Raw genomic sequence first — 230,686 nt, forward strand, 5'->3', positions numbered from 1 at the left:
GCATCCCGATACTCATTAATGGATTAGCTGGTATAGGACAAGAAGAGTTATTATTATTTAAAATTTTTGGCAGTAAAAAAGTACTTACCATAAAAAATTGGTCGGAACTTTGGATGAGTGAAATTGATCAACCTGAACAAAAAATACAATTGCCTAACACAACGAGCACCTTATGGGATGCTTGTCATCAAGCGAAAAACGGCAATGAATCAACACTTGTGACATTTGAAGAAGGGTTAATTGTTCAACAATGGATTGATGACTTGTTATCGTAATTGCCTAACACATCTCTCATTGCCCAGCATAAGTTATTCATGAGGAGTGTGAGAATGAATACATCTTGGTATCGAGGTGTGTATGTCCCTTATGGTGGACATCCCAAATTTTTTGTATTGCCACCACCAATCTGGTGGCTGTTTCAACCTGTAAATTGTGCTGAGTATTCACCTTCTGATGCATTTTTCCACGGATCTGTGTGGCCGATGTTAGTTGATGGATTTTCCAAAGAAGAAGGTATTTCATGAGCGAAGAACAGCGAAAATTGATGCATGAACTGCAAATTGCTGATTTTAATGTAATCGAGTGGGATTTATACATGCATACCCATCCAGATGACCTTGAAGGATGTCAAAAGCTATACGAAAAAACGACATATGCCAAAAAAATTCGAAAACATTATGAAGCCTTATATGGACCACTAACCAATCTAACACCCCGCCCTTGTGATCAGGCATCTTGCACACCTTGGCCATGGCAAGTATAGAGGGAGGTAACGAGTTTATTGTGGATCTATGATAAGAAACTTCAGTATCCAGTAGTGGTAAGGGACACCAATCCCAGATTGGCGAAATATTTGATGGAGCAATATGGGGGTGCAGACGGCGAATTAGCAGCTGCCCTACGATATCAAAACCAACGCTATACGATTCCAGATAAAATCATTGGTTTACTAACAGATATTTCTACTGAGGAATTCGCTCATTTAGAAATGATTGCTACCATGATTTACAAACTGACGAAAGATGCCACTCCAGAACAGATGAAAGAAGCGGGACTCGGCGAGCATTTTGTATCTCATGGTCATGCATTATTTTATAATAATGCAGCAGGTGTTCCATTTACCGCAGCCTATATTCAAGCAAAAGGCGATCCAATCGCAGATTTATATGAAGATATTGCAGCGGAAGAAAAAGCTAGAGCAACGTATCAATGGTTAATCGATATTTCAGATGATCCTTATATAAATGATTCTTTACGATTCTTGCGTGAACGTGAAAATGTGCATTCTATGCGTTTTAGAGAAGCAGTTGAAATGTTAAAAGAAGATCAAGTGAAAAAAACAATTTTCTAGACACCTGTTTTACAGGTGTCTTTTTTGCGTGCTTTGGGATAACCCGCTAAAATAAGTAAAATAGAGTGATAGATGATGGGAGTGAAAACATGAATTTCTCAGCACAAGACGTCGAACATATGATCACGCAACAACATGACTTTTTTTACACAGGTGCAACCCGGTCTGCAGAATTTCGAAAACAACAATTGCGTAATTTAAAACAAGCCATTCAACATCATGAACGAGAAATCCTTCAGGCTCTTTATGATGACTTGCATAAAAGTGAATTTGAAGCCTATGCAACAGAGATAGGGTTTGTATTAGACAGTATTGGCTTCATGATTAAAAACTTAGATGAATGGATGAAGCCAGAACCGGTTAAAACATCTCTTCATTTAATGCCTGCCAAGAGTTTTATTGTACGGGAACCCTATGGATCGGCACTGATTGTTGGGCCTTTTAACTATCCATTTCAACTCGTCATGGAACCATTAATCGGAGCAATTATTGGTGGCAATTGTGCCATCGTGAAGCCTTCGGAATCAGCTGTCCATACTGCAGCCATTATTCGCAAAATAATTGAATCAACATTTACCCCGAATTATGTGCGTGTAGTGGAAGGGGAACGTGAAGAAACTTCCATACTCATTCATGCACCATTTGATACCATTTTCTTTACGGGAAGTGTTGCCGTCGGGAAAGTGGTCATGAAGGCAGCCGCTGAACGATTAACACCCGTTACATTAGAGCTTGGGGGCAAAAGTCCTGCGATTATTGATCACACAGCTAACTTAGCTGTTGCTGCGAAACGCATTGCTTGGGGGAAATTTGTCAATGCAGGTCAGACTTGTGTTGCACCGGATTATTTACTTGTCCAGCAAACCGTGAAAGACGAGTTCATCCATTTACTCATGCAAGCCATCCAAGATTTTTACGGAGAAGATGTTCAGGCAAGTCCGGATTATGGACGCATCATCAATGCAAAACAATTTGATCGCCTACGACAGTTAATCAAGCAAGAAGGTCAACATATAATAGCGGGGGGTAATCTGGACGCAGATGATCTTTATATTGAGCCGACAATAATAGACGGAGTTTCTTGGAATAGCCCTTCCATGGAAGATGAAATCTTTGGTCCATTATTACCTGTCATATCGTATGATCGTCTAGAGACCGCGATTAGCCAAGTGCGAAAATTGCCAAAACCATTATCCGCATACTTATTTAGTGAAAACGATAAAGCGATTGAATACTTTTTAGAACAATTGCCTTTTGGCGGAGGTTGCATAAACGATACCATTTCACATGTAGGTAGTTCACATATGCCATTTGGGGGAGTGGGATCTTCCGGAATGAATGCATATCATGGAAAATATAGTTTTGAAGCCTTCACCCACGCTAAATCAATTTTAAAGAAAAGTACCAAGTTTTCCGTGAATGTCGCATTTCCACCATATAAAAATAAAGTGAAGCTTGTGAAGTCGTTTCTCCGATAAGTAGAGCAATTTTAAGAATTGGATAATTAAAATAAAGAAAGCAATAGGAGAACACACGATGAACGAACGAATTTTAATCATAGAAGACGAAGTAAATATCGCCCGTGTTCTTCAATTGGAGCTAGAGTTTGAAGGATATGTCACTGGCGTTGCTAATACTGGAACAGATGGCTTAATATCTTACCGTGAACAATCATGGGATTTGGTGTTACTCGATTTAATGTTACCAGGATTGTCAGGACTCGATGTTTTACGTCGCATTAGATCTGATGAAAATCATACACCTGTTATTTTATTGACCGCCAAAAATAGTGTGGAAGATAAAGTATCTGGTCTTGACTTAGGAGCAAATGATTACGTTACGAAACCTTTTCAAATGGAAGAATTACTTGCTCGTATTCGAGCAAACTTGAGAATCAAAAAAAGTGATCACATTGTGAATGAAAAACAACATTCCTTAAGCCATGTTTTCAAGGAATTAACCCTTAACGAACAATCACGAGACGTAAATCGGAAAAAACGAAACATTGAATTGACACCTAGAGAATTTGATTTGTTACTTCATTTGATGAAACATCCAAACCAAGTTTTGTCACGTGAACAACTGATTGAATCGGTTTGGGGCTACGACTATTATGGGGATACCAATGTAGTAGACGTCTATATTCGTTATTTACGCAAGAAAATTGATTATGGAGAAGCATCAAAGTATATCCAAACTGTCCGTGGAGTGGGCTATGTATTAAGGGAGCAAGCAGATGAAGTTAAAAAGTAAAATCCACCTCTACTCCACCATTTTAATGTTATTGATATTATCCATTACGAATGTTGGCATTTATTTAATTTATAGCCAACTTGCCTATGAAACCGAGCTGCAACAATTACGAACAGAATCTGAAGGTTTGGTTTCAGCATTAAGTCAAATGAATGTGTCCACGAATCCTGCTACTGTCTTGCGGGCCTATTCACCTGCAAATGGTGGTGTTCGAATCGTTAATGATTCAGGTGAAATTGAAGTAGCAGTCAATACAACGGGGACAATCGCATCAGTTAAACTAGATGCGGTGACAAAAGAAACACATGAAGTTAAAACGATAAATGGCAGAAAAATGCTGATTATATCATTGCCAATCATTTCTCCATCCGGCACGATTTCACAATTACAAATTATCCAAGTACTAACTGATATTGAAAATAATTTAAACGTATTAACGTTTATTTTAATTGGTGTTACGTTATTAGGGAGCATCCCAATTTTGATATCGAGTATCTTTCTTGGGAAAATCGTTACCCAACCGATACAGAAATTAATTGGGACAATGAAACATATTCAAGATAGTGGCAACTATGTACAAATTAAAACGATAAACAATGGAAAAGATGAACTTGCTCAACTAGAAAAAACGTTTAATGACACAATGATTCTTCTTGAAAGCAATTATAAAAAACAAGAACAATTTGTATCGGATGCATCTCATGAATTAAAAACGCCATTAACCGTGATTGAAAGCTATGCAAGCCTTGTAAATCGACGAGAGATAAGTGATGTGAAAATAATTAATGAAGCTACTCAAGCGATTTTACAAGAATCCGTGAGAATGCGTGAAATGATTGAACAAATGCTTCAACTGGCCCGTTATGATAAAGAATTATCGTTCCAGCGGGAAGATACAGATTTACTAGTGTTAATTGATCAAACAATTCGCTCGATGAGACAAGCGTATCAAAGAGAGTTCCTACTAACCGTTGATACTAGTGGTAAAACATTGATATACAAAACGGATGAACAAAAACTAAAACAACTTTTATTTATCTTCTTAGATAATGCACGCAAGTATAGTAATGAGGAAATTGAACTGGATGTAAAAGAAACGCAAAAATCGATAATAATTACGATTAAAGACTGCGGAATCGGTATTCCAAAGGAGTCAATACCAAAAATTTTCGACCGATTTTATAGGGTTGATGAAGCGAGGAATCGTAAGACGGGCGGTACGGGGTTAGGATTATCCCTTGCAAAAGAAATAGCAAAAGGTCTTGGCGTCCAAATGGAAATTGAAAGCATAGTGGAAGTAGGGACAATTGTTATCCTCGATTTACCTAAAAATTAGAGTTGAATAAAGGAAGGTTGCGAACGTATGACGATTTTTGGTAAGTCGTGGTTTCTTCCTCTCCTACTAACTTTCATCTTACTAGTAGGAGGTGGAATTTTTATAATTAATTTGACAAAAACAGAAGGCGAGATTTCCCATGAAATCATGCGATCCCGTATTGAACAAATGTATGGGGGAAATGTTACGAACATCATTCAAAAAAATGGACAATATAAAGCCCTGCTAGAGCGTAATGATGGCAATTACGAGGTTTTGGCAGATAAATTAAATGGAGACATTATATCAATTGCGTTAGTGAAACAAGCTCAAAATCCAGATGTTCCCTTAAAGTCGCAAGATGAAATTATTGCGTACGTTACGAAAGAATACGATGGTATACTCGAACGAATCGTCTTAAACAGCCAGTCAGAGCCACCGATGTATTCAGTAGAGATGTCTATAGATGAAACATTGATCACTCTCTCTATTGACGCAAATACAGGGATTGTACTGGATACAATTGAAAAACAAACGACCGCAGAACAAGCATTGCTTACGAAGGAACAAGCCATTATGAAAGCTAAAACACAATTAAATGGAAAAGTGGAATACATTGTTTATGAAGAGACGTCAGATGGTGGATATTATCTAATTGAAATCGAATCGGATGATGATCAAGAAGCCGTCATTCAAGTGCACGGTGTGTCAGGTGAAATTCTCAGCGTAACATGGGATGATCAAGATGATTCAGACGATGATCGTAATAATGATTCGGAAAATGATTGAAATTCTCATCAAATTCTCATAATACTCTCCGAGTTCTCTCATGTTGTTCAGTTAATATGAAATTAACAACAAACAAGGAGGAAGTAAAATGATGAATTTGAAAAACAAGTGGATGATTATCCCAATCATTACAGGTGTATTAGTTCTTGGTAGTATTGCACTCGTCGCAGGAGCCAATGAAAACATGTCAAAGGATAATGTCGCAAATCAACAAAAAGACAAGTTGACGAATGAAGAAATATCTGAAAAAGCATTAGCAGTTGTCGATGGAACCGTGACAAAAGTAGAAATGGAGCAAAAATCACGTGGGTTCATTTATGAAGTGGAGATTCACAAAGATGGGATTGAATATGAACTGGATATGGATGCCTTCACTGGTGAAGTATTGAAAAGTGAACAGTCCAGTGATGATGACAATGATGATTCTGTCAGTGAATCTGATTGGAGTAACGCTATAACTGATCCGAAAAACTTCAAAGTGTCGATGGATGAAGCAATCGAAATAGCCTTAAAACAAGCAAACGGTACGGTTGAAGAAGTAGAAATTGAAAAGGAACATTCTAAACTATACTACAAAATTGAAATTGTAGATGGTGGTAAAGAAGTAGATGTCTTAGTGGATACTGATTCAGGTAATGTATCTATAGAACAAGATGACGACGACAACAATGAGGATGATTAAATAAAAATCAGCGTCTCCATTCAGTTGGAGGACGCTGATTTTTTGTGCTCTTTGGTGGGTAAATAAATCGAGACTTTCGTTCCGACATCTACCTTACTGGCAATCTTGATTGTCCCACCATGTTCATGTATGATTTTTTCGGAGATCATCATTCCCAGTCCAGTACCCGAAGATTTTGTTGTGAAGAATGGCTCGAAAATTTGTTCGACCACTTCTTGCGTCATGCCAGTCCCATTATCCAGTATATGGATTCCTAATAAACCATCTTCTTCAATATTCGTGGTGATGTCAAGTGAGCCTCTTTCATCCAAAGCCTCAATGGAATTCTTCAGGATGTTGATAAACACTTGCTTGATTTGGTTGGGTTCGCCAACGACGAAGGAATCTGGTGCACTAAAAGATTCCGTCAAGAGGATTCCCCGTAAATTCAGTTCCGGGCTAAACAGGAGGACTACATCTTGCAACGTACTTTCCAAGTCAAACGCTTTTGCCGTGGATACATGAGGCTTCGAAAGAACCAAAAATTCACTGATGATTAAATTAATCCGTTCAAGTTCCGACTCGATTAGTTTTGTATAAGTTTGGTAGGGATGTTGATCATCTTCATTCATCATTTGAATAAAACCAGAAATAACGGTCATTGGATTTCGGATTTCATGTGCCACACCAGCTGCAATTTCACCTGCGAGTTTTAATTTATCTGATTGGATAATAAGTTTTTCTGCCTCTTTACGATATGAAATATCGCGTGTAATCAAAGACATGGCCACCATTTCACCGCTTTTATTAATAATGGGACTGAGCGTAAGTTGTGCGTCAAAAAATCTGCCATCTTTTCTCATTTCTTTCGTTTCGATTGAATGAAAACTTTCACCTAGTAATATTTGTTCAAGGCGCTGATTAGCTTCTTCCGTATTATTCGGTGGCACAAGTGGGATTCTTTTCCCAATACATTCCTTACGATTCCATCCATAGATATCTTCAAAAGCGGGATTTATTTCAATGATACGTGAATTCAAGTCAAATACTGCAATTCCGTCCTTGGCGTTTTCGAAGAATAAGTGTAAGTAGCCTTCTTTTGAATCAAGAGCTCGCTCTAGATTAAATTGCTGTTCGACCATTCGATTCCATGCTTTCTGAATGAAAAGAGAATGCATAATGGCTGTTAAACACATCAAAAATAGTAAAAACAATATAACGTATAAGTCTGCAAATTCAATGGTTGATTGATATCCATTAAAAAATCGAGTAAATAAGTAACTAATTTCAATCAGGGAAATAGGTAAAAGAATTAAACTTGGTATAATTGAATGGTATAATGAAGCCACAAAGACTGGGTAAATAAACAGCAAGATATGTATGTAGTAAGGTGATTCGAAATTGAAATAAAAGATAAAACCATTCAATCCGCCTAGAATTAATATCTGTAGACATCGATCGGGTATGGAAACTTTTTGGAGAATATATAAAACTAAGCAATAGACAATAGCTAAGTAAGGAATTGTTGATGTGAATTCAAATGGAATAAATAAGGTAGACAAAGTATGAAAAAGTAAACCAATCGCAAATAAATGGAGAAATAATCGGTTTCGCTTTTGATTAATTAATGATTTTTCCATTCTTCACCTCATGTAGAAATACTTGTCTCTATATCATACATGATTTCCCGATGTGAGGACATGAAGAATTTGGTATGATGAATATATTGGGGGGATTTTGATGACAAACACATTCAAAGAAAAAGAAACAGTGCAGTTACTTCAACGACTAGTAGAAATTCCAAGTCCTTCTGGATATACCAACGAAATCATGCAATTTATGGCAACCATTTTAGACGACATACAAGTACCGTATATAAAAACAAACAAAGGTGCGTTAATTGCCACGATTGAAGGAAAAGATAAGTCTAATCATAGACTCCTGACTGCTCATACGGACACTTTAGGGGCAATGGTAAAAGAAATAAAAGCAAGCGGTCGTTTGAAACTATCGATGATTGGTGGTTTCAACTGGAATTCGGTCGAGGGAGAATATTGTCACATACATACCGCTTCTGGTAAAAAAGTTCGTGGGACCATTCTGATGCATCAAACCACTGTCCATGTTTACAAAAATGCAGGATCGGCAGAACGCAACATTGAAAATATTGAAGTTCGATTAGATGAAAAAGTAATGAATGCGGATGACACGCTTAAACTTGGCATCGAGGTTGGTGATTTTGTATCATTCGATCCAAGATTCGAACAAACGGAATCTGGCTTTATTAAATCACGTCATTTAGACGATAAGGCAAGTACAGCGTTATTATTGCGATTGCTTGCTTCAATAAATGAAAATAATTTGATACTCCCGAACACTACTCATTTTTATATATCAAACAATGAAGAGATTGGCTACGGAGGGAATTCCAATATACCAGCGGAAGTCGTCGAGTATATTGCCGTAGATATGGGGGCAATCGGTGACGGACAAACTTCTGATGAATATACAGTGTCGATCTGCGCCAAAGATTCATCTGGACCATATCACTATGAGTTGACGCGTAAACTAGTTGCGCTAGCAAAAGAACAGAACATAGACTATAAACTCGATATTTATCCATTTTATGGTTCAGATGCTTCCGCTGCAATTCGTGCAGGGTTTGATGTGAAGCATGCATTGTTTGGGCCAGGTATCGAGGCTTCTCACGCATTCGAGCGCACTCATATAGATTCACTAAAAAATACGGCAGCACTACTAGAAGCGTACGTGCTCTCTCCAATGGAGACAAAATAGGAGGAACAAAAATGCAGTCAACTGACTTAATCAGTTGTTTGCCGGTAAAAGAAATTCACGGCAACCTTCCAAAAGAAGTATTTGATTTGGCAATTGATTCACGAAGTGTACAACCAGAAAGTGTTTTTATCTGCATTAAAGGTTATACCGTGGATGGACATGATTACGTTTTACAAGCAATTGAAAGTGGTGCAAAAATAATTGTTTCCGAAAAGTATCTTGAGTTGGACTATTCACGTGTTGCTTGCGTGATTGTTGATAATACAACGCGTGCAATCGGTTTACTTGCGTCCAAATTCTATGGGTACCCATCAAAAGACATGACCATGATTGGGATTACTGGAACAAATGGGAAAACCAGTGTTAGCGGAATCTTACAAAACATGTTGCAAGGGTTAAATGTGAGGTCGGCATTGACAGGGACCATTGGATTTAACTTAAATGGAGTGCTTTATGACTCCGCGAATACAACAAGCGATGCACTTAATACACAACAGATGATTCATCGTGCCAAAAGCGAAGACTGTAAAACGATGATTATGGAAGTCTCATCCCATGGATTGGTACTTGGCCGTTTAACGGGAGTGGAATTTGACATTGCGATTTTCACAAACTTGACGCATGATCATTTGGATTTCCACGGTACAATGGAACAATATGGTCAAGCGAAGGGCTTATTGTTTTCCCAATTGGGGCAAGACATGGAGCGGGCAAAACATGCCATCGTCAACGCAGATGATGCATGGTCTGAACGCTTGAAGGAAATGACGGGTTATCCTGTATGGACATACGCGATTCACAAAGATGCCCACTTCCAGGGTCTGAACATCCGACTTCAATCGGATTGCACACAATTTGAGATGAAAACGCCTGAAGGCAATTTTCCTGTACGCATGAACTTGCTGGGAGAATTTAATGTATACAACGCACTTGCTGCAACTGTGGCACTGTATACGCAGGGGTATTCTTTAAAAGAAATAATTGAACAACTTGAAAAAATCCCGCCAGTAAAAGGCCGCATGGAGAAGCTGGAAAGCGATTTACCAATTTCCATTTTTATTGATTATGCACATACACCTGACGCGATTGAAAAAGCGATTTCATCTGTGCTGCCTTACAAAACGAATCGACTGATTTTTTTAGTAGGAACAGGTGGTAACCGTGATCGATCAAAACGTCCGGCAATGGCAGAAAAAGCATCGGTTGCTGATTATGTGATCTTGACGACAGATGATCCACGGGAAGAACCTTATGAGTCGATAGTAAGTGATCTAGAAAAAGGAATGCTTCATGGAAATTATGCATGTATTGGCGACCGTGAAGCGGCCGTCCGTCACGCAATTATGATTGCTGAACCTGGTGATATCATTATCTTTGCAGGCAAAGGACATGAAGATTATCAAATTATTGGACGCACAAAATATCCTCATAGTGACGGGGAAATTGCATTGTCAGCTGGTAAGTTGAAATTCCAAGATTCCACATCCCGCAAGTAACGAAGAACCGATCACGAAAGTTGATCGGTTCTTTCGACATCTAATGTACTTGTATTTTAGTGGAAAAGTCCATATGATTGAAAAGGAAAAAAAGAAGGAGAATACCCATTCATGACAAACCAAGTTCAAGACCAAATACAGGCAAGAAGAACATTTGCTATCATTTCGCATCCCGATGCCGGTAAAACAACGATGACAGAAAAACTACTGTTTTTCGGTGGTGCCATTCGTGATGCGGGAACAGTAAAGGCTAAGAAAACCGGTAAATTTGCGACATCCGACTGGATGGAAATAGAAAAGCAACGTGGGATTTCTGTTACATCATCGGTTATGCAATTTGATTACAATGATTGCCGAATCAATATATTAGATACACCTGGTCACCAAGATTTCAGTGAAGATACGTACCGTACACTCATGGCAGTTGATAGTGCGGTGATGATTGTGGATGCAGCAAAAGGGATTGAAGCTCAAACAATAAAATTATTTAAGGTATGTCGATTACGTGGGATTCCAATCTTTACGTTTATCAATAAATTGGACCGTCAAGGGAAAGAACCTCTCGCATTGATGGAAGAATTAGAGGAAGTACTAGAAATTGAATCGTATGCAATGAACTGGCCAATTGGTATGGGGAAAGAGTTTTTAGGGATTTACGACCGCTTTAATCATCGTATTGAACAATTCCGTACCGAAGAACATGAACGTTTTTTACCTTTAGATGAAGATGGAGGGTTAGCTGTTGATCATTCAATGAAACAAACTTCATATTATACACAAGCCTTAGATGATATTATGTTGTTGAATGAAGCAGGTAATGACTTTGATCATGAAAAATTGAAAAATGGTAAAATGACGCCTGTATTCTTCGGAAGTGCTCTAACGAATTTTGGGGTTCAGACATTCCTGGATACTTATTTGCAATTTGCTCCAACACCACAACCACGTAAAACGGATGCAGATGTAGTAATTAATCCGGTATCAGAGGATTTTTCAGGCTTTATCTTCAAAATCCAGGCCAATATGAATCCAGCTCATCGTGATCGTATTGCTTTCGTTCGTATTGTATCAGGCAAATTTGAACGTGGAATGACTGTGACCCATTCTCGTACAGGTAAAACGTTTAAATTAACACAATCGACTCAATTTTTAGCCGATGACCGGGAAACAGTGGATGAAGCAGTAGCTGGGGATATTATTGGGTTACATGATACTGGAACCTACCAAATCGGTGATACGATTACCGGCGGGAAAAAAATCTTCAATTACGAAAAACTACCGCAATTCACACCTGAATTATTTGTCCGTGTAACAGCTAAGAATGTAATGAAATCTAAGCATTTCCACAAAGGGATCATGCAATTAGTTCAAGAAGGTGCAATTCAATATTATAAAACCCTTCATACCGAGGATGTAATTTTAGGAGCGGTTGGTCAACTTCAATTTGAAGTATTCGAACATCGTATGAGAGCTGAATATAATGTCGAAGTAAGAATGGAACCTATCGGAAATAAAATTGCACGTTGGATTGTCAACCAAAGTGAAGTACAAGAATCGATGTCGAGCCCTCGTAGTATGTTAGTACGCGATCGCTATGATCGATACGTATTTTTATTTGAAAATGATTTTGCGATGCGTTGGTTCCAAGATAAAAATGACAGCATTGAATTATATAGCTTGTTGTAAGGAAAAAAGCCTGTCATGTGACAGGCTTTTTCTTATAGAAGATTGGCTATAATTGATTCAACAAGGAAAATTGGTTATGAGATATGTTTGAGCGTTAAGATACTCAATGTGAGCGATAAACATCCGATTTTGAGCGTTGAATTTTTCACAAGCCAACATGTAGCAAGTGTGATTAGTCAACTTCTTAAAAATATTGTGACTGGACTACTTTTCAAAAGACTCACATTTGAAGTAACTTGTTGTAAAGAATATGATAGGTAGAGAAGTTTTCTTAAGAAAGGAATTCCATGAATGAGAATTAGCGATTTTTCCATAAAACGCCCCGTATTTACAATTGTTGTCATGTTTTTAGTTATTATTTTAGGTGCTGTATCTTTCTTTAAAATACCTGTCACCCTCATTCCTGAAATAAACCCACCTATTGGAGTTGTCGTTACAAGTTATCCTGGTGCAAGCCCGACTGAAGTAAGTGAAAAAGTGACAAAACCTCTGGAAAAAAGTTTGTCTACGTTACCAGGAATAAAAACACTCCACTCGACTTCACAAGAAGGGGCAAACTTCATTTTATTAGAATTTGAGTGGACAACCAATATTGAAGATGTACAAGCAGACATCATGCAACGTATCGATCAAACACCTGTACCAGATGAATCACAAAAACCGAGATTTATGAAATTCGACCCTTCTCAATTTCCTGTGATTCAGCTTTCACTGCGTGCAGCTGAAGATGCAGGGGATGTACGGTTAATTGCCGAACAATTAGAAAAAGAATTACGTCGAACAGAGGGCGTAGCCAGTGTTAATATTTCTGGCGCATTAGTTGAAGAAGTACAAATATTGCTTGATCAAAACAAACTTGAAGAAAAAGGGTTGGCACAATCGGATATTGTTCAACTAATTCAAGCAAACAATATTTCATTTCCTGGGAACCCGATTGAAACAGAAGCGGGAAAACAATTAACAACCCGTATTGTAAGCACGTTGACAACTGTTGAGGATATCCAAGACTTAGTGGTTACTGTCAATCCGTTAGATGGGAAAAATGTAACAATAGCTGATATAGCCAAAGTTTCCCTTACCGAACAGGAAACCACAATAGAAACTCGGACCAATGAAAACCCCGCCGTGTTAATGTCTGTATTGCAGGAATCTGGAGCTAATACCGCGGATGTTTCCACATCATTTAAGAAATCGCTTGATCAACTTTTACAAAAGGACGAGTTTAAAGGTGTTGAAGCTGACATTTTGTTTGACCAAGGGGACTATGTCAAACTGGCTATTGGGAATATTGGATCTTCACTAATATTTGGTGGGCTTTTTGCCATGCTGGTATTATTTGTTTTTTTACGCGGTATTAAGAGTCCTATTATTATTGGGATTTCGATTCCTTATTCTGTCATTGTCACATTTGTGCTTATGTATTTTGCGGACTTTGCCTTAAACATCATGACGCTGGGTGCATTGGCCCTTGGTATTGGGATGTTAGTCGATAACGCAATTGTGGTTATTGAAAATATTGAACGACATTTAACTATGAATAAAGATCCGAGAACCGCAGCTTTAGAAGGAACAAGAGAAGTGGCAGGGGCAATAACGGCATCTACTTTGACGACAGTGGCAGTTTTTGTGCCTGTTATCTTTATCACTGGTTTAATTGGACAAATCTTCACGGAATTTGCATTAACCATTTCATTTAGTTTAGTAGCGTCTCTAGTTGTTGCATTGACTGTCATTCCCATGCTTGCCAGTCGTTTGATGAAAAAACCAAAAGGGAACATCGAAGCAAAACGCAGACGTTCAAAATCATACAATAACTTTGAACGCTCCGTAAAATGGGCACTTAGCCATCGACTTTTAATCCTTGTCATGACGGCGGTCATGCTCGGAGTTGGCGTATTGGGTTTATTCAAAGTAGGAACAGAATTTTTACCTGCAACAGATGAAGGATTCGTAAGTGTCAATGTTGTACTTGAAAACGGTTCTTCTGTTGCGGCAACTAAAGAAGTTGTTACAAAAATAGAGAAGCTCATCAAGAAAGAAAAAGATGTAGATGTTTTTGTGAGTTTAGTTGGTGGAACACAACAGGGACAGTCACAAGGGTCTTCTGAATCTAACCGAGCAGAAATGTTTATCAAATTGGTAGCATTGGATGAACGAGATCGATCGATTTTTGAGTTTGTGGAAGACGTGCAACCAACCGTACTAAAAGAAATCGGAAAAGTTGCTAATGTAAGTTTTAATTTACAGACTGCCGCAGGTTCCACACCTAATTCTTTATCATTTACAGTAACCGATACGGATAAACAACGCTTAAATCATACAGTAACTGAACTTCAGGATTCATTAAGTGAATTACCGGCTGTAACAGAAATGACGAATGATCTAGTGAATACGATTGATGAAATTCAAATGACGGTAAACAAAGATTCAGCAACTGGCTTTGGATTAGCTCCCGCACAAATTGCTCAGACGGTGAATAGTGTCACACGTGGAGCTTTTGCAACCCAAATCATAACTGATACTGATGATGTGTACGGCGTCTATGTTAAATATGACGAAAAATATCGAAGTAGTATCGAACAACTTAAGAAATTAAAGCTTCGCACTCCTTCGGGACTATTTGTTGAATTACAAGAAGTTGCGAACATAGATGTTGCGGCAGGTCCAGTTTCCATAAACAGAGTTGACCAAGAGAGTTCTGTGAATTTCACCGTGAAATATGATTCCACATTGTCTTTAGGTGAAATGTCAGATCAAGTTGACGAAGTAATTGAAAAACAGAAGCTACCCGAGGACGTAGAAATTACCTTTGGTGGGGATCGAGAATTATTTGATAATGCGATAGATGATATGATTCTTGCTGTTATTTTGGCCGTTGTGCTCGTGTATATCGTAATGGCGGCACAGTTTGAATCTTTTAAATACCCATTTGTCATTATGTTCTCAGTACCGCTCATGGTTATTGGTGTGGCATTAGGGCTTTTTATTACTCAAACACCAATTAGTATTACAGCTGTAATTGGTATATTGATTCTGGTCGGAATTGTTGTAAATAACGGAATCATGTTAGTAGATTTTATTAATCAACGAAAGGCAGAAGGGGTGTCTTCTATTGATGCAATAGTATCTTCTACAAGAGTCCGCGTAAGACCGATTCTAATGACTGCATTAACGACGATTCTGGGTTTATTGCCTCTAGCTATTGGCATTGGGGAGGGCACTGAAATTAATCAACCAATGGGGATTGTCGTAATTGGTGGGTTGATTAGTTCTACTTTATTAACGCTTTATGTCATACCAGTTATTTATAGTTTGTTTGACCGAGAAACGCGTGGAAGTGCAAAAAAAACTTCATCTTAATTATAACAACGTCTATTCATATTATTGAATAGACGTTGTTTTATTTCATCAATTTTCGTATTATTCAAATAAAAACTAATGGAGGTGACGCAGTGCATATCCCACTTATTACAGGATTTCCTGGATTTATTTCAAGTCAATTCATTGCAGAGTTAGTTGAACCAAAAGAAAGTAAACACAATCTATGCGATCGTTCTTCCATCCCAACTAGAGCTCGCTACTGGTGTTGCCAAGAATTTGACGAGAAATAGGGCTACAATCAAAATGGGTAAGAAAAAGTTTAGGAGTTGAAAAAAGAAACGTTGGATTATTTATCCTGGGCGGCAAATTTTGATACTACGTTGGCAGATGCTGTATTGGAAAACAGTGGAATTAAATGTGCCGACTTTAATGATACTTTGCTAACTATGATTTCATTTTACCCACTTCATAAAAAAGAAGATTCATATCAAATTCAAATTAACTAAAGAACTGACAATCCAATACGATTTGATTTTTAACTTTTTTTCTACCCCCACAATTAACACCTAGTGCATCGAATAATTTAATGAACATGAAAAAAATTGACATTTTTGGGGTGGAACACATTGAAAAAATGCATAAAAATTAGTTCTGCAATTTTAGCATTTGGTTTAATATCTTCAACATCAATCCAAGTCATGGCAAATGATTCTGAAAAAGTAGATTCATCAAGTTTTGAAACTGTAAAACTGCAAGATGCGTTACTCAATGTAAAAGAGGAAACAACTTCAGTAGAGGACCTTCAAACGATTGCTATCAACATCCCGAGTGGTTATTTAAGTAATAACTTATTTGCATTAGCACAGAATATTGAAAAAATCAGCAATCCAAAAGCAAAAGCGGCTCTTCAAAAGAATATTGATAAAGCAATTAAAAAATGGGAAGAAAAAAACAAAACTGAACTTCCACCTGCAGAAGAAGTAATCGTTGAAGATGGGAATTCTATAGAAACTAATGACCAGACAGCTAAATCTGATGCATTAGAACCAGTGAAAGTTGAAGTACCTAAAGAAGAAAAGCAAGTTGCCAAAGAAGCAAGAAAAAAAGCAAAAGAAGCCAAAAAAGCAGAAAAGAAAGCCATAAAAGAAAATGAGAAACAAGAGCGTAAAGAGGCACATGCACTGAAAAAAGAGAAACAAAAACAATCTAAAGCTACTAAACAAGAACATAAAGCGGAAGAATCAAAAAAACAACAATAACAGATTGACTAATTGTTACCAAAATGAAATACAATACGACTTTTCATTTGTCCAAGAACCCCTTACAATCAATAGGACTTAACTATTGTGTGAAATTGGGGTGAGCTTGTGTTACTAGCTACAATTCAAGGATTATTTACCAAAAAAAGAATAACGACAGAATTGGAGATTCTAGTTCTTCAAGCGAAAGAAGGGGAGAAAGAAGTACTACATGATCTTCTTTCTTCTTATGCTCCTTTTATGAAAAAGACAGCCTCTTTTGTTTGTAAACGATATATTACGGAACAAGATGATGAATTCAGTATTGCAATGTTTGCATTTAACGAAGCCATTGAACATTTTGAAAAAGATAAAAATGCTTCATTTTTAACTTTCGCTCATCTGCTGATTCGGCGTAAACTGATTGACTATATGCGTAAAGAATCTAAAAGAAAAGAAATAAGTCTTGGTCAAATGATGCCGGAAAATGGGGATCAACAAGATGCTTTTTCCATCTTAGAATCTTCTCATTCATTTGAACAGTTTACAGCGAAGCAGCAAGCTGAAGAAAGAAAACACCAAATAACCGCATATGAAGCATTATTAAAACCATATGGCTTAAATTTCGAAGAACTTGTTAAAGTATCTCCTTCTCATGAAGACTCCCGTCAAACAGCCATACAAATTGCTCAAATCATAGCAGAAACCGAGGAGTTCTATGACATTTTACAAACGAAAAAAAATTACCGATGAAAGAGTTAGTAGAGTTGGTAGAAGTATCACGAAAGACAATTGAACGTCAACGGAAATATATTGTAGCCATTGTCATTTTACTGAAAAGCGACTTGCATTATATAAAAGATTATTTAAAAGGGCGAATGTCATGATGAACGCGCATAAAGGAATCGTGGTTGAGAAAAAAACTTCACATAGCATATTCTTGACGCCAGACGGTCTTTTTCAAAGAGGGATACCTCTGACAACTACTATTGAAGTAGGGGAAGAAGCCTTTTACCGCCCTTTTTTTGTTATGAAAAAACGACGGCTTCCATATAATGCTGCCTGGTCTGCACCAATCATTGCCATGGCGGCAATCATGGTTTTATTTTTCTCGGTTTTATTGCCCTCCCAATCAACTGTTTCTGCATTTGTACAAATCGATATCAATCCGAGTATTGAACTTGGTATTGATAATGAAGGCGACGTGCAACTATTTAGAGGGCTGAATGAAGATGGCAAAGCCCTGAAACGAGATATTTCCTTTTGGAAAGGTAAATCATTATCATGGGTATTACAAAAAATTGTAAATCGAACGGAATCAATCACTACTGAAACAGAAACAATTGAAATTATTACGATTTATCAAAAAGACGAAGATCATGTCTCATTAGAAAAAGTAATTGATTCTGCAATTGCTACTGCTACTCCAAAAATCACTGCGGAAAAACAAGCAGTGCAAGTAATTGAAGCATCTATAGAAGATCGTGAAGCAGCAAACACAGAAGGGATCTCTGTCCAAAAATACCATGCTGAAATCGAAATGCAAAAAGCAGAGAAGAAACTGGAAAAAGAGCAAAAACAGAAGAAATCAAACCAACAAGATGCATCACCCAAGAATTCTAAGCCTGATAAAAATAAAGATTTAAATAAACAACATGATGTTAACTTAAAGAATGCTATACCACCTGTTAAAAACAAAGACTTAAATGAACAAATATATCAAGGGAATTCTCAAAAAGACGAGAAATCACAAGGAAACAATAGAGAAAAACAGGTGAAAGATAAAGACCATCACCCTATAGACGAATGGAATTCTGACGACAACTATAAATCAAACGAAAACAATGGCAAAGACAAGGACAAGGACAAGGACAAGGACAAGGACAAGGACAAGTACAAAGATAAAGATAAAGATAAAGATAAAGATAAAGATAAAGATAAAGACAGAGACGAAAACAGAGACAAGGACAAAGACAGAGTCAAAGACAAAGACAAAGACAAAGACAAAGACAAAGACAAAGACAAAGACAAAGACAAAGACAAAGATAAAGATAAAGATAAAGATAAAGAAGATAAAGATAAAGATAAAGAAGATAAAGATAAAGATAAAGATAAACAAAAAGGCAATAATAAAGGCAGAGAGAACAATAACAAAAATAAAGGTGATTAACGTGCTTCTCAAACGAGTAGCACTTTTTTACTGTTTGCAAGAATTATATATTCTTCTCGTGAAAAGTTTTTTCTAATGCAAAAGAGACTCCCTCTTTCTTTTTTTCAGAAAGTTTCTTAAAATAGGAAGATGACTTACAGTGTCATTTGAAAGGACTTGACCTTTTATGAACCCATTGATCCGAAATGTACGAAACTTAACGCCTGCACAGGCTATTGTATCTTACTATTTCTTAGCAATTGCTTTTTCAGTAGTGTTATTAAATTTACCAGGAGTATATCAAAAGGGAGTCCATGTTGCATTTATTGATAGTGTGTTTACCACAGTCAGTGCTGTGAGTGTTACGGGTTTATCCGTTATTGACATTTCAGAAACGTACACCACATTCGGGATTGTCATGTTAATGGTAATCCTGCAACTCGGTGGTATTGGCATCATGTCGTTAGGTACTTTTATTTGGTTAATAGTTGGTAAAAAGATCGGCTTACGTGAGCGTCAATTGATCATGATTGACCATAACCAACATTCATTGTCTGGGGTCGTTAACCTAATTATAGAAATAATTAAGATTTTATTATTAATAGAACTAATCGGCGCAATCATTTTAACTTTGTACTTCACTCAGTTTTATGATACATTCTCAGAAGCATTTATACATGGCTTGTTTGCCTCGGTTTCAGCAACAACAAATGGTGGATTCTCAATAACTGAAAACTCTATGACTCAGTTTCACAATGATTATTTTGTGCAAATAATAACCATGATTCTAATTATCTTAGGGGCAATTGGATTTCCTGTTTTAATTGAGATTAAAGCGTTTCTTTCAAACAAGAAAAAAGACTTCCGATTTTCACTGTTTACAAAAATTACGACAGTCACTTTTGGGATATTACTAATCGTTGGTACAGTGGTCATTCTTGCGTTGGAAATGTTTAATTCATTAAAAGATATGTCATGGCATGAAGCCCTTTTTACAGCCATGTTCCATTCGGTATCTTCTCGTTCAGGAGGATTAGTAACGGTAGATATTACGGAGTTCAGCCAAGGAACGAACATTTTTATGAGTGCACTGATGTTCATTGGAGCCTCTCCAAGTTCTGTGGGTGGGGGAATTCGAACGACGACGTTTGCCATCGCAATTCTGTTCTTAATTAACTTTGCTCGTGGTAAAGATGAAATTCAAATTTTCAATCGAGAGATTCAATTGATCGACGTGTTTCGGTCATATGCAGTAATTATTTTAGCGATTTTTATGGTGTTATTCGCAACCATTGCATTATCAATTTCTGAACCGACTCTGTCCATTACGGCCATCGTTTTTGAAATAACTTCTGCATTCGGTACATGCGGCATGTCGTTAGGTATAACGGAGGATTTATCTAATTTCGGTAAAATTCTCATTATGGTTTTAATGTTTATCGGTAGGGTAGGGTTAATTTCATTCCTATTTACGATCGGGGGACGTAGAATCAAGACGAAATACCACTTCCCGAAAGAGCGAGTAATTATTGGGTAAAAAAAAGAGCCGGTATCCTGATTTTCACACTCAGGAACCTGCTCTTTTTGCTTCTTCAAATAATGAATTGAGGAATTTTTATTTTCTATAATGACTTAGACCAATTCTTTTGGAATAAATGAAAATTGTGGTGACTGACCATTTTTGAAGAAAGTCAGTAAATAGCCGTCGCTTGAAACTATTTCATTTTGGGATAGTTTCTGTAGGTCCAATGTAAATGGAACGAGTAATGTTTGTTTATATACTTCACGTTCATGTAAATCGAGCTCGGCAAATGAATTTCCGGCAATTGCAGGATTCTCAATGATTTTTCGGTAAATGATGGACTGCGACTCCTTATCCATTTCTTTTTCCCACCAAGGTTTTCGCGGTTGGTATTGATGATGTGCTAAATAATCTAGTTTCATCAAGCTTTGAACTACCGCCATGTTTGCACGACCATCTTGTAATAAAAACTCTTCCAGACGTTTAAACAAGTCCTCAAGTTGGTGACCGATTCGAGACCACCCTTGTTCTTCCCAATACGTACCGAAATCTTGGAAGAAATCAAAAGGAGTTTCAAACGTTTCACTAACTAGATATCCAACTGTTCGATCAAGTCTATGATCATTCCAGTACTTCTCAAGAACATCTTCGGCTTGTTTGATACGTAACATATCATCAAAAGTCAACACGTTGTTTGCGAAGATTTCGTACGGTGCCTGGTCAACATATACATAGCCATATTCCTCTGCTTGTACACGAAGCCCAGTGCCACGTAATAGTTTAAGGAAACCTAATTGCAACTCTTCAGGACCCATTGCAAAGACATCATTAAACGTTTGTTTAAAAGATGCATAATCTTCTTCTGGCAATCCCGCAATTAAGTCCAAATGCTGGGCAATTTTCCCACCCTCTTTTACCATCGTCACAGTTCGAGTTAACTTAGCAAAGTTTTGTTTTCTTTTCACAAGTTCATTTGTTAACTCATTAGTAGATTGGACGCCGATTTCAAAACGGAATAGTCCGGCAGGGGCATTTTCATTTAAAAACTGAATGACTTCTGGACGCATAATATCTGCCGTAATTTCAAATTGAAAAACGACACCCGGACGATGCTCATCAATTAAAAATTGGAACATCTCCATTGCATAGCTGCGGCTGATATTGAAAGTTCGATCCACGAATTTAATAATCTTTGCACCGTTATCCATTAAGTATCGAATGTCATCTTTTACTTTTTCACGATTGAAATATCGCACACCCACTTCAATTGATGATAAACAAAACTGGCAGGAGAAAGGACACCCACGGCTCGTTTCGATATAGGTAATACGTTTTGATAGATGAGGGATATCTTCCTGAAAGCGGTAGGGAGATGGTATCTCGCGCAAATCAATTTTCGGTCCTTGGGGATTCATCTTAAACTTACCATCTACTAAATAGCAGATTCCTGGCACTTCTTGTAGAGGGAGATGCCCATCCACATGATGAAGTAACTGTTTAAATGAAATTTCACCTTCACCCATTACAATAAAATCAATTTCTTCTATACGTCTTAACCAATAGTTGGAGTCATATGATACTTCAGGTCCGCCAAGTACAATAATCGTCTCAGGACTTACTTTTTTAAGTAAGCGTATTACTTTAATCGTTTCTTCGATGTTCCATATGTAGCAACTAAAACCGACAACTTTCGGTTTTTTTAAATAAATATCAGAAACAATATTGAAAGCGGGATCTTTTATTGTATATTCCGAAATGATGGCATTGAAATCAGGTTGTGCGCTGGCCTTTAAACATCTAAGCGCAAGATTGGTGTGAATATATTTAGCATTTAACGTTGCTAATACGATGTTCATAATTCATTCTCCTTTTTTGCATCAATCTATTTTAACAGGGAATGGACTTTCAAACAACAAAGTCTATTGTAGAGAATACACTGAAGTACATGGGGTGGACTTTCGACAATTTCAGCATACGAGTTGTAGTACCAACATATAGTGAAATATATAATGAGAAAGGTTGGGTGATAGACTTGTTGGGAGATGGAGTACAAGATTATGAGCTGATGACAAGTAGTAATTTCGACAGTCGATATGAATCTATTTTTGAATTTGCACCTTTTGGCATCATTCTTTCGACCGTTGATGGAACAATTGTAGATGCGAATCAACAGATCAAGAATCTCTTAGGTGTCTCTCCTCAAGAGTTGATTGGGGAAAACGTAACCATGATTTATGATGTGTATGATGATTTAGCAAAACTGCCCACAGAAGTGATCACACAGATTCAAACAAAAGGTGAAATTAAACAAATTAAATTCGAATCTACCTTTAATAAAAATGTCGATTTGCATATGATTGTCATAAGAGATGTTTCGGAACAAATTCAATTAGAAAAACAAATGAAACATACCCAGTCACTATCTATGATGGGGCAATTAGCGGCAAGTATCGCACATGAAATTCGAAATCCTCTTACATCTCTCAAAGGTTTTACCCAACTTCTCGCTAATCAAGTATCTACAGAAGGAAATCGCTATCTAGGTATTATTAATGGTGAACTTAGTCGAATGGAATCAATCCTCAATGAATTTTTAGAATTAGCCAAACCAATGAAACGTTCTTTGCAAATTCTCTCGATTTCCTCCATTATTAATCAAGTGGTTGAAATTATGTATCCTCAGGCTATTATCCAAAATATTGAACTTGATTTTGTGTCATTTGACATGGAATCAGATCTAATCTTGGGTGATGCATACGAATTGAAAAAAGTGATGATGAACATCCTGAAAAATGCAATAGAAGTGATGCCTAACGGTGGGGTAATCACTATTTTACAAAAGCTAGATAAAGACAATCAATTACGTGTATCAGTGAAAGATCAGGGGAGTGGCTTGACTCAGGATCAAATGGATAAAATCTTTTTACCTTTTTACACATCCAAAAACCATGGTACCGGCTTAGGTCTTGCACATGCGGTTCAAACTGTAGAAGATCACAGTGGACGTATTGAGGTTGAAAGTGTGATGTGTGAAGGAGCTATTTTCCATCTTATTTTTCCATTCTATCAAGAAAATGCATTGAAGGAGTCTACCGAATATGATCAAAGCAATGGAAAGTCCAATTGGAAAGTTATTTCTTCAAATTGAAAGTGGGAAATTGACTTCTATTCAATTTGAAGAACCTAAAGGTTTTTCTGAACTAATCGAATATGAAGAAGCCGAAAATCTACAACTATTTGAAAATACGGTAAATCAATTAAATGAATATTTTGAAGGGCAGCGGATTTCATTTGAGTTGCCACTAAATGCAGAAGGCACGGCATTTCAGCAAAGTGTTTGGGGTCAGTTACCTGACATTTCATACGGAAAAACCATTAGTTATCAGGAGCTAGCCAATCGAATAAATAACCCAAAAGCGTGCCGTGCCGTAGGACAAGCAAATCGGAGGAACCCATTACCGATTGTGATTCCTTGTCATCGCGTAATTGGTAAAGATAAATCATTGACCGGTTACGCAGGTTCACTCTTACCAATTAAGGAATATTTACTTCAGTTAGAGTTGAAATACGCACAAAATATTTTGTAACTTTCGATGAGTTTTGACAAAGTTCTTCGATTCGCATTATACTTACGTAAATGAAGATATATGAAATAAAGGTGATATAAATGAAATCTGAAGAACTAACACAATCTTTGAAGTTATTTATTGTGCTGTCTCGAGCGAATAAAGCGATTCATGAATGTACTACCCAATTTTTTCAAGCAAAGGGGTTAAATCCAACTGAATTTGCTGTATTAGAGTTATTGTTTCACAAAGGTAGCCAACCATTGCAAAAAATCGGGAATAAAATTTTGCTAGCAAGTGGTTCGATTACTTATGTTATTGATAAGCTGGAAAAAAGAGGCTTTATACATCGTGTCAATTGCCCAACTGATCGTCGAGTGACATTTGCTGAGATTACAGCTGAGGGTGAGGAGTTCATGTCTGAGCTGTTTCCAGAACACGAGAATCAGCTGGTAGACATCATGAAAGCTCTTGATTCAGATGAAAAAGACCAAGCGATTCACTTATTGAAAAAGCTAGGTTTATCAATTAAAGATTTATCGTATTAAAAAAATCCGGCTCACATATGTGAGTCGGATTTTTTGTCATCTATAAGTCTTGCTAATCATGTTCTACTTAGCACCGATTGTTTCGCCCATTTTTAAGAAAGCATCTGTTAAGTTAACACTATTTTGATCGAAAATTGTTAGACGGACAATTAGATTCCCTTGTTCAAATACAATTCCTGATACAGTACCCAATTCAAATTTAGCTTCATACCCAATTTGTTTAGAGATGCCTTCACCTTGAGGTAACTGTTCTTTGTTAACAATCTTTACTGGTTCTTGACCAATCGTAACTGCAGCAATACTTTCTATCATATTATTAGCGATGATTTCATAATCTGCATCATCTTTAGAAATGGTTTCAACACGCATAAAAACAGCAGAATTCTCATCATAAGTTAAGGCGTCTTTATTCGGTTCCTCACCTGTCAAACTATAGCCATCTAGTTTATAAATAGAGTAATTCTGTTCATCACTATTTATTAATGTAGAAGACTCTTCTTTTGTTTCATCGTTTACTGAATAGTTTAGTGTTTTTTGAGGTCCTCTTTCTGAAGAAACAGCTTGTTCTTCTGTTTCATCTTCGACTTCCTCAGCTACTTCTTCTTGTGCTTCCTCTGTTTCTGGTGTATCCGTTGTTTCATCTGTTTTAATATTTGTGTTTGTTTCGCTTTCTGCCCCGTTTGATTCGTCTTTTGTATTACATGCAGCGAGTAAGGAAATTGCGAGTAGTATTGTTCCAAATAATTGCCAAGTTTTTTTCATGTAAGTATTCCTCCTTAGTGTAGTAGACGTGATGTTAGTATGAATAGTTTCAAGAATTAAGTGGCAAGACTAAAAACAGCAGGATTATCATGGTGATATGAGCAATAATAATGAGTGGCATGCTTTTTTTCCATTCATACAAAACGCCCCAAAACATACCTGAAATAAATGCTGCAAGGACCCCCAACCAAAAGCCACTAAAGGCCATGGAGAAACCAAAAAGGATGGAAGAGATGAGAACAGCAAAAAATGGACTCATATATGTTTTTAATTTTTGTTGGACAAAACCACGCCAAAATAACTCTTCCCCAGGTGCAATAATCAAAATAAGTAGAATATAGTGCCATACTGAAGTTGGTCCAAAGTCACTCAAAAATCGATCAACTGAAACCGCTACATCAGTGAATATAGAAAAGAAATGATATCCAGCTGCAATCAGTCCATATGTGAGTGTACCATACCCAATACCAAAAATTAAATACTCCCACGTTTGAATATCGTCTTCCATTTTTACGATAATAAAAGAAAGTGCCATGAATAATAGCATGGTAAACGTATACATATACCAAAAGATTTTTTCATTTGAAAACGTAAAATAGAGTAAAGCATAAACTGCCACAATTAAAATGATCCATCTAAAATGAGGAGCTAAAATTTTCATCGTTGATTCCTCCCATAAATCTTACCTTAACAGGATATTCAAACAGAACTTGCCAACCCCAACCCAAAGTAGGTTACGATGGAGTTGACACAAAGGTAATAGTATAACCTGATTTCCTAAAACGATGCAATTTAACTGCTTTTTAACTCCTTTTTTAAAAAATGTTCATAAAATCATCCTATTTCTGTATCTGGCAACGGTGAAGACTCATCTTCTTTCAGGTATACTATTTGGTACCGTTTATGATTGACGACTGTTTTTTCTTCAAGACCGAGTTCTTCGAAATTTTCCATAATAGAAATATTTACAATTACCGAGTTTTCATTCACTTTTTCTACAATACCTTGTAAACCATTATTAAATTCAATAAGTGAACCAACCGTTGCAATTTTCACTGACATTCAGCTCCTTCATGCCGTCATATTCAATAGTTTGCATGAAATTTTTTCTGACGTAAAGTATTTTCTGAATACATTGTGAAATCATTTTGTGAATACAATAGTAAAGGGGACATATACATGAGTAATTATGATCAACAATTAAATGAATTGAGAGTAGGGACACGAACTTCCTTGACGATCGAGAAAGAGGATTTTCTGTCCTTCCGAGAAGTATTAGTTCAAATGGAAGACTTTAAACATTTTAGAGGTGTAGCTAAGCAAGGCGGCATTTTGATTTATACATATGAAAAAGAAGCACGAAGCTAATAGAAAAACGTATTTTTACCGAAATTAGCGGGTGTAAGAAAGTAGGGGAATGTGTATAATAATGGTAATATGGTTTGGTAAAGGAGGCTTAGCGTGCCAGAATCAATTCTAAAGCAACTCGAAAACACTAGAGAAAAAATGATTCAGTCCGCGCTTGAAAATGGTTTTCGTGACGTCAATACAATCCGTCTAAGTAAAGAATTAGACCGACTGTTAAATTTATATCAATTTAAGGACTTTCCTGAAAAAAAATTAAAATGAAACTTATTCGAAACTAAGCGAAGTCGGCTTAGTTTTTTAAATTCTTTGGAATGTTATTCTATCCTATTGTTCAACTTAATTTGGCGACTTAAAGAAGGGCCAAGTGAGTGACTGAAGACTAAGGGCTGTAGGTTCATCAGAAACATGGAGAGTGTGTGAAGTGACGAATTCACTGCGCGCACCCTCTTTTATTAAAATATATAAAAGTTTAATATTTGAGACTGCCAGAACCCAGTGTTCAAATCTCTTCATTCCCTAAATAGGGCACTGAAAAAGTTTATCTATATAGACTGGACTAAGTATTCCCTAGAATAACGCTTTGGCGCTTTGTGGATGCCTCCCGCAAGAAGCCAGGCAGAAGATAACTGCCAGTCTTCTCGCTTTGGCTACCACTTGAAAGGCGCCTACGCTAGTTCTGCGTCCAAAGCGACCTAAGAACCTCGATGTGATAGTGATTATGATTTTTTTAATCATAAAACATGAATTAATGTCATTTGTAAGTTTTGCTAATTTAATTAAATTGTGCAATTCATCATTATATTCAAAAAATATAAGTTTTTTTGTTATAATACTATCAGATATATAAAGGGGGAAGTACTTTGTCTAAATTAAATCTGTTAAAGGCTACATTAAACGAGGCGATTGTAGGAAGAGAAAAAGAGATTGATTTTATGTTAATCGCCCTCATTCAAGGTGGACATGTCTTATTAGAAAGTGTGCCAGGTTCCGGTAAAACAATGATGGCTAAATCGTTTGCGCATGCTATAAAAGGGAAATTCAAGCGTTTGCAATTTACGCCTGATGTTTTACCTTCGGATGTTACAGGTATTAGTTATTTTGATCCGAAAACTCAGGAATTTATCATGCGTCCGGGTCCTGTATTCACGAATATTTTACTTGCAGATGAAATCAATCGTGCGACACCACGGACACAATCAAGTCTTCTCGAATCGATGGAAGAGAAGCAAGTAACAATTGACGGAGAAACAATTGCACTTCCAGAACCATTTATGGTAATTGCGACTCAAAATCCTGTTGAATCTCAACAAGGAACTTTTTCACTGCCAGCAGCACAATTGGATCGTTTTCTGTTTCGTCTAGAAATTACATATCCCTCGTTTGAAGAAGAACGCAGAATACTACAAGAATTTAGTCAAGCTCCAGGTGAGGTGAAGACTTCATCCATCATTGATATAGAAGATGTATTACAATGGCGCCGAGAAGTGAGAAAAGTATCCGTCCATGAAGATATAAAAACCTATATATTGCAAATTATCCATGCAACAAGACAACATGCCCATGTGGAGTTAGGATTAAGCTCGCGTGCATCTCTAGCGCTTCTACACGCTGCACAAGGGCATGCCTACATTAGAGGGCGTTCATATGTAACACCAGATGATGTTAAATTGATGATAACACCACTTGCTTCACATCGTCTCATGTTGACGGCTGAAGGGATGTTAATCCATGAACCGAAAGACATTCTTCGAGAAATCGTGGAATCAGTTCAAGCACCTGTAGAGGCAATGGCAAGATGATTTGGCAACGTGAGTATTTCGGAGCAGTTAATACGAATTGGGTGCTGACAGTTATTGCACTTTGTTTTTTGATGTCAATGATATTAATTCAATATGTTGCTGCAGGGGTATTTGGTTTACTCGGGATCGTGGCATTATTACAACTTGTATATTTTAAGCGTGTAGGTAAAAAGTTGACTTTGCTAAATGACAAAAATAGAAGCCGTATGCTAAAAGGTGGTAAATCTGAATGGGCATTAACCTTTGAAAACAACGGACTTCCGATCTGGAATGGTCAACTGAGATTACAATTTCTAGATGCAGTATACCCTCTTAGCGACCAAAATGTCAGTCACTCGAAGTTAATTGAGATCGTCGTACCGTTAACAATAGGAACAAATGAAATCGTGACCGTGAGAGTGCCAATATTAGGGCAAAAAAGAGGGCTATCCCGATTAAAAGGACTTGAACTAACCATTCCACACCTATTTGGTGAAGGCTCAATATTATTGGTACATAAACCAATGTTGCGTATGGAACAAATGGTATATCCATCTATATACCCGTTAAAGGATTTGAGACATCCATCGGCACTAAAACCTGGTGATTATGAATACAAGCATTCCTTGTTCCAAGATCTTTTTTCACCCATCGGTACAAGAGATTATGAACCAACGGATCAATTCCATCACATTCACTGGAAAGCTAGTGCAAGAATGCAGAAGTTGCAAACAAAAGTCTTTACACAAAAAGCGAATGAATCTGTTCTACTCATCCTTAATGTTGCAAATCATTATTCAATTATTTCTGATTTAGAAGAACGAATCGAAATGATTGCTTCATACGTAGACTTTTATTACCGAGAGGGCATACCATATGCATTGACAGTCAATGTTAGGTCATTTGGTCGTTCACCTTATTTATTCCTTCCTACGGGAGATGGACAAAAACAACGCCAAAAAGCAATGGAATTATTAACGGTCTTATCACAGAACGATTTAACGATGCCGTTTCCGCGAATGCTGACACATCTTGATATGCATGAAAATTTACCGATGTCTGTAATCATTTTCACCCATGACACAAAAGAGATTTCTTCCTATGTTGCTAAATGGACGAAATCGGCACATGTAGATGTGATTGGTAGTACGAGTATTGGAGGTGACGTGCTATGGAAAAAACACTCCCTTCAAAGCAGTTAGTCCAATTTGAATCATTTGGTAAGTTTCTGCAAGATGTGTGGTTGGTGGCTTTTCTACTTATTTTCGCACATAATGAAGCGGTTATCCCCATCCCTTTTCTTTGGGTACTCATGTTATTTTTAATCGGTGTTGGAGTCACCATTCTATTTCGTAGAACAGGATATCAAATTGCAGTGGCCGTTGTTGTAGCCGGTGTCATTGGTGGTACTGTCTTTTTGTTTAATGCTCCTTTTTGGTTGTTTTTCGTGATAACTGCTTTTGCCATTTGGCGTATTCAAGAACGATTTGCAAAAGTCCAAGAAGATGTAACACATGACGGTGTTTTTTTTATCTTACTTGTCGTTTTCTTTGCTTTTGCATACTTTCTTGCAACTGTGTTAAATAACAAAGAAGCAATTCAAGATAGTTTGATTTTAGTGGTGCTTGGACTTTTACTATTTGTATTGGATCGAATGATTGTACAATGGCTTCGCTCAAAAGGTGATAATCAAGTGCCCTTTTCAAAATTACTTGTTTCATACATTACCATTATGGGGATTGCATCCATCACATTTGGGCTACTTGCTGGTTTAGGAAGTAAAGCGAGAGAAGTTTTTGTGTCACTGTTTGGAAATTTCCTTCAAGTATTATTTTATCCGTTTGGGTTATTGATCGAGTGGCTAAGAAATATCTTCGTCGCTAAAATTAGACCTTTAGAACCACGCGAATCACAATCAAAAGGTGAAATGGAATATAAGGAAAGCGAAAAAGTGGTGAATGAGGTATATACTGCCACAATGGATATTCCTTGGATTGCCGTAATTAGTATTCTGTCCATAATTGTCATAGCTATAGTTGTTTGGCGACTGTCAAAACATAAAATTGAACCTGTGGAAATCGTACAAGACATCGCACATTATGAACGAAGTCAAATGGAGTCTGCCCCAATAAAAACAGGGCAAGCTCTGGCGTGGAGTTATTCGATGGATACAAATATTGTACGTGATGCCTATCGTGATTTTGAAAACGAAGCTGGGCAAATAGGTTTTAGTAGGAAACCAAATGAAACGATTCGTGAATGGTTTAAACGTCAGGAATGGATTGTCACTGAGCATTTTTATGAGGTCTATGATATCGTTCGATACAGCGGAGAGTTAATGGATGATCAGGATGGACAATGGTTTATTCAAGAATTAAATAATCTTTCTGAAAAATATTTTAAAGAAGAGGTTTAAAGCTGAAGAATTTGGGGGAAATTAAAATAGAACACAGCAACATTCTCATTTCCCCCTTTTTATAGGACACATTCCCTTGTGGAAAGTGTCCTACTTTTTTGTGCATTTTTCTAAAGACCATCCCGTCAGCAAGTTGCCCACTACGTCTCTCATTGTTGGAAATATATTTCTATTTTCGGAATCTTTCGATGCTTATATCTTGAAAGTTTGATAAACTTATAATCACTAGATTATGAATGATTAAGATGGAGGTTATATGATGAATAAGGAAACATATGTAGGATTTGTCGGTACTGGGGTCATGGGGAAGAGTTTGGTTAAGCATTTACTAAAAGCTGGTCATGAAGTAGTCATTTATTCACGTACGAAAGAAAAAGCAGACGATTTAATTGAAATGGGTGCAACGTGGGCCCCGACTCCTGGTCAGGTTGCTTCTCAAGTGGACGTATTATTTACCATGGTTGGTTATCCATCTGACGTAGAAGAAGTATATAACGGTGAACAAGGCATATTTGCACAAGGTAGACCAGGACTCATTGTCATTGATATGACTACTTCTACACCGAGCCTTGCCGTTGACTTACATAAAAAAGCTAAAAAACTCGGAATGAATTCTTTAGATGGACCCGTTTCAGGAGGGGATGTTGGAGCAAAAGCAGGTAAACTATCGATTATGGTGGGTGGAGACAGAGATGTATTTGAACAGATACGTCCGATCTTCGAATTATTTGGAGAAAACATTGTGTATCAAGGAAATGCAGGTGCTGGTCAGCATACTAAAATGGCAAATCAAATTGCAATTGCCTCATCGATGATTGCGGCTTGTGAAGCCATTACATATGCCAAATCAGCAAAACTTGATCCGGAAACGGTACTGAAATCTATCACTGCTGGTTCTGCGGGATCATGGTCATTGACTAACCTGGCTCCACGTATGTTAAAAGAAGATTACGCACCAGGATTTTATATGAAACATTTCATTAAGGATATGGGCATTGCTTTAGACGAAGCGGAAAAAATGAACATACATTTACCAGGTCTAGAAAAAGCGTATTCGCTCTATCAAGAATTAGCAAACGAAGGTTTCGAAAATGAAGGAACGCAAAGTTTGATTAAAGCATACAGCAGATAAATCATAAGATGGCGGGGTGTTCAGAGTGGACAAGCAACAAACGACTCCTCGGAGTCCAATAGCTCTTTATTTATCATTGCCGATTTTATCATGGGCTTTTTATGACTTTGCCAATACCATATTTTCATCAAATATCAATACGGTGTTTTTCCCTTTCTACACAGATGATGTGATTGGAACCAGTGTAGCCAGGCAGCAAGTGGCTAGTACGTTTGTGTCATATGCAAATGCCGTTGCCAGCTTTTTCTTAGTCATGTTTTCCCCACTTTTTGGTGTGTGGATCGACAGAACGGGTTATAAAAAAAGATTCATCGTTTGGTTTGCTTCCATTTCAATTGTTGCTACATTTATGATGGGTGTTTTTGGAGGTATTCAATCAGAATCATTGGTTTGGGGAGTACCATTGTCTTATGCCTTGGTCGTTATTAGCTTTGTCATTGCTAAATTCTTCTTTAATTCGAGTCTGGTCTTTTATGACTCAATGATGAGTGATTTAGGTACAAAACAAGAAATGCCCCTTATTTCGGGTTTTGGTGTGGCAGTTGGCTATATTGGAACGATTGTGGGATTGCTCGTCTATCTAATGGTTAGTGACGGAGAGTATCATAAAGCATTTATACCGACCGCGATTCTTTATTTACTATTCTCGCTGCCTTTATTTTTTATTAATAAAGATACACCGATTCCTAAGAGTCAACGTGTAAAAGGATCATTCTTTGATGGGTATAAAGAAATTATGCAAACCTTTAAGGATATGAAAACTCATAAGCCAGTTTTCACATTTTTGATTGCCTATTTCTTTATTAATGATGCAATTGCAACCACTATTGCAATGATGGCGATTTACGCAACGGTGATCGTAGGTTTCTCTTCAGGTCAATTCATTATTCTCTATCTTGTTTCTACGATTTCAACTGTTATTGGATCATTCATCTTTGGGTATATTACAAAGAGAATTGGGTCTAAAAATGCTGTATCCATTGTAGCAATTTTAATGATTACGGCATTAATTATTGCAGTTTTTGCAATTGATCAATGGATGTTCTGGATAGCGGGAAGTATGTTCGGTGTCTCTCTAGGTTCGATGTGGGTGACTTCGCGAACACTGATTGTGGAATTAACACCAGACGATAAACGCGGGCAATTCTTTGGTTTATTTGCCTTTTCAGGTAAAGTTTCCTCAATCATTGGCCCAGTATTATATGGAACCATAACGTATGCGCTACAAGACTATGGTCCGTTAGCAAGTCGGATTGCCTTATCAACACTTATAGTCATGACTGTGGTTGGGTTAATCATTCATTTACGCTTAAAACATGATTCGTCATATGTAAAAATAACTTAATCGTATACAAGTAAAAATGGGTAAAATGATGCCCTCTCCTATACTGATTGAAAACTGATAATGATCACTGTCACATCCAGGTACTCCGGTTGCGGCTCCATGATTTAAGAATAATGAAGTGGTCCATCCTTGTTTCTAAATGTGAACAGTGACGTACAGCTGCGACAATATGGTTGATCGATTAAAAAGAGATGTGCCTTGTGAATCCGTCACAACGCACATCTCTTTTTTCAAATCATCCTGCTGCTGGTGTACGTCCGTCAAAGACTAGCAGTAATTTACTGATTGGCTTCTCTCAGGAGGCCATCAATAAGCGCCAGAGCATAATTAGTCTAGTCTTATTTACAAAGAAAAGCCGGAACCAACGATGTGGTTCCGGCTTTTCGTAATTGATAGATATTTGAATTTTTCCTTGCATCATTCGAAGATCAAACTGTGTTCCTATAATGTTTAATCGAGGTAAGAGCTTACAAAAGTATAGGGACGTTTTTTTATTTGTTGTTTTTTGGACGAAGAGATGGAAGCTATTGGTGGGGATTTCTTCTTAATGATTGTTTGATGTAACCCGGTAAAATCAGCAAGCAATTGTTTCGCCAAATTCAAACTCATTCGTCTTTGTGGATTACGATAATCATCATCTAAATGTCCTAAATGTGGAAGGTTTTGAAAATCTTCTTTTTTGGGTAATAGATGGAAGTAGTAATCCGCACACTGAACTAATACGGAGGATTGCTGTTGACTAAAACGAGGGTTTTTCACAAAGTGTAGTCCCAATTTCTCGGCACGTCCGGTTTCAATCATTTTTTCAATGGTTAATCTTTTTAATTCATAAAGATATTTGTTATCAGTAGCTGTTTTAGCATGACGATTAACTGAATAAATAGCTGAAGCAAGTTGCTCATCTGTACTATTTTTTATCATGAAAGTCCACCTTTCGCATATGTAGAGAATTAAGGGAATAAAGCTTGAAGTTAGAAAAATTCAGACCATTCAATCAACTACTATCATACCAATTTGTTTCCAAAATGTATAGCTAATTGCAAAAAAAAAATGGAAAAAGGTTTGAAAAAATGGAAATATAAAAAAAGGATCTAAATGTAGGATGCAAAATTTCATCTATATACTTTTGTAAGATGTGAATGGCATAATGTATATATGAATGAACATTCAGAAATATCATGGGGGTGTCAAAATGTTATTGAAAGAAAAAACGATTATTGTCACTGGTGGTTCGAGTGGAATGGGGTTTTATATGGCAAAACGTTTTGTTGAAGAGGGTGCTAATGTAGTAATTACCGGACGCAATATGGAGCGACTACAAGCTGCACAAAAAGCGATTTCTCATGATTTCAGTCATATAGGAATATTTCAAATGGACGTAAGGGAACCTGATCATGTCAAAGCGATGGTTACGTATACCGACGAAATGTTTGGCCGGATTGATGGTCTAGTCAACAATGCAGCTGGTAACTTCATCGTTCATGCGGAAAAATTATCTCCAAATGGATGGAAATCAGTGATTGATATTGTATTAAACGGCACATTCTATTGTTCTCAAGCAGTAGGTAATTATTGGATTGAAAAAGAACAGAAAGGCTCTATTCTTAACATGTTGGCTACATACGCCTGGAATGCGGGAGCAGGAGTGGCACATTCTGCTGCAGCCAAAGCTGGCGTTATGTCGTTAACTCGAACTTTGGCAGTTGAGTGGGGAACGCAATATGGAATTCGTGTCAATGGGATTGCACCGGGACCGATCGAGAGAACTGGTGGAGCTGAAAAATTGTGGGAATCTGAAGAAGCATCAGCTCGAACGCTTAAATCTGTACCGCTTGGTCGACTTGGCCGTCCTGAAGAAATTGCGGACTTGGCGTCCTTTATGCTATCCGAAAAAGCAACATATATGAATGGTGAGATTGTAACACTTGATGGCGGTCAATGGTTAAATAAATTCCCTTTTTAAGCTTAGAATTTTATGATTAACTCATACTAAGACTACTTAGAAGGAAGGGTAGGATGTGTATGGATATTTGGACTTGGCCATTGCTGATCGTGGTTACAATCATTGCTGCGATCGGACTGTATGCCACACGGAGTATTATGAAATTTGAAAATAGACGACAACAAACAACAGATTCGCCAGTTGCAAATGTTGTAAAAGAACACCCTTATTCGATGAATCCAATTGTTTGGGTTTTAGTGGCAGCACTCGTTTTTATATCAATTGTTATTGCTTATTATGTGGCTTCTTCATCTTATTAGATGAAGAAGTTTTCTTTTTGTGCAAACGTTTACATCTGCCATTTTTTTTCGAATATGATATGATATAAGAGTAGTATGCTGTTCGCAAAAAGGACAGATAAAGGAGTAGAAGTGTATGATTTCGGTTACAAGCAGCGATTTTTTGGAAATGCAAATCGAAAATTTCATCATCTCATCAGAAAAAGTAGCACATGTGCAAATTGGGAATAATGCAGAGCATACATTATTAGTATTAACTAAAACAGGCTATTCAGCCGTCCCAGTTTTAGACTCAAAATATCGATTAAAAGGCTTAGTAAGCACTCAGATGATAACAGATGCAATTTTAGGGCTCAACCACATTGAATATGAGCGTTTGCCAGATTTAAAGGTAGATCTTGTGATGCAAGAAACTGTTCCAACTATTCATATTCAGGAAAAATTTAAAAAAGGACTCGACCTACTGATCAATCATCCGTTTCTTTGTGTAGTAGACGATGAAGATACATTTTTAGGTATTTTAACGAGAAGAGTCGTATTAAAACAACTGAAAAAACATATCTATCAAAATAAAGAATAGTTATCAAAAATTAAAGAAGGTCTCCTTGTGAGACTTTCTTTTTTTCTTATTGGCTATGTTAAGAAATACTGTTGATAATAAAAAAGTAAACGAAATGTACGACATAGCCTTGAATATAGGAGAGATCGGAATGACTACAAATGAATCGCAAATCATCAAAATTCTAGCAGAAGAACGAAATATGAGAAAAGCAGCGGAACGGCTTTTTTTATCTCAACCAGCATTATCCCAGCGACTCCAATCCATTGAAAAAGAATGGGGAGCACAGTTATTTATTCGCTCACAAAAGGGACTTACAGCAACACCCGCAGGCGAGCTAGTCATTCAATTTGCCATCGATACTATTGCAAAAAAAGAAGAAATTTTTGAAATGATACAATCACTTACATTAAAAGTACATGGAACATTAAAAATTGCATGTGCTTCAATTGTAGGACAAAATTGGTTGCCCATGGTGTTGAAAGATTTTGTTACGCAATATCCTGAAGCGAAAATCTCACTCATAACAGGTTGGAGTTCAGAAATTGTTAAAGCACTGTATGAAGGAGAGGCTCATATCGGGATTGTTCGTGGGCATACAGAATGGAAAGGGACAAAAATTCATTTGTTCCGAGATACCCTTTATTTAGTGGATCAAGAATTAACAGACGTTCAAGATGTTTTGTCGACAGATCGACCTTTCATACAATTCAAAAGTGATTCGAACTACTATCAGGAAATACAAGCCTGGTGGCAACGACACTTTTCATCCAGTCCAAGGCGTCAAATAACGGTTGATCAAATCGAAACATGTAAGCAGATGGCGTTAAATGGAATCGGCTATGCTATTTTACCTTCCATTACGTTAAGTGGTCTTGAAAAAATAAATAAAATTGCCTTAACGAATCAAGCAGAAGAGTCGGAATTGACGCGTGATACTTGGTTAATCGGATATGAGCCGGCTTTTGAACTTAAACAAGTAGAGGCATTTGTCGAAGTTGTGAGGAAACATGCAAATAAGTTGCATGATTATTCAATTTAAACCGTGTGTTTTTATCGGTTTTCATGTACAATTAGTCCATATTTTGCTTAATTGAAGGAGGAAGTTATTAATGAAACAAATGGATGCTTATGAAATTATTTCCTATATACAACATGCAAAGAAATCAACACCGGTAAAAGTTTATGTGAACGGTGAAAACTTGCAACAATTATCTTTTGGAGAAAATACGAAAGTATTCGGAGAAGGAAATTCGCTAGTTTTATTCGGTGAATGGTCTGAAATCGAAGTAGCTTTATCTACATATAAAGATCAAATTTCTGACGTGGTTATTGAAAATGATCGTCGTAATTCTGCGATTCCATTAGTGGACTTAAAGGGCATTAACTCAAGAATTGAACCAGGTGCGTTTATTCGTGATCAAGTAGAGATTGGGAATAACGTCATTATTATGATGGGTGCAGTTATCAATATCGGTGCGGCAATTGGAGATGGCACCATGATCGATATGGGTGCGATTTTGGGTGGTCGAGCAACAGTAGGGACAAATTGCCATATTGGAGCAGGTGCTGTATTAGCTGGAGTTATTGAGCCACCATCTGCCACACCTGTGATTGTGGAAGATGATGTACTGATCGGTGCAAACGCAGTTGTATTAGAAGGAGTTAGAATTGGTAAAGGTTCCGTGGTAGCAGCTGGAGCCGTTGTGACAAAAGATGTTGCTCCATATACAGTGGTTGCTGGAACGCCGGCTAAGTTTATTAAAGAGATTGATGACAAGACAAAATCAAAAACAGAAATCATGCAAGAACTTCGTCAACTGTAAGGCCAATGATGAAAACTCTTCAACAAATCCGACGTGAATTACATCAAATTCCTGAAATTGGTTTTCAAGAAAATAAGACACAAGCCTATTTATTAGAAGAGATTTACTTACTGAATCAAGAACGCTTGACCATTGTGAAATGGAAAACAGGATTCGTTGTTCATGTTCAAGGGTTAAATGCATCTAAAACGATTGGTTGGCGTACAGATATTGATGGACTTCCCATAAAAGAGCAAACATCATTATCATTCGAGTCAAATCATGAAGGATTCATGCATGCATGTGGTCATGATATTCACATGACAGTAGCGCTAGGGTTATTGCGGAAAATTATTGAATCACCCATTAAAGATTCAATGCTTTTTCTGTTCCAACCTGCAGAAGAAGGTCCAGGTGGTGCTCTACCTATGAGAGAATGGTTAAAATCGGAACATGCTGATCTGTTTCCTGATGTAATCTTGGCTTTTCATATTGCACCAGAGTATCCGGTGGGTACGGTGGCAACGCGTCCTGGTCTATTATTTGCCAACACCTCCGAGTTATTTATTGATCTCCATGGGGTCGAAGGACATGCGGCATATCCGCATCGCACAAAAGATATGTCTGTCGCTGCTGCTAGTTTATTATTGCAATTACAAACGATTGTCAGTCGAGCGATTAATCCACTTGACTCGGCAGTCGTAACAATAGGCAAAATGACGTCAGGAACCGTTCAAAATATTATTTCAGGACATGCACGCTTAGAAGGTACAATTCGTACGATGGATGCTGAAACGATGGCGACTGTAAAGTCACGAATAGAAGCATTGTGCAAAGCGTCTGAAATTGCATTTGAATGTAAAGTCGACATTGATTATGGGTCTGGATATTATCAAGTATTCAATACAGAAGAAATGACCAATGATTTTTTATCATTTGCTGATCAAGATCCATCAACTGTTGCGATACAATGCGATGCTGCCATGACGGGTGAGGACTTTGGCTATTTTCTTCAAGAAATCCCTGGCCTGCTGTTTTGGGCAGGAGTGGACTCTCCATATGGATTGCATCATGCAAAGCTCAACCCTGATGAAACAGTGATTGATTATCTAGTACCGTTTGCAGAATCCTATATACGAAAACTCTCAAATCATGGTAACGTTTAGTTATCATGATTTTTTTGATTTTTCGGAACTAAATTTTAGCCATTTCGTACTAATATATATAGAAGCATGGGGGGAAAGAAAATGAAAAAGAATATTCGCTGGTGTTTCGCATTAATACTATTGATTTTATTTAGTTTTACACCATTTACGGAGGCAATGGCAGCTCCGGAATTAGAAGTTAAAGCGACAGCTGGTTTCCAAAATAAAGTGAAGTATGGCTTAGGTTTGCCACTTTCTATGACTGTCGTAAACAATGGAGATGAATTTTCAGGTGACTTAGTCATTGATTATTCGGAATCATATGCGGTGGGTTCAGCTAAAGCCATTCCATTTACGATCGGCAAAGGAGAAACAAAAACCATCAATCTTTCGTTATCTGGCCTATCTGATGAGTACATGTACTCAGGGGGAACAAACTCTAATCAAATGTTTTACTTTTATGAAGGTGGCTGGGAAAAAGACAAAGAAGTGAAATACAAAGGAAATAAAAGTTTACGACCAACGTTTTATGGTCAAGAAACTAATTTTATATTAACGCTTACGGAAAGTGCGGATCGTCTTCGTCCATTTTCTGCAGTTAAATTAAATAATATGTCCGATACACAAGTGATTCACCTAGCTCAATTAAAAGATTTTGAATTTCCGGTGGACGCATCTTCCTACGGCGTGGCAAATTTTTTAGTAGTGGATGAATTTGTATTAGCCGATTTACCGGCAGATGCCCAAAAGGCCATACTGGAATGGGTGCAAACAGGTGGTGTCGTGATTGTAGGGGCTTCCGAAAATACATCAGCTGAACTGGGGCTCTTGTCTTCAGAGTTACCTCTGACTTTATCAGACGAGCGGATACAAATACCAAAAGAAGTGTTTGCAACATTAACAAAGAACAAAGGATTTACTCAGGATATTTCAGCTTTCAATGCCACGGTAAATGAATCATCGCGTGTATTGTGGGCATCGGAAAACCAACCACTTTCAGCAGTGAATTCAATTGGTAAAGGCGCGATTATTCAAACTGCTTTTTCTATCGGAGATGAGCCATTCTCTAAAGAAAGTAGCGCCACAGCGTTTTTGACTGAATTAATTAAGAAAGCCAATGTAGGCATGATATCGACAACCAATATGAACAATGGATACCAAGGGATGAAAGAACAAATGGTGTACGATGTTGGGCAAACTAATGAGTTGTTTCCGTCATTTCAAGTGTCCACATCCATAATGGTGGCAATCGTTATTCTATATATCATTCTCATTGGACCGTTAATGTATTTCCTATTAAAAAGAAAAGATAAAAGGGAACATGCATGGTGGATTATTCCCGCCATATCGATTTTAACTTCTGCAGCCATTTTTGCTTATGGAGCGAAAGATCGTCTAGTGCGTCCACAAATCCAGCAATCGAGTTTTTATGAAGTACAAGATGATGCAAGTCTTACTGGATATTATGTAGAGTCTTTACTTTCAAATCGAAGTGGTGATTTTACTTTTGAATCTGACACTGGCACGTCGATGGTAGCTTCAAAACAAATGAATGCCTTCTCGGGAAGTACAGGTAGTGCCCAAGCAACATCCATATTGCAAGAGCACGCTAATAAAGACCAACTAACTATGCGCGATGTAGGGTATTGGTCCGTATCGACCATACTTGGAGATTCACACATACCAGATGTGGGGAAATTCACAATTGATTTAACTGTTGAAAATGGCAATGTGCGAGGAACTGTGAAAAATGATTTCCCATTTTCAGTAAAAGAGGTTTCCATTTGGTCTGGAACAAAAATGATAAACCTTGGTGATTTAAATCCAAGCGAATCAGTAAATGTTGCGGAACCAATTGGCTCTGCATTATTGTTACCGATTGCATCAACAACAGGCACTCAATACATGGGGTACGGATCACCAATGACGGCAAGTGATTTACCAAAAGAAAGAAAAAACAGCTTGATTCGAATGACTCAAACAATGGGTAACCGTTCGACGCAGCCCGCTATTATTGCTCATACGGAAGATGCGATTGTGCCTCTCTCGTTAGTGGATGCCCGGGCAGAAATATCTGCAGTTAATGTGATCTTCCAAAAATTCGAACCAAAAACGATATTCTCGGGAGAATTCACATTACCTGCTACATCGTTTGAGATTTCCGTAAATAACGAGGATCCATCAGCTCATTTCGAACAGATGAGCGAAAGTAAATTTGAATGGTATATGCCCAATGGTGCTTATCTATATGATTGGAAAGTACCACCCAATGTCCCTCTTGATCAAGTGAACTGGACAGAATTGCAGCTAGCAAATACAAATACCACGTCAATAACTGTATCGATTTATAACGTCTCAACAAAAACCTTTGAAGAAGTAACGGGTGGCCGATTCTCTATTAATGAGAATGTTCAAGATTACATCTCAACAGAGGGTATTGTTCAATTTAACGTCAATAAACAAGCGTCAAATGGAGATGACTATACGCGTTTACCAGAATTACGCTTAAAAGGGGAGGTCAAAAAATGATTGAAATTAAAGGCCTAACTAAAAAATATGGCTCATTTTATGCATTGAATGATTTAAATTTGAGTTTGAGTGAAGGCACTGTATTTGGATTTGTTGGTGCAAATGGTGCGGGCAAATCCACGACCTTTTCAATACTTGCCACTCTTTTACAGCCGACAGCGGGTGATGCGTTTATCAATGGAAAAAGTGTCAAAAATGATCCACATGAAGTTCGTAAACAAATTGGCTATATGCCCGATTTCTTCGGCGTGTATGATCAATTAAAAGCAGATGAGTATTTGGATTTTTACGGTGCAAGCTACGGGATTCCAGCTGCAAAAAGGGCAGAATTAATTCCTCAACTGTTGGAACTAGTGAACTTAACCCACAAGCGTTATGAATACGTGGATGTTCTTTCACGTGGGATGAAGCAACGCTTATGTTTAGCACGCTCTCTGATCCATGATCCAAAGGTATTAATTTTAGATGAACCTGCTTCTGGCCTAGATCCTCGAGCACGGGTAGAGATGCGTGATATCTTAAAACAATTAAAAAGTATGGGGAAAACAATTCTTATCTCGTCTCATATTTTGCCTGAACTCGCCGAAATGTGTGATGAAATTGGTGTGATTGATGGTGGAAGACTAATTGCTCATGGCTCGGTTTCTGATATTCAAGCTCAACTTAAAGGAGAACGTCTAATTTCCGTGAAACTGAAAGGGTTAACAGACCGTGCCATGAGGTTTTTTGAAGAAGATCCATTTGTATCAGGTCTTGAACAACACAAGGAGAAACATATGATCACGTTTAAATATCGTGGTTCCGAGGATGATCAAATGCGTTTGTTAAAACATGCATTAGAAGAACAATTATCAATTTTGTCTTTTGCCGAACAAGAAACTGATTTAGAGGATGTCTTTATGGAAATTACGAAAGGAGTGGAGACTGTATGAGAATCAATGTAAATAACCCTGTTCTCGTCAAAGAAGTAAAACTTCGTTTCCGCTCATTGAAAAGTTTTACGGGCATTTTGTTCTATTTGATTGCCATGAGTATTTTCGTTTTCGGATACATTTTTGTTACAACAGCGTTTACGGGAACTGGGTTTTTTAGACCAGACCAAAGTTTCTTATTATTTGGCTTATTAACATTCATTCAGTTAGGGCTCATCTTGTTTATTACGCCGGGATTAACAGCTGGAAGTATCAGTACTGAACGTGAAAAGCAAACGCTCAATATGTTGTTGACCACTTCACAAAGTTCACTGCAAATTATTATTGGGAAATTATCTTCTTCGATTGCTTTTTTGGTGCTCATGTTAATAGCGGGATTACCTATTTATAGTTTAGTTTTCTTATTTGGTGGAATTTCACCAGGTCAGTTAGGATTAATCTTCTTATTTTTCTTCCTAACAATGGTCACGGTAGGAAGTATTGGTGTGATGTTCTCGACCATTATTCGAAAAACCATTGTTGCGATGATCGCAACATACGGCACGATGATATTCTTAGCGGGTGTTACGGCATTTTTCTTCATCATTACGATTCAAGTAAACATGATTGGTTCAGGTGCTGCTGTAACTCCTGCCCCATTAGCTCACTTTTGGGCGAGTATCAATCCAGGAATTCTAGTATTTACTTTATTAAATCCAACAACTGAAGGATTTGTTAATGAGCTGACTCAGATTGAATTCCCGATATGGGCGGGATATACCATTTTTTATGTATTGATTTCTGCAAGTGCCATCTTGATTTCAATCAAAAAACTACGTGTGAATATGAAACGATCAAAATAAGGAGTTGGGTGACATGAGTAGTCAAGAACGTATTACCGCTTTTGTAGGCAAAGTACATCGAAGGCTGGTAAGCGAATACCTTTTTCGAGTGTCACAAACGGCTGTTTGTGTAGGACTCGTAATAACGGCGATTACGTATTTGCTTTCTAGGCTATTCGTGTTCCCATATTTTACGATGTGGTCAGTTGGAGCAGGAGTGTTTTGCTTTGTTGTCATCTTCATATGGGGAATAGTTAAAAAGCCGACATATGGATCTTCCTTACGGCATTTTGATGCTTATTTCCCTGAAAACCTTTTGATTACGGCTTTACATTCTCGTGATGAGGGGTCGACATTATTACAATCACTTCGAGATAAAACGGTTCAAACCGTCAATCTTTCTTTTGATTTATTTAAACTTCGTAAAAAAAACTTATGGCGTAAAAAATCACTGATGGGTATAGCAGTTGCCTTGACTGTTTTATTTACTTTAATGGCATTTCCATCTGTAACTCAATTACAAGCAAAAGACATTGAACTGGAAAAACAAATCGTGAAGGAAATTAAGAAAGAAGTAGCGAAGTCCATAAAAAAAACCACCCCAGAAGCCCTTAAAAAAGAACTTCAACAATTAGAAAAGGACTTAAAAAACACAGAAACAACGGAAGAAGCACTTCGCGAATTAATAAAAAAACAAAAAGAACTACAATTACGTGAACAAAAACTTTTAGAAAAAGAGCAGCAGGCCAAACAAAATGGAAATTCAACTGGTGGTTTATCTGATGAGGAGAAAAAAGAACTCACCGCTCTTAAAGAAGCAACAAAAGCCCTTGCTGAGCAGGCAGGGAAAACACAAACCGCTTTAAGTAAATTAGGAAATCCATCAGGCAACCCAGTACAAACAGCCACAAATCAATCCAATTCAGCTAACCCTAGTCAAAGTAACGGACAAACCGGGGCACAAGGAACTAACTCCGGGCAAACATCAGGCACTGAAACACCAGCCAATCAATCACAAGGTCAGGGCCAAGGTCAACAAGGTCAAGGTCAAGGTCAAAGTCAAGGTCAAGGACAAGGACAAGGACAAAGTCAAGGTCAAGGACAAGGACAAGGACAAGGACAAGGTCAAGGACAAGGTCAAGGGCAAGGTCAAGGACAAGGACAAGGACAAGGACAAGGACAGGGCCAAGGCCAAGGCCAAGGACAGGGACAAGGGCAAGGTGGGTTGCAAGGAGGCAAGGGATCGGGTAATCGAGATTTATTATCGGTTCCTTCACGAATAGGTGGAACAAGTCAATCAACGGTTGATACGGGAAAAATGGGTGACGGCTCATCAGCTGAGGAACAAGAAGCCCAAGGCCCAGTGAAAAAAGGAACGGTCAAACCTTATGACCAAGTCGTGGGGACGTATAAAGACTCTTACTTGAAGAGCTCAGATCGACTTCAATTACCGCCAGACTTGCAACGAATTGTACAGGATTATTTTTCTTCACTAGAAACAAGCCAATAATGGAGGTTAGGTTTATCATGTCATTCACACCACAACATTATGAAGAGATGAGTCAACGTTTAAACGAATTAAAACAAGAAATAGGGCAATTTATCGTAGGTCAAAAAGAAGCGGTGGACTTTACATTGTATTCGGTTTTGGCGGATGGTCACGCTCTGCTAGAAGGATTACCGGGGTTAGGGAAAACGATGCTAATCCGTACCATTTCAGATGTATTGGATCTATCGTTCTCACGAATTCAATTCACACCAGACTTAATGCCATCAGATATTACTGGAACGAGTATGATTGAACGTTCAGATGACGGCAAGCAACAGTTTTCATTTAAGCATGGCCCGATTTTTAGTCAAATGGTTTTGGCGGATGAAATTAACCGTGCAACCCCAAAAACGCAAAGTGCGTTGCTCGAAGCGATGGGGGAAAAAACGGTTACGGTGCTCGGTGACACAAAACAAATGGCACGTCCATTCTTCGTTTTGGCAACTCAAAATCCAATTGAAATGGAAGGGACGTACCCTCTACCGGAAGCTCAAATGGACCGTTTTTTATGTAAAATACTAGTCCCTTATCCGTCAAAAGAAGAATTAAAAGAAATCGTATTGCGAACGACAGGAGCAAAAACGATTACACTGCAAAAAGTAATGAATGACCAAGAACTGATTGTGGCTCAGCAAATGGTAAAAGAAGTGTTAATCGCAGATGATATGTTGGCATACGCAGTAGATTTAACGTCAGCAACTCACCCAAACGACGATGCTAGCGAAGATGTAAAACGATATGTTCAATATGGAAGTGGACCTCGTGGACTGCAAAGCTTAATTCGTCTAGCCAAGGCACGAGCACTTGTAGCGGGACGTTATCATGTGTCAATTGCAGATATTAAGTCGGTCGCAAAACCTGTACTTCGCCATCGGATGTTATTGAATTATGAAGGAGAAGCGGAAGGGAAAACAGCCGATTCTATTATTGATCAACTGCTGCAAACCATTAAACAAGGGCAACCATCATGAGTAAAACTTCCATTTTGCCGGAAGACTGGTCTACAAAGATTGGACGTTTACAGATTGCCACGAAATCAAAATTGCGTGGACATCATAAAGGATCCCATCGATCAATGCGTTTTGGTTCATCTCTCGACTTTTCGGATTTTAGAGAATACCATCCTGGTGACGATGTTCGTCAAATCGACTGGAATGTTTTTGCCCGTACTGATAAATACTTCATCAAACGATTCTTAGATGAACAAGAAATGCGTGTCCATATCTTACTTGATAGTACAAAGTCCATGCAGGATGAGAAGAAGTGGCTATTGGCAAAACAACTGACCATTTCACTTGGACAGCTCGTATTAGGAAGAGATGATCGGTTATCGTTTGCAACTCCTACTGATGAAAAACTTATGCCTTTTAGACGAAAAGGTGCTTTGTATCGAAAGGCTTTTGCATCTTACATAACGAATCTGAGTGAACCGACAAGTAAGTCCTCTTTTACAAGTCAGGCCCCACAACATAGCGCGAAAGATTGCACCGTGTTATTTATAATCACGGATGGATTGGAACCAATCGTGGAGTGGGAAAGAACGTTGCGTACATTGCCGAGATTCTCCCAGGATATTCGAATGATCCTGGTACAATCGAGTGAAGAAATTGCACCACTTTATTCAGGGGACTTACAACTAATCGACAAGGAAACTGAAAATCGATTGAATGTTTCCGTGTCGCAGCGAGTCGTTAAAGAGTATGAACATAAAAGACAAAAACATTTTATGGAACTCGATGCACTGTGCCGACGTTATGGCATTCATACTTTGAAAGTCGAAACGAAGGATGATATCAGTCACATTCTGTTCCACCAAATGATTCGGTCAAATTGGATAAATTGAGGTGAACCGTCTATGGGATTTGGACAACTAGCATTTTTATGGACGGTGATCATCCCAGTCATTGTCCTTCTATATTATTTCTTCCGTAAAAAATATAAGGAAAAAACAATTTCTTCGACAATGTTTTGGGAAACGGTCATGAAAGAAACAAAGGTTTCACCCTATTTACAGTATTTACAACGAAATGCTTTGTTTTATTTACAGATGCTCGCTTTGATATTACTGGTTTTTGCACTCCTGCAACCATTCTTTAAAACAAAAGCAATTGCGGGGGAACATATTATTTGGGTGGTTGATACATCGGCAACCATGTTAGCCACTGTAAATGGCGAAACGGTCTTTGATCGTCACAAGAGTGAAATGATGAGTCTGTCAGAACAGTTAGTTGGAAAACCATTAACCATGATGACAACGGGTGAGGAACCAACTATCTTGTTGCGTGATGAAACCAATTTGTCGTTTATTCAATCAACGATCGAGAATTTAACTGTCAAATACGAACATGAACAGTTACCCAAAATGTTAGACTTTACAGAATCGCTTTTAAAAGGCAAGGAAACAGCGATTTATTTGTTTACCGATCACGTTGAAAGAAGTGAACTCCCATTAGAAAACGAAGCCATTACTTGGAGCGTTAAGGGAACACCCGATGACATTGAAAACGTGTCAATTCTACGTTTTGGGGCGACACAATCTGATAAAGGTGTCGCTGTACTAGCTCAATTATCGAACGATACAACGACTGAAAAAAGAGGGGATTTTGAAATCCGTTCGATGACAGATGACAAAGTCTTGATCAAAGAATCTGTGGTCATCACAGCTCAAGATACATTGGAGTTGTCCTTTAAGGATTTACCATCAACTTCAGGATTACAGGCTTCTCTTCAAATCGAGGACGATTATGCAGTGGATAATGAGTCGACAATCCTATTACAACAGCAATCATCTCAAACATTTGTTGATGGAAGTCTACATCAATTAGTTACTGCAGCATTTCAAGCGATGGATATACCTGTCAGCTCCGTTCCTACTGAACAATTAGTTGACGTAACTGATGATGCCATCATTGTCACGAATCAAACCTCACAGCTAACAACATCGGATTCACCCGTTCTACTAATTGGACGAAATGATGAATCTGCTAAAGAAATAATTGGAGAAATTACGACCGAACGAGATGATGTCTTTGCTTATGCAGATATGAAGGATATTTTTGTCAGTAGTATTTATCCACCTTTTGCTGACTATGAAACCATAGCACGGGTAAATGATGAGCCGTTCATACAACGTTCAGAGCGAGGCGATTTGATTATTTTAGCAGATATTCAGATGACCGATTGGCCGCTACACCCATCATTCCCATTGTTTTTATGGAGTGCACGTGAACAAATGTCAACGAACAGTGACTATATTGGCACGTTTTCTCCAAACGAACGAAAGTCATTGTCATTAGTGGCGGAAGAAGAAACCGGCGATTGGGAAATTTTCTCGAACTCCGCTGAATTTATCACGACATTCCAAAATGGGGGGCAATTTACTGCTCCAAGTCAACCAGGATTATACGTGTTGAAATCAGGTCAGACAGAAAAACAATTTTCCGTCGCTTTAGAGCAGCAAGAAAAACAAATTGAAAAAGGGACATCATTTACTATTGGCACTTCTTCAAAAGGAAGTGTGCAAGAAACAGTAGAAACATCATTAGTTCCTTGGTTCTTACTTCTCATCGTTTTATTGTTATTGATTGAATGGGAGGTGCAAAGACGTCGTGGAATTGCGAATTGAATCGCCTATTTGGTTACTCTTTTTGATTCTACCAGTCATATATTTTACTTTTGCTTGGTGGAAAAATAAAAAACAGCAGTCGAGGGAATACACGGTAATTTTCATCATACGTGTAGTTGCCGTACTTTTATTAATATTTGCATTGGCAGGCCCTACTCTGTTACTGCCAATTAAAGAAGAACAAATTCTGTTTGTCGTTGACCGTTCTGCTTCAACTGCCGGCACAGAGTCACAATCAAGCGAATTTTTATCTGAAGCGTTTGCAAGCAAAAAAGATCATCAAGCTGTTGGAATCTATTCATTCGATAAAAGTTTTCAAACACAAATGCCTTTGTCCTTATCAACAGAATATGTACCTGAATTTACTGGGACAGGTGATAGCAGTCAAACGAATATCTCTGAAAGCATACAGCTTGCCAGCAATTTAGCGGACCAACAGAAAGCAACACGCATTGTGTTGTTGTCAGACGGATTGGAGAATAGCGGATCTGTCTCCGATCAAATTTCAAGGATGGCCGGTAGTCATGTTGAAATTGACACGTACGTCTTAAATCGTCCGCAATCGGACGATGTAGCCATTACGGGCTTTGAAACCCCACCCGTTGCCTTTGAAGGCGAGCAACAACAATTAATTGTGCAAGTGGAGTCAACGAAGGCCGTTTCAGGCGAGCTCATCCTTTCTCAAAATGATGAGTTCGTGTCTAAACAAGCTGTTCAAATTGAGCCTGGAAGCAATACCTTCACATTGCGACACGCTTCTACTGGCGAAGGACTACTGAAATACCAAGTTCAACTAAACGTAATAGACGATGCATTACTTGAAAATAACCAATTAACCAGTGTAACCATGGTTGAGAGTGCACCGAGACTTTTAGTGGTAAGTGGAGATACTCTAACTTCTCCTGTTCCCACTTATATTGATCAAAATGTAATTCAAACGGATACCATTAGTGCTAGTGATTTGCCATTTGATTTATCCAATTACTTGGCCTATGATGCCATTATTTTTGACAATGTTCCCGGGTATCAAGTCGGAGAAGCAAAAATGACCGTGATTGAACAAGCGGTTAAAAACTTCGGCGTTGGCTTTATGATGGTTGGTGGAGACAATAGCTATGGACTGGGTGGGTATTTTAAAACACCAGTCGAAAAACTTTTACCTGTTGAGATGGAGGTTAAAGGGAAGCAACAGTTGCCTTCACTTGGACTGATCATTGTTATGGACCGTTCGGGCAGTATGGCTGGCAATAAATTCGAACTAGCAAAAGAAGCAGCTGCTCGCTCGATTGATTTATTACGGGAAGACGATACGCTTGGATTCATTGCTTTTGATGATCGACCTTGGGAAATCATCGAAGCCAAAACGTTAACGAATAAAGAAGAAGCTCTAGAGAAAATCTTGTCTGTATCTGTTGGCGGAGGAACGGAAATTTATCCAGGGCTTGAATTGGCATATGAAAGATTGACAGAGTTAAAGCTGCAACGAAAACATATTATTTTGTTAACAGACGGTCAATCAGCATCTCAAAATGACTACGAAACACTTATTACAGATGGATTAGGTTCTAATATTACACTTTCTACTGTTGCCATTGGACAGGATTCAGACCGGGCATTGTTAGAAGAACTGGCGCAAATAGGTACAGGAAGGTTTTATGATGTTATGGATGAAAGTACGATTCCTGCGATTCTTTCAAGGGAAACCGTCATGATTTCGAGAACGTATATTGAGGACAATCCTTTTTACCCAACCATAAGTGGGGATGCAGCTTGGACGAGTTTGTTTACTGAAGGGGTGCCCCAGTTCAATGCTTATATTGCAACGACAGCCAAACAAACAGCTACCGTTATTGCACAAAGCACAAAAGAAGATCCTGTCATAGCGGAATGGATGTACGGACTCGGACGTACCATTGCTTACACATCTGATTCAACAGGTGCGTGGAGCGGGGATTTTGCACGTTTTAGCCAGTGGGGGAATTTTTGGAACACAGCTGTTTCCAGGTTATTGCCATCTTATAGCGAAGTGCCATTTGATATTCGTAAATCGGAAGACGGTTCTTTTGTCGTCTCCGATCCTTCAGGGCAATCTTCATTTTTAGATATTGTGGCGGTGAATGAAGCAGGTGAAGACATCGCCAGTCTATCTGAACCAATCGCACCAGGTAAAAGTAGGGTTTCATTTGATGCCGACCCTGGGTTGATTTTTTTACGTATTTCAAATGAACAAAACAGCATGTATCAAGCAGGAGTCTCCATTCCATATAGTGACGAATACAAAATCCAGCCACCAAATAATGGGCTCATGCAAGATATTGCTGATCGAACAGATGGTCAAGTACTTGATTCGCCTGAACAAGCAATGCGGGATATAGTTTATCAAAGTGCAGAAAGTAAAAGTATACAAAAATGGCTTGTACTGCTTGCGATGTTGCTGTTCTTTATAGACATTACACTACGACGTTTTGGCTGGCGTTTATTATCGCGTTTGCCACAAACATTGAAACCTTCAACACCAGAGCTGGTGTCTACCGAAAGTGATACAAACGTTGCACGGCTTTTGAAAGGGAAAAAGAAACGCTAAAAAAGGTTGTTCCAAGAAGCGTAAACTTCTGGAACAACCTTTTTTAAATGTAGTCTCTGTTACCTAATATTGTTGATATTATTTTGGATATCATTGCCTAAGATGGCAAATGTTCATTCTGTTAGTATTTAGTTTAGTACTATCTTCAAGCTTACAATGGGGATTGCCATAATGAATAATAAGTTGGTAGTAGCCATCGGAAATTAGAGAATAGTTTCCTCTAAACAAAAACATGATGGAGTGATAAAAATGGAAAACTTTGAAGATCAACTACCCAGAGATAAATTTGATGAAGATAGAGTTGAATTGATTAAAAAAATGGATAGAGCTCAAATATTACCTTTGTTGCCAGGCCTCCTGGTATGGACACAAGATATGAATTGGCCGGTAGCACCAGGCATAGTGGAATTACTTCTAACTTTTCCAGAAGAAATTGTCCCTCATGTAAAAGATGTATTAAAGTCCGATGATCACAACTGGAAGTGGTATATCCTGCATTTTCTGGTGACTGAATTGCCATTGGAATCTAGAATGCAGTTTAAGGAATATTTGAACAGAGTTGCCGAAGCACCCTCCAAAAGTGAAACTGACGAAGAGCTTGATGAAATTGCAGTGAAAATTTTAAATTCAATCTGAATTTGCTTTTTTATAGAATTTATATGGAAACTGTTTGAAAAAGAGGCGAATTAATAGTTATGGAAAACAACTTAGTTCTACTTTTATATGGGGATAGATTACCTCCGGAAGCTCATATCAATAAGATTGCAAAATACTATGGCAAGCACTATCAGAAAGACAGAGTAAAAGAATGTTTTAACGAAAATGATTATTTTGAAGTTAGGATTGAAGAAAGATATACAGGACTTGATGGGCGACAAGAATATATCCCGATAGGGGTTTCAGTAAGAAAAGAATATTTTTCTAAATTCTTGAAGATCTTTAAATCACTAAAAGGCAATCACTGTCTATGCAAGTTAAACCACGAACATCCAAATGCTATAATTTCCGGGAAACATTTTGAAGGATCTTGCTATTACTTAAAAGATGTAGAAAAAAAGATCATGTTCGTTGAGGAATTTACGTATGAAAAAAATGAGGATAGTAATGGAGCGAATTTTATAGATTTCTTCGAACAAGAATGCGATGATGTCGGATATGATGCGGATGATATCGATATAGATTTTTATAAAACAGTACTAAACAAATTTCAGGAAACGGCCGGACCGAAGAACGAGTGGTTTAGTGTGGTTGAATTAGACTGGTATAAAAAAATGCCTAATGCGAAACGATGGAAAATCGCAGATGCAAATGAAAATACCGGTAAAGTATTTGAGCAATGGTTAAATAGTCTTATCGATCAGAAATAAACCATTTATTGGATTGCAATAAAAATTATTACGACGAAAAAAGGATTTCAGAAAAGTACAAAAAGTAATTTACATCACAAAAATGTAAAAATAGAGAACCAAGAAACGAATAAATTTATTGCTATGTTGATTTACAATCTTAAGTTGCCCAAAGCAAAGTCATCATTCACATTGAGGAAACAAGGAAGCGACGGATACCCAAAAATCCGTAGGATGATTTGAAAAAGAATGGGGTGCAAAGTGACGAAGTCACATTGCACCCCATTCTTTATTCTTAAAATCATCTTGTAGCAATCAGGAATCCATAGCGACCTGAGAACCTAAATGTGAAAGTAATTATCAAAAGAACTTGCGCCATTTTTTTAGGTTTTTCTTATACCAACAATGCAGCTGAAGCTTTTTTTTGCGATGCATATGCAATGAAGAAACTAATCATTAATATAACGGTTCCTGCAATATAAGGGAAACTCATATTGACATCGAATAAGAAACCAGCAAGTGCTGGACCAATCATATTTCCTAAACTCATATAGGCATTATTCATACCAGCAGCATAGCCTTGTTCATTGCCGGCCATTTTAGAAATCAATGTATTAATCGCAGGGCGTAGTAATGACGCCGCTGTAAAGAAGACGCTTGCGACAATTAATATTGGCCAAAAGCCATCGACAAACAGGACAGCACTCATCGCTAGAGCCGAAACAATTAAATTCACCAGAATGACTTTCATTTCCCCAAAGCGTTTAAACAATTTATTGATAACGAATGTTTGAACGATGACACCCACAAAACCGCCAGCTGTAATGATGACCGCAATTTCGCCAGGAGTAAACCCATATTTCTTATCTACATATAACGCAATGGTTGATTGGAAATTCGCTAGTCCAAAAGAGAAAACAAGCATGACGATTAACATAATAAAGTAAGGCATCTTGGTAGAACGAATCATTTGTCTATAAATATTTTCGCGTTTTCGTTCCATACCAGGTTCAACTATTGGAGGTTTCGTATTAGGTAACACAAAAACTGAAATTGTAGCTGAAACAAGAGCAGCTGTTGTTGCTATATAGAATGGGAACTGCAAGCTAACTTCTGCTAAAAAACCACCAATAGCGGGTCCAATCATAAAACCAAGAGACATAGAGGCACCAAGTAGGCCCATTCCTTTTCCGCGATCTTCAACTGTTGTAATGTCAGCTACAAATGCCATCATAGGAGGAACTAGGAAGGCAGAGCCTAAACCACTGAAGAATCTAGCTAAAAACAGCACCCATAACTCCGAAGCTAGGCCAAACATCAATTGGGACAAGCCGAAAATTACAAGACCGATAATAATTAAATACTTGCGTCCAAATTTATCCGATAAATCACCGGCAATCGGTGAAAATAAAAACTGTGCGAAAGCAAACATAGCAATTAGTAACCCCAGTACTTGACCAGCAGCACCAAATGTATCTAAATATGCCGGCATAATCGGTATGATTAACCCGATACCTGACATCGCAATAAACATATTGAACATTAACACATATAACGCAAAGCGATTAGAATTAGTCGCCATTATAAACCTACTTTCTATTACTATTTCGAGTCTCTAAAATTTTAACACAAAACAAAAAAATACCATCAAAAAAATCGCTTATTTCAAGCGATTTTTTCGACAATCTATTGAGCATCCATTTTAAATTCCAGGAATAGCTCGTTGTATAATCCTAGGGTTTCCACTCCAAGATTCTGATAAACTTCCAAGCGTTCACGCATTTCCTCAGTCGGATAAAACCGTTCATCACCTGTAACTTCAGGGTCCATTAATTCAATTGCTTTTTCGTTAGGTGTCGAGTATCCAACATAATCTGCATTTCTTGCGGCGATTTCGGGATCAAGCATAAAGTTGATAAATTTGTGTGCACCTTCAACATTCGCTGCTGTTTTCGGGATAATCATGTTATCAAACCATAAGTTTGAACCTTCTATTGGAACTGCAAAATCAATATCTTCATTTACATACATAATATCTGCGGCTTGGCCGGACCAGACAAGTGCTACTGCAGCTTCACCACGGCGCATGGTTTCGACGATTTCATCGCCAATAATCGCCTTTATATTAGGTGACAAAGTCTTTAATTTTTCTGTAGCTTCGTATAGTTGTGCTTCATCATTCGTATTTAGTGAATAGCCGAGGGTATTTAATCCCACTCCCATCACTTCTCGTGCACCATCAACTAAAATAACTTCCTGATTTAGTGAAGCGTCCCACAAATCTTCCCAGCTTTCAAAGGTTAGGTTATCTTCAAGCAATGCCGGATTAAAAGCAATTCCAACTGTTCCCCAAAAATAGGGGATTGAGTATTCATTACCAGGATCAAAAGGTAGGTCTAAAAAGTAAGGATCAATATTTTGCAAGTTTGGTATTTTGCTATGATCAATTGGAATCAACAATTTATTCTCTTTCATCTTTTCAATCGCATACTCTGATGGTATCGCTACATCATATGATGTACCACCTTGTTCAATTTTTGTCATCATCGCTTCGTTCGAATCAAATGTTTCATAAACAACTGTAATCCCTGTTTCTTCCTCAAACTCAGCAATTAGTTCAGGATCTATATATTCTCCCCAGTTGTATACGCTAATAGTATCGTTGCCTGCACGCCCTGTTGTTTCGTTTAATTGGAAATTGGCATAAAACAAAAGTGCACAGATAACCACAATTGCAATCGTTGCACGAACTATATCTTTCATTTAGGACCCCCCGATCTAAGCGGGTTTTTCGGACGGTTGGTCACGAAATAATACCCTAGGACTAATAGTAAGGTGACGATGAATATTAAACCAGACAATGCATTAATCGTTAAAGTAATACCTGCACGTGCCATGGAATAAATTTCTACCGATAAAGTTGTGAATCCGTTTCCTGTAACGAAAAACGTCACGGCAAAGTCATCTAAAGAATACGTTAATGCTAAGAAAAATCCTGCAAAAATACCAGGCTTAATATAAGGGATAATGACCCTTGTTAAGATATCGCGTTTGGAAGCACCTAAATCAAGGGCTGCATCTATTAATGTACTACTCATTTCTTGCAACTTTGGCAATACCATAATAACGACGATTGGTACACTAAATGCAATATGTGAAATTAATACAGATGCGAAACCTAATTTTACACCAACCATCGTGAATAAAATTAAAAATGAAGCACCGATGATGACATCTGGGCTGACCACTAATACATTGTTCAATGACAACAGCGTACTGCGGGATTTACGCGTACTTAAATACATAATCCCGATAGCACCAATGACCCCAATAACAGTAGATAGGAGGGCAGATAATAACGCAATGATAATCGTATTGATTAAGATCATGATTAATCTTGTATCAGAGAAGACTGCTGCATAATGCTCCCAAGTAAATGATTCAAAACTCGACATTGTGCCACCACTATTAAATGAGTAAAAGATTAAGTAAAATATGGGTGCATATAAAATGATAAAGACAAGGGCTAAATAAACTTTTGAAAACTTACTTGTTCTGTCCATTTAAAAGAACCCCCTTATCTTTTTGACCAGTCAACATCATAATAATGACCATGAATAATATTAAGAAAACGGCTATGGTGGAACCCATGCCCCAATTTTGAGTAACTAAGAACTGTTGCTCAATGGCTGTACCAAGTGTAATGACTTTATTCCCAGCAATTAAACGCGTAATCATGAACAGTGAAAGGGAAGGAATAAAGACTGCTTGAATTCCGGATTTCACGCCATTGATTGTTAATGGGAAAATGACTTTCGTAAATGTAGTCCAAGTGGATGCACCTAAATCACGAGACGCATCTATTAATGTAGGATTCATTTTATCTAGTGAATTAAAAATAGGGAGAATCATGAACGGTATAAAAATATATACTGAAACGAAAATGAAACTGAAATCTGTATAGAGGATTTGTTGTTGGTCAATGCCAAACATTCCCAAGAATGCATTGATTGGTCCGAAGACGCCAAAAATCCCAATAAACGCGTATGTTTTTAATAACAAATTAATCCATGAAGGAATAATGATCAGAAGTAGCCATAAATGTTTATGTTTTGTTTTCGTTAACCAATAGGCAGTAGGGTAGGCAATTAATAGTGTGAAACCAGTGATTAATAATGCATACCAGAATGAGCTCAATGTTAATTTTAAATACACGGATGTAAAGAAATTCTGATAATTAACAAACGAAAAATTGCCATGTAAGTCGAATAATGAAAAATAGACCACTAGAATAATAGGGGCAATGACAAACAGCAGCATCCATGCAAGGTAAGGAATTAAATAATATGTACGTTTAGAACTACTTTGCATGCTGCTCTTCTCCGTACGACTCCAGGCGCTTATCAAATTCTTCCTCAGTTTCATTTAAGCGCATAACATGAATCGCTTCTGGATCGAAATCTAAACCGATTTCATCACCAACTGCAGCTTTTTTCGTAGAGTGGACGAGCCATTCATTGCCATCTGCATCAAGTGTGGACAGTTCATAATGAACACCACGGAATAATTGAGTATCAACCGTTACTGTCATTTTGCCACGTTCTACTGTTGTAATTTCTAAGTCTTCTGGACGAATAACAATATCCACTTTTTCGTTCGAATTTAAGCCTCTATCGGCACATTCAAATTCTTTCCCTCCAAATTCAACACGATAATCGGCAATCATCATACCAGGAACAATATTGGACTCTCCAATAAAGTCCGCTACAAATCGGTTGATGGGTTCATCATATATATCCATCGGCGTACCGCTTTGTTGAATCACCCCTGCATTCATAACAAAAATTTCGTCCGACATCGCTAATGCTTCTTCTTGGTCATGTGTGACAAATATAAAGGTCTTGCCAAGACGTTGTTGTAATTCACGAAGTTCATACTGCATTTCGGTTCGTAATTTCAAATCAAGAGCAGATAGAGGTTCATCAAGTAAGATAACTTCTGGATCATTTACGATCGCACGTGCAATCGCCACACGTTGCTTTTGACCACCAGACATTTCAACGATTTCACGATTTTCATAGCCTTCTAAGTTTACAAACTTAAGGGCTTCTAATACACGTCGATTGATTTCATCTTTTTTCAACTTTTTTATGCGTAATCCAAACGCTACATTTTCAAATACATTTAAATGAGGGAAGAGGGCATAGTCTTGGAATACTGTGTTGACTTGTCTTTCATTTGCAGGTACTTGATTAATTTTCTTTCCATTGAAGAAAATTTCCCCACTTGTAGGTACCATAAAGCCAGCTATCAAACGTAAAATCGTAGTTTTTCCGCAACCAGATGGACCGAGTAAGGTATAGAACTTTCCACGTTCTATTTCAAAGCTAACATTGTCAAGAACCGGAGTGGCCCCATCGTATGATTTTGTAATATTCTCAAATCGGATAATGGATGTGTCTGTCATGATTAACCTCCTGAATTATAGATAAGAATGCGTAGCAACAATGATGACTTCTGATTGTTGATTGTGATTATTTGTTAATTGATGTTGATCGGAAGCTTCAAAATATAAAGATTGACCTTCCTTTGCAGTAAATTCTTGCGATCCTAGAACAAGACGAACTTTCCCTTTAATAACATACATAAATGTTTCTGATAATGAAGGCTCAAATTGCTTAAATTCCCCTTTATCATGAAAAGTCACTAAAACCGGTTCCATTTCTTTGTCATTTGATTCGGGAACTAGCCAGCGAATTTGATAATTCTTTTCTTCATCGACATAAACGGTTTGTTCATCTTCTAGATAAACAACACGTTGATTTTTATCATCATCAAAGAAATCTTTTGGTTTAGAGCCTAGTACTTCAAGTAGGGAGAAAAGAGTTTCAATGGAAGGGGAATTTAAGTCACGTTCAAGTTGTGAGATAAAGCCTTTACTCAAATCTGTACGTTCGCCAAGTTCTTCTTGCGTCAAGCCTTTTTTGATGCGTAATCTTTTAATCTTCTTTCCAATTTGCATAGGATTAGCTCCTTTAGAGGTCTTATAATAGGACTCTAAGTAAGTAAAGTTTATGAATACGTTACTTTAAGTTTACTTTAAACGTCTTTTATTATACAAAACTCTACAGGATTATCAAGTTATTTATTTATGCTTTTGCAAAAAGATCTATTTTCGTGCAAAACTAACAAAAAAACTTCTCATCCGCGGATGAGAAGTTACTTGTATTGATCTCGTTTCCATTTCCTGATTTTTTTCCAAATCCCTTTTCCGCCTGTTGAAGCCATTAAGATAATCGATAATGAAATTCCAACTACTGCAGTAATGAGTGAAATCCACTCAAAAAAAGAATAACCAGGAACTTTAGACCAATCCGTCTTGCCTTTCCAATCTTCAATAACTAGGTTCATCCCATAAATCCCTGAAATAACGGTAAATACCGTCAACATAAACAACAGCATATTATGTCGTTTATTTGCTTGATTTTCTTGGGCACGATAAAGTTCATTTAATGTTTGTTTTACTTCTTCATACAGATTATCGAGTTGGAAAATCTCACGATAATTGTGGGATAGTTCTTTTCCTTCCGTTCGAGCCGAAACTTCTCCAAAATAATAACGAGACGAAAACTTTGAAATGAGTTCAATTAATTCTTCCACATAATCTTCATCTTGTTCCCATTGAATTTCACTATATTCGAAAGATAAGCGAAATAACATAATTTTATAGAAGTAGTGTAGCATTAAATTATAATGATGTGTTCCCATAAACTGAGATATAGGTGTGATTAATTGTTCAGGAGAATTCAGCGAAACGGTAATTTGTGTATGTTCTGATGTTACGGTGTAAGAATCCGGAGCCCACCGATCATGTACATGTTTTTGGACATAGCGCTCCATGTACTCAAGATTTGTACTTGACATAAACGATTGACCATCAGGATTTTTCCCATTCAGTTGACCCATTCGATAGAGATGGTCAACACTTATCGGATGTTCACCATTGGCAATTAGAAATCCTGAAGAAAGCATACGTTCATCTTCAAAGAATGGTAAGCTTCCGAAATAACCAGATCTTTTTTCATCATGAATGATAAACGATTTTATTTCTGGACAGAGATAGTCAAAAACAAATTCATTGGTTGTTTGAAAAACTTGTTCTTTTTGTTGGATGGTTGCTCCTTTTTCTTCATCGAGCTTTGGTTCTAATACTCTGAAATGATTCATAAAATCGAGCAACCCCGATAATTGCTCATTACTTTTATCCATTTCGGTTCGAATTGTGATAAATCCAATCCCAAAAGGGCATAAAATCACATCAATACTATTTACTATAAACGGAAATTTGCTATCATGAACAAGAAGAGTAAACTTTTCATTCACTCGTTTGGAAAAACGCAAAAATCCATTCTGAGTGGTACGGTGTGGAAAAAGTTTCCGTTCGATGTATGGTAGAAAATATTGATCTAATTCTTCGTGTTTTACTTGTATGTTATTTCCATAAAAAGCATCTTGTAAATCCTTTTGATCCAAAGTAAAAAAAGTGAAATCATTTTTTAGTAGATGTTCAGTAATATGCTTGCGTTTTTTTTCGAGAAATGACCATGGGAACAGAAAGGTCATATACGCTTGATCGATTATAAGAGGATGTATTTTTGCGGTTTCATCCATATTGAAGACCTCCACTATTTTTACTTTCTTATATATATGTTACCATGAAATTCAGAAGGAGTGACGGTCGTGGGTAGAACGATGTTATTATTTTTAGATCCAAAAATGCGTCAAAAACAAGTGGAAGGTACTTTTCTACTAGTTAATAATCTTGTAATCGCAGCAGATGAAATCAACGAGTATTGTAATGACTGCTTTGAACTATTATCCTATGATGAAGAGTATGATGCCTGTTACTGCAAGCCCTGCAATTCTTGGAGAGAAGCGGCATGTCAAGATCCATCATGTGAATATTGTGATTTAAGACCTAAGCGACCTTTAAGATAAAGGTGCTTAGGTTTTTTATTTAAGTAAAAGAAGGCTACTGATATTGAACAACAATGAAAGGGTGCATACGGAACCAACGACCTGCGCCAAGGTACGTTAAAGAAAACTGAATCGCTTTTTACATATCTTTGATTTAAATAACTATATTTAAATCATTAATTCCTAATAATGACTCATACTAAACATTCGACACGAAATTGACGAAAATTATGTTTAGCGGTCTTTGAAGAAGCTGGATAAATTGATTTGTAAGTGGTACTTTGTTATTCTGAAATTGTGCAAATAACGCATACAATTCGTACGAGAATTTATTTTTGGAGGTTTTTTAATATGGCAGAACGCATGGTAGGGAAACAAGCACCCCGCTTTACAATGGAAGCAGTGCTTGCTGATAAGTCTTTTGGGAAAGTAAGTCTTGAAGAAAACATGAAACATGATAAATGGACAGTATTGTTCTTCTATCCAATGGATTTCACATTTGTATGTCCAACTGAAATCACAGCAATGTCGGATCGCTTTGATGAGTTTGAAGATTTAGACGCTGAAATTATCGGTGTTTCTACAGATACAATTCACACACACTTAGCTTGGATCAATACAGCTCGTGAAGACAATGGATTAGGTGAATTAAAATACCCATTAGCAGCTGACACGAATCATACAGTTGCGCGTGAATACGGTGTGTTAATCGAAGAAGAAGGAGTCGCTCTTCGTGGATTATTCATCATCAATCCTGAAGGTGAAACACAATACCAAACAGTTTTCCATAACAACATCGGTCGCGATGTAGATGAAACACTTCGTGTATTGCAAGCACTTCAAACTGGTGGACTTTGCCCAGCCAACTGGCGCCCAGGTCAAAAAACACTTTAATTAAACAACGATGGTTCCCCACGCATACTATAAGCAGTGGGGAATTTTTAACATGTATACGAGGAGGAACCTTATATGAAATTACGCTCACCAATGCCTGAATTAAATGATGCAACTGCTTGGCTAAATGGAGAAGTAACAAAGAAACAATTGATTGGTACGAAACCGACACTAATTCATTTTTGGTCAGTAAGTTGTGGTTTATGTAAAGAAGCCATGCCAGATGTAAACAACTTCCGTGATCAATTCAAAGACGAACTAAATGTAGTTGCTGTTCATATGCCACGTTCTGAAAAAGACATGGACCTAGCTGATATTGAAAAAATTGCAGCTGAACATGATATCACACAACCTATTTACGTTGACAGTGAAATGAAGTTAACAGACACATTCGACAATCAATACGTACCTGCTTATTACGTATTTGATAAAGATGGTCAACTTCGTCATTTCCAAGCAGGCGGAAGTGGAATGAAAATGCTCGAAAAACGCGTTAATCGTGTCTTAGACGAAATGCGCAACGCTTAAGTTAATGATGTTACAAATTTATAGTGCCAGGCACCTAGGAGTTTGTGGATGTTTTATGTCCCAACCTAACCTATTGTGCCTGGCATTTTTTATTTACTCATTGTATACGAAGACTGCTGATGTTGAATAAAGGCTAAATTAAATCCGTTTGATGATATCCTGTTTTGCCCCATATCTATAAATAAGTAAAAATCAACAATGAAATAAAACAATGCTTAATAAAAAAGAAAGAATGCATTTGCGCAAATGTAAGATAAAAGAAAGGTATCGCTTTGAATTGTCTAGTTTAAAAAAGGCTGTTGAAAAGTACGATGAATTCAATGATCATTTAGCATAGCTTTGACCATTTTACCTGATAATTTTGATTTAATTTAAATATCAGTCAAAAAGGGGTGTTCATTTATTTCGGAATCCGTTATATTAAATACTATGTCTTTTGAATTAGGGGGAATTAGCTTGGAAATTTTCAGAAAATTGAAAGGATATTATTGGCCAAATAAGCATTTGTTTTTTTGGTCATTGATCATGCTACTTGTTACATTGCTGATTACGGTTGCATATCCAATCATTTTACAACAAACAATTGACCGGGTTATTACGGGTGAGCAATATGACTTAGCTTGGACACTTGCAGGAATTTTTATGGCTCTGATGATTGTGAAAGGAATTGCGACATACATCGGACAATACACCGGCGATATGTTTGGGATTCGCTCAGTTTACGAATTACGGAATGCTTTATACGCGAAACTTCAGCGATTACCATTTTCATATTACGATAATGCGAAAACTGGAGACTTAATGTCACGTTTAACTGCGGATGTTGAGGGATTTCGGTTTTTCTTATCGTTCGGATTTGTGGAGTTGTTCCGATTAATCTTCCTTGTATCCGTGTCACTATGTGTCATGTTTTATTACTCTGTTTCTTTAACATTTGTTTCGATGGTCTCGATGCCTTTGCTAGTGGTCGCAGTGCTACGTTTTGATAAACTTGTGCACCCTGCATTTCGAGACATTCGAAAATCTTTTGGGAAATTAAATACCAATGTTCAAGAAAACATTAGTGGCATTCATACTGTAAAGTCACTTTCACGTGAATCTTTTCAAATTAACAAATTCAATGAATCAAACAGTGATTACAAAGAGCGCTATTTATTCACTTCCGAAATTTGGGCAAAGTATTTCCCAGTGATGGAGTTCCTCGGTAATATTAGTATCGTTTTTCTATTTGGTTATGGCGGTTACCTGGTTATGAATGGACAATTACTTGTCGGCGAACTGGTTGCTTTTTATAGTTTGCTAGGTTATATCATTTTCCCAATCATGAACTTAGGCTTTACTGTTAATCTGTTTTCACAATCAAAGGCATCTGGAGAGCGTTTATTAGAAGTTTTAGAAGCCCCTGAACCGATTCACTCAAAAAAGAATGCCTTGGATGGTTCACATATGAAGGGCCATGTAGCTTTCGAAAATGTCACACTACAATATCGTAAAGAGGATCAAGTGGCATTAAATGATGTGAATCTAACAGTAGAGGCTGGAAAACGCATTGGCTTAATTGGTGCAACAGGCTCAGGTAAAACGAGTTTAACGCAATTATTAACGCGTTTTTATGAACCTAATGAAGGGCAAGTGAAAATTGATGGAATTTCGGTTGGAGATTATTCTTTAACTTCACTACGATCAAATATCGGATTTGTCTTGCAAGAGTCATTTTTATTCTCTTCTTCAATAAAAGCGAATATTTCTTACGGACGTCCAGATGCAACAATGGAAGAAATTATTGATGCTGCAAAACGTGCCAATGCACATGATTTTATCATGGAGCTTACAGGGAATTATGACACTATGCTGGGTGAGCGAGGGCTAGGGTTATCAGGTGGTCAGAAACAACGGATTGCGATTGCTCGTGCATTGTGTCAAAATCCAGCTATTTTAGTGTTGGATGATGCGACTAGTGCTGTTGATATGAAAACTGAACTCCACATACAACAAGCACTGGAAGAAGTCATGAAAGGGCGCACAACATTTATCATTGCACATCGAATCTCTTCAGTAAAACATGCAGATGAGTTAATCGTTTTTGAGCATGGCACAATCGTTCAACGCGGTACTCACGAGCAACTTATTAAACAAAATGGATTATATAAACGAATTTATGAAATTCAATATAAAGATCAACTTGAAAATGTCTATGCATAGGAAGGCGGAATCTATATGACCAAACAAATCAATCCTAGTGTATTAAAACGATTCCGCTATTCTTCGGATGATGTAATTGATGCACCATTTAACTGGTCTCAACTCTCTCGTTTGTTTACGTATTTGAAACCTTACTCCCGCACTTTGCTACCAAAAGCGTTTATCGCCGTTACAATTACAACACTGATTCGACTGCTTATTCCAATATTAATTGGGGTATTTGTTATTAATAAAGCATTAGAAAATAAAGATGTTACGTTACTGTGGACACTTGTTGGTTCCATTGCAGTGCTCTACATTGTCAATACCATTGCCAATCGATTCCGAATACGATGGATGAATGAACTAGGTCAAAATGTAATTTACGATTTGCGTAAACATTTATTTACACATGTACAGTGGCTATCGCATCGATTTTTTGACCAACGTTCAGCCGGATCCATTTTAGTCAGAATCATGAATGATATTAATTCACTCCAAGAATTATTTACAAATGGCGTCATCAATTTATTGATGGATATCCTTCTTCTCGCTGGTGTTCTAATTATATTATTTACATTAAGTCCACCACTTGCATTGGCAGTTCTTGTTATTTTGCCTTTGATGTTTTTCATTTCGACGACGTTACGTAAAAACATCCGTCGATCTTGGCAAGACGTACGTATGAAACAAGCGAAAATCAACTCACATTTAAATGAAAGTATACAAGGAATGCGTATTACACAATCGTTTACACAAGAAGACGAAAACATGGCTTTCTTCAACGGCATTAATGAGGAAAGTTATGAATCATGGCGTGTGGCAACGAAGAAAAACTCCATGTTCCGTCCATTTGTTGAAATGACAAATGCGGTGGGATCAGTTGTATTAATCCTTTATGGTGCTTATTTAATCCAAAGTGGGCACCTCGATCTAGGTGAATTCGTATCCTTCGCCTTCTATCTAGGAATGTTCTGGGAGCCTATTTCTCGTCTTGGGCAGGTATACAATCAATTATTAATGGGAATGGCATCATCTGAACGCATTTTCGAGTTCTTGGATGAACAACCGTTAGTTCATGAAAAAGAAAATCCGAAAAAAATAGATGAGTTGAAAGGTCATATTGAATTTGACAAGGTTCAATTCGGATATGAAGAAGATCGCTTGGCATTAAAAGGAATATCGTTAGAAATGAAAGCGGGAGAGACGGTAGCTCTAGTCGGTCATACTGGTTCAGGTAAGACTACGATTGCTAACTTAGTATCACGTTTTTATGATCCTACCAAAGGAATGGTTAAAATGGATGGGGGCGATATTCGAGATTTGTCGTTGAGCTCATTACGAGAGCAAATTAGTATTGTTCTGCAAGAAACATTTATTTTTTCGGGCACAATTATGGAAAACATCCGCTTTGGTAATCCCCACGCAACGGATGCTGAAGTGAAAAGTGCAGCACAAGCTGTTGGTGCAAACCGTTTTATTGAACGTTTATCGAATGGCTACGAGACAGAAGTTGAAGAACGCGGAAATATATTATCAGTGGGTGAACGTCAATTGTTGTCTTTTGCACGTGCACTCCTGGCAAATCCGCGAATTATCATATTGGATGAAGCAACAGCTTCGATAGATACAGAAACGGAGCTTCAAATTCAAGTTGCATTACGTACACTTCTAAAAAACAGAACAGCTATTATGATTGCACATAGGTTATCGACGATTCGTGAAGCAGATCAGATTATTGTATTGGAACAAGGAGGAGTCCTTGAATCTGGTAATCATGACTCATTAATGAAACAACGTGGGCATTATCAACAGCTAGTAATGTCCCAATTTGAAAGTATCTCAGATTGAATTTGAGCAGCTTTCAAAGTTGTGATACACTATGTCCATTCGTTAAATAACGGAGGCTGAAGATGAAAAAAGAATTCGTAGTTATTGGATTAGGTCGATTTGGAGGAAGTATTGTACGCGAGCTTATTGATCAAGGAGCAGATGTTATGGCGATCGATAAATTTGCTGAACGCGTTGATGAATTTGCTGCGATTGCTACTCAAGCAATCGTTGCCGATACGACTGATGAATCTGTGTTGAAATCACTTGGTATTCGTAATTTTGAGCATGTAATTGTCGCGATTGGCGAAGACATCCAATCTAGTATATTAACAACGTTAATGTTAAAAGAAATAGGTGTAAACAAAATTACAGTAAAGGCACAAAATGATTATCATGAAAAAGTATTACGTAAAATTGGGGCAGATCAAGTCGTTCACCCAGAACGTGATATGGGAATCCGAATTGCCAATAACATCATGTCAAATAATGTACTGGATTACTTGGAATTGTCAGATGAACATTCAATTATGGAAATAAAAGCGAATGAAATATTAGCGGGTTCAACCATTATTGACCTCGATATTCGAGCAAGATATGGAATTAATATTGTCGCGATAAAACGGGGTGCAGATATCCTCGTGTCACCTCAAGCAGACGAAAAAATTATTATCAATGACATATTAATCGTCATCGGTGCAGATGCAGATATTAACCGATTCGAGAAAAAAGCGATGCATTAACAAATATTGGAGCAGGTCATAATAGACCGACTTCGAATGGAATTAGTCTTAAAAGTAAAAGCTGTGCAGTTATCACGACAAGTGATAGCTGCACAGCTTTTTTGATTTAAATAGAAACAATCAGCTTCTAATATTTACAGAAATAAAAAAGCATGTCCCTTAATAGGACATGCTTTTTATACTAGTTTGTTAGACTTCCATAATAATCGGTAGAATCATAGGACGACGTTTCGTCTTTTCATATAAGTAAGGTGCTAAAACATCAGTAATTTCATTTTTCAATTCAGACCATGGAGTAGCTTTTGATTGAATTGTTTTTTGTAGATGACGATTTAACATATGTTGAGCTTCGTTAATCATAGCGCCTGATTCACGCATATAAACGAATCCACGAGAGATAATATCGGGACCAGAAACGATTTTTTGACGTTCTTGATCTGTAGTCACGACTACAATTACTAGACCTTCTTCTGAAAGTATACGACGATCACGTAGGACGATATTGCCGATATCACCAATCCCACTACCGTCAATATAGACATCACCGGATGGGATGCGGCCAGCAATAGCAGCTTCATTTTGGCTAAGTGCTAATACATCACCATTCTCCATGATGAAAGTATTATTTGGATCAACATCACAGTCAATAGCAAGTTGGGTATGTATTTTCTGCATACGGTACTCACCATGAATTGGCATGAAGAATTTAGGTTTCATTAATCGTAACATCAATTTTTGTTCTTCTTGAGCACCGTGACCCGATGTATGAATGTTATTCAATGAACCATGAATGACATCAGCTCCTGCACGGAACAATAAGTTAATTGTTCGATTGACACTTGCACGGTTACCAGGAATAGGTGATGCAGAGAAGATTACCGTATCAGCCGGCTGAATTTGAATTTGTCGATGCGTACCGTTAGCAATACGAGACAATGCCGCCATTGGTTCGCCTTGGCTACCCGTACATAATATCATCACTTCATTTGCAGGCAAACGATTTAAAGATTGTGTATCAACGAACGTATCTTTTGGTGCAGTAATGTATCCAAGTTCACGACCAATAGTAATCGCGTTGTCCATACTACGTCCGAAAACAGCAATTTTACGACCAAGGAGAACTGCCGCTTCAGTCACCTGTTGCAAACGGTGAATATTGGACGCGAAAGTAGCAAAAATGATACGGCCATCAACTTTGCGGAAAATTTCCAACAAACTTTCGCCGACCTTGCTTTCAGACATCGTGAAATCCGGTACTTCTGCGTTCGTACTATCTGAAAGCAAACATAAAACGCCATCGCGACCGATTTCAGCCATTCTAGTTAAGTTTGCAGGTTCGCCGACGGGAGTGAAGTCGAATTTGAAATCCCCGGTATGAACGATATTCCCTGATGGAGTCTTAACAACAACTCCGAATGCATCAGGAATACTGTGAGTAGTACGGTAGAAACTTACAGAAGTTTTTCTGAATTTAATTACATCATCTTCACCAATGACGTGCATTTTTGTTGTGCGTAATAGACCATGTTCTTCAAGTTTATTACGTAACAAACCAAGAGCAAGTTTTCCTCCATATACAGGAATATTCAATTGTTTCAGCAAGTAGGGAATACCACCGATATGATCTTCGTGACCGTGTGTAATAAATAGACCTTTAATCTTGTCTACATTTTTCAAAAGGTACGTGTAATCAGGGATGACATAGTCGATTCCGAGTAAATCATCTTCAGGGAATTTAATACCGGCATCAATTAAAATTATTTCATCTTGGAATTGTACACCATAAGTGTTTTTACCGATTTCGCCCAGTCCGCCGAGTGCGAAAACCGCTGTTTGATCATTCTTAACGAATTTCATGTTGTTTATATTTTCTCCACTTCAAAATTTACGCCGGCTTGTTCGTAAGATAAATGATTACCTTCAAGAAGCTGAACAAATTCGATGTTATATTTGCGATCCTTTAAGGCGTAACGAACTTCGCGTTCAGAGGATGCTTCGATATATAGGCTTTTTGTGTTTTCGCGAACTGGCACTTCAAGCATATTTTCGTGGTAAAGTACTTTGTAGATCATAATTTAGTCTCCTTTTTCACGTGCAAAATAATTTCATTCTCTTTATATTATCACGTGCTACTTTTAAAATAAAGAAAAGCCCTACTACAATATAGTAGAGCAAAAAATTATGCGATTGATTTTTTCCCGAGAATGCCGCCTAGCCGTCTCAATAATTTCTTTTTTAGACGTTTTAACATGGCATATCACTCCTTATGTATGATTGTACAGAAAATTTAGTCTTTTGTAAAGAGTGCCTTTCTTTAGTAACATTTATTTAATAAAAAGCTATGTTAAACTAACCTGGCGCAAATGTACTCTCTAGTATTTTATAGAACATCATCAGCCATCTTAACATAGCCTAATAGAGAGGATGAATAATATGAAAAAACTACTTTTTTTTGATATAGATGGGACTCTTTACGACTCCAATAAAGTTTTGCCGATAGAAGCTAAAGAAGCAATAATCCAAGCTAAGAAAAATGGTCACGAAGTAATGATAGCTACTGGACGAGCTCCTTTTATGATTCAAGATGTGTTGAAAGAACTGGAGATTGATTCATATATTTGTTTTAATGGTCAATTCATCGTGTATCAAAATAAAGTCTTGTCTCATACAGAAATTAATGCTGAGCAGCTCAAGCTGGTTTCTGAATTTGCCAAAAAACAAAATCATCCCATGGTATATATGAATGCAGAGAAAATGATTTCAACCATTGCATATCACCCACATGTTGAAGAAAGTATCAACAGCTTGAAATTCCCTTACCCTGACTTCGAAGAAGATTTTTATGTGAATGAGAAGATTTACCAAGCACTTGTTTTTTGTACAATTGAGGAAGAACAGGAATATAAAGAATCGTTCCCGTTATTAAAGTTTGTCAGATGGCATCGTGTATCTGCTGATATTTTACCTAGTGGCGCTTCTAAAGCAAAAGCCATTAAATATATATGTGAAAAGTTAAACGTTGCAATTGAAGATACGATTGCATTTGGAGATGGTCTAAACGATATTGAGATGCTAGAGACTGTTGGATTTGGTGTCTCTATGGGGAATGGTCATAAAGAAACACTTAAACGAGCTGATTATGTAACGACACATGTGGATGAAAATGGGTTAGCTGAAGCAATGAAATATTTAAAACTGATATAAGAAAACCCCAAAAGCGAAAATAGAAAAAGGTTCCCGATATAGGGGAACCTTTTTCTACTTTCGCTCAAAGGGGACTGCATCCGGAATCTCTGCAAATGGATCTTTTGGATTAATGTGATCATAGAACATAATGCCGTTCAAATGATCAAGTTCATGTTGAAAAGCGATTGCAGCCAATCCCTTTAGGCGGAGTTTGAATTCACTACCGTCTGGGTAAAACCCTTTGGCAGTGATTCGTGCATATCTTGGGACGTGCCCTTCAATTACACGATCTACAGATAAACAGCCTTCACCAGCTGCAATATATGTTTTTTCCACTGAGTGACTGATGATTTTTGGGTTTATTGCTACCATACTCAACTTGGATTCATCATCGGGTAAGTGAAGAGCGAACATCCGCTTAGGGACATTGACTTGAATCGCAGCAATACCTATACCAGGTCTTAAATCATAACGCCCAACCATTTCATCATCTTGGCTATTCTTAACATACTCAAGTAAGTCATGAGCTAATTTTGTTTCTTCATCCGATAAAGGGAAAGTTACTTCTAGTGCTTTTTTTCGTAAAGTAGGGTGACCTTCACGAATAATATCTTTCATTTCAAACATATAGGTCTTCCTTTCTAACTAACATTCATGACTAAGTATAGCGAATGATAGCGGTCCTGCAAACGAAAAGACCAACTTTTGATTGGTTGAAATTTCTTTCTAGAGGGTCTATAGTAGAAAAAGGTTTAGGGGGGATAGTATGAAAAAATACATAATTGGCGCGGTACTTTCTACTTCACTATTGCTTTCTGCATGTTCAATTGGAACATCAACACAGGAGCAATTAACGGATGATTTGGCAAAAGTGTATGAAAAGGAAAAGGGATACCGTGATGCCCAAGAACAAATAGCTGAATTGGAAAAGAAAGAACAAAGTACGTTTAACTCAGTAATGGAATTGACTCAAGAAGATAAAGAAGAAGTTGCTTCGAAAGTGACTGAATTAAAAACTTCACTTACTGAACGTCTAGCATTGCTTGAGAAAGAAAATGAGTCAATTCAAGGCGCACTTTCATCGTTATCTTCAATTGATAAACTCATAGAGGATGCGAAAGAAGAGGGTGAGAAGAAAACTTTAGTAAGTTTGAAGGAAGCGATGGAAGCACGCTATGAAGCGTATGAAGTGGTCTATGATGAGTATCAGAAGTTGTCAACACTTCAAACTGAGCTTTATGACATGTTGCCAAATGAAAAAACTGAACAAGTACAACTTCAAGAACAAGTTGTGAATGTCAATAAACAAAATGATGTTGTTCAATCTTCAATCAATGCATTTAATGAAACAACCAAAAAGGTCAATGAAACTAAAACTGCTGTGTTTGATACCTTAAATGAAGAATAATGAAACGGTCTCTCTATGAGGCCGTTTTTTCTTTGTAATAGAAGTGTTTAAACCAAATGTAGTTTTATAGTACAGAAAACATTTTGTACTAGTACAGCATGTTGTTGTTCGAATTATTAATGAATAATAAATTCTTATTTTACTAGAGTTTCCAATGATTGACCACGAAATTAAAGTTGAGTATACTAGGGAAGTATGAGTATTGTATCACTCTGTTTTTCTTGATTTTTTAATACAGTTACTTAAGGAGAGGTGTTAATATGGCAGCAAAAAATGCCAAGCAATTAGGTCCAGTCGAAACACTTCAAGCGATCGAAGAAAAATTTGAAATGTTTCAAATATTAAACGAAGAAGGCGAAATCGTTAACAAAGATGCAGATCCGAATTTAACAGATGAAGAATTAGTCGAGTTAATGCGCCGCATGGTGTATACACGTATCTTAGACCAACGTTCGATTTCATTAAACCGTCAGGGACGTTTAGGTTTCTATGCACCTACAGCAGGTCAAGAAGCATCTCAATTAGCATCTCACTTTGCACTAGAAAAAGAAGATTTTATTCTTCCAGGATACCGTGATGTTCCACAAATCATTTGGCATGGTTTGCCATTAGCGCAAGCCTTTTTATTCTCTCGTGGTCATTTCGCGGGAAATCAAATACCTGAAAACGTGAAAGTGTTCCCGCCACAAATCATTATTGGAGCTCAGTTTATCCAAGCTGCCGGGGTTGCTCTTGGTATGCAAAAACGCGGGAAGAAAACAGTTGCCGTTACATATACAGGTGATGGTGGTTCTTCACAAGGTGATTTCTATGAAGGAATTAACTTTGCCGGTGCTTTCCGTTCACCAGCAATTTTTATCGTGCAAAACAACCAGTACGCAATCTCTACACCACGCGAATTGCAAACAGCTGCGAAAACAATCGCACAAAAAGGAATTGCAGCAGGTCTTCCAAGTATCTTAGTTGATGGGATGGATCCACTTGCAGTTTATGTTGCAACGCGTGATGCACGTGAGCGTGCGGTAAATGGAGAAGGCCCAACATTAATCGAAACATTATGTTACCGTTACGGACCTCATACAATGGCTGGTGATGATCCAACTCGTTACCGTACTTCAGAGACTGATTCTGAGTGGGAAAAGAAAGATCCATTAGTACGTTTCCGTACTTATTTAGAAGCAAAAGGTCTTTGGAACGAAGAGAAGGAAAATGAAGTAATCGAACAAGCAAAAGAAGAAATCAAAGAAGCCATCAAAATTGCAGATGCTACTCCGAAACAAAAAGTGACGGATTTGATGGAAATTATGTACGATCCAAACACAGAAATGCCATATAACTTAAAAGAACAATATGAACTTTACAAAGAGAAGGAGTCGAAGTAACCGATGGCACAATTGACGATGATTCAAGCAATTACGGACGCACTCCGTACAGAGCTTAAGAATGATGAAAACGTCCTCGTCTTCGGTGAAGACGTTGGAAATAACGGTGGGGTTTTCCGTGCGACTGAGGGATTACAAAAAGAATTCGGTGAAGACCGTGTATTCGATACTCCATTAGCTGAGTCCGGTATTGGTGGTTTAGCTGTGGGTCTTTCATTAGAAGGATTCCGTCCAGTTCCTGAAATTCAATTCTTTGGTTTCGTTTATGAAGTAATGGATTCAATCAGTGGTCAACTTGCACGTATGCGTTTCCGCAGCGGCGGTGTTTACAACGCACCGGTTACCATTCGTTCACCATTCGGTGGAGGCGTTCATACACCTGAAATGCACGCGGATAGTTTAGAAGGATTGGTTGCGTCTCAACCAGGTTTGAAAGTTGTCATCCCTTCTTCACCTTACGATGCAAAAGGTTTATTGATTTCTGCGATTCGCGATAACGATCCGGTTATCTTTTTGGAGCACATGAAGTTATACCGTTCATTCCGTGAAGAGGTTCCTGAAGAAGAATATACAATTCCTTTAGGAAAAGCAGCAGTGAAACGTGAAGGAACTGACTTAACGATCATTGCTTATGGTGCAATGGTTCAGGAGAGCATGAAAGCTGCAGAAGAACTTGAAAAAGAAAACTATTCAGTAGAAGTCATTGACTTACGTACTGTTCAACCTTTAGATATCCCAACAATCATCGCTTCTGTTGAAAAAACAGGACGTGCTGTTGTTGTACAAGAAGCACAAAAACAAGCGGGTGTAGCAGCAAACGTAGTTGCTGAAATTAACGAACGTGCAATATTGAGTTTAGAAGCTCCTGTTCTTCGTGTATTTGCACCAGATACGGTCTTCCCATTCTCACAAGCGGAAACAGTTTGGTTACCGAACTCTAAAGATATAGTAGCGACAGCTAAAAAAGTATTAACGTTCTAATAGGTAGTTCTAATAGACACTCACATCAGAAAGGGTGAATTTTGTGGCATTTGAATTTCGATTACCAGATATCGGTGAAGGTATCCATGAAGGCGAAATCGTTAAATGGTTTGTAAAAGCCGGCGACACGATTGGCGAAGATGATATATTATGTGAAGTTCAAAACGACAAAGCAGTCGTTGAGATTCCTTCACCAGTAGCAGGAAAGATTGAAGAAGTAGTAATAGGTGAAGGTACAGTGGCAACAGTAGGACAAGTACTGATTCGCATTGATGCACCTGGCTATGAAGATCTTAAATTTAAAGGCGATCACGAAGATGAGCCGAAAGCACAGGTAACAACAGAATCACAAGTGCAAGCTACTTTGGAAGATGGTAAAGAAGTGAACAAGGAAGCGACGCCTGTAGCAAAAGAACTTGCGCCTGAGAAGCAAGTCTCTGAAGCGACAAATGCAGCTCCTAAAGCACAAAAAGACCTTAATGGTCGTGTCATCGCGATGCCTTCTGTACGTAAGTTTGCACGTGATAACGATGTAGAAATTACTCAAGTAAGTGGGTCTGGTAAAAATGGACGTGTGATGAAACAGGATATTGAGGCGTTCATGAATGGTGGACAATCAACTGAAGCAGAAGCGGCTATTTCTACTCAAGAAACGGTTACTGAAGAGAAAGTTGAAAAAGTTGCACAAGTTGCAGCTCCGTCACTTGAAGGCGAATTCCCTGAAACACGTGAAAAAATGTCGGGTATCCGTAAAGCGATTGCAAAAGCAATGGTTCATTCGAAACATACAGCACCTCACGTTACGTTAATGGACGAAGTAGATGTTACTGAGCTTGTTGCTCATCGTAAAAAATTCAAAGATTTAGCAGCTGAAAAGAATGTGAAATTAACGTATTTACCATATGTAGTAAAAGCATTGGTAAGCACTTTACGTGAATTCCCAGACTTCAATCGTTCATTAGATGACGAAGCAAGCGAAATCATCCAAAAACATTACTTCAATATCGGGATTGCTGCCGATACAGAAAAAGGTTTGTTAGTGCCAGTCATTAAACACGCAGACCGTAAATCTGTATTTGCTATTTCAGACGAAATTAATACGCTTGCAGGGAAAGCTCGTGATGGTAAATTATCACCTTCAGAAATGAAAGGTGCATCATGTTCAATCACGAACATCGGTTCAGCTGGTGGACAATGGTTCACACCTGTCATCAACCATCCAGAGGTTGCAATTCTCGGAATTGGTCGAATTGCAGAGAAACCTGTAGTAAAAAATGGTGAAATTGTAGCTGCTCCTGTGTTAGCATTATCTTTGAGCTTTGATCATCGTATGATCGACGGTGCGACTGCTCAGCACGCATTAAATAACATTAAGCGTTTGCTAAGCAATCCAGAACTTTTATTAATGGAGGCGTAAAAAATGGTAGTAGGAGATTTCCCAATTGAAACTGACACGCTCGTCATTGGCTCAGGCCCTGGCGGATATGTGGCTGCAATTCGTGCAGCGCAAACTGGACAAAAAGTTACAATCGTTGAAAAAGGTGCAGTTGGTGGCGTTTGTCTAAACGTTGGTTGTATCCCATCAAAAGCATTGATTTCAGTAGGTCACCGTTTTGAACACGCTAAACACTCTGATGATATGGGGATTACAGCATCTAACGTGACAATTGACTTTTCTAAAGCACAAGCTTTCAAGGATAGCGTAGTTAAGAAATTAACTGGTGGAGTTGAAGGTTTATTAAAAGGGAATAAAGTCGATATCGTAAGTGGGGAAGCGTACTTTGTTGATACAAACACAATTCGTGTGTTGACTGAAAACGCAGCGCAAACATACACATTTAAACACGCAATTATTGCTACTGGATCTCGTCCGGTTGAAATTCCAACGTTCAAATTCTCAAAACGTGTCCTTAGTTCAACAGGTGCATTAGCACTTGACGAAATCCCAGGGAAATTAGTCGTGATCGGTGGGGGATATATCGGTACTGAATTAGGTTCTGCATTTGCAAACTTAGGTTCAGAAGTAACGATTATTGAAGGCGGCAATGACATTTTAGCTGGTTTTGAAAAACAAATGACACAAATCGTTAAAAAAGGCTTGAAGAAAAAAGGTGTCGAAGTTGTTCTTAAAGCATCTGCAAAAGGTGTTGAAGAAACAGAAACTGGCGTAACAGTAACGTATGAAGCAGGCGGCGAAGAGAAGAAAGTCGAAGCGGATTATGTATTAGTAACAGTGGGTCGTCGTCCAAACACAGACGAAATGGGACTTGAAGAAATTGGAATTAAATTTGGCGAACGTGGATTAATTGAAGTCGACAAACAAGTACGTACAAACATTCCAAACATTTTTGCAATCGGTGACGTAGTATCTGGACCTCAACTTGCACACAAAGCTTCTTATGAAGGTAAAGTGGCAGCTGAAGTGATCGCTGGCCAAACATCTGTAGTGGATTACTTAGCAATTCCAGCAGTATGTTTCACAGATCCAGAACTTGCAACAGTTGGGTTAAATGAAGAACAAGCGAAAAAAGAAGGATTTGAAGTAGCGGCAGGTAAATTCCCATTCGGAGCGAATGGTCGAGCACTTGCGTTAAATGCCACTGATGGTTTTGTGAAACTAGTTTCACGTAAATCTGATGGTCTACTTCTTGGAGCTCAAATCGTTGGTCAAGGAGCTTCGGATATGATTGCTGAACTTGGTTTGGCAATAGAAGCTGGTATGACAGTAGAAGACATTGCGATGACTATTCATGCACATCCTACATTAGGTGAAATTGCAATGGAAGCTGCAGAAGTAGTTATGGGTCATCCAATTCATATTCTTTCAAAATAATGAAATGAATTAGCCGTACAGCCACATGGTTGTGCGGTTTTTTTGTCGTTTTATGAATTGTAATAGAAAGATTTGTCGAAAATATGATAAAATGGCAATCGAAAGGGTTACGGTGATTTCGCATGAAATATAAAAAATTATTGATTATGAATTTATTAATATTATTGCTAGCGGCATGCGGTGACAAAGAAGAAACAAAGACGCCCGTATCCGCGCCTAAAGAACCGGTAGTAGAAGTAGAGAAGGAAGAAGAACAAATTGAAGAAGTGGTAGAGGCGCCTATAAATGAAGTGGTAGAACCCTTGTATGTCCTAAATGAAGCAAACTGGACATTTAAACCGATAGCAGATGCCCCGAAAAAAGTAGTATTACTTACAATCGATGATGCACCGGACAAACACGCATTGGAAATGGCTAAAACATTAAAAGCCTTAAATACACCAGCAATATTTTTTGTCAATGGTCACTTTTTGGACACCGATGAAGAAAAGGCCGTGTTAAAGGAAATCCACGATTTGGGGTTTGCTATAGGAAATCATACGCAAACGCATGCCAATTTAAAAGATTTGTCTGAAGAACAACAACGTGCAGAAATTATGCAAACCAATGAAACGGTAGAATCCATTATTGGGGAAAAACCAAAATTCTTCCGTGCTCCATTTGGTTCGAATACAGATTTCAGCCGTGCATTAGTGAAGAACGAGGGCATGCTTTTAATGAATTGGACATATGGCTACGATTGGGAAAAGCAGTATCAAAATGCTGAAGCTTTAACAAATATCATGGTGAACAGCGAATACTTAACTAACGGAGCCAATTTGCTAATGCATGACCGAGAGTGGACAGCAGCAGCCCTTAAAGGGATTGTAGATGGATTACGCGGAAAAGGCTATGAAATGATTGATCCTGCTACGATACAAGGTGTGAAGGCAGAATAAGGCTGCCACATCGTTCTTGTAAGATAAGTGTGGGGTCATGAGTTGTATTTTAATTGAAAAGGCTGAGCATGACCGATCATAATCGGTTGCTCAGCCTTTTCTTATTCATCAATTTGACTCTTTATAGTCTTTAATAACACGAATTAATTTCAGTTCATCATCTTCTGGACCTTGAACAGGTAAACCGGCTTCTATATTCATATGAATATAGGCAATGTTTTCATCTGTAATTATTTCCCCAGGAATAAAAATTGGAATTCCTGGCGGATAGATCATAATAGACTCAGCAGAAATACGGCCTGCAGATTCACTAAATGGCACTATTTCCGTAGAGGCATAAAATGCATCGCGAGGTGTCATTGCGAGTCGTGGAATACCTGGAACTGTCACATGTGATTCCACAATAGCTGCTTCAGCATCAAAGGCAACAGACATGCGGTTAAGAGCATTTACCAAGATGTTTACCTCTTTATTCGTATCGGCGATCGTGATAATACATAAAATATTGTAAAGATCCGAAAGTTCGATTTCAATATTTGCTTTTTCACGTAACCATTCTTCAGCTTGATGACCGGAGATTCCTAGATTCTTTACACTAATTAATAATTTGGTAGGATCCATATCGTACGTTGCAGATGTGCGTAATACTTCTTTTCCGACACAACGTAAGTGTGGAATTTGATTGATTCGTTCTCTAGCATCAGATGCTAATGAAATGGTTTTTTCGATTAACTCATGCCCGTGAATCGCTAGTTGGCGTCTTGCTGTATCTAGTGACGCTAATATAGGGTAAGAAGTTGATGTCGTCGTAAGCATTGATAAAATCGACTGAACGCGTTTTGATGAGACAAGTCCTTCTTTTACATTTAACACTGAACTTTGTGTCATGGAACCACCGAGCTTATGCACGGATGTGGCAGCCATGTCCGCTCCTGCTGACATAGCTGATACAGGTAGGGACTCATGGAAGTGAATATGAACGCCATGTGCTTCATCCACGACTACTGGAATCGAACGGGAATGTGCAAGTTCAACAATACGAGATAAGTCTGCGGAAAATCCGAAATAGGTTGGATTAATCACTAATACGGCTTTTGCTTCTGGGTGTGCTTCTAATGCTTGTTCAACTGATTCGGCTGAAATCCCATGTGAAATCCCAAGCTCTGAATCGACCTCAGGATGAACAAAAACGGGCACTGCACCCGCAAAAATAATGGCAGACATAATAGACTTATGCACATTACGAGGGACGAGGATTTTATCGCCAGGACCTACAACGGATAAAATCATGGTCATGATCGCACCGCTCGTTCCTTGGACGGAAAAGAATGTATAGTCAGCACCAAAAGCTTCTGCAGCTAGTTCTTGTGCTTTTTTGATTACCCCTTTTGGAGAATGTAAATCATCAAGTGGAGCAATGTTAATTAAATCAATGGAAAGAATGTTGTCGCCAACGAACTCGCGAAACGCTGGATCGACACCATATCCTTTTTTATGTCCGGGAATATGAAATTGAATAGGATGTCGATTGCGATGTTTAAGCAAGGCATCAAATAATGGGGTTTCTAACTGAGACAATGGACGTGCCACCTCGACTTTCTTAAAGAGTGTTCAAAAAGCACACTATAAATACATTATTAATATGAAAAACAAATGAATTATAGCATTTTGGCTTGCTTTTGACTATATAAATATAAAGGATTTTCAATAATTATGCCGAATTATGTAACATGTAGACGTTAGGAGGATGAGTAGAATTGAACTGGAATACACGAATAACTGAATTATTACAAATAAAATACCCAATTATTCAAGGTGGTCTGGCATACCTCGCCTATGCCGATTTAGCTGCAGCTGTATCAAATGCAGGAGGACTTGGTCAAATTACCGCAATGAGTTTGGGGTCACCGGAAGAATTAAGAGCAGAAATAAATAAAGTTCGTTCCCTGACAGAACAACCATTTGGTGTTAACTTTTCAATCGGTGAGCATGGGCGTTCATTTGAAGAGATGTTGAATGTAGCAATAGAAGAGGGCGTTTCTGTGGTATCCATGACAGGTGGGAATCCAACACCTATATTTGAGCAACTTAAAGGAACGAGCATAAAGAAATTGGTCTTAGTTGCGGCAACAAGACAAGCACAAAAAGCACAGGAACTCGGTGCAGATGCCGTCATGGTCGTTGGGCAAGAAGGTGGTGGTCACTTAGGCAGGGATGATGTAAGTACCATGGTACTGGTACCTCGTGTTGTGGATGCCGTTTCGATCCCTGTTATTGCTTCGGGTGGAATCGGTGATGGTCGTGGAATGATGGCTGCTCTAGCTTTAGGTGCAGAAGGAATTGAGATGGGGACGCGTTTTATTGCAACAAAAGAATGCATACATGCATCACAAGTGTATAAGCAAGCATTAATTGATAGTAGCGAAACTGGGACGACAGTTATTAAACGTTCAATAGGATCACCAGCTCGTGCGCTGAAAAACCAGTGGACCGAAAAAATACATGAAATTGAAGCAGTAACACCTACCTATGACGCGTTAAAAGAGTATATTAGCGGTCAGGCTAACAAACAATACATATATGAAGGACTAGAATCGCAAGGTTTTGGATGGGCAGGACAAGTGGCTGGTCTAATTGATGATGTTCCGTCAGTTGAGGCATTAATTACAAGAATGATTGCACAAGCAGAGGGCTTCCGCGTAAAATGGATGGAATGAAAGGAAGTGTTTCAAATGAGTTATTCTTACCCTTTTTCACCTGAATGGTCTACAGATGAAATCGTCGATGTTGTGAATTTTTTTGCGGCGATTGAACGAGCCTATGAAACAGGAATTAAACGAGAAGAATTAATGGCAAAATACCGACGATTTAAAGAAGTGGTTCCTTCAATGGCAGAAGAGAAAACCTATTTTCGTGAATTTGAAAAAGAAAGCGGTTATGTCTCTTTTACTGTCATCAAAAAACTGAAAGATGCTCCTGCAGGAAGCATAATAAAAGGAGCGGGGAAATAATCCCTCGCTCCTTTTATTATTTAGCTATGTTAACGCTCCTGTTACTAATCGAACGGGTACGCTAGCCACATATTCCGCATGAGCCAACTTACTGGTGAGCCTCATGCTTCACGCTTTTGCAATTAATTCAACTTCAATAGCCAACTTTAATAAGTCCTATTTTTTATTCACCATAATATTGTAAACAGGTAACAGTGCCTCGAATGTTTCTTCCGTGAAGGCTTCAAACTCTTCAGCAGTCATTGCAACAGCTTGATCGCGTGTAAGATGACGTCCTACTAAGAATTCGGCTTTTTTTACATCACGTAAACGCTTCAATAATGATTCTAAATCCCCTTTATGAGCTTTTTTTAGTGGCGAAGCTTCCGGGGACATGTGATCTCCAGATAGGATGAAGTCTTGAGGCAACTTCTTGAATAAACTTTTTTTCTTTAATAGTCTTTCTGCAATCTGAACTTTATCTGGCACTTCATATATGACAGCCAGTATCACAAAGACATGCGTCCCCCATAAACCGATTTGAAAATGGGGCATTGCTTTATATCCGCGTTTATAAGGGGCGAAAGCTACCCATGAATCTTTAGGTGGATTAACCGACCGTCTTGCATGTTTTGCTACATGCGGATAAAATTCGTCCCCTGTTTTAGCAGAAAAGAAAGTAGCATATGTTTGCCCAAATGCTTCAAACTTTGGACGGACTTTTTCAATCAACGACTGCATACGATGTTCTAATCCTTCTATTTGAAATACCTCGAAATCGGTATCATTCCATTTGTTTTTCATTTTTTTCCCGCCTTTCACAATTCCTACGTTTAGTTTAATCAAAAGATGGGAAAAAATCATGTAAGAGAACTTTATGGAGTTGACAAAATCGAAATCTCACCATAAAGTATAAAAACTTTCTGAATTTTAAGAAATAAAAGAAAAGGGGTGTAAGACCATGAAACAAGTAGTCCATATCATTCGTAAAGAAGACGTTGAGAAAAAATTAATTCAAGGTTTAAGATTAGAGCTTGACTATGAACTTGCCTCTTTGTTCGATGCCATCCAAATTCAAGATCAAGCTGAAATCGACAAGAGCAACGCAAGATTGATTGAAATTCATCAAGAGCTGGGGGCAATGAATGCTTTACATTAAAAAGAAAAATATTCATTATACTTAATCACCCGGCCGTCTATTTCTGACAGCGGGTGTTTTTTTGTTTATAATTGAGGAAGAATATTTAGAAAGGCGGCTAGTCTATTGGAACTTCATAAGCTCGATCGCTATGCAAAGGCCTTAATAAAAGAAGCAGGTAGTAAGATTCGCCATTCTTTCTCCAGCGAGCTGGACATTGAAACGAAAGCAGATGCCAACGATTTGGTGACAAATATTGATAAAGAAATTGAACAATTTTTTATTGAGCGAATAAGAAAAGATTATATAGGACATAGGATTTTAGGAGAAGAAGGCTTCGGAGACGATGTGAAGTCTTTAGATGGATTCATATGGATGTTGGATCCTATTGACGGCACGATGAACTTTATTCATCAGCAAAGAAATTTCGCCATTTCTTTAGGGATTTATCAGGATGGAATTGGGGTTTTAGGGTACATATATGATGTGATACATGACGAGTTGTATAGTGCACAAAAAGGACAGGGAGCTTATCTAAACGATGAGCGAATCCCGATGTTGGAACCAACAACGATCCCAAATGCTATAATAGGAATGAACGCTAGTTGGGTAGTGCCTAATCATCATATTGAAAATGAAGGGCTTATTAGGCTTGTTCAAGATGTTAGGGGAATTAGGTCCTATGGGTCGGCTGCTCTTGAGCTCGCGTATGTGTCAACTGGTCGTATAGATGCTTATATGTCAATGCGTCTCTCACCGTGGGATGTAGCGGGTGGGATTGTAATTGCTACAGAAGTAGGGGCAATAGCGACTAATTTAAGCGGACAACCACTGAAGTTTTTGGGTCAAGATACATTTTTAGTGGCTCGCAAGGGTCTTCATGATTCCTTACTGGCAAATTATATTGCGTTAAAATAAAGTCACGGGTAAACTACACTGTTGATTTTTGTTGCAATGGACTTTGGTCCTACTCTTGCGACGAAGCTAGCGCAGCAATGCAGGAGCAGATGTTTTTCGCCGCGTTCCACCACAATCAATAAAATAATTAAAATCAACAGTATAATATAGCCAAAATAAAGAGCAGGAAATGGAATCATTCCACTTCCTGCCCGTGCTCAAAACCTTATAATAATCCTTGATCGCGCATTTTCTTTTTTGTTTTGAAGCCAAATCCCATCACAAAAATAAGAATCAAAATGCTGATTATTATGCCTGGGAAACTTCGTAATCCGACAGAAATGCCTATTGCGAACATTGATAACAAAGCTAGTAAGGCGTAAAGTACAAATACCCATTTTATATTTTTCACGGAAAGTCCCTCCAAAGAATGATAAAAATTTTCTAAATAAAATCTGACAAATAGTTTCAACATGTGCTATAATAACACAGTTAAGGACTCGAAAAAAGAATATGGAGTGAAATAATGACTAATTTAAGAAATGATTTAAGAAATATTGCAATTATTGCCCACGTTGACCATGGTAAAACAACTTTAGTTGACCAAATGCTAAAACAATCAGGAACTTTCCGTTCTAATGAACATGTGGACGAGCGTGCGATGGACTCAGGTGATATCGAACGTGAACGCGGGATTACAATCTTAGCTAAAAACACAGCTATTCAATATAAAGATGTAAAAATTAATATTCTTGATACACCTGGTCACGCTGACTTTGGTGGAGAAGTAGAACGTATCATGAAAATGGTAGACGGTGTTTTACTTGTAGTTGATGCGTACGAGGGCTGTATGCCACAAACGCGTTTCGTATTGAAAAAAGCATTAGAACAGAATCTGCAACCAATCGTTGTCGTTAATAAAATCGACCGCGACTTTGCACGTCCTGAAGAAGTTGTTGATGAAGTTCTGGAACTTTTCATCGAGCTTGAAGCAAATGATGAACAATTAGAATTCCCTGTTATTTTCGCATCAGGTATGAACGGTACTGCAAGTCTTTCTTCAGATGTTAATGACCAAGAAGAAAACATGAAAGTAATTTATGATGCGATTATTGAACATATTCCAGCTCCTGTGGATAACAAAGAAGAGCCACTTCAATTCCAAGTTTCTCTTTTAGATTACAACGATTACGTTGGACGTATCGGAATTGGTCGTGTTTTCCGTGGAACAATGGAAGTTGGACAACAAGTATCACTTATGAAATTAGACGGCAAAGTGAAAAACTTCCGTGTTTCTAAAATGTTTGGTTTCATGGGACTAAAACGAGTAGAAATTCAACAAGCTCATGCTGGTGATTTGATTGCCGTTTCAGGAATGGAAGATATTAACGTAGGTGAAACAGTTTGTCCTACTGAACATCCTGAAGCACTACCAATCTTACGTATCGATGAACCAACTCTTCAAATGACGTTCTTAGTGAACAACAGTCCATTTGCTGGACGTGAAGGGAAATGGGTAACATCTCGTAAAATCGATGAGCGTTTACAATCTCAACTTGAAACAGACGTTTCTCTTCGTGTAGATCCAACTGATTCTCCTGACGCATGGGTCGTATCTGGTCGTGGAGAACTACATTTATCAATTCTAATTGAAAATATGCGTCGTGAAGGTTTTGAACTTCAAGTTTCTAAACCAGAAGTTATCGTTCGTGTTATTGACGGAGTTCGTTGTGAACCTGTTGAACGTGTACAAATTGATGTCCCTGAAGAGCATGTTGGTTCAATTATTGAATCAATGGGTGAACGTAAAGGTGAAATGCTTGATATGGTGAACAATGGTTCAGGTCAAGTACGTTTAGTATTTATGGTACCTGCTCGTGGATTAATTGGTTACACTACTGATTTCATGACACTTACACGTGGATACGGAATCATTAACCACACATTTGATAGCTACCAACCAATGCAAAAAGGTCGCGTAGGTGGACGAAGTAAAGGTGTTCTTGTTGCCATGTCTACAGGACAAGCATCTGAGTATGGGATTTTAGGAATTGAAGATCGTGGTACAATTTTCGCTGAGCCAGGTATGGAAATTTATGAAGGAATGATCGTTGGAGAGCATACTCGTGATAATGACTTAACAGTTAATATTACGAAAATGAAAGCTGCCAACAACATTCGTTCTGCGAATAAAGAAGCGACAACAACTCGTAAAAAACCACGTATCATGACGTTGGAAGAATCACTTGAATACCTAAACGAAGATGAGTACTGTGAAATCACACCTCAATCAATTCGTTTACGTAAAAAAGTATTAGACAAAGCTGAACGTGAACGCGTAACAAAAAAATCAAAAACAGCTGAAAATAACTAAGTCGTTACCTAAGGGGTGAAAAATCTTGGGCGAAGAGCAATTTGTCTATGATAGTATGTACCCGATGGCGCGTTATCTTTACGAAACGCTTCCAAATTTCACGTTGGCAGGATACGTTTTGTATCTTGTCATCTTCCTATTATCTGCAGTGGTATATAAACTCGGATTTGCCAAGAAATTAAAAATGTCACAGAGTGTTATCATTTATATTTTCTTGCTAATAGGTTGTATTATGCTGACATTCTTAGCGTTCTTCCTACCAGTCGTAGAAGGGTTAATTATCGCAGCCGTGATCTTAATCTTATATAAAATCCGGTTATATAATGAAAAAAAGAGAAGTGCTAGCGTAAACTAGCACTTCTCTTTTTTTTATATAATAATGGTAACAGCCACATATAAAACACATGTGCGACGCACCAATAAGTAAATGCTAGCCAATCATCCCACTGAGGAACTTCTTTATTTGAGAGGTCGCTCAGGATGAAATAAGAGCCAATTGCAGGTAAACAAATGATAAAACTTAAAAACCATAGCGACGGAAATTGACCTCGAAATTGCAGGAATTCAACTGAAATGATAAAGATAAATGCAATAACGATAGATATCAACAAATGAAAGAGGAATTCAATTGGTTCGACCCAATCTATATGCCCAATTAGCGGAATAAAATCAACATTAAGCAATAATGTATAGACATTGATTTCCGTTATGGATTCACATAGCTTTAACAATAAACCCATCATAAATCCACTCAATACTCCTATTAAAAGAGAGTCCAAAAATATCCGTCGAAAGTACATTAGAAATCTTCTTCAATTCTCCGGGAACTTTTGTAGAACACAAAATCTCCTGTAGCTAATCGAGCATTCGTTTTTTCACTTATGCGATCGTGGCAAGGATCACACATATAAGTATGAATCGGACGATTACGTAACTTTTTGGCTTGAGGAGAGTCATCTTGTAATTGATTTACAACCTCGCAAATGACGCATTTTACACGCATCGGACTAACCTCCTAATCAACTCGGATGGCTTCTACATGTTTTATCGGGTTCTCTAAGTTTGAACCGTCAGCAAGAAGCACATGAACAAGACCTTCTTCACGTAATGGTTTTCCATCCTGGCTGTATTTCAAAATCAATGAGTCTGCTTGTTCCAAAGAAAATCGATATTCTTCACCAGTAGACGTTTCAAATACGACAGAAGTTGCTCCATCATTCACTTCTGCATTCTTAAGAAAATGTTTCAAATAGATACCAAATGTACCAGTTAGCATTTTTGTTTTTTCATATTTCTTTTCTGATTTCAATGTTGGAGGGTAGGTAGCGCCTTCCATAATTTCACGAGACCAATGCGCAGACACCTTTTTTGTATACTCTGCAAGCTCGTCCTTTTCAGTGTATTGTTCAGTGAAAAATGTATTTAAATCGATACGTCTATCATCAAAAATCCATACACTCGGATCAAGTGTTATGTTGAATTTAACCTCACCTTTAATGTGAATAATAGTTTCCATGATTTTGGTGCCTCCTAAAATGTTTTGTCGCACTTACTAGTATAACGCTAAGCTTATTGGTAAAAAAGAATTATGTTTTCTAATTGATGTATCGATGAGACACTTGCATTTTTGACGCTAGAAAGATACACTTTATTAAGAATATAATAGGTAATGGGGGCGTCCTCATGGATACTAAATCAAAACAATCATATCAGCAAAAAGCTGTGGAACAATTAAAAGCGGATGCTGAGAAAATAGCAAAATTAATAAAAGTACAAATGGATCATTTAACCATCCCACAATGCCCGCTTTACGAAGAAGTATTAGATACCCAAATGTTTGGTCTTTCTAAAGAGATCGACTTTGCAGTAAAACTTGGGCTTATTGAACGAGTTGAAGGTAAATTACTTCTTTCGACACTTGAAAAAGAGTTATCTTTATTGCACGATGCGTATACAGAGAAATAAGTAAAAAACTCAAACTCTCCAAGTGTTTGAGTTTTTTTGCTAGAAAAAAGAAAAAGAGGGTTCCCGATGATTCCATATGTAAAACGTTATATAAAAAACTTTGATTTCCCTTTATTTATTACATATATGTTCTTATGTTTATTTGGTTTAGTGATGATTTATAGTGCTAGCATGGTATGGGCTGTTAATGTTTATGGTTATGAATCGGATCATTTTTATAAACGTCAAGTTATTAATCTACTGGTCGCTGTACCCGTTTTTCTGATCGCAGCATTCATTCCATATAAACATTACCGACGTAAACCGATTATGGCACTGATGCTCATTATTATGTTTACACTACTATTAGCCGTTCATTTAATTGGTGATGATGTAAACGGAGCGAAAAGTTGGATTACTCTAGGGCCTATACGGTTACAACCATCAGAGTTAGCGAAAATCATATTAATTTTATATTTTGCTGGTGTATTTGCTAATAAGAGTGCGAAAGGGTATTTGGACTCCCTCGAAAATTCAATTGTACAACCTATAATAGTGCTGGTTTTGGCATTTTTCATGGTAATGTTTGAAGTTGATATGGGATCTGCGGCGATAATATTGTTCGTTACTGTCTCTACTTTACTTGCAAGTGGCATTCGATTTAAAACATTTGCTAAATTATTTGGTATTATTTCCGGTGCAATCATAATCCTTTCGCCGTTTTTATATATGTTTCGCGATCGATTAATTACTCCTAAACGTCTAGAGAGATTAGAAGCATTCATGCATCCATTTCAATACGAACAAGATGCTGGTTTTCAAATAGTTAATGGCTATTTGGCAATTGGAGCAGGGGGATTAAAAGGGTTGGGATTGGGTCAATCGGTACAAAAGTTAGGGTATTTACCGGAACCCCAAACCGATTTTATCATGGCAATTATTGCGGAGGAATTGGGTGTGTTTGGCACGGTTTTGGTTATTGGTGGACTAGCGTTTATTGTGTTACGAGCTTTCTATATTGCATTAACTACTAAAGACACGCAAGCACGAATGATTGCCACTGGGGTAGGAAGTTTGATTGGATTCCAGACATTTATTAATTTAGGTGGACTTTTAGGTATTATCCCACTAACTGGAGTTCCACTGCCGTTTATTAGTTATGGCGGAACATCGGTGGTTTTGTTATCTTTAGCTATGGGCATATTGTTAAATGTCTCCATGTTTGTCAAATACGAAAAAACGCGAAGCTGAGGGGTGTCATATCATTATGAAAACGATTCGAAAAATTTTAGTAGCTAACCGCGGAGAAATTGCAATTCGCATTTTCCGTGCTTGTACAGAATTAAATTTGCGTACAGTCTCCATTTATTCGAGAGAAGATAGTGGTTCATTCCACCGATACAAAGCAGACGAATCGTATTTAGTTGGAGATGGTAAGAAGCCCATTGATGCCTATTTAGATATTGAAGGAATTTTACAGATTGCCAAGGATAGTCGAGCAGACGCGATCCATCCTGGATATGGATTCTTGTCCGAAAACGCCGACTTCGCTAGAAGATGTGAAGAAGAAAGCATTATTTTTATTGGGCCTACTTCTAGACATTTGGATATGTTTGGTGACAAAGTGAAAGCACGTACTCAAGCGGTACTAGCTGGGATTCCCGTTATTCCAGGGAGCGACGGTCCAGTACATTCCATTCAAGAAGTTAAAGATTTTGGTGGAGAAAACGGTTATCCGTTAATGATTAAAGCGTCTTTAGGTGGTGGGGGGCGCGGTATGCGAGTCGTTCCGACAGAAGCCGATTTAGAATCAGCGTATGAGCGAGCTAAATCAGAGGCAAAAGCTGCGTTTGGATCAGATGAAGTATACGTTGAAAAGTTTGTGGATAAGCCTAAACATATTGAAGTACAGATCTTGGGGGATCGGTATGGTAACCTCGTGCACCTTTATGAAAGAGATTGTTCAATTCAACGCAGACATCAAAAAGTCGTTGAAATTGCTCCATCTAACTCAATAACAAAAGAATTGCGGGAGCGTATTTGTGATGCAGCAATTAAATTAATGAATAATGTACAATACATAAATGCCGGAACAGTGGAATTTTTAGTGTCGGGAGATGCATTTTATTTCATCGAAGTGAATCCTCGCATCCAAGTGGAACATACCATTACAGAAATGGTAACAGGAATTGATATTGTTCACTCTCAAATTCACATTGCGGATGGATCAAAATTACATGAAGAAGAAATAGGAATGCCAATCCAAGAGGATATTCCTTTATTTGGATTTGCGATTCAATCTCGTGTGACTACTGAAGATCCATTAAATAACTTTATGCCGGACACTGGAAAACTAATGGTATACCGCTCAGGTGGAGGGTTTGGTGTTCGTTTAGATGCTGGAAATGGATTCCAAGGTGCTGTAATTTCACCTTTCTATGATTCATTACTTGTAAAAGTTTCGACTTGGGGAAAAACCTTTAAAGAGGCAGCAGCAAAAATGGATCGAAACTTACAAGAGTTCCGTATACGCGGCATAAAAACGAATATCCCTTTTTTAGAAAATGTCGTCAAACATCAAAACTTTATTACAGGAAACTTTAATACGAGTTTTATCGATTCTACTCCTGAACTGTTTTTATTCCCTACTCGTAAAGATAGAGGTACTAAACTATTAAACTATATTAGTAATGTGACAGTAAACGGTTTCCCTGGTATTGAAAAAGCATCAAAACCAGTGTTTGTGGTTCCAAGAAAACCAAAAATCGATTTATCAATATCGCCTATTCCAGGAACAAAACAACTATTAGATGAACGAGGAGCAGATGGGCTCGTGGAGTGGATCCATGAACAAAAGGAAGTATTGATTACCGACACGACGTTCCGAGATGCTCATCAATCGTTACTTGCAACTCGTGTACGCTCCATTGATATGTATGAAATTGCTGAACAGTCTGCAAGAGCTATGCATGATGCTTTTTCGTTCGAAATGTGGGGTGGGGCAACGTTTGACGTTGCGTATCGATTCTTAAAAGAAAATCCATGGGACCGTTTACTGAGAATGCGCGAAATGATTCCAAATGTCTTGCTTCAGATGCTAGTACGGGGTGCAAATGCCGTTGGATATAAAAACTATCCTGACAATGTTATCCGTGAATTTGTGCAAGAATCAGCAGAAGCGGGAATTGATGTATTCCGGATCTTTGACAGTTTGAACTGGATTAAAGGAATGGAAGTCGCGATTGATGCTGCTCGTCAATCAGGCAAAATAGCGGAAGCTGCGATTTGTTACACAGGCGATATTTTAGATGACAAACGTGCCAAATATACAGTAGCTTATTATAAGCAAATGGCCAAAGAATTAGAAGCGTCAGGTGCACATATTTTAGCGATTAAGGATATGGCCGGTTTGTTGAAACCAGAAGCAGCATACCGATTAATTTCCGAACTAAAAGAAACTGTAAATTTACCAATTCATTTGCATACACATGATACAAGTGGAAATGGGATTTACTTATATGGTAAAGCGATTGACGCGGGAGTGGACATCGTGGATACCGCTCTTGGAACAATGGCGGGGCTGACATCACAACCGAGTGCGAATTCATTAACCTATGCATTAAAGGGAAGTAAACGTGAGGTTCGTACTGACATAAAAGCTCTCGAGCAGTTATCTCATTACTGGGAAGATGTACGCAAATACTATCAAGAATTTGAATCAGGCATGATGAGTCCACATTCTGAGATTTATGTGCATGAAATGCCAGGTGGTCAATACTCAAACCTACAACAACAAGCAAAAGCGGTTGGCTTAGGCGGACGCTTTGAAGAAGTGAAAGAAATGTATTCCCAAGTAAACCTAATGTTCGGTGATGTCGTAAAAGTAACACCTTCATCGAAGGTAGTAGGAGACATGGCACTCTTTATGGTGCAAAATGATTTGACTGAAGAAACGGTCATATCACGGGGTCAAACCATCGACTTTCCCGATTCAGTAATTGAGTTTTTCCAAGGATATATTGGACAACCTTATGGTGGATTCCCAAAAGAGTTACAACAAGTGATATTGAAAGATCGTAAGGCCATCACAGTCCGTCCTGGGGAATTATTAGAACCTGTCGATTTTGAACAAATAAAAGAGGAGCTCTTCCAAAAGTTAGGGCGGCCAGTAAATAGCCATGAAGCACTTGCTTATGCCTTGTACCCGAAAGTTTTTGATGAGTATTCGGTCATGGTGAACAAATTTGGAGATGTATCCGTTCTGGATACGCCAACATTCTTATACGGGATGCGTTTAGGTGAAGAAATCGAGGTTGAGATTGAAAAAGGGAAGACATTGATCATTAAAATGGTTTCGATCAGTCAACCACAAGCAGATGGCAATCGGGTGATTTACTTCGAATTAAATGGGCAACCTCGCGAAGTAATCATCCAAGATCTGACCATTGAAACAGATGGATTGCAAAAACCGAAAGCAGACTTAACAAACCCGAATCATATCGGGGCTACAATGCCAGGAACCGTATTAAAAGTGGCGATAGCGAATGGAAACCAAGTGAAACGTGGGGATCATTTGCTTATTACAGAGGCGATGAAAATGGAAACAACCGTCCAGGCTCCTCACAATGGAGTGATTAAAGAAATTCATGTGTCGGCTGGTTCATCCATCGCAACAGGCGATTTATTAATTGAAATGGAAAAAGAATAAACAAAAAAGAAAGTATCAAATTTGGAATTACTACGAACCCAGTGCTCAAAGCAACTCCTGCCTTATATGTGATTGATGCTTTCAGGTCTGAATTTCATCTTCGACCGATTGTTCGATAAAGGAAGACATTTATTCTCAAGTTGCAAAAACTAAAAACACGGTTCAAATTGAGGAAACAAGAGTGCTACGGATGCCCAAGCACCATAGGATGATTTGAAATAGAGAGGTGGGTACCTAGTGACGAAATCACATAGCACCCACCTTTTTGTTTAGATTATGGTGCAGCTATCATGTACCATTAGCGACCTGAGAAACTTGATGCGACAGAGATTATTACCGGGTTTCGAACACAATAAGGGACAGGGCAAACTTAGCCCTGTTTTTCTTAGCCAATTGAAAAAGCAGCCCACAAGTTTGTGGAACTGCTTTTTCTTTAATTATTTCTTTGATTGGCTGCGTGATATCAGTAAGATCATATAACATAATAAGCCAAATAATAACGAGATTAATAGTGAATGTACTAACGCGAAGTATAAATTAAGTTTGGTTAAGACTACCAGCATTCCAGCGATTACTTGAAGTGAGACGATGACGAATGCAGTAATCCATCCGTAATACAAAACACGTTGATCTTTATACTGTTTATATGCATGCCAAGCAATATAGGCAATCCATAAAAATATCAATGCTGCAGCCGTACGATGACCCATTTGAACCCATTCGAAAAGGGTTGAAGGTAATGAGAAGTCATTATTTTGACATAATGGCCACTCTAGACAAGCTAAACTAGATTCAGTATGACGTACAAGAGCACCCGTGTAAACAACTACATAGGAGTAAAGAGTTACGCCAATTGTATGCCGTTTCAACTTAGCGCCAATTCGCATTTTCTCTGAGTCGAACTTACGATCCACTTCAAAAATAAGAAGTGTTAATAATAGTACGGAAGCAAAAGAGAGTAAAGAAATTCCAAAGTGAAGTGCTAGTATAAAGTCACCTTGTCCCCATAATACCTGTGCTGCGCCAATGAGTGCTTGTAAAATCAAGAAGAACATCGCCATGACTGCCAAGAATTTAGTCTCTCGAATATGTCCCATTGCTCTCCATGACCAAACCGATAAGATTAATATCAGGATGCCGACCGAGCCAGTAACAATACGGTGGGAAAACTCAATTAATACTTCTGGGGTGATTTTATTGGGAATTAATTCCCCATTACATCCCGGCCAGTGTCTGCCGCAACCCATTCCACTGTCTGTTTTTGTCACAAGTGCTCCACCAAGAAGAATGAGTAACATCCCGATTGTTGCAGCAACAGCAAACCACTTTAAGTATTTACTTTGTTGCATGAATAACACCTACTTTATATTAACTGATTACGAAATTACGATACCTACTTGTTTGATAATAGCTAAGAATATTCGAAATTACAATGACAAGACCATAAACTCGTTGTATGGGATGTACCTTTTCACAAATTGTTCATAAAATCTTGCTTTTAAATACACAATTCTATTCGTAAAATGATTTACTATAGATATGTTGTGTCTAATTGACAGGTAAACGCTGACCTTTTTATCGAAATTAAACTTAAATATAGAAATACCAACAGTTTTTCGATATAGTAAGAGTAGCGGAATATGCTCACAACTTTGAAAGGGGGAGTTTTATGTCGAACGGTCGCATGATTACTGCAAGCACTGATGCGGATCCTGAAACAACACCATTTGTTAAGGACTTTCTTGCACTAATTAAAATTGGGATCGTCAACTCAAATTTGGTCACAACATTTACTGGTTTGTGGTTGGCATTTCAAATTTCGAATCGTCACTTTTTAGATGAATTAGACTTAATGGTCTACACACTTTTTGGTGCAGCATTGATTATTGCTGGCTCAGCCGCAATGAACAACTTCATCGATCGTGATATCGATCCCATTATGTCGAGAACAAAATCTAGACCAACTGTGACGGGTAGGTTTAAACCAACTGCCGTATTGTCCCTTGCTCTATCCTTTTTAGTTGTCGGCGAAATTTTGTTGTTTATGGCATCGGTTTCAGCTGGGGTATGGGGATTAGCTGGTATTATCAGTTATGTTGTTTTATACTCCATGTGGTCAAAAAGAAAGCATGTAAGTAATACAATTGTTGGGAGTATCTCAGGTGCCATTCCACCCGTTATCGGATGGGCAGCAGTTGAACCCACACTTGGATGGGGCGCACTGGCCTTATTTCTTATCATGTTTGCATGGCAACCACCACATTTTTACGCTCTTGCAATGAAACGAACGGAAGAATATCGAGCAGCGGGCATTCCGATGCTACCGGTAGTCAAAGGATTTGCACATACAAAGCGATCAATGTTGCTTTGGATTTTAGTGCTTTTCCCACTTCCATTCTTGCTCATGCAACTTGGGACATGGTTCCTTGTCCTGGCAACTGCGTTAAATATCGGTTGGCTTGTACTTGCATTAAAAGGCTTTAAAGCTAAAGACGATTTAAAATGGGCAAAAGGCATGTTTATTTATTCTCTTAATTACATGACAATTATTTTTGTTTCCATGATTATTTTCTCGATTTTTAGCTAACTATTGGGATTCATTCTTTGAATATAGAATTCATATAGAAGTGAACCGCAGTCCGATTACACATAAATACAACTACGAAAGAGGGGTTTGATTAAGCTATGATGAAAGGGATCAAAAAGTGGCGTCTCTTTTCACTGCTGACAGCTCTAATGGTCATTTTATCTGGATGTGGTGAGAAGCATTTATCTACACTTAATCCAGCAGGACAAGTCGGTAGAGATCAATTGGATTTAATGTTGCTTTCAACAGGAATTATGGTTCTCGTTATTATTGTGGTATTGATTGTCTATGTATTGGCAATCGTAAAGTTCCGCCGTTCTAAAGTGGGCGAAGATGTAATTCCAAAACAAGTAGAAGGAAGTCATAAACTAGAACTTATTTGGACGGTCGTTCCGATTATTTTACTATTAATTTTGGCAGTTCCTACTGTTGTCAAAACATTCGACTTTGCAGATGTAAGTGGAATGGAAACTGTTAATGAAGAAGGTAATAAAACAGCTGTAACGGTAAACGTTGAAGCGAATCTGTACTGGTGGGAATTTGAATATCCAGATTTAGGAATCGTGACTTCTCAAGAATTGGTCGTACCTACACAAGAGAAAGTTTATTTCAATCTAATTGCAGCTGATGTTAAACACTCATTCTGGATTCCTGCTGCAGGTGGTAAAATGGATACGAACGTTGATAACCTCAACCAATTCTACCTAACATTCGATGACGCTTCTGATGGTCTTGAAGAAGGAGTATTCTATGGTAAGTGTGCGGAACTTTGTGGACCTTCACATGCACTAATGGACTTCAAAGTGAAATCTTTAGATCGTGATGATTTTGATGCCTGGGTTGTTAAAATGCAAGATTCAGGTGCAGAACAAGCAGTTGAAGGTGACGTTGCACAGCAAGGTCAAGATATTTTCAACAAAAGCTGTATTACTTGTCACGCTGTATCAGGTGCAGGAACAGCTGGTAGTGTAGGTCCAAACTTAGCAACATTTGGTGATCGTAACCGTGTAGCAGGTTTCATGGATCACACAGAAGAAGATATTAAAAAGTGGATCAGTAACCCAAAAGAATACAAACCAGGTAACTTGATGCCACAACCAGAAGCAATCAATAATGGCAAGAAATTTACAGATCAAGAGCTCACAGCTCTGACAGAATACTTAATGGGACTATCTGTAGAAGATTAATCTTTTATAGAACGACAAAAAGGAGGTTAAAGTTGTGAGTTCAATCGCACAGAAAAAAGGCTTTGGTGCCACTCTTTGGGACTATTTAACAACAGTCGATCATAAAAAGATTGCCATCCTTTACCTCATAACCGGTGGATTATTCTTCGTCATCGGTGGTATTGAGGCTATGGTTATTCGTATCCAACTTGCACAACCTGATAGTGACTTTGTGAGTGCAGGATTGTTTAATCAAATGATTACGATGCATGGTACAACCATGATATTCTTGGCAGCGATGCCATTGCTTTTAGGTTTCATGAATGCGGTAATGCCATTACAAATTGGAGCACGTGATGTGGCGTTTCCATTTTTAAACTCGTTAGGTTTCTGGTTATTCTTCTTTGGTGGAATATTCTTGAACTTATCATGGTTCATGGGAGGAGCGCCAGATGCGGGGTGGACTTCTTATGCCTCTCTAGCATTGGCTTCACCAGGACACGGAATTGACTTTTATACGCTAGGACTATTGATTTCCGGTTTCGGTACATTAATCGGAGGGATTAACTTCCTTGTAACAATTATTAACATGCGTGCACCAGGGATGACCTACATGCGTATGCCACTTTTCACGTGGACAACATTCGTTGCGTCAGCCTTGATTCTATTCGCTTTCCCTCCATTGACTGTTGGGATGGTATTTATGATGGTTGACCGTATGTTTGATGGTAATTTCTTTGATCATACAATGGGTGGTAATACGATTATCTGGGAACATTTATTCTGGATTTTCGGACATCCTGAAGTATACATTTTAATTTTACCTGCATTTGGTATTTTCTCGGAAATTTTCGCTACTTTCTCTCGTAAACGTTTATTTGGTTACTCAGCAATGGTCTTTGCAACTGTATTAATCGGTTTCTTAGGATTCATGGTTTGGGCTCACCATATGTTTACAGTAGGATTGGGACCAACTGCTAACGCAATATTCTCTGTTGCTACTATGGCAATTGCTGTTCCAACCGGTGTTAAAATCTTTAACTGGTTGCTCACTATATGGGGCGGTAGCATTAAATTCACAGTCGCTATGATTTACGCTGTTGCATTCATTCCAACATTCACTGCAGGTGGTGTAACAGGTATCATGTTAGCGTCAGCTCCACTTGATTACCAATTACATGATTCTTACTTTGTAGTTGCTCACTTCCACTATGTTATCGTAGGTGGGGTTGTACTTGGTTTACTAGCTGGTTTACATTACTACTGGCCATTAATGTTTAATACAATGTTGAGTGAGGCTCTAGGTAAATGGACGTTCTGGTTATTCTTCATTGGATTCCATTTAACATTCTTTATCCAACATTTCTTAGGTTTACTAGGTATGCCACGCCGTGTATTCACGTTCGGTGCGAACCAAGGTTGGGATTTGTATAATCTCATCAGTTCCATCGGTGCTATTGGTATGGCATTAGGTGTAGCTGTACTTGTAGTAAATATCATTCGGACAATTGTGAAGAACGAAAAAGTTGGTCGCGATCCTTGGGGCGATGGTCGTACTTTAGAGTGGGCTGTTCCTCAACCAGTTCCATTCTACAACTTTAAACAAACACCACTTGTACGTGGTCTAGACACATTCTGGATTGAAAAACAAGAAGGTAATAAAGAAGGTATGACATACGCAGAGCCAGTAGGCGATATTCATATGCCAAACAACTCATTTATTCCAGTTGTTATATCATTCGGTTTATTCGTTGCAGCATTCGGTGCTCTGTACAATGGCGAACAACCTTGGGCAGTACCTGTGCTAATTTTAGGATTAGTTATTACATTTGGTGCTATGATCGTTCGTTCACTAAAAGATGATCATGGGTATCATGTTCATAAAGAAGATTTAATGGATGAAAAAGGGGGTAAACACTGATGGACTTAAATACTAAGTACACCCCACAATCTTGGCCAGACCATCCGGAGAATACGACATTAGAAGGTAAAAATAAATTTACCGGCTTTTGGCTTTTCCTCGGTGGTGAAACTGTAACTTTTGCAAGTTTATTTGCGACTTATTTAGCCCTTAAAAACAAGGGTCCAAGCGGTATGGAATTCACAACACAGGATTTATTCGAATTACCATTAGTTTTCATTATGACAATGTTATTATTGACTTCGTCATTGACGAGTGTTTACGCGATGTATCATATGAAAAACTATAATTTCAAAGCAATGCAAGCATGGTTAATGGTAACGGTAATACTTGGCTTAGCATTCTTAGGTTTTGAAATTTATGAGTTTAATCATTATGTTCATTTAGGATTCACATTTGGTCAAAGTGCTTTTAGTTCAGCGTTCTTTATTTTAGTTGGAACGCACGGAGCTCACGTAGTTGTAGGACTTGGATGGATTATTCTCCTTATGGTTCGTAATGCGAAGCGTGGATTGAATCTTTACAATGCTCCAAAGTTTTATCTAGCTTCTCTTTACTGGCACTTTATTGACGTAGTTTGGGTATTTATCTTTACGGTAGTATACTTGATGGGAGTGGTGGGTTAAGATGGCACACGATGTACACGCTCATGTAAGAAGTCAAACAGAGTATGAGTATAAACGCCGCAGATCTGCAAATGAAATGCGTGGTCATGTGACAACGTTCGCGATTATGATTTTCTTAACGCTAATCGCATTTACAATGGTATATGCTGGATTCTCTGCATATTTTGTGGTTCCAATCATTTTGTTACTTGCAGCAGTGCAGGTCATTCTACAATTGTATTATTTCATGCATATGAGCCATAAAGGTCATGAAACTGCACAACTATTCTTATACAGTGGTGTAATTGTTGCATTCATTACAATTTTGACGATGATAACAATTGTTTGGTGGTAATTTAAAAATATAAAATGAGCGAGGAAATTTATCATTTCCTTGCTCGTTTTTTTATTGTCAACTAATGTTCATAGTTCGTTCATTGATGTTAGAGCAAATGAGACTTATAATAGGGATACCAAGGGAAATAGAAAAAGGAGCGAGATTCGATGCCTTTAAATATATTTGGGTTTCAAGCTTTATGGAGTCCACTTTTCATTATTTTCACTCTAGTCATAATTGCTTTATACTTTTTTATAACAGTCAAAAATCGACACCGATTTGAAGGAAATGAACCTCTGACTAAAAAACAAGCAAGTGCGTTTGTTATTGCGATTTTGTTGCTTTATGCAGTAAAAGGTTCCCCTGCAGATTTATTGGGTCATATTTTATTCTCTGTACATATGGTCCAAATGGCTATCCTGTTAATGTTGATTCCTCCACTTTTAATAGCTGGTATTCCGATATGGGTTTGGCGTAAATTCCTTTCGTATTCCGTTATCAAATTTAGTTTCCGATATTTTACGAAACCAATTTTAGCACTAGTTGTATTTAGTGGATTGTTCTCAATCTACCACATTCCACTTATTTTAGATTTCATTAAACAAAATGAATGGTATCACAGTCTATTTACACTCATTTTGTTTATTTCTTCGATTTTCTTATGGTGGCCGATTATGAATAAATTATCAGGTGAACATAAAGTTCAAGGATTAAGTAAGGTTGGCTATATCATAGGAAGTGCGGTATTAATCACACCTGCATGTGCCTTGATTATCTTTGCAGATCAACCAATGTATGAAACTTATACTAGCGGGGCTGCTTGGGTCAAATCGATGGAATTATGTGTGCCATCTTCCAAATTAGCTACCTTAAGCTTATCTGGTCCTGAGATGTTTACCAGTATGCCTACAATTGAAGATCAACAATTAGGCGGAGTTATAATGAAGATTATTCAAGAAGTGATTTATGGTGTTATTTTAGCGATGGTTTTCTTCGAATGGTATAAATCGGAGCAAGAAAATGCGGATGAAATTACGAATCAAGCTTTACGCGATCGACAAGCATATGTTGTAGCAAATAAATAATTTACCTGAATTATTTGGTGAGTGTTAGGAGAAAAATTATGAGTTTACCGTTATTACCAACAATCAGTACCTTTTTTATTGTGTTAAGTGCAGTATTAGTTGCGATTGGTTGGGTATTAATTAAGCAACGAAAAATTGATGCACATAAGAAAACCATGTTTGCGGCTGCCATAGCCGCACTAATATTCTTTATTATTTACATGTCTCGTACAATATTTATTGGAAATACAGCATTTGGTGGTCCTGATGAATATAAGCTTTATTACACGATATTTTTAGTTTTTCATATAACTTTGGCTACAACAGGAGCAGTATTTGGTCTTGTGACATTGTGGGCAGGTTATAAAAATAACTTGAAAAGACATCGTAAAATCGGTCCGATTACAAGTGTCATATGGTTCTTTACAGCCATCACTGGCGTAGCGGTTTATTTGTTATTATATGTTTTTTTCGAAGGTGGAGAAACTACATCTGTCTTTAAGGCGATTTTAGGGTTTTAACTAAACAAAGAGAGGTACTTGAAAGTTTAACTTTTAAGTACCTCTCTTTGTTTTATTGAAATATAAGATCGTATAAAAATTGAGAATACAAGTGGTCAAAGCCTTTCCTATCCTAAAAAGAGGTTACTGAAAAATTTCACCATTACAGACTGGGATAAGTATTCTCTATTTAACGCTTCGGCGCTTTGTGGATGCATCCTGCGAGAAGCTAGGCTGAATACTTCACTTGCCAGCCTTCTCGCTCTGGCCACCAATAGAAAGGCGCCTCCGCTGGTTCTGCCGAGTCATATTGATTACAGCTAATTCAGTACAATGTTTACAAATAACAAACGATTATTTCCTTGATTTTTCTCGTGGAAAGGATCGCTTGTTTAGACTGAAAGGACAATTTCAGTTGCATCCCCCAAAAACGATAGAGGATTTCGAATTACAAGCAGTAAAAACCATATTGCCCTAGGTCTTTAACTAGGAGCTTTGTATATCACGGCACCTTTACATCTATGAACGGCAAAGCGGGTGCTCTGGCAGTGGGAGGTCGAAATTTCATCTTCGATCGATTGCTCAACAAAGAATGCCATCAATTCTCTAGGCGCCAAAATCAAAATCAGTATTCCCATGGAAGAAACAAGGGAGCGACTGATGCCCAACTGCCGGAGGATGTTCTGAAAAAGAGGTGGTGCGAAGTGACGAAGTCACAACGCACCACCTCTTTTGGTGTTTTAGATCATGTGCAACAATCAGACGTCATAGTGACCTAACCGACAATTCAAAATAATCGAAAAGGACTGTTCACAATTTTTCAGGTATTTCTTATAGTTTGAAGTTTGTTTTAATCATACCCGCTTCTTTTGCAGTAGTGAAGATAATCACGATAAATGGTCCAATCATTAACCCTAAAAATCCAAAGAGTTGTAACCCAATAAACATGGCAATTAATGTAGCGAGAGGAGACAATCCTATTTGTGAACCCATAAGTTTTGGTTCAATTGCTCGTCGAACGACCAGTAGAATCAGAGCTAATATCGCTAGTTTAGTTCCTAATGCAATGTCACCTACTGCAAATTGATACAATGACCAAGGTGCAACAATGATAATAGATCCCAAGATTGGGATAAGATCGATAATCCAAATAACAATAGACATGATGATTGCATATTTAGGAGCAATGATTAATAAACCAATAAAACTAGCTACTAAAATGACAAGGCTGGCAAGGAATTGTGCTTTCATAAAACCGAATATTACTGAGTTTATTCGTGATGTCATAAAGCGAACTTTTTCGGCAGTAGCAGGTGATAAGTGTCTAAATAACATTTTTTTCAAATCTGTTAAATCTAACATAAATAAAAATAATGCTACTATATACACGATAAAGTTTACTAAAAAACTCGGGATTTCGGATAGTAAGGTTGTAATACTTTCATAACTAACAATATTTAAAATGGATTCCCGCATCAGAACTAGGAAATGAGATAATTCTTTTTGAATGGAAGTGACTACTTCAAGTGGCATATCTTGTGTGAAACTAAATAATTTATTTTGAACATTCATCCAAACAAGGGACAAAGAATTAAAGTATTCAGGGACAAGTTTAGTTAATAGAATGATTTTCCCAATTAGCTGGGTTATGGTGAAATATAATGTAGCTGAAATGAGAAGTAAAAATAAAACAAAAACTAAAATGATTGCTGGCTTTCGATTCCATTTAAACTTATCTTTGCAAAATTTCACCAAAGGTTCTAGTAGGAATGCGGTTAATAACGCTAATAGTATGGGGACGGCTAAAGGAAGAATAAAGGCAATAAAGAGGATAAACAATACTATTAATAAAATAATGACTAGAAATTTTTTATTGATCCATTTGGGCACTCTCTTCACCTCATTTTCCATATTATATAAGTATAGACAACATCGACACATTTGAAAAGGAATTGAAAAAACACCGAAGAAAATTTTTTCTTCGGTGTTTGGATTATGAGCGAATTTCAAATTCTTTTAAATCGGCTTTTACAGCGGCCAATGTTTGTTGGCATGATTTTACTAAATGTGCAGGGAAGACTTCTTGGTCTCCATACTCCACACCAGTTGGGTAGTAGTGTTTACCAACGACAGGTTTCATTAATGTAATGATGGCATCGTGTTTCCCAACATCACCATCTTTCGTAAATCCAAAAATACGTAAGTAGAACGTACCTTCTTTAATTACAAACTTTTTATCATACGATACACGTTCATAATCCCATTGTCCTGCACGTACTAGACTATGGTTCAACATAACTTCATCTAATAGTTCTAAATCTGCTGCTGTATTTTCAATACCTGTATTTTCGAAATACATACAATCGTCCTCCTTTTACATGCTTTACCCCATTCATGCATTCCTTTTTATAATAGTGTAAATTTGTGTCTGTTGCAATGACAACATTGTGTCAAAGCACATTACACTGATATAATGGGTACATCATTTTCTCGGGAAGGAGTTGTATTATTGAAGGTCTTGGTTCGAATTTTACTTATATTAGCTATTATCCTAACCGTTATTTTTTATTCTGACCAAACCGTTCAAGAAACTGATTTACTAAAAGCACCTGGTTCAACAGGTCAAGCATTGCCGCAAGAAAATATGTTACCTCCTAAAGGGGAAGATTCAGTACCACGTCCTAAAACGGGTTTATCAACGTTGGTAGGTCAAAATACAACTAGTCTGGTTAAGTCATTTGGTGAACCTAATCGAATCGATCCATCTGCTTTTGGCTATGATTGGTGGGTCTACAATCAAAACTTTGATAGTTACATGTTGGTAGGGGTCCAAGGGAACCATATTAATCAAATCTATATAGCTGGAGCAATTCTTGATGCGACACCTTTCCAAGTGGGGCAATCAATCGATGATTTATACCGATTCACGATTATTGAATCTGAAATAACTGTCCAAATTGAATCGAGCGTCTATACATTTACGATTAATGATGTCGATATGAAAAATCGACTATTAGTGAAGTTTGATGGTTTATTTGCACAAATTTATGTGGATGAGGAAGATCAGGAAGTAGAAGCCATCCGTTTTACCAATCCCAGAACACTTGTGCTTCACCAACCATATGAAATGACTTACAAAGGGGATTATTTGGCACCGGTTGTACCTTCTACTAAGCAACAAAAATCAATTAATGAATCGAATAACAGGCAAATATTTGAGTTGACAAATGTCTATCGTGCGAGACATTTCGTTGACCCTGTGGAGCTAGAGGAAAGTCTTGAAATCGTGGCTAGTAAACATAGTGAAGATATGGCGATGCAAAACTATTTTTCACATGAATCACCTGATTTTGGGGATTTAGAAGATCGATTAACAGAAACTCAACTTGACTATGACAGTGCAGGTGAAAATATAGCAGCAAATTACTATGATTCAGCAGAGGTCGTACAGGGATGGCTTAACTCGGCTGACCATCGAAAAGTGTTACTTGAAGATGATTTCTCGCATCTGGGTGTGGGAACGTTTGGTAAGTATTATACCCAGAACTTTGTAAAGCTTAAGAAAAGGAGTCACATAGATCAATGATTTGCAGCGGTGATCCATGTCCCTTCTTCTGTGGATCCAAATGGACGAATATGCAGCGGGATTTGGTGCTTAGCGGCCAAATCCACTGCTTTTTTTTGTATTAGAGGATGAGAGGCGACCTCACATAAATGCTGAAGGTGACTATACGAAACATTGGAAAGTTTTCTAGCATCTGATGAACTCTTTGGATCACTAGACATTACTCCCGGCACGTCTTTATAAAATTCCACAGCACTAGCATGAAACATCTCAGCTAAAAGAATTGCCGTAAAATCACTGCCTCCACGTCCAAGGGTAGTAAAACGATGGTCGGTCGTAATTCCTTGAAATCCTGGTACGATGACACATGGGACTTGTTGTAGTAATTCCTCAATGGTATCTCTTGATGTTTTGATTATCGATGCATTCCCAAAATTGTCGTCTGTATAAATGCCAGCTTGAACTCCATACGCCAATTGACAAGGAATTTGCTGTTTTAAACATTCTGCGGTTAACACGGATGATGCTAGTAGTTCTCCACATATGGCTGCCACATCTTTTGATTCAGGAGATAATTGAAAAGCGTCTGTTAAATGAATCAACGTATCTGTTGAGTACGGATCTCCGATACGACCCATCGCTGACACCACGACCAAAACCGAGTTATATTTTGCAATTCCTTCTTTTATATGTTGGATACATACTTCACGCGATGCAGCATTCCTCATCGCAATACCTCCGAACTTCTGAACAATCATTAAATCCGCTCCTTATAATCATGAGTGACACATTCCCGAAGGATTACATACGATGAACTACCTTGACTGTAATGTATTCGGTCGATTTAATTTTGTGTAGGAGGGTGACAATGGCTTTCGTCATTGCAGATTTAATTAAAGACTGGCCATGTACATGGTTACATGGATCATTTAGTGAACGAATATACGGAGTAAAAGATGATTCGAGGCATGTCCAAGCGGGTGATATTTTTGTTGTAATCAAAGGTAAACAAGAAAATGGAGCCAGTTTTATTAACGAGGCCATACAAAATGGAGCGGTTTGCATTATTACTGAGGATCGTGAAGATTATTATCTAACAGATCATGATGTCTCTTTTGGGATTGTGCCAAATACACGTACTTTCCTATCTCATGCGAGTTCTCGTATCAACGGTGAACCATCCCAAAAATTGCACGTTGTAGCTGTGACTGGGACGAACGGAAAGACAACGGTTAGTCACTTTATTGGTCAAATTCTCACTTTACTGGGGTATCAAACCGCTGTCATTGGAACTTTGGGGCTTTTTATTAATGGGAAGAAAGTGGAGGGGGATTTCCCATCACTTACCACTTGGTCTGCAACTTACTTGCATGAAACATTAGCCCTTCTTTTGAGAAGGGGAATAACGCATGTTATTATTGAAGCGTCTTCAATGGGTTTAGCTCAGCATCGATTGGATAATTGCCACATCCAGCAAGGAGTGTTTTTAAATATTGGTCATGATCATTTAGAAGACCATGAAGGAATAGACGCATATAAACGAGCTAAATGTAAACTTATTACATTGGCGAAAAGAATAGTCGTAAATGAGGATGATCCATTTTGGGTGGAACAAGGCTTACAAAGTAATAAAGAATTGAGATGGTTTGGTAAACAACTTGTGGAGTTAGATGAGATAAAATCTAATTCGATGAAAATAAGAGTTGTGGATGGGGCTAGAAATTATGTTACGGAGGTGCAATTTACAGGAGTTTATAATACATCAAACATAGCAGCTGCTATTGCAACTGTGGTTCAGTTAGGTGTACCGATGTCATCGGTTATACCAATACTTCAACATTTAACATTGCCACTTGGGAGGTTTCAATTTGTATGCAAACAGCCGTTTCAAGTAGTAATTGATTATGCACATACACCGGAAGCCTTGCAGCATCTTTTATCATCGGCAGCACAAATAACAAAAGGAAGGTTACTCGTTGTATTTGGCTGTGGGGGCGATCGAGATCATGCAAAGCGAAGTGAAATGGGAGAAATCGCTGCACTTTATGCACAATATATGTGGGTGACCTCTGATAATCCGCGATCAGAAGATCCGTTAACCATTTGTCAGCAAATTATTAAGGGGTTACCTGAGTCAAAAACAATCCATATTGAAACGGATAGAGCATCTGCGATTGAAAAAGCATTGAACTTTTGCCGACCTGGTGATTTACTTTGCATTGCAGGTAAAGGACATGAATCGACCCAACATATCGGGTCAGACATTTTGCCCTTTTCTGATGAACGAACCGTACTTAACCTATTATCTTCAATGTCGTTTTCTTGGAATAACGAAGAATGACCCAGTTCCAATAGCGATTCTCTTCCCTTGATCGTCCACTACTTCTCCTTCAACCACCATGGTTTGACGTCCTTTATGAGAAAATTTAGCCTGTGCATGTAAATTTCCTACTTTAGCTACTGCTATATAATTGATCGATAGGTTCGTTGTTACAACCGCAAATTCTTCCGATAGTGAATGAGTTGCGAGAGTACCCATTGCTGTGTCGAGTATAACGGCTATAATTCCTCCATGAGGCATGTTTAGTGAATTATGAATTAAAGGTGTGATGGGTATCGAAATCGTATACGTATCTTCAGTTATCATTGCGTCCATGTGTAAACCGGCACTTAAATAAGTAGTATACTCTCCTGAATGCTTCTTTTCGAGACCATCCATCCAGTCCCTAATAATAGATAAATCTTCATCTGAAGAATGTTCAATTAAGTTTTGAAATTGCATATGTAGTTGTTCTTTCATTTTAATTCTCCTAGCTTTTAGCAAATGCATGTATTTTTATTTCTTCAAACAATCTGTTATGATAAGTACAGATTGGGGGAATGTCCGATGATGATGACGTCAGAATGGGCAAACATCATGGATGAAGGCGATAGTTTAACGCAGATGATCTTATCATCCGAACAAGTTGAACGCTTCAAAGAAGCTTATTTTTCTGTCTACACAGACGATTTATTGAGAAGACAAATCGCTTCTTTCTCACAGTTGAAAGAACAGTATGAAGATGTTCAACGCTTTGGTAAGTATCATCCAGACTATCAACATGTGATGAAGTCAATACGTGTACAAAAACGTGCACTTGATTTGAATGACCGTGTAGCAACATTAAAATTAGCTGAAAACGATCTGCAAGATTTATTGGATGAAGTCAGCTTATTATTAGGTAAAACCGTATCTGAATCTGTCAAGGTACCAGTAAGTAATCCATTCTTCGCCGCTGCATCATCTTGTAGCACTGGTAGTTGTGGAACTGGTGGTTCTTGTGGTTGTTCAGCTTAAAATAAATGCGTAAAGTGCCACTCTAGCTTGGCACCACGAAAAGTAGAATTGAACGCAATAGTTCAAGGTCTAATTAATAAAAGGATGTGCGATGAATGTGCACATCCTTTTTCTTTATGGCTTTAATAAAGAATGCTGTTGATATTGAATAATGAAGAAAGAGTGCAATTGCGCCAAGCGCAAATGAACGATAAAGAATTGTGGACTTTCTTAGCTAAGGGCGTAAATACATTTAGCAAAATATTTTTATTCAAGACCCGATAATAAAGAAATTGCTAAATCAGGCCGATCCGTAACAATACCCTTGGCACCTGATCGGAGTAAACGTTCCATCGTCTCAATATCATTGATTGTCCAGTAATGTACTGGCACATTTAAATTAGTGAGGAAGTTAATAAATCCTTCTCCGTCGAGTGGGAAAATACCAGATTTCACTGGAATTTGGAAAACGTCTGCACGTGGGTGATATAAATGCCCAAACTGGCTTGTATATGCAGAATATGCTTTACGTACTTCGTTTTCTCCAGCCCCTAATGCGACCGAATTTTGCGCATATAAATTGAAGCGATCAATTTGCTCATCATAGAAACTGGTGACTACTACACGATTTTGAGCCCCAACTTCTTCTATTAACCGCCATAGCTTAGAAGGGATTAAACTACCTTCATATGTGTCGGGAGAATCTTTCATATCAATATTGATTAGCATTTGGGGGAATTCTGCAAATAACTCCCGAAGGGTAAGTATGACCGCACCCTTACCGCGATATTCATATTCTTGTTGACCATTTATATACTGATATCCAAGATCATAAGTTTTCAATTGGGCTAGCGTCATTTCTGAAACACGTCCAGCAGCATCAGTTGTACGATCCAAGTATTCGTCATGAAAAACGATGATTTCTTCATCCTTTGTTAAGCGAACGTCAATTTCAAATCCATGAACTCCAAGTTCAGCAGATTTTTTGAATGCTGTCATAGAATTTTCTGGGGCAATCAGAGAACCACCACGATGAGCTAAAATAATGGGATGCTCATACTCTAATGCTTCTTTATCTGGTCTTTTTTGAGGTTTTGAGATGACTTTAGAGCCTGCCCAAGCAGCTGCACCAGCAGCGGCAATTGCAATTGCTACCTTTGTTTTTTTCCCCATGTTTAATTCCTCCTCGTGCAACTACTTTCATAATTATAAAGATTAGTATACCAATTATTTAGTGAAGTGCGCTACCTATACTCGGAGTGAGATTTACAGCGTACAATACTTGAATCAAATGAAGCTGTTCGTTTCAAGCGGTTGCGAACGTTTTCTTTCATATGGTATTCTTTTAAGTAAGAAAAGAGGGAACTCGCATGAATGACCGGCAAGGATTAATTATATATGTACATCATTTAAAACAAGCAAAATCGCTGAGAAAGTATGGCCATGTGCAATATATTTCTCGGAAATTAAAGTACGTAGTAATGTATTGCGACCTCGATCAAATTGAAGCGACTTCCTCGAAGTTACAAAAGCTTCCTTTTGTGAAAGACGTAACTCCATCATATCGTCCATTTGTCAAAACTGAATATGAAAATTCTAAACCTGATAAAGCGAAAGAATATGATTATAAAAGTGGCTTATAGGTTAGCTTAAGGGTGGCAAAATATGATGCAATCTAAGTAAACCGATTAAATATTGGTGGTACAAAGCTTGCTCTGCAAAAAATGATGAATGCTTAACTTCAAGACGGTGTGGGGAATAGTTTCTTTCCTGCAGCGTCTTTTCAACTAATTCGATTCTTTTGCTCGTTTTTTCAACCGAGAAGTTTATGCCTTCACGACAAAAGTAAATCGGTGTAAATTTACTTTCGCCTACTGGTTTTAAGATAAGCGCAAGACTCAATTTTTTGACGTCACCAGTTACAGATGTGAAAATACATACATGGTGAAAACGAGATTCATTTGTTTTTAGCAATTCCATCCATTCATAAATATCGCTATAGCCTTCTCCAAGTTCAATAAATCGTTGAATCATATGAGACAAACACATCCTTTCCATAGATATCTTATCATGGGTGAGCCTATGTGGGTATGAAAAGTCAGATTAGGTAATACCAGAACCGTAAAATCGGTCAAGGAGGATCTTCATGAGAGTTATTTCCGGTGCACAAAAAGGTCTCCCTTTAAAAGCAGTTCCAGGAGCGGGAACCAGACCAACAACAGATAAAGTGAAAGAATCAATTTTTAATATGATTGGACCCTATTTTGATGGGGGACTTGCTGTGGATTTATTTGCGGGGAGTGGGGGGCTTGGCATTGAATCGCTCAGTCGTGGCATTGAGACGTGCATTTTTATTGAAAAAGATCCACGTGCCATACAAATTATTCATGAGAATCTAGAAAAATGTAAACTCAAGGAAAAAGCTGAAGTATATAAAGCGGATGCTACTCGAGCAATCAAAGCATTAGAAAAAAGACAAGCCCGTGTAGATTTGTTATTTGTAGACCCTCCTTATCAAAAAGTGGGCTATTATGAATTAATTGAGCATTTTTTTCAAAAAAATTTGCTGACTGATAATGCTATTATCTTATGTGAACATGAAAAAGGCGTCGACCTTCCAAGCAATTACGGACCTTTCAGACTGACTAGAAAAGAAATTTATGGCAGTACAATTATCTCGATTTATCAACAGGAAGAAGGAGAACTCCATGACTAAGATTGCAGTAGTGCCGGGAAGTTTTGATCCCGTCACATTCGGCCATTTGGACATCATAAAACGAGGTGCCTCTGTTTTTGATGAGATTCATGTGGTCGTGTTAAACAATTCATCCAAAAAACCGTTATTTACGGTGGAGGAACGAATGGACTTAATTCGAGAAGTGACTGCCTCATTGCCAAATGTTCGGGTTGATTCGTTTTCAGGATTGCTCGTCGATTATGCGAAAAGTGTGAATGCTCATGCCATCGTGCGAGGGCTACGTGCCGTCTCGGATTTTGAATATGAAATGCAAATTACTTCGATGAACCGTGTGCTTGATGATAAAATTGAAACATTTTTCATCATGACAAACAACCAATACTCCTTCTTGAGTTCAAGCATTGTCAAGGAAGTAGCTAAATATGGTGGAAATATATCCGAACTTGTGCCAAAACAGGTAGAAGCGGCCTTACAATTTAAATTTGCTAAAGAATAATCGCGCGATCCGCGTGATTTTTTAAAAAGATTAGACATCATAAATCCAGGATTACCACGAACCCAGTGTTCAAGGCTTATCCTACCCTAAATAGTGGTCCCTGAAAAAGTTCATCATTATAGGTTAGACCAAGTATTCCCTTTAATACCACTTCTGCGCTTTGTGGGTGCCTCCCGCGTGAAGTCAGGCAACTCCGGCTACCACTTGAAAGGTGCGTACGCTACGGCTACGCTGGTTCTGCCTAAGCATATTGATGACACATCTACTTCAGTACAAAGTATACAAATAAGAAGCGAGCCTTCCTTCGATTTTTTCGAGGAAGGCTCGCTGTTTAGATTGAATAAACTTGTTCAGTGGACTGCTTCGTTTTTAGTGGTGTTTTTATGGGAGAAATTGGGCGGACGGGTAGAATGTGAAAATGAACTGATAGCAGTATCTCGTGAAAAGGGTGAGAATCAAAATGAACGGAAATAAAACAAATAGCTACGCTTATTTAACACTAGCGTAGCGGAAAATAACTCTAATTGACCTCCACACACTTTATTGAGGCCACTTAAACAGTTAACCATAATGGACTGTAATCAGTATTCGCCACAATAAACGCGTCTCGCTTCGGCTATCACTTGAAAGTCGTCTACGCTGGTTAGGCATATTGATTATATTCATTTCAGTACAGTGTCTACAAAAAACAACGCACATGCCTCTTTTATCTATAAACCATGGTGTCGCAGTAGTGCGTCTTAAGCACCATGGAATCCTTTGAATTACAATGTTTAATAATAAAAGACGATTTAAATGTCTTAACAATTTGAACAACCATCTGTTTGGTACCTCGGGCGTTGCCACGAAAAATGGCATATTAAACCTGAGGACCAAATCCTATTCTTTTGTTACCATGGTAATGAAAACTTATAAAAAAAAGTAGCAACTGCCAACGAATAAAAGAAAATGGACTAATCGGTAAATGACATATGGTTTTAAAGAGAGTTTGGCCGATTTTGCTAACACCATGATTTGCATATGTATACTTAATCCGTTAAACGAAAGAATAGCTACAGCAAGAATCGGAAAAAAGGGTTCCATTTGATATAGTTGGTTGGCAATTTCAAGTCCTGCAGTCATCTCAAAAAGAGAAAAAATAAAAATAGTGATGTGATGAGGGATTTCACCAAAAATAAACCCGAGACTTTCTCTGATGACTGTGCTGATAGTCGTAAAAAACACAACAGTTGTTGCAACCAAAAGTAGGATTGAAGCAGTTTGATGAATGCCTTCACTCAATGGCGAATTGACTGTTTTCACTACATTTTCATTCTTTTTAATGGTCGGAAGTGGAACGAATGCATGAAGAAAAAATAAAAAAATGAGATTGATGCTGTGCAAAATCACCATAAGGGTGATTCCTGTTTGGGGAGATAAAAGAAATTGACTACCCACTACGCCTACTACAAACATGGGGCTTGGTGCATGACAAATGCCAAGTAAATGACTTGCGTGTCTCTTTCCAATCATGCCAGACTGCGCAAGAGTCGAAATCGTTGCAGCACCTGTAGGAAATCCGCCGAACGCACCGATCGCATAAATTTTTATACTATTTCCTACATGTGATTGCCATTTATTTCTTTTGTACAGCTCATATAATAACCATTGAGAGACCACTAAATATGGCAATAGATAAGGCAGTAATCTCTTGAAAAAGACTTCGAGTCCAAGTTGGGCCCCTTGGTGAGCAATGCCAGGCAACAAAATAAATAAAGTCATGAGAAACCAACAGATGAATAGATTGGTCTTATGTAGCATGTAGAATTTCCCCGTTTCAACCGTTTTGTCAGATGTAAAGTGAAAGTGCTACACTATGTATATGCAAAAAGACTGCTTGTCATTATGGAGGTAAGAAAACATGCGAAAGAAAAGTACAGTGGGTGTCTTATTAATCGCTATTTTAGTAGTAAGTGCAAGCTTTTATCCTGTAGATGCGTATATCACGAAGCCAGGGGGTGCTTATCCACTTGATCCGCTTGTAAAGGTAGAAGGTGGAGATAAAGACGATGTTGGTTCGATGAGTTTGATGACTATTTCTTTAGTCAAAGCAACCCCATTTACATATGCATGGGCTAAAGTATCAGATGAGCAGGAAATTCTCCAAACAAATCAAGTAAGGAATCCTGATGAGAATGATGAAGAGTACAATGTTCGTCAACTGCATTTAATGTCGCAATCCCAATTTAGTGCCATTCATGTAGCGTATGAAAAAGCAGGTAAGCCCTATGAGATAATATCTAGAGGTGTATTTATATTAAACGTTTTACCAAATGGAGCAGCTGATGGCTTGCTTAAAGCAGGGGATCGGATTTTACAGATTGATCAATTGGAGAATAGTGACCAACAAAGTTTAATCGATTATTTGTCAGAAAAGAAACTTGGTGAAGTTATTACTTTACAAGTTGAGCGGGATGAAAAAATTGAGACAATTGAAGTGGAATTGAAACCAATTCCAACTGATGAGGGTCGCGTAGGTCTAGGAATCACTTTTACAGAAGATAAAGAGATAACAACAACACCTAAAGTGCATATTGGAGCAGAGGACATTGGAGGACCTTCGGCTGGGCTAATGTTTACTTTGGAAATCTTAAATCAACTAATGGATGAAGATTTAACAAAAGGCTATAATGTGGCTGGAACAGGTACTATGCAGAGCAGTGGTGAAGTAGGTCGAATTGGTGGAATTGATTTAAAAGTGATTGCGGCAGATGATGAGGGCATTGAAATATTCTTTGCACCGGACGATGTCTTGCCTGAAAGCGTTATGAAAGCTAATCCTACTCTACGCTCTAATTATGAAGATGCGAAAAAACAGGCAGAAAAAATAGGCACGAAAATGAAAATCGTGCCCGTCAAAACAATTGATGACGCTCTTGCGTACTTAGATAAGCTTGAGCCGAAAAAGCATTAAATGATAATTGGAGGTTTCTGATAATCTAGTCCAATTTGTTGTTCATTTTCAAGATGTTTCAGACCTAAATGATATAAATCCGTTGCACGGATATCCAATTCCAATAATGAGTCTTTTGTTGCTGCAACTCGACTGACGAGCGGCAACGAAAGACTTTTTTTCTTTTCGTTAAGATATTTTTGACCATTGTGTGTCATGCCCAGTATTCTCAAATAAGTTGGGGTTGGATGTGCATGTAACTCCTCCCAGGTGAATCCAGTATAGATATGTGTGAGCATTCGCTGAATACGTGTCCATGTGTAGCGCTTTGATTTCACTAGTGACATAAACTTCTCGAATGTCTCACTTTTTTTTGCTGCATCGAGAATTAGATGCTCGATTCCTTCAGTTACCTCTGTATATGACGCTAGTTCTTTTAAAGACGAGCGAATGATGGTAAATCGCACGAGAGGCCAAAAGTGTTGCCAACTGCCAAATACACCTACCGACTCTCTCCATTGGAATAAATGTTCCAAAGAAGTTTTAGGCATAAAGTTTGTCATTGCTTCAATTGAGCCATGATCAAATATAGCTTTGCGTATTCCTGTTGCACTAGCAATCGATTGGTTTTGATCTACATCATCATGAAAATCTGCGATTATACGTTGGATTGTAATAGGCGAAATACGGGCATTCATTCGATAAGCGGCTTCCACATAGTGATAGCCAAGAATATTATTTGGTTTAGATAAGTCGACTACATCGACATTAGCGTTTTTCGTTATCGAATCATACGCTTCATTCATTGCTTTTGGATAACTATATCCAAGTTTCATGTATTGTTTAATACGATTTTGGTAAGTCTCTTGATGTGTGCTGATTAGTTTATAGGTATTTGTAAAAGGTTCTATTGATCCTTCTTCACTACCGAAACATAAATTATCACATCCCATGGCTTCTAAAATCGTTACAGAGCCTCGTGCAAAGTCGCTCGCTTGTGCCGTTGCAAACACATAAGGGAGTTCAATGACAAGGTCTACGCCAGCTTTTAATGCCATTTCAGCTCGCGTCCATTTGTCGACAAGTGCAGGCTCGCCTCTTTGCAAAAAGTTTCCGCTCATTACAGCGATTATGACATCTGCGTCTGTTATCTTTCGAGATTCTCTGATATGATAGAAGTGTCCGTTATGAAACGGATTATGTTCAACGATTACGCCAGTTGCTTTCAAGATTGTGACCCCCTTATCTATATAGTAGATTATACGGGTCAAAAAAAGGAGTGACAAGAAATTATCTTGACATCTAATTTCCTGCATTATATAATCAACTTTGTTGTCTTGAGGTGATAAACGAATGAAATGGGCAATTCATCAACTATCTAAATATCGCCATGACGGGATGCCAATTGATGAAACGATTCAACTGGATGAAGTGATGAAACGTAACCCGGACATCCGGAAAATTTCACCCGTTCATGTAAAAGGGCACTGCACTTTTGGTGCAGCGCAAATGACTTGTCATTTTCAACTTACAGGCACCCTGACTTTACCATGTGCACGCACTTGGGAAGATGTTGAGTATCCGTTTGATATTCAAACAGATGAGATTTTTAGTTGGTCAGAAGCACAAAAGGATTTCGACGATGAAGTTCATCAAGTAGAAGGCGATGTTATAAATGTCGACCCTGTATTTGAAGAATTGATCTTAGTTGAAATTCCGTTACAAGTGTATGCGGAAGATGCTGAGCATCAACCAATTGCTGGCGGTAAAAACTGGTCTTACTTAACAGATGAGGAATTGCTTGCTAAAGTAGAAAATGAACCTAAAAAATTGGATCCTAGACTTGCTGATTTAGCTAAGTATTTTGATCAAACAGACGAATAAACGATCTGTAAGGAGGTGCCACCAATGGCTGTACCGTTTAGAAAGACTTCTAAAACAGTAAAAAGAAAACGTCGTACGCATTTCAAATTATCTCTACCAGGAATGGTAGCTTGCCCAAATTGTGGAGAATCGAAATTGGCTCACCACATTTGTAAATCATGCGGACAATACAAAGGGAAAGAAGTATTGAGCAAATAATTCAGTATTTGTTCATATAAGACTACCAGAGAGACCATGGCTCTCGGGTGGTCTTTTTCTCTATTTACTCTCAAATCTCGTTACTGACACCCTTTGTTCGAAAAACATAGTCGATCCCATTAGGAGATGGCAAGTAGTTTCTACTCTTTTCTATTCAAGGAGGAAAAGTCACATGACATATAGCATTAAGCGTGAGGAAAATATAATCCGCTTCACAATAAAACGTCCTGAAATTCGCAACGCAATTAATCACGAAGTCATTGAGGGACTGGAACAACTTGTTTTAGATGTACATAAAGATTCAACCATACAATTTGTAGTCATCACGGGTGAGGGAAATGATGCGTTTTGTTCGGGGGGAGATTTATCGGTTTTTCATGGACTCCAAACAGCACAAGAATCTTTTCTTATGCTTAATCGAATGGCAGAAGTCTTATATAACATAGCAACTCTGCCAGTGCCTGTAATTGCTCTTGTCAATGGACATGCTGTTGGAGGAGGCTGCGAGATTGCGACAGCCTGTGACTTCCGCATTGTAGCCACACACGCAAAGTGTGGCTTTATTCAAGGGTCATTAGCTATAACAAGTGGTTGGGGTGGCGGAACCTATTTGTTTGAAAAACTTGCAAGACAAGACCTAGCCTTGCAAATGTTATGTGAAGCAAAACCTTTCAACGCTACTACCTTACAAGAAAATGGGTGGGCGACCCAAATATATGAAGGTAACACAGAGCAAGCCTTACAATCGTTCTTAGCAAATATGAAACAAGTAGAATCTACCGTTCATCGAGCATATAAACAAATGCTCATACGCAAATGGACTGCGCAAAAACTACTAGACCAAATAAAAGAAGAAGTTAAAACATGTTCGGTTTTGTGGGAAGCTGACGTACATCATGCAGCAGTTCAAAAATTCTTATCAAAAGGAAAATAGCTTCTATTCATTTATCTCGTGCATATAATAGAAAAAAACGCGAGGTGAAAACGATATGGCTGAAGTGAAAAGAAAAGATCAATGGACGGCTGAAGATGACCATAAATTAGCATCAACCGTGTTGGAAATTGTGAAAAACGGCGGTACTCAAATTTATGCCTTTGAAGTAGCTGCAGAAAAACTGTCTCGTACCAAACAGGCTTGTGGATTTAGATGGAACAAGACATTGAGACATACCTATGGACAAGACTTGAATCAAGCGAAACAAAAATATCAGCACCCTATGCATACACATTTAAAACAAGCAATGTCAAGTTATGATGAATTATTGGAAGCGCATGATAAATTACAGAGAGAGCATGCTGAATTAAAAACATTTGTTCAACAAATCCAGCGTGTCTGTTTATCTAGTCCATTTACTCAACAAATACAAAAATAACATTCGATTCCAAAGGCTGCTTCTTAAGAGATTCTATCTCAAAAGAGACAGTCTATTTTTGTGTAGAGCAAAAATTGACCATGGATATCTGTTTATGAAAAGACTTGATTCTTCAATTGTTAAAGCAATTCATTTCTAAGTTTTGAGTAAAGTTTGAATATTTCTTAATCTATGCTTGAAATCGTTTTCAATCTTCGTATAGACTAAGGTAGATGGGGTTACATGTTCTAACAACTTAGGGGGACTTCATATGAAAAAAGTGTTAATCGCAAACAGAGGAGAAATCGCACGTCGGATTATCGAAACATGCAAAAAGTTACATATTGAAACAGTAGCGATTTATGCAGAAGCAGATGCAGATTTACCTTATGTGAAAGAAGCTGATACAGCTTTTTTAATTGGTCCTAGCCAAGTGCAACAATCGTACTTGAAAGCGGATGATATTTTGGCATTAGCTAAGCGTGAAGGGGTTGACGCGATTCATCCGGGCTACGGTTTACTTTCAGAGAATGCAAGTTTTGCACGCAAAGTAGAAGAATCGGGAATGATCTTTATCGGTCCGAATCCTGAAACGATAGACAAAATGGGCGATAAAATAGGTTCACGTCAAACCATGATAGCGGCAGGGGTACCTGTAGTACCGGGTACTGAAGAAGGCGTACATACATTAGAGGCAGCTGTTGAAGAAGCTATGCGAATTGGCTATCCCATTATGTTAAAAGCAAGCAGCGGTGGTGGCGGGATTGGAATGGTGCGCTGTGAAGATGAGCAAACGCTCAGTCAGAATTTCATGTCGGTCAAACAAAGGGCAAAAGCCTATTTTGGGGATGATGTCGTATTTTTAGAAAAGTATATTGCTGATGGTCGACATATTGAAGTCCAAATCTTTGGTGATACGCATGGAAATATCGTGCATCTGTTTGAACGGAATTGTTCCGTACAACGTCGCAACCAAAAAGTGATTGAGGAATCACCTTCACCAGACTTCCCTCAAGAAGCACGTGAACGTTTGCTGAAAGCTGCAGTTGATGCAGCCAAAGCAGTCAATTATCGTAATGCTGGAACGGTGGAGTTTATTGTGGATGAGAACAACCAGTTCTATTTCCTAGAGATGAATACCCGGCTTCAAGTCGAGCATCCAGTGACGGAAGAAGTTACTGGATTTGATTTAGTAGAATGGCAACTTGAAGTGGCAAAAGGGAATTCACTCCCAATCACAAATCAACATGAAATACAGTCAACTGGACATGCGATGGAATTCCGCATTTATGCAGAGGATCCAAAAACCTTTTTCCCTTCACCAGGGACCATTAAAACGTTGCAATGGGGTTCTATGGATCATGTTCGAATTGATTCGGGTTATGAAGAAGGAAACGCGGTTACTCCTTTCTATGATCCCATGATTGCAAAAGTGATCATTAAATCGGACTCCAGACAACAGGTAATTGCACATGCACAAAATTTCTTTGCATCTGTTACGATTGAAGGGGTTAAAACGAATGTCCCGCTATTCCGGGAATTTTTAGGAGCACAAGCATTCCAAGATGGATCGTATACAACAGCGGTATTACCGCAATGGCTTGAACAACAAAAGGAGGAAAAATGAGATGAAACAACTATTATCAACTATGGCAGGAACGGTATTTACGATTGGAGTAAGCGAAGGCGATGAAGTAACAGCAGGACAAACAGTATTGGTCTTGGAATCTATGAAAATGGAAATTCCGATTGAAGCTGAAACTGCTGGAAAAGTAGCAACGATCAATGCTCGAATTGGAGATTTTGTAAACGAAGGCGATGTACTGCTTACATTTGAATAAGTAACAATTAAGCATTGGGGATTGTGATACAAGGGGGATTTAACATGACGGAGAAAACAGCTTATAATGAACGTTTAGAACAGAAATTGACGACGATTTTTGCAGGTGGCCATTCAAAATATCACGAAAAAATGAAAGAGCAAAATAAACTTTTTGTACGTGATCGTTTAGCATTGCTTTTTGATGATGGTGTGTATTTAGAGGATGGACGTTTTGCAAATTCTGAAGCGGGCGATTTACCAGCGGATGGTGTTGTTACAGCCACTGGTAAAGTGGGTGGTCAACAAGTTTGTGTTATGGCAAATGATTCAACTGTCAAAGCAGGATCATGGGGCTCACGAACAGTTGAAAAAATTATTCGTATTCAAGAAATTGCAGAAAAAACGCGTGTCCCTATGCTTTATTTAGTCGATTCTGCAGGTGCTCGAATTACCGATCAATTAGATATGTTCCCTAATCGTCGTGGGGCAGGAAGAATATTCCACAATCAAGTTAGAATGTCTGGATTCGTTCCTCAAGTATGCCTGTTATTCGGTCCGTCAGCTGCAGGGGGGGCGTATATTCCAGCATTTTGCGATATCGTAATCATGGTTGAAGGAAACGCATCTATGTACTTAGGTTCACCACGTATGGCTGAAAAAGTTATTGGTGAGAAAGTAACGCTGGAAGAAATGGGCGGTGCACGTATGCACTGTACAGTAAGTGGATGTGGAGATGTTCTGGTAACTAGTGAACAAGAAGCAATTGCTGAAGTACAACGCTATTTGGCTTACTTCCCAGCTAACTTTACCGAAATGCCGAAAGTAGTAGAGCTGAAAGCCGTAAAAGAAGGGCGCTCTTTAGAAGCCATTATTCCGGAAAATCAAAATGCTCCGTTTGATATGTATGAAGCAATTGATCAGTTAATAGACGAAGGTTCATTATTTGATATCAAAAAATTGTTTGCAACTGAAATCATAACAGGTCTTGCGCGTATTGAAGGACAAGCGGTAGGAATTATCGCAAACCAACCAAAATCTAAAGGTGGCGTATTGTTCGGGGATTCCGCGGATAAAGCTGCGAAATTTATTAATTTATGTGATGCCTTTGGTATTCCATTATTATTCCTAGCCGACGTTCCAGGATTTATGATTGGTACGAAAGTCGAACGTGCGGGCATAATCCGTCATGGAGCGAAATTAATCATGGCGATGAGCTCAGCTACAGTACCAAAAATTTCGGTTATCGTACGTAAAGCGTATGGTGCAGGCTTATATGCAATGGCAGGTCCAGCGTTCGAGCCGGATGTCTGTATCGCTTTACCAACTGCCCAGATTGCTGTAATGGGACCGGAAGCTGCCGTCAATGCGGTATTAGCAAATAAAATAGAATCGATTGAAGATCCAAAAGAACGATTGAAATTTGTTCAAGAAAAACATCAGGAATATAAAGAACAAATTGACCTTTATAAACTCGCTTCGGAAATGATTATAGATGAGATTGTCGCACCAAGTGATCTACGAGAAGTGCTTGCGATGAGATTCAGTGCCTATAGCACGAAACATATTCCACAGCCACCTCGTAAACACCCAGTTTATCCAGTATAATCATAAAAAGATTAAAGGTCTGCCGATCCTTGGTAGGCCTTTTAGAATATTAGGAGTTGAATGTGCAATGAAAGTGGTTATTGTTGGGGCTGGGGCGATTGGCTTACTGATTGGTTCTTATTTGGGTCAGCAAAAGCATGAAATTACATATGTAACACGAACAATAGAACAAGCACAAAAACTAAAGAAATGTGGGATAACGCGCATTCATCCAAATGAAGAAATGATGAATGTTCACGTCGAAGCAACTGCAGTGTTTAGTGAAGCTCCAACGGATGCACTATGGATTTTGGCAGTAAAAGTTCACCATTTAGAGGAACTTGAAATAGATTTACGATCTCTCCCAATATCTACACCGCTACTATTTATTCAAAATGGCCTTTCACATCTTCAATTGTTGGAACGGTTGAAACAAAAAAAGATATACATAGCTACAATTGAACATGGTGCCATGAGAAAAGATGACTCCACTGTTCTTCACACCGGCCTAGGACTGACGAAGGTTGCGCCATATAAAAAAGGGAAGCTTACTAAACTACAAGTGTCTACCTTTCAATCACCTTCTTTCAAGATAGAGGTTATGGAAGATGCATATGCCATTACTTTGCGTAAAGCGGTGCTCAACGCGTGCATCAATCCAATCACTGCTATTTTGCATATAAAAAATGGGGAACTGATAACGAACATACAAGCTAATCATCTGATGAAATCTACATTTGAAGAACTTGAGCGTGCATTTCCAGAAATAAATCAAAGCCTGTCATTCGAAGATGTGCTCGCATTGTGTGAAAAAACAGCTTCAAATGATTCTTCCATGTTGCAAGATATACAAAATCACCGCAAAACAGAAATTGAACCAATTGTTGGTGCACTAATAAGTCTTGCTGAAGCTAGAAACAAAGAGCTTCCGCTTTTAACTTTGTTGTTTCATTTTGTTTTAGCATTAGAAATAAAAGGTGATTCTAGTGAATAATATCTTGCAAACAATTATCAGTTTCCTACTTGTATTTCCAATAGTCATTTTCATCATTGTTTTTCTAGTTTCGGTAAAGATCAGCCATAAAAAGGTCCGTTCCTTTGGAATTGCTGCAGATATCACAACTATCCTTCTATTTTTCGCGGTTCCAATAGCCATTCAGTCATTATTTCATATACAGACAACAGGAATTATTGTAGGCATTGCATTAGTTACGAGTGTAATATTAACGATTATTGAGTGGAAAACCAAAACGGAAATTGAATTGGTTCCACTACTTCGGAAAATCTGGAGATTCCTGTTCCTCGTTCTCAGTGTTACTTACTTTATCGTATGGTGTATAGGTCTTGTCTTTAAAGTACTGGAATACATAAATTAATCAATATGAAGTCGTTTGTTTTACCTATAGTACGTTCAAATGCTATACTCGATTTGTATTTACACGCTAAAGGGGTTACCACGATGAAATTCGAACAAATTGATCAACCAAATAGCAGCTCATTTTTAACAGATTTTCATGCACAAAAGGAAGAGCTTTCAACTTATTTTCATTACTTGCCAGGGGAAGAGTCTTTTCAAAATCGTGCTGCTAGCTTGAAGTCTCATCCTGTAAGAAGACAGCAACTGACGAAGGTGATTCGGGATTACATGTCAACTCTCCCGCATAGTGATCAAGTTGAGTTGCATTTGAGTGAGTTAGAGGAAGATGCGCTTGTTGTCATCGGTGGGCAGCAGGCGGGATTATTAACAGGTCCTCTTTATTCCATACATAAAGCGATATCGATTATTCTACTAGCTAAGCAACAACGACAAGTTCTAGGAATTCCGGTTGTGCCAGTTTTTTGGATTGCCGGAGAGGATCATGACTTGGATGAAATAAATTCAACTTATACAACAAAACAAGGACGACTGCAAAAACATACGTTCAATGATCGACCAAATCGCAAACAAATGGCATCACAAACAACTGTAGAAACCGAAAAACTGCAGTCATTTATTCGAGATGTTTTCAGACAGTTTACCGAAACCACGTATACGAAGGAACTTCTATACAAATGTTTAAGCCAAGCTGAACAAGTCTCAACATATAGTGAGTTTTTTGCAGAATTGATGCATGACTTTTTTGCGAAAGAAGGTTTATTGTTAATCGATGCGGCATATCAGCCTCTTCGTCAATACGAATCACCGTATTTTGTGCAAATGATTGAGCATGCACAAAAAATAGCTTCACTTGTGGTAGAGCAAGAGAATCGTTTTCAAAAAGCGGGATATGGTCAACCGATTCAAGCTTCAATAGACAATGCTAACTTATTTTTTGTAGTAAATGGAGAACGGCATTTATTGAGGTTCAAAGCTGGATTGTTTTCGAATGAAACGGCAGGTATTCAATTTTCACTTCAGGAATTACTTGATATAGCCAAAAATCATCCAGAACGATTGAGTAATAATGTGGTTACACGTCCACTCATGCAGGAAATGGTGTTTCCGGTATTGGCATTTATTGGAGGGCCTGGGGAATTGGCATACTGGGCAGCATTCAAGACAATGTTTGAACATTTTGATATGGAACTACCTGTCATGGTACCAAGATTATCCATGACACTAGTTGATCGAAAGTCGAAACAATATCTGGATGATTTAGAAGTATCCATTGCCAGTGTCTTTAGTGGAGATTTACAAGCACATAAACAAGCATTTATAGATAGCATTAAGGACGAAGTGGCCGATGAAATGATTGTGGAAATCCAACAAACTCTTATAAATCAATATGCTAACTTAGCCGAACACTTATCTGCCTTAGGACCTGTGCTAAGTCAATTAACAGAAAAAAATGTGCAATTTCATGAAAAGCAGTTTACTTATTTGCGACGTAAAATAGAAGATACCAATTTATTGAGACACGATGTAAAAATGAGGAAGTATAATCACATTGAAGGAATGTTATTTCCAGAGTATACGTTACAAGAAAGATGGTTTAGTCCGTATGTGTTTTTAAATGAAGTTGGGCCATCATTTATTGATGAACTATTATCTCATCCATTCGAATTTAATGGGAAACACCAAATTATTACCTACTAACCATAAACAAACTCTTGTCATAATCTTACTAAGCCTGTCTCATGTACTTGTGAGACGGCTTTTTTCTATGGGGGAAAAGGCTCTAATTGTGTTTCAACAAGTACTTTTTGCACATTTTTTGACGTATGGTAAGAATTTTTCAATTATTGGTGGAGGAAAGTGGGGGGATGTGGTACATTAATGACAATAAGTGGGGTGAGCAGCATGTTCATGGGAGAATATCAACATAGTGTTGATGCGAAAGGTCGACTCATCATTCCGGCAAAATTTCGCGAGCATCTTGAAGAGACATTTGTTCTTACACGTGGTCTTGATAACTGCTTATTCGGCTATCCTATGGATGAATGGCGCAAACTCGAAGAAAAGTTAAAAGCTTTACCAGTGACAAAAAAAGATGCTCGTGCATTTACGCGATTCTTCTTTTCTGGTGCGACTGAAGTTGAAATTGACAAACAAGGTCGAATTAACATCCCAAGTACATTGCTTACTCATGCGAACGTGGAGAAAGAATGTATTGTACTCGGTGTTTCAAACCGCTTCGAAATATGGGCGAAAGATTCTTGGACATCTTACTTTGAAGAATCAGAAGACTCATTCAATGACTTAGCAGAAAATATGATTGGCTTTGACATCTAGATCTTGGGTAAGACAGACAAACCACAAAAATCGGAATTTAAACTAGGAGGACGCTTCGTTGTTCAACCATACTACAGTATTGCTCCAAGAAACCGTTGACGGATTGAACATTCGTCCAGATGGAATATATGTTGACTGCACACTAGGTGGAGCAGGTCACAGTGAATATTTAGTTCAACAATTAAACGATCAAGGGAGATTGATTTGCTTTGATCAAGATACAACCGCGTTGGATAATGCCAAAATCCGCTTAGCAGACCATCTTCATAAAGTGATATTTGTCCACGCGAATTTCCGTTATATCAAAGAAAAATTACTGGAACTCGGGATTGAAAAAGTAGACGGCATCCTTTACGACCTAGGGGTTTCTTCACCTCAACTTGATACGCCAGAGCGTGGCTTTAGTTACAACCACGATGCGCCACTGGATATGCGAATGGACATGACCGCACCACTTTCAGCTTACCATGTTGTTAATGAGTGGGAATTCAATGATTTGGTCCGTATTTTCTATCGATATGGCGAAGAAAAGTTCTCGAAACAAATCGCACGAAAAATTGAAGAAGCGAGAAAGCATGCACCTATCGAAACAACGGGGCAACTCGTCGAATTGATAAAAGATGGAATTCCTGCACCTGCAAGAAGAAAAGGTGGACATCCCGCCAAACGTGTATTTCAAGCAATTCGAATCGCAGTGAATGATGAGCTAGGTGCGGCCGAACAATCACTTCAAGATGCAATTGATTTACTTGCTGTTAATGGTCGAATCAGTGTGATTACGTTCCATTCACTTGAAGATCGGATTACGAAGACGATCTTTAAAGAGGCAGCTTCTTACCCTGAATTACCACCGAACTTACCAGTCATTCCTGAAGGCATGGAGCCGCATTTGAAGTTGGTAACACGAAAGCCGATATTACCAAGTGAAGAGGAATTGGAGCATAATAATCGCTCTCGTTCAGCGAAACTCAGAATCGCAGAAAAAATAAAGGATAAGGGAAGTGTTTAAATGGCAATGCACGCTAGAACTCAAACAACGTACATAAAGCAGCCTGTCGTTAACCCACAGCCAGCTGTCCAACCGGCTATTCGGCCGAACCGAAAAATTTTCACAAAAGGGGAAAAAGTATTGCTCGTACTATTTGTGTCTGTTTTCACCCTTTTTAGTGTAATTATTTTACAAACACAATCAAGCATTCATGCCTCTACTCAAGACATACAAGCAATTGAAAATAAAATTGAAGAAACAAAGAAACAAAATACAGATTTGTCCATTCAAGTAAGCGAACTCTCAGAGTATGAACGAGTTTGGGAAAAAGCTAAATCGCTAGGCTTGAAACTGAACGAGAAAAATGTGAAGGTCGTACCGGGACAATGAAGAAAAAATTTCGATTTCAATGGGGAGCCTTTCTGATGTTTTTTTTCTACGGAGGGCTCTTTTTTCTATTGTTGATACGGATGATTACAATCCAAGCCACTGGTGAAGCTGAAGGACAAGCACTGGCCGCAAAAGCAGCTGCAAAATACGAAAGAGAAAAAATAATAAATGCTAGTCGAGGGAAGATCTTAGATCAGCATGGTGACGTAATTGCTGAAGATACATTAAGTTATCGGTTAGTAGCTGTATTAAGCCCGAAGGCAACAGCAGATGCAAAAAATCCTAAACATGTAAATGATGTAGAAAAAACAGCAAGCGTTCTTGCGGAATATTTGCCATTATCCAAAGAAGAAATAGTAAAACGCTTGTCTAAAGAAGGCGTTTATCAAGTAGAATTTGGTTCTGCGGGTCGGGACATAAGTCATGAAATGATGACGAAAATTTCTGAGGAAAAATTGCCGGGAATAGATTTTCTCAAAGATTTGAAAAGATTTTATCCCGGTGGTACATTTGCCTCGCATTTAATCGGTTACGCTGAACGGAAAGAATTGGAAGATGGAAAAACCACCACAGTTGGTATGATGGGACTTGAATCGATTTATAATGAACAACTGACGGGTAAAAATGGCAAAGTTCAATATGAAAGCGATTTATGGGGGTATTTATTACCAAATTCAAAAGAAATGGTGACACCGGCACAAGATGGATACAACATCCATACGACACTAGATCGGTCGGTTCAAAACTTCCTTGAAGATGCAATGAGTCGTGTAGAAAAGGAATATGAACCCGAAAAGATGGTAGCAATCGTTGCCGATCCTAAAACTGGCAAAATCCTTGCCATGTCACAACGGCCTACTTTCGATCCGGAAACCCGAGAAGGACTTAATACGAATTGGTTGAATGATACGATTGAAAATACGATCGAACCTGGATCCACGATGAAGATGTTTACAGTTGCGGCGGCGGTTGAAGAAGGAAAATGGAGTCCGAATGATTATTATCAATCTGGACGATATACACTTTTTGGAGATAGCATTAGTGATCACAACACAGTCGGTTGGGGTTCTATTACGTACTTGGAAGGTTTTCAACGATCTTCCAACGTGGCAATGGCTTATTTACTGGAACGTTTAGGTGATAAAACATTTATAGAGTATGTTAAAAAATTTGGTTTTGGAGAGCAAACGGGGATTGATTTACCACATGAAGCATCTGGGAAAATCATCGATAAATACCCAGCAAACCGTTTGACCACAACGTATGGTCAAGGATCAACAGTTACCCCTATGCAACTAATTCAAGGAGTAACAGCAATTGCAAACGATGGCGTCATGATGAGACCATTTGTAATTGATCAGGTGGTGAATCCTTTAACGAATGAAGTAGTCAGTAATCATAAACCTGCTGAAGCAGGAAAACCAATCTCAGCTGATACAGCTAAGCAAGTTCGTGAGTTGTTAGCGTCAACTGTCACTTCCGAAAAAGGAACTGCAAAGCGTTTTAAATTAACTGATTATACCGTAGCGGGAAAAACAGGGACTGCTGAAATTTCAAAACCTGAAGGTGGATACTACAAAGGATACAATAATTTCCTTTATTCTTTCCTTGGAATGGCACCTGCTGAAGATCCAAAACTTGTGGTGTATATTGCCGTAAGTAAACCGAAACTTGAAGCGGGTGAAGTAGGTTCAATGCCTGTATCTGAAATTTTTAAATCTGTAACAGAAAACAGTCTAAAATACATGAATATTAAGTCTGAAGACATGAAATCGATACCGGCATTCTCTATTCCTGATTATGAGGGTCAAGATGTGGCTGTTGCTCAAAGCCAAATAATTAAACAAAAAATGAAGCCCATTATTATTGGGGAAAGTGGGAAAGTACAAGAACACTTCCCAACAGGTGAAACTGACATCCTTCAAGGAAGTTTAGTGTTCTTAAAAACGGATGGACCTATTACCGTCCCGGATTTTTCTAATTGGTCCAAACGAAATGTGTTAGTGTACCAGATGTTATCTGGTCTAAATATCCAAGTAGTTGGTGAAGGCTATGTAATTAGTCAAAGTGTGACTAAAGGAACCGTCACAAATGACCAAACACCAATTGTCATTAAATTAGAAACACCCGAAGAAACCAACACTAAAGTTGTGCCACCACCGAATGTAGAAGGAGAAGAAACACTTCCGCAAGATTAATCATTGAATAGTGGCCACTTTCTAATCATACGCTGTTAAAAAACAAGGTGTGATTTAAATGAAAGCAGGAGTCCCTTTTAAGTTGAAAATCAGGGTAAGGACAATGATTCTTCTCTTTTTATGCTTAGGTGTAGCGTCATTAGGAAAACTTGTGTTCATGCAGTTTTTTCAATACGAATGGCTAACCCTGAAAGCAGAAGAGAATTGGGATCGAGAAATTCCTTTTTCACAAACGAGAGGCAATATCCGAGACCGCGACGGTGAGTTAATCGTAGGCAACAAATTGGCACCAACACTTTATTTTATGCCAGCTCAAAACAATGATGTTGAAAGCGCAGCTGCAACATTAAGCAAAGCTCTTAACATGGATGAAAAAAAACTGATAGAGCAAATGAGCAAAAAAACATTTCTTGTTAAATTGGCACCAGAAGGTAAAAATATTGAATTAGCTAAAGCAATTGAAATCCAGTCATTACAAATACCTGGCCTATATACAGGTGTCGATTATGTTCGTGACTATCCAAATGATGATCTTTTATCCCGATTCATTGGGTTTACAGGTTATGATCATGAAGGTTTGGCAGGAATCGAATATCAATACAATAAGTATTTAACATCAACAGAATCGACATTGCGTTTGTTTACTGATGCGAAAGGTAGCTCGCTTCCACATGTTAATGATGGATGGGAAGAAGGTTCAGATGGTGCTTCTGTAGAGTTGACCATTGATTTAAATGTTCAACAAATAGTTGAACGAGCATTGTCACAAGCCATGGAGAAATATGAAGCGGAACAAGCTATGGCCATTGCCATGAATCCCAAAACAGGTGCCATATTATCAATCGCCTCATTTCCGACTTTCCATCCATTGGAATATGACAAAGTGAGCCCGAGCGTTTATAATCAGAACTTGCCAGTCTCTATGACATTTGAGCCTGGGTCTACGTTTAAAATCATCACGCTTGCCGCTGCATTGGAAGAGGGGAAAGTAGATTTACAAAAAGACTCATTTTTTGACCCAGGCTATTCAATAGTGGAAGGTACTCGTCTTCGGTGTTGGCAAAGAAGGGGTCATGGTCAGCAAACGTTCTTGGAAGTAGTAGAAAACTCATGCAATCCTGGTTTTATTGAACTTGGTCAACGTGTAGGTCGTGATAAACTTGCATCGTACATACGAGATTTCGGATTTGGCAAAAAAACTGGCTCTTCAATTGCAGGCGAATCAACTGGTATTCTATTCTCAGAGGAATCATATGGACCTGTAGAGCATGCTACGACATCTTTTGGTCAAGGGATATCTGTTACACCAATTCAACAAGTCCAAGCGGTTTCAGCTGCTGTCAATGGAGGTAAATTGTTTCAACCCTATGTGGTAAATCGAATTTATAATGAGCAAACAAATGAAGTGATTATCGAAAATAAGCCAACTGAAGTGCGTCAAGTAATTTCCGAAGAGACATCAAAAACCGTTCGAGAAACACTCGAATCTGTAGTGGCAAATGGGTCAGGACGTAATGCTTTTCGTGATACAATGCGGATAGGTGGGAAAACAGGCACGGCTCAGAAGGCTGTGAACGGACGGTATGTGGATGGACAATATATATTATCATTTATTGGCTTTGCACCTGCTAACGACCCTGAAATCGTTGTTTATGTAGCGATTGATAGCCCGAAACATGTTGTGCAATTCGGTGGGGTTATCGCTGCTCCGATTGTTGGAGAAATTATTGAAGATAGCGCACCTTTTTTAGGATTGAAAACGGACACAGACCAAATTGAAAAAGAATATCGCTGGGGAGATCGCATTGAACGACGTGTACCTTCACTGGTAGGACTAGAGAAGAATGAAATTGTCATGATTGATGAGCCATTTAAAATCGAATGGCATGGGACAGGTACAAAAATTGTTTCACAAATTCCAAAAACAGACAGTTTATTGTCTGTAGATGGTACGATTCATCTATACTTAGGTGAATAATAGTAACAACGAATACAATCGTTTATTTGAAGGAGAATACATATGACACTCGCAACAACAATTATGATTGTAGGAATGGGCTTTATACTTACGGTCCTACTAACACCACTTTTCATCCCGGCTTTAAAGCGGTTGAAGTTTGGTCAGAGTATCCGAGAAGAGGGTCCACAATCTCATATGAAAAAAGCAGGGACACCAACAATGGGAGGACTCGTCTTTATTGTTGCCATCGTACTAACGACACTAGTGCTAGCCTTTTATTTAAAAGTCATGACAACTCACACGATTGTTTTGGTTTTAGTTCTTGTTGGATTTGGACTAATCGGCTTTCTTGACGACTTTATTAAAGTTGTTCTTAAACGGAATTTAGGTTTAACATCTCTACAAAAATTAATCGGCCAAATTATCATAGCCATTGCTGCCTTTTTCTTGATCAAACCGGGAAATTTCAGCACGGTAATTGAGATTCCTTTTACGGATTGGTCTCTAAATCTAGGAATCTGGTATGTTGCATTTTTGATTTTCTGGCTAGTCGGATTTTCCAATGCAGTAAATTTAACGGATGGTTTAGACGGACTTGTGTCAGGGACAGCTTCAATCGCATTTACAGCATTTGGAGTGATTGCACTCGTTTATGATCAAAAGGATATAGCCGTATTTGCATTTGCAGTAACGGGTGCACTTCTTGGGTTCTTAATCTTCAACGCAAATCCAGCGAAAGTATTTATGGGGGATACTGGTGCATTGGCACTTGGTGGTGTACTGGCCATGGTGTCAGTATTAGTGAAACATGAATTGTTGCTGGTCTTGATTGGAATTGTATTTGTAGCTGAGACTTTATCGGTCATTCTACAAGTCATTAGTTTCAAAACAAGAGGCAAGCGTATCTTTAAAATGAGTCCGATTCATCACCACTTTGAAGAGTCGGGTTGGTCGGAATGGAAAGTGGTTATTGTTTTTTGGTCAACCGCGTTTTTAGCAGCATTTATCGTAGTTTTGATGGAGGTGATGTAAATGAAGCACATAACAACATTTGAATCAAAAAAAGTACTAGTTTTAGGTCTTGCAAAGAGTGGGGTGGCAGCAGCTGAACTTCTGCATAGATTAGGTGCATTTGTCACGGTCAATGATGCAAAACCTTTTGAGGAAAGTCCGGATGCGCAAGGTTTGTTAAGTAAAGGAATTACAGTTATTTGTGGAAGACATCCCGACGACTTGCTAGATGAAGGATTTGAATATGTCATCAAGAACCCGGGGATTCCTTATCATAATCCCATTATTAAAGATGCGGGCACAAGAGGGATTCCGGTTTGGACTGAAATTGAGTTAGCTTATCTAATTAGTGAAGCCCCTTTTATAGGAATAACTGGTTCGAACGGGAAAACAACGACAACTACTCTGCTTTTCCATATGTTAAATCAAGGTGGTCAAAAACCATTGATTGCGGGGAATATTGGAACAGTTGCGTGCACAGTTGCTGAATCAGCGAAACCGGAACAAGTGATTGTAACTGAACTTTCTTCATTCCAATTAATGGGGATCAATTCATTCCGACCAACTATCTCAATTCTTACCAATTTGTATGAAGCCCATTTAGATTATCATGGATCGTTTGACGAATATGGAGAAGCGAAATTTGCTGTAACTAAAAATCAAACACCAGAAGATATCTTTATTTACAATATGGATCAACCTGCTATCGTAAAATATGCTAAAAGATCAAATGCCCAACTATTGCCATTTTCAACGAAAGGCCGTCAAGAAAATGGGATAAGTGCAGATGCTACGCATATCTACTGGTTTGGCGAACCCTATCTTGAAAGAAAAATGATTGCGTTACCTGGTGAGCATAATTTAGAAAACATCTTATGTGCACTAGCAGCTTCGATTCTATTGGAATGTCCAAAAGAAACCATTCAACATGTGTTAACGTCCTTTACTGGAGTAAAACACCGAACTCAATTTGTACGAGAGTGGAACCAACGTAAATTCTTCAATGATTCAAAAGCAACGAACACCCTTGCAACAAAGAGTGCTCTAGCTGCGTTTAAACAACCTATTATATTAATCGCTGGTGGATTAGACCGAGGGCATTCATTTGAAGAATTGAGAGAACATATGGGTCATGTGAAAGCGATTGTCTCTTTTGGAGAAACAAGTAATCGTCTATCTGACTTCGGTGCATCTTGCGGAGTAAATAAACTCGAAAAAGTGGAGAATATTCAGCAAGCTGTTAAAGTAGCAACCTCTTTATCGGAACCACATGATGTAATTCTCCTTTCACCAGCTTGTGCGAGCTGGGATCAATACGCAAACTTCGAATTGCGAGGAGACGACTTTATTGAAGCGGTTTTTCAAATTAAATAACCTAATCATCATATGAAGGGATGCCAAAACTGTCGAAAAAACCTACTCACGTTTTTTTGTTAACTAGTTTACTAATAACCGTTATTGGATACTTTTTTGTTTATTCTGCTGGATCGTACTGGGGTAAAGTTCATTATGAAGAAAGTCTTCCTTTCTTCTGGAAACAAGCATTGTATGGAACTATAGGAATGTTCTGCGCCTGGATTATTATGAAATTTCCTTTTATCCATTTTCGGAAGTTTTGGTTTGGGGCTTACATCTTTTCCATTTTATTATTATTTGCTGTTTACATACCTGGTCTTGGTGTTGTTCGAAATGGTTCCCAAAGCTGGATTCAACTTGCAGGATTTAGTTTACAACCTGCCGAATTCGTGAAAATATCTGTAATGGGATATTTAGCATGCATATTAGCAAATTTGCAAAATCATAAGTTGAAGTCTTTCCTAGGTCCGATAATGGTTTGTTTAGTTCCAGCGGGGATTATTATGGTCCAACCGGATTTCGGCTCGGCATTCCTATTAATCATTGGTGCATTTTCACTGTTGTTCATTGCAGGATTACCCATTCGATTTTTCATTAGCATTGGGGTACTCGGAATGGCAGGTCTCATTGGGTTAATCATTTCCGCTCCATATCGGTTAAAACGGATTTCCGCTTTTTTAGATCCTTGGTCCGATCCATTGAACAGCGGGTTTCAAGGAATTCAATCATTATTGGCTATTGGACCGGCTGGATTGTTTGGGCATGGTTTCGGTCAAAGTAGACAAAAGTTTTTGTACTTACCAGAGCCCCAAAACGATTTCATTTTTTCCATAATCGTAGAAGAAATGGGCTTTATAGGTGCATTCGTTTTAATTAGTTTGTTTATCCTGTTTTTATATACAGGCTACCGATTGGCAGTTTCGGCTCCAACAAAAGTTGGGTTTTTCGCAATCGCAGGTCTCCAGTCAATGATAGGGTTCCAAATCTTTTTAAATATCGGGGTAGTGATCGGTCTGTTTCCTGTGACAGGTGTTACTTTGCCATTTATCAGTTACGGTGGCTCTTCACTCCTGTCGACATGGCTGATTGTAGGGCTCATTCTTCGTTTTTCGAAAGACTAATAGAGTTAGAAAGGAGTGAATAACGTGGATAAAATCATTGACATTGAAGATCGAATACCAACATTAAGGGAACGCCGTAAAAAAAGAACCAATCGCAAATTCACGTTATTGCTCGTTATTTTCCTGCTAACACTAATCGGTCTCCTCTATTTTCAATCTCCATATAGTCACGTGCAAAAAATTGTCGTTAAGGGAGCTGACTTATCATCAAATCAAGAGTATATCGATTTAAGTGGGTTGATGAAAGGTCAATCCATGTGGGAAGTCAGGACAAGCAATGCCGAAAAACTTTTGCAGAAAAAAACATGGATTCAAGATGTCTCAGTAAAGCGAAGTGGTTTAACAACTATCACAATTAATGTGAAAGAATGGAAAAGAGCTGCTTACGTAGAGTCTGAAACAGGCTACGATGTATTGCTTGCAAATGGGGAAGTCTATCAATCTAAAAAAGAGGTTTTCCCGATAGATGCCCCTTTATTAAGTAATTTTGATAATGAAAAAACAATAAATCGCATGCTCAAACAATTGACAAAATTAAATGAGGAAGTTTTGTCATTGATTTCTCAAATTGAGTCTGATCCATCTGAAGCAGATCCATATCGAATTCGCTTGTTTTTGAATGATGGCAATGAAGTTAGAGCTGTTATTCCATCTCTTGCAGAAAAAATGAACTATTATCCCTCGATCATCGCTCAAATTGGGGAGTCACAAAAAGGCGTGATCGATATCGAAGTCGGTTCATTCTTTCAAACTTATTTAGATTTGTACAACCCTCAACCTAAGGAGGCGGAGGAAGTTGAAGAAATTCCAGAATAAACCGAGCCGTTCGATTTTGAATAAGCGCATCATTTTCTCAATCGTGTGTTTAGTCCTAGGGTTTATGTTAGCGTATTCCTATAGTTTATCGAGTAGTAAGAAGTTAAATGGAGAACCTGTTAGTAGTACGTACTTTGAACAAGAAGAACGCTATCGAGAAGACTTGGTTCAACAAAAAGAACGCAATAAAGAATTGGCTGAGGAATTAGAAGCGAGACAACTACAAGTTAGAGAAATTGAAAAGTCTCTTTCAGGCAGCGAAGAAAAATATGAAGGACTGATTAATGAAGCAGAAGATTTACGCTTACTAATTGGTCTACTACCTGCTACAGGTGAAGGCGTATCAGTGGAACTTGAAGATGCCGAATACAATCCTGAATCAGTCAATCCAAATGATTATATTGTCCATGAAAGTCATGTCTTTCAAGTATTAAATGAATTGAAAATATCTGGAGCGGAAGCACTTTCGATAAATGGGCAAAGACTTCATGCGAATTCTTATATTAAATGTAATGGTCCAGTTATTACGATTGATGGACAACCCTTCCCAGCACCTTTTATTATTGAAGCTGTAGGAGATCCTTCAGTTTTAGTGCCATCACTACAACTATCCGGTGGTGTACTGGATCAACTTCTCAACGATAATATAGTCGTGACGATTGAAGAAAAATCAAAAATAAAAATGCCAGCACTGTAAGTTCGAAGGCTAAGAACGCGAAATCGTTTCGCAACGCCTTCATGACCCACATCCTGTGGTCCCAAGCGGAAAGTGCCACTCAAGCTTTATGATCACCCTTGTTTAATTTCGCAATAGAAAGGAGCGGTTCGATGAAACAAGGTGTTTATGTCCGCTTCACAGCTATTTTATTGATTGTAGGCTTTATGATTGCTGTTCAGTACAATACAGTCCAAAAACCCGAATCACGTGATACACGAGATATTTGGGCAATTAGACAAGACCTATCAACAGAAAAACAATTGCACTCCGAGCTGCTCTCAGACATTCGAGACATTAATGAAACCATAACGAAATATGAGAACTTGCAGTCCGATAGTCCAGTACAAGCGTTAAACGATACGTTGTCATCCTTAAGAAAAAAAGCGGGATTAACAGAAGTAACTGGTCCCGGATTAGAACTAATCGTTGAACCATCATTAGAGGCAATAGCACTTGGCCAAAATGTCACTTCGATTTCACCAGATCTACTTGTACGTTTATTAAATGAAATAAATCGGTTTAATGGGCAACATGTTTCTATTGACGGTAAACGGATTATCAATTCATCGCCCATACGCGATATAAATGGTCAAACCACCGTTAACAGTTTAATTATCCAAACGCCACCATTTGATATTCGAATCGGAACGGATACACAGGAAGCTGCTGAAAAGCTATACAACCACTTAAAATCTTCAAATATTACAGATGATTTTTATATTGACAATTTAACATTGAAAATTGGCGAACCGAAAAATGAAGTGACCGTCCCGGGATTTGATCAGCCTATTAATACTAAATATCTAAAAAATACATCGAAAGGGGACTAATTTATGTGGCTACCATTGCTTGGATTGATTTTGGGGATTTCGCTTGGGCTGCTGACCGATATTCAGATCCCTTCGGTGTATGAAAACTATTTATCCATCGCGGTATTAGCGGCTCTTGATACATTGTTCGGTGGCATTCGTGCACAGTTACAACATGTATATGACGACAAAGTATTTGTAAGTGGATTTTTCTTTAACATTGCTTTGGCCGCAGGACTTGCTTTTTTAGGGGTACACTTAGGTGTGGACTTGTATCTAGCTGCAATTTTTGCCTTTGGAGTGCGTCTATTCCAAAATATTGCAGTGATTCGACGCATCATCCTGACAAAGTGGTCGGAAAGAAAAGGGACTATTGACTAAAAAACAGTCGAATAGAAGGAAAATTTACAACTTTTAATGATAATGCTTAGACAAGCTTGATAGAATGCAATAGAATGATGAGTAAAGAGTTGTTGAAGGAGGTGCCACGGATTGAATCAAACTGAATTATATGTTTCTCTTGATATCGGGTCTTCATCAATAAAGGTCCTGATTGGAGAAATGACAGAGGGTTCCTTAAATGTAATTGGTGTTGGGAATGTAAAGTCAAATGGTATTCGAAAAGGTGCCATTGTCGATATTGATGCAACTGTACAGTCCATTAAAAAGGCCATTGACCAAGCTGAACGAATGATTGGGATGTCCATAAACGAAGTAGTATTAGGAATTCCTGCTAACCAGAGCATGTTGCAACAGGTAAAAGGCGTGGTAGCAGTTAACAGTGAAAATCGTGAAATTACTGATGATGATTTAGATCGAGTAATGGAATCGGCACAGGTGATGTCCATTCCACCAGAAAGAGAATTAGTCAATTTGGTGCCAAAGCAATTTATTGTGGATCATTTAGATGAAATTAAAGATCCTCGTGGAATGATTGGTATTCGATTGGAAATGGATGGTACGATGTTGACGACATCCAAAACGATCTTACACAATGTGTTACGGTGTGTAGAACGTGCGGGTCTTCAAATTCGTGAAATTTATTTACAACCATTGGCCGCAGGACACTTTGCCTTATCGGAAGATGAAAAAAATCATGGCACCGCTTTTATTGATATAGGCGGGGGATCAACAACAATTGCTGTGTTCCAAGACGGACATTTAACACATACATCCGTTTTACCTGTTGGTGGAGATCATTTGACAAAAGATTTATCGATTGTCTTAAAAACTCCAACTGAGCAAGCGGAAAAAATCAAACAACAATATGGACATGCCTTTTACGATGATGCATCTGACGATGAATTGTTTGAAGTACCTGTAATTGGTGCGGAAATGAAAGAACAGTATAGTCAGAGATACATATCAGAAATTATTGGCGTTCGTTTAGAAGAGTTATTTGAATTAGTGTTAGAAGAGTTTTACCGCATGGGCATACAAGATTTACCAGGTGGTGTCGTAATTACTGGCGGTGTAGCAAAACTAGAAGGACTTACGCAATTAGCACGTCATATTTTGCAAACTAGAGTTAGACTTTATACACCTGAGTACATTGGCGTAAGAGAACCTGGATACGCGACAGCGGTAGGATTAATACGTTACGCTCATATGGAAGATCAATTCTTTAACCGATTTGGTGTAAGCAATGCTCTAGGGCAGTCGAAAAGACCAGAACATAGTGCACCAGCTCCCAAAAAGCAAAAACAAGTGAAAGAAAGTTATGAAGACAAAGAAAGTGTTATGGGGAAAGCGCGCAAGTTCCTCGATAAATTTTTCGAATAAAAACCATAGACTATTTGTAATAGAAGGAGGAAATGCGATGTTGGAGTTTGATACAAATGTAGACCAACTTGCCGTCATTAAAGTAATTGGTGTCGGTGGCGGTGGTAACAACGCTGTAAACCGTATGATTGAACACGGCGTACAAGGTGTGGAATTTATTGCAGTGAATACAGATGCACAAGCATTGAATCTATCAAGAGCAGAAGTGAGATTACAAATTGGTGCAAAATTAACTCGTGGACTTGGAGCTGGCGCAAATCCTGAAGTTGGTAAAAAAGCAGCTGAAGAGAGCAAAGAACAAATCGAGGAAGCATTGCGCGGAGCTGATATGGTATTTGTAACTGCAGGTATGGGTGGAGGTACTGGAACTGGTGCTGCCCCTGTAGTCGCTCAAATTGCTCGTGAAATTGGAGCATTGACAGTAGGTGTTGTCACTCGTCCATTCACTTTTGAAGGTAGAAAACGCTCGACTCAAGCCATCGGTGGAATTGGTGCGATGAAAGAAGCAGTTGATACACTAATTGTTATTCCGAACGATAAATTACTTGAAATCGTGGACAAAAATACCCCGATGCTAGAAGCGTTCCGTGAAGCGGATAATGTACTTCGTCAAGGTGTTCAAGGTATTTCTGATTTAATTGCCGTTCCGGGATTAATTAACTTGGACTTTGCTGACGTTAAAACAATCATTTCAAACAAAGGTTCTGCTCTTATGGGCATCGGGATTTCGACTGGTGAAAACCGTGCTGCAGAAGCCGCGAAAAAAGCCATCTCTAGTCCACTCTTAGAAACGTCAATTGACGGAGCAAAAGGTGTCTTGATGAATATCACCGGCGGATCAAACTTAAGCTTATTTGAAGTTCAGGAAGCTGCTGATATTGTTGCCTCTGCTTCAGATGAAGATGTAAACATGATTTTCGGTTCTGTCATTAACGATAATTTAAAAGATGAAATTATCGTGACAGTCATTGCAACTGGTTTCAATGAAGAGCCGATTACATTACGACCTAATCGCAATGCTGGTTTTGGGGCTGCACGTTCTCAACAATCAGCGGTTCAGACTCAAGCACCAACAGCGGCACCAACGCGTGAAACTAGACGTGAAGAAGCACCTTCATATCAACAACAAGAGCCTTCTAGAAGAGAGACGCAAACTTCACATCAAGAAGATACGTTAGACATTCCGACATTCTTACGTAATCGTCAGAAGAGATAATTACGTCAGAATAAGTTAGTCATGTCAGCCCCGACTAACTACAGCGGTATGCAGAGTAAGTGCATGCGGAAGATAATAAGTAGAAAGCCCATTACATGGAGCCAACGTGGCCCATGTAATGGGCTTTTTTTGTCGTAGATTTTTTTACGAGAGGAACAAGAATTGACAGGTTTTGCAAATGACAAGTGATAACTTATTAATAAGAGGTGAGAAAATGTATGCTGAAGTTTTGATTGCGATAAATACACTCGTCAATTTTTCCTTGCTTTCTTTTTCAAATAAAATGGGATCATTTCATCAAAAAGCTTGGCGTTTGTGGGGGAGTGCCTTTATTGGTGGGGTGAGCATCGTACTATTCGGTGGTAGTTTCATTTCCCTAGTATTTACTTTCATCTGTATGACGACATTAGCCTTTGGGTTCAATCGATCCAATTGGATACTTGCAGCAACGAATACGCTGATTGGTGCTTTATTTGCCGGTGGTTTATTAACGGTTATTCAACCACTATTAGCAAAAGCTAGTTGGTATGTTGTCTTGATCATTGCTGGTACTGTATTAGCAATTAGTTTAGGCGGAATTCAGAAAAATTGGTTTCGTGTTAATTTAACGGCACTAAAAGACTCCTATATGGGACAAGTTACCATCCGTTTGTTTCAACAAGAATTTCAACTCACCTCGTATTCTGACACAGGTAATCTTTGCATTGAACCATTATCAGGCAATCCAGTTCACTTTATTTCCGCAGAAAAAATGAAATCATATATTCCTTTAGAATTGTGGCAGTACCTATATTCTTTTGAAGGTACTTCGACTGAATCACTGAAAGATATTCCATTACCTTTCCAATCACAAGTACGTCTAATCAGACTACAAACAGTGCAGAATCAGTCCACATGGGCAATCGGAATAAAAGTGGATCATATTCGATTGAAGACAACCTCAGAACACTCGTTAGGACCATGCTATATCGTACTTACAAAAAACAGTAAACATTTTCCACGTCAAACAGATGTAATTTTGCACGCTTCAACATTATTTAACTAAACCAGGGAGGATGAATGCTATGTTAATCAGAATTTGGAATCGACTTGTTAGACTTTGGAGTCAATGGCGCAGTAAAGGAACATACTATATTGGCGGAAGTGAATCCTTGCCACACCCAATGAATCGTGAAGAAGAAGCAAAAACGATTGAAGCGTTTATGAATGGAAATTTGACGGCTCGCGATACATTAATTGAGCGTAACTTGAGGTTAGTTGTCTACATTGCTAGACGATTTGAAAATACCGGTACACATATAGAAGATTTAATTAGCATTGGGTCTATTGGATTGATTAAAGCGATCGAAACGTTCAACACTGAGAAAAAAATCAAACTGGCTACGTATGCTTCACGCTGTATTGAAAATGAAATATTAATGCATCTTCGTAAGACTAGTCGCCTAAAATCTGAAGTTTCTTTTGACGAACCATTAAATTCTGATGCGGATGGCAATGAACTTTTACTTTCTGATATTTTAGGAACAGATGAACATATTATTGCAGAAGATGTAGAGAAAAAAATAGAACGTCAATTTATGTTTTCGGCAATCGACTTATTAGAGAAACGAGAAAAATACATTATGGAGTGTCGATTCGGTTTAAATGGTCAAGAAGAGATGACACAAAAAGAAGTCGCCGATATGCTTGGTATATCACAATCCTATATTTCTCGTTTAGAAAAGAAAATTATTCATGACTTACGGGAAGAGTTAAATCAACCAACAGCTTGATGGAATGGATGAATTTGGAGAAGTAGAAGCACGCATATAATCCCTCGTGGCGGACACACTGATATGTATCACAGTGTTGAACAGTTCGGAGGGAAAAGCGATGGTACGTACAAAAGTCGAATTATGCGGTGTAGATACGTCAAAGCTACCAGTATTATCAAACGAAGTGATGACACAAACCTTTATACGTCTACAAAGTGGAGATGAATTTGCTAAAGATGAGTTAGTAATGGGAAATTTACGATTGGTACTTAGTTTAGTCCAACGTTTTGCATACCGTGGGGAACAAGCAGATGATCTATTTCAAGTAGGTTGTATAGGATTAATTAAATCAATTGAAAACTTTGATTTAAAACACAATGTACGTTTTTCAACGTATGCAGTGCCGATGATCATTGGGGAAATCAGAAGGCATTTGCGTGATCATCATCCAGTTCGTGTATCAAGATCATTACGCGATATTGCTTATAAATCGATGAAAGCTAAAGAACAATATATTACAGATCATTTACATGAACCTACTTTACAACAGTTATCGGAAATAACGGAGATTCCCCATGAAGATATCCTATTTGCTTTGGATGCGATACAAGAACCTATATCGTTGCATGAGCCCATTTATCATGATGGCGGGGATCCGGTATTCATGCTTGACCAATTGCGGGATGAGCAAGTCTCGGAAGAGTCATGGTCGACGTATGTGTTTATGAAGGAAAGTATAAGCAAACTAGATTTACGAGAACAAAAAATCTTAGCGAAACGTTATTACTATGGAGAGACGCAAACTGAGATTGCAAAAGAATTAGGTATATCACAAGCACAAATATCAAGACTTGAGAAACATGCGATTCGTGTAATTAAAGAACAGTATAATCTAGACGGTAAGTAATAACAAAAGAGCATTTATTCCATTTCGGAATAAATGCTCTTTTTGAATATAAAAAGTATAGAATTTGGGACTACCACAAAACGAGCGTTGACTGGAACAAGTATTCCCTATAATACCGCTTCAGCACTTTGAGGATCTCCCGCGATAAGCCAGGCAGAAGATCACTGCCAGTCTTCTCGCTCCGGCTAGCACTTGAAAGGCGCCTATGCTGGTACTGCATAGTCAAATTGATTCCATCTCATTTCTTACAGCATATACAGATAACTAAAGAGCCTTTCCGGATTTTTATCGAGGAAAGGCTCGCTTGTTTAGATTGAAAGTACTTTTTCAGTGGCCTACTTCGTTTTGATGGGGATTTATATGGAGTAAATTGGGTGAATGGGTAGAAATCAAAATGAAGAAAATAAAATAAATAGCCACGCTTCTTAAACAGTAGCGTAGCGGAAAACAAAACGAAGGCGCGTACGCTGATTCTGCATGGGTAATTGATTTCATCTAATTCAGTTGTTTTGTACCTTCAAACACCAAAATAGAAACACAGTACGGTCACCAAAATAAAGAAAGTAGTGGAAGGTCAAAATTTCATCTTTGACCGATTGATCGATAAAGGAAGGGAACTATTCTCAAGTTGACCAATTCAAATTCACTGTTCGCATTGAGGCAACAAGGCATCCATAGCGACCTGTGAACTTGAATGTGTCAGTAATCATTCTCAGTTTTCAATCACATTAAAAGACCTTGCGTCATTTTGTCAGGTTTTTCTTACATACCTAAACATAAACTGTATGAAAAGGGGGAATGACAGTTGAAATTTACGGAAATCCAACAAAAAGAATTTATTGAAGCAAGCGATGGAAGGATGTTAGGATATGTCAACGATGCAGAAATATCGAAAGAACATGGAAAGATTGAATCTTTTTTTTTAGCTGAACCGAAAAAAATGCTAGAATTATTTTCAGGAAACCGACCTACAATTGTAATCCGATTAGCAGATATCAAAGTTATCGGTAAGGACGTAGTTATTGTACAGTCCAGTGTTACAGAACAGGGATAAACATTGAATTATCAACGTTTTGTTGATACAATATAATGACAACATCAATACTTTTAAGTAAGGAACTCATGATTATGCAAATTGAACTTAAACTTCAACAAATACAACAAAAAATTACCCAAGCATGTGAGCTAGTAAATCGGTCAATGTCTGATGTCCATATCGTGGCAGTAACAAAATCTGTATCAATCGAGCGAACACTAGAAACCTTACAAGTAGGGTTAACTCATCTTGGTGAAAACCGTCCGGAAGGTTTGCTCAGTAAACAGGAAATGATAAAAACACCGGCAGTATGGCATTACATTGGTTCCTTACAAACTAGAAAAGTGAAACAAGTTATTAACCATATACATGTATTACATTCACTTGATCGTCTTAGCCTGGCTGATGAAATACAAAAAAGAGCAGATAAGCAGATTGATTGTTTTGTACAAGCAAATGTTTCCGGTGAAGAATCAAAACAAGGAATTGGACTTGAAGATGTCGAATCATTCATTGAATCCATTAAAGATCATAATCGGATTCGTATTATCGGGCTCATGACAATGGCTCCAAATACTACTGATGAACATGTCATCCGCAATGTCTTTAAGTCTCTGAAAGCCATGCAACTGAAAATAGCTGAAAAACAATACGCACACGCTCCTTGCACAGAACTGTCTATGGGGATGTCAAATGACTACGAAATTGCGATTGAAGAAGGCGCTACATATGTTCGAATTGGCACAGCACTAGTCGGAGAAGAAAGTGAGGATCTCACATGAGCATGAAAAATAAATTCAAAAACTTTTTTTACTTAGAAGAGGAAGAAGAGACACCCAAAACAAATGAACGCAGAAATGAATCGCAACCTACGCCTCAGCCGACTGTTCGAAAAACTGCAAAAGAAAGAAGAGTCGTACAGAACGATACAAGTGCAACTTCCAATATTATCAGCCTACAAAATTTGCAAAAATCTTCAAAAGTAATATTAGTTGAACCTCGTGTATATGCAGAAGCACAGGATATTTCGGAGCATTTAAAAAACAAGCGTTCAGTCGTAGTAAATTTACAACGGATTGATAAAGATCAAGGAATTCGCATAGTAGATTTTTTGAGTGGAACCGTGTATGCTCTAGGTGGGGATATACAACGTATCGGCACCGATATTTTCCTTTGTGCACCGGATACGGTAGAAGTGGCAGGAGCCATTTCTGATTATTTTTACGATGACTTACAATAATTGAGGTGTAATTAGTTCATATGGATTTAATATTTAAATTAATTTCAGAGGCATTAGGATTATATACAATCCTATTAATCATTAATATTTTTATGTCTTGGATACCGTCAATTCAAAATTCGAGTTTTGGTCAAATGTTAGGAAAAATTTGTGAACCTTATTTAGAGCAATTCAGACGTTTCATCCCACCTTTTGGCATGATAGACGTTTCACCAATTGTCGCTATTTTAGTGTTGAACCTAGCACGTAATGGGCTTCAACAATTAACTTTGATTGTTTGAAATCTTACCTCACATTGTGAGGTTTTTTTTGACCATTGAAAGGAAGAATACTTATGGAACATGTATTGCAGCATTTTCGCAAAGATGAGCAGCCTTTTATTGAACAAGTCGGCGGATGGCTACGAGAAACACAAGATCGTTATGCGCCTAAACTGACAGATTTTCTAGATCCAAGACAACAATATATTGTACAGTCCATGGTTGGGCAAAATGATGATATAGTAGCAACAGATTTTGGTGAATTTCCGGATGCAGAGAGAAAACGAATGTTTATCGCACCCTCTTATTTTGTTGCATCTAATGAAGACTACAACATTTCCATGTTATCAATTAAATACCCTTCGAAATTTATCAAATTAGAACATCCCGATGTATTGGGAACGTTAATGTCACTTGGACTTGATCGTTCGAAATATGGAGATATTCGTGTGGCTGACAGCCAAATAGAATTTGCTGTCGCAGCAGAAGTCTCTGATTTTGTACGAATGAATATTTCAACCATTGGTAAATCAAAAGTCCAAGTGGAAGAATTGCCCCTTGATCATCCATATTTAGAAAACAATGATGTGTGGGTCGAAGAAACGCATTCTGTGAGTTCTATGAGAATAGACACCATTATTGCCTCGCTTTTTAATGTTTCAAGACAAAAATCTTCGCTGCTTATCAATAGTGGTAAAGTAAAAGTGAACTGGACTATTCGAGAACAACCTTCTTTCGAATTGCATGAGTCTGATTTATTATCTATTAGAGGGTATGGCCGAATCCAAATCGGTTTGATAGAAGGACGTACAAAAAAGGATAAGATTCGACTTCAAATTGCTCGTATCGAGCCGAAATAGTGAAAAACATTCATGAAATTCAAATTATTGCTGTCATCAAAGTCAATGAACGGTATAATAGTTTGAAATGGAGTAAGTAAGTAAAGGGGAGATTCTGAAATGCCACTATCACCATTAGATATTCATAACAAAGAGTTTAGTCGTGGATTTCGAGGCTATAACGAAGATGAAGTTAACGAATTCTTGGAACAAGTGATTAAAGATTTCGAACTTCTTATTAAAGATAAAAAAGAACTGGAAGAGAAATTGAAATCTTCAAGTGAGCGGGTAGGACATTTCACTACAATTGAAATGACACTTCAAAAGTCAATCATGGTTGCCCAAGAGGCTGCAGAAGAATTGCGTCGAAACTCTCAAAAAGAAGCCAAATTAATTGTCAAGGAAGCAGAGAAAAATGCGGACCGAGTAGTTAATGAAGCCTTAACGAAAGCGCGTCGTATCTCAGTTGAAATTGATGATTTGAAAAAACAATCAAAAGTCTTCAGAAACCGTTTTAAAATGCTGGTGGAAGCACAACTTGATTTAATTAATACAGACGACTGGGATCATCTAATGCAATATGAAGTAGATGTAACTGAATTATCTCGTATTGGAACAAGCGAAGAAGATTAATCGATGCTTGACGTTCTTAGAAACATTCCCTATACTATCTACATATTGTAAGATAAGCGGAAAGCGCCATTCTAGCGCGACTCCGACGGTGGAGCTCCTGAAACGAAAACTTGTTTTCGAATGAAGGTGTAAAGCGGAGGTGTGAACTGGCTCTTAGAGCTAGTCATATTAAAATAAAAAAACGTTGACAGAGACAGTAGTTTGTAAGCACAGTCTAGCGATTCGAGGGTGGTGGAAGCTCGAACAAGTTGCATACAAATGAAAATCCCTCTAGAGTTAAATCACTGAACTTGATTTTGTAAGTGATTTCGGTTTCACGCCGTTAATGTGATCTAAGCTGGCAACATAAACGTGTTGCAATTAGGGTGGTACCGCGAGTTATAACTTCTCGTCCCTTCATTGGGATGAGGGGTTTTTTTATTGTTTAGTTATGTTATATTTTATTGTAAATTTTTACTTGTTTAAAGATATGGAGTAAAACAGCGGAGCAGTTTTGCGCGGAATATCAACAGTAGAATCTAACATAACTTATTGTTTTTAGAACATATAAAAAAAGTTAAGTGGAGGTTTTTTAGATGGAATACAAAAATACTTTATTAATGCCTAAAACAGAGTTTCCGATGCGTGGAGGTTTACCGACTCGTGAACCATTAATGCAAACGAAATGGAATGATATGGACCTTTATAAAAAAGTGATGGACCGTACTAAAGGTCGACCTACTTTTATTCTTCATGATGGTCCTCCATATGCGAATGGAGATTTGCATATGGGTCACGCTCTCAATAAAGTTTTAAAAGATATGATTGTCCGTCATAAATCAATGACTGGTTTCCATGCACCATACGTTCCTGGTTGGGATACTCACGGTCTCCCAATTGAGCAAGCATTAACAAACAAAGGTGTAAACCGTAAAGAAATGACAGTCGCGGAATTCCGAAATTTATGTGAAACCTATGCATACGAACAAATCGATCGTCAACGCAACCAATTTAAACGTTTGGGTGTACGTGGAGATTGGGAAAATCCATATGTAACATTGAAACCAGCTTATGAGTCCCGTCAAATTGAAGTATTCGGTGAAATGGCTCGTAAAGGCTATATCTACAAAGGTCTAAAACCAGTTTATTGGTCACCATCAAGTGAATCAGCTTTAGCTGAAGCCGAAATCGAATACCAAGACAAAAAGTCACCTTCGATTTATGTAAGCTTTGATGTAACAGATGGAAAAGGAATCATTGCTGAAGGCACAAAAATCATCATTTGGACGACAACTCCTTGGACAATTCCAGCTAACCTTGGAATTTCTGTTCATCCCGAATTTGATTATGTAGTTGTAGAAGTTACTGGAAAACGCTATATTGTTGCAAAAGATTTACTTGAAACTGTTGCATCGACTTTAGAATGGGAAACGTATGAGGTCGTACAAAATGTTAAAGGGGAACAAATGGATCGAATGGTTGCAAAACATCCATTATATGACCGTGACTCCCTTGTAATGTTAGGGGAACACGTAACCAATGAAGGTGGTACGGGATGTGTTCATACAGCTCCAGGGCACGGGGAAGAAGATTTCCAAGTCGGTAAAGCTTATGGTCTAGAAGTACTTTCACCAGTAGATGACCGTGGTTGTTTAACGGCAGAAGCACCAGGATTTGAAGGGTTATTTTATGAGAAAGCCAATAAAGTCATTACTGAAGCATTGGAAACTGCTGGCGCGTTAGAAAAATTATCATTCTTCACTCACTCAGCACCACATGATTGGCGTACGAAAAAGCCGGTAATTTTCCGTGCAACTGCTCAATGGTTTGCATCAATTGAAGCTTTCCGTGAAGAATTGCTGCAAGCAATTAAAGATACTTCCTTCACACCATCATGGGGTGAAACGCGTCTATTCAATATGGTTCGTGACCGTGGAGATTGGTGTATTTCTCGTCAACGTGTATGGGGCGTTCCGATTCCTGTGTTCTATGCAGAAGATGGAGAACCAATTTTAACGGAAGAAACAATTGCACACGTATCTAAACTATTCCGTGAACATGGTTCAACAGTATGGTTTGAACGTGAAGCAAAAGACTTGTTACCAGAAGGATTTACACATCCAAATAGCCCGAATGGTCTTTTCTCAAAAGAAACGGATATTATGGATGTTTGGTTCGATTCAGGGTCTTCACATCAGGCTGTACTTGATGAACGTGATGATTTAGTCTATCCAGCTGATTTATACCTAGAAGGATCAGATCAATATCGTGGATGGTTTAACTCATCGTTAACCACGAGTGTAGCTATCAATGGTCATGCTCCATACAAAGGTTTATTAAGCCACGGCTTTACTCTAGACGGTGAAGGCCGCAAGATGAGTAAATCAATCGGTAACGTAATTGACCCTGCAAAAGTCATGAATCAATTAGGTGCTGACATTCTTCGCCTTTGGGTTGCATCAGTCGATTATACGGCCGATGTACGCGTGTCAGATTCAAACTTTAAGCAAGTTGCTGAAGTATATCGTAAAATCCGCAATACATTCCGTTTCTTACACGGAAATGTATCCGATTTTAACCCACAATCAGATCGTGTAGCATTTGAAGACCTTCGTGAAGTTGATCAATATATGGTCATGAAACTTCAAGAACTAATTGAAACGGTTCGTAATGCCTATGACAAGTATGACTTTGCCAGCGTTTATCATGCAGTTAACAATTTTGTCTCATCTGATTTGAGTTCATTCTATCTAGATATCGCTAAAGATGTGGTGTACATCGAAGGTGTAGATAACGTTCATCGTCGTGCGATGCAAACCGTTATGTATGATACATTGTTAGCATTATTAAAAGTAACAACGCCAATCCTGCCACATACAACGGATGAACTTTGGGAGTTCTTGACGTTCGAAACGGAAGAAAGCATTCAATTAACAGATTTCCCTGAAGCAACAACTCATGAATCTTTTGAAGCATTACGTACGAAATATGCACAATTAATGCTTGTACGTGACGATGTATTGAAAGCATTAGAAGTAGCTCGAAATGCGAAAGAAATTGGAAAATCACTTGAAGCGAAAGTAACAGTCTATGTAAAAAAAGATTTATTAGATGCTTTTGATACCAATAAAATTGATTTTGCTCAATTCTTTATCGTTTCCGACTTTACACTTGCTGGTGTTAAAGAAGAAGCACCTTCAGATGCATTAAAACTTGATGTTGCATCGGTAATTGTTACAAAAGCACAAGGCGAGAAATGTGAACGATGCTGGACGATTTCAGAAAAGATTGGGGAAAATGAGAAACATTCAACTTTATGCCCACGCTGTGCGGATGTTGTTGAAAAATATTACGTATAAATAGCTGATTCATTCATACGTTGTTCATCTCATATCCACCTACATTCGTGTTCATAAAGCAGTTAACATAATGCTTCATTACGAATATAAATGTATAAATTGAGCTGTCCTTCTCGGACAGCTCTTTCTGTCTGTTTGTGTTATGTGTTAAACTAGGTATGAGTCTTGGATAACGGGGGAACATTGTGTGTACATTTATTATTTAATTGCAATTGTCATCGTGGCAATTGATCACTTGACAAAATGGCTTGTTGTAAAAAATATGGCGCTCGGTGAACGAATTGTATTAATCGATCCGACATTTGCACTACTGTCTCATCGCAATCGTGGAGCTGCATGGGGAATGTTACAAGGACAAATGTGGTTATTTGCGATCGTCACAGTCATTGTGGTAATTGGTATTGTGTACTATTTTCATAAAGAATCAAAAGGTAAACCATTGTTTCAAATTAGTTTAATGGTTTTACTTGGTGGAACTTTAGGGAATTTTATTGATCGTGTGTTCCGCGGAGAAGTTGTGGATTTTGCGGATGTACTAATTCCAGTGATTAATTACGAATTCCCCATTTTTAATGTAGCAGATGCAGCATTAACAATAGGGGTTGTTATGCTCGTTATCGGATTATTTTTAGAAGAAAAAGCAGAAAAAGCTGCAAAGAAAACAGGTGAATAGATGGAAGATTATACGTATAAGATTTTAGAAGAACAAAAGGGTGAACGAATCGATAAAGCCCTTACGACATTAGAAGCGGATTGGACTCGTAGTCAAATTCAAATTTGGTTAAAAGATGGAGCCGTTTTAGTCAATGGAGAGCCTGTAAAAACAAACTATAAAGTAAGAGTAAATGATGTGATTACTGTCACTGTTCCAGAAGCTGAGGAACTGGATATTGTTGCAGAAGATCTAGATTTAGAGATTGTGTATGAAGACGAGGATGTCCTTGTTGTAAATAAACCACGCGGAATGGTTGTTCATCCAGCACCTGGTCATGCATCAGGTACACTTGTGAATGGTTTAATGCACCATTGTAATGATTTGTCTGGAATCAACGGTGTCATGAGACCAGGGATTGTGCACCGTATTGATAAAGATACGACTGGTCTATTGATGGTAGCGAAAAATGACAAAGCACATGTGTCTTTAGTGAACCAATTGGTTAAAAAGACGGTAACCCGTAAGTACACGGCATTAGTTCATGGACATATTCCGCATGACAAAGGTACAGTCGATGCACCGATCGGACGCGATGCTCGTGATCGTCAAAGTATGACCGTTCTCGATAAAGGAAAACACGCCGTAACACATTTCCGAGTTCTCGAGCGCTATGGTAACTTCACTTTAGTCGAATGTAGTTTAGAAACAGGTCGTACGCATCAAATTCGTGTTCACATGAAATACATTGGTTTCCCATTAGCTGGAGATCCTAAATACGGACCGAAGAAAACAATTGAATTTGACGGACAAGCTCTTCATGCTGGCGTTCTAGGATTCATCCATCCACGCACTGAAGAATACTTGGAATTCGAAGCTCCACTACCGGCAGACTTCAAGGAGTTACTAGAAGAAATGAAATCGAACGTTGACAATAAAGAAAAGTAAAATTATAATCAAAATAACGAAATTTAATAGAACACCTTTAAATACGGTCCAGAGAGGCTGAGAAGGTAAAAGTGAAACGTATGGATACACATGCTGTGTGTAGAGATACGACTAATTTTCTACATTCACACCCTCTCATCCTTCCTGGACGAGAGGGTTTTTATTTTGAGGAAAAAAGGAGAATCCAATATGGTGGAAAAAGCGAATATATTAGATGAGCAAGCAATTAACCGAGCACTTACACGGATTGCACATGAAATCATTGAACGTAATAAAGGAATTGAAGAGTGTATTTTAGTTGGAATCAAAACGCGGGGTGCATATTTGGCAAATCGCTTGGCAGATAAAATCAACAGTATTGAAAGCAAAGCAATTAAGTCTGGCGAACTAGATATCACACTTTACAGAGATGATTTATCCATGAAAACTGAAAACAAAGAGCCGCTCGTACAACAAGTGGATATCCAGCACTCCGTATTCAATCAAAAGGTAATCTTAGTAGATGATGTGCTTTACACGGGACGAACAGTACGAGCTGCAATGGATGCAGTGATGGATATAGGAAGACCTGCACAAATTCAATTAGCAGTGTTAATCGACCGAGGACATAGAGAATTGCCAGTTCGCGCAGATTACGTTGGCAAAAATATTCCGACTGCAAGCCAGGAAAGAATTGTTGTCCGATTAACTGAAATCGATCATGAAGATAGCGTAACAATACACGAGTAAATGTAGGGGGGAGAACATGATGAAGAATACACAAACGATTTTAGACATACACGACAAACCAACAGCCGGAAAATTAACCACACTAAGTATTCAACACATGTTCGCCATGTTTGGTGCGACGATCTTAGTTCCGCAACTGGTAGGCTTAAGTCCCGCTATAGCACTATTGACCAGCGGTATTGCCACTCTAATCTTTTTATTTGTAACAAAATTTCAAGTACCTGCTTACTTAGGTTCGTCGTTTGCATTTATCGTACCGATTATAGCCGCTACGGAAAATGGCGGGATTGGCAGTGCGATGATTGGCAGTTTGTTTGTTGCTCTCGTCTATTTCATAGTTTCTATTGTCATTTGGAAAACTGGCTACAAATGGATTATGAATTTACTCCCACCGATTGTAGTGGCACCAGTCATCATCGTAATCGGATTGGCGTTATCTCCAGTGGCCATCGATATGGCAATGAATATAACGGTAGATGGAGTATCTCAATACAGCATGAAGCATTTTTCAGCTGCTCTAGTAACGCTGGCAGCCGCTGTTGTTGCAACTTTGTTCTTTAAAGGAATCATCAGTTTAATGCCCGTCCTAATCGGAATCATAGTTGGATATTTGTACTCATTAATGATTGGCATCGTAGATTTTTCTACTGTACTATCGGCAAAATTATTTTCTACACCAGACTTCCTGATTCCTGGAATACACTACGAGTTTGCTATAACCCCCACATTGCTGGGGCTGATGGTCCCTATAGCGATTGTGACAATATCTGAGCACATTGGTCATCAATTGGTCTTAGGGAAAATTGTTAATAGAAATTATATAAAAGACCCTGGTTTACATAGATCACTACTAGGTGATGGACTTGGTACTTTAATCAGTGGATTAGTTGGCGGACCTCCAAAAACGACTTACGGTGAAAACATCGGAGTACTTGCCATTACTAGGGTATACAGTGTGTATGTCATCGGAGGAGCAGCAATACTAGCCATTTTATTCTCGTTCCTTGGTAAAATGATGGCACTAATTTCCACAATCCCCACTGCAGTTCTTGGGGGAATTTCAATCTTGCTATTCGGTATTATTGCATCTTCAGGACTACGCATGTTAGTTGATAACAACATAGACTTCGGAAATAAGCGAAACCTTGTCATTTCTTCCATTATATTAGTAATAGGAATTGGCGGAGCGAAACTTCACTTCTCAGATACATTCGAACTAGAAGGAATGGCTTTGGCTGCCATCATTGGTGTGGTATTAAATCTAGTATTGCCTGGCAGACAAAAAGAGCTATCCGATCCATTTGAGATAACAACAACCAAATCATAACCTTTTAAACGTGTCCAGAGAGGCAGGCAAAGGGAAACCAGTATAGAAAGCTCCTTTATTTGAGGAACTTTGCTTGGTTATACCCAAAAGCCTCTCAACTTTAGTGTTGAGAGGCTTTCTTTTTGCAGAAAGAACATGGGAGGCAATAAAGTGAAGCATCTATTAAGTATGAAAAACTTACAAATAAATGAAATAGAAACATTACTAGAAAGAGCGCTTGAATTTCAACAAGGTGCAGTGTCTACATTAAAGAATAACTTTTCTATAGCTAACTTATTCTTTGAACCAAGCACACGTACCAAAATGAGTTTTGAAATGGCAGAGCGAAAACTCGGGTTGCATGTATTGCCTTTTGATGCGAGCACATCCAGTACGATAAAAGGTGAAACTCTCTCTGACACCGTCAAAACATTAGAAGCAATCGGTGTTGATGCAGTGGTGATCCGCCATAAACAAGACGGCTATTACAATGAATTGTTGTCAGGAATAAACCTTGCCATCATCAATGGGGGGGATGGCTCAGGTCAACATCCAACGCAATCTCTACTAGACTTGTACACAATCAAAGAAGAGTTTGGCAAATTTAAAAACTTACATATAACCATGGTCGGCGATATTTCGCATAGCCGAGTGGCAAAATCGAATGCAGAAGCATTAACGAAGCTAGGTGCACATGTCACATTTCTTTGCCCACCACAATGGCAAGGAGACTTTGCTAGCACATCATCATGGGATGAAATATTACCGACTACTGATGTAGTCATGTTGCTCCGCGTTCAACACGAACGGCATGACAGCGAAATGTCGTTTTCAAAAGAGCAATATCATGAAGAATTCGGCTTAACTAGAGAGCGTTATGAGCAACTTAAACAATCAGCAATCATTATGCATCCTGCACCGTTTAATCGCGATGTTGAAATCGCGAGCGAATTGGTCGAAAGTGAAAAATCACGTATTTTCAGACAAATGCACAACGGAGTGTATATACGCATGGCAGTACTAGAAACGGTCTTAAAGGAGAGAAAATGATGAAAAAAATCATCCGTAATATTCAATTACTAAATGAAAACAACGAGTTGACAGAAGGTACTATATTAATTGAAAACGGTCGAATCATCGAAGTCAATCCAACAATTACACCAGAGGTAGATGAAGTGATAGACGGACAGGGATACTTCGTTTCAGCAGGATTTATTGATGTACATGTTCACCTACGTGAGCCAGGTGGTGAACAAAAAGAAACAATTGAGTCTGGGACATCTGCAGCAGCTAAAGGTGGATACACGACCATTTGTGCGATGCCAAATACGCGACCTGTACCGGATACAGTCGGAAATTTGACTCACGTAAATCAACTAATCGAACAAAACGCTAAAATTCGTGTGCTTCCATACGCGTCCATTACAATACGCGAAGCGGGTAAAGAACGAACTGACTTGGCGGCTTTAAAAGAGCACGGGGCGTTTGCTTTTACGGACGATGGAGTAGGAATACAGCAAGCAGGAATGATGTATGAAGCAATGCAAGAGGCTGAGAAGTTAAACATGCCAATCGTTGCACATTGCGAAGACAACACACTAATCTACGCTGGCGTGATGCATGAAGGGAAGAAAAATAGAGAACTTGGACTAAAAGGGATTCCATCGATTGCAGAATCCGTGCACATTGCCCGGGATATCTTACTTGCGGAAGCTGCTGGTGCACATTATCATGTGTGCCATGTAAGTACGAAAGAATCGGTACGAGTCATAAGGGATGCGAAAAAAGCAGGAATTCATGTGACGGCTGAGGTCAGTCCACATCATTTACTTCTTTGTGAAGACGATATCCCTTCAAACGATGGAAACTGGAAAATGAATCCGCCGCTTCGAGCGAAAGAAGATCTAAAAGCGTTAATCGAAGGGTTGGAAGATGGAACACTTGATTTCATTGCAACAGATAATGCTCCTCATATGATTGAAGAAAAATCAAACGGGATGGAGCAAGCACCATTTGGAATTGTTGGGTTAGAAACAGCATTTCCACTTCTGTACACACATTTTGTTGAAACGGGAAAATGGTCGTTAAGTCAACTTATCGCATGGATGACACAAAAGCCAGCAGATGTCTTTGGTCTTCCATACGGTCGCCTTCATATGGGGGAGTCTGCTGACCTAGTATTCATCGATTTAAATAAAACACTAAACATTGATCGTGAACAATTTGTTTCAAAAGGGAAAAATACGCCATTCCAGGACTGGACATGCAAAGGTTGGCCAGTAATGACAATGTTTGAAGGTAATGTAGTTTGGAAGGAGGAGAAATAATGTTGAAAAGAAGCCTTATTTTAGAAACTGGTGATGTGTTTAATGGAACAGCGTTCGGAAGTAAGAAAGCTAGTGAAGGTGAAGTCGTATTTACAACTGGGATGACAGGTTATCAGGAAACATTATCCGATCCCTCTTATTGCGGTCAAATTGTCACAATGACGTATCCTCTCATTGGAAATTACGGCATCAACCGTGACGATTTTGAATCAATTGAACCAGCCATTAAAGGGATGATTGTACGAGAACTAGCTGAAACACCATCCAACTTCAGAAGTGACATTACATTAAATGACTTATTCCAATTAAAAAACATTCCAGGGATTGAAGGAATTGATACAAGAAAACTAACACGAATCATCCGCGAATTTGGGTCGGTAAAAGGTGTATTAACAGCAGCAGGTGAAGAAATAAAGGTAGAAGATACGATCAGAAAACTGAAAGAAACCACATTCCCTACGAATCAAGTTGAACAAGTATCAACAAAACGCCCGTATCCAAGTCCTGGACGTGGGAAACGAGTAGTACTCGTTGATTTTGGAATGAAACACGGGATTCTGCGAGAATTAAATAATCGTGACTGTGATGTTGTGGTCATGCCGTATAACACGACCGCAGAAGAAATCATGGCCATTTATCCAGATGGCATCATGTTATCGAACGGACCAGGAGATCCAAAGGATGTACCTGAAGCCATCAAGATGATTGAAAACCTGATTGGAAAGATTCCGATTTTCGGCATTTGCTTAGGTCATCAACTATTTGCCCTTGCAAGTGGAGGGGATACGTTTAAATTGAAGTTTGGTCATCGCGGTGCTAACCATCCTGTAAAAGATCTTGAAACAGGTCGTGTTGAAATCACCTCACAAAATCATGGGTACGCTGTAGACCCTGAGTCATTAATCGGAACACGTTTACAAGTAACTCATACTGCTCTAAATGACGGGACAGTCGAAGGATTGAAACATTTGGACGTTCCGGCTTTTACTGTGCAATATCATCCTGAAGCATCTCCAGGACCAGAAGATTCAAATCACTTATTTGACCGCTTTATAGAGTTAATGCATGACAATGCCAACGTCAAAGGAGAAAAACAACATGCCTAAACGTCACGATATACAAACAATACTAGTCATTGGTTCCGGTCCAATTGTTATCGGACAAGCTGCTGAATTCGATTATGCAGGCACACAAGCCTGTTTAGCTCTTAAAGAAGAAGGCTACCGCGTTATTTTGATTAACTCAAACCCTGCCACCATCATGACCGATACAGAAATTGCCGACAAAGTGTATATTGAGCCAATTACACTAGAATTCGTCAGCAGAATCTTACGTAAAGAGCGTCCAGATGCTCTCCTTCCAACATTAGGAGGACAAACTGGTTTAAACATGGCAATTGAATTAGATGAATCAGGAATTCTCAAAGAATTAAACGTCGAAATTCTAGGAACTAAACTAGAAGCCATTCACAAAGCAGAAGATCGTGACTTGTTCCGAACATTGATGAATGAACTGAATGAACCAGTTCCTGAGAGTGACATCATCCACAATTTACAAGAAGCACAGGCTTTCGTCGAACGCATTGGATATCCAGTCATTGTACGTCCAGCATTTACACTTGGCGGAACGGGCGGTGGAATATGCCATAACGACGAAGAACTCTTGGAAACTGTAACAAGCGGCTTGAAATACAGTCCAGTTACACAGTGTTTACTTGAAAAATCAATCGCAGGTTTGAAAGAAATCGAATATGAAGTAATGCGAGACTCTAATGATAATGCCATCGTGGTTTGTAATATGGAAAATATTGACCCTGTCGGCATTCATACAGGAGATTCCATCGTCGTGGCACCAAGCCAAACCTTATCAGATCGTGAATATCAAATGCTTAGAAATGTGTCGTTGAAAATCATTCGTGCATTAAAAATTGAAGGCGGATGTAACGTTCAATTAGCACTTGATCCATATAGTTTTAACTACTACATCATAGAAGTGAATCCCCGTGTGAGCCGTTCATCGGCACTGGCATCTAAAGCAACCGGGTATCCGATTGCGAAACTTGCTGCCAAAATTGCGGTTGGTTTAACTTTGGACGAAATGATGAACCCAGTCACTGGAAAAACGTATGCTTGTTTCGAACCGGCACTCGACTATGTTGTGACAAAGATTCCACGTTGGCCTTTTGATAAATTCGAATCTGCCAAACGCAACCTCGGAACACAGATGAAAGCTACAGGAGAAGTTATGGCGATTGGTCGCACATTTGAGGAGTCTATCTTAAAAGCGGTTCGCTCTCTTGAGACTGGTCATATCCATTTGGAATTAAAAAATGCAGACGATATGTCAAATGAATGGATTGAAAAACGCATTCGCCGTGCAGGTGATGAACGTCTCTTCTTCATTGGAGAAGGACTAAGACGCGGTGTATCCATCGACACCATACACGAGTGGAGTCAAATCGATTTATTCTTCCTAAACAAATTACAAAACATTGTTAAATATGAAGAAGTGCTTGCTGCTAATCCTTTTGAATATGAAGTGGCGAGAAAAGCGAAACGCATGGGATTTGCAGACGGCACTCTTGCTGAACTTTGGAACTCTGAAGAATTAGTAGTCTATAACTGGCGTAAAGAAAATCATTTAATTCCAGTCTATAAAATGGTAGATACATGTGCAGCTGAGTTCGAATCAGAAACTCCTTATTTTTACGGCACATATGAAGATGAAAACGAATCAATCCGAACAGATAAAGAGAGTGTAATCGTACTAGGTTCTGGTCCAATTCGAATCGGTCAAGGCGTTGAGTTCGACTATGCAACCGTCCATTCAGTTTGGGCAATTAAAGAAGCTGGCTATGAAGCCATTATCATCAACAGCAACCCAGAAACGGTATCTACCGACTTCTCCATATCGGACAAGCTATATTTCGAACCGTTAACCATCGAAGACGTTATGCATATTGTGGATTTAGAACAACCTAAAGGGGTTGTGGTGCAGTTCGGAGGGCAAACCGCGATCAATTTAGCTGCCAAATTACAAGAACGTGGCGTCCAAATTCTTGGAACATCACTGGAAGATTTAGATCGAGCAGAAAACCGCGATAAATTTGAACAAGCTTTACACGAAATCGGCATTCCCCAACCAATGGGCAAAACAGCAGTTTCTTCCGAAGAAGCTGTAGTAATTGGCAATGAAATCGGCTATCCGGTACTAGTTCGACCTTCTTATGTTCTTGGCGGACGTGCAATGGAAATTGTTTATAACCAAGAAGAGCTTGCACATTATATGGAATTCGCAGTTCAAGCAAGTCCGGAACATCCCGTACTGGTAGACCGCTATCTAACGGGAACAGAAATTGAAGTAGATGCCATATCAGATGGGTTAAATGTTTGTATACCAGGAATTATGGAGCATATCGAGCGTGCAGGCGTTCATTCAGGGGATTCAATTGCGGTGTACCCACCCCAAAACTTATCAACCGAGCATATTGACCAACTGATTGACTATACAACTCGACTTGCTAAAGGATTAAACATTATAGGATTGTTGAATATTCAATATGTTATTTCAAAAGGGAAAGTGTACGTCATTGAAGTAAACCCTCGTTCAAGTCGGACAGTACCGTTCCTAAGCAAAATTACGAATATTCCAATGGCGAAAATCGCTACAAAAGCTATTTTAGGACAATCACTGCCATCTCAAGGAATTCCATTAGGATTAGCACCAAGTCCGCGAGGCGTATACGTCAAAGTACCAGTATTCAGTTTTGCTAAACTTCGTCGAGTAGATATTACGCTCGGACCTGAAATGAAGTCGACCGGAGAAGTAATGGGAAAAGATATGACACTTGAAAAAGCACTATACAAAGGGCTAGTGGCTGCTGGGATGCAAATCCAAGACCACGGCTCAGTTCTCATGACGGTATCAAATAAAGATAAGCAAGAGGCAATCTCAATTGCAAGAAGGTTCACTTCGATCGGTTATCACATACTCGCAACGGAAGGGACTGCTGCTACATTGAAAGAAGCGGGCATTCCTGTAAGTACGGTCGGCAAAATTGGTGAAGAAGGCAAGACATTGCTTGATGTCATTCAAAAAGGTGAAGCACAGCTTGTGATTAACACGTTGACGAAAGGGAAACAACCCGCGAGTGATGGATTCCGTATCAGACGGGAATCAGTTGAGAACGGAGTACCATGTTTAACATCATTAGATACAGCGGAAGCGATGTTACGAGTCATTGAATCAATGACGTTCCAAGCAGAAGAAATGCCACAACAGGGGGTACTTACATGATTCGAAAAGAGCGAATGAAAGTCATCGAACAAAATGAAATCGCTCGAAACATATATGAACTGACCTTAAGTGGGCAACTTGTTGAAGAAATGAAGGGAGCAGGACAGTTCGTTCACATTCGAGTCTCAGACAGCTATGAACCCTTGCTCAGAAGACCGATTAGTATCGCTTCGATCAATCATGAACTAGAACAGTTCACGATGATATACCGAGCAGAAGGGAGAGGTACCTCACTTCTTTCGATAAAAAAACCAGGTGAAGAAGTGGACGTCCTTGGACCGCTCGGCAATGGTTTTCCTGTACATGAAGCCAAAAAAGGCGACACCGTCATTTTAGTAGGAGGGGGGATTGGAGTCCCACCTTTATATGAACTGTCCAAACGACTTGTAGAAAATGGGGTCAAACCTATTCATGTCCTAGGCTTTCAATCGCATGACGTTGTTTTTTACGAAGAAAAATTCAGTGAGCTTGGTGACACACATATTGTAACTGTAGACGGATCACAGGGGCATCTAGGATTTGTAACATCTGTATTGGCTGAATTACAACAAGACTTTTCAATGTACTTTACATGTGGACCCCTGCCGATGTTAGAAGCATTACAAAACATGTATCCTAAGAAAAAAGGGTTCCTATCGTTTGAAGAACGCATGGGATGTGGGATTGGAGCTTGCTTTGCGTGTGTATGTAAAACCACAGAACAATGCTCAGTCGATTATGTGAAAGTTTGTTCAGATGGACCCGTATTTCCAGCAGGGGTGGTGCACATATGAACCGATTAAAAGTAGAACTTCCGGGGTTGTCACTAAAAAATCCGATCATGCCTGCATCTGGTTGCTTTGGATTTGGAAAAGAATATGCGAAACTATATGATTTGTCTGTACTCGGTGCCATTATGATCAAAGCAACAACTGTGGAAACACGTTTAGGAAATCCTACGCCACGTGTGGCCGAAACCGCGTCAGGCATGCTCAATGCAATCGGACTTCAAAATCCCGGTTTAGAAAAAGTGATAGCGGAAGAACTGGTGTGGCTTGAACAATACGATACACCAATCATAGCAAATGTTGCAGGAACATTGATGGAAGATTATGTAGAGGTTGCAAAACAAATCTCGAAATCGAAAAATGTCCATGCTCTCGAAATAAATATTTCTTGTCCAAACGTTAAATGCGGGGGAATCACTTTCGGTACGGATCCAGCAGTAGCTGCAGAACTGACTGCAGCTGTCAAAGCGGTATCAGAAGTGCCCGTCTATGTGAAACTGTCACCAAATGTAACGGATATTGGAGAAATCGCTCGAGCAGTGGAAGCTGGTGGGGCGGATGGCATTACGATGATTAATACACTGATCGGCATGCGTTTAGACACGAGAACTGGCAAACCTGTCATAGCAAATGGAACAGGGGGGTTATCTGGACCTGCTGTTAAACCGGTTGCTTTGCGAATGGTGTATGAGGTGGCAAAACATGTTTCGATTCCCATCATTGGAATGGGTGGAATTACAACGGTTGATGATGTCATTGACTTCATGTCAGCAGGTGCGAGTGCAGTTGCCGTAGGAACAGCCAACTTTGTGGATCCATTTGTTTGCCCAACTATTATTGAACACTTACCTGAGAAGTTAGATTGGTTAGGAATAAATCACGTGTCTGAACTGATTGGAAGGAGTCATCGATGAACAAATATAACCCTATTATCGCCTTGGATTTCCCGACAAAAATAGATGCCTATCATTTTCTTCAGCCTTTTGAAGAAAAGCTTTTCGTAAAAGTAGGGATGGAACTTTATTTGCAAGAAGGTCCTTCGATTGTATCCGAATTAAAGGAACTTGGACATGATGTTTTTTTAGATTTGAAACTTCACGATATTCCAAATACCGTAAAATCAGCCATGCGCGGCCTAGCAAAAAATGGGGCAGACTTGGTCAATGTTCATGCAGCGGGCGGGATTCATATGATGGAAAGTGCGGTTGAGGGATTAGAGATGGGTACTCCAACAGGTCAAAAGAGACCTTTAATAATAGGGGTTACTCAACTTACGTCAACAAGCGAACAACAAATGCGAAATGAGCAGAAAATTCATTTATCCCTGGAAGATTCCGTACTTCACTATGCCAGTATATCCAAACAAGCGGGACTTGACGGAGTTGTTTGTTCCGTTTTAGAAGCAAGTGCCATTAAGCAAAACTGTGGGGCTCACTTCTTGCGTGTGACACCGGGTATTCGTTTATTGCAAGGACAAGAGCATGATCAAATCCGTATCGCTACGCCAGAAGTAGCAAAAGCTGAAGGCTCCTCTTTAATTGTTGTCGGAAGAGCGATTACACAATCAGCCAATCCAGTAGAAACATACAAACTAGTAAAACAACAATGGGAGGCAAAAAAATGACAACTCAACGACATGAAATTGCACATGCTTTATTTTCCGTTGGGGCGGTTGAACTACGCCCACAAGACATGTTTACATGGACATCGGGCATCAAGTCTCCAATCTATTGTGACAATCGATTAACGATGTCAAGCCCGGTGGTAAGAAAACAAATTGCAGCAGCACTAGCTAACAATATTAAAAATTTTTTCCCACAAACCGAAGTAATTGCAGGAACCGCAACAGCTGGAATCCCACATGCAGCTTGGGTAAGTGAAGTACTCAGTTTACCAATGGTTTATGTTCGCTCGAAAGCGAAAGAACATGGACGTGGCAATCAAATTGAAGGCACAATCAAGCCAGGACAAAAAGTCGTGGTAGTAGAAGATTTAATTTCCACTGGTGGGAGTAGTATCGACGCAGTCCGTGCACTTGAAGGCCAAGGCTGTGACGTACTGGGAGTCGTGTGCATATTTACATATAACTTAAATCGAGCAGATGAATTATTTAAAGAAGCAGGAATTCCATTTGTCAGCTTAACAAATTTTGATGCCTTGGTCGAAGTAGCCTCAGAGGACAAGAGAATTAGTGATGGAGACAAGCCACAACTACTGGAATGGCATGAACAATTAAAACAAGGGAAACTCTAAACAAATAGAGTCGATTAGTGAAATGGAAACGTGTTTTAAACGTAAAGTAGGGCCCAAATTTCTTTGTGAATTGGGCTCTTTCAAATTAGGTAACTTCATCTTATTAAGCAGTTGAATCCTCAATAATCCACTCTGCAGCACTTATTAGGTCAGGGAAAACTGCATCTGCAAGTGGGTCGCTTTTTCCTAAAAACACTCCTTTAGTACCAGCCTTCTTCCCTGCGATAATATCTGTATCGGTATCTCCGACCATATAGGAATTGGATAAATCGATTTCATATTTTTTAGCGAGATTTAAAATCAATCTGCTGTTCGGTTTGCGGCAGGCACAACCGGCTTTTGGCTTATGGGGACAATATGACACGTCATGAATAATGGCCCCTTCTTTCTTTAATTCGGCGATCATATGGTCATGAATGGCATGAAGCTGAGATTCCTTCATGAATCCCAACCCAACACCTCCTTGATTGGTTACGACAAAAATAAAGTCAAAGTATGCGTTCAATTTTTTAATGCCTTCTGGAGCACCTGGCAGGAAATAGAGTTCATGTGGTTGGTTCACAAATTTAACGCGATCCGTTAGAACTTCATTTATTACTCCGTCACGATCCAAAAATACAGCTTTTTTCAATGAGCTCACACCTTTATTTATAATGGTAGAAAAAATTGATAAAAAATAGGAATTTTAAGAAACGATTATTTAGTAAATCTACAGATACAGCCGATTCCTGTATAAGTAGAATAAGCCACTTGAACAGCACATAGGATGATTTAATGGGAGGTTGTTCGTTTGAAGAAGGAGCTAATTAGAATAGTAGTTGTAGGCTGTTTGTTTCTAGGTGCCATTTTCACGATATCGATTAATACACCCGAAATTAAAGGTAATGAGCAATTAGGTACTGAGGAAATAGAACCCGAAAATCAACTATTGTCTTTTTTACAAGAACGGATAAAGGAAAAGCTGAAAAATGTGGATGAAGTTGTGGAAGTCACGACTTATAATAATGACTCGATTATTATTAATACCACTATTGCTAGTTCAGACACAAAAAAACAGCTAGATATATCAGATCGCCTATTTGTGGAACTTCAAAAAATGAATTCACAAAATGGAATTAATAGAAACATTAATTATACGGTGGTATTAAAAACAGTAGACGAAGTTGTTGTTGGTGAGTTGATGTTTGGCGATCATCCGCTGGAAAATTGATTATAAAAGTGTTTGTCGAAAAAAAAACTACTCAATTAGAGCAACTGAAATCATATTGTCTTTATAAATTGTTTCTTTTGTCAGTTCAGAAACGATTTCCTTGATTTCTTTTTCAATTTTATTAAGATAGTGTTGGTTCCCATTTAATTGAATGTATATATCTCCTTGACTTTGGTATCTAATACCGATTGCCACTGTTTCTACATTTATCTCCTCTTTTAACGTATTCTTGATTTCCTTAACTAACTTATGAGTACTTTTGATCAGAACTTCCTCTGAGATTTCTTATTGAACTCCAGATGTTGAGGTTAGTTGGTTGTTTGAATCAGTTGGTGATGTTGATTCAAGGAAAAAGCTAGAAATGGTAGCAAAAAGTATGAACAACAGTTGCACTATTGACCCTCCATAAAAAATGATTCCTTTATATTCCCCTAAAACTTGTGGTATATCCTTCTGAAATAACTGCTAAAAGTTAGGCTAGTTAAACAATACTGTGTTCATCATACATTTGATCTAGCATCTCAAAACGCATGAGTAACCAAGTATGACAAAAAGCCAGTCCACTTCACTTTAAAGTGAAGGACTGGCTTTTTGTTCGAAATATTACCTCCATAATAAATTACTTCACGACCGGGCGTACTTAATCCGGTTTTTCTTGTCTTCATCTAAGTTACCTACAACAAATTACTTCCGTAACTTCCTCACAATATCTTCACTAGGCGTTACAAAAACTGTTTTCTGTTCAAAATAAATGACAAATCCGGGCTTTGAACCATTTGGTTTTTTCACGTGTCGTATTTCAGTATAGTCGACAGGGACAGAAGAAGAATCTCGAGCTTTACTGAAGTATGCGGCCAACTTTGCAGCTTCTAAAATTGACTCTTCGTCGGGTTCGTTATCGTGAATAACCACATGTGATCCAGGAATATCTTTCGTGTGGAACCATGTTTGTGATTTGCTTGCCAATTTAAATGTTAAATAATCATTTTGTTTGTTATTTTTCCCTACAGAAATTGGCAACCCTGTTGAAGACACAAAGTTTTCTGGAGAAGGTTTAACCACTTTTTTCTTCTTTTTCAAGATGCGTGCTTTCATCCAGCCTTGCTCAGCTAATTCTTCTCGAATTTCTTCGATATCTTGAGGAGAAGCTTGCATCACTTGTTGTTGCAACATTTCTAGATAATCAATATCTTCTTTTGTTTTATCAAGTTGTTGTTGAGTTTTGAGTAAAGCCGTTTTGGCTTTGTTATATTTTGTGTAAAAACTCTGTGCGTTCTCAACTGGTGTTTTCCTTGGGCTCAAGGCGATTTTAACAACCGCATTGTTTTCATCGTAGTAATTCACGACTTCAGCCTCAGTCATTCCTTTTTCAAGTAGGTACAAATTGGCCATTAGTAGCTCACCATGAAGTTGGAATGTCTCCAGTTTTTCAGCGTTCGCTTTTTCTTTCGCTAGTTTTTTCATTTTTAGTTTTAATTTATCAATTTCATTCTGAAGCCAGCGTTCTAAATCCCCAGCTTGTTGTTTTACTCTGTCACGTTCTGCTCGCGCGAAGTACACTTTATCAAGTAGTGCGCCAAGTGAAGGGTAAGAAGTTTTATTTCCTTCTAGATGCGTTAAATCGACACTCGAAAAAATGGCTTTATTGCCAGTTTCAATATATTGCCCATTTGGAATTTGTTGATCAAATTCATCAATGAACTGTTTAAATTCCACATATGCTGATTGAGTGCTGTTATTTATACGATTTGCTAGTTCTTTCGCATGCAATGGCGAGAAGCCACTTAGATTTAAAAGAAATTCACTAGCTAAATCTTCCACATTCAAGAAAGTCGAAAACGATGATTCATCTAATTCATAAGGATTCCTTTTATCTTGTTTCGGAGGTGCTATATGCGGTTGACCTGGCATGATTGTTCTGTAACTGTTAACAGATGGAGACAAATGTTTCAAGCTATCTAATATTAGATTGCGAACAGGGTCAACTAAAATGACATTACTATGTCTTCCCATGATTTCAATATGCAGTTCACGCACCATGTCGTCACCGATTTCATTTTTCCCTTCAACACGCAGAATGAATACGCGATCCATATCCAATTGCGAAATGGAGGATATAAATCCACCTTCTAAATGTTTTCGAAGTAGCATACAAAACATAGGTGGTTCGAAAGGATTATCTATTGCCTCGTTTGTCATATGTATTCTTGAGTAAGAAGGGTGAATCGATATAAGCAAGCGGTTATTTCTACCGCCAGCACGAATATGCAACACAATTTCTTGTGAGTTCGGTTGATGTATTTTAGAGATACGTCCAGTTACTAATTGTTGGAGCTCGTGTGTCATTGCCTTTGTAAATAAACCATCAAATGCCATAAGTATTCCTCTTTCAAAACGTTTTGCTCTATCTTATCATTTTATTGGACGTATGTGATATAATTGGCTAAGTCTGTTACAAAGAAAGTGGAAACTCTAATAGGAGGAAAAACTGTGCCAAATAGAAAGTTTATCAATATCGGAAACGGTAGTGTGGTAGCAGTTGAACGAATCATCTCCATTTTGCCTCCTGAATCAGCGCCAATTAAGCGTCTCGTTCAAGATGCAAGAGATAAAGGGTTTCTTATTGACGCAACTTACGGTAAAAAAACCCGTGCAATATTTGTGATGGATAGTGCACATGTGGTTTTATCAGCCGTTAATGCCGATACCATGGTGACACGTATGATAGAACAAGCCGAATAGATAAAAAGAGGGATTGAATGCGAAAAGAACGTGGATTATTAATCGTCCTTTCTGGACCATCTGGTGTAGGGAAAGGTACCGTGCGAAAAGAATTGTTTTCGCAACCTGACACAAATTATGAATATTCAATATCGATGACGACAAGAAAGCCACGTGAAGGTGAAGTGGATGGTGTTGATTACTTTTTCAAATCCCATGAGGAATTTGAGCAATTAATCGGTGAGAGTCGTTTATTAGAATACGCTTCTTATGTTGGGAACTACTATGGAACTCCATTGGATTACGTAAATGCAACGCTAGATGCTGGTCGGGATGTATTTTTAGAAATTGAAGTACAAGGTGCATCGCAAGTTCGAGACAAAGTACCCGATGGTTTATTTATTTTCTTAGCACCACCGAGTCTATCGGAGTTAGAACAGCGTTTAGTTGGTCGTGGAACAGAAACCGATGATGTGATTGCTTCTCGTATTTTAGCTGCAAGACAAGAACTTGAAATGATGAATCTATATGATTATGTTGTTGAAAATGACGAGGTCCAGTTGGCTTGCGATCGTGTAAATGCGATTGTTACTGCTGAACATTGTCGAAGAGAACGTGTTGAAAAAAGATATCTATCTATGTTGGAAGGGGAATTTTAATGTTATATCCATCAGTTGATTCACTTAAAAGCAAAATCGATTCAAAATACACACTTGTGAGTTTAGCTTCAAAACGTGCACGCCAATTACAAGAAGAGGGCGGCGAAAGACTAGATTCTTACGTCTCTTTAAAATATGTCGGCAGAGCTCTTGAGGAAGTTGCCTGTGGTGCTTTGACGAAAGAAGATCAAGACGAAGCAACAATTTACGAAGACGAAATTTGACCCCCTATTATTGACCAATGAAAACTCCCTTAGTCGTTAATTGCTTTGGGAGTTTGTTGTTTGAGGAAGGAAGAATGTTCATGCTAGCAAACAAAAAAATCTTACTATGCGTATCAGGTGGAATTGCTGTTTATAAAGCAGTAGCCCTCGTTAGTAAATTGTCTCAAGCGGGAGCTGAAGTCAAAGTCATCATGACAGAATCTGCTACAAAGTTTGTACAGCCGCTGAGCTTTCAAGTGATGTCGCGAAACGATGTATATACCGATACTTTTGATGAAAAAAACTCAAAAGTCATTGCACATATCAATTTAGCTGATTGGGCCGATTTAGTTATTGTGGCACCTGCTACTGCCAATGTTATTGGGAAACTTGCCAATGGGATTGCAGATAATATGGTCACCACCACGCTTCTAGCAACCACTGCAAAAGTGTGGATTGCTCCAGCTATGAATGTACATATGTATGATCACCCTGCAGTTAAAAGGAATATTGAGACACTCGCAGGAGATGGTTATGAATTTATCGAACCGTCAGAAGGCTATTTAGCATGTGGATATGTTGGAAAAGGAAGACTTGAAGAACCCGAAAAGATAGTTGAATTAGTTACTTCATTTTTCGTTCCGAAACAATTGCCGCTAAAAGGAAAAAAAGTAGTAATTACAGCGGGACCCACTCGTGAACGAATCGATCCAGTACGATTTCTAACCAATTTTTCTTCCGGGAAAATGGGCTATGCACTTGCCGAAGCAGCACAAAAACTAGGTGCAGAAACCATTCTAGTGTCAGGTCCAGTTTCTCTTCCTGCACCTCAGGGAGTAAATGTGATTGAAGTTGAAAGTGCAGAAGAAATGTTGCAAACAGTACTACAACATTATGATCGCGCAGATATAGTGGTAAAAACGGCAGCTGTTGCTGACTATCGACCAAAAATAATGCATGATCAGAAAATAAAAAAACAAATTGGCGATTCTATACTCGAACTTGAGCGAACTACCGATATACTTTTAACGCTTGGTCAAAAGAAAACACATCAGCTATTAATTGGTTTCGCAGCAGAAACCAACGATGTCGAGACGTATGCAAAAGGAAAACTATCGAAGAAAAATGCAGATTACATTGTGGCAAATGATGTAACAAAAACCGATAGCGGTTTTGGAACGGATACTAATACGGTTACTTTATTTGGCAAAGAGAACTATTTACAGCACTTTGATAACATGTCAAAAAAAGAATTAGCGATTCAACTCTTCGAAACCATTCTGTCACATGAAAAGAGCTTGCAACATGTACGCTGAGGTCATTGTCGATGTTGCAGCATATCCAATTGATCGACCATTTGATTATTCGGTTCCAGCACCATTTCAGCCGTTAATTGAAAGTGGATGTCGAGTAAAAGTTCCTTTTGGTAATCGACAAGTCCTCGGATTTGTAACTGCTTTAAAAAATGAGACGGAAGTTCCTCTAGAGAAACAAAAACCAATTGGTGAACTTTTAGACATCCAACCGGCATTAACACAAGAATTGTTGGCTTTGACGAAGTGGATGAAACGGCATACGTTATGTTACGAGATTGATGCTCTACAAGTGATGTTGCCGTCTGCTTTGCGAGCGAAATATGAAAAAATCCTCCGAATTGTAGATAAAAGTGTTGTTCTTCCTCCTGCTGTACAAGCCTTATTTCAACAAAAGGAAAGTGTTGAGTTGCAAGCGGGCGAATCCAAAGAACTGCTTTCGACCATAAAAAGATTAATAAAAGAAGACGTATTGACTTTGGAAACGGCAGTAAAACAGAAGACGGCGATGAAAAAAGTAAGAATCGTTCAAATTGAATCTGATGTAAATCAATTACAAACAATCTATGAACAGGTTTCAAATCAAGCGAAGAAACAAAAAAATGTGGTCAACTGGATGATCGCTCACGCTGGGAAACGAATCGTTTCGACTGACTTGTTGAAGCAACTTAATATCTCAAATGCAATCTTGCAAGAGGTGATAAAAAAAGGTGCAGCAACAATAGAAATGGAAGAAGTTTACCGCGATCCATATGCCGATAGAACTATTAATACAACAAATAAACTAGCATTAACGAATGAACAAGATATCGCATTGAATGAAATCCTTCGTTCATACAATGCAAAAGAAGCAAAAACTTTTCTACTTCATGGCATCACAGGAAGTGGAAAAACTGAAATATATTTGCAAGCTATTGAACGTGTCATTCTTGATCAAAAAGAAGCAATTGTCCTAGTTCCGGAAATATCACTTACCCCTCAAATGACCAACCGCTTTAAAGAACGATTTGGCTCTCTTGTCGCTGTGTTACATAGTGGCTTATCAACTGGAGAAAAATACGATGAATGGCGTAAAATTAAGCGTGGTGAAGTTAATGTTGTGGTAGGTGCTCGATCAGCAGTTTTTGCGCCTTTTCAAAATATCGGTTTAATTATTTTGGACGAAGAACATGAGGGAACGTATAAACAAGATGATTCCCCTCGCTACCATGCTAGGGATATCGCGATTTGGAGAAGTGAGTACCATAAATGTCCCGTTATTTTAGGAAGTGCCACCCCATCACTTGAATCTTATGCACGTGCGAAAAAAGGGAACTATACATTACTAACACTTGAAAATCGGCCAAAACACCAAGCTCTTCCTGAAGTGTCAGTCGTTGACATGCGTGAGGAGTTGAAAAATGGCAACAGATCTATGTTTTCTATCGATTTAGCTGAAGCCATTAAACTTCGTCTGGACAGGCAGGAACAAATGGTATTGTTTTTAAATCGACGTGGGCACTCTTCTTTCGTCTTATGTAGAGACTGCGGCACCGTTGTGGAATGTCCTAACTGCGATATATCCATGACTTATCATCGACATAATGAACGGATTAAGTGTCATTACTGTGGGGAAGAATCTCAAGTGCCAACTATTTGCCCAGAATGTAAAAGTGAGCATATTCGGTTTTTTGGTACAGGGACTCAAAAAGTAGAGGAAGAGATTGCTCGGTTGTTTCCGACTGCACGCGTCCTCCGTATGGATGTCGACACCACACGCAAAAAAGGTGCACATGAACAAATATTGCAACAGTTTGGTGAAGGAAAAGCTGACATTTTGCTCGGGACTCAAATGATTGCCAAAGGGTTGGATTTCCCGAATATCACATTAGTTGGTGTCCTATCTGCGGATACAACCTTGCATTTAGCGGACTTTCGTGCGGCAGAGAAAACGTTTCAGTTACTGACTCAAGTAAGTGGACGTGCTGGTCGCCACGATAAAGAAGGTAAAGTAATTGTACAAACTTATACGCCAGAACATTATGCCATTCAATTTGCACAACATCATGATTTTGTGCCTTTTTACAATCAAGAAATGATGAATCGAAAACAGTTCGCCTACCCACCTTTTACGTATGTAGTGTTAATTCAATTTACACATGAAGATGTATTAATGACAGCAGAATATGCACATAAAGCTGCGAACTGGCTGCGTGGAAATTTATCGAGCGGGGCTGAAATAATTGGTCCGTCTGCTTCGTCGATCAGTCGCTTGCAAAATAGATATCGATATCAATGTTTGATAAAATATAAAAAAGAACCAGAGCTCCCGGAAATCTTACAACAATTAACTCGGATGTACCGAACAGATTGGATGAAAAAAGGGATTTTGATGTCGATTGATTTAAATCCATCGTCCATTATGTGAGCTGAAATGAAATGAGGTAATCCATATGACAATTAGAACCATCGTAAAAAACCCGAACGAAGTATTAAATAGGAAAACGAAGAAAGTAAATAAGTTTGATCAAAAGCTGACAACTTTATTAGAAGATATGTACGATACCATGATTGATGCGGATGGGATTGGAATCGCTGCACCACAAGTGGGTGTATCCCTTCGAGTGGCGATAGTGGACCTAGGTGAAGGTGAAGAAATTATTGAAATGGTCAACCCTGAAGTGCTCGAAACGGAAGGGTTGGAAGTTGAAGTTGAAGGGTGTCTTAGTTTCCCTGACCTGTATGGGGAAGTTGAACGTCCTTTTTATGTAAGAATAAAAGCACAGGAACGTGATGGAACATGGTACGAACTTGAGGCAGAGGATTATGAGGCAAGAGCCATTTTACATGAAATTGATCATTTGGATGGAATTCTATTTGATTCAAAAATAATTCGTGTAGTTGATCCATCTGAACTTGAACCTCAAGAGGAGGACGAATTAGTATGACCTCTTTAGTTTTTATGGGAACACCTGAATTTTCCGTGCCGATTCTTACCATGCTTCACGAAGAAGGATATGACATTTTAGCTGTTGTTACGCAACCAGACCGCCCCGTAGGACGCAAGAAAGTGTTAACGCCAACTCCAGTAAAAAAAGAAGCGTTGCGACTTGGATACCCGGTTTTACAACCAGAAAAATTACGTGGTTCACAACAACTAGATGAAATTTTATCTTTAAATCCTGACATCGTAATTACGGCTGCATTTGGACAGATACTTCCAAATGCAATATTGGAAGCACCTAAATTTGGCTGTTTAAATGTCCATGCGTCATTGCTTCCTGCATATCGAGGTGGAGCACCCATTCATCAGGCAGTGATTGACGGTCAAAATGAGACGGGTGTTACGATCATGTATATGGCTGAAAAATTAGATGCAGGTGATATCATTTCACAAAAAGCCATCTCAATTGAAGCGAACGACACAACGGGTAAACTTTTTGAGTCATTAAGCATCGTAGGACGTGACTTATTAAAAGAAACATTACCTTCGATCCTCAACCAAAGTAACGCACGAATTGTGCAAGATGAAAAACTTGTAACATTCGCACGCAATATTTCAAGAGAACAGGAGCGAATTGATTGGAATCAGTCTGCACAAGACATTTTCAATCAAGTTCGCGGTCTTAATCCATGGCCGGTTGCGTATACCACTCTCCAACAGCAAGCTGTTAAAGTTTGGTGGGGTCAACCAAGTGAACAACGTACAAATCAACCAATCGGGACTGTGGTTGAACTTAAGTCTGATCGAATTGTCGTGCAAACTGGCAATGAGCAAGCTTTTGAAATAACAGAATTACAGCCATCTGGAAAGAAAAAAATGTCTGCCGAGGAATTTCTGCGTGGTACTGGTTCGAAATTACAGATTGGGGATCAGTTTCAATGAATAGTAAATCATATAGAATGTGGAATGGGAATGTGCGGGATGCCGCATTATCCATTTTGATGGCAATTGAAAAGAGCCAAGCATATAGTAACTTGTTACTGCATCAAACAATTGAAAAGTATGATATTGAACCAAAAGATCGTGGGCTATTAACGGAAATCACGTATGGGACATTGCAACACAAAATGACCCTCGATTATTACTTACAACCTTTTATTAAAGGGAAACTGGATGATTGGGTTCGCCAATTACTACGACTTTCTCTTTACCAAATTCATTATCTAGATCGTATTCCTAATCATGCTGCAGTAAATGAAGCGGTGGAAATAACGAAAAAACGAAGCCATAAAGGGACAGCCGGCTTAGTGAATGGCATATTACGATCCATTTTACGAGAAGGTGTTCGCTCTACTGAAGACATTACTGATCCAATCGAGAGACTTTCGATTGAAGCCAGTCATCCACAATGGTTAATTGAGCGTTGGGTGAAACAATTCGGCTTTGAAAAAACAGCAACGATGGCTTTTGAAAATAATATCCCACCAGCACATACTTTGCGAGTGAACACAACGCGTATTGAAGTCCAAGAAGCCATTGATATGTTGTTGGATGAAGGAATTGTAGCCCATCAGAGCGAAATCATTCCTGAGTGTCTGCGCATTGAAAAGGGCCAAGTAGCCAAAACGAAAGCCTATCAATATGGTGCAGTGTCCATTCAAGATGAGAGTTCCATGATTCCAACGTATGCACTTCAAGTTGAACCTGGTCAACGAGTTTTAGACATGTGTGCAGCACCTGGCGGGAAGTCCATGCATATCGCGGAGAAATTGAATGGAGAAGGTTCTCTAGTATCAGTAGATCTTCACCCGCATAAAGTGAAGCTTATAGCAGATCAAGCCACGAGATTAGGGTTTAGTAATATCGAGACTCGTACATTTGATAGTAGAGAACTGACGAATGAATATGATGAGGAATCATTTGATCGAATTTTAGTAGATGCACCATGTAGTGGTTTGGGAGTTATTCGAAGAAAACCAGACATTAAGTATACAAAGAAACAAGAAGATTTTGCTTCCTTGCATAAAATTCAAAACCGTCTACTTGACGAAGCATACAAGCTGCTGAAACCAAATGGTTTGATTGTATACAGTACATGTACAATCGACGAAGTTGAAAATATCGGCACGGTTAACGCTTTTCTTGCCAATCATCCTGAAATGCAGCTAGAAAATTTAGATGTGTTGCCTGAAGCATTCCATCACTTAACAACAAATGGGATGGTCAATATATTCCCACAAGATTTCAACAGCGATGGATTTTTTGTTGCTGCGTTTCGAAAGAAAAGTCTTTAATATAGACTCCTGATTAATCTTTAGGTAGTAACAAACCGTCGTGAACACGGCTCTGATATTGATGTTGATGTGGTTTTCTGAGAATTTGAAACGAAGAAATGTCAACAAGAAACGGAGTGACAATTGATGAAGTACACCGTACTAAGTGATATTGGTCTAAAACGTTCGGTAAATGAAGATTGCGCGGCAATGTTCGTGCGATCTGATTTTGTCCGTTTAGGCGTAATTGCAGATGGAATGGGCGGACACAATGCAGGCGATATTGCGAGTGACATGGCCATTACTCAAATCGGGAAATATTTTGAAAGTGCAACCCCGGATCAATTCTATTCAGTAGAATCGATCAAACAATGGTTTTTAGAAGCGGTTAAAAAAATCAATAAATTAATTTTTACTTATTCATTAACACATGAAGATTGTCAAGGAATGGGTACGACGTTCTTAGCGGTGGTATTAACTGGCCAACAAAAAGTACTTTGTCACATTGGAGATAGTCGTGCTTACGAGTGGCACGAAGGAAAAATGAAACAACTAACAAAAGATCACTCATATGTAAACGTATTGGTAGATCACGGAGAAATAAGTGCAGAAGAAGCAGAACGTCATCCAAGAAAGAATTTAATCACAAAGGCATTAGGGACTGAGAAAAACATTGAACCGGACTTTATTTCATTAATTATACCTACATATTCTTATTTACTCTTATGTTCTGATGGTCTAAGTAATAAATTATCAATCGATGACATGACAAATATCTTGTCCTCCAATGACTCCGTTGATGAAAAAGGCACGCAGTTAGTTGGCCTTGCGAATGCAAAAGGTGGAGAAGATAACATCTCTCTTGTCTTAATTGCCAACATGAAAGAGGGGGTGTAGACATGCTCTTAGGTAAAAGAATTAGTGGACGATACAAAGTTCTTGAAATGATTGGCGGCGGGGGCATGTCAAATGTATACCTCGCACATGACATGATTCTCGATCGAGACGTAGCAATAAAAGTATTACGTTACGATTTCTCTAACGAAGACGATCTACATCGCAGATTCCAACGTGAAGCACTTTCGGCAACTAGTTTGACTCACCCAAACATCGTAAATATATTCGATGTAGGGGAAGACGGGGATTTGCACTATTTAGTGATGGAATATGTTGAAGGAAAAACACTGAAACATACGATTAATGATCATGCACCGTTGTCTCCCGAAGAGACAGTTGAAATCATGAAGCAGTTAACTTCTGCAATCGCACATGCACACCAAAATCAAATTATTCACCGTGATATTAAACCGCAAAACATACTGATGGAAGGTAAACATCATGTTAAAATTACGGATTTTGGAATCGCTATGGCGCTATCCGCAACGTCTTTTACACAAACAAACTCAGTTTTGGGAACTGTCCATTATTTATCCCCTGAACAAGCCCGAGGTGGTACTGCCACTAAAATGTCGGACATATATGCACTAGGTATTGTGTTGTTCGAATTGCTTACTGGAAAACTTCCTTTCTCTGGAGAATCGGCTGTCTCGATTGCACTGAAACATTTACAAACGGAAACACCTTCCGTTCGATCGATTATTCCTAGTATTCCACAGAGCCTGGAGAATGTTGTGATGAAAGCGACTGCGAAGGACCCAAGAAATCGCTATCAGTCAGTGGAGGAAATGCAACAGGATCTGCAAAATGTTCTGTCGGCAGGACGTGCAAATGAACAAGCGTTTATGATTTTTGATGATGATGCAACTAAAGCAATGCCAGTCATTAAAGAGGGAATTAGCTACGAGCAATTGGCTGAAACCAAAAAACTCCCAAAAGAATCCATTGCCCAGGTTCATTTACAAGAGGAAAAAAAGAAGAAGAAGAAATGGCCTTGGGTAGTTGGGATACTAACGGTGCTATTGCTGATTAGTTTATTTGTAATTATCGCCTTTCCGGGCATTTTTGGACCAAAACAAATAGAGATTCCAGACGTAGTCGATTTGCCGATTGATGAGGCAAAAGACAAAATAGAGGAATCAGGCTTTATGATAGGTGAAGAATCGGAAGAATCTTCTGAAGAAATTTTAGAGGGTCGAGTAATTCGCACTATTCCGAAATCCGGAAAAGTCCGTGATGAAGGAACTGAAATTAAGCTCTTTGTCTCGAGTGGGAAAGAGAGTATGGTGTTAGACAATTACGAAGGCAGAAACATTGATCAAGTGATGGATTTCTTGGCAACGCAAAACTTTAAATCGGTTAAGCCAACTGAGAAGTTTTCAGATGAACCTGTTGGAACAATTCTTTCACAAACACCAAGTGGTGGGACTGACATCATTCCTGATGAAACAGATCTACAATTTGTCGTAAGTAAAGGTCAAAAACTGAATACTGTCATTGATTTGACCGAGTACAATGAAAAAACACTAAACGATTATGCGAAAACATCTGGATTTAATATTCGGATCATCGGAGAAGAATTCGACAATACAGTGCAAGAAGGATTCGTCATTTCGCAATCTCCAGGTGCTGGAACGAAACTTTCACCAGGCAGCACAATTGATGTTGTATTATCTAAAGGGCAAGTTGATAAGCCGATTAAAACCTATTTCAAGACAGTCGAGATTCCTTATGAATTAGAAGACGCCAATATCGAACAGTTTGTTCAGATTTATATTGAGGACCGATCACATAAAGTCACTGAGCCTTTTGAAGAGTTTGTCATGACAGAATCAACATCTCGACAAATTAAGCTGGAAATTGAAGAAGGTCAAATAGGTGCGTTTCAAATTAGAGTAGACTCCAAGGTAATTGTGGACGAGACAGTTAAGTACGAGAATTTGAATTAGGGAGGTATTCGATGCCAAAAGGGCAAATACGTAAAGCACTTAGCGGCTTTTATTATGTTCAAGACGGTGAGAAATTTATTCAATGTAGAGGACGCGGTGTTTTTAGAAACCGAGGAATCAGCCCGCTTGTAGGAGACTTTGTCGACTACGAAGTGGAAGGTGGATCAGATGGGACGATTACGGTGGTACATGAAAGAAAAAATGCATTAATACGCCCACCAATTGCGAACATTGATCAAGCTTTGCTGGTGTTCTCATTAACTGAACCAGATTTCAATCCATTGCTGTTAGATCGTTTTCTTGTGGTATTGGAGTCTTTCCAAGTAGAGCCAATCATTTGTTTAACCAAAACAGATTTATTGTCTGAAGCACAGTTAGCAAAGATCCAACCCTTTTTAGATGATTACCAAGAAATTGGTTATCAAATGATTGAAACTTACAAAGATGACGGTGATTTAGTCGGTAAGCTTTCCCCACTATTGGAAGATAAGATTAGCGTTCTTGCCGGTCAATCTGGCGTAGGAAAATCGACGATGCTCAATACCGTATTGCCTGCATTAAACTTGAAAACCGGGGTAATATCAGAAGCACTAGGTCGTGGAAAACATACCACTCGACATGTTGAACTTGTTGAAGTATGCGGCGGTTTATTAGCCGATACACCGGGTTTCAGTTCTTTTGATTTTGATGAAATCGAAAAAGAAGAACTATCAGAGTGTTTTCCTGAATTTCGTGAAGCCTCAAAGCGTTGTAAGTTTAGAGAATGTTTACACATTAGCGAACCGAAATGTGCGGTCCTCGCTGATGTCGAATCAGGTAAAATCAAGGGGTATCGCTACAAGCATTATGTGAAGTTTTTAGAAGAAATTAATGACCGAAAGCCGAGGTACTGACATGATTAAAATTGCTCCATCTATTTTAGCTGCCAATTTTTCTAAACTGGCTGAAGAAGTACGAGAGGTCGAACAAGCTGGTGCTGAATTAATTCATATTGATGTGATGGACGGACATTTTGTACCAAATATCACAATGGGACCGATTGTAGTCGAAGCGTTACGTCCTGTAACGAATCTCCCTCTAGATGTCCATTTAATGATTGAACAGCCAGATCAGTATATAGAGTCGTTTGCAAATGCTGGAGCTGACTACATTACGGTTCACGTGGAAGCATGTCCACATCTTCATCGCACCATTCAATTGATCCGTTCATTTGGGGTGAAACCAGGAGTTGTATTAAATCCCCATACACCGATAGAATCCATCCAACATGTTCTAGAAGACATTGACATGGTGTTGTTTATGACGGTTAATCCAGGGTTCGGTGGACAAAAATTCATTCATTCTGTTGTTCCGAAAGTGAAACAGCTTTCAACGATTATTAAAGCAAAAGGCTTGAATATTGAAATTGAAATCGATGGTGGCATTAATGCAGAAACCATTATACCTTGTGCAGAAGCGGGAGCAACCATTTTCGTGGCAGGATCAGCGATTTTTAACCAAAATGATCGTTCTAAAGCTCTGCAAGATATTAAAGAAGCGGGCGAACGAGCGATACGAGGATGAGTACAGTTGTCATTTGTGGTGGTGGCCCAATTTCAGAAGTTGCGAACCTCGAGCCTTACAAATCAAATGGTGATGTTGTCTTTATTGGGGCTGATAAAGGTTCTATGCATTTACTAGACCTTGGAATAATTCCAGATATTGCAGTGGGTGATTTTGACTCGTTGTCTGCAGAAGAATTTTCGGTTTTATTGAAGCAAGTGCCAGTTGTGAATGTTGCTCCTGCAGAAAAAGACGAGACTGATACAGATTTAGCACTCAGTCAAGCAGTTGATTACCATCCACAGCATATCCTTCTTACTGGTGTTACTGGCAGACGATTAGATCATTATATGGCTGTACTTAACAGTCTTTATAGATTTCAAAAGGACAATCCAGACATTCAATTCAAGATCATGAATAAATGGAATGAAATGCTGTTACTTTCACCGGGAATAACCGTTTTGCCCAAACATGAACACTTTCCTTTCGTGTCATTCTTCGCCTTACAAGGAACGATTGAACAAGTAACCTTAATGGGTATGAAATACAATGTAGACCATGAAACAATCGAAATTGGTAACTCGCGCTTTACAAGTAACGAAGTATTAAGTGAACAAGGGTCTATCTCCTTTTCGTCTGGCATATGTTTATTAGTACGTAGCTCAGATCAATAAGAAAGGGTGAAGGCATGAGAGTATATACGTTTAGATTACCAAAAATGGTAAGTGGGTTTGCAAGATTTTGTATTGGGTTGGTTTCTAAAGAAGGAAAATCGAACAAAAGGAACGGGAACGAAAAAATGCCAGACTGACAATTGTCAGTCTGGCATTACTTATGAGCACGAGAATTAAACGCGCTCAACTTTTCCTGATTTCAATGCTCGCGCAGAAACCCAAACACGTTTTGGAGAACCGTTTACAAGAATACGAACTTTTTGTAGGTTTGCTCCCCAAGTACGTTTTGTTGAGTTCATTGCGTGAGAACGAGCGTTACCAGCACGAGCTTTACGCCCTGAAATTACACATACTTTTGGCATACTATTTCCTCCTCAAAAAGAAGCTGAAAGAATTTTTTCAGTTCGATATTTCATACTTTAATAATTTAACACATAGCAGGTCTCATTGCAATACCAATTCAATCCTCTTTCAAGATAAAAGCCTTTACAGACAAATATGATGAATGTTAACGTATTCTTTTAATCCTGCTAATTGTATAGTACAATAAAGGGTAGTCAAAAAGGACTTACAAGGAGGCATTCACTATGTCAATTGAATTGAAAAATGAATTTGGTCAAATAGATATTTCAAATGATGTCGTTGCCCAAATTGCAGGTGGAGCGGCGATTGAATGTTATGGAATAGTTGGAATGGCATCTAAACATCAAATTCGAGATGGACTAACTGATATTTTACGTAAAGAAAATTTCGCTCGAGGTGTACTCGTACGCCAACAAGGTGAGGATCTACACATAGATATGTACATAATTATTAGCTATGGTACAAAAGTTTCGGAAGTGGCTTATCAAGTTCAATCAAAAGTGAAATACACTCTAAATAAAACACTAGGACTTGCAGTTAAATCAGTAAATATATATGTTCAAGGAGTTCGTGTTACGAACCCATAAGAGGAGGAAGTAGGATATGAAGTCTTTAGACGGAATTCAATTTGCAGAAATGGTGAAGATGGGTGCCCATCATCTCTTTCAGAATGCAGATTATGTGGATGCGCTAAATGTCTTTCCTGTTCCCGATGGTGACACAGGGACGAACATGAACTTGTCGATGTCTTCTGGTGCAAAAGAAACAGAAGCAAACGCAGTTGCTCATATTGGAAAAACAGCACAAGCACTTTCAAAAGGATTATTAATGGGGGCACGTGGAAACTCTGGCGTTATTTTGTCTCAACTTTTCCGTGGATTCGGGAAAGACATTGAAACTAAATCCACATTGACAGCGAAAGAGTTCGCGCATGCATTACAATACGGTGTTGATATGGCTTATAAAGCGGTGATGAAGCCGGTCGAAGGCACAATTCTTACTGTTGCGAAAGACTCAGCCAAAAAAGCTGTGGAAATCGCAGAAAACCAAAATGATGTCATTATCGTCATGGAAGAATTGCTTAAAGAAGCAAAAGCCTCACTGGCTCGTACACCAGATTTACTACCGGTCCTAAAAGAAGTGGGAGTGGTAGATTCTGGCGGACAAGGACTTGTGTTCGTTTACGAAGGGTTTATCGCTTCGATGAAAGGTGAGAAACTACCCGAAAAGACAGCTGCTTATTCAATGGATGATTTAGTCAATGCTGAACACCATACGAATGTTCAAGGGTTTATGGATACTTCTGATATCGAATTTGGCTATTGTACAGAATTCATGGTAAAGTTTTTGCCGGAGAAATTAGCTGAGAATCCATTCAATGAAACGGACTTCCGTGAAGGATTAAGTCAATTTGGAGATTCATTACTTGTTATTTCAGATGACGAAATTGCCAAGGTACATATTCACTCAGAACAACCAGGTGAATGTTTAGGATATGGACAAAAATTCGGGGATCTGATCAAAATAAAAATTGAAAACATGCGTCAGCAACATGCTGAAATTGTTGGAGACGGTTATAAAAAAGCTGCTCCAACGCCTGCTCCTGCCAAAAAACACCCATATGCAGTTGTAACAGTTGCAATGGGCGAAGGAATTTCAGCACTACTTAAAAGTGTTGGAGCCAGTGCGGTAATAGAGGGTGGGCAAACCATGAACCCATCGACAGAAGATATCGTTAAGGCGATTGAGTCTGTTGGAGCTGAAAAAGTGCTTATTTTACCAAACAATAAAAACATTATCATGGCAGCTGAACAAGCCGCAGAAGTAATGGGAATTGAAGCAGCTGTGGTACCAACGAAAACTGTACCTCAAGGTATGGCGGCGATTTTGGCATTTAACCCTGAAGCTTCAGTGGAAGACAACAAAGTCAATATGACAAAGGCTTTTGCCCATGTGAAAACAGGACAAGTAACGTATGCAGTTCGTGATACATCAATTGACGGTGTCGAAATTCAAAAAGACGACTTCATGGCAATAGCTGAAGGTAAGATTATTCTGGCAACAACCTCACTTGACGAAGTTGCAAAATCATTAATCAATGAATTAGTTGACGAAGATTCAGAAATTATTACGCTAATATTCGGACAAGATGTAACTGAATCAGATGCAAATGAACTTGCTGCATTTGTTGAAGAAAACTACAGCCATGCTGATGTAGAAGTCTATAATGGAAAACAACCGTTGTATCCATACATCATCTCAGTAGAATAAGAAAAAAACAGTGAATCGTTACGATTCACTGTTTTTTTTAGAAAGAGTAATGAAAGCGAATTCATTGTTACCCATTACTTTTGTAAACTATGTTATATTTCATTTTGGTTATTACTTATTAATGGATATGGCGCAAAACTGCGGAGTAACAAAATCCACTTCTGTTTCTGTATCGCTAAACTAGCTACGAAACATGAAAGTGCGTTGCATCACTAGGCTGCGGGATAGCGTGGCAGTTGAGACCCCGCAAGAACTCAATGGAACGAAGTCTAAAAGCACCACATCTTGTGGCAAAGCCTTCGTGACCAACATCCTGTTTTCCCAAGTAGTTTTGTGAAATAACAGCAGTTGGATATATCATTGTCTTTGTTTAAAGCTAGTGAGTGTTATAATATATAGAAAGAAATTTGAATCAAAGGGGTTATCAAAATGAAGTTCAAATCAGTTTTTGATATTATTGGTCCAGTAATGATTGGACCTTCATCATCACATACAGCAGGTGCAGCAAGAATTGGTCTTGTCACACGTGAATTATTTGGAAGACAACCAAAGTGGGCGAAAGTCTATTTGTATGGATCATTTGCTGAAACATACAAAGGTCATGGTACAGATATCGCGATTATTGGTGGTTTACTTGGTTTTGATACATTTGATGAACGAATCAAAACTTCTTTTGAACTCGCGAAGGAAGCGAGCATGACATATGAATTTATTCCCGAAAACGGTCACACGGAACATCCCAACACGGCTAGACTCGTAATTGGTGACGATGCAGGAGAAATGGAACTTATTGGCGTTTCTATCGGCGGCGGGAAAATTGAAATCAGTGAATTAAATGGATTCCCTCTGCGATTATCAGGGAATCATTCTGCTATATTAGTTGTTCACGATGATATGCCAGGTAGCATAGCCAAAGTCGCAACCTGTCTAGCGGAACAAAACATTAATATTGGGCATATGGAAGTATCTCGAAAAGAACAAGGCCAAATGGCTTTAATGGTAATCGAGGTTGATCAACCGATTGAAGATCAAGTTATAAAAGAAATCGCGATGTTGCCATATATTACACAAGTAACCAAAATAGCAGATTGAGGAGGTATTAATATGAAAGTATTATTTCGTAATGTAAAAGAACTAGTAGAATTAGCTTCTACTGAAAATAAATTGATTTCTGAGTTGATGATTGAACAAGAAATGTTAGTTACTAGAAGAACGCGTGAAGATATAATGAATCAAATGGATAGAAACTTAACTGTAATGGAACAAGCTGTAGAAAAGGGGTTGAAAGGTGTTCATTCAACATCTGGTTTAACAGGTGGAGATGCTGTACTTCTTCAAGATTACATGAAAAAAGGCAACACACTTTCAGGGAACCTTTTAATTGATGCAGTCAGTAAAGCGGTTGCAACGAATGAAGTAAACGCAGCGATGGGAACAATCTGTGCAACGCCAACTGCCGGTTCTGCTGGTGTTGTGCCAGGAACATTATTTGCTGTTCAAAATCAACTTCATCCAACACGTGAACAAATGATTCGCTATTTATTTACATCTGGTGCATTTGGGTTTGTAGTAGCAAACAATGCGTCGATTTCAGGTGCTGCAGGTGGATGCCAAGCTGAAGTTGGTTCTGCTGCTGCAATGGCTGCAGCTGCCATTGTTGAAATGGCTGGAGGTACTCCTCAGCAAAGTTCGGAGGCATTTGCCATCACCATGAAGAATATGCTTGGACTTGTCTGTGACCCTGTTGCTGGATTAGTAGAAGTACCTTGCGTGAAACGAAATGCAATGGGTGCTGCAAATGCATTAGTAGCTGCAGATATGGCATTGGCAGGTGTAACGAGTCGTATTCCATGTGACGAAGTGATTGATGCGATGTTCAAAATTGGCCAATCCATGCCAACAGCTTTGAAAGAAACCGCACAGGGTGGATTAGCGGCGACGCCAACAGGAAGAGCACTAGCAGAGAGAATTTTTGGTGCTGACTTTGTAAAAGGTGTCTAACAAAACTCTACAGGCCGTGAGCAACTTAAAAGGCATTGGTGGCGAAACGGAAAAATCACTGGCAGAAATGGGTATTGCGACATTACATGATTTGGTCATGACATTTCCTTATCGTCATGAAGATTTCCGATTAAAAAATATAGTAGAAACACCGCATAATGAACGTATCACAGTGGAGGGAAGGGTCGAAAGTGAGCCTTCCGTTCTTTTTTTAGGGAAAAATAAATCCCGTATGCAATTTCATTTACTCGTAGGTCCCCATTTAATAAAAGCAGTCTTTTTTAACCAAGCCTATTTAAAAAACAAGATTACGAGTGGGCAGACAATCACGGTTACCGGTAAATGGGATCGCGGTAGACAAGCAATCAGTGTAACTCACTATTCCCCAGGTCCAAAAACAGATAATGTGGATTTTGAACCGATGTATAGTTTAAAAGGGAATTTAAATCAAAAAAAGTTTCGTAAGTTTATGCATCAAGCCCTGCAAGAAGTTGGAGACGATCTAGAAGAATTCTTACCACTAAACATAAGAGAAATATATAGGTTATTACCCGTAAAAGAAGCCCTTGAAGGGGTTCATTTTCCGAAAGATGCTGACCATGTCAAACAAGCAAGAAGACGCTTTGTTTACGAAGAATTACTGTTATTTCAATTAAAGATGCAAGCGATTAAAAAAGTTCGCAAAGAACAAAACCGAGGCATCTCGATCGCTTACGACATAAACAAACTAAAAGATATGATTGGCACGCTACCCTATGAGCTAACAGCAGCTCAAAAACGAGTGGTCAATGAAATTTGTAAAGATTTAAGAGAACCCCACAGAATGAATCGTTTGCTTCAAGGAGATGTTGGATCAGGTAAAACAGTCGTAGCGGCTATTGGACTTTATGCTGTCATTACTGCTGGTTTCCAAGGGGCGTTGATGGCTCCAACAGAGATTTTGGCAGAACAACACGCAGCCTCACTGCATGATTGGTTAGCCCCACTCGGTATTCGCATGGCCCTATTGACGGGTTCAACTAAAACGAAAGCAAGGCGAATTCTGCTGGAACAACTAGCAAATGGCGAAGTGGACTTGCTGATTGGTACGCATGCACTCATACAACCGGATGTTGAGTTTAAACAATTGGGTCTTGTCATTACGGATGAACAGCATCGTTTTGGCGTTGAACAACGACGGGTGTTACGAGACAAAGGCATGAGTCCGGATGTCTTGTTTATGACTGCGACGCCAATTCCTAGAACGCTTGCGATTACGGCATTTGGTGAAATGGATGTATCGATTATTGACGAAATGCCTGCTGGAAGAAAAGAAATAGAAACTCATTGGGTCAAAAAAGAGTTATTTAATCAAACAATTAATCGTATGGTGATGGAACTTCAAGCCGGCAAACAAGCCTATGTCATCTGCCCGCTCATTGAAGAATCAGAAAAACTGGACGTTCAAAATGCTGTCGATGTCTATGAACAATTAACGACGATTTTTCATCAACAGTTCAAAGTCGGGCTGATGCACGGCCGTTTGCATTCAACCGAAAAAGATGAGGTAATGCGTGCATTTAGTGAAGGACACGTTCAAGTATTGGTCTCCACAACTGTAGTTGAAGTAGGTGTGAATGTGCCAAATGCGACGTTTATGGTCATTTACGATGCCGAAAGGTTTGGCTTAGCACAACTACATCAACTACGGGGACGCGTTGGACGTGGCTCTGACCAATCCTATTGTATTTTGCTTGCCGATCCGAAGTCGGAAGAAGGAAAAGAACGTATGATGTCGATGGTCGAAACGAATGATGGCTTTAAACTGGCTGAAAAAGATTTGGAACTTAGAGGTCCCGGGGACTTTTTTGGACGCAAACAAAGTGGTGTGCCAGAGTTTAAAATGGCGGACTTGGTTCATGACTACAGAGCTTTAGAAACAGCGAGACAGGACGCTGAAAAATATATTGCTTCCAGAGAATTTTGGACAAGTGACGAGACAAAATGTTTACGCACATACTTAGAACAATCTGGTGCTTTAGATGGTGATCGTATTGATTAATTGTTTGCTAGCTTCAGAAGAATGCAAGGGTCTTTAAACAATCCTTGCATTCTTTTTGTTGTATTTATATACTGATATTAGTACCAAGTGCTAATATTGGACGGTGAACTTATGAAACGCACAAAAAAAGAACGTCAACAATTATTAATAACGACCATAACAAATAATCCTTTTATTACAGATGAAGATCTAGCGAATGAGTTTGCTGTTAGTGTGCAAACGATTCGATTGGACAGATTAGAACTTTCGATACCGGAACTACGAGAACGGATTAAACATGTGGCTTCTAAGACATTTGAAGATGAAGTACGTTCGCTACCAATAAATGAAGTCATTGGAGAAATAGTAGACATTGAACTTGATAAACGAGCAATTTCTATATTGGACGTAAAATCAACACATATATTTAAACGCAATCAGATTGCCCGGGGGCATCATTTATTTGCGCAAGCAAATTCTCTAGCAGTAGCGGTCATCAATGATGAACTTGCGTTGACGGCAAAATCTAATTTAACGTTTGTAAAACCTGTTAAACTGGGTGACCGTGTAATAGCAAAAGCTATGGTAAAACGAAGAGATTCAGAAAAAAATCGCACATTTGTAGAAGTCATCTCAACTGTTGAAAACGAGGTTGTTTTTGAAGGTCAGTTTGAAATGTATCGGACAAATGAGTCAAGTAAAGGTGATTCGAAATGAAAATCGCAGTAGATGCAATGGGTGGGGACAACGCACCGAAAGAAATCGTAGAAGGTGTTTTCCAAGCACTGGACCAATTTGAAGATATACATATTCTTTTATATGGCATTGAGGAAAAAGTAAAACCCTTTCTAAAAAAACATGATCGCTTAACTTTCATCCCTACAACTGAAAAAATCGAATCTGAGGATGAACCAGTACGAGCAATTCGCCGCAAGAAAGACGCTTCAATGGTGCGAATGGCTGAAGCAGTAAAAAATAAAGAAGCAGATGCATGCGTATCTGCGGGAAATACTGGGGCGCTGATGGCGGCAGGGCTTTTCATTGTTGGTCGCATTGATGGAATTGACCGTCCTGCACTAGCACCGACATTACCTACAATCGATGGTCAAGGCTTTGTCATGCTAGATTTGGGTGCAAACTCAGATGCCAAACCTGAACATTTAGTGCAATTTGGCATTATGGGTAGTATATACGCAGCCAAAGTGCGAGGTATTGAAAATCCACGTGTAGGTTTACTAAACATCGGTACAGAAGAAATGAAAGGCAATGACTTAACGAAAGCGGCCTTTGCACTATTAAAAGATGCACCAATTAATTTCATCGGAAATGTGGAATCGCGTGATTTGTTATTGGGAGTAGCAGACGTTGTGGTAACCGACGGCTTTACTGGCAATATGGTGCTTAAAACAATTGAAGGAACTGCATCAAGTATCTTTAGTCTGTTAAAAGAAGCATTTATGTCATCCACTAAATCAAAAATATCTGCATATCTTGTAAAAGACAATTTACGCTCATTAAAAAATAAAATGGATTATACCGAGTACGGTGGCGCTGGCTTATTCGGTCTTAAAGCACCTGTAATTAAAGCACATGGTTCATCCAACGCAAATGCAGTGATGAATGCCATCCGACAAGCGCGAACAATGGTGGAATACGATGTAAGCGGTACAATTCATACAACAATCGCAGGAGGTAAACAATGACGAAAATTGCATTTATATTTCCAGGACAAGGCTCGCAAGCAGTCGGGATGGGAGCGGAACTTGTTCAAATAAATGAAGGCAATAAAGCTTTCTATGTTAAAGCGGATGAGAAACTAGGGTTTGCGTTATCAACGCTTATGTTAGAAGGTCCAGCTGAAGAGTTGACATATACATATAATGCCCAGCCAGCACTTTTAACGACTAGCACCATGGTTTCAGAACTTTTACAAGCTGCCGATGTTAAACCTGATTACACCATTGGCCATAGTTTAGGAGAATATTCCGCTTTAGTTGCCTCGGGTGTACTGGCATTTGAAGATGGTGTGCAAATTGTGCATGAACGCGGCTTATTCATGAATGAAGCCGTTCCTGCGGGTCTAGGTGCGATGGCTGCAATTTTAGGATTAGATGCGGAAGCATTGAAGGCAGTAACAGACCTAGTTACTGAACAAGGCGATGTCGTTCAATTAGCAAACTTGAATTGTCCGGGACAAATCGTTATTTCCGGAACGCAGTCAGGCGTTGAAAAAGCTAGTGAGAAAGCAAAAGAAGCGGGTGCCAAACGTGCAATTCCTTTAGTGGTTAGTGGTCCTTTCCATTCAGAATTAATGCGTCCTGCAGCATCCCATCTTGAAAAAGCACTAAACAAACTGGCTATGCACAACACAGATGTACCAGTTATCTCAAACGTGACAGCTAGCCCAGTTACGAACGCAGAAGAGATGAAAGAGTTGCTAGTTCAACAATTGTATTCACCTGTGCGCTTTGAAGAATCAATTCGTGCATTACTCGCACTAGGGGTGGATACATTTATTGAATGTGGTCCTGGTAAAGTATTGAGTGGATTGGTGAAGAAAATTGATCGTTCAGCACGTATTTATGCGGCTTACGATCAAGCATCTATTGCACAAGTGATCGAAGCATCAAGGGAGTGGTCATAATGGGAAAACTTAACGGCAAAACAGCAATCGTTACAGGTGCTTCACGTGGAATCGGAGCGGAAATTGCAAAATATCTAGCAAAAGAAGGCGCCCGTGTGATTGTGAATTATAGTGGCAGCCAATCGAAAGCGGAAGAAGTCGTGAAAGAAATTGAAGCTTTCGGTGGTGAGGCACTTGCAGTTCAAGCAAGTGTAAGTGATGCAGATAGTGTAACCGCATTGATTTCAGCAACCATGGAACATTTCGGAAGCATTGATATTTTGGTTAACAATGCGGGGATTACACGTGATAATTTAATCATGCGGATGAAAGAAAACGAATGGGACGATGTCATCAATACGAACCTTAAAGGCGTTTTCTTGTGTACAAAAGCTGTTACAAGACAAATGATGAAACAACGTGCTGGCCGTATCGTGAACATCGCATCTATTGTAGGAGTTTCTGGAAATGCAGGGCAAGCCAACTATGTGGCTGCGAAAGCTGGGGTTATTGGCTTAACGAAAACTACTGCAAAAGAATTGGCTAGTCGTAATATTAATGTAAATGCGATTGCACCTGGCTTCATTTCAACTGAAATGACTGCAGACTTGCCTGAAGAAGTGAAAGCACAAATGTTGACACAAATACCTTTGGCGAAACTTGGAAACCCTGAAGATGTTGCAAAAGCTGTTATATTTTTAGCTTCGGATGATTCAAATTACATTACGGGACAAACACTTCATGTCGATGGTGGCATGGTCATGTAATTACCCCTACCCAGTAGGCTTAGTTTTTTGTATAATCATTGAGGGGAGGTGACTTAATTGACAACAGTAGTAGAACGTGTAACTAAAGTAGTCGTCGACCGCCTCGGCGTAGACGAAAGTGAAGTGAAATTGGAAGCTTCTTTCCGTGATGATCTTGGTGCTGATTCTCTTGACGTTGTTGAACTTGTTATGGAATTTGAGGATGAGTTTGACATGGAGATTTCGGATGAGGATGCTGAAAAAATTGGTACTGTAGGAGATGCAGTAACATATATTGAAAGCAAACAAGGATAAGTAATTATTCCTGTTCGAGACGCGTTAGACATTCTTCTTGAATCGTCTATCGCGTCTCTATTTCTTTTTGCACAATGTACCACAAACAGGTAAACTAAAACGTAGAAACTAATGGAGGGCAGATTATATAGATGAACGGTAAACGAAAAGGAACATCTCAAAAAAACGGTACATTTTCAGATTCGGTTAAACAAATATTTATCCTGCTACAGCAAGAATTAAATATTCAATTTGTGAATCAGGAACTTCTTTATCAAGCATTTACCCATTCATCTTATGTGAATGAGCATCGTCGGAAATTTTACAAGGACAATGAGCGACTAGAGTTTTTAGGTGACGCAGTTCTTGAACTGTCCGTTTCTCAATACTTATTTCAAAAGTTTAGTTTAATGAGCGAAGGTGAATTGACAAAGTTACGTGCGGCAATCGTATGTGAACCCTCACTCGTGTTATTTGCTAATGAACTAAACTTTGGGAAATATGTCCTTTTAGGTAAGGGAGAAGAGGTTACAGGAGGAAGAGAACGACCTGCACTTCTTGCAGATGTCTTTGAATCTTTTATTGGCGCACTTTATTTAGATCAAGGTTTACAACCTGTTGTAGCCTTTTTAGAACAAGTGGTCTTTCCTAAAATCGAGATCGGTGCTTTTTCGCATGTGATGGATTATAAGAGTCAGTTGCAAGAAATAGTTCAGCAAATGAATAATGGATCGTTACAGTATGAAATTGTTGAAGAAAAAGGGCCAGCCCACAACCGCACTTTTGTCTCGAGTGTCCGACTTGGAAACGACGAACTAGGTGAAGGAAATGGCAAGTCCAAAAAAGAAGCAGAACAAAAAGCGGCCCAAGTAGCAATTAATCGCCTTCAAGGGCAAGTGGCAAGCAGACAGGAGGGCTAATTTTGTTCCTAAAACGACTTGAAGTCATTGGATTTAAATCGTTTGCGGATCGAGTTGGCATCGATTTTGTACCAGGAGTTACTGCAGTGGTAGGTCCAAACGGTAGTGGTAAGAGTAATGTTACGGATGCTATTCGATGGGTGTTAGGTGAGCAATCTGCAAAATCACTTCGTGGATCAAAAATGGAAGATGTGATATTTGCAGGAAGTGACTCAAGAAAAGCATTGAATTTTGCGGAAGTTACTCTGCTATTAGATAATTCAGACAAACGCGTACCGTTAGATTACAGCGAAATCAGTGTCACGAGACGTGTGTTTCGTTCAGGAGATAGTGAATATTTATTAAATAAACAATCTTGTAGATTGAAAGATATAACCGATTTATTTATGGATTCGGGTTTAGGGAAAGAAGCCTTTTCCATCATATCTCAAGGTCGTGTTGATGAAATTTTAAATAGTCGACCTGAAGATCGCCGTACGATCTTTGAAGAAGCAGCTGGTGTTTTAAAGTACAAATTACGCAAAAAGAAAGCTGAACACAAATTGTTTGAAACAGATGACAATTTGCACAGAGTACTTGATATTTTACATGAACTCGATGGTCGAATGGAGCCTCTGCAAATGCAGGCGTCAACAGCGACCGATTACATTAGAATGTCAGAAGAATTAAAAGACATTGACCTAGGGGTAATTGCTTTTGATTTGCAACGTATTGATCAACAATTACATGAAATGAAACAACAAGTAGACATTCACGAGAAACAAGGACAACAGCTGGAGAACGGCATTGGAAAAATGGAGAATGAGTTGGAGTCAATCCGACAGCAACAAACTGTGCAAGACCGCTTAATCGATGAATCGCAAGAATCTTTAGTTGAAGCAAGTTCTGAACTTGAGCGTTGGGACGGCCGAAAACAATTGATGGCTGAAAAACGTCAAAATAAAGATCAGCAAATTGATAAGCTAAGATTAACAATTGTTGAATATGAACAAGAGAAAAACGAATTGACAAACCAATTACAACAAAAACAGTTAGAAACAACACAAAAAAGAACTGAATTGCGAACTGTTCAGAACGAAGTCAAACAATTAGACCATTTATTGAGTCAGTCTAGTGCGGAGATTGAGGTGGAAATAGAGGATTACAAATCTACCTATATCGAGTTGTTAAACGAGGAAGCTACCGTCAAGAATGAGTTGAAGCATTTAAATCAACAGCTTCTGCAACAACACGAACATAAAGACAAAATGAGTAGTGAATTCGAACAGATCACTATGGATTTAGAGAAAGTTGAAGTTCAAAAGAAACTTGTAGATCAACAATTAGCACAAATTCGTAGTCTTTTAGACGAAAAGTTGACGCAGTTTAAAGAACTGCAACAAGCAATTGCTAAAGAAAAAGATGAATTAGAATCGAAACAATCGATGTTGTATCAAGCGTACCAACATCAGCAACAATTAAAAGCTAGAAAAGAATCGCTTGAAGCTCTTGAAGCGGACTTCTCTGGTTTCTTCCAAGGTGTCAAAGAAGTATTAATTGCACGGGAAAATGGACAATTAACAGGAATTACAGGTGCAGTGGCAGAACTTATTCAAGTGAAACCAGCTTATGCCAAAGCACTTGAAACAGCCCTTGGTGGTGCGATGCAACATATTGTGACCGAATCCAATGAGGATGCAAGAAAAGCCATTGCCTACTTGAAAAATAAGCGTTCAGGTCGTGCAACATTCTTACCTAAAACCGTCATGAAGTCTCGCAAAGTGCAGTCAGATGCATTACGTAGCGTAATGAACCATCCGTCATTTATTCAAACAGCAGATGAACTCGTTACATATGACGAGTCTTCAATGTCAATCGTTGAGAATTTACTTGGAAATGTACTCGTCGTAAAAGATTTACAAGGTGCTTCACAAATTGCGAAGTCCATTCAATATCGTTATCGAGTTGTGACACTGGATGGGGATATTGTCAATGCGGGAGGTTCATTAACTGGTGGATTTACAAAACAACAGTCTTCTGTATTTTCGAGAAAAGCCGAGTTGGAAGACCTTGTATCGAAATTGAATGGCATGGATCGTTCGATTCAAACAGCTGAAAATCAAGTTGCAACTCTAAAAAACTCTATTGATCATCAATCTGAACTCCTGGAAATACTACGTACCGAGGGGGAAGAAAGTCGTGCGAATGATTTAGAGCTCAGTGCGAATCTCCGTGAACTCGAAACCGCCTATAAACGTTTAAATGAACGCGCTTTTGTTTCGGATTCTGAAACAAAAGATGTATCAACTCGTCAGCAACAAGCGGCAGAGAAAAAGAAACAAGCAGAGCAGAGATTAACAGAATTAAAAGCTGAATTGGATCAAATTAATGAAACCATTCATCGCTTAACCAATCTAAAGTCGAAAAGTTTAAGTGAACGTGATCAATTAACAGAAAAAATGGCTGAACTTCGTTCAAGAAAAGCCGTCTTAACCGAACAATCGAAGGTCGCAGAGTATACAGTAGCTGAGTTGCAAGATAATTGTCAAAAGGTTATTCAAAAACTTGATCATGCGAAAAAAGAGATGCAGTGGTATGAAAATGGTGACAGTCAAGTAGGACCAACACCAAGTGAGATTGATCGCGAATTGAACGGTTGGTTAGAAAAGAAACATTCGTTAGTTCAATTAATTGCGAGTGCCAAAGAAAAACGATCTCAAATCCACACGCAATTACAAACGGTTGAGCTTCAGTTGAAAAAAAACCAGCATCTACACAAACAACAGTTGGACGTTTTAAGGACTGCGGAAGTGAAGATGAATCGTTTAGATGTAGAGCAAACTGCATTGCATGCTCAACTAGAAGAAAACTATCACCTAACATTTGAAGATATTGAACTTCCTAACCTAGATACATTCGAGGAAGACGTGTCTCGTAAAAAAGTTAAATTACTCAAACAATCAATTGAAGAATTAGGTCCGGTTAACGTAGCTTCAATCGAAGAATTTGAACGTGTCTCTGAACGCCACACGTTTTTAACAGACCAACGACAGGATTTATTGGAAGCGAAAGAAACATTGCATGAAGCAATCAAAGAAATGGATGAAGAAATGACTACCCGTTTCAGTGATACATTCCATGCCATTCGAACACAATTTAGTCTTGTTTTCCGGGAGTTGTTTGGAGGAGGACATGCTGATTTAATCTTGTCCGATCCTATAGATATGCTAGAAACCGGTATTGAAATCGTGGCTCAACCCCCTGGGAAGAAGCTGCAAAATTTAAGTTTACTTTCAGGTGGAGAACGGGCGTTAACGGCAATCGCATTATTATTTGCCATTCTAAATATTCGACCAGTACCGTTTTGTATATTGGATGAAGTGGAAGCGGCACTTGATGAATCGAATGTCGTTCGCTATAGTCAATACCTGAAAAAGTTCAGTCATGATACTCAATTTATCGTCATCACTCACCGTAAAGGAACAATGGAAGGTGCCGATGTCTTATATGGGATCACAATGCAAGAATCGGGTATATCGAAATTAGTATCGGTGAAATTGCAAGAAGAGCAACCGACACTTGTCGCACAAGGGAGCGTTAGAGCATGAGTTTCTTTAAAAAAATAAAAGAAAAATTAACAGGAACAAGTGAATCTGTTTCTGTATCAGAAAAGTTTAAAGATGGTTTATCAAAAACCCGTAATCAATTCACTTCTAAAGTGAATGATTTAGTTGCAAAATACCGCAAAGTAGATGAGGATTTCTTCGAAGAGTTAGAAGATTTATTGTTACAAGCAGACGTAGGTTTTGAAACAGTAGTGGAATTAATGGACTTACTACGTTTTGAAGTGCAACGGAAAAATATTAAAGACACTGCAGGCATCCAATCGGTCATTTCAGAGAAGCTAGTTGAAATTTACGAGTCAGGCGACAACAGTTCCAACGAACTTCTTGTTCAAGATGCGGGCTTAACCGTTATTTTATTTGTAGGTGTCAATGGGGTTGGGAAAACTACTACAATCGGGAAACTGGCACATCGCTTAAAAGGGCAAGGTAGAAAGGTCATGTTAGCTGCTGGAGATACTTTCCGAGCAGGTGCAATTGATCAATTGCAAGTGTGGGGGGACCGTGTTGGTGTTGAAGTCATCAAGCAATCTGAAGGGTCTGATCCTGCTGCCGTTATGTATGATGCTGTACGTGCTGCGAAAAACCGTGGTGTTGATGTGTTGATATGTGATACTGCTGGTCGTTTGCAAAATAAAGTAAACTTAATGAATGAATTACAAAAAGTTCATCGCGTGATTGAGCGAGAAGTACCTGGTGCTCCACACGAAGTGTTACTTGCTCTAGATGCGACTACAGGTCAGAATGCATTGATTCAAGCGCAATCTTTTAAAGAGGCAACAAATGTTACGGGCATTGTTTTAACAAAGCTTGACGGTACAGCTAAAGGCGGAATTGTATTAGCGATCCGTAACAAGCTGAAAATCCCTGTTAAATTTGTTGGACTCGGTGAAAAAATGGATGATTTGCAACCATTTGATACTGATAAATATGTTTATGGATTATTTGCTGATGGACTAGAGCAAGAAGACAAAAATGAACTTAACTAGACAAGTAAAAATACTTGACACTTCAAGTGATGCTCGTTAAGATACAAGTAGAAAGCTTCGGGTGGGAGAGATCATGATGCAAATTGAAAAAACAACACGCATGAACTTCCTTTTTGATTTTTATCAGTCCTTACTGACAGACAAACAACGAAGTTATATGCATCTCTATTATTTAGATGATCACTCACTTGGAGAAATAGCTGACGAATATAATATATCTAGACAAGCTGTCTATGATAATATTCGTCGAACAGATGCAATGTTAGAAGAGTACGAAGATAAACTTCGACTATTGGAAAAATTTCAACAGCGCAAAGATGTGATGGAGCAATTGCAACAAGTAATTCAAACAGATTCTGTCAATCAGGAATTAGCATTGGAATTGATTGAACAGCTAAAAGAATCGGATTAGGAGGCGGCATGCATGGCATTTGAAGGTTTAGCTGAGCGGCTGCAAGGAACAATCCAACGTATCAAAGGCAAAGGTAAAGTTTCCGAAGCAGACGTAAAAGAAATGATGAGAGATGTCCGACGTGCGTTGATTGAAGCGGATGTTAACTTGAAAGTTGTCAAAGACTTCGTCAAAGTTGTTAGTGAACGTGCTGTTGGTGTGGACGTAATGAAGAGTTTGACACCAGGACAACAAGTAATCAAAATCGTTAAAGAAGAGTTGACGGTGTTGATGGGTGGCGAACAAAGTCCGATTCAATTTGCGAAAAAACCACCAACTGTCATCATGATGGTGGGTTTACAAGGGGCTGGTAAAACAACCACAACTGGTAAGTTGGCCAATATCTTGCGGAAAAAGTATAATCGTAACCCACTATTAGTGGCTGCGGATATTTATCGACCAGCTGCAATTCAACAGCTTCAAACCATTGGAAAACAATTGTCTTTACCTGTTTTTTCGTTGGGGACAGATGTATCACCAGTAGAAATTGTCCGTCAAGCATTGGAACAATCAAAAGTAGACCACAATGATGTAGTGATCATAGATACCGCTGGTCGTTTGCATATTGATGAAAAACTGATGCAAGAATTGAAAGACATTCGCGCATTAAAAGAACCAGATGAAGTGTTCCTGGTTGTTGATGCAATGACTGGTCAAGATGCTGTTAATGTTGCTCAAAGTTTTGATGAAACAGTCGGTATTACAGGGGTAGTATTAACGAAGCTTGATGGCGATACACGTGGTGGAGCAGCATTATCAATCCGTTCAATTGCACAAAAACCGATTAAATTTGTCGGGATGGGTGAGAAAATGGATGCACTTGAACCATTTCATCCGGAGCGTATGGCATCTCGTATTCTAGGGATGGGTGACATGATGTCACTGATTGAAAAAGCACAAGCCAATGTAGATGAAGAAAAAGCGAAAGAGCTGGAAGAAAAATTCAGAACACAAAGTTTTACGTTCGATGACTTTATTGATCAAATGAATCAAGTGAAACAAATGGGTCCTCTTGAAGATATTATTAAGATGTTACCTGGAGCAGGTAAAATTAAAGGCTTAGAAAATGCTAAAGTGGATGAAAAACAAATGGGTCGTGTAGAGGCGATTATTTATGCGATGACACCTCAAGAAAAAACGACGCCTGACATCATTAACTCGAGCCGGAAAAAACGAATTGCCAAAGGGTCGGGTACCTCAATCCAAGATGTAAACCGCTTGCTCAAGCAATTTGAAGATATGAAAAAAATGATGAAACAAATGACAAACATGCAACAAAAAGGCAAGAAAAAGATGAAAATGCCAGGATTGAACTCGCTTTTCAAATAATAATTATCCCATTATTTCAATGTATTTATAAGGTGTTAAGAAAAAACACTTTACAAACAAATCAATCCTTGATAATATACTATCTTGTGTGAAACTATTCGGAGGTGCAATTAAAAAATGGCAGTTAAAATTCGCTTAAAACGTATGGGAGCTAAAAAATCTCCTTTCTATCGTATTGTTGTTGCTGACGCTCGTGCTCCACGTGACGGCCGTCAAATCGAAACAGTTGGTACTTACAACCCATTAACAAAACCAGCTGAAGTTAAAATCAACGAAGAATTAGCGTTGAAATGGTTATCAACTGGTGCTAAACCATCTGATACAGTACGTAACTTGTTCTCAGAACAAGGCATCATGGAGAAATTCCATAACGCAAAAAACGCTAAGTAATCGGGGGCGGCATAATGAAGCAGCTGATTGAAACAATTGTTAAACCATTAGTTGATTATCCGGAAGAAGTTCGTGTTGAACGTGACGAAAATGCAAACCGTATTGTCTACAAACTTTCTGTCCATGCTGATGATATGGGGAAAGTTATTGGTAAGCAAGGACGTGTTGCGAAAGCAATACGCACCATTGTTTATTCAGCAGCAAGCAGTCACCACAAAAAAAAGACTTATGTCGATATTCTAGATTAAGAAAAAGGAGGGAGCTTAGGTTCCTTCCTTTTTTGTACTAAAAAAGAGTAAAATAAATTTTACTTGCTGACAATTTAATGCATTGCTACAAGCACCGCTCACTCATGAGTTTCTGCTGGAAACCTGCGTTGGACTGGAGTGGCGCTTTCAGTTGTCTAATGTCTAGCTACAATCGCCACCCGAGGTCCCATCAGGGGGTCAGTAAGGCGGAATTTCGCCTTTCATCCTTCCAAAGCCGATGTTGGGCAGAGTTTCGCTTTGTGCTTTTCTAATGTCTAGCTGCAAGCGCCAGCCCGCACCTAAGCTTCAGGCCCTCATGCGAAAGCAGGCTTTCGAATCGGTCCTTCCAGCACCGGTGTGGGCTAGAGTGGCGCTTTCCGCTTTTCTATAAAAGGAGTGATTTTGATGGAATGGTATAACGTAGGTAAGATCGTAAACACTCATGGAATTCGTGGAGAGGTTCGCGTCATCTCAAGTACGGATTTTCCAGAAGAACGTTATGCAGTTGGTAACAAGCTTTCGCTTTTCAAGGCGGATTCAAAAACTCCAATTGTATTGACGGTTGCAAGTCATCGTCAACATAAAAATTTCGATTTGTTGACTTTTGAAGGGTTTTTAACAATTGAGATGGTACAAGGGTTCAGAGATGGAATCCTGAAAGTTTCAGAAAATCAATTGTCTGATCTAGAAGGCGATGAATACTATTTCCATGAGATCATGGGTTGTACAGTCCATGACCAGGATGGACAAGTGATTGGCGTAGTGACCGATATTTTGCAAACAGGTGCAAATGATGTTTGGACGGTTACACCGGAAAAAGGAAAAGCTCACTATATTCCGTATATTGAAGATGTAGTAAAAGAAATTGATATTGATGAAAAGAAAATTATCATTGATGTTTTGGACGGCCTATTGTCATGATGAACATTCATGTGTTGTCGTTGTTTCCGGAAATGTTTGAAGGAGTTTTCGGTTCATCGATCTTAAAAAAAGCACAAGAAAAGAATGCTGTTTCTTTGGAAGTCACTAACTTCCGATTATATTCGGGCAATAAACATAGCCAGGTGGATGATTATCCTTATGGTGGGGGAGCAGGTATGGTTTTGAAACCAGAACCCCTATTTCAAGCGGTAGAGGCCATAACTGGAGACTCTAAAAAACCTCGTATCATTTTGATGTGTCCGCAAGGTGAGAGATTTACGCAAGCGAAAGCGGAAGAACTGGCAACGGAAGAAGAGCTTGTATTCTTATGTGGCCATTATGAAGGATATGATGAACGAATTCGACAACATCTGGTGACAGATGAAATCTCGATTGGTGATTTTGTGTTGACGGGTGGAGAACTTGGAGCAATGACGGTAATTGATAGCGTGGTGCGTTTATTACCTGGTGTTCTAGGCAATGATGACTCACCAGTTCAAGATTCGTTTTCAACTGGCTTACTCGAACACCCTCACTATACTAGACCTGCAGACTTTAACGGTTTAAAGGTCCCTGATGTGTTACTTTCTGGAAATCACGCTCACATTGAACGGTGGCGACGTGAACAGTCGCTATTTCGAACGTGGAGTAGACGACCGGATCTCTTAAGTAATACAGAACTTTCTTCAGCTGAACAAAAGTTAATTGATCAATGGGAGAAAGAAAAAAACGACTAATATGCCTTGCTTGCAGCTTTGAATTGTGGTAACATCTAACTTGTACTTCTATGCGAAGTGCTGAATTACGGTGTTCCGCTGCAGCCACAGTCGCTGGCATGAGCATCTGTCTAAGGAGAGAAAATTATGCAAAACATTATTACTGAAATCACTAAAGAACAACTTCGTACGGATCTTCCTGATTTCCGTCCTGGTGACACTGTACGTGTACACGTTAAGGTCGTAGAGGGAACTCGCGAACGTATCCAAATGTATGAAGGTGTAGTTATTAAACGTCGTGGTGGCGGTGTGAGTTCAACTTTCACTGTTCGTAAAATTTCTTACGGTGTTGGTGTTGAACGTACATTCCCTGTACACACACCAAAAATTGCTCAATTAGAAGTTCTTCGTCGTGGTAAAGTACGTCGTGCGAAATTGTACTACCTACGTGACCTTCGTGGTAAAGCAGCTCGTATTAAAGAAATTCGATAATTGTCAAATCAGGAAGAGAGCTTGGCTATCAAGCTCTCTTCCTTTTTGCGTGAAACTAAAAATACTTGTACAATAAAAGGTATTAATGCAAGGAGGCAACAACATGGAACAAACGAAAAAAAGAAAAATGAATTTTGGGAATGGTCTAAAGCCTTACTCATCGCATTTGGACTTGCATGGATCATCCGTTATTTTTTATTCACACCGATTGTAGTGGATGGAGAATCAATGATGCCAACGCTTGAAGATGGAGACCGTATGATTGTCAACAAAATTGGCTACGAAGTGGGAGAACCAGACCGTTTTGATATCGTGGTGTTTCATGCACCTGAGAAAAAAGATTACATTAAGCGTGTAATCGGTCTGCCAGGAGATCGTGTTGCCTATAAAAATGATCAATTATATATAAATGGAGAGCCATTGCCAGAACCGTATTTAGATCCCAAAAAAGAAGAGATTAATGAAGGTACTTTAACAGAAGATTTTACACTCGAAGAGCTTTGGCAAATTGAAGTTGTTCCTGAAGGATATGTCTTTGTGATGGGTGATAATCGCAGATACAGTAAAGACAGTCGAATTATTGGTGTGGTTTCAATGGAAGAAATAATAGGCAGTACAAGCTTTATTTTTTGGCCACCAAATGAACTGGGACTTGTCGAGTAACATAGGGGGAATTAGTACATGACCATTCAATGGTTTCCAGGACACATGGCGAAAGCTCGTCGTCAAGTTACTGAAAAATTAAAATTAGTAGATATCATATTTGAATTAATCGACGCAAGATTACCACTTTCTTCAAGAAATCCAATGATTGATGAAGTGATTGGACAAAAAACAAGACTCTTGATATTAAATAAGGCCGATATGGCAGATGACGTAGAAACGAAAAAGTGGATTCGTTATTTTGAAGAGCGTGGTCATCGTGCAGTCGCCATTAACTCATTTGAAGGAAAAGGATTACAAACTGTAACAAAAGCAGCTACTGAATTGTTAGCAGAAAAATGGGAACGAATGCGTTCTCGTGGGATTAAACCTCGTGCTATTCGTGCCATGATTGTAGGGATTCCGAACGTTGGAAAGTCTACATTAATCAATCGCTTAGCAAAGAAAAACCTCGCTAAAACAGGAAATACTCCAGGAGTCACGAAAGCCCAGCAGTGGATTAAAGTTGAAAAAGAGCTTGAACTGTTAGACACACCGGGTATTTTATGGCCGAAGTTTGAGGATCAAGCGGTTGGGTACAAATTAGCATTAACAGGTGCGATTAAAGACACCATTATTAATATGGAAGATTTAGCTGTTTACGGACTTCGGTTCTTAGCTGAACATTATCCGAAAAGAATGGAAGAACGCTACAAACTCACTGAAGTAGATGAAAATTTAGTTGAGACATTCGATCATATCGGAAAACTCCGACGCACTTTTGCAGGTGGCGGGGAAATTGATTACGATCAGGTAGCTCAACTTGTAGTCCGTGATATCCGTAATCTCCATCTAGGAAAACTGACTTTTGATCTTGTGGATGAAATTAAATTAACTACAGAAAAATGACCTTTTTTGCCTTCGGGTAGGAAAGGTTTTTTCATGAAGGTACATAGAGGTGAATCGTGTGGAAACTGTAAAAAACATTGCTGAAAAGCTAAAGGTGACTTTTCAACCATCTGATTGGACGCTAGCACTGACAACAGATCAACGAGTCGGCGTACAAAAATTAGTCTCTTCTTGGCAAAAAAGAATAGATCAAGAAAAATATATACAAGCGCAACATACAGAAAAAATACAATTTGATACAAGCTTTAAACATCAGCCAGAAGATTTAGTAGCAGGAATTGATGAAGCGGGTAGAGGGCCACTTGCAGGTCCAGTCGTTACGGCAGCAGTCATTTTTTCTGATTATTCGAAAGAACTTGTTGGTTTAAATGACTCGAAGCAATTGTCGCGAATAAAAAGACAAAAGTTTTCGGAAATCATAAAGAAACATGCAGCGGCTTACTATATACATATTCAATCTGTCGAAAAAATCGATACGCTTAATATTTATGAAGCGACAAAAGATTCGATGGCACTGTCAGTAAGCAATCTGTCCATTCAACCGGATATCTTATTAGTCGATGCTATGACGCTACCAACCACCATTCGACAGCACTCCATCATAAAAGGTGATGCAAAGAGTCTTGCAATAGCAGCTGCATCGATCTTAGCGAAAACAGCGCGAGATGATATAATGGATGAGTTCGACAAAATATACCCCGAATACAACTTTGCAAAGAATGCAGGATACGGCACGGCAGAACATTTAACTGCTTTAAAGCAGTTTGGTGCCACCGGTATTCACCGAAAAACATTTGAACCTGTAAAGTCGATGATTCGCTAAGAAGTCCGAATATTTGAAGTTTAGCGGAAAACAATAGACTTATGTGGACATTGTTTGACAGGTTTTATACAATGGGTTAGGTAGTAAATTACTTGACAGAAGTTTGATTGGAGGATGTAAGATGAATATCCATGAATATCAAGGGAAACAACTCCTCAGACAATATGGTGTCTCAGTATCGAACGGCCTAGTTGCTTTTTCTCCAGAAGAAGCAGTAAAAGCTGCAAAAGAACTTGGCACAGACGTTGTCGTGGTGAAAGCTCAAATCCATGCGGGTGGTCGTGGTAAAGCTGGTGGTGTTAAAATCGCGAAGAGCTTAGATGAAGTTCGTGAATACGCGAAAGAACTTCTTGGGAAAGTCCTTGTTACTCATCAAACAGGTCCAGAAGGAAAAGAAATTAAGCGTCTTCTTGTTGAAGAAGGATGCGATATTAAAAAAGAGTACTATATTGGTTTAGTACTTGACCGTGCAACTTCTCGTGTAACTCTTATGGGTTCTGAAGAAGGCGGAATGGATATTGAAGAAGTTGCTGAAGCAACTCCTGAAAAAATCTTTAAAGAAATCATTGATCCAGTTGTTGGATTGACAGGCTTCCAAGCTCGCCGTATGGCTTTCAACATGAACATCCCAGCAAAATTGGTAAACAAAGCAGCGAAATTCATGCTAGGTCTATACCAAGTATTTGTTGAAAAAGATGCAGCAATCGTTGAAATTAACCCGCTTGTAGTTACAGCTGGTGGAGACGTAATGGCTCTAGATGCGAAGTTTAACTTTGATGCAAATGCTCTATATCGTCACAAAGACATTTTAGAACTACGTGACTTCGACGAAGAAGATGCAAAGGAAATCGAAGCTTCTAAATATGACCTAAGCTATATTTCTTTAGATGGAAACATCGGTTGTATGGTTAACGGTGCTGGACTAGCTATGGCAACAATGGATACGATTAGCTATTACGGCGGATCACCCGCTAACTTCCTTGACGTTGGGGGCGGTGCGACAGCTGAGAAAGTAACTGAAGCATTTAAAATCATTCTTTCAGACAAAAATGTTAAAGGTATTTTCGTTAACATCTTTGGCGGAATCATGAAGTGTGACGTTATCGCTGAAGGCGTAATCACAGCTGCGAAAGAAGTTGGATTACAAGTACCACTTGTTGTTCGTTTAGAAGGAACAAACGTGGACCTTGGTAAGAAATTATTGAATGAATCTGGCTTAAACATTGTTGCGGCTGGTTCTATGGCGGATGGCGCGCAAAAAATTGTTGAACTTGTAGGCTAAGAAAGGCAGGGACAAAAGATGGGCGTATATATTAATAAAGATACGAAAGTAATCGTTCAAGGTATTACTGGATCAACTGCTCTTTTCCATACAAAAGAAATGCTTGAGTATGGTACTAAAATCGTCGCAGGTGTTACACCTGGTAAAGGCGGTACTGAAGTTGAAGGCGTACCTGTATTTAATACGGTAGAAGAAGCTGTCAAAGCAACAGGCGCTAACGTGTCAGTTATTTATGTTCCAGCTCCTTTCGCTGCAGATGCAATTTTAGAAGCAGTCGATGCCGATTTAGATATGACAATTTGTATTACTGAACATATTCCAGTATTGGATATGGTTAAAGTGAAACGTTATATGGAAGGCAAGAAAACTCGTTTAGTTGGACCAAACTGTCCTGGAGTTATTACTGCTGATGAATGTAAAATCGGGATTATGCCTGGTTACATTCATAAAAAAGGCCATGTAGGAGTAGTGTCACGTTCTGGAACACTTACTTATGAAGCAGTGCACCAACTTTCTCAAGCAGGAATTGGACAAACTACTGCAGTAGGTATCGGTGGAGACCCAGTTAACGGAACAGACTTTATCGATGCTCTTACTGCGTTCAATGAAGATCCAGAAACATTGGCTGTTGTAATGATCGGTGAAATCGGCGGAACTGCGGAAGAAGAAGCAGCTGAGTGGATTCAAGCGAACATGACAAAACCTGTTGTCGGCTTTATTGGCGGACAAACAGCTCCTGAAGGTAAACGTATGGGCCATGCTGGTGCGATTATCTCTGGTGGTAAAGGTACAGCTGCAGAAAAAATCAAAGCGATGAATGCTGCTGGAATGGAAGTTGCACCAACTCCTTCTGTTATCGGTGAAACATTAATCAAAGTGATTAAAGAAAAAGGCTTGTACGAGCAATGTAAAACACATTAATATAGAAAGAAGCGGCACATCGTCCGACGATGTGCCGCTTTTTTTACAATAAAGGAGGAAAGGTATGATTAATCAAACGTTTCATCATCGACTACTCGCACTGCATTACGTTTTACCCGTCCCACTTAATCGCTTGAAGCCCCTACTTCAGGTCGATCCAGACTTAGCGACATGTGAGTATATGACCACTCATCAACTATCCCGTCTATTGAAATTATCCCATCAACGTGCACAAAAATTCAAAGAATCTTATCGTAAAGCGCTTGAAACCCCTCTAATTCAAGCGTACAAAACGCACAACATAACACCACTCCCATATGATCATCCCAACTATCCAAAACAATTAAACACACTGTATGATCCACCTGCGGTATTGTATGCCAAAGGGCGATTGGACTATTTACTCATGAATTACCATGTTGCAGTAATCGGTTCCAGAGATGCTACCGAGTATTCACAACAGATAATGTCCTATATACTTCCGCCACTGGTGAAGCATGATATGGTGATTGTTAGTGGACTGGCAAAAGGAGCCGATGCCATGGCCCATCAATTCACACATGATATTGGCGGAAAGACAATTGGCATTTTAGGACATGGCCATTTTCATCAGTACCCACAAGAAAATTCGTATTTATACGATATTATGGAAAAACATCATTTAACCTTATCTGAATATCCACCCTATGTATCCATACAAAAATGGTATTTCCCGATGCGAAATCGAATAATTAGCGGACTTTCACACGCGGTAGTAGTAACAGAAGCCAAAGAAAAAAGCGGCACAGTTAGTACACTTCAACACGCGTTGGACAATGGAAAAGATGTCTATTGTGTACCGGGACCTATTACATCAATGCTATCGTTAGGACCACATCAATCACTACTCGAAGGGGCAAAACCTCTCTGGCATGGCTATCAAATTGTAGAAGAATTGCTAGCCATGAAGCTTAATAAATAACAGGATAATGATAAATGGTTGCATTCTCGTAGATTATGCAACCAACTATCATCAAATCCTCTCAAGAAATTCTGTAACTTGAAGTACATCGATTTTTTCACAATACCTCATTTACAGGAATGTATGTTCTGTTTTGATCTGAAAAAAGAGAACGTCTTTCAATCTTGAAAAGGTTCAAGGGTTGAAAATATTACTCTCATGAAAATGGTCCATCAATTTTGCGGATGGCAGCATAACGAAAAATTGAATAGTTGGTTATGTGCTCGAGATGAATCCCTCGCATTGTTCGATAACTGGATGATAGTCCTCGCTAGAAATGGCTAGGAAGATATTTACGAAGATTATCGAAAATATGCGAATGATGAATCTATCAAAATGGGACCAGAACTATATAAACGAATTTTTTTGTATTCAGAGAAAGGGACATGAAGGAGGAGAGAGATTAAATGTCGTGCCTGGGACGAAGTGGATAAAAAAATGTGGATCACCGGTCAAGAAGATGAAACAGATGAAAAAACTGCTGGAACATTCTAAACGTACTGTTCAAGAAAATACAGAAGGATGATGAGAAAGAAAGAAGTCCTCATGTTCCATGTGCTTAGTGATGAATTACCGCACGCTGATGAGCTTTAAAGATGCCTGGCAGGGATTTCCTTTAATCACTGTGTGAGAGAGTTCTACAGACATGCTAGGGGCTGAATTGGTATCTATCCAATGAGATAATAAAATAACGGTTCTAAAATTTAATATCAAACGTGATGTTGATGGTAAAGGCAGCAAACTTTATTTATTTGCAGGTGAAAATGTGTTTTTGATTCTATAACCTTCTCAAATTACGATTGATGAGTTTTACGAGGATGATCATGAGGGAAGTCGAATATCAAGTGGACACTGATGGCAGTGTTAATGTAAATCAACTATCCATTGATGATGAAGTGGGAGATTTCGATTATGTAGAAGATTAAACTGAACTTACCTCCAATGGGTGAAATTATATAAATAGTTGGATAATCCTCGGCACGATGTTCATGTTCGTGCTGTGGCTCCTCATAAACCAGAATAGGAATTGATTAAATGGCTAAGTTAAAGTTGCGTGAAAAAGGAGAATCTTTTAGTCCTTCAGTAACTGTGCATAAATCACGGAATGGGGTTCCTACCAATTTTGAAATTGGTGGTCATAAGTACGCTTTAGTTCACGTACCAAATAACAAAGGGAAAGATAATACTAAGAAGAAACCCCGGAGTTGACTGAAACTGTACAACAAAAAAACCTCCTATTGAAAGAGGTTAACTAGTAATATCTGTATTTGTTACAAGTTGGATTCTTTCTGCAGCTTTACCAAGGTCATCATATAACTCAATTGTGTTTGTTGCTAAATTGGTAATTTCAATTGTACTGGTATCCCTTAAACATCTTACGACTATTTGAGGTTGACCCTTAATGCTAAAAGTGTGTTTAATCTCTACATTATTGTACTTACAAAGTGTTTTCAGCATTACAATTAAATTATTTTTGGACATTTTATTTTCCCCTTCCATTAGTGGAAGAGGACTAAGAAAAGTCCAAAGGTTTCCAGTATTTATTAATTAAGTATAACACATTATTGATATATATGTAGAATTATGGTAACTACTTCACAGTTCAACGATAAGCAACGACAAAGGAGGGTCATAAACGCATACAAAAAAACGTCAGAAAATGATATATAAACTCGTAGTAATTGAGTCGTGACTTTTAATGGAAAGTGGGTGAGTATATGTATGAATGGTTGCGGGGTTATCAGAAATTAGAAATCAAAGTATATTAATTCACTTCTATTATATTTACTATCAATTATTTTATTGATTATATCTTTTGAAGTCTTTTCTAATAAAGGAATCATTTTCGAAGTTTCATTAATAGCCTTTCTAATTTAAAACATTTGTACCACTATTCATACATAAAGTCACGTCCAATCGGGTGTGGCTATTTATTATACTTTTCTATTATAATATTTAAAATATTTGTAAAATAAAAAGGATTTTTGTAGATAATGCAGAATATTACTGTGTACGAAGAAATTTCTAAGGAAAGGAGATTGGAATTTATGAAAAAGAAAAAGTCAATGTTTTCTATCTTGGGCCTTTTATTAGTTTTGAGTTTATCATTTGGTAGCAGTGCAAGTGCAGGACCAGTTGATTGGGAGCCTGATCCACCAAAGCCACCACCAACTAAGTGCGTAAAAGCACCTTGCCCATTATTTTAATTAATTTTAAAAAGCATCGAATCTAAAACGATCGGTGCTTTTTCTATGTCGAAAAATGAATAGAAGGAGGCTAAGTCACAGTCACATTATTATGATGTAAATTTTTCGAATACATAAAAGGTGTGTGAGTAAATTGATTAATATTGGATTGATTCTTACCGTATTTGTTACGATACCAATTTTAATTATTACGGTGTAATTAAAAGAAAGAACCTAAAACGTTAAGTATATGAAGTCTACTCATTTGAGTGGGCTTTTTTATTACAATAGGTACTGCGTCTGCCTATACCGCGATGAAATTTGAACGCGCCGGACAAAGTGCTTATTTTCGTTTTCTTCTAGTCACTGAGTGACCAAAAAGTGACCGACGAAATGAATTTATAGAAATTAATATAGTATAAATTGAAGCAAGATTTTGTTGAAATGTCGAAAGAAGTTGTTACATCAAGGAATACGATTAAAAATACCTTCTATTAAAGTCTTACTTGCATTATCCTAGAAACTGTTATACATTTTGCAACAGGTATTTCTTTTATTGATTTATAAGGAACCTCTATAAGGAGGCACATACATGTCGGATTTTTTAGTGATTGTGGAATCGCCAGCCAAAGCGAAAACAATTGAACGTTACCTTGGCAAAAAATACAAAGTGAAAGCATCACTTGGTCATGTTCGTGATTTACCACGGAGCCAAATGGGCGTAGATGTAGAAAATGATTACACACCAAAGTACATTACCATTCGTGGCAAAGGCCCGATTTTACAAGATTTAAAATCAGCAGCCAAAAAAGCGAAGAAAATTTATCTCGCGGCTGACCCGGATCGAGAAGGCGAAGCAATTGCTTGGCATCTCGCGAATTCATTAAACATTGATATTGAATCAGATTGTCGCGTGGTCTTTAATGAAATCACTAAAGACGCGATTAAAGAATCATTTAAACACCCTCGTCCAATTGATATGGACTTAGTTGATGCACAACAAGCTCGACGAATTTTAGATCGACTGGTTGGATACAACATTAGTCCAATACTATGGAAGAAAGTCAAAAAAGGATTATCAGCAGGTCGTGTACAATCAGTAGCTTTGCGACTGATTATTGACCGCGAAAACGAAATAAAAAACTTCCAACCAGAAGAATACTGGTCAATAGAAGGAAGTTTTGAAAAAGGGAAGAAAAGCTTTGATGCACTTTATTTTGGAAATGGTGCTGAAAAAGTAAAATTAACGAATGAAGCACAAGTAAAAGAGATTTTAAGCAATTTAAAAGGTGATAAGTTTGAAGTAACAAGTGTAGTGAAAAAAGAACGTAAACGTAATCCAGCACCATCCTTCACTACTTCTTCACTTCAACAAGAAGCAGCTCGTAAACTAAACTTCCGAGCACGAAAAACAATGATGCTTGCACAACAACTATATGAAGGATTAAATGTTGGAAAGGAAGGGACAGTTGGGTTAATTACGTATATGCGTACCGATTCAACGAGAATATCTGACACAGCGAAAAAGGATGCGCATTCATACATCGAAGAATCATACGGCAAAGAATTTGTGACAACATCGACTGCACCAGAAAAACAGTCTAAAAAATCACAAGATGCGCATGAAGCTATTCGACCGACGAGTGTACTACGTTCACCTGATCAACTGAAAGCAATCTTATCGAAAGACTTATTCCGCTTATATAAATTAATTTGGGAACGTTTCTTAGCAAGTCAAATGGCTTCAGCTGTACTAGATACAGTGACCATCGATTTAAATAATGAAAATGTGGTGTTCCGTGCAAATGGATCTCAAGTGAAATTCCCTGGTTTTATGAAGTTGTATATTGAAGGTAACGATGATCAAGAAGAAGAAAAAGATCGCATCTTACCAGATATGGAAAAAGGTGATTTTGTTAAAAAGCTTGAAATTGAACCGAAACAACATTTTACACAACCACCTCCTCGTTATTCAGAAGCACGGCTTGTGAAGACGTTGGAAGAGTTAGGGATAGGTCGACCGTCTACTTATGCACCTACGCTTGATACTATTCAAAAACGAGGTTATGTCACACTCGAAGCAAAACGCTTTATTCCCACCGAACTTGGTGGAATTGTACATCAACTTGTATTAGAGTTCTTCCCGAATGTTATTGATATTGAGTTTACGGCTCAAATGGAGAAGGACTTGGATAGCGTGGAAGAAGGCCAAGAAAAATGGGTTCACATCATTGACAAGTTTTATCAAGACTTTGAAAAACATGTGACACATGCCGACGAAGCGATGGAAAAAGTCGTGATCAAAGACGAGCCTGCTGGAGAAGATTGTGAAAAATGTAATTCTGCTATGGTCTTTAAATTAGGCCGATACGGGAAATTTATGGCGTGTAGCAATTTCCCGGATTGCCGAAACACGAAAGCAATCGTTAAAAATATCGGAGTAACTTGTCCTTCATGTAAAGAAGGCGAAGTTGTTGAACGTAAAAGTAAGACGAAACGCATATTTTATGGGTGTGAGCGCTATCCAACATGTGAGTTTGTTTCATGGGACAAGCCAATAAGTCGTCCATGTCCAAAATGTAATTCTTTACTTGTTGAGAAAAAGCTAAAAAAAGGGAATCAAATTCAATGTACTGAATGTGATTACAAAGAAGATGCGCAAGCGTAATATAAAAAAGGTTGGTGTTGAAATTGACAATCGTCAATGTAATTGGAGCAGGATTAGCTGGTAGTGAAGCCGCTTGGCAAATAGCAAAAAGAGGTGTTCGTGTTCGATTATTTGAAATGCGACCGGTTAAACAAACACCTGCTCACCATACGGATAAATTCGCAGAACTTGTCTGCTCAAATTCTTTACGTGCCAACACATTAACGAATGCCGTCGGCGTTATAAAGGAAGAAATGAGAATGTTGGATTCTGTGATTATTGGAGCTGCGGACCAATGTGCAGTTCCAGCAGGGGGTGCCCTTGCTGTTGATCGTCATGAATTCTCAGCGTATGTAACGGAAAAAGTGAAAAACCATCCACTTGTAGAAGTTATCAATGAAGAAGTAACGGAAATTCCTGAAGGGATTACCATCATTTCAACAGGACCATTAACTTCACCTGCACTAGCTGAAAAAATTCAACAATTGACTGGACAAGACTATCTATACTTTTACGATGCAGCAGCTCCAATTGTTGAAAAAGATAGTATCAATATGGACAAAGTATATGTGAAATCTCGCTATGATAAAGGAGAAGCTGCTTATATTAATTGTCCAATGACAGAAGAAGAATTTGATCGTTTTTATGAAGCGCTGATTTCGGCTGAAGTGGTACCATTAAAAGAATTCGAAAAAGAAGTCTATTTCGAAGGATGTATGCCGTTTGAAGTAATGGCTCAGCGAGGTAAAAAAACATTGTTATTTGGTCCAATGAAGCCAGTAGGACTTGCAGATCCTAAAACAGGAAAAGAACCATTCGCGGTTGTTCAGTTAAGACAAGACGATGCAGCAGGCACACTTTATAATATTGTCGGTTTTCAGACACATTTAAAATGGGGCCCTCAGAAAGAAGTTTTGAAGTTAATCCCAGGTCTTGAGGACGTTGAAATTGTCCGTTTTGGAGTGATGCACCGCAACACGTTCATTAACTCACCACGTGTTTTAAAATCTACGTATCAATTGAAAACGAACCATCAATTGTTCTTTGCAGGACAAATGACCGGAGTTGAAGGATATGTAGAATCTGCTGGAAGTGGCTTGATAGCAGGCATAAATGCTGCTAAACTAGCACTTGGAGAAGAATTATTAGTGTTCCCGGAAGAAACTGCACTAGGTAGTATGGCTAGATATATTACGGAAGCTGATCCTAGGAACTTCCAACCAATGAATGTAAATTTTGGTTTATTTCCTGCATTAACCAAACGTTATAAAACGAAGGAAATGCGTGGGGAAAAGCAGGCCGAACGAGCACTAGGGACAATTCGAAATTTTATGAATTCACAATCGATTTGATTGCTGAAAGCCTCTAATTATTGTTATAATTTAGAGGCTTTTTATTTTGCCGAAAATATGAAATAGCAAAAGGTTTTCGATGCGTTCCTTCCACCACTTTTCACTTGGACTCTCTAAGGAGATCAAGAAGCCTTAGCAGGTTTAGCCACACTTTTAGTCTTCGAACCGAATATTTGGGGGTGAAAATACGAATGTCTCCATCGGAAGCTCTATCTCAGTTTAAAAGCTACATCCAACTTGAGAAAAATTATTCAGAACACACTGTTCGTGAATATGAATCAGATCTACTCTACTTTTTTGGTTTTTTGCAATCTGAAGGGATTGAAAGCCTTCATGACGTTGAATACATCCACGCAAGACTGTACGTCACAAAACTGTACGACGAATCACTTTCGCGTACTTCAATATCAAGAAAAATTTCTGCGATCCGCTCTTTCTTTAAGTTTGGTAACCGAGAATTCGGTTTAAAAGAAGATGCATTTCGCTCTTTATATCATCCGAAAAAAGAGGAAAGACTTCCTCATTTTTTTTATGAAGAAGAATTACAACAATTATTTCAAGCAACTGAAGGCGAAGAATCCATGCCTCTTCGTAATCGAGCGATCCTTGAACTGTTGTATGCAACTGGAATTCGAGTGAGTGAATTAACATCGATAGAACTGCGAGATATTGATATGCGTCTTGGTATAGTACGCGTGATGGGAAAAGGACGTAAAGAGAGATATGTACCATTTGGTCAATTTGCTCAAGATGCATTGGAACACTATATGGACGAAGCACGTCCTAAGTTAATGAAGCAATTAAAGCACAATTTTGTTTTTACGAATATGCGTGGCTTACCTTTAACGCCGCGTGGTGTAAGATTTATTTTGACCGACATGGTAGAAAAGGCTTCATTACACACAAAGATTTATCCGCATATGTTGCGACATACATTCGCAACGCATTTGCTAAACAATGGAGCCGACTTGCGAACAGTGCAAGAATTGCTTGGACATAGTCATCTGTCTTCAACACAAGTTTATACACACGTAACGAAAGAACATTTGCGAAAAACTTATATGAACGCCCATCCAAGAGCATAATCTAGGATGAGCGAAAGAAGAGGTGAGGATCTTGGGAGAAATACATGCAACCACGATATTTGCAATTCAACATAAAGGGAAATGTGCGATGTCCGGAGATGGCCAAGTTACTTTAGGCAATCAAGTCGTGATGAAACATACTGCGAAAAAAGTAAGACGATTACACAACGGTCAAGTGTTAGCTGGTTTTGCTGGTTCCGTTGCAGATGCTTTTACTTTGTTTGAAATGTTTGAAACGAAACTCTTGGAGTATAATGGGAATCTTCAACGAGCAGCTGTCGAACTTGCGCAACAATGGAGAGGCGACAAAATGTTACGTAAACTTGAAGCCATGTTGCTAGTAATGAATGAAGAGACACTATTATTAGTTTCTGGCACAGGTGAAGTGATCGAACCGGACGATGGAATTCTAGCCATTGGTTCAGGAGGCAACTTCGCATTAGCTGCAGGTCGTGCATTAAAACAGTATGCTGGCGAGTCCATGAGTGCAAAAGAAATTGCCAAAGCCGCTCTAACTACTGCTGCAGATATTTGTGTATTTACCAACCATCAAATTATTGTGGAGGCGTTAAGTGAATGAGTAAACAACAATTAACACCTAAGCAAATAACCGAACATTTGGATCGGTATATTGTTGGACAAAAAAATGCGAAAAAATCTGTTGCGGTAGCATTGAGAAATCGTTATCGTAGAAGCTTGTTGTCTGATGAAATGAAAAATGAAGTCATTCCGAAAAATATTTTAATGATTGGTCCTACGGGAGTCGGAAAGACAGAAATTGCTAGAAGAATTGCAAAACTTACAAATGCCCCATTTATAAAAGTGGAAGCAACTAAGTTTACTGAAGTGGGATATGTTGGACGCGATGTGGAATCTATGGTTCGCGACTTAACAGAAGCAGCTGTTCGTATTGTGAAAGATGAAATGACTGAAGCAGTAAAAGGTCAAGCAGAGCGTTTAGCAAATGATGTGATTGTTCGTCTACTCGTTCCATCATTGAAAAAGAAAAATAATGCCCAAAATCCATTTGAGATGTTATTTGGACAAAAAGCTGAAGCTGAAGAAACTACCTCAGATGATACAGAGACACGTTTAAAACGCTCTCAAATTGCCGAAGATTTAAGAGATGGAAAACTAGAAGAAGAATGGGTAAACGTTGAAGTAACTGAGCAAATGCCTTCGATGTTTGATGCTTTCCAAGGTTCGGGTATGGAGGGTATGGGGCAAAATATGCAAGATGCTTTATCTAGCTTTATGCCAAAGAAAAAGAAAAAACGTCGTTTACAAGTTAAAGATGCACGTCGAATCTTAATAATTGAAGAAGCGAGCAAGCTCATTGATTCAGAAGAAGTGGCTCAAAAGTCAGTAGAGCGTGCTGAACAAACGGGGATCATCTTTATTGATGAGATTGATAAGATTGCTAGCAAGGGTGGAAACGGTTCATCTGCGGATGTTTCGCGAGAAGGCGTGCAACGAGACATATTGCCAATCGTCGAAGGGTCGACCGTACAAACGAAATATGGCGCTGTGAAGACAGATTATATGTTATTTGTTGCGGCAGGGGCTTTTCATTCTGCAAAACCATCTGACTTAATTCCAGAGTTACAAGGGCGTTTCCCTGTGCGTGTTGAATTAGAGAAGTTGACAAAAGAGGATTTTGTACGAATCTTAAAAGAGCCGGATCACTCTTTAATTCGTCAATATAAATCTTTACTTGAAACTGAGGGAGTTACCTTGGACTTTACAGACAGTGCAATTGAGCGGATTGCTGAAATTGCTACTGAAGTGAATCAGGAAACGGATAATATCGGAGCAAGACGTTTGCATACCATTTTAGAGAAATTACTAGAAGAGGTTTCATTCGAAGCTTCAGACATTGCGCCAGCACATATCGACATTACGCCGACATATGTTGACCAAAAACTAGGGAATATCGTGAAAAATAAGGATTTATCACAATTTATTTTGTAATTCAAGTATTAACAGTTTTAAAAACAATTAAAAAAACCTAGAATATTCAGTAAACAGCAACACCCAAATACAGGAGGCCATTATCATGAACTTATTAGATAAAACTAGAAAAATTAATTCGATGCTTCAAGCATCAGCTGGAAAAGCGGTTAACTTTAAAGAAATGTCTTCAACTCTTAGTAACGTAATTGAATGTAACGTGTTTATCGTTAGTCGCAAAGGAAAATTACTAGGACATGACATCAATCAAAAAATTGAAAACGAACGCATGATTAAAATGATGGAAGAACGTCAATTCCCTGAAGAATATACAAAAAATCTTTTCAATGTAAATGAAACATCTTCTAACTTAGATGTATACAGCGAACACACTGTATTCCCAATTGAAAACCGTGAACTATTCGAAGATGGTTTAACAACCATCGTACCGATTATCGGTGGTGGCGATCGCTTAGGGACATTAATTCTTGGGCGTTTAAAAGACGAGTTCCATGATGATGATTTAATTCTTGGTGAATACGGCGCTACTGTTGTTGGGATGGAAATTCTACGTGAAAAATCAGAGCAAATTGAAGTTGAAGCACGTACGAAAGCTGTTGTTCAAATGGCAATCAACTCATTATCTTACAGTGAGTTAGAAGCAATTGAACACATTTTCGAAGAACTTGACGGCAGTGAAGGTTTACTAGTAGCTTCTAAAATTGCAGATCGTGTAGGAATAACACGTTCTGTAATCGTAAATGCTCTTCGTAAATTAGAAAGTGCTGGTGTAATTGAATCTCGTTCTTTAGGAATGAAAGGTACGTACATTAAAGTATTAAATGATAAATTCTTAAACGAATTGGCGCAATTAAAATTAAAATAAGTTAATACTAGAGACCACAAAGAAAAAATCTTTGTGGTTTTTTTGTTTTTGAAAATATAAAATTCGGGTTTACCACGAATCCAGTGTTCAAAGCTTTTTCCTAACCTAAATAGAGTGGACTGAAAAAGGTCACCATTATAGACTGAACTAAATATTCCCTAAAATAACGCCGCTACGATTTGTGGATGCCTCCAACGAGAAGGCAGGCATAAAACGACTGCCAGTCTTCTCGCTCTGGCTACCACTCGAACTTAGTAAGCAGTGGGAAGTCGAAAGTTCATCATCGACCGATTGTTCGCTAAAGGAAAATATCTATTCTCTGGTTGCCAAAACCAAAATTACTATTCACATTTAGGCATCAAGGCATCCATAGCGACCTGCGAATCCGAAAGAAAGTGACAGTGATCATTAGCAGTTTTCAATCACAATAAAGAACTTGGTATCATTTCGTTAGATTTTTTCTGCAATATCACTTGCAGTATCGCTCTAGATATGGTATATTTTCAAATGGTGTTATCACACACGTATTTGGATAGTGACAAGTGGTCCTTAACTCGTTAAGGTCTTGAGCACTAGTTGAAGAATACGGAGGAAAAAAACCATATCAGGAGGAACAAAACATGTCTGTAATATCTATGAAACAATTACTTGAAGCTGGTGTACACTTTGGTCACCAAACTCGTCGCTGGAACCCGAAAATGAAAAAATATATTTTCGTGGAACGTAACGGAATCTACATCATCGATCTACAAAAAACGGTTAAGAAGTTAGAGGAAGCTTATGACTTCATGCGCCAAGTTGGAGCAGATGGTGGTAAAGTACTTTTCGTTGGTACGAAAAAACAAGCACAAGAAGCAATTAAAGATGAAGCAGAACGTTCAGGAATGTACTATGTTAACCAACGTTGGTTAGGTGGTACACTTACAAACTTCGGAACGATTCAAAAACGTGTTAATCGTTTAAAAGCAATCGAAAAAATGGAAGAAGACGGTACATTCACTGTACTTCCTAAAAAAGAAGTTGTTCAACTTAAAAAAGAACATGAACGTCTTGTTAAATTCCTAGGCGGTATTCGCGACATGAAGGGTGTTCCGGACGTAATGTTCATCGTTGACCCACGCAAAGAGCGTATTGCTGTTGCTGAAGCGATTAAACTGAACATTCCTATCGTTGGAATTGTTGATACAAACTGTGATCCAGATGAAATCGACTATGTAATCCCAGCAAACGATGATGCTATCCGTGCCGTTAAATTATTAACTGGTAAAATGGCTGATGCGTTACTTGAATCAAAACAAGGTGAAGAAGAATCTCCAGCTGAAGCTGCTGAGTAATTCACACGTATGTTACAGGTGATAAGCGGCTAAACCCCTTATCACCTTTTTTTGAGAAATCAGGCAGAGTTGATACTTGAATAGGAGGAAACAACAATGACAGTAGCAGTTACAGCACAAATGGTAAAAGAACTACGTGAAAAAACAGGCGCAGGTATGATGGATTGTAAAAAAGCCCTAGTTGAAGTAAACGGAGACATGGAAGCAGCGTTAGACTTTTTACGTGAAAAAGGCCTTTCAAGTGCAGCTAAGAAAGCAGACCGTATTGCAGCGGAAGGCACAACTTCAATCTTGGTCCAAGGCAATGAAGCGATTCTACTTGAAGTGAATGCTGAAACAGATTTCGTTGCTAAAAACGAAGGATTCCAAACGTTGGTTAAAGAATTAGCTGAGCACTTATTAGCTACAAAACCAGCAACTGTTGAAGAAGCTACAGCTTCTACAATGCCTAATGGTCTAAATGTTGCAGACCATATTTCAAATGCGATTGCAAAAATTGGTGAAAAACTTTCATTACGCCGTTTTGTAATTCGTACAAAAACGGATAGCGATGCTTTCGGTCCTTACCTACACATGGGTGGACGTATTGGGGTTCTTGTAACACTTGAAGGTTCTTCTGATGCGCAAGCTGCTAAAGATATTGCGATGCACGTTGCTGCTTTGAACCCTACTTATATTTCCCGCGACGAAGTTTCTGAAGAAGAAGTAGACCGCGAACGTAAAATCTTAACAGAGCAAGCATTAAACGAAGGCAAACCAGAAAACATTGTTGCTAAAATGGTAGAAGGCCGCCTTGGGAAATTTTTCGAAGACGTTTGTTTACTTGATCAAACATTCGTTAAAAATTCAGATCAAAAAGTTCGTGATTTCGTGAAATCAACGGGCGGTACTGTAACTGAATTCGTACGTTACAGTGTTGGTGAAGGAATTGAAAAACGCGAAGACAACTTCGCTGAAGAAGTAATGAGCCAAGTTAACAAGGGGTAAATAATAGCAGAAGGAAAGTTTATTTTTCTGCCATTTACTTGAATTCCAACAAATAAATAAGTGATTTACAATGGGGAGCACGATTTTGTGTTCCCTATTTTTAAAGAAAAATCTGTGATGGAGGCTACCCATGAGCGAACCTAAATACAAACGAGTCGTGTTAAAATTAAGCGGAGAAGCTTTAGCTGGAGAACAAGGCTTTGGTTTATCCCCGGAAATTATAATGTCTGTTGCAGAGCAAGTGAAAGAAGTAGTTGATTTAGGTGTCGAGGTTGCCGTTGTAGTTGGTGGTGGAAATATCTGGCGCGGAAAAATAGGTAGTGAAATGGGTATGGACCGTGCAACTGCGGACTATATGGGCATGTTAGCTACTGTAATGAACTCTTTGGCACTACAAGATTCGCTTGAAAAGTCTGGCATTCAAACACGCGTACAATCTTCTATCGAAATGCGACAAGTAGCTGAGCCATACATTCGTAGAAAAGCGATACGTCATTTAGAGAAGAAACGTGTTGTTATTTTTGCGGCAGGAACAGGTAATCCTTATTTTTCTACAGATACAACTGCGGCTTTACGTGCTGCAGAAATTGAAGCAGATGTCATTTTAATGGGCAAAAATAATGTTGATGGTGTTTATTCGGATGATCCAAAAACAAATAAAGATGCAGTTAAGTATGACACGTTATCTTTCCTGGAAGTAATTCAGCAAGGGTTACAAGTAATGGATTCAACGGCTTCAACTCTATGTATGGACAATGATATCCCGCTCATAGTATTCTCGATTATGGAGAATGGTAATATAAAACGTGCTGTTTTAGGTGAAACTATCGGTACAATTGTTAGGAGGAATACGTAATGTCGAAACAAGTGATTGATCAGACAAAAGAAAGAATGACTAAAGCGATCCAAGCTTTAAGCCGAGAGTTATCAACAATTCGAGCAGGTCGTGCAAGTTCTTCATTGTTAGACAAAATTACAGTTGATTATTATGGCTCACCAACGCCAATCAATCAAATTGCAGGAATTGCTACACCTGAAGCTAGACTGTTGACGATTCAACCTTATGATAAGACAGCTTTAGGTGATATTGAAAAAGCGATTCAAAAATCTGATCTTGGCATAACGCCAACGAATGATGGATCAATTATTCGAATTGCAATCCCTGCATTGACGGAAGAGCGTCGTAAAGATTTAGTGAAACTTGTTAAAAAAGAAGCAGAAGAAGCTAAAGTAGGGATACGTAACATTCGTCGTGATTCAAATGAAGAATTAAAAAAATTAGAGAAGAAAAATGAAATCACTGAAGATGATTTACGTGGATTCTCTGAAGACGTTCAAAAATTAACAGATGATCATATCATTCAAATTGATCAAGTAGCGAAAGACAAAGAAAAAGAAATCTTATCAGTTTAAGATTTCGAACTTTTCCTCTTACCAGACGTCCCTATTTATTAGGACGTCTTTTTTTTGCTTGAAAGCAGAAAATCCCATCGAATTTTGATATGATAAGAAAGACAACATTCCGATAAGCACGTAAAGTGGAGGACGAAAGATGTTACATAAACTCATTCGGAGAAAATCCGAACGACAAAATCAATCGCTTGCTGAGCGAATTTCACTATCTAAAAAAGAGCAGATTCCTGGTCATATTGCAATTATCATGGACGGCAATGGGAGATGGGCTAAAAAACGAGCACTCCCTCGTATAGCTGGTCATCATGAAGGAATGAAGACGGTCCGGAAAGTTACGTTGCTAGCAAATGAATTAGGAGTAAAAGTCTTAACAGTTTACGCGTTTTCTACAGAAAATTGGAAACGTCCCAAACTTGAAGTCGATTTTCTAATGCGTTTACCGGAAGAGTTCTTGGGGACCTACCTTCCAGAACTTATTGAAAAAAATGTGCGAGTCGTTATGATGGGTGAAAATGATACTTTGCCGCGCCATACGCAAGAAGCTGTTCGAAAAGCTATGATCGCCACAAAAGATAACACAGGTTTAGTGCTTAATTTTGCTTTGAACTATGGAAGCCGTGCTGAAATTGCACATGCGATGCAAACTATTGCACTTCAAGTAAAAGAAGGAAAACTTGATCCTAGTGACATTAATGAGAACCTAATCTCTGAGCATTTAATGACTTGTGATCTACCAGAACCTGATTTACTCATTCGAACGAGTGGAGAGGTGCGTTTGAGTAACTTTATGTTATGGCAACTTGCCTATACTGAGTTTTGGTTTACGGATACTCTATGGCCAGATTTTGATGATCACTGCTTACTTGATGCAGTAGAGAGTTATCAAAGTCGGAATCGTCGCTATGGAGGTTTGAAGGGAGAAGAAAAAAATTGAAACAACGCATTATTACAGCTGTAATCGCAGCCGCCTTATTTATTCCAATCGTTATTTGGGGTGGACTTCCGTTTACACTGCTCGTTTATGCACTGGCAGCTGTTGGGCTGTTCGAAATTCTTCGAATGAAAGGTCATTCGATTTATTCTGTTCATGGTTTTATTACGTTAATTGCGCTGTTTATAATAGTAACGCCGAACAAGTGGGCAGCATTATTACTAGAAACAACTGGGTATACCAAAATAGAATTAGCACTAATTGCAGTACTTTTATTATTATCTTATACTGTCTTAGTTAAAAATCGCTTCACTTTTGAAGACGCCGCATTTTCCATATTAGGCGCACTTTACGTAGGGATTGGATTCTTCTACTTCATTGAAACTCGTGTAGCGGGTATTGACTATGTGATTTTTGCGTTGGTAATCGTTTGGACAACTGATTCAGGTGCATACTTCACAGGAAAGAAATTCGGGAAAAAGAAATTGTGGCCAGATATTTCTCCAAATAAAACCGTTGAAGGATTTGTCGGGGGGATTGCATATGCAATAATTGCCGCATTAATTTTCCAATGGATTTCTCCAATAAGTTCTTCATATTTCCTATTGGTCGTGGTAACGATCGTAGTGTCCGTCTTTGGACAAATCGGAGATTTAGTTCAATCTGCACTTAAGCGACATTACAACGTAAAAGATTCAGGAAACATATTGCCTGGTCATGGTGGGATACTAGATCGTTTCGATAGCCTATTATTTGTGTTACCACTTTTACATTTCTTGCATTTTATTGGTTAAGGAGATATAAGCGTTCATGACAAAACATATTAGTTTATTAGGGGCAACAGGTTCAATCGGAATTCAAACATTAGATATCTTAAGAGAACACCCTCAAGAATTTGAACTTGTAGCATTTTCTGCAGGACGAAACATAGAAAAAACGAGTGAAATTATCCGCGAATTTATGCCTTCACTAGTCTCGGTACAAGATGAAAAAGATGCAATTCTATTAAAAAAGGAATTTCCAAGCATTGAACTTGCATATGGTAGCAAGGGATTAGTAGATGTAGCGACACATCCAGGATCATCTGTCCTAGTGAATGCTGTACTAGGGAGTGTTGGATTAGAATCAACTTTAGCTGCTATCAAACAGCAAAAAACCATTGCGTTAGCGAATAAAGAAACCCTTGTGACAGCTGGTCATCTTGTAATGGCGGCTGCAGCAAAATACAAGGCTCCTATTCTGCCAGTGGATAGTGAGCATTCTGCACTTTTCCAATCGATGAATGGAGAGAAACGAAACCAAATCAGCCGCTTAATATTAACGGCTTCTGGAGGAAGTTTCCGAGATCGCTCTCGTAAAGATTTAGAACAAGTGACCATACAAGATGCATTAAACCATCCCAATTGGTCCATGGGTGCCAAAATTACAATCGACTCTGCTACAATGATGAACAAAGGGTTAGAAGTGATTGAAGCACAGGTATTATTTGATATGGCGTACGACGACATAGAAGTCGTTTTACATCGCGAAAGTATCATACACTCGATGGTTGAGTTCCATGACACGAGCGTCATGGCACAACTTGGTACGCCTGATATGCGAGTGCCGATTCAATACGCACTATCTTATCCCGATCGATTGCCAAGGAGTCATGCAAAACGATTAAATCTTGTAGAAATTGGGAAGCTTCATTTTGAAGAAATGAATTTTGAGCGTTTCCACGCATTACAACTTGCATATGATGCTGGACGAGCAGGCGGGTCAATGACAACCGTATTAAATGCTGCGAATGAAGCAGCTGTTGCTTTATTCTTACAAGAAAAAATACGTTTCTTGAAAATCGAAGAAATCATTGAACGGGCGATGGATAAACATGTGGTGATTAACAACCCTGATTTGGAAACAATTCTCCACATAGACATGGAAACGAGAAAAGCTGTTCAAAACATGATAAAATGATGACAGATTTAAGCTAACGATAATGCTGTTAAAAAAGGTGGGACTATATGGAGACAACCATTGCGTTTATCATAATATTTGGTTCAATTGTGTTTTTTCATGAACTTGGACATTTCATATTTGCAAAACGTGCAGGGATTATGGTGCGCGAATTTGCAATAGGCATGGGCCCAAAAATAATTGGAATTACAAAAAATGAAACTCTCTACACGATTCGCTTATTGCCTATTGGCGGCTATGTTAGAATGGCAGGAGATGATATGGATTCAGTAGAGTTACAACCTGGATTCCGTGTAGGTCTGATCTTAAATAAAAATGAAGAAATCATCAAAATCTTCTTGAATCAAAATAACCAGCAACCAGATATGCTATTTTTAGAAACCGAACGTGCTGATTTAGAAAAGGGTTTATGGATTGAAGGATATGATGAAGAAGAGCGACTTGTTCGTTATTCGGTTTCTCGAGATGCTATGATCGTTGAAAATGGCAAAGAAACATTAATCGCCCCTTATGATCGTACATTTAATTCAAAAGCACTTGGAAAACGATCAATGACCATTTTTGCTGGTCCATTGTTTAATTTCATATTAGCTTTCTTTATCTTTTTGATGCTAGGATTAATCCAGGGTGTCCCAACATATGAACCAATCATCACGGATGTAAATAAGGGTCCAGCAATTGATGCAGGGATGCAATCTGGCGACTTAGTAACGAAAATTGACGGTAAACCAATTGACACTTGGCAAGAACTCGCAACGACCATTCAAGAAAGTGCGGGTGAACGTTTGTCCTTTGAATTAGTCCGAGACGGTGAAGTAATCAATTCAACGATTACACCGGAGCAGGTTGAACGGGACGGTCATACAATGTGGCAAATCGGTGTGTCATACGAAAGTCCAAGGGAAAACAATCCACTCAAAGCAATCGTATTCGGAGCCGATCAAACGATTTCATGGATTGGGAAAATCTTTGAACTGTTAGGAATGTTAGTTACGGGTCAATTTACAATTGATGCGTTATCTGGACCAGTCGGTATTTATAAGGCGACCGAAGAAGTTGCACAATATGGCGTCTTTAACTTGATGAATTGGGCTGCAGTGTTGAGCATTAACTTAGGGATCATGAATTTATTGCCTTTACCAGCCCTTGATGGCGGCAGACTGTTGTTCTTCTTATTTGAAGCAATACGAGGTAAACCGATTGATCGCCAAAAAGAGGGAATGGTCCATTTTGTTGGAATCATGTTATTGATGGTACTCATGGTCGTTGTCACATGGAATGACATACAACGATTTTTCTTTTAAATAACTGCTATGTTATATTTCATTGTTGATTTTTCTTATTTAAAGATATCAAGCAAAAATACGGGCATTCCCGCGGATAGCGGAGCAGTTTTGTGAAATATCAATAGTAGGATTAAACATAGCCTAAATAATAAATCTACGGATGATTTGAGGAGCTTTTAACTTATGAAACAAAGTCTTACATTTATCCCTACACTTCGAGAAACTCCAGCTGATGCAGACGTTAAGTCGCATCAGTTATTGCTGCGTGCAGGGTTTATTCGTCAAAATACTAGTGGAATCTATTCGTTTTTACCTTTAGGAAAACGGGTTCTTCAAAAAGTGGAGAGCATCGTTCGGGAAGAAATGGATGCGATCAATGGTGTGGAAGTATTAATGCCGGCCATGCAACAAGCCGAGTTATGGCAAGAAACTGGTAGATGGTATTCTTATGGACCAGAATTAATGCGACTAAAAGATCGACATAATCGTGAATTTGCATTAGGTGCAACTCATGAAGAAGTGATTACATCTTTATTGCGCGATGAAATTAAATCGTATAAAAAATTACCACTTACGTTGTACCAAATTCAAACAAAATTCAGAGATGAAAAACGTCCTCGCTTCGGCTTGCTACGTGGTCGTGAATTTTTAATGAAAGATGCATATTCTTTCCATGCAACTCGTGAAAGTTTAGATCAAACATATGAAGATATGGTACAAGCGTACACAAATATTTTCACACGTCTCGGTTTGAACTTCCGTGCGGTCATTGCTGATTCAGGTGCAATCGGTGGGAAAGATACGCATGAATTCATGGTGCTTTCTGAAATTGGCGAAGATACAATTGCCTATTCTGATGCATCCGACTTTGCAGCAAATATTGAAATGGCTGAAGTGAATGTGGCTTATGAAACCTCAACAGAAGAATTAAAAGAAGTTGAAAAAATTGCAACACCGGATCAAAAAACAATTAACCAAATTGCATCGTTCTTGAATGTCCAAGCTGATCGATGCATTAAGACACTTGTTTTCAATGTGGACGGGGAATTAGTTTTAGTCCTAGCTCGCGGTGATCACGAAATTAATGACATTAAAGTGAAAAATGCATTAAAAGCGAAAGTGGTTGAGTTAGCAACTGATGAAGAAATTAGAAACTTAATGCAATGCGAAGTAGGTTCATTAGGTCCTGTGAAGATACCTGTCGGGGTTAAAATCATTGCAGATCGCGCAGTAGCGGCGATACGTAACGGTGTAGCAGGTGCAAATGAAACTGGATTCCATTTACTAAATGTCAATCCGGACCGTGACTTTGGAGTAAATCAATACGAAGATTTACGTTTCATTATGGAAGGTGATCCTTCGCCAGACGGTAACGGCACGATTGTTTTTGCTAAAGGAATTGAAGTTGGTCATGTATTTAAATTAGGCACGACCTATTCAGAGCCTATGAACGGTACTTTCTTAGATGACAATGGTCGCTCACAACCATTTATTATGGGATGTTATGGCATTGGTGTATCACGTGTAATGGCCGCAGTAGCGGAACAGTTCCAAGATGAAAAAGGGTTTGTTTGGCCAAAGGCTGTTGCACCATACGATGTTCATTTAGTACCTGTGAATACAAAAGATGATGCACAAGTTGCTCTTGCTGATGATTTATATAAACTGATGAAATCATATCGATACGATGTCCTATTTGATGATCGTGCAGAGCGAGCAGGCGTGAAATTTGCAGACTCTGATTTAATTGGACTACCAATTCGAATTACAGTCGGTAAAAAAGCAGTTGAAGGATTAGTTGAAGTTAAAATTCGTAAAACTGGCGAAACCTTTGAATGGAAAAAAGAAGAGATCCTTAATCATCTTCAAACGTTCTTTTCGTCTTTAGACAATTAATCAAAAGGAAGACCTTGAAATCGGGTCTTCCTTTCTTAATTCTACTTTGTGAAAGGGGGCAACATGAGTGAGTAATGAACAAGATGCCAAAAGACGATTACAACATTTACTACAGCAACTAGAACTTACAGCTGATGAATATATGATTCATTTTGAAAAAGCTTCCTTAAGTCGCATGACTGTACATAAAAAAGAACGTGTATGGCGATTCACCATCATATTGGAACAATTATTACCTTTTAATATGTTTCAGTTATTAACAATGCGATTGCGTGAAAAATTTGCTGGTATTGCGGATGTGAAATTGACACTTCAATGTGAACAGCCTCTAGTGCAAGCTGAAACGCTTGCTTCGTATTGGCCATTTATTTTGCAGGAAATTGATGATATGTCTCCACCACTTCGAAATCGTTTGCACGCACAAGTCCCTTCATTTAATGGGCAAACGGTGTTCTTTACCTGTGCCCATGAAATTGAATTTCGTACGTTGAAAAATAAATACGCCTCGAAAATTTCAGAAGTCTACGCCTCGTATGGATTCCCGGTATACCCAATCGATTTTAAGTTAATCGAGGATCAACAAGCTGAACTTGCAGAAGAACAGAAAGCTTTTATGGATCAACGAAAAAGAGAAGAAGAAGAACTAGGCAAAAAAGCGTTGGAAGATATGCAAAAACGTGATAAAGATCGTCAATCTTCTACTGGAGCCACTTTAAATGGGCCGTTCCAACTTGGGACCCCAATTAAATCAACTGAACCGATTCTTGAAATTAAGCTAATACAAGAGGAAGAAAGACGAATCACCATCGAGGGCTTTGTTTTTGATGTTGAAGTCAAAGAATTACGAAGTGGACGCTCACTACTTACTGTTAAAATTACGGATTACACAGATTCCATATTGGTCAAAATGTTTTCGCGTGATAAAGAAGATGCGGAACTTATGGGCTTACTCAAAAAAGGGACATGGTTGAAAGTTCGGGGTTCTGTACAAAACGACACGTTTGTTCGTGATTTAATTGTAATGGCACAAGATATCATGGAAATCAAAGTGGACTCACGGAAAGATACGTCACCGGAAGATGAAAAAAGAATCGAACTTCATTTACACACACCAATGAGTCAAATGGATGCTGTATCTTCCGTAGACGCTTTGGTTAGTCAAGCTGCTAAATGGGGGCATCCTGCTGTAGCTATTACAGATCATGCTGTCGTCCAATCCTTTCCAGATGCGTATGCTGCTGGGAAAAAACATGGCATTAAAATCATTTATGGACTAGAAGCATACATGGTTAATGACGGTGTGGAAATAGCTTATGAAGAAGAACATCGTGCACTTGCCGACGCCACTTATGTGGTGTTTGACGTTGAAACAACTGGACTTTCTGCAGTATATGACACGATTATAGAGTTAGCAGCTGTCAAAATTAAAGATGGAAATGTCATTGATAAATTTGAAAGCTTTGCCAATCCGCATCACGCGTTATCTGCCACTACCATAAATTTAACAGGCATTACAGATGATATGGTGCGAGATGCACCAGAAATTGAAGATGTCATTAAGCGATTCCATGATTGGATTGGTGACAGCATATTGGTTGCACATAATGCGAAATTCGATATGGGCTTTTTATATGTCGGGTATAAAAAATGTGGACTTGAAAACACCATTCATCCTGTTATCGACACATTAGAGTTATCACGTTTCTTACATCCGGAAATGAAAAACCACCGCTTGAACACGATGGCAAAGAAATTTAACATCGAACTTACTCAGCATCATCGTGCTATTTATGACACCGAAGCAACTGGGTTTTTACTACTGAATTTATTGAAAGAAGCCGAACAAAAAGGGATTCATTACCACGATGAGTTTAATCATCAAACAGGGAATGGAGATGCGTATAAACGGGCACGACCTTCCCATTGTACGTTGCTCGCTACAAACGAAACAGGATTAAAAAACTTGTTTAAGTTGGTTTCTTATTCTCATATGAACACGTTCTACCGGGTTCCCCGTATCCCGCGATCCATATTATCAAAACATAGAAATGGGTTATTGATTGGTTCGGGATGTGATAAAGGGGAAGTGTTTGAAGGGCTAATGCAGAAATCACCTGAAGAGGTTGAAGAAATTGCTAAGTTCTACGATTATCTTGAAATACACCCGAAGGAAGTATATTCACATTTGATTGAGCTTGAACTCGTAAGAGATGAATGGAATCTGGAAGACATCATTAGAAAAATGATTAAACTCGGTAAAAAACTGGCACTTCCTGTTGTGGCCACGGGTAATGTTCATTATGTACATGAAAATGATGCGATCTTCAGACAAATTCTTGTTGGGGGACAAGGTGGGGCCAATCCACTGAACCGTCATAAATTGCCGAAAGTTCATTTTCGTACAACGAATGAAATGTTGGATGCCTTTGCATTTTTAGGTGAAGAAACAGCGAAACAAATTGTCGTAGAGAACACGCATAAAATTTCGGAGAGAATTGAAGACATTAAACCAATAAAAGATGACCTATATACACCTAAAATTGAAGGGTCAGATGAAGAAGTCCGCATATTGAGCTATGATATGGCCAAAAAGATTTATGGGGAAACGCTTCCTGAAATTGTGGAGGCTCGAATAGAAAAAGAGTTAACATCGATTATTGGTCACGGATTTGCGGTCATTTATTTAATCTCTCATAAGTTGGTAAAGAAATCTTTGGATGATGGATATTTAGTGGGGTCACGTGGATCTGTTGGTTCTTCACTAGTAGCAACGCTTATGGAAATAACGGAAGTAAATCCATTAGCACCACATTATATTTGTCCGACTTGTCAGCTTGCCGAATTCTTTGACGATGGCTCTGTAAGTTCTGGTTTTGACTTACCAAACAAGAACTGTCCGAACTGTGATACTCCTTTCAAAAAGGATGGTCAGGATATTCCATTCGAAACTTTCCTTGGTTTTAAAGGAGATAAAGTACCTGATATTGATTTGAACTTTAGTGGTGAGTATCAATCGAAAGCGCATAATTATACGAAAGTCTTATTTGGGGAAGATAATGTTTATCGGGCCGGTACAATTGGAACGGTCGCTGAGAAAACAGCATATGGATATGTCAGAGGCTACGCGAATGACCACAATCTAACTATGCGCGGTGCAGAAATTGATCGACTTGTTCAAGGGTGTACCGGAGTTAAGCGTTCGACTGGGCAACATCCAGGTGGGATTATCGTAGTTCCTGATTATATGGACATATTTGATTTTTCACCTATTCAATTTCCAGCCGACGCACAAGACTCTGAATGGAAAACGACACACTTTGACTTCCATTCTATACATGATAACTTGTTAAAACTGGATATACTCGGGCACGATGATCCGACAGTAATCCGGATGTTACAAGATTTATCAGGAATCGATCCTAAAACGATTCCGACGGATGATCCTGAAGTTATGAAGATTTTTAGTGGTACGGAGTCACTAGGAGTTACGCAAGAACAGATTGGCTGTAAAACTGGAACTTTAGGGATTCCTGAATTCGGTACTCGGTTCGTACGCCAAATGCTAGAAGAAACGAGACCTTCAACTTTCTCGGAGCTTGTCCAGATTTCTGGTCTTTCGCATGGAACGGATGTATGGCTAGGCAATGCTCAGGAACTGATTCAAAATGGTACATGTCAACTATCTGACGTGATTGGATGTCGAGATGATATCATGGTCTACTTGATCTACCAAGGTCTTGATCCATCTTTGGCCTTTAAAATCATGGAATCGGTACGTAAAGGAAAAGGGTTAACACCCGAGTTCGAAGACGATATGAAAAAAAATAATGTGCCTGCTTGGTATATCGATTCGTGTACAAAGATTAAGTATATGTTCCCGAAAGCCCATGCAGCAGCCTACGTGTTAATGGCTGTTCGTATTGCGTATTTTAAAGTACATTTCCCGATTCTTTATTACGCAGCATACTTTACCGTTCGTGCAGCTGATTTTGACTTACATGCTATGACAAAAGGGTCAGCATCGATTCGTGCAAAATTAGACGAAATCAATGCCAAAGGGCTGGATGCTGCACCTAAAGAAAAAAGTTTACTGACTGTACTGGAAATTGCACTCGAAATGTGTGAACGAGGGTATCATTTTAAGAAGGTGGATTTGTATGAATCCAAAGCAGCTGAATTTGTGATTGATGGAAAAGGTTTGATTCCCCCGTTCAATGCGATTCCTGGACTAGGGACTAACGTGGCAAAAACAATCGTTGAGTCTAGAAAGAATGGTGAGTTCTTATCTAAAGAAGATTTAGGTCAACGTGGTCGTGTTTCTAAAACATTGATTGAATACATGGATCAACTCGGTTGTTTAGATGGAATGCCAGATGCCAATCAATTGTCACTGTTCTAGGCTTTATTTGCACTGAACACTTTCGTATGGTATGATTTGTATAACAAGTTGTTGATAGATTTACGGCTAAAGAGTGGGATTTCCCGCTCTTTTCTGTTTGTTTTGTCGAAAATAAGTTGTGGCAGGAGGCAAATATGAGCAAAATTATTGAAGTTATAGAAGAGCTTGTGACGCCCATTGTTGAAGAATTAAATTTGGAACTCATCGATACAGAATTCGTAAAAGAAGGTCGTAATTGGTTTTTACGAATTTATGTTGACACACCTCAAGGTGGAATAGACATTGAACATTGCGCACTTGTAAGTGAGCGTATCAGTGAAGTGTTAGATGCAAAAGATCCTATTGAGCAAAACTACTTTTTAGAAGTTTCTTCTCCAGGTGCTGAACGCCCATTGAAAAAAGAGAGTGATTTTGAACGTGCTATTGGTAAATTCATTCATGTGAAAACATACGAGCCAGTTAATGGTTTGAAAGAGTTTGAAGGTACTTTAACTGCATATAGCGAACAAGGTCTTGAAATGGATGTACGTATTAAAACGAGAAAAATTAAAGTTCAACTTACAAAAGAGAAAGTTGCTTTCGCACGATTAGCAATTAATTTCTCTGCATAATGTGAATGTAGGAGTGAAGGGAAAATGGCTAATGAATTGCTAGATGCATTGACAGCTCTTGAAAAACAAAAAGGGATTTCACGAGAAGTGTTAATCGAAGCGATTGAAGCGGCGCTAGTTACAGCGTATAAACGAAATTTTAATCAAGCGCAAAATGTTCGAGTTGACTTAAACCTAGACAAAGGTTCAATGCGTGTATTCTCTCGTAAAGATGTTATGGAAGAAGTTCTCGACGAGCGATTACATATCTCATTAGCAGATGCAAAACAGGTAAATCCAGCGTTTGAACTTGGTGACATTGTGGAACAGGAAGTAACACCTAGAAACTTCGGTCGGATTGCAGCACAAACTGCTAAACAAGTAGTGACTCAGCGTGTTCGTGAAGCAGAACGCGGCTTGATTTATGAAGAATATGTTGACCGTGAAGAAGACATTGTGAATGGGATAGTTGAGCGTCTTGATGCGCGTAATATTTATGTAGGAATAGGTAAAGTGGAAGCGGTATTACCGGCGAATGAACAAATTCCAACGGAAACCTATCGTCCGCATGAGCGTATTAAAGTGTTTATTACGAAAGTTGAACGTACTACACGTGGACCACAAGTATTCGTATCACGCACACACCCTGGTTTACTTCGTCGCTTATTTGAGATGGAAGTTCCTGAAATATTCGATGGCATTGTTGAAATTAAATCGATTGCACGTGAAGCGGGCGATCGTTCTAAGATTTCAGTAGTAGCTCACAATCAAGATGTGGATCCAGTAGGTTCATGTGTAGGCGCAAAAGGATCGCGTGTGCAAACAATTGTAAATGAATTAAATGGTGAAAAAATAGATATCGTTGAATGGTCAGAAGACCCAATGATTTTTGTGGCAAATGCTCTTAGCCCTTCAAAAGTGCTAGATGTTCAAGTACATGAAGAAGATAAATCAACTACCGTTGTAGTTCCAGATTATCAATTATCACTAGCTATTGGTAAACGTGGACAAAATGCACGTTTAGCTGCCAAATTGACTGGGTGGAAAATTGATATTAAGAGTGAAACAGATGCTCGCGAATTGGGGATTTATCCATCTGCTCATGCAAATTATGTATTGGTAGAGGATGCGAACGAAGAAAATCACGAAGACGACTTTGATCTATATCAAGACGAAGAATAAACAAAGAGGGTGAATTTTGATGTCGAATCAAAAAAAAATACCTTTACGAAAATGCGTTGCAACAGGCGACATGTTACCCAAAAAAGACATGATTCGTATTGTTCGATCTAAAGAAGGCGAAGTTTCGGTAGACTTAACTGGCAAAAAGTCCGGTCGTGGAGCCTATGTATCAAAAACCAAACAAGCACTTGAAATCGCAAAAAAACGAAAAGTTTTAGATAATCAATTGGAAGCAAAAATACCGGAGAGCATTTTTGAAGAATTGTTATCTGTGATTGAAAGAGAGCAAATCACATGAAAGAACAGCAACAAGTTTTACAACTTCTTGGTCTAGCAGTCGGTGCAAGAAAGTTGATTACCGGAGAAGAACTAGTTGTGAAGGAAATTAGAAAGAATGCTAAACTAGTTATCATTTCTTCGGATGCATCAGAAAACACCATGAAAAAAATTCAAGATAAATGTAAGTTTTACAACGTTGAGTTACATGTCTTCGGGACTCGATACGATCTCGGACATGCTACAGGAAAAGAGACCCGTGTGGTTCTCGCAATTACTGATGACGGTTTCGCAAAGAAACTGTCCGGACTTCTCAACGAAATTAACCGGGGGTGACCAAATGACCAAATTACGGGTGCATGAATATGCGAAGCAAATTAATAAAACAAGTAAAGAAGTTATTGATCAATTAGGCAAGTTAAATGTGCAAGTGACAAATCATATGTCTACATTAGAAGGCGATGCAGTTTCAAAATTAGATTCTGTTTATAAAAAGCCAGCAGCTACAACGCAACAACAGCCAACACAAAGTAAGCCAACACAAAGTACTAACAGCTCACAAGGCGACCGTCCACAGAGTAACCGACCACAAGGAACTGGTTCTCAAGGTAACCGCCCACAAGGGTCAGGATACCAAGGTAATCGCTCACAAGGATCTAGTTCAAGCACACAAGGTAGCCGACCACAAGGAACAGGATACCAAGGCAACCGTCCACAAGGATCAAGTTCAAGCACACAAGGTAGCCGTCCACAAGGGACAGGATACCAAGGCAACCGCCCACAAGGGTCAGGTTCAAGCACACAGGGTAGCCGTCCACAAGGATCAGGATACCAAGGCAACCGTTCACAAGGATCTGCTTCACAAGGTAGTCGTCCACAAAACACTACACCAGCAAAACCTTCAAGCGGAGAAAGTCGCGGAATGTCAACTAGTACACCGTCACGTGATAAGCAAAAACCTGTGACAACGACACCTGGCGATGGACGTAAACAAGAGCAAGGTGCTCAAACGAAAGAAAAGAAAGTATTTGGACCGAATCGTCCTGCAGGATCAAGCTTCC

At 38.6% G+C, this 230,686-nt stretch carries 228 protein-coding genes, 1 pseudogene and 1 other annotated feature (2 of these 230 running past the window's edge); of the genes and pseudogenes, 193 read left to right on the forward strand and 36 right to left on the reverse strand.

Annotation, left to right across the window (positions count from 1 at the left end; translation table 11 throughout):
- The 9 genes from GY23_RS01040 to GY23_RS01080 form a co-directional block, all read left to right on the forward strand.
- On the forward strand, positions 1–275 hold the end of the coding sequence (locus GY23_RS01040) for a Gfo/Idh/MocA family protein (RefSeq protein WP_075617349.1). It extends 664 nt beyond the left edge of the window; the window shows 275 of its 939 coding nt (coding positions 665–939); the start codon falls outside the window, past its left edge; its stop codon occupies positions 273–275.
- A gap of 54 nt (positions 276–329) precedes the next feature.
- Positions 330–524 (forward strand): hypothetical protein, encoded by a 195-nt coding sequence (locus tag GY23_RS01045; protein ID WP_245827534.1) that lies wholly within the window; start codon positions 330–332, stop codon positions 522–524.
- Entirely contained in the window at positions 521–763 is a 243-nt protein-coding gene (locus GY23_RS01050) for a spore coat protein CotJB (protein ID WP_075617351.1), read from the forward strand. The genes GY23_RS01045 and GY23_RS01050 overlap by 4 nt, the downstream gene beginning before the upstream one ends.
- An 18-nt stretch (positions 764–781) precedes the next feature.
- A complete protein-coding gene (locus GY23_RS01055; protein WP_075617352.1) occupies positions 782–1,351 on the forward strand; it encodes a manganese catalase family protein in 570 nt (189 codons plus the stop codon).
- An 89-nt stretch (positions 1,352–1,440) separates the two neighbouring features.
- Positions 1,441–2,829: an aldehyde dehydrogenase gene (locus GY23_RS01060; RefSeq protein WP_075617353.1), complete on the forward strand. Its 1,389-nt coding sequence runs from the start codon at positions 1,441–1,443 to the stop codon at positions 2,827–2,829.
- Positions 2,830–2,887: 58 nt separating this feature from the next.
- The gene (locus GY23_RS01065; protein ID WP_075617354.1) at positions 2,888–3,604 is read left to right on the forward strand and encodes a response regulator transcription factor; all 717 of its coding nucleotides are present in this window, start codon (positions 2,888–2,890) and stop codon (positions 3,602–3,604) included.
- A complete protein-coding gene (locus GY23_RS01070; RefSeq protein ID WP_075617355.1) occupies positions 3,588–4,940 on the forward strand; it encodes a HAMP domain-containing sensor histidine kinase in 1,353 nt (450 codons plus the stop codon). The genes GY23_RS01065 and GY23_RS01070 overlap by 17 nt, the downstream gene beginning before the upstream one ends.
- 147 nt (positions 4,941–5,087) lie before the next feature.
- Entirely contained in the window at positions 5,088–5,708 is a 621-nt protein-coding gene (locus GY23_RS01075) for a PepSY domain-containing protein (RefSeq protein WP_211270631.1), read from the forward strand.
- Positions 5,709–5,796: 88 nt separating this feature from the next.
- Positions 5,797–6,390, forward strand: coding sequence for a PepSY domain-containing protein (locus tag GY23_RS01080; RefSeq protein ID WP_075617357.1), 594 nt, complete (start codon positions 5,797–5,799; stop codon positions 6,388–6,390).
- Positions 6,391–6,410: 20 nt separating this feature from the next.
- On the opposite strand, the gene GY23_RS01085 is transcribed toward GY23_RS01080, so the two are convergent.
- On the reverse strand, positions 6,411–8,009 hold the full coding sequence (locus GY23_RS01085) for a PAS domain S-box protein (protein WP_075617358.1): 1,599 nt from the start codon (positions 8,007–8,009) through the stop codon (positions 6,411–6,413).
- A 100-nt stretch (positions 8,010–8,109) separates the two neighbouring features.
- Between GY23_RS01085 and GY23_RS01090 the strand changes: the two genes are divergently transcribed.
- From GY23_RS01090 to GY23_RS01125, 10 genes are all read left to right on the forward strand, one after another.
- Positions 8,110–9,165: a M42 family metallopeptidase gene (locus GY23_RS01090; RefSeq protein WP_075617359.1), complete on the forward strand. Its 1,056-nt coding sequence runs from the start codon at positions 8,110–8,112 to the stop codon at positions 9,163–9,165.
- Positions 9,166–9,176: 11 nt separating this feature from the next.
- Complete coding sequence (locus GY23_RS01095) at positions 9,177–10,661, forward strand: UDP-N-acetylmuramoyl-L-alanyl-D-glutamate--2,6-diaminopimelate ligase (RefSeq protein WP_075617360.1); 1,485 nt, start codon at positions 9,177–9,179, stop codon at positions 10,659–10,661.
- A 111-nt stretch (positions 10,662–10,772) separates the two neighbouring features.
- A complete protein-coding gene (locus GY23_RS01100; protein WP_075617361.1) occupies positions 10,773–12,347 on the forward strand; it encodes a peptide chain release factor 3 in 1,575 nt (524 codons plus the stop codon).
- 291 nt (positions 12,348–12,638) lie between these two features.
- Positions 12,639–15,707: an efflux RND transporter permease subunit gene (locus GY23_RS01105; protein WP_075617362.1), complete on the forward strand. Its 3,069-nt coding sequence runs from the start codon at positions 12,639–12,641 to the stop codon at positions 15,705–15,707.
- Between the two features lie 92 nt (positions 15,708–15,799).
- Positions 15,800–15,958, forward strand: coding sequence for a hypothetical protein (locus GY23_RS18135; protein ID WP_161487552.1), 159 nt, complete (start codon positions 15,800–15,802; stop codon positions 15,956–15,958).
- 336 nt (positions 15,959–16,294) lie between these two features.
- On the forward strand, positions 16,295–16,927 hold the full coding sequence (locus GY23_RS01110; protein ID WP_075617363.1) for a hypothetical protein: 633 nt from the start codon (positions 16,295–16,297) through the stop codon (positions 16,925–16,927).
- A gap of 108 nt (positions 16,928–17,035) precedes the next feature.
- On the forward strand, positions 17,036–17,659 hold the full coding sequence (locus GY23_RS01115) for a sigma factor (RefSeq protein WP_245827536.1): 624 nt from the start codon (positions 17,036–17,038) through the stop codon (positions 17,657–17,659).
- Positions 17,656–17,793: a hypothetical protein gene (locus GY23_RS18635; protein WP_245827537.1), complete on the forward strand. Its 138-nt coding sequence runs from the start codon at positions 17,656–17,658 to the stop codon at positions 17,791–17,793. The genes GY23_RS01115 and GY23_RS18635 overlap by 4 nt, the downstream gene beginning before the upstream one ends.
- Positions 17,794–17,813: 20 nt before the next feature.
- On the forward strand, positions 17,814–19,076 hold the full coding sequence (locus tag GY23_RS18140) for an anti-sigma-I factor RsgI family protein (protein WP_161487553.1): 1,263 nt from the start codon (positions 17,814–17,816) through the stop codon (positions 19,074–19,076).
- 166 nt (positions 19,077–19,242) lie between these two features.
- Positions 19,243–20,592: a TrkH family potassium uptake protein gene (locus GY23_RS01125; RefSeq protein ID WP_075617365.1), complete on the forward strand. Its 1,350-nt coding sequence runs from the start codon at positions 19,243–19,245 to the stop codon at positions 20,590–20,592.
- Positions 20,593–20,687: 95 nt separating this feature from the next.
- On the opposite strand, the gene GY23_RS01130 is transcribed toward GY23_RS01125, so the two are convergent.
- Positions 20,688–22,433 carry a B12-binding domain-containing radical SAM protein gene (locus GY23_RS01130; protein WP_075617366.1) on the reverse strand — a complete coding sequence of 582 codons (1,746 nt, stop codon included), beginning with the start codon at positions 22,431–22,433 and terminating at the stop codon, positions 20,688–20,690.
- 41 nt (positions 22,434–22,474) lie between these two features.
- Between GY23_RS01130 and GY23_RS01135 the strand changes: the two genes are divergently transcribed.
- The 3 genes from GY23_RS01135 (at position 22,475) to GY23_RS01145 (ending at position 24,691) form a co-directional block, all read left to right on the forward strand.
- Positions 22,475–23,725, forward strand: a complete 1,251-nt coding sequence (locus GY23_RS01135) for an ATP-binding protein (RefSeq protein WP_084543930.1) — start codon at positions 22,475–22,477, stop codon at positions 23,723–23,725.
- Positions 23,676–24,164, forward strand: a complete 489-nt coding sequence (locus GY23_RS01140) for a methylated-DNA--[protein]-cysteine S-methyltransferase (protein ID WP_075617368.1) — start codon at positions 23,676–23,678, stop codon at positions 24,162–24,164. The genes GY23_RS01135 and GY23_RS01140 overlap by 50 nt, the downstream gene beginning before the upstream one ends.
- A gap of 80 nt (positions 24,165–24,244) precedes the next feature.
- Positions 24,245–24,691: a MarR family winged helix-turn-helix transcriptional regulator gene (locus GY23_RS01145; protein WP_075617369.1), complete on the forward strand. Its 447-nt coding sequence runs from the start codon at positions 24,245–24,247 to the stop codon at positions 24,689–24,691.
- A 63-nt stretch (positions 24,692–24,754) separates the two neighbouring features.
- Here GY23_RS01145 and GY23_RS01150 read toward each other — a convergent pair whose 3' ends face one another.
- The 3 genes from GY23_RS01150 to GY23_RS01160 all read right to left on the reverse strand — a co-directional run bounded on the left by GY23_RS01150 (position 24,755) and on the right by GY23_RS01160 (position 26,509).
- Positions 24,755–25,453 (reverse strand): hypothetical protein, encoded by a 699-nt coding sequence (locus GY23_RS01150; protein ID WP_075617370.1) that lies wholly within the window; start codon positions 25,451–25,453, stop codon positions 24,755–24,757.
- A gap of 49 nt (positions 25,454–25,502) precedes the next feature.
- Positions 25,503–26,114 carry a CPBP family intramembrane glutamic endopeptidase gene (locus tag GY23_RS01155; protein ID WP_075617371.1) on the reverse strand — a complete coding sequence of 204 codons (612 nt, stop codon included), beginning with the start codon at positions 26,112–26,114 and terminating at the stop codon, positions 25,503–25,505.
- Positions 26,115–26,287: 173 nt separating this feature from the next.
- Positions 26,288–26,509, reverse strand: coding sequence for a YkvS family protein (locus tag GY23_RS01160; protein ID WP_075617372.1), 222 nt, complete (start codon positions 26,507–26,509; stop codon positions 26,288–26,290).
- Positions 26,510–26,632: 123 nt separating this feature from the next.
- Between GY23_RS01160 and GY23_RS01165 the strand changes: the two genes are divergently transcribed.
- From GY23_RS01165 to GY23_RS01195, 7 genes are all read left to right on the forward strand, one after another.
- Positions 26,633–26,821 (forward strand): hypothetical protein, encoded by a 189-nt coding sequence (locus GY23_RS01165; RefSeq protein ID WP_075617373.1) that lies wholly within the window; start codon positions 26,633–26,635, stop codon positions 26,819–26,821.
- Between the two features lie 93 nt (positions 26,822–26,914).
- A complete protein-coding gene (locus GY23_RS01170; RefSeq protein ID WP_075617374.1) occupies positions 26,915–27,082 on the forward strand; it encodes an aspartyl-phosphate phosphatase Spo0E family protein in 168 nt (55 codons plus the stop codon).
- 599 nt (positions 27,083–27,681) lie between these two features.
- On the forward strand, positions 27,682–28,620 hold the full coding sequence (locus GY23_RS01175; RefSeq protein WP_075617375.1) for an AAA family ATPase: 939 nt from the start codon (positions 27,682–27,684) through the stop codon (positions 28,618–28,620).
- The gene (locus tag GY23_RS01180) at positions 28,617–29,801 is read left to right on the forward strand and encodes a DUF58 domain-containing protein (RefSeq protein ID WP_075617376.1); all 1,185 of its coding nucleotides are present in this window, start codon (positions 28,617–28,619) and stop codon (positions 29,799–29,801) included. The genes GY23_RS01175 and GY23_RS01180 overlap by 4 nt, the downstream gene beginning before the upstream one ends.
- Positions 29,771–31,015, forward strand: a complete 1,245-nt coding sequence (locus tag GY23_RS01185; RefSeq protein ID WP_075617377.1) for a hypothetical protein — start codon at positions 29,771–29,773, stop codon at positions 31,013–31,015. The genes GY23_RS01180 and GY23_RS01185 overlap by 31 nt, the downstream gene beginning before the upstream one ends.
- A 259-nt stretch (positions 31,016–31,274) precedes the next feature.
- Complete coding sequence (locus tag GY23_RS01190; RefSeq protein WP_211270632.1) at positions 31,275–32,147, forward strand: NAD(P)-dependent oxidoreductase; 873 nt, start codon at positions 31,275–31,277, stop codon at positions 32,145–32,147.
- Positions 32,148–32,172: 25 nt separating this feature from the next.
- Complete coding sequence (locus tag GY23_RS01195) at positions 32,173–33,492, forward strand: MFS transporter (RefSeq protein ID WP_084543932.1); 1,320 nt, start codon at positions 32,173–32,175, stop codon at positions 33,490–33,492.
- A 450-nt stretch (positions 33,493–33,942) separates the two neighbouring features.
- On the opposite strand, the gene GY23_RS01200 is transcribed toward GY23_RS01195, so the two are convergent.
- Positions 33,943–34,413, reverse strand: a complete 471-nt coding sequence (locus GY23_RS01200; protein WP_075617380.1) for a YkyB family protein — start codon at positions 34,411–34,413, stop codon at positions 33,943–33,945.
- A 271-nt stretch (positions 34,414–34,684) separates the two neighbouring features.
- Here GY23_RS01200 and fadH point away from each other — a divergent pair, with 271 nt between their 5' ends.
- The 16 genes from fadH (at position 34,685) to GY23_RS01280 (ending at position 52,649) form a co-directional block, all read left to right on the forward strand.
- Complete coding sequence (fadH, locus tag GY23_RS01205; protein ID WP_075617381.1) at positions 34,685–35,455, forward strand: 2,4-dienoyl-CoA reductase; 771 nt, start codon at positions 34,685–34,687, stop codon at positions 35,453–35,455.
- Positions 35,456–35,514: 59 nt separating this feature from the next.
- Positions 35,515–35,754 (forward strand): hypothetical protein, encoded by a 240-nt coding sequence (locus GY23_RS01210; RefSeq protein ID WP_075618202.1) that lies wholly within the window; start codon positions 35,515–35,517, stop codon positions 35,752–35,754.
- 115 nt (positions 35,755–35,869) lie between these two features.
- Positions 35,870–36,313: a cyclic-di-AMP-binding protein CbpB gene (gene cbpB, locus GY23_RS01215; protein WP_075617382.1), complete on the forward strand. Its 444-nt coding sequence runs from the start codon at positions 35,870–35,872 to the stop codon at positions 36,311–36,313.
- 130 nt (positions 36,314–36,443) lie between these two features.
- On the forward strand, positions 36,444–37,334 hold the full coding sequence (locus GY23_RS01220) for a transcriptional regulator CcpC (protein ID WP_075617383.1): 891 nt from the start codon (positions 36,444–36,446) through the stop codon (positions 37,332–37,334).
- A 70-nt stretch (positions 37,335–37,404) separates the two neighbouring features.
- A complete protein-coding gene (dapD, locus tag GY23_RS01225) occupies positions 37,405–38,118 on the forward strand; it encodes a 2,3,4,5-tetrahydropyridine-2,6-dicarboxylate N-acetyltransferase (RefSeq protein WP_075617384.1) in 714 nt (237 codons plus the stop codon).
- Positions 38,119–38,126: 8 nt separating this feature from the next.
- The gene (locus GY23_RS01230) at positions 38,127–39,263 is read left to right on the forward strand and encodes an N-acetyldiaminopimelate deacetylase (RefSeq protein ID WP_075617385.1); all 1,137 of its coding nucleotides are present in this window, start codon (positions 38,127–38,129) and stop codon (positions 39,261–39,263) included.
- An 81-nt stretch (positions 39,264–39,344) separates the two neighbouring features.
- Positions 39,345–41,771, forward strand: coding sequence for a cytochrome c oxidase subunit II (locus GY23_RS01235; RefSeq protein WP_075617386.1), 2,427 nt, complete (start codon positions 39,345–39,347; stop codon positions 41,769–41,771).
- Positions 41,768–42,703: an ABC transporter ATP-binding protein gene (locus GY23_RS01240; RefSeq protein WP_075617387.1), complete on the forward strand. Its 936-nt coding sequence runs from the start codon at positions 41,768–41,770 to the stop codon at positions 42,701–42,703. The genes GY23_RS01235 and GY23_RS01240 overlap by 4 nt, the downstream gene beginning before the upstream one ends.
- Positions 42,700–43,545, forward strand: a complete 846-nt coding sequence (locus GY23_RS01245; protein ID WP_075617388.1) for an ABC transporter permease — start codon at positions 42,700–42,702, stop codon at positions 43,543–43,545. The genes GY23_RS01240 and GY23_RS01245 overlap by 4 nt, the downstream gene beginning before the upstream one ends.
- Before the next feature lie 13 nt (positions 43,546–43,558).
- On the forward strand, positions 43,559–45,034 hold the full coding sequence (locus tag GY23_RS17905) for a hypothetical protein (protein WP_075617389.1): 1,476 nt from the start codon (positions 43,559–43,561) through the stop codon (positions 45,032–45,034).
- 17 nt (positions 45,035–45,051) lie between these two features.
- Positions 45,052–46,044 (forward strand): AAA family ATPase, encoded by a 993-nt coding sequence (locus GY23_RS01255; RefSeq protein ID WP_075617390.1) that lies wholly within the window; start codon positions 45,052–45,054, stop codon positions 46,042–46,044.
- Positions 46,041–46,916, forward strand: a complete 876-nt coding sequence (locus tag GY23_RS01260; protein ID WP_075617391.1) for a DUF58 domain-containing protein — start codon at positions 46,041–46,043, stop codon at positions 46,914–46,916. The genes GY23_RS01255 and GY23_RS01260 overlap by 4 nt, the downstream gene beginning before the upstream one ends.
- 12 nt (positions 46,917–46,928) lie before the next feature.
- Positions 46,929–48,698, forward strand: coding sequence for a vWA domain-containing protein (locus GY23_RS01265; protein WP_075617392.1), 1,770 nt, complete (start codon positions 46,929–46,931; stop codon positions 48,696–48,698).
- A complete protein-coding gene (locus GY23_RS01270; RefSeq protein ID WP_075617393.1) occupies positions 48,682–51,282 on the forward strand; it encodes a VWA domain-containing protein in 2,601 nt (866 codons plus the stop codon). Before GY23_RS01265 ends, GY23_RS01270 begins: the two co-directional genes overlap by 17 nt.
- 249 nt (positions 51,283–51,531) lie before the next feature.
- Positions 51,532–51,918, forward strand: a complete 387-nt coding sequence (locus GY23_RS01275) for a DUF5071 domain-containing protein (protein WP_075617394.1) — start codon at positions 51,532–51,534, stop codon at positions 51,916–51,918.
- A gap of 59 nt (positions 51,919–51,977) precedes the next feature.
- Positions 51,978–52,649 carry a hypothetical protein gene (locus tag GY23_RS01280; RefSeq protein ID WP_075617395.1) on the forward strand — a complete coding sequence of 224 codons (672 nt, stop codon included), beginning with the start codon at positions 51,978–51,980 and terminating at the stop codon, positions 52,647–52,649.
- Positions 52,650–53,022: 373 nt separating this feature from the next.
- On the opposite strand, the gene GY23_RS01285 is transcribed toward GY23_RS01280, so the two are convergent.
- From GY23_RS01285 to GY23_RS01315, 7 genes are all read right to left on the reverse strand, one after another.
- Positions 53,023–54,210 carry an MFS transporter gene (locus GY23_RS01285; protein WP_075617396.1) on the reverse strand — a complete coding sequence of 396 codons (1,188 nt, stop codon included), beginning with the start codon at positions 54,208–54,210 and terminating at the stop codon, positions 53,023–53,025.
- A gap of 104 nt (positions 54,211–54,314) precedes the next feature.
- Positions 54,315–55,391 carry an ABC transporter substrate-binding protein gene (locus GY23_RS01290; protein WP_075617397.1) on the reverse strand — a complete coding sequence of 359 codons (1,077 nt, stop codon included), beginning with the start codon at positions 55,389–55,391 and terminating at the stop codon, positions 54,315–54,317.
- Positions 55,388–56,191: an ABC transporter permease gene (locus GY23_RS01295; RefSeq protein WP_075617398.1), complete on the reverse strand. Its 804-nt coding sequence runs from the start codon at positions 56,189–56,191 to the stop codon at positions 55,388–55,390. Before GY23_RS01295 ends, GY23_RS01290 begins: the two co-directional genes overlap by 4 nt.
- On the reverse strand, positions 56,175–56,999 hold the full coding sequence (locus GY23_RS01300) for an ABC transporter permease (protein ID WP_075617399.1): 825 nt from the start codon (positions 56,997–56,999) through the stop codon (positions 56,175–56,177). The genes GY23_RS01295 and GY23_RS01300 overlap by 17 nt, the downstream gene beginning before the upstream one ends.
- Positions 56,989–58,095 carry an ABC transporter ATP-binding protein gene (locus GY23_RS01305; protein ID WP_075617400.1) on the reverse strand — a complete coding sequence of 369 codons (1,107 nt, stop codon included), beginning with the start codon at positions 58,093–58,095 and terminating at the stop codon, positions 56,989–56,991. The genes GY23_RS01300 and GY23_RS01305 overlap by 11 nt, the downstream gene beginning before the upstream one ends.
- Positions 58,096–58,110: 15 nt before the next feature.
- Positions 58,111–58,650 (reverse strand): helix-turn-helix domain-containing protein, encoded by a 540-nt coding sequence (locus tag GY23_RS01310; RefSeq protein ID WP_075617401.1) that lies wholly within the window; start codon positions 58,648–58,650, stop codon positions 58,111–58,113.
- Positions 58,651–58,847: 197 nt separating this feature from the next.
- The gene (locus GY23_RS01315) at positions 58,848–60,299 is read right to left on the reverse strand and encodes a magnesium transporter CorA family protein (RefSeq protein ID WP_075617402.1); all 1,452 of its coding nucleotides are present in this window, start codon (positions 60,297–60,299) and stop codon (positions 58,848–58,850) included.
- 69 nt (positions 60,300–60,368) lie between these two features.
- Between GY23_RS01315 and GY23_RS01320 the strand changes: the two genes are divergently transcribed.
- The 6 genes from GY23_RS01320 to GY23_RS01345 all read left to right on the forward strand — a co-directional run bounded on the left by GY23_RS01320 (position 60,369) and on the right by GY23_RS01345 (position 66,781).
- Positions 60,369–60,626: a hypothetical protein gene (locus GY23_RS01320; protein WP_075617403.1), complete on the forward strand. Its 258-nt coding sequence runs from the start codon at positions 60,369–60,371 to the stop codon at positions 60,624–60,626.
- Between the two features lie 330 nt (positions 60,627–60,956).
- A complete protein-coding gene (locus GY23_RS01325; RefSeq protein ID WP_075617404.1) occupies positions 60,957–61,499 on the forward strand; it encodes a peroxiredoxin in 543 nt (180 codons plus the stop codon).
- Between the two features lie 75 nt (positions 61,500–61,574).
- Positions 61,575–62,027 (forward strand): TlpA family protein disulfide reductase, encoded by a 453-nt coding sequence (locus tag GY23_RS01330; protein WP_075617405.1) that lies wholly within the window; start codon positions 61,575–61,577, stop codon positions 62,025–62,027.
- A gap of 456 nt (positions 62,028–62,483) precedes the next feature.
- Entirely contained in the window at positions 62,484–64,229 is a 1,746-nt protein-coding gene (locus tag GY23_RS01335; RefSeq protein WP_075617406.1) for an ABC transporter ATP-binding protein, read from the forward strand.
- A gap of 15 nt (positions 64,230–64,244) precedes the next feature.
- Positions 64,245–66,059, forward strand: a complete 1,815-nt coding sequence (locus tag GY23_RS01340) for an ABC transporter ATP-binding protein (RefSeq protein WP_075617407.1) — start codon at positions 64,245–64,247, stop codon at positions 66,057–66,059.
- Between the two features lie 62 nt (positions 66,060–66,121).
- Positions 66,122–66,781: a potassium channel family protein gene (locus GY23_RS01345; RefSeq protein ID WP_075617408.1), complete on the forward strand. Its 660-nt coding sequence runs from the start codon at positions 66,122–66,124 to the stop codon at positions 66,779–66,781.
- Between the two features lie 189 nt (positions 66,782–66,970).
- Here the strand turns inward: GY23_RS01345 and rnjA are convergent, their stop codons facing one another.
- Together rnjA and GY23_RS01355 are read right to left on the reverse strand one after the other, a co-directional pair.
- Positions 66,971–68,638: a ribonuclease J1 gene (gene rnjA / locus GY23_RS01350; protein ID WP_075617409.1), complete on the reverse strand. Its 1,668-nt coding sequence runs from the start codon at positions 68,636–68,638 to the stop codon at positions 66,971–66,973.
- A gap of 5 nt (positions 68,639–68,643) precedes the next feature.
- Positions 68,644–68,853: a DNA-dependent RNA polymerase subunit epsilon gene (locus GY23_RS01355; RefSeq protein WP_075617410.1), complete on the reverse strand. Its 210-nt coding sequence runs from the start codon at positions 68,851–68,853 to the stop codon at positions 68,644–68,646.
- A 361-nt stretch (positions 68,854–69,214) separates the two neighbouring features.
- Between GY23_RS01355 and GY23_RS01360 the strand changes: the two genes are divergently transcribed.
- On the forward strand, positions 69,215–69,985 hold the full coding sequence (locus GY23_RS01360) for a Cof-type HAD-IIB family hydrolase (protein ID WP_075617411.1): 771 nt from the start codon (positions 69,215–69,217) through the stop codon (positions 69,983–69,985).
- Between the two features lie 54 nt (positions 69,986–70,039).
- On the opposite strand, the gene def (GY23_RS01365) is transcribed toward GY23_RS01360, so the two are convergent.
- On the reverse strand, positions 70,040–70,594 hold the full coding sequence (gene def / locus GY23_RS01365) for a peptide deformylase (protein ID WP_075617412.1): 555 nt from the start codon (positions 70,592–70,594) through the stop codon (positions 70,040–70,042).
- A 139-nt stretch (positions 70,595–70,733) separates the two neighbouring features.
- Here def (GY23_RS01365) and GY23_RS01370 point away from each other — a divergent pair, with 139 nt between their 5' ends.
- The 6 genes from GY23_RS01370 (at position 70,734) to GY23_RS01395 (ending at position 77,509) form a co-directional block, all read left to right on the forward strand.
- Entirely contained in the window at positions 70,734–71,375 is a 642-nt protein-coding gene (locus GY23_RS01370; protein ID WP_075617413.1) for a YkyA family protein, read from the forward strand.
- 260 nt (positions 71,376–71,635) lie between these two features.
- Positions 71,636–72,757: a pyruvate dehydrogenase (acetyl-transferring) E1 component subunit alpha gene (gene pdhA / locus GY23_RS01375; protein ID WP_075617414.1), complete on the forward strand. Its 1,122-nt coding sequence runs from the start codon at positions 71,636–71,638 to the stop codon at positions 72,755–72,757.
- A gap of 3 nt (positions 72,758–72,760) precedes the next feature.
- Positions 72,761–73,738, forward strand: coding sequence for an alpha-ketoacid dehydrogenase subunit beta (locus GY23_RS01380; protein WP_075617415.1), 978 nt, complete (start codon positions 72,761–72,763; stop codon positions 73,736–73,738).
- A gap of 43 nt (positions 73,739–73,781) precedes the next feature.
- The gene (locus GY23_RS01385) at positions 73,782–75,155 is read left to right on the forward strand and encodes a dihydrolipoamide acetyltransferase family protein (RefSeq protein ID WP_075617416.1); all 1,374 of its coding nucleotides are present in this window, start codon (positions 73,782–73,784) and stop codon (positions 75,153–75,155) included.
- 3 nt (positions 75,156–75,158) lie between these two features.
- Positions 75,159–76,571 (forward strand): dihydrolipoyl dehydrogenase, encoded by a 1,413-nt coding sequence (lpdA, locus tag GY23_RS01390; RefSeq protein WP_075617417.1) that lies wholly within the window; start codon positions 75,159–75,161, stop codon positions 76,569–76,571.
- Between the two features lie 122 nt (positions 76,572–76,693).
- A complete protein-coding gene (locus GY23_RS01395; RefSeq protein WP_075617418.1) occupies positions 76,694–77,509 on the forward strand; it encodes a polysaccharide deacetylase family protein in 816 nt (271 codons plus the stop codon).
- 108 nt (positions 77,510–77,617) lie between these two features.
- Here the strand turns inward: GY23_RS01395 and GY23_RS01400 are convergent, their stop codons facing one another.
- Complete coding sequence (locus GY23_RS01400; RefSeq protein WP_075617419.1) at positions 77,618–79,087, reverse strand: aminotransferase class I/II-fold pyridoxal phosphate-dependent enzyme; 1,470 nt, start codon at positions 79,085–79,087, stop codon at positions 77,618–77,620.
- 179 nt (positions 79,088–79,266) lie between these two features.
- Between GY23_RS01400 and GY23_RS01405 the strand changes: the two genes are divergently transcribed.
- Positions 79,267–80,226: an NAD(P)H-dependent flavin oxidoreductase gene (locus GY23_RS01405; protein WP_075617420.1), complete on the forward strand. Its 960-nt coding sequence runs from the start codon at positions 79,267–79,269 to the stop codon at positions 80,224–80,226.
- A gap of 15 nt (positions 80,227–80,241) precedes the next feature.
- On the forward strand, positions 80,242–80,520 hold the full coding sequence (locus GY23_RS01410; RefSeq protein WP_075617421.1) for a UPF0223 family protein: 279 nt from the start codon (positions 80,242–80,244) through the stop codon (positions 80,518–80,520).
- A 156-nt stretch (positions 80,521–80,676) separates the two neighbouring features.
- Here GY23_RS01410 and GY23_RS01415 read toward each other — a convergent pair whose 3' ends face one another.
- Positions 80,677–81,303: a YktB family protein gene (locus GY23_RS01415; protein WP_075617422.1), complete on the reverse strand. Its 627-nt coding sequence runs from the start codon at positions 81,301–81,303 to the stop codon at positions 80,677–80,679.
- Between the two features lie 157 nt (positions 81,304–81,460).
- On the opposite strand from GY23_RS01415, the gene GY23_RS01420 reads away from it, so the two are divergent.
- Both GY23_RS01420 and GY23_RS01425 read left to right on the forward strand, forming a co-directional pair.
- Positions 81,461–81,658: a hypothetical protein gene (locus tag GY23_RS01420; protein WP_075617423.1), complete on the forward strand. Its 198-nt coding sequence runs from the start codon at positions 81,461–81,463 to the stop codon at positions 81,656–81,658.
- 105 nt (positions 81,659–81,763) lie between these two features.
- The gene (locus GY23_RS01425; RefSeq protein ID WP_075617424.1) at positions 81,764–82,555 is read left to right on the forward strand and encodes an inositol monophosphatase family protein; all 792 of its coding nucleotides are present in this window, start codon (positions 81,764–81,766) and stop codon (positions 82,553–82,555) included.
- Between the two features lie 205 nt (positions 82,556–82,760).
- On the opposite strand, the gene GY23_RS01430 is transcribed toward GY23_RS01425, so the two are convergent.
- Positions 82,761–82,946 (reverse strand): YlaF family protein, encoded by a 186-nt coding sequence (locus GY23_RS01430; RefSeq protein ID WP_075617425.1) that lies wholly within the window; start codon positions 82,944–82,946, stop codon positions 82,761–82,763.
- A gap of 114 nt (positions 82,947–83,060) precedes the next feature.
- Between GY23_RS01430 and typA the strand changes: the two genes are divergently transcribed.
- Positions 83,061–84,908, forward strand: a complete 1,848-nt coding sequence (gene typA, locus GY23_RS01435; protein ID WP_075617426.1) for a translational GTPase TypA — start codon at positions 83,061–83,063, stop codon at positions 84,906–84,908.
- 25 nt (positions 84,909–84,933) lie between these two features.
- A complete protein-coding gene (locus GY23_RS01440; protein WP_075617427.1) occupies positions 84,934–85,263 on the forward strand; it encodes a YlaH-like family protein in 330 nt (109 codons plus the stop codon).
- Here the strand turns inward: GY23_RS01440 and GY23_RS01445 are convergent.
- The 3 genes from GY23_RS01445 to GY23_RS01455 are packed head-to-tail and all read right to left on the reverse strand — an operon-like array spanning position 85,250 to position 86,424.
- Positions 85,250–85,651 carry a hypothetical protein gene (locus GY23_RS01445; RefSeq protein ID WP_245827539.1) on the reverse strand — a complete coding sequence of 134 codons (402 nt, stop codon included), beginning with the start codon at positions 85,649–85,651 and terminating at the stop codon, positions 85,250–85,252. The two genes, GY23_RS01440 and GY23_RS01445, sit on opposite strands and share 14 nt — an antisense overlap.
- A gap of 56 nt (positions 85,652–85,707) precedes the next feature.
- On the reverse strand, positions 85,708–85,911 hold the full coding sequence (locus GY23_RS01450) for a YlaI family protein (RefSeq protein ID WP_075617429.1): 204 nt from the start codon (positions 85,909–85,911) through the stop codon (positions 85,708–85,710).
- 12 nt (positions 85,912–85,923) lie between these two features.
- Positions 85,924–86,424: a hypothetical protein gene (locus GY23_RS01455; RefSeq protein WP_075617430.1), complete on the reverse strand. Its 501-nt coding sequence runs from the start codon at positions 86,422–86,424 to the stop codon at positions 85,924–85,926.
- A gap of 167 nt (positions 86,425–86,591) precedes the next feature.
- On the opposite strand from GY23_RS01455, the gene GY23_RS01460 reads away from it, so the two are divergent.
- From GY23_RS01460 to pyc, 3 genes are all read left to right on the forward strand, one after another.
- On the forward strand, positions 86,592–86,873 hold the full coding sequence (locus GY23_RS01460) for an Fpa/YlaN family protein (protein WP_075617431.1): 282 nt from the start codon (positions 86,592–86,594) through the stop codon (positions 86,871–86,873).
- A 66-nt stretch (positions 86,874–86,939) separates the two neighbouring features.
- Complete coding sequence (locus GY23_RS01465) at positions 86,940–88,103, forward strand: FtsW/RodA/SpoVE family cell cycle protein (protein ID WP_075617432.1); 1,164 nt, start codon at positions 86,940–86,942, stop codon at positions 88,101–88,103.
- A gap of 16 nt (positions 88,104–88,119) precedes the next feature.
- Positions 88,120–91,560: a pyruvate carboxylase gene (gene pyc / locus GY23_RS01470; RefSeq protein WP_075617433.1), complete on the forward strand. Its 3,441-nt coding sequence runs from the start codon at positions 88,120–88,122 to the stop codon at positions 91,558–91,560.
- A gap of 437 nt (positions 91,561–91,997) precedes the next feature.
- On the opposite strand, the gene GY23_RS01475 is transcribed toward pyc, so the two are convergent.
- Positions 91,998–92,909: a COX15/CtaA family protein gene (locus GY23_RS01475; RefSeq protein ID WP_075617434.1), complete on the reverse strand. Its 912-nt coding sequence runs from the start codon at positions 92,907–92,909 to the stop codon at positions 91,998–92,000.
- A 320-nt stretch (positions 92,910–93,229) separates the two neighbouring features.
- Between GY23_RS01475 and cyoE the strand changes: the two genes are divergently transcribed.
- From cyoE to GY23_RS18145, 8 genes are all read left to right on the forward strand, one after another.
- Positions 93,230–94,147, forward strand: coding sequence for a heme o synthase (gene cyoE, locus GY23_RS01480; RefSeq protein ID WP_075617435.1), 918 nt, complete (start codon positions 93,230–93,232; stop codon positions 94,145–94,147).
- Between the two features lie 98 nt (positions 94,148–94,245).
- Positions 94,246–95,334, forward strand: coding sequence for a cytochrome c oxidase subunit II (coxB, locus tag GY23_RS01485; protein WP_075617436.1), 1,089 nt, complete (start codon positions 94,246–94,248; stop codon positions 95,332–95,334).
- Between the two features lie 34 nt (positions 95,335–95,368).
- Positions 95,369–97,234 carry a cytochrome c oxidase subunit I gene (gene ctaD / locus GY23_RS01490; RefSeq protein ID WP_075617437.1) on the forward strand — a complete coding sequence of 622 codons (1,866 nt, stop codon included), beginning with the start codon at positions 95,369–95,371 and terminating at the stop codon, positions 97,232–97,234.
- Positions 97,234–97,860 (forward strand): cytochrome (ubi)quinol oxidase subunit III, encoded by a 627-nt coding sequence (locus GY23_RS01495; protein WP_075617438.1) that lies wholly within the window; start codon positions 97,234–97,236, stop codon positions 97,858–97,860. The genes ctaD and GY23_RS01495 overlap by 1 nt, the downstream gene beginning before the upstream one ends.
- 1 nt (position 97,861) lies before the next feature.
- Positions 97,862–98,194 (forward strand): cytochrome c oxidase subunit IVB, encoded by a 333-nt coding sequence (gene ctaF, locus GY23_RS01500; protein WP_075617439.1) that lies wholly within the window; start codon positions 97,862–97,864, stop codon positions 98,192–98,194.
- 149 nt (positions 98,195–98,343) lie between these two features.
- Entirely contained in the window at positions 98,344–99,261 is a 918-nt protein-coding gene (gene ctaG, locus GY23_RS01505; protein WP_075617440.1) for a cytochrome c oxidase assembly factor CtaG, read from the forward strand.
- A 38-nt stretch (positions 99,262–99,299) separates the two neighbouring features.
- On the forward strand, positions 99,300–99,761 hold the full coding sequence (locus GY23_RS01510) for a DUF420 domain-containing protein (protein WP_211270633.1): 462 nt from the start codon (positions 99,300–99,302) through the stop codon (positions 99,759–99,761).
- Positions 99,762–100,261: 500 nt separating this feature from the next.
- Positions 100,262–100,519 (forward strand): hypothetical protein, encoded by a 258-nt coding sequence (locus GY23_RS18145; protein ID WP_075617441.1) that lies wholly within the window; start codon positions 100,262–100,264, stop codon positions 100,517–100,519.
- A gap of 52 nt (positions 100,520–100,571) precedes the next feature.
- Here the strand turns inward: GY23_RS18145 and ytvI are convergent, their stop codons facing one another.
- Complete coding sequence (ytvI, locus tag GY23_RS01520; RefSeq protein WP_211270634.1) at positions 100,572–101,630, reverse strand: sporulation integral membrane protein YtvI; 1,059 nt, start codon at positions 101,628–101,630, stop codon at positions 100,572–100,574.
- A 103-nt stretch (positions 101,631–101,733) separates the two neighbouring features.
- A complete protein-coding gene (locus tag GY23_RS01525) occupies positions 101,734–102,099 on the reverse strand; it encodes a YugN family protein (protein ID WP_075617443.1) in 366 nt (121 codons plus the stop codon).
- 150 nt (positions 102,100–102,249) lie between these two features.
- On the opposite strand from GY23_RS01525, the gene GY23_RS01530 reads away from it, so the two are divergent.
- Positions 102,250–103,326 carry a CAP domain-containing protein gene (locus GY23_RS01530; RefSeq protein ID WP_075617444.1) on the forward strand — a complete coding sequence of 359 codons (1,077 nt, stop codon included), beginning with the start codon at positions 102,250–102,252 and terminating at the stop codon, positions 103,324–103,326.
- On the opposite strand, the gene GY23_RS01535 is transcribed toward GY23_RS01530, so the two are convergent.
- Positions 103,320–104,063 carry an amino acid kinase family protein gene (locus GY23_RS01535; RefSeq protein WP_075617445.1) on the reverse strand — a complete coding sequence of 248 codons (744 nt, stop codon included), beginning with the start codon at positions 104,061–104,063 and terminating at the stop codon, positions 103,320–103,322. The genes GY23_RS01530 and GY23_RS01535 overlap by 7 nt on opposite strands.
- A 110-nt stretch (positions 104,064–104,173) precedes the next feature.
- Here GY23_RS01535 and GY23_RS01540 point away from each other — a divergent pair, with 110 nt between their 5' ends.
- On the forward strand, positions 104,174–105,646 hold the full coding sequence (locus GY23_RS01540; protein WP_075617446.1) for a UDP-N-acetylmuramoyl-L-alanyl-D-glutamate--2,6-diaminopimelate ligase: 1,473 nt from the start codon (positions 104,174–104,176) through the stop codon (positions 105,644–105,646).
- Here GY23_RS01540 and GY23_RS01545 read toward each other — a convergent pair.
- Positions 105,614–106,105 carry a PaaI family thioesterase gene (locus GY23_RS01545; RefSeq protein ID WP_075617447.1) on the reverse strand — a complete coding sequence of 164 codons (492 nt, stop codon included), beginning with the start codon at positions 106,103–106,105 and terminating at the stop codon, positions 105,614–105,616. The two genes, GY23_RS01540 and GY23_RS01545, sit on opposite strands and share 33 nt — an antisense overlap.
- Before the next feature lie 87 nt (positions 106,106–106,192).
- Between GY23_RS01545 and GY23_RS01550 the strand changes: the two genes are divergently transcribed.
- Complete coding sequence (locus tag GY23_RS01550; RefSeq protein ID WP_075617448.1) at positions 106,193–106,642, forward strand: YlbF/YmcA family competence regulator; 450 nt, start codon at positions 106,193–106,195, stop codon at positions 106,640–106,642.
- A gap of 246 nt (positions 106,643–106,888) precedes the next feature.
- Here GY23_RS01550 and GY23_RS01555 read toward each other — a convergent pair whose 3' ends face one another.
- Positions 106,889–107,794: a glycerophosphodiester phosphodiesterase family protein gene (locus GY23_RS01555; protein ID WP_075617449.1), complete on the reverse strand. Its 906-nt coding sequence runs from the start codon at positions 107,792–107,794 to the stop codon at positions 106,889–106,891.
- A gap of 197 nt (positions 107,795–107,991) precedes the next feature.
- On the opposite strand from GY23_RS01555, the gene GY23_RS01560 reads away from it, so the two are divergent.
- The gene (locus tag GY23_RS01560; RefSeq protein ID WP_075617450.1) at positions 107,992–108,264 is read left to right on the forward strand and encodes a YlbG family protein; all 273 of its coding nucleotides are present in this window, start codon (positions 107,992–107,994) and stop codon (positions 108,262–108,264) included.
- Between the two features lies 1 nt (position 108,265).
- Here the strand turns inward: GY23_RS01560 and GY23_RS01565 are convergent, their stop codons facing one another.
- Positions 108,266–108,655 (reverse strand): DUF7147 family protein, encoded by a 390-nt coding sequence (locus GY23_RS01565; protein WP_075617451.1) that lies wholly within the window; start codon positions 108,653–108,655, stop codon positions 108,266–108,268.
- 112 nt (positions 108,656–108,767) lie between these two features.
- Between GY23_RS01565 and rsmD the strand changes: the two genes are divergently transcribed.
- The 3 genes from rsmD to GY23_RS01580 all read left to right on the forward strand — a co-directional run bounded on the left by rsmD (position 108,768) and on the right by GY23_RS01580 (position 110,289).
- The gene (gene rsmD, locus GY23_RS01570) at positions 108,768–109,337 is read left to right on the forward strand and encodes a 16S rRNA (guanine(966)-N(2))-methyltransferase RsmD (protein WP_075617452.1); all 570 of its coding nucleotides are present in this window, start codon (positions 108,768–108,770) and stop codon (positions 109,335–109,337) included.
- Positions 109,330–109,815, forward strand: coding sequence for a pantetheine-phosphate adenylyltransferase (gene coaD, locus GY23_RS01575; RefSeq protein WP_075617453.1), 486 nt, complete (start codon positions 109,330–109,332; stop codon positions 109,813–109,815). Before rsmD ends, coaD begins: the two co-directional genes overlap by 8 nt.
- A gap of 177 nt (positions 109,816–109,992) precedes the next feature.
- The gene (locus tag GY23_RS01580; protein WP_075617454.1) at positions 109,993–110,289 is read left to right on the forward strand and encodes a hypothetical protein; all 297 of its coding nucleotides are present in this window, start codon (positions 109,993–109,995) and stop codon (positions 110,287–110,289) included.
- Positions 110,290–110,724: 435 nt separating this feature from the next.
- On the opposite strand, the gene GY23_RS01585 is transcribed toward GY23_RS01580, so the two are convergent.
- Positions 110,725–111,576 carry a hypothetical protein gene (locus tag GY23_RS01585; protein ID WP_245827542.1) on the reverse strand — a complete coding sequence of 284 codons (852 nt, stop codon included), beginning with the start codon at positions 111,574–111,576 and terminating at the stop codon, positions 110,725–110,727.
- A 139-nt stretch (positions 111,577–111,715) separates the two neighbouring features.
- Here GY23_RS01585 and GY23_RS01590 point away from each other — a divergent pair, with 139 nt between their 5' ends.
- Positions 111,716–112,768, forward strand: coding sequence for a SepM family pheromone-processing serine protease (locus tag GY23_RS01590; RefSeq protein WP_075617456.1), 1,053 nt, complete (start codon positions 111,716–111,718; stop codon positions 112,766–112,768).
- Here GY23_RS01590 and GY23_RS01595 read toward each other — a convergent pair.
- A complete protein-coding gene (locus GY23_RS01595) occupies positions 112,765–113,976 on the reverse strand; it encodes a nucleotidyltransferase (RefSeq protein ID WP_075617457.1) in 1,212 nt (403 codons plus the stop codon). The two genes, GY23_RS01590 and GY23_RS01595, sit on opposite strands and share 4 nt — an antisense overlap.
- A 124-nt stretch (positions 113,977–114,100) precedes the next feature.
- Between GY23_RS01595 and GY23_RS01600 the strand changes: the two genes are divergently transcribed.
- The 46 genes from GY23_RS01600 to pyrE all read left to right on the forward strand — a co-directional run bounded on the left by GY23_RS01600 (position 114,101) and on the right by pyrE (position 160,949).
- Positions 114,101–114,631, forward strand: a complete 531-nt coding sequence (locus GY23_RS01600) for a YceD family protein (protein ID WP_075617458.1) — start codon at positions 114,101–114,103, stop codon at positions 114,629–114,631.
- A 24-nt stretch (positions 114,632–114,655) separates the two neighbouring features.
- Entirely contained in the window at positions 114,656–114,829 is a 174-nt protein-coding gene (rpmF, locus tag GY23_RS01605) for a 50S ribosomal protein L32 (RefSeq protein WP_075617459.1), read from the forward strand.
- Between the two features lie 172 nt (positions 114,830–115,001).
- A complete protein-coding gene (locus GY23_RS01610; protein ID WP_075617460.1) occupies positions 115,002–115,763 on the forward strand; it encodes an enoyl-CoA hydratase/isomerase family protein in 762 nt (253 codons plus the stop codon).
- 55 nt (positions 115,764–115,818) lie between these two features.
- A complete protein-coding gene (locus tag GY23_RS01615) occupies positions 115,819–116,202 on the forward strand; it encodes a transcriptional regulator (RefSeq protein ID WP_075617461.1) in 384 nt (127 codons plus the stop codon).
- A 250-nt stretch (positions 116,203–116,452) separates the two neighbouring features.
- Complete coding sequence (locus GY23_RS01620) at positions 116,453–117,808, forward strand: acetyl-CoA carboxylase biotin carboxylase subunit (RefSeq protein WP_075617462.1); 1,356 nt, start codon at positions 116,453–116,455, stop codon at positions 117,806–117,808.
- A 1-nt stretch (position 117,809) separates the two neighbouring features.
- Positions 117,810–118,022, forward strand: coding sequence for an acetyl-CoA carboxylase biotin carboxyl carrier protein subunit (locus GY23_RS01625; RefSeq protein WP_075617463.1), 213 nt, complete (start codon positions 117,810–117,812; stop codon positions 118,020–118,022).
- 44 nt (positions 118,023–118,066) lie between these two features.
- Positions 118,067–119,608: an acyl-CoA carboxylase subunit beta gene (locus GY23_RS01630; RefSeq protein ID WP_075617464.1), complete on the forward strand. Its 1,542-nt coding sequence runs from the start codon at positions 118,067–118,069 to the stop codon at positions 119,606–119,608.
- 67 nt (positions 119,609–119,675) lie between these two features.
- Complete coding sequence (locus GY23_RS01635) at positions 119,676–120,581, forward strand: ketopantoate reductase family protein (protein ID WP_075617465.1); 906 nt, start codon at positions 119,676–119,678, stop codon at positions 120,579–120,581.
- Positions 120,574–120,963 carry a DUF3397 domain-containing protein gene (locus GY23_RS01640; RefSeq protein ID WP_075617466.1) on the forward strand — a complete coding sequence of 130 codons (390 nt, stop codon included), beginning with the start codon at positions 120,574–120,576 and terminating at the stop codon, positions 120,961–120,963. The genes GY23_RS01635 and GY23_RS01640 overlap by 8 nt, the downstream gene beginning before the upstream one ends.
- Positions 120,964–121,046: 83 nt before the next feature.
- Positions 121,047–122,663, forward strand: a complete 1,617-nt coding sequence (gene bshC / locus GY23_RS01645) for a bacillithiol biosynthesis cysteine-adding enzyme BshC (RefSeq protein ID WP_075617467.1) — start codon at positions 121,047–121,049, stop codon at positions 122,661–122,663.
- 204 nt (positions 122,664–122,867) lie between these two features.
- The gene (mraZ, locus tag GY23_RS01650; protein WP_075618204.1) at positions 122,868–123,299 is read left to right on the forward strand and encodes a division/cell wall cluster transcriptional repressor MraZ; all 432 of its coding nucleotides are present in this window, start codon (positions 122,868–122,870) and stop codon (positions 123,297–123,299) included.
- A gap of 58 nt (positions 123,300–123,357) precedes the next feature.
- Positions 123,358–124,308: a 16S rRNA (cytosine(1402)-N(4))-methyltransferase RsmH gene (gene rsmH / locus GY23_RS01655; RefSeq protein ID WP_075617468.1), complete on the forward strand. Its 951-nt coding sequence runs from the start codon at positions 123,358–123,360 to the stop codon at positions 124,306–124,308.
- On the forward strand, positions 124,309–124,677 hold the full coding sequence (gene ftsL / locus GY23_RS01660) for a cell division protein FtsL (protein WP_075617469.1): 369 nt from the start codon (positions 124,309–124,311) through the stop codon (positions 124,675–124,677).
- An 80-nt stretch (positions 124,678–124,757) separates the two neighbouring features.
- Positions 124,758–126,875: a penicillin-binding transpeptidase domain-containing protein gene (locus GY23_RS01665; protein ID WP_483874364.1), complete on the forward strand. Its 2,118-nt coding sequence runs from the start codon at positions 124,758–124,760 to the stop codon at positions 126,873–126,875.
- A gap of 58 nt (positions 126,876–126,933) precedes the next feature.
- On the forward strand, positions 126,934–128,853 hold the full coding sequence (locus GY23_RS01670) for a penicillin-binding transpeptidase domain-containing protein (protein WP_075617470.1): 1,920 nt from the start codon (positions 126,934–126,936) through the stop codon (positions 128,851–128,853).
- Between the two features lie 42 nt (positions 128,854–128,895).
- Positions 128,896–129,867, forward strand: coding sequence for a phospho-N-acetylmuramoyl-pentapeptide-transferase (gene mraY, locus GY23_RS01675; RefSeq protein WP_075617471.1), 972 nt, complete (start codon positions 128,896–128,898; stop codon positions 129,865–129,867).
- Positions 129,868–131,220 carry a UDP-N-acetylmuramoyl-L-alanine--D-glutamate ligase gene (murD, locus tag GY23_RS01680; protein WP_075617472.1) on the forward strand — a complete coding sequence of 451 codons (1,353 nt, stop codon included), beginning with the start codon at positions 129,868–129,870 and terminating at the stop codon, positions 131,218–131,220.
- A gap of 20 nt (positions 131,221–131,240) precedes the next feature.
- Positions 131,241–132,323 carry a putative lipid II flippase FtsW gene (ftsW, locus tag GY23_RS01685; protein ID WP_075617473.1) on the forward strand — a complete coding sequence of 361 codons (1,083 nt, stop codon included), beginning with the start codon at positions 131,241–131,243 and terminating at the stop codon, positions 132,321–132,323.
- A gap of 24 nt (positions 132,324–132,347) precedes the next feature.
- On the forward strand, positions 132,348–133,139 hold the full coding sequence (locus GY23_RS01690; protein WP_075617474.1) for a cell division protein FtsQ/DivIB: 792 nt from the start codon (positions 132,348–132,350) through the stop codon (positions 133,137–133,139).
- Entirely contained in the window at positions 133,120–133,836 is a 717-nt protein-coding gene (locus tag GY23_RS01695; protein ID WP_075617475.1) for a DUF881 domain-containing protein, read from the forward strand. Before GY23_RS01690 ends, GY23_RS01695 begins: the two co-directional genes overlap by 20 nt.
- A gap of 131 nt (positions 133,837–133,967) precedes the next feature.
- Entirely contained in the window at positions 133,968–134,687 is a 720-nt protein-coding gene (locus tag GY23_RS01700) for a DUF881 domain-containing protein (protein WP_075617476.1), read from the forward strand.
- Between the two features lie 3 nt (positions 134,688–134,690).
- Positions 134,691–135,047: a small basic family protein gene (locus tag GY23_RS01705; RefSeq protein ID WP_075617477.1), complete on the forward strand. Its 357-nt coding sequence runs from the start codon at positions 134,691–134,693 to the stop codon at positions 135,045–135,047.
- 111 nt (positions 135,048–135,158) lie between these two features.
- A complete protein-coding gene (ftsA, locus tag GY23_RS01710; RefSeq protein ID WP_075617478.1) occupies positions 135,159–136,448 on the forward strand; it encodes a cell division protein FtsA in 1,290 nt (429 codons plus the stop codon).
- 37 nt (positions 136,449–136,485) lie between these two features.
- Positions 136,486–137,664: a cell division protein FtsZ gene (gene ftsZ / locus GY23_RS01715; RefSeq protein WP_075617479.1), complete on the forward strand. Its 1,179-nt coding sequence runs from the start codon at positions 136,486–136,488 to the stop codon at positions 137,662–137,664.
- A 214-nt stretch (positions 137,665–137,878) separates the two neighbouring features.
- Complete coding sequence (locus GY23_RS01720) at positions 137,879–138,709, forward strand: sigma-E processing peptidase SpoIIGA (RefSeq protein ID WP_075617480.1); 831 nt, start codon at positions 137,879–137,881, stop codon at positions 138,707–138,709.
- Between the two features lie 19 nt (positions 138,710–138,728).
- On the forward strand, positions 138,729–139,436 hold the full coding sequence (gene sigE / locus GY23_RS01725) for an RNA polymerase sporulation sigma factor SigE (protein ID WP_075617481.1): 708 nt from the start codon (positions 138,729–138,731) through the stop codon (positions 139,434–139,436).
- 100 nt (positions 139,437–139,536) lie between these two features.
- Entirely contained in the window at positions 139,537–140,325 is a 789-nt protein-coding gene (sigG, locus tag GY23_RS01730; RefSeq protein ID WP_075617482.1) for an RNA polymerase sporulation sigma factor SigG, read from the forward strand.
- A gap of 805 nt (positions 140,326–141,130) precedes the next feature.
- Complete coding sequence (locus GY23_RS01735) at positions 141,131–141,379, forward strand: PRC-barrel domain-containing protein (RefSeq protein WP_075617483.1); 249 nt, start codon at positions 141,131–141,133, stop codon at positions 141,377–141,379.
- A 74-nt stretch (positions 141,380–141,453) separates the two neighbouring features.
- A complete protein-coding gene (locus GY23_RS01740; RefSeq protein ID WP_075617484.1) occupies positions 141,454–142,143 on the forward strand; it encodes a YggS family pyridoxal phosphate-dependent enzyme in 690 nt (229 codons plus the stop codon).
- Positions 142,140–142,601: a cell division protein SepF gene (locus GY23_RS01745; protein WP_075617485.1), complete on the forward strand. Its 462-nt coding sequence runs from the start codon at positions 142,140–142,142 to the stop codon at positions 142,599–142,601. Before GY23_RS01740 ends, GY23_RS01745 begins: the two co-directional genes overlap by 4 nt.
- Positions 142,602–142,621: 20 nt before the next feature.
- The gene (locus GY23_RS01750; protein ID WP_075617486.1) at positions 142,622–142,882 is read left to right on the forward strand and encodes a YggT family protein; all 261 of its coding nucleotides are present in this window, start codon (positions 142,622–142,624) and stop codon (positions 142,880–142,882) included.
- A gap of 53 nt (positions 142,883–142,935) precedes the next feature.
- Positions 142,936–143,721, forward strand: a complete 786-nt coding sequence (locus tag GY23_RS01755) for a YlmH family RNA-binding protein (protein WP_075617487.1) — start codon at positions 142,936–142,938, stop codon at positions 143,719–143,721.
- A 99-nt stretch (positions 143,722–143,820) separates the two neighbouring features.
- Entirely contained in the window at positions 143,821–144,333 is a 513-nt protein-coding gene (locus GY23_RS01760) for a DivIVA domain-containing protein (RefSeq protein ID WP_075617488.1), read from the forward strand.
- Between the two features lie 175 nt (positions 144,334–144,508).
- Positions 144,509–144,732, forward strand: a binding site (T-box leader).
- Positions 144,733–144,908: 176 nt separating this feature from the next.
- The gene (gene ileS / locus GY23_RS01765) at positions 144,909–147,671 is read left to right on the forward strand and encodes an isoleucine--tRNA ligase (protein WP_075617489.1); all 2,763 of its coding nucleotides are present in this window, start codon (positions 144,909–144,911) and stop codon (positions 147,669–147,671) included.
- 187 nt (positions 147,672–147,858) lie between these two features.
- Positions 147,859–148,344, forward strand: coding sequence for a signal peptidase II (gene lspA / locus GY23_RS01770; protein WP_075617490.1), 486 nt, complete (start codon positions 147,859–147,861; stop codon positions 148,342–148,344).
- Entirely contained in the window at positions 148,345–149,271 is a 927-nt protein-coding gene (locus tag GY23_RS01775) for an RluA family pseudouridine synthase (protein ID WP_075617491.1), read from the forward strand. It begins immediately after the preceding gene.
- A 192-nt stretch (positions 149,272–149,463) separates the two neighbouring features.
- The gene (pyrR, locus tag GY23_RS01780; RefSeq protein ID WP_281251487.1) at positions 149,464–150,000 is read left to right on the forward strand and encodes a bifunctional pyr operon transcriptional regulator/uracil phosphoribosyltransferase PyrR; all 537 of its coding nucleotides are present in this window, start codon (positions 149,464–149,466) and stop codon (positions 149,998–150,000) included.
- 19 nt (positions 150,001–150,019) lie between these two features.
- The gene (locus tag GY23_RS01785) at positions 150,020–151,327 is read left to right on the forward strand and encodes a solute carrier family 23 protein (RefSeq protein ID WP_075618206.1); all 1,308 of its coding nucleotides are present in this window, start codon (positions 150,020–150,022) and stop codon (positions 151,325–151,327) included.
- A 150-nt stretch (positions 151,328–151,477) separates the two neighbouring features.
- Complete coding sequence (locus GY23_RS01790; RefSeq protein ID WP_075617493.1) at positions 151,478–152,356, forward strand: aspartate carbamoyltransferase catalytic subunit; 879 nt, start codon at positions 151,478–151,480, stop codon at positions 152,354–152,356.
- Positions 152,356–153,633, forward strand: a complete 1,278-nt coding sequence (locus tag GY23_RS01795) for a dihydroorotase (RefSeq protein WP_075617494.1) — start codon at positions 152,356–152,358, stop codon at positions 153,631–153,633. Before GY23_RS01790 ends, GY23_RS01795 begins: the two co-directional genes overlap by 1 nt.
- Positions 153,633–154,739: a carbamoyl phosphate synthase small subunit gene (locus tag GY23_RS01800; RefSeq protein WP_075617495.1), complete on the forward strand. Its 1,107-nt coding sequence runs from the start codon at positions 153,633–153,635 to the stop codon at positions 154,737–154,739. The genes GY23_RS01795 and GY23_RS01800 overlap by 1 nt, the downstream gene beginning before the upstream one ends.
- Entirely contained in the window at positions 154,732–157,929 is a 3,198-nt protein-coding gene (carB, locus tag GY23_RS01805; RefSeq protein WP_075617496.1) for a carbamoyl-phosphate synthase large subunit, read from the forward strand. Before GY23_RS01800 ends, carB begins: the two co-directional genes overlap by 8 nt.
- Positions 157,926–158,702: a dihydroorotate dehydrogenase electron transfer subunit gene (locus GY23_RS01810; protein WP_075617497.1), complete on the forward strand. Its 777-nt coding sequence runs from the start codon at positions 157,926–157,928 to the stop codon at positions 158,700–158,702. Before carB ends, GY23_RS01810 begins: the two co-directional genes overlap by 4 nt.
- Positions 158,699–159,610, forward strand: a complete 912-nt coding sequence (locus tag GY23_RS01815) for a dihydroorotate dehydrogenase (RefSeq protein ID WP_075617498.1) — start codon at positions 158,699–158,701, stop codon at positions 159,608–159,610. The genes GY23_RS01810 and GY23_RS01815 overlap by 4 nt, the downstream gene beginning before the upstream one ends.
- Positions 159,607–160,320: an orotidine-5'-phosphate decarboxylase gene (gene pyrF / locus GY23_RS01820; RefSeq protein ID WP_075617499.1), complete on the forward strand. Its 714-nt coding sequence runs from the start codon at positions 159,607–159,609 to the stop codon at positions 160,318–160,320. Before GY23_RS01815 ends, pyrF begins: the two co-directional genes overlap by 4 nt.
- Positions 160,317–160,949 carry an orotate phosphoribosyltransferase gene (gene pyrE, locus GY23_RS01825; protein WP_075617500.1) on the forward strand — a complete coding sequence of 211 codons (633 nt, stop codon included), beginning with the start codon at positions 160,317–160,319 and terminating at the stop codon, positions 160,947–160,949. The genes pyrF and pyrE overlap by 4 nt, the downstream gene beginning before the upstream one ends.
- 103 nt (positions 160,950–161,052) lie before the next feature.
- Here the strand turns inward: pyrE and GY23_RS01830 are convergent, their stop codons facing one another.
- On the reverse strand, positions 161,053–161,580 hold the full coding sequence (locus tag GY23_RS01830) for a D-glycero-alpha-D-manno-heptose-1,7-bisphosphate 7-phosphatase (protein ID WP_075617501.1): 528 nt from the start codon (positions 161,578–161,580) through the stop codon (positions 161,053–161,055).
- 159 nt (positions 161,581–161,739) lie between these two features.
- Here GY23_RS01830 and GY23_RS01835 point away from each other — a divergent pair, with 159 nt between their 5' ends.
- Complete coding sequence (locus tag GY23_RS01835) at positions 161,740–162,159, forward strand: hypothetical protein (RefSeq protein WP_075617502.1); 420 nt, start codon at positions 161,740–161,742, stop codon at positions 162,157–162,159.
- Between the two features lie 27 nt (positions 162,160–162,186).
- On the opposite strand, the gene GY23_RS18150 is transcribed toward GY23_RS01835, so the two are convergent.
- Both GY23_RS18150 and GY23_RS01840 read right to left on the reverse strand, forming a co-directional pair.
- On the reverse strand, positions 162,187–162,354 hold the full coding sequence (locus GY23_RS18150; protein WP_161487554.1) for a hypothetical protein: 168 nt from the start codon (positions 162,352–162,354) through the stop codon (positions 162,187–162,189).
- A gap of 489 nt (positions 162,355–162,843) precedes the next feature.
- Positions 162,844–164,535: an Rqc2 family fibronectin-binding protein gene (locus GY23_RS01840; RefSeq protein WP_075617503.1), complete on the reverse strand. Its 1,692-nt coding sequence runs from the start codon at positions 164,533–164,535 to the stop codon at positions 162,844–162,846.
- Between the two features lie 114 nt (positions 164,536–164,649).
- On the opposite strand from GY23_RS01840, the gene GY23_RS01845 reads away from it, so the two are divergent.
- The 14 genes from GY23_RS01845 to spoVM all read left to right on the forward strand — a co-directional run bounded on the left by GY23_RS01845 (position 164,650) and on the right by spoVM (position 177,450).
- Positions 164,650–164,901: an extracellular matrix/biofilm biosynthesis regulator RemA family protein gene (locus GY23_RS01845; protein WP_075617504.1), complete on the forward strand. Its 252-nt coding sequence runs from the start codon at positions 164,650–164,652 to the stop codon at positions 164,899–164,901.
- Positions 164,902–164,918: 17 nt separating this feature from the next.
- Entirely contained in the window at positions 164,919–165,539 is a 621-nt protein-coding gene (gene gmk / locus GY23_RS01850; protein ID WP_075617505.1) for a guanylate kinase, read from the forward strand.
- Positions 165,539–165,763, forward strand: coding sequence for a DNA-directed RNA polymerase subunit omega (gene rpoZ, locus GY23_RS01855; RefSeq protein WP_075617506.1), 225 nt, complete (start codon positions 165,539–165,541; stop codon positions 165,761–165,763). Before gmk ends, rpoZ begins: the two co-directional genes overlap by 1 nt.
- An 80-nt stretch (positions 165,764–165,843) precedes the next feature.
- Positions 165,844–167,058, forward strand: coding sequence for a bifunctional phosphopantothenoylcysteine decarboxylase/phosphopantothenate--cysteine ligase CoaBC (coaBC, locus tag GY23_RS01860; protein WP_075617507.1), 1,215 nt, complete (start codon positions 165,844–165,846; stop codon positions 167,056–167,058).
- Positions 167,048–169,462, forward strand: coding sequence for a primosomal protein N' (priA, locus tag GY23_RS01865; RefSeq protein WP_075617508.1), 2,415 nt, complete (start codon positions 167,048–167,050; stop codon positions 169,460–169,462). The genes coaBC and priA overlap by 11 nt, the downstream gene beginning before the upstream one ends.
- 25 nt (positions 169,463–169,487) lie before the next feature.
- Positions 169,488–169,982, forward strand: coding sequence for a peptide deformylase (def, locus tag GY23_RS01870; RefSeq protein ID WP_075617509.1), 495 nt, complete (start codon positions 169,488–169,490; stop codon positions 169,980–169,982).
- Positions 169,979–170,920 (forward strand): methionyl-tRNA formyltransferase, encoded by a 942-nt coding sequence (fmt, locus tag GY23_RS01875; RefSeq protein WP_075617510.1) that lies wholly within the window; start codon positions 169,979–169,981, stop codon positions 170,918–170,920. The genes def (GY23_RS01870) and fmt overlap by 4 nt, the downstream gene beginning before the upstream one ends.
- Complete coding sequence (gene rsmB / locus GY23_RS01880) at positions 170,917–172,272, forward strand: 16S rRNA (cytosine(967)-C(5))-methyltransferase RsmB (protein ID WP_075617511.1); 1,356 nt, start codon at positions 170,917–170,919, stop codon at positions 172,270–172,272. The genes fmt and rsmB overlap by 4 nt, the downstream gene beginning before the upstream one ends.
- Positions 172,273–172,398: 126 nt before the next feature.
- Positions 172,399–173,148 carry a Stp1/IreP family PP2C-type Ser/Thr phosphatase gene (locus GY23_RS01885; RefSeq protein ID WP_075617512.1) on the forward strand — a complete coding sequence of 250 codons (750 nt, stop codon included), beginning with the start codon at positions 172,399–172,401 and terminating at the stop codon, positions 173,146–173,148.
- A gap of 2 nt (positions 173,149–173,150) precedes the next feature.
- Positions 173,151–175,097, forward strand: a complete 1,947-nt coding sequence (gene pknB, locus GY23_RS01890) for a Stk1 family PASTA domain-containing Ser/Thr kinase (protein WP_075617513.1) — start codon at positions 173,151–173,153, stop codon at positions 175,095–175,097.
- 11 nt (positions 175,098–175,108) lie between these two features.
- Positions 175,109–175,990, forward strand: coding sequence for a ribosome small subunit-dependent GTPase A (gene rsgA, locus GY23_RS01895; RefSeq protein WP_075617514.1), 882 nt, complete (start codon positions 175,109–175,111; stop codon positions 175,988–175,990).
- A gap of 1 nt (position 175,991) precedes the next feature.
- Positions 175,992–176,660 carry a ribulose-phosphate 3-epimerase gene (gene rpe, locus GY23_RS01900; protein ID WP_075617515.1) on the forward strand — a complete coding sequence of 223 codons (669 nt, stop codon included), beginning with the start codon at positions 175,992–175,994 and terminating at the stop codon, positions 176,658–176,660.
- The gene (locus tag GY23_RS01905) at positions 176,657–177,313 is read left to right on the forward strand and encodes a thiamine diphosphokinase (RefSeq protein WP_075617516.1); all 657 of its coding nucleotides are present in this window, start codon (positions 176,657–176,659) and stop codon (positions 177,311–177,313) included. Before rpe ends, GY23_RS01905 begins: the two co-directional genes overlap by 4 nt.
- Before the next feature lie 14 nt (positions 177,314–177,327).
- The gene (spoVM, locus tag GY23_RS17760) at positions 177,328–177,450 is read left to right on the forward strand and encodes a stage V sporulation protein SpoVM (protein ID WP_084543934.1); all 123 of its coding nucleotides are present in this window, start codon (positions 177,328–177,330) and stop codon (positions 177,448–177,450) included.
- Between the two features lie 36 nt (positions 177,451–177,486).
- Here the strand turns inward: spoVM and rpmB are convergent, their stop codons facing one another.
- A complete protein-coding gene (gene rpmB, locus GY23_RS01910) occupies positions 177,487–177,675 on the reverse strand; it encodes a 50S ribosomal protein L28 (protein ID WP_075617517.1) in 189 nt (62 codons plus the stop codon).
- 225 nt (positions 177,676–177,900) lie between these two features.
- On the opposite strand from rpmB, the gene GY23_RS01915 reads away from it, so the two are divergent.
- The 27 genes and pseudogenes from GY23_RS01915 (at position 177,901) to GY23_RS18995 (ending at position 204,192) form a co-directional block, all read left to right on the forward strand.
- Entirely contained in the window at positions 177,901–178,263 is a 363-nt protein-coding gene (locus GY23_RS01915; RefSeq protein WP_075617518.1) for an Asp23/Gls24 family envelope stress response protein, read from the forward strand.
- Between the two features lie 16 nt (positions 178,264–178,279).
- Positions 178,280–179,947 (forward strand): DAK2 domain-containing protein, encoded by a 1,668-nt coding sequence (locus GY23_RS01920; protein WP_075617519.1) that lies wholly within the window; start codon positions 178,280–178,282, stop codon positions 179,945–179,947.
- A 429-nt stretch (positions 179,948–180,376) separates the two neighbouring features.
- Positions 180,377–181,039, forward strand: coding sequence for an L-serine ammonia-lyase, iron-sulfur-dependent subunit beta (gene sdaAB, locus GY23_RS01925; RefSeq protein WP_075617520.1), 663 nt, complete (start codon positions 180,377–180,379; stop codon positions 181,037–181,039).
- A gap of 12 nt (positions 181,040–181,051) precedes the next feature.
- Positions 181,052–181,948 (forward strand): L-serine ammonia-lyase, iron-sulfur-dependent, subunit alpha, encoded by an 897-nt coding sequence (gene sdaAA, locus GY23_RS01930; protein WP_075617521.1) that lies wholly within the window; start codon positions 181,052–181,054, stop codon positions 181,946–181,948.
- Positions 181,941–183,989 (forward strand): ATP-dependent DNA helicase RecG, encoded by a 2,049-nt coding sequence (gene recG, locus GY23_RS01935; RefSeq protein ID WP_075617522.1) that lies wholly within the window; start codon positions 181,941–181,943, stop codon positions 183,987–183,989. The genes sdaAA and recG overlap by 8 nt, the downstream gene beginning before the upstream one ends.
- Before the next feature lie 111 nt (positions 183,990–184,100).
- Positions 184,101–184,685, forward strand: a complete 585-nt coding sequence (gene fapR, locus GY23_RS01940; protein ID WP_075617523.1) for a transcription factor FapR — start codon at positions 184,101–184,103, stop codon at positions 184,683–184,685.
- Positions 184,682–185,671, forward strand: coding sequence for a phosphate acyltransferase PlsX (gene plsX, locus GY23_RS01945; protein ID WP_075617524.1), 990 nt, complete (start codon positions 184,682–184,684; stop codon positions 185,669–185,671). The genes fapR and plsX overlap by 4 nt, the downstream gene beginning before the upstream one ends.
- Complete coding sequence (fabD, locus tag GY23_RS01950) at positions 185,668–186,612, forward strand: ACP S-malonyltransferase (RefSeq protein ID WP_075617525.1); 945 nt, start codon at positions 185,668–185,670, stop codon at positions 186,610–186,612. The genes plsX and fabD overlap by 4 nt, the downstream gene beginning before the upstream one ends.
- Complete coding sequence (fabG, locus tag GY23_RS01955; RefSeq protein ID WP_075617526.1) at positions 186,612–187,358, forward strand: 3-oxoacyl-[acyl-carrier-protein] reductase; 747 nt, start codon at positions 186,612–186,614, stop codon at positions 187,356–187,358. The genes fabD and fabG overlap by 1 nt, the downstream gene beginning before the upstream one ends.
- 57 nt (positions 187,359–187,415) lie before the next feature.
- Complete coding sequence (locus GY23_RS01960) at positions 187,416–187,652, forward strand: acyl carrier protein (protein ID WP_075617527.1); 237 nt, start codon at positions 187,416–187,418, stop codon at positions 187,650–187,652.
- Positions 187,653–187,783: 131 nt separating this feature from the next.
- Positions 187,784–188,551, forward strand: a complete 768-nt coding sequence (rnc, locus tag GY23_RS01965; protein WP_075617528.1) for a ribonuclease III — start codon at positions 187,784–187,786, stop codon at positions 188,549–188,551.
- Between the two features lie 2 nt (positions 188,552–188,553).
- The gene (gene smc / locus GY23_RS01970) at positions 188,554–192,138 is read left to right on the forward strand and encodes a chromosome segregation protein SMC (RefSeq protein WP_075617529.1); all 3,585 of its coding nucleotides are present in this window, start codon (positions 188,554–188,556) and stop codon (positions 192,136–192,138) included.
- Positions 192,135–193,142, forward strand: a complete 1,008-nt coding sequence (ftsY, locus tag GY23_RS01975) for a signal recognition particle-docking protein FtsY (protein WP_075617530.1) — start codon at positions 192,135–192,137, stop codon at positions 193,140–193,142. The genes smc and ftsY overlap by 4 nt, the downstream gene beginning before the upstream one ends.
- Positions 193,143–193,218: 76 nt before the next feature.
- On the forward strand, positions 193,219–193,554 hold the full coding sequence (locus GY23_RS01980) for a putative DNA-binding protein (protein WP_075618207.1): 336 nt from the start codon (positions 193,219–193,221) through the stop codon (positions 193,552–193,554).
- A gap of 12 nt (positions 193,555–193,566) precedes the next feature.
- A complete protein-coding gene (gene ffh, locus GY23_RS01985; protein WP_075617531.1) occupies positions 193,567–194,922 on the forward strand; it encodes a signal recognition particle protein in 1,356 nt (451 codons plus the stop codon).
- Between the two features lie 117 nt (positions 194,923–195,039).
- The gene (gene rpsP / locus GY23_RS01990) at positions 195,040–195,312 is read left to right on the forward strand and encodes a 30S ribosomal protein S16 (RefSeq protein ID WP_016427708.1); all 273 of its coding nucleotides are present in this window, start codon (positions 195,040–195,042) and stop codon (positions 195,310–195,312) included.
- 14 nt (positions 195,313–195,326) lie between these two features.
- Positions 195,327–195,560 carry a KH domain-containing protein gene (locus tag GY23_RS01995; RefSeq protein WP_075617532.1) on the forward strand — a complete coding sequence of 78 codons (234 nt, stop codon included), beginning with the start codon at positions 195,327–195,329 and terminating at the stop codon, positions 195,558–195,560.
- Between the two features lie 405 nt (positions 195,561–195,965).
- The gene (gene rimM / locus GY23_RS02000) at positions 195,966–196,481 is read left to right on the forward strand and encodes a ribosome maturation factor RimM (RefSeq protein ID WP_075617533.1); all 516 of its coding nucleotides are present in this window, start codon (positions 195,966–195,968) and stop codon (positions 196,479–196,481) included.
- The gene (gene trmD / locus GY23_RS02005) at positions 196,481–197,218 is read left to right on the forward strand and encodes a tRNA (guanosine(37)-N1)-methyltransferase TrmD (protein ID WP_075618208.1); all 738 of its coding nucleotides are present in this window, start codon (positions 196,481–196,483) and stop codon (positions 197,216–197,218) included. Before rimM ends, trmD begins: the two co-directional genes overlap by 1 nt.
- A gap of 126 nt (positions 197,219–197,344) precedes the next feature.
- A complete protein-coding gene (rplS, locus tag GY23_RS02010; protein WP_075617534.1) occupies positions 197,345–197,689 on the forward strand; it encodes a 50S ribosomal protein L19 in 345 nt (114 codons plus the stop codon).
- Positions 197,690–197,770: 81 nt separating this feature from the next.
- A complete protein-coding gene (gene lepB / locus GY23_RS02015) occupies positions 197,771–198,352 on the forward strand; it encodes a signal peptidase I (protein WP_075618209.1) in 582 nt (193 codons plus the stop codon).
- Between the two features lie 18 nt (positions 198,353–198,370).
- Positions 198,371–199,240: a ribosome biogenesis GTPase YlqF gene (gene ylqF / locus GY23_RS02020; protein WP_075617535.1), complete on the forward strand. Its 870-nt coding sequence runs from the start codon at positions 198,371–198,373 to the stop codon at positions 199,238–199,240.
- Between the two features lie 58 nt (positions 199,241–199,298).
- A complete protein-coding gene (locus tag GY23_RS02025) occupies positions 199,299–200,063 on the forward strand; it encodes a ribonuclease HII (protein ID WP_075617536.1) in 765 nt (254 codons plus the stop codon).
- Between the two features lie 121 nt (positions 200,064–200,184).
- The gene (gene sucC / locus GY23_RS02030; protein WP_075617537.1) at positions 200,185–201,345 is read left to right on the forward strand and encodes an ADP-forming succinate--CoA ligase subunit beta; all 1,161 of its coding nucleotides are present in this window, start codon (positions 200,185–200,187) and stop codon (positions 201,343–201,345) included.
- 18 nt (positions 201,346–201,363) lie between these two features.
- Complete coding sequence (gene sucD, locus GY23_RS02035; protein WP_075617538.1) at positions 201,364–202,266, forward strand: succinate--CoA ligase subunit alpha; 903 nt, start codon at positions 201,364–201,366, stop codon at positions 202,264–202,266.
- 64 nt (positions 202,267–202,330) lie between these two features.
- Entirely contained in the window at positions 202,331–203,227 is an 897-nt protein-coding gene (gene dprA, locus GY23_RS02040; protein ID WP_075617539.1) for a DNA-processing protein DprA, read from the forward strand.
- 527 nt (positions 203,228–203,754) lie between these two features.
- Positions 203,755–204,192: pseudogene (locus tag GY23_RS18995) on the forward strand (hypothetical protein).
- A gap of 322 nt (positions 204,193–204,514) precedes the next feature.
- On the opposite strand, the gene GY23_RS02055 reads toward GY23_RS18995, so the two are convergent.
- The gene (locus GY23_RS02055) at positions 204,515–204,748 is read right to left on the reverse strand and encodes a hypothetical protein (protein WP_075617541.1); all 234 of its coding nucleotides are present in this window, start codon (positions 204,746–204,748) and stop codon (positions 204,515–204,517) included.
- 566 nt (positions 204,749–205,314) lie between these two features.
- Here GY23_RS02055 and GY23_RS18155 point away from each other — a divergent pair.
- The 22 genes from GY23_RS18155 to infB form a co-directional block, all read left to right on the forward strand.
- Positions 205,315–205,473, forward strand: coding sequence for a hypothetical protein (locus GY23_RS18155; protein WP_161487555.1), 159 nt, complete (start codon positions 205,315–205,317; stop codon positions 205,471–205,473).
- A 571-nt stretch (positions 205,474–206,044) separates the two neighbouring features.
- The gene (gene topA, locus GY23_RS02060) at positions 206,045–208,120 is read left to right on the forward strand and encodes a type I DNA topoisomerase (protein ID WP_075617542.1); all 2,076 of its coding nucleotides are present in this window, start codon (positions 206,045–206,047) and stop codon (positions 208,118–208,120) included.
- Between the two features lie 23 nt (positions 208,121–208,143).
- A complete protein-coding gene (gene trmFO, locus GY23_RS02065; RefSeq protein ID WP_075617543.1) occupies positions 208,144–209,451 on the forward strand; it encodes an FADH(2)-oxidizing methylenetetrahydrofolate--tRNA-(uracil(54)-C(5))-methyltransferase TrmFO in 1,308 nt (435 codons plus the stop codon).
- Between the two features lie 191 nt (positions 209,452–209,642).
- A complete protein-coding gene (gene xerC / locus GY23_RS02070) occupies positions 209,643–210,536 on the forward strand; it encodes a tyrosine recombinase XerC (protein ID WP_075617544.1) in 894 nt (297 codons plus the stop codon).
- A 31-nt stretch (positions 210,537–210,567) separates the two neighbouring features.
- Positions 210,568–211,116 carry an ATP-dependent protease subunit HslV gene (gene hslV, locus GY23_RS02075; protein WP_075617545.1) on the forward strand — a complete coding sequence of 183 codons (549 nt, stop codon included), beginning with the start codon at positions 210,568–210,570 and terminating at the stop codon, positions 211,114–211,116.
- Positions 211,113–212,507, forward strand: coding sequence for an ATP-dependent protease ATPase subunit HslU (gene hslU / locus GY23_RS02080; RefSeq protein WP_075617546.1), 1,395 nt, complete (start codon positions 211,113–211,115; stop codon positions 212,505–212,507). The genes hslV and hslU overlap by 4 nt, the downstream gene beginning before the upstream one ends.
- Before the next feature lie 85 nt (positions 212,508–212,592).
- Complete coding sequence (gene codY / locus GY23_RS02085) at positions 212,593–213,372, forward strand: GTP-sensing pleiotropic transcriptional regulator CodY (RefSeq protein ID WP_075617547.1); 780 nt, start codon at positions 212,593–212,595, stop codon at positions 213,370–213,372.
- A gap of 620 nt (positions 213,373–213,992) precedes the next feature.
- Positions 213,993–214,706: a 30S ribosomal protein S2 gene (rpsB, locus tag GY23_RS02090; RefSeq protein WP_075617548.1), complete on the forward strand. Its 714-nt coding sequence runs from the start codon at positions 213,993–213,995 to the stop codon at positions 214,704–214,706.
- Positions 214,707–214,802: 96 nt separating this feature from the next.
- Positions 214,803–215,693 (forward strand): translation elongation factor Ts, encoded by an 891-nt coding sequence (gene tsf, locus GY23_RS02095; protein ID WP_075617549.1) that lies wholly within the window; start codon positions 214,803–214,805, stop codon positions 215,691–215,693.
- Positions 215,694–215,823: 130 nt separating this feature from the next.
- Positions 215,824–216,549, forward strand: a complete 726-nt coding sequence (gene pyrH, locus GY23_RS02100; protein ID WP_075617550.1) for a UMP kinase — start codon at positions 215,824–215,826, stop codon at positions 216,547–216,549.
- On the forward strand, positions 216,549–217,106 hold the full coding sequence (gene frr / locus GY23_RS02105; RefSeq protein WP_075617551.1) for a ribosome recycling factor: 558 nt from the start codon (positions 216,549–216,551) through the stop codon (positions 217,104–217,106). The genes pyrH and frr overlap by 1 nt, the downstream gene beginning before the upstream one ends.
- A gap of 139 nt (positions 217,107–217,245) precedes the next feature.
- Positions 217,246–218,040, forward strand: coding sequence for an undecaprenyl pyrophosphate synthase (locus GY23_RS02110; RefSeq protein ID WP_075617552.1), 795 nt, complete (start codon positions 217,246–217,248; stop codon positions 218,038–218,040).
- Positions 218,037–218,831 (forward strand): phosphatidate cytidylyltransferase, encoded by a 795-nt coding sequence (locus GY23_RS02115; RefSeq protein ID WP_075617553.1) that lies wholly within the window; start codon positions 218,037–218,039, stop codon positions 218,829–218,831. The genes GY23_RS02110 and GY23_RS02115 overlap by 4 nt, the downstream gene beginning before the upstream one ends.
- A gap of 16 nt (positions 218,832–218,847) precedes the next feature.
- Positions 218,848–219,996: a 1-deoxy-D-xylulose-5-phosphate reductoisomerase gene (gene dxr, locus GY23_RS02120; protein WP_075617554.1), complete on the forward strand. Its 1,149-nt coding sequence runs from the start codon at positions 218,848–218,850 to the stop codon at positions 219,994–219,996.
- A 47-nt stretch (positions 219,997–220,043) separates the two neighbouring features.
- A complete protein-coding gene (rseP, locus tag GY23_RS02125; protein WP_075617555.1) occupies positions 220,044–221,300 on the forward strand; it encodes an RIP metalloprotease RseP in 1,257 nt (418 codons plus the stop codon).
- Positions 221,301–221,465: 165 nt separating this feature from the next.
- The gene (locus GY23_RS02130) at positions 221,466–223,178 is read left to right on the forward strand and encodes a proline--tRNA ligase (RefSeq protein ID WP_075617556.1); all 1,713 of its coding nucleotides are present in this window, start codon (positions 221,466–221,468) and stop codon (positions 223,176–223,178) included.
- Between the two features lie 67 nt (positions 223,179–223,245).
- Positions 223,246–227,577, forward strand: a complete 4,332-nt coding sequence (locus GY23_RS02135; RefSeq protein ID WP_075617557.1) for a PolC-type DNA polymerase III — start codon at positions 223,246–223,248, stop codon at positions 227,575–227,577.
- A 134-nt stretch (positions 227,578–227,711) separates the two neighbouring features.
- Positions 227,712–228,188 (forward strand): ribosome maturation factor RimP, encoded by a 477-nt coding sequence (gene rimP / locus GY23_RS02140; RefSeq protein WP_075617558.1) that lies wholly within the window; start codon positions 227,712–227,714, stop codon positions 228,186–228,188.
- 24 nt (positions 228,189–228,212) lie between these two features.
- Positions 228,213–229,349 (forward strand): transcription termination factor NusA, encoded by a 1,137-nt coding sequence (gene nusA, locus GY23_RS02145; protein WP_075617559.1) that lies wholly within the window; start codon positions 228,213–228,215, stop codon positions 229,347–229,349.
- A 19-nt stretch (positions 229,350–229,368) separates the two neighbouring features.
- On the forward strand, positions 229,369–229,647 hold the full coding sequence (rnpM, locus tag GY23_RS02150; protein ID WP_075617560.1) for an RNase P modulator RnpM: 279 nt from the start codon (positions 229,369–229,371) through the stop codon (positions 229,645–229,647).
- The gene (locus GY23_RS02155) at positions 229,644–229,961 is read left to right on the forward strand and encodes a YlxQ family RNA-binding protein (protein ID WP_075617561.1); all 318 of its coding nucleotides are present in this window, start codon (positions 229,644–229,646) and stop codon (positions 229,959–229,961) included. Before rnpM ends, GY23_RS02155 begins: the two co-directional genes overlap by 4 nt.
- Before the next feature lie 4 nt (positions 229,962–229,965).
- Positions 229,966–230,686 carry the 5' portion of a translation initiation factor IF-2 gene (infB, locus tag GY23_RS02160; RefSeq protein WP_075617562.1) on the forward strand. The gene runs 1,880 nt beyond the window's last position, so only the first 721 of its 2,601 coding nucleotides appear in the window; its start codon is at positions 229,966–229,968; the stop codon falls past the right edge of the window.

The sequence above is a fragment of the Paenisporosarcina indica genome (assembly GCF_001939075.1).
GTDB classification, from domain to species: Bacteria; Bacillota; Bacilli; order Bacillales_A; family Planococcaceae; genus Paenisporosarcina; species Paenisporosarcina indica.

Bases quoted from the DNA above. Each gene is read 5' to 3' on its own strand.
- GY23_RS01045 (WP_245827534.1), top strand. From the start codon at position 330: ATGAATACATCTTGGTATCGAGGTGTGTATGTCCCTTATGGTGGACAT.
- GY23_RS01050 (WP_075617351.1), top strand. From the start codon at position 521: ATGAGCGAAGAACAGCGAAAATTGATGCATGAACTGCAAATTGCTGAT.
- GY23_RS01060 (WP_075617353.1), top strand. From the start codon at position 1,441: ATGAATTTCTCAGCACAAGACGTCGAACATATGATCACGCAACAACAT.
- GY23_RS01065 (WP_075617354.1), top strand. From the start codon at position 2,888: ATGAACGAACGAATTTTAATCATAGAAGACGAAGTAAATATCGCCCGT.
- GY23_RS01070 (WP_075617355.1), top strand. From the start codon at position 3,588: ATGAAGTTAAAAAGTAAAATCCACCTCTACTCCACCATTTTAATGTTA.
- GY23_RS01075 (WP_211270631.1), top strand. From the start codon at position 5,088: ATGCGATCCCGTATTGAACAAATGTATGGGGGAAATGTTACGAACATC.
- GY23_RS01080 (WP_075617357.1), top strand. From the start codon at position 5,797: ATGATGAATTTGAAAAACAAGTGGATGATTATCCCAATCATTACAGGT.
- GY23_RS01085 (WP_075617358.1), bottom strand. From the start codon at position 8,009: ATGGAAAAATCATTAATTAATCAAAAGCGAAACCGATTATTTCTCCAT.
- GY23_RS01090 (WP_075617359.1), top strand. From the start codon at position 8,110: ATGACAAACACATTCAAAGAAAAAGAAACAGTGCAGTTACTTCAACGA.
- GY23_RS01095 (WP_075617360.1), top strand. From the start codon at position 9,177: ATGCAGTCAACTGACTTAATCAGTTGTTTGCCGGTAAAAGAAATTCAC.
- GY23_RS01100 (WP_075617361.1), top strand. From the start codon at position 10,773: ATGACAAACCAAGTTCAAGACCAAATACAGGCAAGAAGAACATTTGCT.
- GY23_RS01105 (WP_075617362.1), top strand. From the start codon at position 12,639: ATGAGAATTAGCGATTTTTCCATAAAACGCCCCGTATTTACAATTGTT.
- GY23_RS18635 (WP_245827537.1), top strand. From the start codon at position 17,656: ATGAAAGAGTTAGTAGAGTTGGTAGAAGTATCACGAAAGACAATTGAA.
- GY23_RS01125 (WP_075617365.1), top strand. From the start codon at position 19,243: ATGAACCCATTGATCCGAAATGTACGAAACTTAACGCCTGCACAGGCT.
- GY23_RS01130 (WP_075617366.1), bottom strand. From the start codon at position 22,433: ATGAACATCGTATTAGCAACGTTAAATGCTAAATATATTCACACCAAT.
- GY23_RS01135 (WP_084543930.1), top strand. From the start codon at position 22,475: ATGGACTTTCAAACAACAAAGTCTATTGTAGAGAATACACTGAAGTAC.
- GY23_RS01140 (WP_075617368.1), top strand. From the start codon at position 23,676: ATGATCAAAGCAATGGAAAGTCCAATTGGAAAGTTATTTCTTCAAATT.
- GY23_RS01145 (WP_075617369.1), top strand. From the start codon at position 24,245: ATGAAATCTGAAGAACTAACACAATCTTTGAAGTTATTTATTGTGCTG.
- GY23_RS01150 (WP_075617370.1), bottom strand. From the start codon at position 25,453: ATGAAAAAAACTTGGCAATTATTTGGAACAATACTACTCGCAATTTCC.
- GY23_RS01155 (WP_075617371.1), bottom strand. From the start codon at position 26,114: ATGAAAATTTTAGCTCCTCATTTTAGATGGATCATTTTAATTGTGGCA.
- GY23_RS01165 (WP_075617373.1), top strand. From the start codon at position 26,633: ATGAGTAATTATGATCAACAATTAAATGAATTGAGAGTAGGGACACGA.
- GY23_RS01180 (WP_075617376.1), top strand. From the start codon at position 28,617: ATGATTTGGCAACGTGAGTATTTCGGAGCAGTTAATACGAATTGGGTG.
- GY23_RS01185 (WP_075617377.1), top strand. From the start codon at position 29,771: ATGGAAAAAACACTCCCTTCAAAGCAGTTAGTCCAATTTGAATCATTT.
- GY23_RS01190 (WP_211270632.1), top strand. From the start codon at position 31,275: ATGAATAAGGAAACATATGTAGGATTTGTCGGTACTGGGGTCATGGGG.
- GY23_RS01200 (WP_075617380.1), bottom strand. From the start codon at position 34,413: ATGATAAAAAATAGTACAGATGAGCAACTTGCTTCAGCTATTTATTCA.
- fadH (WP_075617381.1), top strand. From the start codon at position 34,685: ATGTTATTGAAAGAAAAAACGATTATTGTCACTGGTGGTTCGAGTGGA.
- GY23_RS01210 (WP_075618202.1), top strand. From the start codon at position 35,515: ATGGATATTTGGACTTGGCCATTGCTGATCGTGGTTACAATCATTGCT.
- cbpB (WP_075617382.1), top strand. From the start codon at position 35,870: ATGATTTCGGTTACAAGCAGCGATTTTTTGGAAATGCAAATCGAAAAT.
- GY23_RS01220 (WP_075617383.1), top strand. From the start codon at position 36,444: ATGACTACAAATGAATCGCAAATCATCAAAATTCTAGCAGAAGAACGA.
- dapD (WP_075617384.1), top strand. From the start codon at position 37,405: ATGAAACAAATGGATGCTTATGAAATTATTTCCTATATACAACATGCA.
- GY23_RS01230 (WP_075617385.1), top strand. From the start codon at position 38,127: ATGAAAACTCTTCAACAAATCCGACGTGAATTACATCAAATTCCTGAA.
- GY23_RS01235 (WP_075617386.1), top strand. From the start codon at position 39,345: ATGAAAAAGAATATTCGCTGGTGTTTCGCATTAATACTATTGATTTTA.
- GY23_RS01240 (WP_075617387.1), top strand. From the start codon at position 41,768: ATGATTGAAATTAAAGGCCTAACTAAAAAATATGGCTCATTTTATGCA.
- GY23_RS01245 (WP_075617388.1), top strand. From the start codon at position 42,700: ATGAGAATCAATGTAAATAACCCTGTTCTCGTCAAAGAAGTAAAACTT.
- GY23_RS17905 (WP_075617389.1), top strand. From the start codon at position 43,559: ATGAGTAGTCAAGAACGTATTACCGCTTTTGTAGGCAAAGTACATCGA.
- GY23_RS01255 (WP_075617390.1), top strand. From the start codon at position 45,052: ATGTCATTCACACCACAACATTATGAAGAGATGAGTCAACGTTTAAAC.
- GY23_RS01260 (WP_075617391.1), top strand. From the start codon at position 46,041: ATGAGTAAAACTTCCATTTTGCCGGAAGACTGGTCTACAAAGATTGGA.
- GY23_RS01265 (WP_075617392.1), top strand. From the start codon at position 46,929: ATGGGATTTGGACAACTAGCATTTTTATGGACGGTGATCATCCCAGTC.
- GY23_RS01275 (WP_075617394.1), top strand. From the start codon at position 51,532: ATGGAAAACTTTGAAGATCAACTACCCAGAGATAAATTTGATGAAGAT.
- GY23_RS01280 (WP_075617395.1), top strand. From the start codon at position 51,978: ATGGAAAACAACTTAGTTCTACTTTTATATGGGGATAGATTACCTCCG.
- GY23_RS01285 (WP_075617396.1), bottom strand. From the start codon at position 54,210: ATGGCGACTAATTCTAATCGCTTTGCGTTATATGTGTTAATGTTCAAT.
- GY23_RS01290 (WP_075617397.1), bottom strand. From the start codon at position 55,391: ATGAAAGATATAGTTCGTGCAACGATTGCAATTGTGGTTATCTGTGCA.
- GY23_RS01295 (WP_075617398.1), bottom strand. From the start codon at position 56,191: ATGGACAGAACAAGTAAGTTTTCAAAAGTTTATTTAGCCCTTGTCTTT.
- GY23_RS01300 (WP_075617399.1), bottom strand. From the start codon at position 56,999: ATGCAAAGTAGTTCTAAACGTACATATTATTTAATTCCTTACCTTGCA.
- GY23_RS01305 (WP_075617400.1), bottom strand. From the start codon at position 58,095: ATGACAGACACATCCATTATCCGATTTGAGAATATTACAAAATCATAC.
- GY23_RS01310 (WP_075617401.1), bottom strand. From the start codon at position 58,650: ATGCAAATTGGAAAGAAGATTAAAAGATTACGCATCAAAAAAGGCTTG.
- GY23_RS01315 (WP_075617402.1), bottom strand. From the start codon at position 60,299: ATGGATGAAACCGCAAAAATACATCCTCTTATAATCGATCAAGCGTAT.
- GY23_RS01325 (WP_075617404.1), top strand. From the start codon at position 60,957: ATGGCAGAACGCATGGTAGGGAAACAAGCACCCCGCTTTACAATGGAA.
- GY23_RS01330 (WP_075617405.1), top strand. From the start codon at position 61,575: ATGAAATTACGCTCACCAATGCCTGAATTAAATGATGCAACTGCTTGG.
- GY23_RS01340 (WP_075617407.1), top strand. From the start codon at position 64,245: ATGACCAAACAAATCAATCCTAGTGTATTAAAACGATTCCGCTATTCT.
- GY23_RS01345 (WP_075617408.1), top strand. From the start codon at position 66,122: ATGAAAAAAGAATTCGTAGTTATTGGATTAGGTCGATTTGGAGGAAGT.
- rnjA (WP_075617409.1), bottom strand. From the start codon at position 68,638: ATGAAATTCGTTAAGAATGATCAAACAGCGGTTTTCGCACTCGGCGGA.
- GY23_RS01355 (WP_075617410.1), bottom strand. From the start codon at position 68,853: ATGATCTACAAAGTACTTTACCACGAAAATATGCTTGAAGTGCCAGTT.
- GY23_RS01360 (WP_075617411.1), top strand. From the start codon at position 69,215: ATGAAAAAACTACTTTTTTTTGATATAGATGGGACTCTTTACGACTCC.
- def (WP_075617412.1), bottom strand. From the start codon at position 70,594: ATGTTTGAAATGAAAGATATTATTCGTGAAGGTCACCCTACTTTACGA.
- GY23_RS01370 (WP_075617413.1), top strand. From the start codon at position 70,734: ATGAAAAAATACATAATTGGCGCGGTACTTTCTACTTCACTATTGCTT.
- pdhA (WP_075617414.1), top strand. From the start codon at position 71,636: ATGGCAGCAAAAAATGCCAAGCAATTAGGTCCAGTCGAAACACTTCAA.
- GY23_RS01380 (WP_075617415.1), top strand. From the start codon at position 72,761: ATGGCACAATTGACGATGATTCAAGCAATTACGGACGCACTCCGTACA.
- lpdA (WP_075617417.1), top strand. From the start codon at position 75,159: ATGGTAGTAGGAGATTTCCCAATTGAAACTGACACGCTCGTCATTGGC.
- GY23_RS01395 (WP_075617418.1), top strand. From the start codon at position 76,694: ATGAAATATAAAAAATTATTGATTATGAATTTATTAATATTATTGCTA.
- GY23_RS01410 (WP_075617421.1), top strand. From the start codon at position 80,242: ATGAGTTATTCTTACCCTTTTTCACCTGAATGGTCTACAGATGAAATC.
- GY23_RS01415 (WP_075617422.1), bottom strand. From the start codon at position 81,303: ATGAAAAACAAATGGAATGATACCGATTTCGAGGTATTTCAAATAGAA.
- GY23_RS01420 (WP_075617423.1), top strand. From the start codon at position 81,461: ATGAAACAAGTAGTCCATATCATTCGTAAAGAAGACGTTGAGAAAAAA.
- typA (WP_075617426.1), top strand. From the start codon at position 83,061: ATGACTAATTTAAGAAATGATTTAAGAAATATTGCAATTATTGCCCAC.
- GY23_RS01445 (WP_245827539.1), bottom strand. From the start codon at position 85,651: ATGATGGGTTTATTGTTAAAGCTATGTGAATCCATAACGGAAATCAAT.
- GY23_RS01450 (WP_075617429.1), bottom strand. From the start codon at position 85,911: ATGCGTGTAAAATGCGTCATTTGCGAGGTTGTAAATCAATTACAAGAT.
- GY23_RS01455 (WP_075617430.1), bottom strand. From the start codon at position 86,424: ATGGAAACTATTATTCACATTAAAGGTGAGGTTAAATTCAACATAACA.
- GY23_RS01460 (WP_075617431.1), top strand. From the start codon at position 86,592: ATGGATACTAAATCAAAACAATCATATCAGCAAAAAGCTGTGGAACAA.
- GY23_RS01465 (WP_075617432.1), top strand. From the start codon at position 86,940: ATGATTCCATATGTAAAACGTTATATAAAAAACTTTGATTTCCCTTTA.
- pyc (WP_075617433.1), top strand. From the start codon at position 88,120: ATGAAAACGATTCGAAAAATTTTAGTAGCTAACCGCGGAGAAATTGCA.
- GY23_RS01475 (WP_075617434.1), bottom strand. From the start codon at position 92,909: ATGCAACAAAGTAAATACTTAAAGTGGTTTGCTGTTGCTGCAACAATC.
- cyoE (WP_075617435.1), top strand. From the start codon at position 93,230: ATGTCGAACGGTCGCATGATTACTGCAAGCACTGATGCGGATCCTGAA.
- coxB (WP_075617436.1), top strand. From the start codon at position 94,246: ATGATGAAAGGGATCAAAAAGTGGCGTCTCTTTTCACTGCTGACAGCT.
- GY23_RS01495 (WP_075617438.1), top strand. From the start codon at position 97,234: ATGGACTTAAATACTAAGTACACCCCACAATCTTGGCCAGACCATCCG.
- ctaF (WP_075617439.1), top strand. From the start codon at position 97,862: ATGGCACACGATGTACACGCTCATGTAAGAAGTCAAACAGAGTATGAG.
- ctaG (WP_075617440.1), top strand. From the start codon at position 98,344: ATGCCTTTAAATATATTTGGGTTTCAAGCTTTATGGAGTCCACTTTTC.
- GY23_RS01510 (WP_211270633.1), top strand. From the start codon at position 99,300: ATGAGTTTACCGTTATTACCAACAATCAGTACCTTTTTTATTGTGTTA.
- GY23_RS18145 (WP_075617441.1), top strand. From the start codon at position 100,262: ATGAACGGCAAAGCGGGTGCTCTGGCAGTGGGAGGTCGAAATTTCATC.
- GY23_RS01525 (WP_075617443.1), bottom strand. From the start codon at position 102,099: ATGTATTTCGAAAATACAGGTATTGAAAATACAGCAGCAGATTTAGAA.
- GY23_RS01535 (WP_075617445.1), bottom strand. From the start codon at position 104,063: ATGATTGTTCAGAAGTTCGGAGGTATTGCGATGAGGAATGCTGCATCG.
- GY23_RS01540 (WP_075617446.1), top strand. From the start codon at position 104,174: ATGGCTTTCGTCATTGCAGATTTAATTAAAGACTGGCCATGTACATGG.
- GY23_RS01545 (WP_075617447.1), bottom strand. From the start codon at position 106,105: ATGAAAGAACAACTACATATGCAATTTCAAAACTTAATTGAACATTCT.
- GY23_RS01550 (WP_075617448.1), top strand. From the start codon at position 106,193: ATGATGATGACGTCAGAATGGGCAAACATCATGGATGAAGGCGATAGT.
- GY23_RS01555 (WP_075617449.1), bottom strand. From the start codon at position 107,794: ATGGGGAAAAAAACAAAGGTAGCAATTGCAATTGCCGCTGCTGGTGCA.
- GY23_RS01560 (WP_075617450.1), top strand. From the start codon at position 107,992: ATGAATGACCGGCAAGGATTAATTATATATGTACATCATTTAAAACAA.
- GY23_RS01565 (WP_075617451.1), bottom strand. From the start codon at position 108,655: ATGATTCAACGATTTATTGAACTTGGAGAAGGCTATAGCGATATTTAT.
- rsmD (WP_075617452.1), top strand. From the start codon at position 108,768: ATGAGAGTTATTTCCGGTGCACAAAAAGGTCTCCCTTTAAAAGCAGTT.
- coaD (WP_075617453.1), top strand. From the start codon at position 109,330: ATGACTAAGATTGCAGTAGTGCCGGGAAGTTTTGATCCCGTCACATTC.
- GY23_RS01585 (WP_245827542.1), bottom strand. From the start codon at position 111,576: ATGACTTTATTTATTTTGTTGCCTGGCATTGCTCACCAAGGGGCCCAA.
- GY23_RS01590 (WP_075617456.1), top strand. From the start codon at position 111,716: ATGCGAAAGAAAAGTACAGTGGGTGTCTTATTAATCGCTATTTTAGTA.
- GY23_RS01600 (WP_075617458.1), top strand. From the start codon at position 114,101: ATGAAATGGGCAATTCATCAACTATCTAAATATCGCCATGACGGGATG.
- rpmF (WP_075617459.1), top strand. From the start codon at position 114,656: ATGGCTGTACCGTTTAGAAAGACTTCTAAAACAGTAAAAAGAAAACGT.
- GY23_RS01610 (WP_075617460.1), top strand. From the start codon at position 115,002: ATGACATATAGCATTAAGCGTGAGGAAAATATAATCCGCTTCACAATA.
- GY23_RS01615 (WP_075617461.1), top strand. From the start codon at position 115,819: ATGGCTGAAGTGAAAAGAAAAGATCAATGGACGGCTGAAGATGACCAT.
- GY23_RS01620 (WP_075617462.1), top strand. From the start codon at position 116,453: ATGAAAAAAGTGTTAATCGCAAACAGAGGAGAAATCGCACGTCGGATT.
- GY23_RS01625 (WP_075617463.1), top strand. From the start codon at position 117,810: ATGAAACAACTATTATCAACTATGGCAGGAACGGTATTTACGATTGGA.
- GY23_RS01630 (WP_075617464.1), top strand. From the start codon at position 118,067: ATGACGGAGAAAACAGCTTATAATGAACGTTTAGAACAGAAATTGACG.
- GY23_RS01635 (WP_075617465.1), top strand. From the start codon at position 119,676: ATGAAAGTGGTTATTGTTGGGGCTGGGGCGATTGGCTTACTGATTGGT.
- bshC (WP_075617467.1), top strand. From the start codon at position 121,047: ATGAAATTCGAACAAATTGATCAACCAAATAGCAGCTCATTTTTAACA.
- mraZ (WP_075618204.1), top strand. From the start codon at position 122,868: ATGTTCATGGGAGAATATCAACATAGTGTTGATGCGAAAGGTCGACTC.
- ftsL (WP_075617469.1), top strand. From the start codon at position 124,309: ATGGCAATGCACGCTAGAACTCAAACAACGTACATAAAGCAGCCTGTC.
- GY23_RS01665 (WP_483874364.1), top strand. From the start codon at position 124,758: ATGATTACAATCCAAGCCACTGGTGAAGCTGAAGGACAAGCACTGGCC.
- GY23_RS01670 (WP_075617470.1), top strand. From the start codon at position 126,934: ATGAAAGCAGGAGTCCCTTTTAAGTTGAAAATCAGGGTAAGGACAATG.
- mraY (WP_075617471.1), top strand. From the start codon at position 128,896: ATGACACTCGCAACAACAATTATGATTGTAGGAATGGGCTTTATACTT.
- murD (WP_075617472.1), top strand. From the start codon at position 129,868: ATGAAGCACATAACAACATTTGAATCAAAAAAAGTACTAGTTTTAGGT.
- ftsW (WP_075617473.1), top strand. From the start codon at position 131,241: ATGCCAAAACTGTCGAAAAAACCTACTCACGTTTTTTTGTTAACTAGT.
- GY23_RS01700 (WP_075617476.1), top strand. From the start codon at position 133,968: ATGAAACAAGGTGTTTATGTCCGCTTCACAGCTATTTTATTGATTGTA.
- GY23_RS01705 (WP_075617477.1), top strand. From the start codon at position 134,691: ATGTGGCTACCATTGCTTGGATTGATTTTGGGGATTTCGCTTGGGCTG.
- ftsZ (WP_075617479.1), top strand. From the start codon at position 136,486: ATGTTGGAGTTTGATACAAATGTAGACCAACTTGCCGTCATTAAAGTA.
- GY23_RS01720 (WP_075617480.1), top strand. From the start codon at position 137,879: ATGTATGCTGAAGTTTTGATTGCGATAAATACACTCGTCAATTTTTCC.
- sigE (WP_075617481.1), top strand. From the start codon at position 138,729: ATGTTAATCAGAATTTGGAATCGACTTGTTAGACTTTGGAGTCAATGG.
- sigG (WP_075617482.1), top strand. From the start codon at position 139,537: ATGGTACGTACAAAAGTCGAATTATGCGGTGTAGATACGTCAAAGCTA.
- GY23_RS01740 (WP_075617484.1), top strand. From the start codon at position 141,454: ATGCAAATTGAACTTAAACTTCAACAAATACAACAAAAAATTACCCAA.
- GY23_RS01745 (WP_075617485.1), top strand. From the start codon at position 142,140: ATGAGCATGAAAAATAAATTCAAAAACTTTTTTTACTTAGAAGAGGAA.
- GY23_RS01750 (WP_075617486.1), top strand. From the start codon at position 142,622: ATGGATTTAATATTTAAATTAATTTCAGAGGCATTAGGATTATATACA.
- GY23_RS01755 (WP_075617487.1), top strand. From the start codon at position 142,936: ATGGAACATGTATTGCAGCATTTTCGCAAAGATGAGCAGCCTTTTATT.
- GY23_RS01760 (WP_075617488.1), top strand. From the start codon at position 143,821: ATGCCACTATCACCATTAGATATTCATAACAAAGAGTTTAGTCGTGGA.
- ileS (WP_075617489.1), top strand. From the start codon at position 144,909: ATGGAATACAAAAATACTTTATTAATGCCTAAAACAGAGTTTCCGATG.
- GY23_RS01775 (WP_075617491.1), top strand. From the start codon at position 148,345: ATGGAAGATTATACGTATAAGATTTTAGAAGAACAAAAGGGTGAACGA.
- GY23_RS01785 (WP_075618206.1), top strand. From the start codon at position 150,020: ATGAAGAATACACAAACGATTTTAGACATACACGACAAACCAACAGCC.
- GY23_RS01795 (WP_075617494.1), top strand. From the start codon at position 152,356: ATGAAAAAAATCATCCGTAATATTCAATTACTAAATGAAAACAACGAG.
- GY23_RS01800 (WP_075617495.1), top strand. From the start codon at position 153,633: ATGTTGAAAAGAAGCCTTATTTTAGAAACTGGTGATGTGTTTAATGGA.
- carB (WP_075617496.1), top strand. From the start codon at position 154,732: ATGCCTAAACGTCACGATATACAAACAATACTAGTCATTGGTTCCGGT.
- GY23_RS01810 (WP_075617497.1), top strand. From the start codon at position 157,926: ATGATTCGAAAAGAGCGAATGAAAGTCATCGAACAAAATGAAATCGCT.
- GY23_RS01815 (WP_075617498.1), top strand. From the start codon at position 158,699: ATGAACCGATTAAAAGTAGAACTTCCGGGGTTGTCACTAAAAAATCCG.
- pyrF (WP_075617499.1), top strand. From the start codon at position 159,607: ATGAACAAATATAACCCTATTATCGCCTTGGATTTCCCGACAAAAATA.
- pyrE (WP_075617500.1), top strand. From the start codon at position 160,317: ATGACAACTCAACGACATGAAATTGCACATGCTTTATTTTCCGTTGGG.
- GY23_RS01840 (WP_075617503.1), bottom strand. From the start codon at position 164,535: ATGGCATTTGATGGTTTATTTACAAAGGCAATGACACACGAGCTCCAA.
- gmk (WP_075617505.1), top strand. From the start codon at position 164,919: ATGCGAAAAGAACGTGGATTATTAATCGTCCTTTCTGGACCATCTGGT.
- rpoZ (WP_075617506.1), top strand. From the start codon at position 165,539: ATGTTATATCCATCAGTTGATTCACTTAAAAGCAAAATCGATTCAAAA.
- coaBC (WP_075617507.1), top strand. From the start codon at position 165,844: ATGCTAGCAAACAAAAAAATCTTACTATGCGTATCAGGTGGAATTGCT.
- priA (WP_075617508.1), top strand. From the start codon at position 167,048: ATGTACGCTGAGGTCATTGTCGATGTTGCAGCATATCCAATTGATCGA.
- def (WP_075617509.1), top strand. From the start codon at position 169,488: ATGACAATTAGAACCATCGTAAAAAACCCGAACGAAGTATTAAATAGG.
- fmt (WP_075617510.1), top strand. From the start codon at position 169,979: ATGACCTCTTTAGTTTTTATGGGAACACCTGAATTTTCCGTGCCGATT.
- rsmB (WP_075617511.1), top strand. From the start codon at position 170,917: ATGAATAGTAAATCATATAGAATGTGGAATGGGAATGTGCGGGATGCC.
- GY23_RS01885 (WP_075617512.1), top strand. From the start codon at position 172,399: ATGAAGTACACCGTACTAAGTGATATTGGTCTAAAACGTTCGGTAAAT.
- pknB (WP_075617513.1), top strand. From the start codon at position 173,151: ATGCTCTTAGGTAAAAGAATTAGTGGACGATACAAAGTTCTTGAAATG.
- rsgA (WP_075617514.1), top strand. From the start codon at position 175,109: ATGCCAAAAGGGCAAATACGTAAAGCACTTAGCGGCTTTTATTATGTT.
- rpe (WP_075617515.1), top strand. From the start codon at position 175,992: ATGATTAAAATTGCTCCATCTATTTTAGCTGCCAATTTTTCTAAACTG.
- GY23_RS01905 (WP_075617516.1), top strand. From the start codon at position 176,657: ATGAGTACAGTTGTCATTTGTGGTGGTGGCCCAATTTCAGAAGTTGCG.
- spoVM (WP_084543934.1), top strand. From the start codon at position 177,328: ATGAGAGTATATACGTTTAGATTACCAAAAATGGTAAGTGGGTTTGCA.
- rpmB (WP_075617517.1), bottom strand. From the start codon at position 177,675: ATGCCAAAAGTATGTGTAATTTCAGGGCGTAAAGCTCGTGCTGGTAAC.
- GY23_RS01915 (WP_075617518.1), top strand. From the start codon at position 177,901: ATGTCAATTGAATTGAAAAATGAATTTGGTCAAATAGATATTTCAAAT.
- GY23_RS01920 (WP_075617519.1), top strand. From the start codon at position 178,280: ATGAAGTCTTTAGACGGAATTCAATTTGCAGAAATGGTGAAGATGGGT.
- sdaAB (WP_075617520.1), top strand. From the start codon at position 180,377: ATGAAGTTCAAATCAGTTTTTGATATTATTGGTCCAGTAATGATTGGA.
- sdaAA (WP_075617521.1), top strand. From the start codon at position 181,052: ATGAAAGTATTATTTCGTAATGTAAAAGAACTAGTAGAATTAGCTTCT.
- fapR (WP_075617523.1), top strand. From the start codon at position 184,101: ATGAAACGCACAAAAAAAGAACGTCAACAATTATTAATAACGACCATA.
- plsX (WP_075617524.1), top strand. From the start codon at position 184,682: ATGAAAATCGCAGTAGATGCAATGGGTGGGGACAACGCACCGAAAGAA.
- fabD (WP_075617525.1), top strand. From the start codon at position 185,668: ATGACGAAAATTGCATTTATATTTCCAGGACAAGGCTCGCAAGCAGTC.
- fabG (WP_075617526.1), top strand. From the start codon at position 186,612: ATGGGAAAACTTAACGGCAAAACAGCAATCGTTACAGGTGCTTCACGT.
- rnc (WP_075617528.1), top strand. From the start codon at position 187,784: ATGAACGGTAAACGAAAAGGAACATCTCAAAAAAACGGTACATTTTCA.
- ftsY (WP_075617530.1), top strand. From the start codon at position 192,135: ATGAGTTTCTTTAAAAAAATAAAAGAAAAATTAACAGGAACAAGTGAA.
- GY23_RS01980 (WP_075618207.1), top strand. From the start codon at position 193,219: ATGCAAATTGAAAAAACAACACGCATGAACTTCCTTTTTGATTTTTAT.
- ffh (WP_075617531.1), top strand. From the start codon at position 193,567: ATGGCATTTGAAGGTTTAGCTGAGCGGCTGCAAGGAACAATCCAACGT.
- rpsP (WP_016427708.1), top strand. From the start codon at position 195,040: ATGGCAGTTAAAATTCGCTTAAAACGTATGGGAGCTAAAAAATCTCCT.
- GY23_RS01995 (WP_075617532.1), top strand. From the start codon at position 195,327: ATGAAGCAGCTGATTGAAACAATTGTTAAACCATTAGTTGATTATCCG.
- rimM (WP_075617533.1), top strand. From the start codon at position 195,966: ATGGAATGGTATAACGTAGGTAAGATCGTAAACACTCATGGAATTCGT.
- trmD (WP_075618208.1), top strand. From the start codon at position 196,481: ATGAACATTCATGTGTTGTCGTTGTTTCCGGAAATGTTTGAAGGAGTT.
- rplS (WP_075617534.1), top strand. From the start codon at position 197,345: ATGCAAAACATTATTACTGAAATCACTAAAGAACAACTTCGTACGGAT.
- ylqF (WP_075617535.1), top strand. From the start codon at position 198,371: ATGACCATTCAATGGTTTCCAGGACACATGGCGAAAGCTCGTCGTCAA.
- sucC (WP_075617537.1), top strand. From the start codon at position 200,185: ATGAATATCCATGAATATCAAGGGAAACAACTCCTCAGACAATATGGT.
- sucD (WP_075617538.1), top strand. From the start codon at position 201,364: ATGGGCGTATATATTAATAAAGATACGAAAGTAATCGTTCAAGGTATT.
- dprA (WP_075617539.1), top strand. From the start codon at position 202,331: ATGATTAATCAAACGTTTCATCATCGACTACTCGCACTGCATTACGTT.
- GY23_RS02055 (WP_075617541.1), bottom strand. From the start codon at position 204,748: ATGTCCAAAAATAATTTAATTGTAATGCTGAAAACACTTTGTAAGTAC.
- GY23_RS18155 (WP_161487555.1), top strand. From the start codon at position 205,315: ATGAAAAAGAAAAAGTCAATGTTTTCTATCTTGGGCCTTTTATTAGTT.
- topA (WP_075617542.1), top strand. From the start codon at position 206,045: ATGTCGGATTTTTTAGTGATTGTGGAATCGCCAGCCAAAGCGAAAACA.
- xerC (WP_075617544.1), top strand. From the start codon at position 209,643: ATGTCTCCATCGGAAGCTCTATCTCAGTTTAAAAGCTACATCCAACTT.
- hslU (WP_075617546.1), top strand. From the start codon at position 211,113: ATGAGTAAACAACAATTAACACCTAAGCAAATAACCGAACATTTGGAT.
- codY (WP_075617547.1), top strand. From the start codon at position 212,593: ATGAACTTATTAGATAAAACTAGAAAAATTAATTCGATGCTTCAAGCA.
- rpsB (WP_075617548.1), top strand. From the start codon at position 213,993: ATGTCTGTAATATCTATGAAACAATTACTTGAAGCTGGTGTACACTTT.
- tsf (WP_075617549.1), top strand. From the start codon at position 214,803: ATGACAGTAGCAGTTACAGCACAAATGGTAAAAGAACTACGTGAAAAA.
- pyrH (WP_075617550.1), top strand. From the start codon at position 215,824: ATGAGCGAACCTAAATACAAACGAGTCGTGTTAAAATTAAGCGGAGAA.
- frr (WP_075617551.1), top strand. From the start codon at position 216,549: ATGTCGAAACAAGTGATTGATCAGACAAAAGAAAGAATGACTAAAGCG.
- GY23_RS02110 (WP_075617552.1), top strand. From the start codon at position 217,246: ATGTTACATAAACTCATTCGGAGAAAATCCGAACGACAAAATCAATCG.
- dxr (WP_075617554.1), top strand. From the start codon at position 218,848: ATGACAAAACATATTAGTTTATTAGGGGCAACAGGTTCAATCGGAATT.
- rseP (WP_075617555.1), top strand. From the start codon at position 220,044: ATGGAGACAACCATTGCGTTTATCATAATATTTGGTTCAATTGTGTTT.
- GY23_RS02130 (WP_075617556.1), top strand. From the start codon at position 221,466: ATGAAACAAAGTCTTACATTTATCCCTACACTTCGAGAAACTCCAGCT.
- rimP (WP_075617558.1), top strand. From the start codon at position 227,712: ATGAGCAAAATTATTGAAGTTATAGAAGAGCTTGTGACGCCCATTGTT.
- nusA (WP_075617559.1), top strand. From the start codon at position 228,213: ATGGCTAATGAATTGCTAGATGCATTGACAGCTCTTGAAAAACAAAAA.
- rnpM (WP_075617560.1), top strand. From the start codon at position 229,369: ATGTCGAATCAAAAAAAAATACCTTTACGAAAATGCGTTGCAACAGGC.
- GY23_RS02155 (WP_075617561.1), top strand. From the start codon at position 229,644: ATGAAAGAACAGCAACAAGTTTTACAACTTCTTGGTCTAGCAGTCGGT.